At 40.3% G+C, this 230,686-nt stretch carries 211 protein-coding genes, 1 tRNA gene, 4 pseudogenes, 1 CRISPR repeat array and 2 riboswitches (2 of these 219 cut by a window edge); of the genes and pseudogenes, 117 read left to right on the top strand and 99 right to left on the bottom strand.

Going from position 1 to position 230,686, the window contains the following annotated elements:
• Positions 1 to 321, bottom strand: partial view of a nucleotide exchange factor GrpE gene (gene grpE, locus ACE1CA_RS23235; protein ID WP_413277707.1) — the beginning only. 387 nt of this gene lie to the left of the window's left edge; only the first 321 of its 708 coding nucleotides appear in the window; it begins with the start codon at positions 319 to 321; its stop codon lies off the left edge, out of view.
• Positions 322 to 866: 545 nt separating this feature from the next.
• Here grpE and ACE1CA_RS23230 point away from each other — a divergent pair.
• The 6 genes from ACE1CA_RS23230 (at position 867) to ACE1CA_RS23205 (ending at position 8,528) form a co-directional block, all read left to right on the top strand.
• Positions 867 to 2,861: a GspE/PulE family protein gene (locus tag ACE1CA_RS23230; protein WP_413277660.1), complete on the top strand. Its 1,995-nt coding sequence runs from the start codon at positions 867 to 869 to the stop codon at positions 2,859 to 2,861.
• A 220-nt stretch (positions 2,862 to 3,081) separates the two neighbouring features.
• Positions 3,082 to 4,188, top strand: a complete 1,107-nt coding sequence (locus ACE1CA_RS23225; RefSeq protein ID WP_413277706.1) for a type IV pilus twitching motility protein PilT — start codon at positions 3,082 to 3,084, stop codon at positions 4,186 to 4,188.
• Between the two features lie 161 nt (positions 4,189 to 4,349).
• A complete protein-coding gene (locus tag ACE1CA_RS23220) occupies positions 4,350 to 5,594 on the top strand; it encodes a type II secretion system F family protein (protein ID WP_413277659.1) in 1,245 nt (414 codons plus the stop codon).
• Between the two features lie 78 nt (positions 5,595 to 5,672).
• On the top strand, positions 5,673 to 6,257 hold the full coding sequence (locus ACE1CA_RS23215) for a hypothetical protein (protein ID WP_413277658.1): 585 nt from the start codon (positions 5,673 to 5,675) through the stop codon (positions 6,255 to 6,257).
• Positions 6,258 to 6,381: 124 nt separating this feature from the next.
• On the top strand, positions 6,382 to 7,218 hold the full coding sequence (gene mazG / locus ACE1CA_RS23210) for a nucleoside triphosphate pyrophosphohydrolase (protein WP_413277657.1): 837 nt from the start codon (positions 6,382 to 6,384) through the stop codon (positions 7,216 to 7,218).
• A gap of 89 nt (positions 7,219 to 7,307) precedes the next feature.
• Positions 7,308 to 8,528, top strand: a complete 1,221-nt coding sequence (locus tag ACE1CA_RS23205) for a M64 family metallopeptidase (protein ID WP_413277656.1) — start codon at positions 7,308 to 7,310, stop codon at positions 8,526 to 8,528.
• Here the strand turns inward: ACE1CA_RS23205 and ACE1CA_RS23200 are convergent.
• Positions 8,520 to 9,272, bottom strand: coding sequence for an ABC transporter ATP-binding protein (locus ACE1CA_RS23200; protein ID WP_413277655.1), 753 nt, complete (start codon positions 9,270 to 9,272; stop codon positions 8,520 to 8,522). The two genes, ACE1CA_RS23205 and ACE1CA_RS23200, sit on opposite strands and share 9 nt — an antisense overlap.
• Positions 9,273 to 10,073: an ABC transporter permease gene (locus ACE1CA_RS23195; RefSeq protein WP_413277654.1), complete on the bottom strand. Its 801-nt coding sequence runs from the start codon at positions 10,071 to 10,073 to the stop codon at positions 9,273 to 9,275.
• A gap of 79 nt (positions 10,074 to 10,152) precedes the next feature.
• On the opposite strand from ACE1CA_RS23195, the gene ACE1CA_RS23190 reads away from it, so the two are divergent.
• The 8 genes from ACE1CA_RS23190 (at position 10,153) to ACE1CA_RS23155 (ending at position 17,614) form a co-directional block, all read left to right on the top strand.
• Positions 10,153 to 11,466, top strand: a complete 1,314-nt coding sequence (locus ACE1CA_RS23190; protein WP_413277653.1) for a glutamate-5-semialdehyde dehydrogenase — start codon at positions 10,153 to 10,155, stop codon at positions 11,464 to 11,466.
• Positions 11,467 to 11,576: 110 nt separating this feature from the next.
• Positions 11,577 to 12,500, top strand: coding sequence for a bestrophin family protein (locus ACE1CA_RS23185; protein WP_486517500.1), 924 nt, complete (start codon positions 11,577 to 11,579; stop codon positions 12,498 to 12,500).
• A gap of 9 nt (positions 12,501 to 12,509) precedes the next feature.
• Entirely contained in the window at positions 12,510 to 12,872 is a 363-nt protein-coding gene (gene folB / locus ACE1CA_RS23180; RefSeq protein ID WP_413277651.1) for a dihydroneopterin aldolase, read from the top strand.
• An 18-nt stretch (positions 12,873 to 12,890) separates the two neighbouring features.
• Positions 12,891 to 13,181, top strand: a complete 291-nt coding sequence (locus ACE1CA_RS23175; protein ID WP_486517499.1) for a patatin-like phospholipase family protein — start codon at positions 12,891 to 12,893, stop codon at positions 13,179 to 13,181.
• Positions 13,182 to 13,206: 25 nt separating this feature from the next.
• Complete coding sequence (locus tag ACE1CA_RS23170) at positions 13,207 to 13,860, top strand: hypothetical protein (protein WP_486517498.1); 654 nt, start codon at positions 13,207 to 13,209, stop codon at positions 13,858 to 13,860.
• Positions 13,861 to 13,908: 48 nt separating this feature from the next.
• The gene (locus tag ACE1CA_RS23165; protein ID WP_413277649.1) at positions 13,909 to 14,388 is read left to right on the top strand and encodes a hypothetical protein; all 480 of its coding nucleotides are present in this window, start codon (positions 13,909 to 13,911) and stop codon (positions 14,386 to 14,388) included.
• Between the two features lie 3 nt (positions 14,389 to 14,391).
• Entirely contained in the window at positions 14,392 to 14,760 is a 369-nt protein-coding gene (locus ACE1CA_RS23160) for a hypothetical protein (RefSeq protein ID WP_413277648.1), read from the top strand.
• Between the two features lie 28 nt (positions 14,761 to 14,788).
• Entirely contained in the window at positions 14,789 to 17,614 is a 2,826-nt protein-coding gene (locus ACE1CA_RS23155; RefSeq protein WP_413277647.1) for a CHAT domain-containing protein, read from the top strand.
• A 52-nt stretch (positions 17,615 to 17,666) separates the two neighbouring features.
• On the opposite strand, the gene ACE1CA_RS23150 is transcribed toward ACE1CA_RS23155, so the two are convergent.
• The gene (locus ACE1CA_RS23150) at positions 17,667 to 18,584 is read right to left on the bottom strand and encodes an NmrA family NAD(P)-binding protein (RefSeq protein WP_413278250.1); all 918 of its coding nucleotides are present in this window, start codon (positions 18,582 to 18,584) and stop codon (positions 17,667 to 17,669) included.
• A 158-nt stretch (positions 18,585 to 18,742) separates the two neighbouring features.
• Between ACE1CA_RS23150 and ACE1CA_RS23145 the strand changes: the two genes are divergently transcribed.
• Positions 18,743 to 19,474 carry a TIGR04283 family arsenosugar biosynthesis glycosyltransferase gene (locus ACE1CA_RS23145; RefSeq protein WP_413278249.1) on the top strand — a complete coding sequence of 244 codons (732 nt, stop codon included), beginning with the start codon at positions 18,743 to 18,745 and terminating at the stop codon, positions 19,472 to 19,474.
• A gap of 9 nt (positions 19,475 to 19,483) precedes the next feature.
• Here the strand turns inward: ACE1CA_RS23145 and ACE1CA_RS23140 are convergent, their stop codons facing one another.
• Positions 19,484 to 20,179, bottom strand: coding sequence for a DUF547 domain-containing protein (locus tag ACE1CA_RS23140; protein ID WP_413278248.1), 696 nt, complete (start codon positions 20,177 to 20,179; stop codon positions 19,484 to 19,486).
• Between the two features lie 46 nt (positions 20,180 to 20,225).
• Here ACE1CA_RS23140 and ACE1CA_RS23135 point away from each other — a divergent pair, with 46 nt between their 5' ends.
• From ACE1CA_RS23135 to ACE1CA_RS23115, 5 genes are all read left to right on the top strand, one after another.
• Positions 20,226 to 20,357, top strand: a complete 132-nt coding sequence (locus ACE1CA_RS23135; protein WP_413278247.1) for an adenylate/guanylate cyclase domain-containing protein — start codon at positions 20,226 to 20,228, stop codon at positions 20,355 to 20,357.
• Between the two features lie 69 nt (positions 20,358 to 20,426).
• Positions 20,427 to 20,825: a nuclear transport factor 2 family protein gene (locus tag ACE1CA_RS23130; RefSeq protein ID WP_413278246.1), complete on the top strand. Its 399-nt coding sequence runs from the start codon at positions 20,427 to 20,429 to the stop codon at positions 20,823 to 20,825.
• A 47-nt stretch (positions 20,826 to 20,872) separates the two neighbouring features.
• Positions 20,873 to 21,256 carry a hypothetical protein gene (locus ACE1CA_RS23125; protein WP_413278245.1) on the top strand — a complete coding sequence of 128 codons (384 nt, stop codon included), beginning with the start codon at positions 20,873 to 20,875 and terminating at the stop codon, positions 21,254 to 21,256.
• 102 nt (positions 21,257 to 21,358) lie between these two features.
• Entirely contained in the window at positions 21,359 to 21,772 is a 414-nt protein-coding gene (locus tag ACE1CA_RS23120; protein WP_413278244.1) for a Pepco domain-containing protein, read from the top strand.
• 1 nt (position 21,773) lies between these two features.
• The gene (locus ACE1CA_RS23115; RefSeq protein WP_413278243.1) at positions 21,774 to 23,201 is read left to right on the top strand and encodes a GUN4 domain-containing protein; all 1,428 of its coding nucleotides are present in this window, start codon (positions 21,774 to 21,776) and stop codon (positions 23,199 to 23,201) included.
• A gap of 99 nt (positions 23,202 to 23,300) precedes the next feature.
• On the opposite strand, the pseudogene ACE1CA_RS23110 reads toward ACE1CA_RS23115, so the two are convergent.
• Positions 23,301 to 23,609: pseudogene (locus tag ACE1CA_RS23110) on the bottom strand (transposase); the annotation flags it as partial.
• A gap of 216 nt (positions 23,610 to 23,825) precedes the next feature.
• Between ACE1CA_RS23110 and ACE1CA_RS23105 the strand changes: the two are divergent.
• From ACE1CA_RS23105 to ACE1CA_RS23070, 8 genes and pseudogenes are all read left to right on the top strand, one after another.
• Positions 23,826 to 23,912 (top strand): annotated as a pseudogene (locus tag ACE1CA_RS23105) (IS200/IS605 family transposase); the annotation flags it as partial.
• Positions 23,913 to 23,944: 32 nt separating this feature from the next.
• On the top strand, positions 23,945 to 24,265 hold the full coding sequence (locus ACE1CA_RS23100) for a hypothetical protein (protein ID WP_413278241.1): 321 nt from the start codon (positions 23,945 to 23,947) through the stop codon (positions 24,263 to 24,265).
• A complete protein-coding gene (locus ACE1CA_RS23095) occupies positions 24,262 to 24,402 on the top strand; it encodes a hypothetical protein (protein WP_413278240.1) in 141 nt (46 codons plus the stop codon). The genes ACE1CA_RS23100 and ACE1CA_RS23095 overlap by 4 nt, the downstream gene beginning before the upstream one ends.
• 17 nt (positions 24,403 to 24,419) lie before the next feature.
• Complete coding sequence (locus ACE1CA_RS23090; protein WP_413278239.1) at positions 24,420 to 24,623, top strand: hypothetical protein; 204 nt, start codon at positions 24,420 to 24,422, stop codon at positions 24,621 to 24,623.
• 272 nt (positions 24,624 to 24,895) lie between these two features.
• Positions 24,896 to 25,174, top strand: coding sequence for a hypothetical protein (locus ACE1CA_RS23085; protein WP_413278238.1), 279 nt, complete (start codon positions 24,896 to 24,898; stop codon positions 25,172 to 25,174).
• A 12-nt stretch (positions 25,175 to 25,186) separates the two neighbouring features.
• Positions 25,187 to 25,507, top strand: coding sequence for a hypothetical protein (locus ACE1CA_RS23080; protein ID WP_413278237.1), 321 nt, complete (start codon positions 25,187 to 25,189; stop codon positions 25,505 to 25,507).
• Between the two features lie 190 nt (positions 25,508 to 25,697).
• Positions 25,698 to 27,719 (top strand): FAD-dependent oxidoreductase, encoded by a 2,022-nt coding sequence (locus ACE1CA_RS23075; protein ID WP_413278251.1) that lies wholly within the window; start codon positions 25,698 to 25,700, stop codon positions 27,717 to 27,719.
• A gap of 171 nt (positions 27,720 to 27,890) precedes the next feature.
• Positions 27,891 to 28,562, top strand: a complete 672-nt coding sequence (locus ACE1CA_RS23070) for a transposase family protein (RefSeq protein WP_413278236.1) — start codon at positions 27,891 to 27,893, stop codon at positions 28,560 to 28,562.
• Positions 28,563 to 28,792: 230 nt separating this feature from the next.
• On the opposite strand, the gene ACE1CA_RS23065 is transcribed toward ACE1CA_RS23070, so the two are convergent.
• Positions 28,793 to 29,902, bottom strand: coding sequence for an IS630 family transposase (locus ACE1CA_RS23065; protein WP_486517497.1), 1,110 nt, complete (start codon positions 29,900 to 29,902; stop codon positions 28,793 to 28,795).
• Positions 29,903 to 30,296: 394 nt separating this feature from the next.
• Positions 30,297 to 30,708: direct repeats of the CRISPR family, unit length 36 nt; unit sequence GTTTCCATTCAATTAATTTCCCTAGCGAGTAGGGAA.
• Positions 30,709 to 30,932: 224 nt separating this feature from the next.
• A complete protein-coding gene (locus tag ACE1CA_RS23060; protein ID WP_413278840.1) occupies positions 30,933 to 31,310 on the bottom strand; it encodes a hypothetical protein in 378 nt (125 codons plus the stop codon).
• Between the two features lie 109 nt (positions 31,311 to 31,419).
• On the opposite strand from ACE1CA_RS23060, the gene ACE1CA_RS23055 reads away from it, so the two are divergent.
• Positions 31,420 to 31,677, top strand: coding sequence for a hypothetical protein (locus ACE1CA_RS23055; RefSeq protein WP_413278839.1), 258 nt, complete (start codon positions 31,420 to 31,422; stop codon positions 31,675 to 31,677).
• Positions 31,678 to 31,852: 175 nt separating this feature from the next.
• On the opposite strand, the gene ACE1CA_RS23050 is transcribed toward ACE1CA_RS23055, so the two are convergent.
• The gene (locus ACE1CA_RS23050) at positions 31,853 to 32,263 is read right to left on the bottom strand and encodes a GFA family protein (protein ID WP_486517496.1); all 411 of its coding nucleotides are present in this window, start codon (positions 32,261 to 32,263) and stop codon (positions 31,853 to 31,855) included.
• 244 nt (positions 32,264 to 32,507) lie between these two features.
• Between ACE1CA_RS23050 and ACE1CA_RS23045 the strand changes: the two genes are divergently transcribed.
• Complete coding sequence (locus ACE1CA_RS23045; protein ID WP_413278873.1) at positions 32,508 to 32,960, top strand: GTP pyrophosphokinase; 453 nt, start codon at positions 32,508 to 32,510, stop codon at positions 32,958 to 32,960.
• Positions 32,961 to 33,064: 104 nt separating this feature from the next.
• Here ACE1CA_RS23045 and ACE1CA_RS23040 read toward each other — a convergent pair whose 3' ends face one another.
• The gene (locus tag ACE1CA_RS23040) at positions 33,065 to 34,150 is read right to left on the bottom strand and encodes a hypothetical protein (RefSeq protein ID WP_413278874.1); all 1,086 of its coding nucleotides are present in this window, start codon (positions 34,148 to 34,150) and stop codon (positions 33,065 to 33,067) included.
• 261 nt (positions 34,151 to 34,411) lie between these two features.
• Here ACE1CA_RS23040 and ACE1CA_RS23035 point away from each other — a divergent pair, with 261 nt between their 5' ends.
• Positions 34,412 to 35,236 carry a leucine-rich repeat domain-containing protein gene (locus ACE1CA_RS23035; protein WP_486517495.1) on the top strand — a complete coding sequence of 275 codons (825 nt, stop codon included), beginning with the start codon at positions 34,412 to 34,414 and terminating at the stop codon, positions 35,234 to 35,236.
• A 234-nt stretch (positions 35,237 to 35,470) separates the two neighbouring features.
• On the opposite strand, the gene ACE1CA_RS23030 is transcribed toward ACE1CA_RS23035, so the two are convergent.
• Positions 35,471 to 37,330: a hypothetical protein gene (locus tag ACE1CA_RS23030; protein ID WP_413278876.1), complete on the bottom strand. Its 1,860-nt coding sequence runs from the start codon at positions 37,328 to 37,330 to the stop codon at positions 35,471 to 35,473.
• Between the two features lie 145 nt (positions 37,331 to 37,475).
• On the opposite strand from ACE1CA_RS23030, the gene ACE1CA_RS23025 reads away from it, so the two are divergent.
• On the top strand, positions 37,476 to 37,721 hold the full coding sequence (locus ACE1CA_RS23025) for a ribbon-helix-helix protein, CopG family (RefSeq protein WP_413257399.1): 246 nt from the start codon (positions 37,476 to 37,478) through the stop codon (positions 37,719 to 37,721).
• Positions 37,722 to 38,182: 461 nt separating this feature from the next.
• Here the strand turns inward: ACE1CA_RS23025 and ACE1CA_RS23020 are convergent, their stop codons facing one another.
• From ACE1CA_RS23020 to ACE1CA_RS22970, 11 genes are all read right to left on the bottom strand, one after another.
• Positions 38,183 to 38,431 (bottom strand): DUF4926 domain-containing protein, encoded by a 249-nt coding sequence (locus ACE1CA_RS23020; RefSeq protein WP_413278877.1) that lies wholly within the window; start codon positions 38,429 to 38,431, stop codon positions 38,183 to 38,185.
• A gap of 2 nt (positions 38,432 to 38,433) precedes the next feature.
• Positions 38,434 to 38,763 carry a DUF6883 domain-containing protein gene (locus ACE1CA_RS23015; protein ID WP_413278878.1) on the bottom strand — a complete coding sequence of 110 codons (330 nt, stop codon included), beginning with the start codon at positions 38,761 to 38,763 and terminating at the stop codon, positions 38,434 to 38,436.
• Between the two features lie 87 nt (positions 38,764 to 38,850).
• The gene (locus tag ACE1CA_RS23010; RefSeq protein WP_413278879.1) at positions 38,851 to 39,066 is read right to left on the bottom strand and encodes a hypothetical protein; all 216 of its coding nucleotides are present in this window, start codon (positions 39,064 to 39,066) and stop codon (positions 38,851 to 38,853) included.
• Between the two features lie 82 nt (positions 39,067 to 39,148).
• Positions 39,149 to 39,589, bottom strand: coding sequence for a hypothetical protein (locus ACE1CA_RS23005; RefSeq protein WP_413278880.1), 441 nt, complete (start codon positions 39,587 to 39,589; stop codon positions 39,149 to 39,151).
• Between the two features lie 473 nt (positions 39,590 to 40,062).
• A complete protein-coding gene (locus ACE1CA_RS23000) occupies positions 40,063 to 43,029 on the bottom strand; it encodes a CHAT domain-containing protein (RefSeq protein WP_413278881.1) in 2,967 nt (988 codons plus the stop codon).
• Positions 43,030 to 43,073: 44 nt separating this feature from the next.
• Positions 43,074 to 43,529 carry a pentapeptide repeat-containing protein gene (locus ACE1CA_RS22995; RefSeq protein ID WP_413278882.1) on the bottom strand — a complete coding sequence of 152 codons (456 nt, stop codon included), beginning with the start codon at positions 43,527 to 43,529 and terminating at the stop codon, positions 43,074 to 43,076.
• 95 nt (positions 43,530 to 43,624) lie between these two features.
• A complete protein-coding gene (locus tag ACE1CA_RS22990) occupies positions 43,625 to 44,152 on the bottom strand; it encodes a hypothetical protein (RefSeq protein ID WP_413278883.1) in 528 nt (175 codons plus the stop codon).
• Between the two features lie 254 nt (positions 44,153 to 44,406).
• Complete coding sequence (locus ACE1CA_RS22985) at positions 44,407 to 44,571, bottom strand: hypothetical protein (protein WP_486517983.1); 165 nt, start codon at positions 44,569 to 44,571, stop codon at positions 44,407 to 44,409.
• 72 nt (positions 44,572 to 44,643) lie between these two features.
• Entirely contained in the window at positions 44,644 to 44,823 is a 180-nt protein-coding gene (locus tag ACE1CA_RS22980) for a hypothetical protein (RefSeq protein WP_413276881.1), read from the bottom strand.
• Entirely contained in the window at positions 44,798 to 45,307 is a 510-nt protein-coding gene (locus tag ACE1CA_RS22975; protein ID WP_413276880.1) for a molybdenum cofactor biosynthesis protein MoaE, read from the bottom strand. The genes ACE1CA_RS22980 and ACE1CA_RS22975 overlap by 26 nt, the downstream gene beginning before the upstream one ends.
• A gap of 75 nt (positions 45,308 to 45,382) precedes the next feature.
• Positions 45,383 to 46,390, bottom strand: a complete 1,008-nt coding sequence (locus tag ACE1CA_RS22970; RefSeq protein WP_413276879.1) for an aspartate carbamoyltransferase catalytic subunit — start codon at positions 46,388 to 46,390, stop codon at positions 45,383 to 45,385.
• 164 nt (positions 46,391 to 46,554) lie between these two features.
• Between ACE1CA_RS22970 and ACE1CA_RS22965 the strand changes: the two genes are divergently transcribed.
• Positions 46,555 to 47,295 carry a hypothetical protein gene (locus ACE1CA_RS22965; RefSeq protein WP_413276878.1) on the top strand — a complete coding sequence of 247 codons (741 nt, stop codon included), beginning with the start codon at positions 46,555 to 46,557 and terminating at the stop codon, positions 47,293 to 47,295.
• 55 nt (positions 47,296 to 47,350) lie between these two features.
• Here the strand turns inward: ACE1CA_RS22965 and mgtE are convergent, their stop codons facing one another.
• Complete coding sequence (mgtE, locus tag ACE1CA_RS22960; RefSeq protein ID WP_413276877.1) at positions 47,351 to 48,709, bottom strand: magnesium transporter; 1,359 nt, start codon at positions 48,707 to 48,709, stop codon at positions 47,351 to 47,353.
• A gap of 910 nt (positions 48,710 to 49,619) precedes the next feature.
• Between mgtE and ACE1CA_RS22955 the strand changes: the two genes are divergently transcribed.
• Entirely contained in the window at positions 49,620 to 51,254 is a 1,635-nt protein-coding gene (locus ACE1CA_RS22955) for an MBL fold metallo-hydrolase (protein ID WP_413276890.1), read from the top strand.
• A gap of 90 nt (positions 51,255 to 51,344) precedes the next feature.
• Here ACE1CA_RS22955 and ACE1CA_RS22950 read toward each other — a convergent pair whose 3' ends face one another.
• Positions 51,345 to 51,656, bottom strand: a complete 312-nt coding sequence (locus ACE1CA_RS22950; protein WP_193982428.1) for a DUF6679 family protein — start codon at positions 51,654 to 51,656, stop codon at positions 51,345 to 51,347.
• A 771-nt stretch (positions 51,657 to 52,427) separates the two neighbouring features.
• Complete coding sequence (locus tag ACE1CA_RS22945) at positions 52,428 to 52,697, bottom strand: hypothetical protein (protein WP_413276876.1); 270 nt, start codon at positions 52,695 to 52,697, stop codon at positions 52,428 to 52,430.
• 367 nt (positions 52,698 to 53,064) lie between these two features.
• Between ACE1CA_RS22945 and ACE1CA_RS22940 the strand changes: the two genes are divergently transcribed.
• Positions 53,065 to 53,943 (top strand): aldose epimerase family protein, encoded by an 879-nt coding sequence (locus ACE1CA_RS22940; RefSeq protein ID WP_413276875.1) that lies wholly within the window; start codon positions 53,065 to 53,067, stop codon positions 53,941 to 53,943.
• A 5-nt stretch (positions 53,944 to 53,948) separates the two neighbouring features.
• Here ACE1CA_RS22940 and ACE1CA_RS22935 read toward each other — a convergent pair whose 3' ends face one another.
• Positions 53,949 to 54,689: a GAP family protein gene (locus ACE1CA_RS22935; protein ID WP_413276874.1), complete on the bottom strand. Its 741-nt coding sequence runs from the start codon at positions 54,687 to 54,689 to the stop codon at positions 53,949 to 53,951.
• A 97-nt stretch (positions 54,690 to 54,786) separates the two neighbouring features.
• On the opposite strand from ACE1CA_RS22935, the gene ACE1CA_RS22930 reads away from it, so the two are divergent.
• Positions 54,787 to 54,858 (top strand) — tRNA-Lys (locus ACE1CA_RS22930).
• Between the two features lie 197 nt (positions 54,859 to 55,055).
• On the top strand, positions 55,056 to 56,135 hold the full coding sequence (gene fba, locus ACE1CA_RS22925) for a class II fructose-bisphosphate aldolase (RefSeq protein WP_413276873.1): 1,080 nt from the start codon (positions 55,056 to 55,058) through the stop codon (positions 56,133 to 56,135).
• A gap of 138 nt (positions 56,136 to 56,273) precedes the next feature.
• Here fba and ACE1CA_RS22920 read toward each other — a convergent pair whose 3' ends face one another.
• Both ACE1CA_RS22920 and ACE1CA_RS22915 read right to left on the bottom strand, forming a co-directional pair.
• Complete coding sequence (locus ACE1CA_RS22920) at positions 56,274 to 57,503, bottom strand: AI-2E family transporter (protein WP_413276872.1); 1,230 nt, start codon at positions 57,501 to 57,503, stop codon at positions 56,274 to 56,276.
• A 198-nt stretch (positions 57,504 to 57,701) separates the two neighbouring features.
• Positions 57,702 to 58,517, bottom strand: coding sequence for a carbon-nitrogen hydrolase family protein (locus ACE1CA_RS22915; protein ID WP_413276871.1), 816 nt, complete (start codon positions 58,515 to 58,517; stop codon positions 57,702 to 57,704).
• A 197-nt stretch (positions 58,518 to 58,714) separates the two neighbouring features.
• Here ACE1CA_RS22915 and nadB point away from each other — a divergent pair, with 197 nt between their 5' ends.
• Complete coding sequence (gene nadB / locus ACE1CA_RS22910) at positions 58,715 to 60,391, top strand: L-aspartate oxidase (protein WP_413276870.1); 1,677 nt, start codon at positions 58,715 to 58,717, stop codon at positions 60,389 to 60,391.
• 97 nt (positions 60,392 to 60,488) lie between these two features.
• Here nadB and ACE1CA_RS22905 read toward each other — a convergent pair whose 3' ends face one another.
• The 5 genes from ACE1CA_RS22905 to ACE1CA_RS22885 all read right to left on the bottom strand — a co-directional run bounded on the left by ACE1CA_RS22905 (position 60,489) and on the right by ACE1CA_RS22885 (position 67,398).
• Positions 60,489 to 60,704, bottom strand: a complete 216-nt coding sequence (locus ACE1CA_RS22905; protein WP_413276869.1) for a hypothetical protein — start codon at positions 60,702 to 60,704, stop codon at positions 60,489 to 60,491.
• Between the two features lie 240 nt (positions 60,705 to 60,944).
• Positions 60,945 to 63,122 (bottom strand): CHASE2 domain-containing protein, encoded by a 2,178-nt coding sequence (locus tag ACE1CA_RS22900; RefSeq protein WP_413276868.1) that lies wholly within the window; start codon positions 63,120 to 63,122, stop codon positions 60,945 to 60,947.
• A 199-nt stretch (positions 63,123 to 63,321) separates the two neighbouring features.
• Positions 63,322 to 64,278 carry a vitamin K epoxide reductase family protein gene (locus ACE1CA_RS22895; RefSeq protein WP_459563580.1) on the bottom strand — a complete coding sequence of 319 codons (957 nt, stop codon included), beginning with the start codon at positions 64,276 to 64,278 and terminating at the stop codon, positions 63,322 to 63,324.
• A 673-nt stretch (positions 64,279 to 64,951) separates the two neighbouring features.
• On the bottom strand, positions 64,952 to 66,160 hold the full coding sequence (locus ACE1CA_RS22890) for a DNA cytosine methyltransferase (RefSeq protein WP_486517494.1): 1,209 nt from the start codon (positions 66,158 to 66,160) through the stop codon (positions 64,952 to 64,954).
• Positions 66,157 to 67,398, bottom strand: coding sequence for a glycoside hydrolase family 3 N-terminal domain-containing protein (locus ACE1CA_RS22885; protein WP_486517493.1), 1,242 nt, complete (start codon positions 67,396 to 67,398; stop codon positions 66,157 to 66,159). The genes ACE1CA_RS22890 and ACE1CA_RS22885 overlap by 4 nt, the downstream gene beginning before the upstream one ends.
• A gap of 289 nt (positions 67,399 to 67,687) precedes the next feature.
• Here ACE1CA_RS22885 and ACE1CA_RS22880 point away from each other — a divergent pair, with 289 nt between their 5' ends.
• Genes ACE1CA_RS22880 through ACE1CA_RS22870 form a run of 3 tightly spaced genes read left to right on the top strand, consistent with a single transcriptional unit; the run spans position 67,688 to position 72,658 of the window.
• On the top strand, positions 67,688 to 70,297 hold the full coding sequence (locus ACE1CA_RS22880) for an MBL fold metallo-hydrolase (protein WP_413276864.1): 2,610 nt from the start codon (positions 67,688 to 67,690) through the stop codon (positions 70,295 to 70,297).
• Between the two features lie 48 nt (positions 70,298 to 70,345).
• Complete coding sequence (locus ACE1CA_RS22875; RefSeq protein ID WP_413276863.1) at positions 70,346 to 71,149, top strand: AAC(3) family N-acetyltransferase; 804 nt, start codon at positions 70,346 to 70,348, stop codon at positions 71,147 to 71,149.
• Between the two features lie 9 nt (positions 71,150 to 71,158).
• Complete coding sequence (locus ACE1CA_RS22870; RefSeq protein ID WP_413276862.1) at positions 71,159 to 72,658, top strand: phenylacetate--CoA ligase family protein; 1,500 nt, start codon at positions 71,159 to 71,161, stop codon at positions 72,656 to 72,658.
• Between the two features lie 55 nt (positions 72,659 to 72,713).
• On the opposite strand, the gene ACE1CA_RS22865 is transcribed toward ACE1CA_RS22870, so the two are convergent.
• From ACE1CA_RS22865 to ACE1CA_RS22805, 13 genes are all read right to left on the bottom strand, one after another.
• Positions 72,714 to 75,620, bottom strand: coding sequence for a CAAX protease (locus ACE1CA_RS22865; protein WP_413276861.1), 2,907 nt, complete (start codon positions 75,618 to 75,620; stop codon positions 72,714 to 72,716).
• On the bottom strand, positions 75,617 to 76,279 hold the full coding sequence (locus ACE1CA_RS22860; RefSeq protein ID WP_413276860.1) for a hypothetical protein: 663 nt from the start codon (positions 76,277 to 76,279) through the stop codon (positions 75,617 to 75,619). Before ACE1CA_RS22860 ends, ACE1CA_RS22865 begins: the two co-directional genes overlap by 4 nt.
• Before the next feature lie 113 nt (positions 76,280 to 76,392).
• Positions 76,393 to 76,821: a hypothetical protein gene (locus tag ACE1CA_RS22855; RefSeq protein ID WP_413276859.1), complete on the bottom strand. Its 429-nt coding sequence runs from the start codon at positions 76,819 to 76,821 to the stop codon at positions 76,393 to 76,395.
• 31 nt (positions 76,822 to 76,852) lie between these two features.
• The gene (locus ACE1CA_RS22850; protein ID WP_486517492.1) at positions 76,853 to 78,796 is read right to left on the bottom strand and encodes an alginate export family protein; all 1,944 of its coding nucleotides are present in this window, start codon (positions 78,794 to 78,796) and stop codon (positions 76,853 to 76,855) included.
• A gap of 159 nt (positions 78,797 to 78,955) precedes the next feature.
• Positions 78,956 to 80,626: an alpha/beta hydrolase gene (locus ACE1CA_RS22845; RefSeq protein ID WP_413276857.1), complete on the bottom strand. Its 1,671-nt coding sequence runs from the start codon at positions 80,624 to 80,626 to the stop codon at positions 78,956 to 78,958.
• Between the two features lie 84 nt (positions 80,627 to 80,710).
• On the bottom strand, positions 80,711 to 81,598 hold the full coding sequence (locus ACE1CA_RS22840; RefSeq protein WP_413276856.1) for an SDR family NAD(P)-dependent oxidoreductase: 888 nt from the start codon (positions 81,596 to 81,598) through the stop codon (positions 80,711 to 80,713).
• Between the two features lie 75 nt (positions 81,599 to 81,673).
• Positions 81,674 to 82,075, bottom strand: a complete 402-nt coding sequence (locus tag ACE1CA_RS22835; protein ID WP_413276855.1) for a DUF2541 family protein — start codon at positions 82,073 to 82,075, stop codon at positions 81,674 to 81,676.
• Between the two features lie 320 nt (positions 82,076 to 82,395).
• On the bottom strand, positions 82,396 to 83,064 hold the full coding sequence (locus ACE1CA_RS22830; protein ID WP_413276854.1) for an HAD family hydrolase: 669 nt from the start codon (positions 83,062 to 83,064) through the stop codon (positions 82,396 to 82,398).
• 157 nt (positions 83,065 to 83,221) lie between these two features.
• Positions 83,222 to 85,651 (bottom strand): phosphoketolase family protein, encoded by a 2,430-nt coding sequence (locus ACE1CA_RS22825; protein WP_413276853.1) that lies wholly within the window; start codon positions 85,649 to 85,651, stop codon positions 83,222 to 83,224.
• A 105-nt stretch (positions 85,652 to 85,756) separates the two neighbouring features.
• The gene (locus tag ACE1CA_RS22820) at positions 85,757 to 86,401 is read right to left on the bottom strand and encodes a histidine phosphatase family protein (RefSeq protein WP_413276852.1); all 645 of its coding nucleotides are present in this window, start codon (positions 86,399 to 86,401) and stop codon (positions 85,757 to 85,759) included.
• A 65-nt stretch (positions 86,402 to 86,466) separates the two neighbouring features.
• Positions 86,467 to 87,261, bottom strand: coding sequence for an SDR family oxidoreductase (locus tag ACE1CA_RS22815; RefSeq protein ID WP_413276851.1), 795 nt, complete (start codon positions 87,259 to 87,261; stop codon positions 86,467 to 86,469).
• A gap of 39 nt (positions 87,262 to 87,300) precedes the next feature.
• The gene (gene hdhA, locus ACE1CA_RS22810) at positions 87,301 to 88,068 is read right to left on the bottom strand and encodes a 7-alpha-hydroxysteroid dehydrogenase (protein WP_413276850.1); all 768 of its coding nucleotides are present in this window, start codon (positions 88,066 to 88,068) and stop codon (positions 87,301 to 87,303) included.
• Positions 88,069 to 88,131: 63 nt separating this feature from the next.
• Positions 88,132 to 88,626, bottom strand: a complete 495-nt coding sequence (locus ACE1CA_RS22805; protein ID WP_413276849.1) for a permease — start codon at positions 88,624 to 88,626, stop codon at positions 88,132 to 88,134.
• A gap of 642 nt (positions 88,627 to 89,268) precedes the next feature.
• Between ACE1CA_RS22805 and gap the strand changes: the two genes are divergently transcribed.
• From gap to ACE1CA_RS22775, 6 genes are all read left to right on the top strand, one after another.
• A complete protein-coding gene (gene gap, locus ACE1CA_RS22800) occupies positions 89,269 to 90,303 on the top strand; it encodes a type I glyceraldehyde-3-phosphate dehydrogenase (RefSeq protein WP_413276848.1) in 1,035 nt (344 codons plus the stop codon).
• Positions 90,304 to 90,308: 5 nt separating this feature from the next.
• Entirely contained in the window at positions 90,309 to 90,485 is a 177-nt protein-coding gene (locus ACE1CA_RS22795; RefSeq protein WP_486517491.1) for a hypothetical protein, read from the top strand.
• A gap of 673 nt (positions 90,486 to 91,158) precedes the next feature.
• Entirely contained in the window at positions 91,159 to 93,402 is a 2,244-nt protein-coding gene (locus tag ACE1CA_RS22790) for a dynamin family protein (protein ID WP_413276847.1), read from the top strand.
• Positions 93,403 to 93,434: 32 nt separating this feature from the next.
• Entirely contained in the window at positions 93,435 to 94,475 is a 1,041-nt protein-coding gene (locus ACE1CA_RS22785) for a hypothetical protein (protein WP_413276846.1), read from the top strand.
• An 11-nt stretch (positions 94,476 to 94,486) separates the two neighbouring features.
• A complete protein-coding gene (locus tag ACE1CA_RS22780) occupies positions 94,487 to 95,206 on the top strand; it encodes a hypothetical protein (RefSeq protein WP_413276845.1) in 720 nt (239 codons plus the stop codon).
• Positions 95,207 to 95,718: 512 nt separating this feature from the next.
• Positions 95,719 to 96,156 carry a hypothetical protein gene (locus ACE1CA_RS22775; protein WP_413276844.1) on the top strand — a complete coding sequence of 146 codons (438 nt, stop codon included), beginning with the start codon at positions 95,719 to 95,721 and terminating at the stop codon, positions 96,154 to 96,156.
• A 101-nt stretch (positions 96,157 to 96,257) separates the two neighbouring features.
• Here ACE1CA_RS22775 and ACE1CA_RS22770 read toward each other — a convergent pair whose 3' ends face one another.
• Positions 96,258 to 96,617, bottom strand: coding sequence for a DUF7980 family protein (locus ACE1CA_RS22770; protein ID WP_413276843.1), 360 nt, complete (start codon positions 96,615 to 96,617; stop codon positions 96,258 to 96,260).
• A gap of 136 nt (positions 96,618 to 96,753) precedes the next feature.
• Positions 96,754 to 96,913: riboswitch (cobalamin riboswitch) on the top strand.
• Between the two features lie 37 nt (positions 96,914 to 96,950).
• On the opposite strand from ACE1CA_RS22770, the gene ACE1CA_RS22765 reads away from it, so the two are divergent.
• Both ACE1CA_RS22765 and sipA read left to right on the top strand, forming a co-directional pair.
• On the top strand, positions 96,951 to 97,955 hold the full coding sequence (locus tag ACE1CA_RS22765; RefSeq protein WP_413276842.1) for a sirohydrochlorin chelatase: 1,005 nt from the start codon (positions 96,951 to 96,953) through the stop codon (positions 97,953 to 97,955).
• An 83-nt stretch (positions 97,956 to 98,038) separates the two neighbouring features.
• Positions 98,039 to 98,287: a regulatory protein SipA gene (gene sipA, locus ACE1CA_RS22760; protein ID WP_413276841.1), complete on the top strand. Its 249-nt coding sequence runs from the start codon at positions 98,039 to 98,041 to the stop codon at positions 98,285 to 98,287.
• A 170-nt stretch (positions 98,288 to 98,457) separates the two neighbouring features.
• Here sipA and ACE1CA_RS22755 read toward each other — a convergent pair whose 3' ends face one another.
• Complete coding sequence (locus tag ACE1CA_RS22755; protein ID WP_413276840.1) at positions 98,458 to 99,213, bottom strand: HEAT repeat domain-containing protein; 756 nt, start codon at positions 99,211 to 99,213, stop codon at positions 98,458 to 98,460.
• A gap of 276 nt (positions 99,214 to 99,489) precedes the next feature.
• On the opposite strand from ACE1CA_RS22755, the gene ACE1CA_RS22750 reads away from it, so the two are divergent.
• On the top strand, positions 99,490 to 100,485 hold the full coding sequence (locus ACE1CA_RS22750; protein WP_413276839.1) for an IS1/IS1595 family N-terminal zinc-binding domain-containing protein: 996 nt from the start codon (positions 99,490 to 99,492) through the stop codon (positions 100,483 to 100,485).
• Positions 100,486 to 100,536: 51 nt separating this feature from the next.
• Here the strand turns inward: ACE1CA_RS22750 and ACE1CA_RS22745 are convergent, their stop codons facing one another.
• The 3 genes from ACE1CA_RS22745 to ACE1CA_RS22735 all read right to left on the bottom strand — a co-directional run bounded on the left by ACE1CA_RS22745 (position 100,537) and on the right by ACE1CA_RS22735 (position 102,467).
• Entirely contained in the window at positions 100,537 to 101,007 is a 471-nt protein-coding gene (locus ACE1CA_RS22745) for a GNAT family N-acetyltransferase (protein ID WP_413276838.1), read from the bottom strand.
• Complete coding sequence (locus ACE1CA_RS22740) at positions 101,008 to 101,151, bottom strand: hypothetical protein (RefSeq protein WP_413276837.1); 144 nt, start codon at positions 101,149 to 101,151, stop codon at positions 101,008 to 101,010. It abuts the gene before it with no gap.
• Positions 101,152 to 101,225: 74 nt separating this feature from the next.
• Positions 101,226 to 102,467 (bottom strand): AmpG family muropeptide MFS transporter, encoded by a 1,242-nt coding sequence (locus tag ACE1CA_RS22735; RefSeq protein WP_486517490.1) that lies wholly within the window; start codon positions 102,465 to 102,467, stop codon positions 101,226 to 101,228.
• Between the two features lie 362 nt (positions 102,468 to 102,829).
• Between ACE1CA_RS22735 and ACE1CA_RS22730 the strand changes: the two genes are divergently transcribed.
• Entirely contained in the window at positions 102,830 to 103,288 is a 459-nt protein-coding gene (locus ACE1CA_RS22730) for a DUF29 domain-containing protein (protein ID WP_413276835.1), read from the top strand.
• Positions 103,289 to 103,364: 76 nt separating this feature from the next.
• Here the strand turns inward: ACE1CA_RS22730 and lexA are convergent, their stop codons facing one another.
• Both lexA and argF read right to left on the bottom strand, forming a co-directional pair.
• Complete coding sequence (gene lexA, locus ACE1CA_RS22725) at positions 103,365 to 103,979, bottom strand: transcriptional repressor LexA (protein WP_413276834.1); 615 nt, start codon at positions 103,977 to 103,979, stop codon at positions 103,365 to 103,367.
• A gap of 286 nt (positions 103,980 to 104,265) precedes the next feature.
• Complete coding sequence (gene argF / locus ACE1CA_RS22720; RefSeq protein ID WP_413276833.1) at positions 104,266 to 105,186, bottom strand: ornithine carbamoyltransferase; 921 nt, start codon at positions 105,184 to 105,186, stop codon at positions 104,266 to 104,268.
• 252 nt (positions 105,187 to 105,438) lie between these two features.
• On the opposite strand from argF, the gene ACE1CA_RS22715 reads away from it, so the two are divergent.
• From ACE1CA_RS22715 to ACE1CA_RS22705, 3 genes and pseudogenes are all read left to right on the top strand, one after another.
• Positions 105,439 to 105,756 (top strand): hypothetical protein, encoded by a 318-nt coding sequence (locus ACE1CA_RS22715; RefSeq protein ID WP_413276832.1) that lies wholly within the window; start codon positions 105,439 to 105,441, stop codon positions 105,754 to 105,756.
• A pseudogene (locus ACE1CA_RS22710) lies at positions 105,753 to 106,118 on the top strand (aspartyl protease). The gene ACE1CA_RS22715 and the pseudogene ACE1CA_RS22710 overlap by 4 nt, the downstream one beginning before the upstream one ends.
• A 137-nt stretch (positions 106,119 to 106,255) precedes the next feature.
• Complete coding sequence (locus ACE1CA_RS22705) at positions 106,256 to 106,573, top strand: hypothetical protein (protein WP_413276830.1); 318 nt, start codon at positions 106,256 to 106,258, stop codon at positions 106,571 to 106,573.
• Positions 106,574 to 106,867: 294 nt separating this feature from the next.
• Here ACE1CA_RS22705 and ACE1CA_RS22700 read toward each other — a convergent pair.
• Both ACE1CA_RS22700 and ACE1CA_RS22695 read right to left on the bottom strand, forming a co-directional pair.
• Positions 106,868 to 107,275, bottom strand: a pseudogene (locus ACE1CA_RS22700) (hypothetical protein); the annotation flags it as partial.
• A 183-nt stretch (positions 107,276 to 107,458) separates the two neighbouring features.
• Complete coding sequence (locus ACE1CA_RS22695) at positions 107,459 to 108,313, bottom strand: FAD-binding domain-containing protein (protein WP_413276828.1); 855 nt, start codon at positions 108,311 to 108,313, stop codon at positions 107,459 to 107,461.
• Positions 108,314 to 108,419: 106 nt separating this feature from the next.
• Here ACE1CA_RS22695 and ACE1CA_RS22690 point away from each other — a divergent pair, with 106 nt between their 5' ends.
• Positions 108,420 to 109,484, top strand: a complete 1,065-nt coding sequence (locus ACE1CA_RS22690) for a WD40 repeat domain-containing protein (protein WP_413276827.1) — start codon at positions 108,420 to 108,422, stop codon at positions 109,482 to 109,484.
• Between the two features lie 83 nt (positions 109,485 to 109,567).
• On the opposite strand, the gene ACE1CA_RS22685 is transcribed toward ACE1CA_RS22690, so the two are convergent.
• Positions 109,568 to 110,146 (bottom strand): CAAD domain-containing protein, encoded by a 579-nt coding sequence (locus ACE1CA_RS22685; protein WP_413276826.1) that lies wholly within the window; start codon positions 110,144 to 110,146, stop codon positions 109,568 to 109,570.
• A 204-nt stretch (positions 110,147 to 110,350) separates the two neighbouring features.
• Here ACE1CA_RS22685 and ACE1CA_RS22680 point away from each other — a divergent pair, with 204 nt between their 5' ends.
• Positions 110,351 to 111,517 (top strand): cysteine desulfurase family protein, encoded by a 1,167-nt coding sequence (locus ACE1CA_RS22680; RefSeq protein WP_413276825.1) that lies wholly within the window; start codon positions 110,351 to 110,353, stop codon positions 111,515 to 111,517.
• Here ACE1CA_RS22680 and malQ read toward each other — a convergent pair.
• The 3 genes from malQ to ACE1CA_RS22665 all read right to left on the bottom strand — a co-directional run bounded on the left by malQ (position 111,514) and on the right by ACE1CA_RS22665 (position 116,413).
• The gene (malQ, locus tag ACE1CA_RS22675; RefSeq protein WP_413276824.1) at positions 111,514 to 113,031 is read right to left on the bottom strand and encodes a 4-alpha-glucanotransferase; all 1,518 of its coding nucleotides are present in this window, start codon (positions 113,029 to 113,031) and stop codon (positions 111,514 to 111,516) included. The genes ACE1CA_RS22680 and malQ overlap by 4 nt on opposite strands.
• A gap of 310 nt (positions 113,032 to 113,341) precedes the next feature.
• On the bottom strand, positions 113,342 to 114,526 hold the full coding sequence (locus ACE1CA_RS22670; RefSeq protein WP_413276889.1) for a glycosyltransferase family 4 protein: 1,185 nt from the start codon (positions 114,524 to 114,526) through the stop codon (positions 113,342 to 113,344).
• 123 nt (positions 114,527 to 114,649) lie between these two features.
• The gene (locus tag ACE1CA_RS22665) at positions 114,650 to 116,413 is read right to left on the bottom strand and encodes a DUF2079 domain-containing protein (RefSeq protein ID WP_413276888.1); all 1,764 of its coding nucleotides are present in this window, start codon (positions 116,411 to 116,413) and stop codon (positions 114,650 to 114,652) included.
• Positions 116,414 to 116,678: 265 nt separating this feature from the next.
• On the opposite strand from ACE1CA_RS22665, the gene ACE1CA_RS22660 reads away from it, so the two are divergent.
• Positions 116,679 to 117,851 (top strand): histidine kinase, encoded by a 1,173-nt coding sequence (locus ACE1CA_RS22660; RefSeq protein WP_413276823.1) that lies wholly within the window; start codon positions 116,679 to 116,681, stop codon positions 117,849 to 117,851.
• A 107-nt stretch (positions 117,852 to 117,958) separates the two neighbouring features.
• Here the strand turns inward: ACE1CA_RS22660 and mutT are convergent, their stop codons facing one another.
• From mutT to ACE1CA_RS22645, 3 genes are all read right to left on the bottom strand, one after another.
• Positions 117,959 to 118,363: an 8-oxo-dGTP diphosphatase MutT gene (mutT, locus tag ACE1CA_RS22655; RefSeq protein WP_413276822.1), complete on the bottom strand. Its 405-nt coding sequence runs from the start codon at positions 118,361 to 118,363 to the stop codon at positions 117,959 to 117,961.
• A 161-nt stretch (positions 118,364 to 118,524) separates the two neighbouring features.
• The gene (locus ACE1CA_RS22650; RefSeq protein WP_413276821.1) at positions 118,525 to 118,869 is read right to left on the bottom strand and encodes a DUF760 domain-containing protein; all 345 of its coding nucleotides are present in this window, start codon (positions 118,867 to 118,869) and stop codon (positions 118,525 to 118,527) included.
• A gap of 216 nt (positions 118,870 to 119,085) precedes the next feature.
• Complete coding sequence (locus ACE1CA_RS22645; RefSeq protein WP_413276820.1) at positions 119,086 to 120,042, bottom strand: RNA polymerase sigma factor, RpoD/SigA family; 957 nt, start codon at positions 120,040 to 120,042, stop codon at positions 119,086 to 119,088.
• A 373-nt stretch (positions 120,043 to 120,415) separates the two neighbouring features.
• Here ACE1CA_RS22645 and ACE1CA_RS22640 point away from each other — a divergent pair, with 373 nt between their 5' ends.
• Positions 120,416 to 121,171, top strand: coding sequence for a DUF561 domain-containing protein (locus ACE1CA_RS22640; protein ID WP_413276819.1), 756 nt, complete (start codon positions 120,416 to 120,418; stop codon positions 121,169 to 121,171).
• A 97-nt stretch (positions 121,172 to 121,268) separates the two neighbouring features.
• On the opposite strand, the gene ACE1CA_RS22635 is transcribed toward ACE1CA_RS22640, so the two are convergent.
• Both ACE1CA_RS22635 and ACE1CA_RS22630 read right to left on the bottom strand, forming a co-directional pair.
• Positions 121,269 to 122,438: a DegT/DnrJ/EryC1/StrS family aminotransferase gene (locus ACE1CA_RS22635; protein ID WP_413276818.1), complete on the bottom strand. Its 1,170-nt coding sequence runs from the start codon at positions 122,436 to 122,438 to the stop codon at positions 121,269 to 121,271.
• 209 nt (positions 122,439 to 122,647) lie between these two features.
• On the bottom strand, positions 122,648 to 123,790 hold the full coding sequence (locus ACE1CA_RS22630; RefSeq protein WP_413276887.1) for an RNA-guided endonuclease InsQ/TnpB family protein: 1,143 nt from the start codon (positions 123,788 to 123,790) through the stop codon (positions 122,648 to 122,650).
• Positions 123,791 to 124,026: 236 nt separating this feature from the next.
• Between ACE1CA_RS22630 and ACE1CA_RS22625 the strand changes: the two genes are divergently transcribed.
• Positions 124,027 to 124,800 (top strand): ABC transporter permease, encoded by a 774-nt coding sequence (locus ACE1CA_RS22625; protein ID WP_413276817.1) that lies wholly within the window; start codon positions 124,027 to 124,029, stop codon positions 124,798 to 124,800.
• A gap of 98 nt (positions 124,801 to 124,898) precedes the next feature.
• Here ACE1CA_RS22625 and ACE1CA_RS22620 read toward each other — a convergent pair whose 3' ends face one another.
• Together ACE1CA_RS22620 and ACE1CA_RS22615 are read right to left on the bottom strand one after the other, a co-directional pair.
• A complete protein-coding gene (locus ACE1CA_RS22620) occupies positions 124,899 to 125,033 on the bottom strand; it encodes a hypothetical protein (RefSeq protein WP_486517489.1) in 135 nt (44 codons plus the stop codon).
• Between the two features lie 21 nt (positions 125,034 to 125,054).
• Positions 125,055 to 126,986, bottom strand: a complete 1,932-nt coding sequence (locus ACE1CA_RS22615) for a hypothetical protein (protein WP_413281703.1) — start codon at positions 126,984 to 126,986, stop codon at positions 125,055 to 125,057.
• Between the two features lie 188 nt (positions 126,987 to 127,174).
• On the opposite strand from ACE1CA_RS22615, the gene ACE1CA_RS22610 reads away from it, so the two are divergent.
• From ACE1CA_RS22610 to ACE1CA_RS22600, 3 genes are all read left to right on the top strand, one after another.
• Positions 127,175 to 128,095 (top strand): SDR family NAD(P)-dependent oxidoreductase, encoded by a 921-nt coding sequence (locus ACE1CA_RS22610; protein ID WP_413281702.1) that lies wholly within the window; start codon positions 127,175 to 127,177, stop codon positions 128,093 to 128,095.
• Positions 128,096 to 128,224: 129 nt separating this feature from the next.
• A complete protein-coding gene (locus ACE1CA_RS22605; RefSeq protein ID WP_413281701.1) occupies positions 128,225 to 129,370 on the top strand; it encodes an ATP-grasp domain-containing protein in 1,146 nt (381 codons plus the stop codon).
• A gap of 294 nt (positions 129,371 to 129,664) precedes the next feature.
• Entirely contained in the window at positions 129,665 to 131,017 is a 1,353-nt protein-coding gene (locus ACE1CA_RS22600; protein ID WP_413281700.1) for an FAD-dependent oxidoreductase, read from the top strand.
• A 66-nt stretch (positions 131,018 to 131,083) separates the two neighbouring features.
• Here the strand turns inward: ACE1CA_RS22600 and ACE1CA_RS22595 are convergent, their stop codons facing one another.
• The 5 genes from ACE1CA_RS22595 to ACE1CA_RS22575 form a co-directional block, all read right to left on the bottom strand.
• The gene (locus tag ACE1CA_RS22595) at positions 131,084 to 131,353 is read right to left on the bottom strand and encodes a hypothetical protein (RefSeq protein ID WP_413281699.1); all 270 of its coding nucleotides are present in this window, start codon (positions 131,351 to 131,353) and stop codon (positions 131,084 to 131,086) included.
• 239 nt (positions 131,354 to 131,592) lie between these two features.
• On the bottom strand, positions 131,593 to 132,459 hold the full coding sequence (locus ACE1CA_RS22590; protein ID WP_413281698.1) for a DUF4435 domain-containing protein: 867 nt from the start codon (positions 132,457 to 132,459) through the stop codon (positions 131,593 to 131,595).
• Positions 132,456 to 133,817 carry an AAA family ATPase gene (locus ACE1CA_RS22585; protein ID WP_413281697.1) on the bottom strand — a complete coding sequence of 454 codons (1,362 nt, stop codon included), beginning with the start codon at positions 133,815 to 133,817 and terminating at the stop codon, positions 132,456 to 132,458. Before ACE1CA_RS22585 ends, ACE1CA_RS22590 begins: the two co-directional genes overlap by 4 nt.
• Positions 133,818 to 133,991: 174 nt before the next feature.
• Positions 133,992 to 134,312, bottom strand: coding sequence for a DUF5615 family PIN-like protein (locus ACE1CA_RS22580; RefSeq protein ID WP_413281696.1), 321 nt, complete (start codon positions 134,310 to 134,312; stop codon positions 133,992 to 133,994).
• Between the two features lies 1 nt (position 134,313).
• Positions 134,314 to 134,532, bottom strand: a complete 219-nt coding sequence (locus ACE1CA_RS22575; RefSeq protein WP_413281695.1) for a DUF433 domain-containing protein — start codon at positions 134,530 to 134,532, stop codon at positions 134,314 to 134,316.
• Positions 134,533 to 134,751: 219 nt separating this feature from the next.
• Here ACE1CA_RS22575 and ACE1CA_RS22570 point away from each other — a divergent pair, with 219 nt between their 5' ends.
• From ACE1CA_RS22570 to gcvT, 3 genes are all read left to right on the top strand, one after another.
• Entirely contained in the window at positions 134,752 to 135,462 is a 711-nt protein-coding gene (locus ACE1CA_RS22570; RefSeq protein WP_413281694.1) for a Uma2 family endonuclease, read from the top strand.
• 186 nt (positions 135,463 to 135,648) lie between these two features.
• On the top strand, positions 135,649 to 136,002 hold the full coding sequence (locus tag ACE1CA_RS22565) for a 4a-hydroxytetrahydrobiopterin dehydratase (RefSeq protein WP_413281693.1): 354 nt from the start codon (positions 135,649 to 135,651) through the stop codon (positions 136,000 to 136,002).
• Between the two features lie 133 nt (positions 136,003 to 136,135).
• Positions 136,136 to 137,263 carry a glycine cleavage system aminomethyltransferase GcvT gene (gene gcvT / locus ACE1CA_RS22560; protein ID WP_413281692.1) on the top strand — a complete coding sequence of 376 codons (1,128 nt, stop codon included), beginning with the start codon at positions 136,136 to 136,138 and terminating at the stop codon, positions 137,261 to 137,263.
• Positions 137,264 to 137,472: 209 nt separating this feature from the next.
• Here the strand turns inward: gcvT and ACE1CA_RS22555 are convergent, their stop codons facing one another.
• Entirely contained in the window at positions 137,473 to 138,303 is an 831-nt protein-coding gene (locus ACE1CA_RS22555) for an alpha/beta hydrolase (protein ID WP_413281691.1), read from the bottom strand.
• A gap of 132 nt (positions 138,304 to 138,435) precedes the next feature.
• Between ACE1CA_RS22555 and gcvH the strand changes: the two genes are divergently transcribed.
• Positions 138,436 to 138,822 carry a glycine cleavage system protein GcvH gene (gcvH, locus tag ACE1CA_RS22550; protein ID WP_413281690.1) on the top strand — a complete coding sequence of 129 codons (387 nt, stop codon included), beginning with the start codon at positions 138,436 to 138,438 and terminating at the stop codon, positions 138,820 to 138,822.
• A gap of 200 nt (positions 138,823 to 139,022) precedes the next feature.
• A complete protein-coding gene (gene gcvP, locus ACE1CA_RS22545; protein ID WP_413281689.1) occupies positions 139,023 to 141,890 on the top strand; it encodes an aminomethyl-transferring glycine dehydrogenase in 2,868 nt (955 codons plus the stop codon).
• Positions 141,891 to 141,938: 48 nt separating this feature from the next.
• On the opposite strand, the gene ACE1CA_RS22540 is transcribed toward gcvP, so the two are convergent.
• Complete coding sequence (locus ACE1CA_RS22540; RefSeq protein WP_413281688.1) at positions 141,939 to 142,601, bottom strand: hypothetical protein; 663 nt, start codon at positions 142,599 to 142,601, stop codon at positions 141,939 to 141,941.
• Positions 142,602 to 143,301: 700 nt separating this feature from the next.
• On the opposite strand from ACE1CA_RS22540, the gene ACE1CA_RS22535 reads away from it, so the two are divergent.
• The 4 genes from ACE1CA_RS22535 (at position 143,302) to ACE1CA_RS22520 (ending at position 151,545) form a co-directional block, all read left to right on the top strand.
• Entirely contained in the window at positions 143,302 to 144,483 is a 1,182-nt protein-coding gene (locus tag ACE1CA_RS22535; protein WP_413281687.1) for a glycosyltransferase, read from the top strand.
• A 537-nt stretch (positions 144,484 to 145,020) separates the two neighbouring features.
• A complete protein-coding gene (locus ACE1CA_RS22530) occupies positions 145,021 to 146,760 on the top strand; it encodes a hypothetical protein (RefSeq protein ID WP_413281686.1) in 1,740 nt (579 codons plus the stop codon).
• A 645-nt stretch (positions 146,761 to 147,405) separates the two neighbouring features.
• The gene (locus ACE1CA_RS22525) at positions 147,406 to 150,084 is read left to right on the top strand and encodes a glycosyl hydrolase family 28-related protein (protein ID WP_413281685.1); all 2,679 of its coding nucleotides are present in this window, start codon (positions 147,406 to 147,408) and stop codon (positions 150,082 to 150,084) included.
• Positions 150,085 to 150,192: 108 nt separating this feature from the next.
• Positions 150,193 to 151,545 (top strand): hypothetical protein, encoded by a 1,353-nt coding sequence (locus ACE1CA_RS22520; RefSeq protein WP_413281684.1) that lies wholly within the window; start codon positions 150,193 to 150,195, stop codon positions 151,543 to 151,545.
• 94 nt (positions 151,546 to 151,639) lie between these two features.
• Here ACE1CA_RS22520 and ACE1CA_RS22515 read toward each other — a convergent pair whose 3' ends face one another.
• Entirely contained in the window at positions 151,640 to 151,834 is a 195-nt protein-coding gene (locus ACE1CA_RS22515) for a hypothetical protein (protein ID WP_413281683.1), read from the bottom strand.
• 451 nt (positions 151,835 to 152,285) lie between these two features.
• On the opposite strand from ACE1CA_RS22515, the gene ACE1CA_RS22510 reads away from it, so the two are divergent.
• The 10 genes from ACE1CA_RS22510 to ACE1CA_RS22465 all read left to right on the top strand — a co-directional run bounded on the left by ACE1CA_RS22510 (position 152,286) and on the right by ACE1CA_RS22465 (position 167,470).
• On the top strand, positions 152,286 to 154,787 hold the full coding sequence (locus ACE1CA_RS22510) for a GumC family protein (protein ID WP_413281682.1): 2,502 nt from the start codon (positions 152,286 to 152,288) through the stop codon (positions 154,785 to 154,787).
• Between the two features lie 509 nt (positions 154,788 to 155,296).
• Positions 155,297 to 156,016, top strand: coding sequence for a YdcF family protein (locus ACE1CA_RS22505; protein ID WP_486517488.1), 720 nt, complete (start codon positions 155,297 to 155,299; stop codon positions 156,014 to 156,016).
• A gap of 216 nt (positions 156,017 to 156,232) precedes the next feature.
• On the top strand, positions 156,233 to 157,870 hold the full coding sequence (locus ACE1CA_RS22500; RefSeq protein WP_413281680.1) for a GMC oxidoreductase: 1,638 nt from the start codon (positions 156,233 to 156,235) through the stop codon (positions 157,868 to 157,870).
• A 251-nt stretch (positions 157,871 to 158,121) separates the two neighbouring features.
• Entirely contained in the window at positions 158,122 to 159,006 is an 885-nt protein-coding gene (locus tag ACE1CA_RS22495) for a glycosyltransferase (protein WP_413281679.1), read from the top strand.
• Positions 159,007 to 159,036: 30 nt separating this feature from the next.
• Positions 159,037 to 160,200: an NAD-dependent epimerase/dehydratase family protein gene (locus tag ACE1CA_RS22490; RefSeq protein ID WP_413281678.1), complete on the top strand. Its 1,164-nt coding sequence runs from the start codon at positions 159,037 to 159,039 to the stop codon at positions 160,198 to 160,200.
• A gap of 88 nt (positions 160,201 to 160,288) precedes the next feature.
• Positions 160,289 to 161,548 (top strand): glycosyltransferase family 4 protein, encoded by a 1,260-nt coding sequence (locus ACE1CA_RS22485; RefSeq protein WP_413281705.1) that lies wholly within the window; start codon positions 160,289 to 160,291, stop codon positions 161,546 to 161,548.
• A gap of 121 nt (positions 161,549 to 161,669) precedes the next feature.
• Complete coding sequence (locus ACE1CA_RS22480; protein ID WP_413281677.1) at positions 161,670 to 163,484, top strand: ABC transporter ATP-binding protein; 1,815 nt, start codon at positions 161,670 to 161,672, stop codon at positions 163,482 to 163,484.
• A gap of 99 nt (positions 163,485 to 163,583) precedes the next feature.
• Positions 163,584 to 164,711: a glycosyltransferase gene (locus ACE1CA_RS22475; RefSeq protein WP_413281676.1), complete on the top strand. Its 1,128-nt coding sequence runs from the start codon at positions 163,584 to 163,586 to the stop codon at positions 164,709 to 164,711.
• 84 nt (positions 164,712 to 164,795) lie between these two features.
• Positions 164,796 to 165,719: a hypothetical protein gene (locus ACE1CA_RS22470; protein WP_413281675.1), complete on the top strand. Its 924-nt coding sequence runs from the start codon at positions 164,796 to 164,798 to the stop codon at positions 165,717 to 165,719.
• A 236-nt stretch (positions 165,720 to 165,955) separates the two neighbouring features.
• Positions 165,956 to 167,470, top strand: a complete 1,515-nt coding sequence (locus tag ACE1CA_RS22465; RefSeq protein ID WP_413281674.1) for a glycosyltransferase family 87 protein — start codon at positions 165,956 to 165,958, stop codon at positions 167,468 to 167,470.
• Between the two features lie 46 nt (positions 167,471 to 167,516).
• On the opposite strand, the gene ACE1CA_RS22460 is transcribed toward ACE1CA_RS22465, so the two are convergent.
• Positions 167,517 to 167,831, bottom strand: a complete 315-nt coding sequence (locus ACE1CA_RS22460; protein ID WP_486517487.1) for a hypothetical protein — start codon at positions 167,829 to 167,831, stop codon at positions 167,517 to 167,519.
• A gap of 678 nt (positions 167,832 to 168,509) precedes the next feature.
• Here ACE1CA_RS22460 and ACE1CA_RS22455 point away from each other — a divergent pair.
• From ACE1CA_RS22455 to ACE1CA_RS22425, 7 genes are all read left to right on the top strand, one after another.
• Positions 168,510 to 169,331 (top strand): WecB/TagA/CpsF family glycosyltransferase, encoded by an 822-nt coding sequence (locus tag ACE1CA_RS22455; protein ID WP_413281672.1) that lies wholly within the window; start codon positions 168,510 to 168,512, stop codon positions 169,329 to 169,331.
• 200 nt (positions 169,332 to 169,531) lie between these two features.
• The gene (locus tag ACE1CA_RS22450; RefSeq protein ID WP_413281671.1) at positions 169,532 to 170,689 is read left to right on the top strand and encodes an acyltransferase family protein; all 1,158 of its coding nucleotides are present in this window, start codon (positions 169,532 to 169,534) and stop codon (positions 170,687 to 170,689) included.
• Positions 170,690 to 170,940: 251 nt separating this feature from the next.
• Positions 170,941 to 171,543: an acyltransferase gene (locus ACE1CA_RS22445; protein WP_413281670.1), complete on the top strand. Its 603-nt coding sequence runs from the start codon at positions 170,941 to 170,943 to the stop codon at positions 171,541 to 171,543.
• A gap of 78 nt (positions 171,544 to 171,621) precedes the next feature.
• Positions 171,622 to 174,861 (top strand): hypothetical protein, encoded by a 3,240-nt coding sequence (locus ACE1CA_RS22440; RefSeq protein ID WP_413281669.1) that lies wholly within the window; start codon positions 171,622 to 171,624, stop codon positions 174,859 to 174,861.
• 310 nt (positions 174,862 to 175,171) lie between these two features.
• The gene (locus ACE1CA_RS22435; protein WP_413281668.1) at positions 175,172 to 176,104 is read left to right on the top strand and encodes a decaprenyl-phosphate phosphoribosyltransferase; all 933 of its coding nucleotides are present in this window, start codon (positions 175,172 to 175,174) and stop codon (positions 176,102 to 176,104) included.
• Between the two features lie 36 nt (positions 176,105 to 176,140).
• Positions 176,141 to 176,665, top strand: a complete 525-nt coding sequence (locus ACE1CA_RS22430; protein WP_413281667.1) for a YqeG family HAD IIIA-type phosphatase — start codon at positions 176,141 to 176,143, stop codon at positions 176,663 to 176,665.
• A 124-nt stretch (positions 176,666 to 176,789) separates the two neighbouring features.
• Positions 176,790 to 177,128: a DMT family transporter gene (locus ACE1CA_RS22425; protein WP_413281666.1), complete on the top strand. Its 339-nt coding sequence runs from the start codon at positions 176,790 to 176,792 to the stop codon at positions 177,126 to 177,128.
• Between the two features lie 71 nt (positions 177,129 to 177,199).
• Here ACE1CA_RS22425 and ACE1CA_RS22420 read toward each other — a convergent pair whose 3' ends face one another.
• Complete coding sequence (locus tag ACE1CA_RS22420) at positions 177,200 to 177,583, bottom strand: DoxX family protein (RefSeq protein ID WP_413281665.1); 384 nt, start codon at positions 177,581 to 177,583, stop codon at positions 177,200 to 177,202.
• A gap of 211 nt (positions 177,584 to 177,794) precedes the next feature.
• On the opposite strand from ACE1CA_RS22420, the gene ACE1CA_RS22415 reads away from it, so the two are divergent.
• From ACE1CA_RS22415 to proC, 12 genes are all read left to right on the top strand, one after another.
• Positions 177,795 to 178,226 carry a hypothetical protein gene (locus ACE1CA_RS22415; protein ID WP_413281664.1) on the top strand — a complete coding sequence of 144 codons (432 nt, stop codon included), beginning with the start codon at positions 177,795 to 177,797 and terminating at the stop codon, positions 178,224 to 178,226.
• A 115-nt stretch (positions 178,227 to 178,341) separates the two neighbouring features.
• Positions 178,342 to 178,626, top strand: coding sequence for a peptidase (locus ACE1CA_RS22410; RefSeq protein WP_413281663.1), 285 nt, complete (start codon positions 178,342 to 178,344; stop codon positions 178,624 to 178,626).
• 137 nt (positions 178,627 to 178,763) lie between these two features.
• On the top strand, positions 178,764 to 179,231 hold the full coding sequence (locus ACE1CA_RS22405) for a Rieske (2Fe-2S) protein (protein ID WP_413281662.1): 468 nt from the start codon (positions 178,764 to 178,766) through the stop codon (positions 179,229 to 179,231).
• Positions 179,232 to 179,520: 289 nt separating this feature from the next.
• Positions 179,521 to 182,379, top strand: a complete 2,859-nt coding sequence (locus ACE1CA_RS22400; protein ID WP_486517486.1) for a diguanylate cyclase domain-containing protein — start codon at positions 179,521 to 179,523, stop codon at positions 182,377 to 182,379.
• 6 nt (positions 182,380 to 182,385) lie between these two features.
• Positions 182,386 to 183,096: a tRNA1(Val) (adenine(37)-N6)-methyltransferase gene (locus ACE1CA_RS22395; protein ID WP_413281660.1), complete on the top strand. Its 711-nt coding sequence runs from the start codon at positions 182,386 to 182,388 to the stop codon at positions 183,094 to 183,096.
• 82 nt (positions 183,097 to 183,178) lie between these two features.
• Positions 183,179 to 184,099: an RpnC/YadD family protein gene (locus tag ACE1CA_RS22390; protein WP_413281659.1), complete on the top strand. Its 921-nt coding sequence runs from the start codon at positions 183,179 to 183,181 to the stop codon at positions 184,097 to 184,099.
• A gap of 159 nt (positions 184,100 to 184,258) precedes the next feature.
• Positions 184,259 to 185,620: a ribosome biogenesis GTPase Der gene (der, locus tag ACE1CA_RS22385; protein ID WP_413281658.1), complete on the top strand. Its 1,362-nt coding sequence runs from the start codon at positions 184,259 to 184,261 to the stop codon at positions 185,618 to 185,620.
• Positions 185,621 to 185,870: 250 nt separating this feature from the next.
• Complete coding sequence (locus ACE1CA_RS22380; RefSeq protein WP_413281657.1) at positions 185,871 to 186,830, top strand: energy-coupling factor transporter transmembrane component T family protein; 960 nt, start codon at positions 185,871 to 185,873, stop codon at positions 186,828 to 186,830.
• 305 nt (positions 186,831 to 187,135) lie between these two features.
• A complete protein-coding gene (pipX, locus tag ACE1CA_RS22375; protein ID WP_413281656.1) occupies positions 187,136 to 187,405 on the top strand; it encodes a transcriptional coactivator PipX in 270 nt (89 codons plus the stop codon).
• A complete protein-coding gene (locus tag ACE1CA_RS22370) occupies positions 187,402 to 188,082 on the top strand; it encodes a YggS family pyridoxal phosphate-dependent enzyme (protein WP_413281655.1) in 681 nt (226 codons plus the stop codon). Before pipX ends, ACE1CA_RS22370 begins: the two co-directional genes overlap by 4 nt.
• Positions 188,083 to 188,468: 386 nt before the next feature.
• Complete coding sequence (locus tag ACE1CA_RS22365; RefSeq protein WP_413281654.1) at positions 188,469 to 189,080, top strand: cell division protein SepF; 612 nt, start codon at positions 188,469 to 188,471, stop codon at positions 189,078 to 189,080.
• Between the two features lie 125 nt (positions 189,081 to 189,205).
• On the top strand, positions 189,206 to 190,006 hold the full coding sequence (proC, locus tag ACE1CA_RS22360; protein WP_413281653.1) for a pyrroline-5-carboxylate reductase: 801 nt from the start codon (positions 189,206 to 189,208) through the stop codon (positions 190,004 to 190,006).
• A gap of 169 nt (positions 190,007 to 190,175) precedes the next feature.
• Here proC and ACE1CA_RS22355 read toward each other — a convergent pair whose 3' ends face one another.
• From ACE1CA_RS22355 to ACE1CA_RS22335, 5 genes are all read right to left on the bottom strand, one after another.
• Positions 190,176 to 190,364 carry a DUF433 domain-containing protein gene (locus tag ACE1CA_RS22355; protein WP_413281652.1) on the bottom strand — a complete coding sequence of 63 codons (189 nt, stop codon included), beginning with the start codon at positions 190,362 to 190,364 and terminating at the stop codon, positions 190,176 to 190,178.
• Between the two features lie 37 nt (positions 190,365 to 190,401).
• Positions 190,402 to 191,061, bottom strand: a complete 660-nt coding sequence (gene plsY, locus ACE1CA_RS22350) for a glycerol-3-phosphate 1-O-acyltransferase PlsY (RefSeq protein ID WP_413281704.1) — start codon at positions 191,059 to 191,061, stop codon at positions 190,402 to 190,404.
• A 308-nt stretch (positions 191,062 to 191,369) separates the two neighbouring features.
• Positions 191,370 to 192,515, bottom strand: coding sequence for a DUF3086 domain-containing protein (locus ACE1CA_RS22345; protein WP_413281651.1), 1,146 nt, complete (start codon positions 192,513 to 192,515; stop codon positions 191,370 to 191,372).
• Between the two features lie 23 nt (positions 192,516 to 192,538).
• Positions 192,539 to 192,925 (bottom strand): DUF3119 family protein, encoded by a 387-nt coding sequence (locus ACE1CA_RS22340; RefSeq protein ID WP_413281650.1) that lies wholly within the window; start codon positions 192,923 to 192,925, stop codon positions 192,539 to 192,541.
• 151 nt (positions 192,926 to 193,076) lie between these two features.
• A complete protein-coding gene (locus tag ACE1CA_RS22335) occupies positions 193,077 to 193,874 on the bottom strand; it encodes an MlaE family lipid ABC transporter permease subunit (protein ID WP_413281649.1) in 798 nt (265 codons plus the stop codon).
• Between the two features lie 170 nt (positions 193,875 to 194,044).
• On the opposite strand from ACE1CA_RS22335, the gene ACE1CA_RS22330 reads away from it, so the two are divergent.
• On the top strand, positions 194,045 to 194,335 hold the full coding sequence (locus tag ACE1CA_RS22330; protein WP_413281648.1) for a hypothetical protein: 291 nt from the start codon (positions 194,045 to 194,047) through the stop codon (positions 194,333 to 194,335).
• A 149-nt stretch (positions 194,336 to 194,484) separates the two neighbouring features.
• On the opposite strand, the gene ACE1CA_RS22325 is transcribed toward ACE1CA_RS22330, so the two are convergent.
• Positions 194,485 to 195,273 (bottom strand): Rpn family recombination-promoting nuclease/putative transposase, encoded by a 789-nt coding sequence (locus ACE1CA_RS22325; RefSeq protein ID WP_413281647.1) that lies wholly within the window; start codon positions 195,271 to 195,273, stop codon positions 194,485 to 194,487.
• 66 nt (positions 195,274 to 195,339) lie between these two features.
• Positions 195,340 to 196,974: a Ppx/GppA phosphatase family protein gene (locus ACE1CA_RS22320; RefSeq protein WP_413281646.1), complete on the bottom strand. Its 1,635-nt coding sequence runs from the start codon at positions 196,972 to 196,974 to the stop codon at positions 195,340 to 195,342.
• Positions 196,975 to 197,224: 250 nt separating this feature from the next.
• Between ACE1CA_RS22320 and ACE1CA_RS22315 the strand changes: the two genes are divergently transcribed.
• Positions 197,225 to 198,106, top strand: coding sequence for a 4-hydroxybenzoate solanesyltransferase (locus ACE1CA_RS22315; protein WP_413281645.1), 882 nt, complete (start codon positions 197,225 to 197,227; stop codon positions 198,104 to 198,106).
• Here ACE1CA_RS22315 and ACE1CA_RS22310 read toward each other — a convergent pair.
• A complete protein-coding gene (locus tag ACE1CA_RS22310; protein ID WP_413281644.1) occupies positions 198,103 to 198,705 on the bottom strand; it encodes a hypothetical protein in 603 nt (200 codons plus the stop codon). The two genes, ACE1CA_RS22315 and ACE1CA_RS22310, sit on opposite strands and share 4 nt — an antisense overlap.
• Before the next feature lie 587 nt (positions 198,706 to 199,292).
• Entirely contained in the window at positions 199,293 to 200,261 is a 969-nt protein-coding gene (locus ACE1CA_RS22305) for a DUF389 domain-containing protein (RefSeq protein ID WP_413281643.1), read from the bottom strand.
• A 22-nt stretch (positions 200,262 to 200,283) separates the two neighbouring features.
• Here ACE1CA_RS22305 and ACE1CA_RS22300 point away from each other — a divergent pair, with 22 nt between their 5' ends.
• On the top strand, positions 200,284 to 200,775 hold the full coding sequence (locus ACE1CA_RS22300) for a TIGR00725 family protein (protein WP_413281642.1): 492 nt from the start codon (positions 200,284 to 200,286) through the stop codon (positions 200,773 to 200,775).
• Between the two features lie 36 nt (positions 200,776 to 200,811).
• Here the strand turns inward: ACE1CA_RS22300 and ACE1CA_RS22295 are convergent, their stop codons facing one another.
• Positions 200,812 to 201,708, bottom strand: a complete 897-nt coding sequence (locus ACE1CA_RS22295; RefSeq protein WP_413281641.1) for a hypothetical protein — start codon at positions 201,706 to 201,708, stop codon at positions 200,812 to 200,814.
• 505 nt (positions 201,709 to 202,213) lie between these two features.
• On the opposite strand from ACE1CA_RS22295, the gene ACE1CA_RS22290 reads away from it, so the two are divergent.
• Together ACE1CA_RS22290 and fmt are read left to right on the top strand one after the other, a co-directional pair.
• Positions 202,214 to 202,972 (top strand): OmpA family protein, encoded by a 759-nt coding sequence (locus tag ACE1CA_RS22290; RefSeq protein WP_413281640.1) that lies wholly within the window; start codon positions 202,214 to 202,216, stop codon positions 202,970 to 202,972.
• 176 nt (positions 202,973 to 203,148) lie between these two features.
• Positions 203,149 to 204,156 carry a methionyl-tRNA formyltransferase gene (gene fmt, locus ACE1CA_RS22285; RefSeq protein WP_413281639.1) on the top strand — a complete coding sequence of 336 codons (1,008 nt, stop codon included), beginning with the start codon at positions 203,149 to 203,151 and terminating at the stop codon, positions 204,154 to 204,156.
• 77 nt (positions 204,157 to 204,233) lie between these two features.
• Here the strand turns inward: fmt and ACE1CA_RS22280 are convergent, their stop codons facing one another.
• The 5 genes from ACE1CA_RS22280 to ald all read right to left on the bottom strand — a co-directional run bounded on the left by ACE1CA_RS22280 (position 204,234) and on the right by ald (position 209,373).
• Complete coding sequence (locus ACE1CA_RS22280; RefSeq protein WP_413281638.1) at positions 204,234 to 204,596, bottom strand: DUF6464 family protein; 363 nt, start codon at positions 204,594 to 204,596, stop codon at positions 204,234 to 204,236.
• Positions 204,597 to 204,785: 189 nt separating this feature from the next.
• The gene (locus ACE1CA_RS22275) at positions 204,786 to 206,792 is read right to left on the bottom strand and encodes a diguanylate cyclase domain-containing protein (protein ID WP_413281637.1); all 2,007 of its coding nucleotides are present in this window, start codon (positions 206,790 to 206,792) and stop codon (positions 204,786 to 204,788) included.
• Complete coding sequence (locus ACE1CA_RS22270; RefSeq protein WP_413281636.1) at positions 206,789 to 207,400, bottom strand: chemotaxis protein CheC; 612 nt, start codon at positions 207,398 to 207,400, stop codon at positions 206,789 to 206,791. The genes ACE1CA_RS22275 and ACE1CA_RS22270 overlap by 4 nt, the downstream gene beginning before the upstream one ends.
• A complete protein-coding gene (locus tag ACE1CA_RS22265; protein WP_413281635.1) occupies positions 207,384 to 207,782 on the bottom strand; it encodes a response regulator in 399 nt (132 codons plus the stop codon). Before ACE1CA_RS22265 ends, ACE1CA_RS22270 begins: the two co-directional genes overlap by 17 nt.
• Positions 207,783 to 208,266: 484 nt before the next feature.
• Positions 208,267 to 209,373 carry an alanine dehydrogenase gene (ald, locus tag ACE1CA_RS22260; RefSeq protein WP_413281634.1) on the bottom strand — a complete coding sequence of 369 codons (1,107 nt, stop codon included), beginning with the start codon at positions 209,371 to 209,373 and terminating at the stop codon, positions 208,267 to 208,269.
• A gap of 91 nt (positions 209,374 to 209,464) precedes the next feature.
• Between ald and ACE1CA_RS22255 the strand changes: the two genes are divergently transcribed.
• Positions 209,465 to 209,590: a hypothetical protein gene (locus ACE1CA_RS22255; protein WP_486517485.1), complete on the top strand. Its 126-nt coding sequence runs from the start codon at positions 209,465 to 209,467 to the stop codon at positions 209,588 to 209,590.
• 1 nt (position 209,591) lies between these two features.
• Here ACE1CA_RS22255 and ACE1CA_RS22250 read toward each other — a convergent pair whose 3' ends face one another.
• Entirely contained in the window at positions 209,592 to 210,782 is a 1,191-nt protein-coding gene (locus tag ACE1CA_RS22250) for a S66 peptidase family protein (protein WP_486517484.1), read from the bottom strand.
• A 72-nt stretch (positions 210,783 to 210,854) separates the two neighbouring features.
• On the opposite strand from ACE1CA_RS22250, the gene ACE1CA_RS22245 reads away from it, so the two are divergent.
• From ACE1CA_RS22245 to ACE1CA_RS22225, 5 genes are all read left to right on the top strand, one after another.
• Complete coding sequence (locus ACE1CA_RS22245) at positions 210,855 to 213,173, top strand: response regulator (RefSeq protein WP_413277715.1); 2,319 nt, start codon at positions 210,855 to 210,857, stop codon at positions 213,171 to 213,173.
• A gap of 170 nt (positions 213,174 to 213,343) precedes the next feature.
• Positions 213,344 to 218,071, top strand: a complete 4,728-nt coding sequence (locus ACE1CA_RS22240) for a PAS domain S-box protein (protein ID WP_413277716.1) — start codon at positions 213,344 to 213,346, stop codon at positions 218,069 to 218,071.
• Positions 218,072 to 218,113: 42 nt separating this feature from the next.
• Entirely contained in the window at positions 218,114 to 218,461 is a 348-nt protein-coding gene (locus tag ACE1CA_RS22235; protein WP_413277717.1) for a GIY-YIG nuclease family protein, read from the top strand.
• Positions 218,462 to 218,677, top strand: a complete 216-nt coding sequence (locus ACE1CA_RS22230; RefSeq protein ID WP_413277718.1) for a hypothetical protein — start codon at positions 218,462 to 218,464, stop codon at positions 218,675 to 218,677.
• Positions 218,678 to 218,863: 186 nt separating this feature from the next.
• Positions 218,864 to 219,130 carry a hypothetical protein gene (locus tag ACE1CA_RS22225; protein WP_486517483.1) on the top strand — a complete coding sequence of 89 codons (267 nt, stop codon included), beginning with the start codon at positions 218,864 to 218,866 and terminating at the stop codon, positions 219,128 to 219,130.
• On the opposite strand, the gene ACE1CA_RS22220 is transcribed toward ACE1CA_RS22225, so the two are convergent.
• The 5 genes from ACE1CA_RS22220 to ACE1CA_RS22200 all read right to left on the bottom strand — a co-directional run bounded on the left by ACE1CA_RS22220 (position 219,060) and on the right by ACE1CA_RS22200 (position 221,879).
• On the bottom strand, positions 219,060 to 220,181 hold the full coding sequence (locus ACE1CA_RS22220) for a WD40 repeat domain-containing protein (protein WP_413277719.1): 1,122 nt from the start codon (positions 220,179 to 220,181) through the stop codon (positions 219,060 to 219,062). The genes ACE1CA_RS22225 and ACE1CA_RS22220 overlap by 71 nt on opposite strands.
• Positions 220,156 to 220,608 carry a heavy metal-responsive transcriptional regulator gene (locus tag ACE1CA_RS22215; RefSeq protein WP_413277720.1) on the bottom strand — a complete coding sequence of 151 codons (453 nt, stop codon included), beginning with the start codon at positions 220,606 to 220,608 and terminating at the stop codon, positions 220,156 to 220,158. The genes ACE1CA_RS22220 and ACE1CA_RS22215 overlap by 26 nt, the downstream gene beginning before the upstream one ends.
• 128 nt (positions 220,609 to 220,736) lie before the next feature.
• The gene (locus ACE1CA_RS22210) at positions 220,737 to 221,039 is read right to left on the bottom strand and encodes a hypothetical protein (protein ID WP_413277721.1); all 303 of its coding nucleotides are present in this window, start codon (positions 221,037 to 221,039) and stop codon (positions 220,737 to 220,739) included.
• Positions 221,040 to 221,237: 198 nt separating this feature from the next.
• Entirely contained in the window at positions 221,238 to 221,432 is a 195-nt protein-coding gene (locus tag ACE1CA_RS22205; RefSeq protein WP_413277722.1) for a hypothetical protein, read from the bottom strand.
• Between the two features lie 189 nt (positions 221,433 to 221,621).
• Positions 221,622 to 221,879: a DUF1830 domain-containing protein gene (locus tag ACE1CA_RS22200; protein WP_413277723.1), complete on the bottom strand. Its 258-nt coding sequence runs from the start codon at positions 221,877 to 221,879 to the stop codon at positions 221,622 to 221,624.
• Between the two features lie 252 nt (positions 221,880 to 222,131).
• Positions 222,132 to 222,286: riboswitch (cyclic di-AMP (ydaO/yuaA leader) on the top strand.
• 85 nt (positions 222,287 to 222,371) lie between these two features.
• Here ACE1CA_RS22200 and ntrB point away from each other — a divergent pair.
• From ntrB to ACE1CA_RS22175, 5 genes are all read left to right on the top strand, one after another.
• A complete protein-coding gene (ntrB, locus tag ACE1CA_RS22195; RefSeq protein WP_413277724.1) occupies positions 222,372 to 223,223 on the top strand; it encodes a nitrate ABC transporter permease in 852 nt (283 codons plus the stop codon).
• Between the two features lie 173 nt (positions 223,224 to 223,396).
• Positions 223,397 to 224,827 carry an ABC transporter substrate-binding protein gene (locus ACE1CA_RS22190; RefSeq protein ID WP_413277725.1) on the top strand — a complete coding sequence of 477 codons (1,431 nt, stop codon included), beginning with the start codon at positions 223,397 to 223,399 and terminating at the stop codon, positions 224,825 to 224,827.
• 23 nt (positions 224,828 to 224,850) lie between these two features.
• A complete protein-coding gene (locus ACE1CA_RS22185) occupies positions 224,851 to 225,690 on the top strand; it encodes an ABC transporter ATP-binding protein (protein WP_413277726.1) in 840 nt (279 codons plus the stop codon).
• 26 nt (positions 225,691 to 225,716) lie between these two features.
• Complete coding sequence (locus tag ACE1CA_RS22180; RefSeq protein ID WP_413277727.1) at positions 225,717 to 226,418, top strand: universal stress protein; 702 nt, start codon at positions 225,717 to 225,719, stop codon at positions 226,416 to 226,418.
• A 107-nt stretch (positions 226,419 to 226,525) separates the two neighbouring features.
• Positions 226,526 to 227,863 (top strand): ArsB/NhaD family transporter, encoded by a 1,338-nt coding sequence (locus ACE1CA_RS22175; protein WP_413277728.1) that lies wholly within the window; start codon positions 226,526 to 226,528, stop codon positions 227,861 to 227,863.
• Here ACE1CA_RS22175 and ACE1CA_RS22170 read toward each other — a convergent pair.
• Both ACE1CA_RS22170 and ACE1CA_RS22165 read right to left on the bottom strand, forming a co-directional pair.
• Positions 227,819 to 227,992, bottom strand: coding sequence for a hypothetical protein (locus ACE1CA_RS22170; protein WP_413277729.1), 174 nt, complete (start codon positions 227,990 to 227,992; stop codon positions 227,819 to 227,821). The genes ACE1CA_RS22175 and ACE1CA_RS22170 overlap by 45 nt on opposite strands.
• A gap of 179 nt (positions 227,993 to 228,171) precedes the next feature.
• Complete coding sequence (locus ACE1CA_RS22165; RefSeq protein WP_413272785.1) at positions 228,172 to 228,375, bottom strand: chlorophyll a/b-binding protein; 204 nt, start codon at positions 228,373 to 228,375, stop codon at positions 228,172 to 228,174.
• A 386-nt stretch (positions 228,376 to 228,761) separates the two neighbouring features.
• On the opposite strand from ACE1CA_RS22165, the gene ACE1CA_RS22160 reads away from it, so the two are divergent.
• Positions 228,762 to 230,686: the 5' portion of an MFS transporter gene (locus ACE1CA_RS22160; protein ID WP_413277730.1), read on the top strand. It continues 1,234 nt past the right edge of the window; 1,925 of the gene's 3,159 nt are visible here — the first part of the coding sequence; it begins with the start codon at positions 228,762 to 228,764; the stop codon falls past the right edge of the window.

Raw genomic sequence — 230,686 nt, 5'->3', positions numbered from 1 at the left:
CTGATCCAACTCTTCCTTTTCTTTTTGGCTGCGCTTGCGGAAATTATCAAAATCTGCCGCAATTCGCATATACTGGCTGGTACGTTCGTCCAACTGCACTTTTAATCCAGCTACCTCCTGTTCTAGGGCAGCAATTTCTGCTTCCATTTCTTCCCATTCAGCGGCATCTGCTGCTGAAAAAGCTTCCTGATCCAGAGGAGCATCGGTAGCAGTCGCTTCCGCGTTTAGCTCTGTTTCCAGATGGGCTGAATTGTTGTTCTCTTCAGCAACGTTAGGGTCTATATTTTCCGTTTGTTCTGTCTGTTTAGATTCTTCTATCATCATCCACTTACCCAGTTAAGAGACTGCTAGCTATAGCCAACTAATTGCTCTAAAAATAGATTTTGCGCTAGCTCCCCCTTAACTTTACAAAAAAAACAGTAATAAAGCTCACTTTTTCTGGGTCATTATCGAGCTAGTGTCTAATTTCTCGAACTAGTCAATCCCTGTTAATTATTCTACTTTGCTCTTTAGGAACAAGGTAATACTTTTCCTAAAATCTATTGCCAGCCTCTACCTAGAGGGTTGGTTAAGGCTATCATCTTGGAAAGGTAGAAGAAAAATATTCTCCCTTGACTGGCTCATCTATGAGGAATCGGACTGCTAACAACCGCAAATCCCAATTAATTGGTAATTTTGTGAGTTTAGCTTAATTTCAGACTGAGAGCTTGTACTGTATCCCCAGGAAAAGGTGTAGCTTCCTGAAGCGGCTATTTTTCTCTTTAGGAGTCCCCCGATCGGAAAATTCAGTGTTCGAGATCCCAGTCTGGTGAAAATTTGGCAAAAACTTTTGGGAATACTCTATAAGGAGAACTTCTGCATCAGCTATGACTAACTCTTCATCATTTCCAAAACGCTCAACCAGCGTGATCGTCCAAAACTTTTCGCCCTTTGGCAATAAGTTGATCCAAGCGGGCTATGTTAATCCTGAGCAGATGAAGCAAGCGATGGTCGAAAGTCGCTCATCAGGAAGACCTTTAACAGAAATTTTAGAGTCGCTTACCGGAAGACAGTTACCCCCTGACTTATTACGTCAGTACAAGAAACAGCAGCTGTTTGAATTAAAAATTCTCTTCGGTGTAGAATCTCTTGACCCCGAAATTACGGATGTGCCCGTTAATCAACTAGGGGAGTTGATTGACACTTTAATTCCGATCGATATCTGTCGTCGTTATCGTTTAGTACCTTTATCTAAAAATGATACTCAGCCGCCCAGCGTGCTGATTGCGATGGTCAATCCTGACGACCTGGAAGCTTTGGATGACTTGAACCGGATTTTACGGCCTCAAGGGTTGGCATTGCAACGGATGGTGATTACGCGAGAAGACTATGAAAACCTGATTACCAAATATTTAGATGAAGAAGCAGAAAGATTAGAGAAACGAGAACGGGAAAAACAAACTGATGTTAGCGGCATTTTAGATGAGCTAAATATTGAAAGTTTGGAAGATGCACCGGAAGAGGGTGAAGACCTTAAAGAAGGTGAAGAATCATCGGCTCCAATTATTAATTTAGTGAATAGAATCCTGATTAAGGCTTTGCAGGAAGGTGCTTCGGATATTCACGTTGAGCCGCAAGAGGAAACTTTACGCGTTAGATTCCGCAAGGATGGGGTGTTGCAACAGGCATTTGACCCGTTACCGAAGCAGATTATTCCAGCGGTGACGGCTCGGTTTAAGGTAATTTCGGATTTGGATATTGCGGAACGCCGACAAGCACAGGATGGTCGGATTCGCCGGATGTTTAATGGACGGAAGATCGATTTTCGGGTGAGTACGTTACCTAGCCGCTACGGGGAAAAGGTGGTGTTGCGGATTTTGGATAACTCGGCGACTCAGCTGGGGTTGGATAAGTTAATTACTAATCCAGATAGTTTGGCGTTAGTCCGAGAGATGGCGAGTCGTCCGTTTGGGTTGATTCTGGTAACGGGGCCGACGGGTTCTGGTAAGTCAACGACTTTGTACTCGGTGTTGGCAGAACGGAACGATCCGGGGGTAAATATTAGTACGGTGGAAGACCCGATCGAATACACTTTAGGCGGGATCACTCAGGTGCAGGTAATTCGGGAAAAAGGTTTAGACTTTGCCACTACCTTACGGGCGTTCTTAAGACAAGACCCTGATGTGATCCTGGTGGGTGAGACGCGGGACAAGGAAACGGCGAAAACTGCGATCGAAGCGGCACTCACAGGTCACTTAGTATTAACTACTTTACACACCAATGATGCCGCAGGTGCGATCGCTCGTCTAGACGAAATGGGCGTAGAACCATTCATGGTGTCCGGTGCTTTAATCGGTGTACTGGCACAAAGGTTAATGCGGCGCGTTTGTGTCGATTGTCGCATTCCCTACACGCCTACACCAGAAGAACTAGCACGCTTTGGTTTAACAGCATCCGGTGATGTAGACCTGTTAATTTACAAGGCTAATACCATTCCCCCAGCCGAAAGAATCACCAACGATCGCAACATCTGCAAAACCTGTAAAGGCGTTGGCTACAAAGGTCGGGTTGGGGTTTACGAAGTATTAAAAGTCACAGAAAATCTGCAACTTTTAATTAGCCAAGGTGCACCTACCGAACGGATCAAAGAAGCGGCTGTAGAAGAAGGCATGATTACCTTGCTGGCATACAGTTTACAGTTAGTGCGGGAAGGTCGGACTACTTTGGAAGAAGTAGAGCGCGTCACCTTCACTGATTCTGGGTTAGAAGCAGAATTAAAAGCTAAACGCAAGAGCGCTCTTACCTGTCGCGTGTGTGATGCTGGATTACAACAGGAGTGGATTGAATGTCCTTACTGCCTAACACCTAGATTTAGCGAATAGCCTCATTCTAGGGAAAAGAATTGAGAGTTGAGGACTGGAACAAGACAAGGGAAATGGAAAAATTCACCGCGTTAGTGCATCTTCTTCCTAGTCCCTAGTCCCCACTCCCCAATCCCTGTTCCCAAAAAGACCTGAGATGATGACAAATAACCAAAACTATTTGGGCAAACTAAGAATACTAATCCAATAAATCTACTGCTACGGAGACAGTCTTATGCCAATGGAAATGATGATTGAAGACATAATGGAACAATTAATTGAGATGGGCGGCTCGGATATGCACATCCAAGCTGGTGCGCCTGTCTATTTCCGGGTCAGTGGTAAACTGGGGCCTATTGGTGAGGAGCCGCTGACGGCAGAAGAGTGTCAAAGGTTAATTTTCAGTATGCTCAATAACTCGCAACGGAAGGATTTGGAGCAGAACTGGGAATTAGACTGTGCTTACGGGGTGAAAGGATTAGCTCGGTTTCGGGTGAATGTTTACCGGGAACGGGGGGCTTGGGCGGCTTGTTTGCGAGCTTTGTCTTCTAAGATTCCGAATTTCGATAAATTAGGGTTGCCGGATGTGGTGCGAGAAGCCACCGAAAGACCGAGAGGGATGGTGCTGGTGACTGGGCAAACGGGGTCAGGAAAGACGACGACGATGGCGGCGATGATTGACTTGATCAATCGTACCAGAAACGAACATATTCTGACTGTGGAAGACCCGATCGAATATGTATTTCCCAACATTAAAAGCTTGGTTCACCAACGGCAAAAAGGCGAAGATACCAAGAGTTTTGCTAACGCCTTGAAAGCAGCATTACGGGAAGACCCAGATGTAATTCTAGTGGGTGAAATGCGGGACTTAGAAACGATCGGCTTGGCAATTTCCGCAGCAGAAACAGGTCACTTGGTATTTGGAACTTTGCACACCAACTCAGCCGCTCAAACTATCGATCGGATGTTAGACGTATTCCCACCAATTCAACAACCCCAAATTCGGGCAATGCTTTCTAACTCCCTAGTAGCTGTATTTAGCCAATGCTTAGTACCAAAACAAAATCCCAAACCAGGAGAATTTGGTCGGGTAATGGGTCAGGAAATTATGGTGATTACACCTGCGATTTCTAACTTAATTCGGGAGGGGAAAACTTCCCAAATTTACTCGGCGATTCAAACCGGAGGTAAATTGGGAATGCAAACGATGGAAATGTCCTTAGCCAATCATTACAAATCTGGTGCGATTTCTTACGAAGCGGCAATGGGTAAATCTTCTAAACCTGATGAATTACAAAGGTTAATCGGGCCTGCACCAGCTGGAATGAAAGTAGGAGCAGCCCACTAAGTTAAGTTAGGATAACTGTGTTAGGTAATAGGTAAGAAGTTTTGAGTTATCAGTTTTGAGTTAAAACTTTCTCTATATTCAAAACTCATAACTCACTCATAACTGTTTAAGCCAATTACCGGATAAACAAATTAAATTAAAGAAAAAGTTTGGTGTTAACTATGCCTACTTTCTTAGCTCAAGTTAGGGACTCTCAAGGAGTTGCCAAAAAAGAAAAGGTAGTTGCCGAATCTCTCAGGGATGCTCGCGCCCTTCTGAGAGAGAAAGGCATGATAATTCAAGACCTCAAAGAAGCAAAAAGCTTTAACTTGAAAGACTTTGATTTTAAAGCCGCAATGGCGAAAATCACGGTCAAGGATAAAGCAATTTTCTCTCGTCAATTTGCTGCGATGGTAAATGCTGGGGTAGCTTTGGTGAGAGCTTTGGGGGTATTAACTGAACAATGTACTAATCCAAAGTTGAAAAAAGCTTTGGTGGGAATTAGTGCGGATGTAAATGAAGGGATTGCTCTAGCAGAAGCAATGCGAAAACACCCAGATTGCTTTGATAACCTCTATGTGGCAATGGTAGAGGCAGGAGAAGTTGGTGGGGTGCTTGATGAAGTGTTAAACCGGATTGCGAAGTTACTGGAAGATGCGGCGAGATTACAAAACCAAATTAAGTCGGCGATGTCTTATCCGGTGGCGGTGGGAAGTTTGGCGATTCTAATCTTTATTGGGATGACGACATTTCTGTTACCAATTTTTGCGAAAATTTTTGAAGATTTGGGAACGGAATTGCCGCTATTTACCCAAATGATGATGGGTATTAGTGAAATTTTCCGGGGGCCATTCCTGCCAGAACCGAAAAGAAATTACTGGGTATTTGTGGTTATTGGTGTGATTGTTGGGGCGAATATTGCCTATAAGCAATATTACAAAACTCCGGTTGGTCGCTTACAAATTGACAAGTTTTTTCTGAAAGCGCCAATTTTTGGTGATTTAACGGAAAAGACTGCTGTAGCACGTTTTTGCCGTACTTTTGGGACTTTGACTCGTTCTGGGGTACCAATTTTAACTTCTTTGGAAATTGTGCGGGATACGGCGGGTAATGTGGTAATTTCTAATGCGATCGAATCGGCGCGAAAAGAAATCCAGGGCGGGGGGATGATTAGTATTGCTTTGCAGCGAGAAAAAGTATTCCCTATTCTAGCGATTCAAATGATTAGTATTGGGGAAGAAACGGGAGAAATTGACAAAATGTTGATGAAGGTTGCCGATTTCTATGAAGATGAAGTTGAGCAAGCTGTAAAAGCTCTGACAAGTGTCCTAGAACCACTGATGATGGTGGGGATTGCTTGTATTGTGGGTGCAATTCTGTTGTCAATGTATCTGCCGATGTTTGCAGTGTTCGATAAGTTAGGCTAATCGATAGAGATGCCGTTTGTTTGGGCTATCTAAAATAAGAAAAGAATTTGGCAAACCATCGCAGTTCCAGACAGGAAAATGTCGATACAACAATTTCATTACGAAGAGTTACTCGCAGAATATAGTAGTCAAATAGGGGCGATCGAGCTACTGAAGCAACATCGACCCTATTTTGAGCTAATTCCTAGTCTGCGCCGACCGCAAGAAAGTTTGATTACTATCCCTTTGCCGATCGTGCGCTTAAGTCAAAGCATCACATCAACGAAACATAGTGGTGTAGTAAAACCAGGAAGACAAGCAACTTGTTTACCCTGCGATGTAGCAATTTTAATGTGTGACCCGGAATGGAAAATTAAAACGGGTGCAGAAATTTTAGTGTTTATCCATCGTCCCGATGAAGAGTTTTCCGAACTGTTAAATCGATGGCGACAAACTCAGGTTTATTTGGATAATGGTTACGAGTGGGTGATGCCTTCCCGGTACAATCATATTTTGAGTGAAGGGGCAGATAAAGTACATCCACTGTTTGTAATTTATGCAGAAACTCCAGAGCGAATTAAATCGGGTTTAAAGGGTGCTTATTTACCGTTTGTGGTGCAAACTTTGACTGTAGTTCAGGAGGAAATTCCACCTGCTTTATCTCCTGAAACTCCAGCAACTTAGGAGTAGGGAAATTGAATTTAAATGCGGAACAGGTTACATAGCTAAATACGGGGACTTACGCTGTTGATTAGTTGGTTAAGTTGCGTAAGTCCTCAACAATTTGTACTTTTTGGAGTGGGGTATAATGGCGCAAGATTCGGTAGCGGCGTGGCAAAAGTTAATTGATGTGGTGGCGAAGTTGCGATCGCCTAATGGTGGTTGTCCTTGGGATTTAGTGCAAACTCCGCAATCTTTAATTCCTTATGTAATTGAAGAAGCTTATGAAGTTGTAGATGCGATTAGGTGTGAGGATAAAAGTGCGATCGCAGAAGAATTAGGAGATTTACTTTTACAAGTAGTTTTACAATCACAAATTGCTAGTGAATCTGGTCAATTTACCATCAAAGAAGTAGTTGAAGGAATTACTGAAAAATTAATTCGCAGACATCCTCATGTTTTTGGGAATGTGGCTGTAGAAAGTGTTGAAGAAGTGCGACAAAATTGGGAACAAATTAAAGCAGATGAAAAGGGAGAAACTCCAGATAAGCAACAATTACTCAGTACGAAACTTAGTCGTTACGCTCGAACTTTGCCACCTTTAACTGCGGGAATGAAAATTTCCCAAAAAGCAGCGGCTGTGGGTTTTGAATGGGACAAAATTGAGGATGTTTGGGAAAAGTTTAATGAAGAATTGGCAGAGTTTAGATACTCCATTCAACATGAAACTAAGGAACGGCAACAGGAAGAATTAGGCGATTTGTTATTTGTAATAATTAATTTGGCAAGGTGGTATGAATTAGACCCAGCGGCAGCTTTGCAAGGAACAAATCAACGCTTTGTCCAGAGAATTGTTAAGATGGAGGCGGCGACAGACCGCCCGCTTTCGGATTATTCTTTAGAAGAGTTGGAACAACTTTGGCAACAAGCAAAGGCTAAGTTGGCGGCGCAAAAAGAGCAAACAAGTGGCGATCGTACCGAATGATAACTTTTCTTTTCTAAAACAATTGACTAATTAGCTATGTAATCGCTAAATTTACTGTTGAATAGTAGCAGTAGATTTGCGGAGGATTAATGTTACGATTTGTATTAAAATACCTGAAATTATCTGCTGTTACTGTCAGTGTGGTGCTGGGAATCCCTACGATCGCTCAAGGCGCTTACCTAAAACTGTGGGATAATGGGCCATCAAGTAACCGAGTTGATATAGTTTTTCTGGGAGATGGGTACACAGCAGCAGATATTAATACCAGCTACAACGCTGATATTAATTCCATGCTCAATTGGATGTTTTTTAGCAATGAAAATCCCTATCCCAGATACAAAAACTTTTTCAACGTTTACCGTGTAGATACTATTTCTCAGGAAAGGGGAGCAGATGTTCCTCCCCAAGGCATTTTTCGCAATACTGAATTAGATGCAAGTTACTATTTTGACGGAGTAACGGAACGGTTACTTTATGTCAATGAAACAAAAGCTTACCAAGCTATAACAAATAACTTACCCGATCCTTCATTAGCAGAAGTTCGTTTAGTGACAGTTAATGATACTAGATATGGAGGTGGTGGGGGAAATTTTAGTGTTTATGCGGGTGGAAATAGCAACGCTACAGAAATTGCACTTCATGAATTAGGACATAGCTTTAATAAGTTAGCTGATGAATATGATTATGACGATTCAGCAATTTATACTGGCGCAGAACCCGCAGCAATTAATATTACTAAATCTCCCACAGGTGATAAGTGGTCGCAGTGGTTAGGTTACGTTCAACCGGGGATTGGAGTTATTGGTGCTTATGAGGGTGCTGGTTTTTATGAAAAAGGTTTATTTCGACCTTCTTTGAATTCAAAAATGCGGAGTTTGGGTCAACCTTTTGATGCGGTGAGTCGAGAAAAGATTATTTTAGATATTTATGATTTAGTAGACCCTTTGGACAGTTGGCTGGATAATAGTAATATTTTATTGAATCCTGAACAACTTTGGATAAAGCCGATCGATCCCAGTGTGATTAATGTTAATTGGTATGTGAATGATATTTTAATCCCTGGTGCTATAAATCAGTGGTTTGATTTGGCAAATTATGGTTTCGATCCTGGGTTTTACAAAATCACGGCTAAAGCATTCGATCCCACTGATTGGGTAAGAGTTAACCGCAATCGTTTAGAGCAAACTATCACTTGGAATGTAGAGGTTTCGGTTCGCAAACGAGTTTCTGAACCTGGAACTTTGTTAGGGTTGTTAACTATCTGTATTTTCGCTTTGGTTAGTTGTGAGAGAAAAGGCAATTTATCTTAAACTTAGTGTTAAATTGACCATATTTCGATAGTAATCAATTACTTCGCTGGCTGAACCAGTACATTTAATTTTACCTTGTTCTAACCAAATTACTCGATCGCAAAATTGCTCAACTAAATTCAATTCATGGGATACTAATAAAACTGTAGCATTAGCATCCCAGAAATTTTTTAGACGTTGTTTGCATTTCTTTTTAAATCTTTCGTCGCCGACTGCTAACACTTCATCTAAAATTAAAATATCTGGTTCGATATCAGTGGCGATCGCAAAACCCAACCTTGCTACCATCCCTGATGATAAAGCTTTTAAGGGTACTGAAACATAGTCTTCTAACTCAGCAAAAGCTAATATTGAGTTGACTTTTTGGTGCATTTGCTTTGGAGAAAATCCCAGCATTACCCCATACAAAATAATGTTGTCTAATACAGATAAATCTGGGTCAAAACCTGCTTCTAATTCAATCATCGGCGCAATTTTGCCTCGAACTTTTACCTGACCGTGAGTTGGTTTTAAAATTCCACAAATCACTTTTAACAGGGTAGATTTACCAGAACCGTTGACACCAATTATTCCTACTTTTTCGCCTGTTGCTATGCTTAAATCAACCCGGTCTAAGACTAATTTTTTGATGGGTTTATGATATTTCCCTTCCAAAACAGACAAAATTGTTTTCTTCAAGTCGTAAGAAAATTCTTCTTGGGTTCTGCGCCATAAAGACACTTGTTCTAAGCAGATTGCTTGCATTTATAATAAATCCATAAATTGCGATCGCCAATTATAAAACAATTTACATCCTACAGCTAAAATAACACAACTAGTTAATAAAGAAGTGCCCGCCAAGCTGAGGTCTGGTAATTCTCCTGATAAGGCAATCTGACGAATACTGCCAATAATCCAGGTGAGAGGGTTGAGGGCTAAAATTGGGCGAATATTTGCCGGAACAATCTCAATTGGATAAAATACCGGAGAACTAAACCAAATTAGGGAAACTACTAATTCGTAGAAATATGGTAAATCTCGAAAGAAAACAAATAAAGCACTAACAAGTAATCCCACTCCTGCACAAAAGCAAACTAAGGATAATAATGGCAGTATCAAAGCTAACACATTAATTAAACTTTGGGAAGTTACTAATGTGGCAATTACTAAAAATGGCAAGGAACCGCAGACAAACTGAAAGACATTTGCGGCAATCATTGATATGGGAAAAACATTGATTGGCAAGCGAATTTTATTTAACAATCCCCCGTTACATACCACACTAGTTAATGCTTGAGTAGTGGAAGCAGAAAAAAAGTTAATTACCACTAACCCAGCAAACACTTCTAACATATAATTGACCAGGGAATTGTCGTAATATTTTAAAAATGCCATACCAAAAATTGTGGTATAAGCTGCGGTCATTAGTAAGGGATTTAGCAATGACCAATATATGCCTAAAATTGAACCGCGATAACGGACTTTGAGATTGCGCGTTACCAATACCTGCAACAATTCCAGATAGCGGACTAGGTTAGCATCCTGAAAAATTAATGTTTTACTCACTCGCACCACTTCACCCTATCTCTGAAAGACCATTCTTGTACTAAGCTTGGACTATACGCTGCTTTCTTGAGTAATGTCCATGACTGTTTCCCAAATAGCTTCGAGTTCGCTAATTGAGATTGCCCAACATACACGCCAAGCAGCAAGAGAATTGGCGATGCTTTCTGCTGCTGCTAGGAATGATGCTATTGAAGCGATCGCCCAAGCGTTAGAATCGATGATGCCTGAGATTTTGACTGCGAATAGTGCCGATTGTCAAGCAGCTGAGGCGGAAGGAATCTCAAAATCCCTTTATGCGAGGCTAAAGTTGGATGAGACTAAGCTAAAAGGTGCGATCGCAGGGGTACGCGATGTCGGACGTTTACCCGATCCTGTAGGAAAGCTGGAAATTCATCGCCAGTTGGATCGGGGATTAATTTTAAAGCGAGTTAGCTGTCCTTTGGGCGTTTTGGGGATAATTTTTGAAGCCCGTCCTGATGCTGTGATGCAAATTTCTAGTTTGGCAATAAAATCTGGGAATGGGGTAATTCTTAAAGGTGGAAAAGAAGCAATTCGTTCTTGTGATGCTTTGGTAAAAGCGATTCGTTTCGGGTTGGCAAAAAGCGAAGTTTCGCCAAATGTGGTGCAGTTGCTGACGACTAGAGAGGAAATTTCTGCATTATTAAAGTTGGATGAATATGTAGATTTAATTATTCCTAGAGGTTCTAATAGTTTTGTGCGCTTTGTGCAGGAAAATACGCGAATTCCAGTTTTGGGGCACGCTGAGGGAATTTGTCATTTATATGTCGATCGGGCGGCGGAAATTACTAAGGCGGTAGAGATTACTATTGATGCGAAAACGCAATATCCAGCGGCTTGTAATGCGATCGAGACTTTGTTAATTCACAAATCAATTGCCCCAAGTTTTTTGCCTTTGGTAGCAGCGGTTTTAAGGGAACGGAAAGTAGAATTGCGGGGGGACGATCGCGCTAGAGAAATTGTAGAAATGTTGCCAGCAACGGAAAGTGATTGGGCGACGGAATATAGCGATTTGATTCTATCGATTAAGATAGTGGATTGTGTGGAGGATGCGATCGCTCATATTAACACTTATGGTTCTCGGCATACTGATGCGATCGTCACCGAAGATAACAACGTTGCTAAACTTTTTCTTGCCCAAGTTGACGCAGCTGGAGTTTACCATAATTGTTCGACTCGTTTCGCTGATGGTTATCGTTATGGCTTTGGCGCAGAAGTAGGAATTAGCACCCAAAAAATGCCTCCGCGAGGGCCTGTTGGTTTAGAAGGATTGGTAACATACAAATATCAATTAACTGGAGATGGTCACATTGTCGAAAGTTATAGTGGTAAGAATGCCAAACCTTTCCATCATCAAGATTTACCCCTAGAGTGAAAGAGGCAGAGGTGTACAGACGCAAGCAAGTAGGAGCAATTCATGAATTGCCTCTACAAACTCAAAACTTTCTCCAGTCCCCCAGTCTCTTTGACAATTCAATAAATTTAATGAATGAAACAATGAATTGGTTTAAAATGGCTTTGCAATTAAAAGGTTCGGTGGCAATTAAAGTACTACCTCGCGCTTTTGTTTGCAGCTTATTCGGACTAATAATTTCCTTAATTTATTATTGGAAAATTCCCTTACCTTGGCATAATTTAGGAACAATTACTACTAACGTAGTATTTAGTTTAATTTTGGGTTTACTGTTGGTCTTTCGCACTAATACAGCTTACGATCGCTTTTGGGAAGGGCGCAAAGCTTGGGGAACATTAGTTATCAATATTCGCAGTTTAGCCAGACAAATTTACACGGCTGTTGCCGCAGAGGAAGAAACAGATAAAACCGAGAAAAATTACCAATTAAAGCTATTAGTAGCTTTTGCTATTGCGACTAAATTACATTTACGAAGAGAAACAGTAACAGAAGAATTAGAACCCTGGCTAACTCCCACAGAATTAGTCAAGCTAAAACAGGTAAAAAATCCACCATTAGAAATTATCCGTTGGCTAGGAGATTACCTTCATAAACAGGGGGAAAAGGGTTGTTTAAATTCTTATCAGCTAACAGCAATGAATCAATTAATAGATAACCTAGTAGAAGGTTTGACTGGCTGCGAACGAATATTAAATACTCCGATTCCTTTAGCTTATGTGATTTATTTAAAGCGATTATTACTGATATATTGTTTCTTTTTGCCTTTTCAATTAGTAGTTAATTCCGAATGGTTAACAGCTTTTCTAGTATTTTTAATTAGTTTTGCTTTGTTTGGTATTGAAGAGATAGGTAATGAAATTCAAGAACCGTTTGGTTACGATCCAAATGACTTACCATTAGACCAAATTTGTCGAACAATTCAAAGTAATCTAGAAGATATAATAACTTTGTTTGATAGTAATAATTCAGAGAATGAACTAGAAAATTTAGTCTAGGTAATCTTTATGGACTCAATTGAAATTACTGGGATTCGCTGTTACGGTTACACTGGTTATTTACCAGAAGAACAGGTTTTAGGGCAATGGTTTGAGGTAGATGTTACTTTGTGGTTAGATTTAACTCAGGCGGGAAAAAGTGACGCTATTGCCGATACTTTGGATTATCGCACAACAATTGAAAAGGTAAAAAATTTGGTGAAAACTGCTAAGTTTGCTTTGGTGGAAAGGTTGGCAGAAGCGATCGCAGCGAGTATCCTAGAATCAGCTAAAGTGAGCCAAGTTAGAGTAAGATTAACCAAACCTGCTGCCCCAATTCCCGATTTCGGCGGTAAGATTACGATCGATATTACCAGGGTGCGAAATAATTAATTTAAGGAAGATAAAAAGATGTCTTTTCGCATATTGAGTCTGGATGGTGGAGGAATTCGTGGTGTTATTGAAGCTGTGATTTTGGCAGAAGTAGAAAAGATTGTCAAAAAGCCTTTGAATCAATATTTTGATTTAATTGCAGGTACTTCTACTGGATCAATTTTAGCAAGTGCGATCGCACTAGGTAGAAGCAGCGAACAAATTATTCAACTTTATCGCAGTAAAGGCAAAATTATTTTTCCTTACACTAGTCTTTTTTCACTACAAAGGTTAAGTTTAATTTTCAAAATATGGACTTTCTGCACCTAAATATTCCGGTCGAGGTTTAATTGAAGTGTTACAAAGTGAATTTGGTAACACTAAATTAGGAGATATTAAATCACCAAGATTACTGATTACAGCTTACGATACGCTCGATCGAGAATTCATAGTTTTTAAGAACTGGCAAACATACAAACCTTGGATTAATACACCCCTCTGGGAAGTATGCGTTTCTTCATCATCAGCACCAACTTTCTTTCCCGCACATTTACTAACAACTGAATCAAAAACATATTCATTAATTGATGGTGGTATCGGTGCAAATAACCCTTCAGCTTGTGCAGTTGCAGAAGCATTACGACTAGAAAATCCGATCAAAGATATTGCTGTTCTTTCTATTGGCACAGGAGACATGACTCAACCAATTCCTTTTACCAAAGTTCGCTCTTGGGGATTAATTCAGTGGATATGGCAAGGGCGTTTAATTGAAGTACTTATGGATGCTTCTGCTGATGTTAATGATTACATTAGTAGGGAAGTTATGAGTCCTCCAGAAATGGGAAATGAAGCCTCTTCTCGTTATTTTCGCTTGCAACCTAAAATCATAATAGATGTTATAGATGATGTCAGCGATGAAAATATAAATCGGTTAATTACAGCGACTGAAATTTATTTACAACAAAATAGAGATTTACTAGCAACCTTTTTGGAACAAATTAGCTCTTAATAAATCTAATCTATAAATATCTACAGATGTTTTCATGGAGGTTTTGTCATGTATCGACATTCACAGTGCATTAATATAGTCAGTGCTTTGTTCGTCTTCTGGCTGACTCTTCTTTCCCAAACAAAATTATCTGCACGAACAACTGGGGCTGCTCCTGAAGGTAATATTTTAAGGGATAAAGATAGAACAATTAATCAAAGTCAGTCATCGCCAACTGTGAATATTCCTTTGCCTGGGCCTGCTCCTCAAGGTAATATTTTAAGGGATGATGAAAGACAAATTAATCAAACTCAGCTGCCTTGGGTGTTAGTTTCTAATCAACCAACTCAAGCAATTTCGGTGAGTGTTACTAACAAAATTTCTAGCTTTTTGGCTAAAGAAGGCTTAACTCCAGTCTCCTGTAGCACCAATCCAGTTGTAGTAATTTCTATTAATAATAAGTATCTAGCTTGTAGCACACCTACAACTAAATTTCCGCCAGGAGCTTATAATACAAACATACCTGATTTAGAACCTTCTGATAAGTGAATTATGAAATATAACTTAGTAATTTTCGTTTCTATGCTGGCTTGTGTAGTGAGTGCTTGTGGTGCTGCTCCACAAAGTAATTTGCTCCGCGATGATGAATTATCAACTGCACCTGCTCCTCAAGGAACTGCCTTGCGAGATGATGATACAAATCAATTTCAACAGGCAGTTAATCAAGCCAAAAGTGCAACGAATCTAGCAAAGTCAGCTAAAACTGACGCTGAGTTAAAAATAGTTGTTAATCAATGGAATAAGGCGATCGAGTTAATGAAATCTGTGCCAAAAACCGATCGCAATTATAAACTTTCTCAACAAAAAATAGTAGAGTATCAGAAAAGTTTAGGAGAGGCAGAAAAGAAATTAAAAAAGTAAATTTGTAAGATTAAATTTAACAATTAATATGCGATCGCCTTTCCTAATTCTCACATTAATTTCTATCATCTTAGCTGGATTTCCTAAACTTAGTTCAGCAGTAGAAGATGTTGTATCTCCTGAACCTGTGGAAGATAGTACAATTCTGGATGATGCAGATGATTCTCAAATTAATCCAGCTAGACAAGCAGAACAACTTTTACAAATAGGCGAGCAACAATTTGCTAATCGTCAGTATCAAGAAGCAATTAATACCTTCAATAAATTGCGAGAGATTTATCAGAAAATTGGCAACAAAGAAGGTGAAGCAATAACAGTTTTTAGAATTGGTTCTTGTTACGATCGCTTAGGCGAGTTTCGTCAAGCATTAAATTACTATCAGCAAGCTTTAAATTTACGTCGAGAAATAGGCGATCGAAGTGGCGAAGGTAGCATTCTAAATAGCATTGGCGGAGTTTATTTACAACAGGGAAACTATCAGCAAGCATTGGAATTTTACCAGCGAACTCTACAAATTCGGCGCGAAATTGGAGATAAACTTGGGGAAGGACGTACTTTAAATAATATGGGTTTAATTTATGAAGCTTTGGCAGATTATCCCCGTGCTTTAGCAAATTATCAGCAAGCTTTAGTAATTTTTCAAACGCCAGAAATCAGAAATCGTCAAGGGGAAGCTGCTATATTAAATAATATCGGCTTGATTTACAATCAACTGGGGCAATCTTCGCAAGCATTAACATTTTACCAAAAAGCTTTAGCAATTCGCCAAGAAATTGACGACAAATCAGGCGTAGGCACGACTTTACATAATATTGGATATATCTACGATCAACAGCAGAAATATACTCAAGCTTTGGAATACTATCAACAAGCTTTGCAGGTAAGGAAAGAAGTAAGCGATCGCTCAGGAGAAGCCTTAACATTAAACAATATGGGTTTAGTTTATGATAATTTAGGAAAATATTCTTTAGCTTTAGCAAATCTTCAGAAAGCTTTAGGAATTTTTCAGGAAATTGGCGATCGGACTAATGAAGGTAACACCCTCGACAGCATTGGTACAATTTATAAAAATCAGCGTCAATATCAGCAATCTTTCGACTCTTACCAACAAGCATTAACAATTATCAAAGAAGTTGGTAATCGGAACTTTGAAAGAACTACACTTAGTAACATCGCCCAACTTTTGGAAATCCAAAAAAAACCTGAATTAGCAATATTTTTTTATAAACAAGCAGTTAACGTTACCGAGTCAATTCGTTCTGGATTAAGCAAATTATCATCAGAACAACAGCGTTCATACACAGCTAAAGTCGCCGATATTTATCGCTCTTTAGCCGATTTATTGTTACAACAAGATCGAGTTTTAGAAGCTCAACAAGTTTTAGACTTACTCAAAGTTCAAGAATTAGAAGATTACTTTAAAAAAATTAGAGGTAACGAGCAAAACGCACAAGGAGTAGACTTATTGCCTCAAGAACAAAAAGTACAAACTGATTACCTTGCTCTGCAAAACAAAGCTATTGAATTAGGCAAAGAACTGAGTAAACTACAAAAAATCCCGGAAGCTAACCGCACACCTGAGCAACAAAAAAGAATTGCCGATTTAATTCAAATTCAACAACAAATTCGCGCCGAATTTAATAACTTTATTAATAGCCCCGCAGTCATTGCCTTAACACAAAAACTTAATCAAACTACAAGTGGTGAAAATCTCAATTTACGAACTCTCAATAAATTACAAGCTCAACTAAAGCAGTTATCAGAAAACGCTGTTTTACTTTATCCTTTAATATTAGAAGATAGATTAGAACTAGTATTAGTAACCAGTTATTCTCCACCAATTCGCCGCACCGTTAACATAAAACGTCAAGAGTTAAATCGGTTAATTGTAGAATTTCGTTTAGCTTTACAACAAGCTAATGCTGATGCTAAAACTCCAGCAAACCAATTATATAATTTACTGATTAAACCAATAGAAAATGATTTAAATCAAGCTCAAACCCAAACAATAATTTACGCTCCAGATGGACAATTACGTTATATTCCTATAGCAGCTTTGTATGATGGTAAACAGTGGTTAATTGAGCGATTTAGTATTAATAATATTACTTCTGCAAGCTTGACTGATTTTAATAGTAGAAATATTCCTCAATTAAGAATTTTAGCCGCAGCTTTTACTCAAGGTAGTTACAATTTTACTATTGGAAGTCGTCAATTAACATTTGCTGGTTTACCTTTTGCGGGGCGAGAAGTAGAAAATTTAGCTGCCATAATTCCCAGTACTACTAAATTGATAGATAGGGATTTTACACCTCCATCTACTATTCCAAAATTAAATGAATATAACATCATTCATTTAGCAACTCATGCTGCTTTTGTGATTGGTCAGCCGCAAGATTCTTTTATACTTTTTGGTGATGGAAGTCGAGTAACATTGCGCGATGTAGAAACTTGGTCATTACCAAATGTAGAATTAGTAGTTTTGAGTGCTTGCGAAACAGGAATTGGCGGACAATTAGGAAATGGAGAAGAAATTTTAGGTTTTGGTTATCAAATGCAATTAACTGGGGCGAAGGCTACAATTGCTTCTTTATGGTCAGTTTCTGATGGAGGAACTCAAGTTTTAATGGATACTTTTTACACTGAATTACGCAAGGGAAATATCAGTAAAGCCGAAGCATTAAGACGCGCACAAATTGCTTTAATTAATAGTAAAACTTCTCTAACAACTGCACAAAGAGGGAGAATTGTTACTGCCCAGCCTACTCGTAGTAGTTTAGCAGCTACAGTTAGCGATCGCCTAAATCACCCCTATTATTGGGCAGCTTTTGTATTAATTGGTAATGGCTTGTAGTACGTAGTTGCGCTTTAGCGCCAAAGAAGAGCGCTAAAGCGCAACTACGTACTTATAGAGATTCATAAGTGAGTTCCTTGTTAGCCCAATTAGTCTCGTGCAAAAATTCCTTAAAAGTAGTCAATAATCCGGGAAATTCCTCTTCTCTTAAATACTTAACATCAGCTTGATAACCTTTATTTCGATACCACTGAATTAAATCAAACAGTTCTTTTCTAAGGAAAAGTAAGAAAATCCAAGCAGGTATTTCTTTATGAATTACCGGAATTCCTTGTACTTGGGAAAACTCTGCTGCCATTTGTTTTGGTGTTAGCAAATCGCCAGCAAGTTCAATCTTTTTGCCAATATATTTTTCGGGATGTTTCATCACATAAGCAGCCACCCGACCCAAGTCTTTTGTTGTAATTAGATGTAAGGGTTTATTTGGCTGAATAGAAAAGGGAAAACTACCTTTGAGAATTGATGGTCTTGTGTACTTTTTCCAAAATTCTTCCATGAACAGACAAGCACGCAACATGGTAGTTGGTAAACCTGTTTCTTGCAATATTTGTTCTATTTTATATTTCTGTTCAATATGACCAATTCCTGAATTTCTTTCCGCCCCACCTGCGGAATTATAAACAAAATGTTTGATGTTATTTCGTTTAGCAATTTCGGCAATTCGCTTGGCTCTTTCTATTTCTAAAGGATCGGCTTTAGACAAATCAGCGCAAGTGGCATGACAATAAACATGAGAAATTCCTGAAAAGGCAGCTTCTAGAGATTTTTCATCATCTAAATTAGCCTCGAAAAGTTCGACTCCGGCATCATTTATTTTGGCTAAAGAAGGGCGATTCAGGTCAATTTTTCGGGTGGTAGCACGCAGATTGGTGATTTCTTGTTCCAAAAATCCCTTGACTACGTTTCCACCAGTGCCACCTGTAACACCAATTAGCAATACTTTATTGATGTTAAAATTAGGAGAATTCATGATGTTTACAACGATTCTCAACACGCAGATTTTAATTATTTCTGAGTGCGATCGCATACCTCTAAAGATTTATCTTACTAAAATTTAAAAACCTCTTGACGAAACAAGCTTAAAAGTATTCCAATATAGCTAAACGCAATCCTGATAAAACTTTCTTGATGTCCTACGTTAGCATTATTATCCCCACTTTGAATGAAGCAAGCTGCTTAGGTCGAACTTTACGAAACCTCAGTTTGCTCGATCCTCCAGCTAAAGAAATAATTATAGTTGATGGTGGGAGTAAAGATGAAACAATTACTATTGCTAAAACAGCAAATGTGCAAGTTATTACTTGCGAAAAACGGGGACGTTCTCGACAAATGAATCAAGGTGCTTTGACTGCTACCGGAGATTTTCTGTGCTTTTTACACGCCGATACTTTAGTTCCTGATGACTTAGTTACGGTAATAGAACAAACATTAAATAACAAAAATATTGCCTGTGGTGGATTCATTTCTTTAATGACAGGTGCTACTACAACTCGTTGGGGAATTTCTTTACATAACTATCTCAAAACATATTATGCGCCGCTAATTTTTAAACCGCATTTGTTTGTTAAAGGGTTGCGACTTTTGTTTGGCGATCAAGTGATGTTTTGCCGTCGCACTGATTTTTTAGAAACGGGGGGTTTTGATGTTAATATTCCGATTATGGAAGAAGCAGATTTGTGTTTGAAATTATTGCAAAAAGGCAGAATTAAACAAGTAAATCGGATTGTGCAAAGTAGCGATCGCAGAGTCGCCCATTGGGGTTCTTTAAAAGCTACAGCTATCTATCTTTACATTGGCATTTTATGGGGGTTGGGTGTCTCTCCAGAATATTTGAATAAGTTTTATCAAGATATTCGCTAAACTTTTTGTCTATTGTTCATTTAAACTCCAATCATAATGTAAATAAGCGATCGGAGTTTGGGCATCGATCGGTAAATCAGTTTTTAAATGAGTGCGAATGAAATCAGGAATTGTCGGAGAAACTGCGAGGAAATCTTGGCGATACCACTTAAAAATTTTGCTACAAAACAGGATTCTATTTTGGGAATCATAGCGCACTTTTTCCTGGTTATTAATAAAACGACTTGCATCTTCTGCTAATTGCTCTTGCACTGTTTCTGGAAAATAAGCGCTATTTCGTAATAAAGGACAACCAATAGAAGCGCAAACAATGGCAAAATGAATGCGGGGATCTTGTAATTGATTTCGCAAAATTCCATGCTCTATTTTTCCTAAGCTGTAACGATTTCCAGCAAATTTATAAGCTGGGCGATTAAAAAACCACAAGAAAGCTAACCAATTAGAAATTCCCAAAAATTTAGGCAAAATTGATTTAATTGGATAACGTCCTAAAATCGTTGAAATAGTGAAAGCGTTGTAAAGATTTATCCACAATGCTAATTGTTCATTGGCATTAGAAGAGGGCGAATAATTCAAATCTTCCAAATCTTTTAACCAATTATTAAGACTTTGATGGTTTTCTTTCTTCCAACTAAGGTAATTAACACGACCAAAGTCATCTACGTATTGCCGCAAAAGTCGATCCCAAATAGTAAAGTCAATCATGATTAAAGTTAAAATAGCGATCGCTTAAATACTAAAGATAGCATAGATGTTCGATACCGCAGTCACAATTTTATTTGCTGATTTAGTCAAGTTTACTGAGCTTTCAGAAAAGGTAACTCTCACTGAACTTGTAGCATTACCCAATGAGATTTTTTCTGCGTTCGATCGCTTGACATAAAAGCACGGTTTAGAAAAGAATAAACTTATCCTTGTTGAAAAATTTTAATGGAAAAACAGCAGTACCTTTATGACAGAACAACAGCAAAAAACTTTGGAAGTTGGTAAAAAAGCATTTTCTCACTTAACTCATGGACTGAAAACCGGAGAATGGGACGAATTTTTAAATATGCTGACTGATGATTTTACCTTTTGGTTTCCAATGGGTAAATATCACGGATTAAACATTGGTAAACCGAAAGCCAAAGAATTTTTAGAATACGTTTCTGAATCTTTCGTTGGCGGACTTTCGATCACTTCTGTAGAACGAATAACTAGTAGCGATACAACAGTTGTTTTTGAGTTCTTAGACGAAGGGAAATTACTAGGAGAACCTTATAAAAATCGGGTTGCAGCTTCTTTCGATATTCGCGGAGATAAAATTTGCGGATATCGAGAATATTTCGGTAGTGATGGGAAATCGAATTAGGTTATTTTAGAATAACGAAGAAAACCAACTTAAATTGAGTAAGTTTTATGACCGTTTCTCACTCAGCAAAACCTTCTAGTAGTGATATTGCAGTGACATTGAAACGACTTATTGCTCTCCTAGAAGAGGATGAAACAGATGAGTATGGGATTTTACAACCAAGCCAATCAGCTTTTAAATTGGCGATGCGCTTGGTTGTTGAAGCTTATGAAATAATGGGTGATAGTTTTCCCAGAGCTTCGGCTTCGACGGATGAGCAAGGTAGTATTCGGTTGACATGGAGCAAATTAGAACCTGAATGTGAAGTCCGACTAATTTGCCCTACTGATGCTAATCAACAAGCGTATTTGTATCATGAACTTGGGGAAAGTTACGCTGTTGAAAAAAGTGTGACAGCATCCATTTTAGTTCAGTGGTTAGAAGGTTATTAAAATATATTTTGAGCGAATTTTTGAAGAAATAAACTTTTTATCCTGTTGAGCTTGCTAGTACCTTGAATTACTAAGATAAGGTGTTACCAGTTCTCAGCACTTATGTCAGACGAAACTATTAAAATTGTTACTTACGATACTTTCAGCCAAGAACCACAACCACCTGCTGCGGATGGCAGAAAAAGTGGGGTAGAATCAACTGCACATTGGTCTTATGGAGAAGTGCACCCGCAAGACTCGACACCGCCGAAAGATGACAAACAGGCGGGTGGGTTGAGTATTCACGATGTTAGCATCAAGAAATTAGAGAAAGAACTCGCTAATTTTATGAAGCAGGTAGATGAAATGTTTACCCGTGCTGATGCGGAAGCGCAAATGAAAACAATGGAGTTATCAGAAGTTGAGTTATCCGTCGGTATCACTGCTGAGGGTTCAGTCAGCTTAGTGGGAATGGGGGCTAAACTTGCCAATACAAGAACGGTTTTGCTGAGGTTTAAACGGAGAACACAAAGTTAAGATGGCGAAGAATTGGGCGTTATTAATTGGCATCAATAAATATGATAACCTGCAACCGCTAAATTATGCCAAGCAGGATGCACAGCTAATGCAGGAATTTCTCTGTAAAGAAGCAGGTTTTGAGAAAGTTTTTTTCTTTTCTGATGATTCGCCGGATGTTGACGGTCAATCAACTCGTCCTTCCCGTACAAACTTGTTACGTGTATTGCGGTTTGAAAAACCTATTTTGGGGAATGGGGATAACTTTTGGTTTTTCTTCAGCGGACATGGAACGCGCCACCAAGAACGGGATTACCTAATGCCTTCTGATGGAGATCCGGGAGATATTGAAAAAACTGCTATTTCGATTAATTATATTACTGAACGCCTGCGTTGTTGCGGTGCTGATAATGTTATCCTAATTTTGGATGCTTGCCGGAAATCTGGAACTCGTTCTGGGGAAAGAATTGGTAGTCAAACGGCTGAAATAGCAAGGCAAACAGGAGTTATAAGCATTTTTTCTTGTAGTCCGAATGAGTATTCTTTTGAAATTGAGGAATTACAACAAGGTGCTTTTACTTATGCGTTGCTGGAAGGTTTAGGCGTTAAAGGAAAATGCGCGACTGTGGAAAACTTGAACCATTATTTAACTAGGCGAGTGCCGGAAATTATTCGCAATCATAGAAATGAAAAAGAGCGGCAAACGCCTTATACTATTGCCGAACCTATCACTAGGTCTCACTTGATTCTGTTACGCCAATACGCAACTATAACAGATATTGCTACACTCAAAATTGATGCTTATCAAGCTGAAGTCGAAGGGAATTTGGAATTAGCAGAACGGTTATGGATTCGGGTTTTAGCTGGTGCTTCTGGTACTGATATGGATGCGATTAAAGCAATTCAAAGAATCGCATTATTGCAAAATTCACAAGTAGCTTTTGGATCTGATTTTGCCAAACAAAAAAGTATTTCTGTTAAACTTGTTTCGGCGGAAAGTATTTCTGTTAAACTTGTTTCGGCGGTGGGAGTAGATTACAGCAATTTGCAACAGTTACTTGCTGCGGGAAAGTGGCAAGAGGCTGATGAAGAAACGGGAAGGGTGATGTGTAAAGTAGCCAAACGAGAAGAAGAAGGTTGGCTGAGAGACGATGATATCAAAAATTTTCCCTGTGAGGATTTAAGCACTATTGACCGACTTTGGGTAAAATACAGCAATGGGCGCTTTGGTTTTTCTGTACAAAAGCGCATTTGGGAAAGTGTCAGGACGGGATACAAGGACTTCTACGATCGCGTTGGCTGGGATGAATATTCAAAATCTTACTCTGACCTCACTTTCTTCCTCAATGCCCGTGTAGGGTATCTCCCCTTTATAAGAAGGGTTGCTTACTATGAGGCATGGACGTTGATCTCGTCTCTTTTTTCGCATCAATACTTTAGGGGATTCTAACCTATAAGGCTTTCGGAAAATTTTTAAGAATTGCAACAGAGGGAATTTCCACGAAGCTATGAGGATTCTGGGTTTCCGATACCTGGCACCGAGGTCGGATTAGGAATTAGCCTGAACAAACTTTTCTGCCACTCCTGCAATTTCCGGGTCAGTTGCTTCCCACTCGCCCCAAGGAAAGCACATCTGTCCAGGGGAGGATTTTTTGGCTTTGCATTTAAATTTCATTCCCGCTAACAGACGACTACCCATAAGATTTTTCTTGTCTGATTTTGGCAGGGGGCGGTATTTTTTACAGAAACCCCGATATTTAGCAGCGCATTCATCCAAGGTTTTACCCAAAGACAAAAAAGCGGGATGCCATTGAGTAATTCCATCATTGCCTAATCTATCGTGAATGCCATAATTGCTTGAAATCATAGCGGGAGTTTGGGGCGAATGGAATTCGCGGCTACACAAACGAAACCCGCCTGCGCGGGTTGAAAAAATGGTACGATGCTAACAGGTATAGCAATATACCCAAAAATTCTTTAGTCCGCGTAGGCGGACTTGGTTTGTGTAGCTGCGAATTCCATTCGCCCTATATTCCTGCATTCCATTCACCAAGAACTGGCAAGGTAAAAGAAAATGAGGTCAAATTTCACCCAATTGTATTTGCATTGCGTTTGGGCAACTTGGGATAGATTACCTTTAATTACACCAGATATTCAAAAAGCTAAAATTTCTCTAGTGTAGTCTTTAAAGAAATGGTAAAAACACCTTCCACTTGGAAACCTCGCCCCATTCCTGAAAAATATAAAAAACCGCCTCTTTCTCCCAAAGAAAAAGCAAAACAGGAAGCAGAAAGCGAAGCACGTTGGCAGCGTTGTCGTCAAATATTTGAGCGAGTTCGTGATGAATTAATGGAAACTCATTACAACTGGTACATTGTTATAGATCCGAATACTGAAGAGTATTTCATTGAAGAAAATGAATTAGTTGTTATGCAAAAACTTCTGGAAAATCCTCCTCAAGAAGAATCTGTGATCCGTCGTTTGAATGAAACAGGAACCTGCGGCAGTATATGATTGAAGGCAGGTTTCATGAGGAAGGCAAGTTACTTTTTGAAATTGGTTTAGTAGCTGCTGATGGGGAAATAATAATAACTGATGCGCTACTGGATACAGGTTTCACAGGTTGGGTAGCAATAAATACCAAGATTTAGATTTTGGTTGGCTGCTTGTGAAAGCTAAAGAACGCATGAAAACTGCACAAGGGGAAACAGATTTTAAAATCTATGCAGGAGTAGTGCAAATTGATGGACAAGAGTTTACTGTTCCTGTTCTAGCAGGTGAAGGAATTCCTGAAATAATTATCGGTTTGCAATGGTTAAAAACTCGACGGTTAGTGGTAGATTTTCCAACCGGATTGCTGACATTGGGTTAAAGTTAAGAAAAATTTTAGGAAATGCGTTCACGAAGTGTGCGCGAAGCGCGTATCGCCCTCCCCCCCTCAATTAATAATGAGAAAAACTTTTAAATAGTAACAAAAAATTAAAATAACTTAACCATCCCGTAATTTTTATTCTTACAAAAGTAACAACTATCAACAAATCACCGTATCATCTAATACGTTTTTTCCCAAAGGATTATAGTTTCATGATCGCTATAGCAATTTGTTAAATTGCCCAAACTCACCTAAATTCAACATTAATAATCATGTCAGAACAAACCCCAGAACAACGCCAAGAAGAGTACTTGAACGTTATCGATCAATTGTTAAAATGCCCCAACGGACAAGAACCGGAAATATTAGATGCACACTTAAATCTAATCGATGAAAATTTCATCAACACAATGGTACAAGTGGCAGCAGGATTCGCACATCATAATAATCACGATGCAGCTAAATTTTTAATTCATGTCGCCCGTGAATTGGCGAAACAATTGGGCTTATATCCCGAACAACCAACGACTACTGTTGCTAGTGAAGCATAATTAGGAGAAGCTATGACTGGGGAAGAAGCAGCAGAAATTGCTCTAGAATTTCTCATGACAGATTGGGCAATTCCGTCTGAAGATTGGGAGTGGTTTACTGTTTTGAACTCTCGCTATATTAAAAACAGTTGGTTTGTGGTAGAAATTGGCATTGAAGGATTACCTGATAAATGGGTTCTTCAAGTTTACGAACATGGAGAATGCGACCCAAATTATACTTTTAATTCTCCAATAAAATCGGGAGCGGAAACTACTGGACTAGAAGAATATCCCCAATCAGTAGCAGATACGATCGCCAAAGAACGCAATGGCGGAATTGTAAGTGTTAACTAAACTGGCTAGTTAAAAATATTGGCTTTGATCCCCCCTACTTGTTAAGGGGGATCGGTTGAGTTAAGTGGCAGTAATTTTGTTTGCCAAAAGATCGATCGCCAACTTCCCCCAAAAACTTGCGATGAACATTTCCAAGTGCTACCTTCTTATAGCTACCTGGAAAAAGGAGTTATTTCGACTCAAATTCATCATGAAGCGATCGCTCATCACAATTCCACTCACATTCATCCTGCTAGAATCAACCATACCCTTGGCTCTAGCCGCACCACCGAGACAACCAGACAAAACCGAAGAATGCGAACTTTTAATAGTTGGGGGAGGACTTTCTGGTTCTGCTGCGGCTTACGAAGCCTTACTCGCCGGAAGAACAGTTTGTCTGACGGAAATTACTGACTGGGTAGGCGGACAAATTTCTGCTCAAGGAACTTCCGCACTCGACGAAAAAGCTACCCAACGGCGACTACTATTTTATCCTCGCGGTTATTTAGAACTTCGCAAACGCATTGAACAACATTATGGCAGACTCAACCCTGGAAAATGTTGGGTGAGTGAATCTTGTTTTTTACCAGTTGACGGACACAAAATCCTGTTTGATATCTTAAAAGATGCCGCCAAAAAAGGTAAAGGTAATCTGAAATGGTTCCCTTCAACAGTAATTAAAGAACTCGATATTAGTTCCGATGGTAAACAAATTCAAAGTGCGATCGCCATTCAACACCAACCCGCCAAAGGTGCGCCACCATTAAACACCCTGCCATTATCACGCACAATTGAAGACGCTTATCGTTACGAAAATTCGTCCCAATTTGATAAAACTATCATTCGTTTTATCCCGAAAAAAACTAACAAATCAAATCAAAAACCCCGTCCTACAGATTGGTATGTAATTGAAGCCACCGAAACCGGAGAATTAATAGGTTTAGCTGACGTTCCTTACCGTTTGGGTATCGATCCTCGTTCTTATTTAGAACCTTCATCTGCCACAGAAACAGGCGATCGATTTTGCACCCAAGGCTTCACCTACACCTTTGCAATGGAAGCAACAGAACAGCCACAACCGCAAACAATGCCCTCATTTTATCCCCAATATGAGCCTTATTACAGTTACGAATTACCCCGTTTAGCCAGCTTCAATTTAGTTTTTTCCTATCGTCGTATCCACAGCGCTAAACCAAACCAACCATTACCGGATGACTTCAAAAAATACCCCATAAATCCTGGTGATATTTCCATGCAAAACTGGACTTGGGGAAATGATTATCGTCCCGGAACTGCTCAAGATAATCTCATTTATACAAGGGAACAATTGCAAGAAACTGGACAATTAAAACCCGGTGGATGGATGGGAGGACTCCGCACAGAAACCTTACGCCGAGGTGAAGAAAACGCCCTTGGTTTTTATTATTGGTTAGCCGCAGGAACTACAGATTCCCAATTAGGTAATAACGTCAAAACACCTTATCCAAATTTGCGTTTTCTCAGAGGGTTAAACTCACCAATGGGAACCGTACATGGATTATCTAAATATCCATATATGCGCGAAGGAAGACGGATTATTGGAAGACCAAGTTACGGACAATCATCTGGTTTTACTGTTTGGGAAATTGACATTTCTCGGAATAATTTCCGTCAAGACTATTACAGTCAAAACCTTTCCCCAGAAGAGTATCGCCGTTTATGGGCAACTTTATCCGGTTTAGATGCTGCTGCGGTAATTTCTGGGGAAATATCTCCAGATCAAGTGAAACCCCGATCGCGTTCGGCGATTTTTCCTGATTCAGTGGGAATTGGATTTTATGCGATCGACTTTCACCCCTGCATGGAAAAAAGTCCCCCAGAAACACCCGGAAACAGAGAACGAGAAGGTACCAGAAAAGGACAAGGCGGAACTTTCCCTTTTCAAGTTCCTTTAAGAGCCATGATTCCCCAAAAAATTGACAATATGTTAGTAGCAGGAAAAAGCATCGCCACCAGTCACACCGCAGCAGCAGCTTATCGCGTTCATTCCTTTGAATGGTCAGTAGGTGCAGCAGCAGGAACTACCGCAAATTTTGCTTTAAAAAATGGTATTCTTCCTTATCAATTAGTCGATCGATTACCTTCACCAGAACCACAATTAGAAGCATTGCAACGTCTTTTAGAACAAAATAAAAACCCCGTTGCTTTCCCGAATACTTCTATCTTGAATCAATCTTGGGAAGAGTGGAAGTGATTGGAGACTGATACAAAATACGGGTAAAAACCTCTTGGGTCTTGCGGCATCATGAGAAAATTATGTAATTAATTTTGTCTGATTACTTATCTGTTGCTCAAGTAGACATCTCCAAAAAACAAACTGGAAGAGAAATAAGGGTGGTATAATAGGATTTTTACTCAAAGTAATATGAGTACACTAGTGGAGTATATTAGCAAAAACCCCAAAGAAACAAAAAGATTGATTGGCATTGGATATGAGCAGCTAGAGCAGCTAATTAGTCAAGCCGAAAGATTACATCAGGAAAAACTAGCTGTTCAAGAAGCCGAGAAAACAAGAATAATCAAAAAAGGCGGGGGGAGAAAACCTTCCCTACCAGTAGCAGAGCAAATATTGTTAACATTAGTATACCTACATCATTTACCAACATTTCAACTATTAGGAGTGCAATTTGGGGTAAGTGAATCCACAGCGCATAACCTATTTCATTACTGGATAAAGATTTTGGGAGAATTGTTACCAGCCAGCTTACTGGAACAAGTTAAAAAAAACGAAAATGAGTGGTCATGGGTGCAGGAGATACTGCAAGAATGGGAATTAGTAGTAGATAGCTGGGAACAAGCTAGGGAAAGACCTCAAGAGTATGAAGAGCAGAAAAAGTATTACTCAGGAAAGAAGAAAAGCCATACCCGAAAAAATCAGATAATCGTCCCCGGAAAAAAGTCGGAAATTGTGGACGTAATAGTGGGAAGACCGGGGCCAGAGAGTGATATAAACCTGTTTAGACAGAGACAGTCAGAGTTCGCCAAAAATCAAAAGTTTAAAGGCGACAAAGGCTACATATACGACTTGGCACAATAATACTACCAGTAAAATCAGCGATTAGCAGCGGATGAATATAGTGCAACTATGTTTATCTTTGATGTCTAAACTAACTCAAACTAACTCAAAGCCTGATAAATTCAAATTAAGCGGCAGCAATTTCTAAAGGGATTGAGAACTGCCAAATCCTTCCTGGTTAATGCTTTCGTAGTTTTTGGAGATGTCTATTGGAGAGAACCGAGTTTTGGTGCTGATAAGCTGTTAAGCATTTAAATAGGGATAAGAGCATTACCTTTATTTTTAAGTTTTCGCCCCCATTTAATAATTAATTCTCCTTCATTTAAAAGTTTATGCAATAAATATTCTAATTTTTCTATTGATTTAAATAATCGATGGGCAATAAATTCTTTGGCTGAATGCCAAACTAATTCAATTAAGTTATAATCAGGGCTATATTTCGGGAGGAATTCTAAATGAATATTGGGCATTTCGGCGGCAATTTTCTGGAGATATTCTGCCTTTTTGGGAAAACTAGCATTGTCCAGAATTATCACTATTTTGGCTCCTTTTTCCGCAAATTCCTTGGCTTCATTGCCAGCGGCTACCCATTCAGCAATCAATTCTTGATAAAACAGTTTTAGCACTTGATAAAAACTTTCCGAATTGCTTTTATCGAGAAATTCTACAAACCTTTTCTTGTCGGAATACCTCAGTCCTCCCATTACATTAATCCGACCCTTTCTTCGCTCTCCTCTCACCTCTTTTCGTCTACCTTTCTTACACCAATTCTTTCTTCTCATCACTCTTAAACTAAAACCGCTTTCGTCCCAAAACCATACCTGTAAACGTTCTGGATGCTCTTTTTCGATTTTTAAATATTCGGCTATTTTCTTTTTAAATGCTTTTCTTTTTTCCGGTTCTCGCTTTCCCTCCAAGCTGTACTTTGCCCAGAGGTAAACGAACTTTTTTTGCTCTAATATTCTCCTAACTTGCGAACCACTTAATTTTATTCCTGTCGTTTCTGCTAAATATGTCGCTAACCTTTGTGCCGTCCATCTGCCAAATTCGTATCCTAATTCTTTGGGTTCTTTATCTACTGTCTCTAATAATATTTCTCTATATTTATCTGTGGCTTTTTGATGATTCCCCTTCATCCTTTCATCGACTAGGCTTTCTAGATTATCTGGGTCTCCATGTACACACCAATAAGATACTTTATTTATTGAACAGCCCACAAATTCCGCTATTTTAGCTTGAGTTTTTCCATCATTTAGCAACAGTAATATCAAGATTCTTTCTCTAATATTTCCATCTTCTTCTTTCAGGGCTTTTTGTAGCTTCTCTACTTGTTCTAAGTTCAGATGATTCTTTGCTGGCATTTCCCCACCCACTTGGCTCTATTGGCTTTTCCATTTTACCCTATTTAAATGCTTAACAGCTTATCAAAAAGCGACAGCGTTAATTGTTGTCATAAAATGTTTGTCAGTATCTTAGCAAAATTTTAATAATCATTTGTGAAATTAGCAAATAGGTTGAATTTCTAGCAATTAACAGTTCAAATAACAAATTTTGCTATCTTGCTATTATCAAATCTGGTGTGATGACAAAGCGATCGTCAAACCAGTACTGTTTTATTCTTCCATTGTGGTGCTGCTCAATCCGTAAAGTAGCAGTTAGTGCCATGTTATGGTTCCATTTCTATATCAAGTGAGGGGGAAGTGACAGCAGCGGTCATCTTATGGTTCCATGCCATCTTATGCTTCCACCTCACAACCTTCCATTCAATTAATTTCCCTAGCGAGTAGGGAATATCCATGAACTTAGATATAACTGCTGAAAGTATCTATAACGTTTCCATTCAATTAATTTCCCTAGCGAGTAGGGAATTCCTTCAATCCATTGAGTGAATTCAAGGCTGCGGCTAGTTTCCATTCAATTAATTTCCCTAGCGAGTAGGGAATGGGTCGTTGATGACAAATTTGGCAGTAGCGTGCTGATAAGTGTTTCCATTCAATTAATTTCCCTAGCGAGTAGGGAAAAGACTTCCCAGCCCGGATGGAAGTTGTTGCTCCCAAAGTTTCCATTCAATTAATTTCCCTAGCGAGTAGGGAACCCAGTCGTTTCAACTCCATAAGTTCTTTGTCCTTGGGTTTCCATTCAATTAATTTCCCTAGCGAGTAGGGAAGGCAGCTTTTGAAACCCTGATTCCGCCTAATGTCCAGAGACAGTTTGCGAGGGGGTCTACAGCACTGAGTTAAATATAGCAGAAAATCAAGCATCAAAGAACCCAAAACCCTTACACAGAGAGGCGGCGAGGGGGTCAACGACAAAATAAGGGTTTTGAGGATTTACTGACCCCCTCGCAATTTGGACTTGTCCATCACCTCGGAGCGATCGCATTTTTTGGAATTAGCTTCTGCTGTTCAATTCTGATGTTGTGGTATCAGACTCAAACAGTTCCCATAAACCAACGGTGCCGACGAAAAAAGTATAAATGCCATATCGAATCGGCTGGTGTTGTTTGGTAGGTGCATAAATAGCCGCAACAACTGCCTCGATTAAATGAACTGCAATTACCAAATGTCCCAACCACAGAATTGGCATCAAACTGCTCTTGAACTGATTGGTCGTTAATCTGGCTTCCAGATTCCATAATTCCAGTGCGATCGCAGCGATCGTCACAACTGGAGATATTACTTTGAGCAGACTTCCAAGTTTTTTCTTGCCTTCGTTTAAAGTCAGGTGATTCATTGCAACAATTTCGGTAACAACATTATTATTATTCATTTGGTTTTTCAGATGGCTGCCAAAATCGAACTATCTTTAAGATGTTCAAAACTACAACAGATGTAGTTTGAGTATAATTAAAATCAGGATTCCAAAGCGGTAAAATAAGATGAGTATTACAGAGTCTATCAAATTAGTTAAATATCTGGCTAATGCTAACGGAGAAAAGACAGATGTAATTATCCCGATCGCAGTTTGGGAATCTTTGTTAGCCTCCTGGTCAAACATGGTAGAAGCTTTGGAAAATCGGGAAGATGCAACAATTTTTCAAGCGTGGTTACATCAGAAAAAAACTGGTGAACTCCAGATAATTTCTTTAGATGATTTAGAAAAAGAATTAATGGCAGATGGACTTATATCAAGTTGAAGTAACAAGTGCTGCCCGCACCAATCCACTCCAGACCTGCTTTGAATGCAGCTTGTGGAGACAAGTAAATTTTATATTGTGACAATGATCGAGATGCAGCAGTGAAAATAGCAGATTAGGTTGATGCGATCGCTCTGATGCCATTCGAGTACAACAATTTGTGATATGCTGTGTTTTAATTTTCCTCACTTGGCGCAAATTTGGCAAATACTTCTGCTTCTGTCAGATTTATGGTTTGATTAGCAAATTCATAGTAACTAGGTTTCCGATCGATAAAGATTTGCTCCTTGAACTCAAACTCAATTCCATCCTGAAACAAACCTGCTGGGACAAAATATTCACTCGTCGGCAGCAACTTGTAGAAAATATGCGTACCGCATTCACCACAAAAAGCTCTTTGCGCCCATTCTGAGGACTGATACATTTTTAGTTTTTCCACACCATCTATCTGCACGTCAGAGCCACAAGCTATACCTAAAGCTGGCCCGCCGCCCCATCGCCGACACATCCCGCAATGACAGGCATCGATGCTCTTTTTGTCTGGGGTTCGGACGGTGATTGCACCGCAAAGACACTTACCATCCATTTCTCATCTCCTCGCTATCGAGCGATCGTTAGTCTGATTTTGCCATATACACGGTACTGGTCAACGGTTGTCAAGAATTTGGCAACTCCACAAGTGGCTTAAAATCACATTTCTGTTGCCAGCTTTTCATCATTAAAAACAAATCAGTAGAGCGATAATGCTACGCATCGCTGCGCGATCGCACTCTCAACAACCCAACGAATAACCGTCAGCTAAAATTGTTGTAGCTTGGTGATGTATAGAAATGATGGAAACTGAGTTATTAGATAAAGCGATCGCACTGGCACAAACTGCCCACGCCAACCAAGTCGATAAAGCAGGCGCACCCTATATTGGTCATCCGTTAAGGGTAATGAATAGTTTAAGTACTGTTGCAGAAAAAATTGTTGGTGTTTTGCACGATAGTATAGAAGACTCAGAACTTACCTTGAAAGATTTGCAAAATGCTGGTTTTCCTGATGAAGTTATAGAAGCAATTGAGGCGATTACAAAAAAACCGCACGAAGACTATCAAGTTTATCTCAATCGAGTTATGGGTAATGCTTTAGCACTTAGGGTAAAAATCGCTGATATGCTCGATAATATGGACATTAAACGAATTGCTGAACCTACAGAAAAAGATTGGAAACGATTAAGAAAATACCAAGAAGTTCTCCCCAAATTACAAGCTGCTCTGTCTCGTTTTGAATCTGCGTAAATTTCAGTTCACCTACCCACTGTAATCAAAGCAGCAGGTAAGTGAACAGATTAAAAATAATTGGGATATAACGATCGCATTTCGCGTATCGCACCACCTGATAACTAGATTTGGACTTGGGCTTGCAGGTCTTGGAGACTTAAAGTATCCCCATTACTAAATACAAACTGTTCGACGTTGGTGAAATTCATGTTTCCAATTTGAATGTCAAACGAACTACCAACAGACAAAAGGGATTGATTGTAATCAATTCCTAACTCTGCGGTATCAAAACCTTTGCCTCCATCTACGTTTTGCGATCCGAATCCCTGAATTAGGTCATTACCTTTACCTAAATAGATCGTGCCTCCGCCGTCAAAACCACCAGTAAGGGCATCAACGATATCATTGCCGTTGCCAGTATCGATGATGCTGTAGTTGCGGATACCGCTAGTCATACCACTACCGATAATGATGTCATCACCATTGCCAGTGGTGATAGTGTCCACATCGTTACCTGTGCCATTTAGGATACCGACGGATGCAATGCTGCTGACAATAGTGCTGATGCCACTGATTATGTCGTTTCCATCGCCAGTATCTATAGTGCTTCCACTTTGGTTTACGATAGCATTGCCAAAGCCAAATTCGCCGCCAGTAGTGGCAGTAGCAGTAATTAAGTCATTTCCAGATCTGGTATTAATCACGCCTTTCTGCTGGTTGGAAATGCCGCCAGCAAGACCAGTGCCAGTGATTGTGTCATCACCATTTTCCGTATCGATCGTCCCACTCTGGTTGAAGACACCAAAAACGCCACCATCACCAGTAATTAAGTCTTCACCATTGTCAGTATTGATAATGCCACCATTATTGAAGATACCAACACTGCCAGGGCCAGTGGCAATACCAGTAATTGTGTCTTTACCATTACCAGTATTGAGCGTGCCACCCTGGTTGAAGAGGCCAACAGCACCATCGCCAGTGGCAATGCCAGTGATGCGATCCTTACCATTATCAGTATTGAGCGTGCCGATGTTGAAGATGCCCAAGAAGCCAGTGCCAGTAATTATGTCCTCGCCACCAAGAGAGTTGACCGTGACACCAGAAGCGATGATAATTTCATCACCTGAATCTACAATATCGGCTCGATTCGTCCATGTCCCAGAACCAAAAGGCCCACTCCAACCGTTTTCAGTAAGTTGAGTCGTCATAAGCTATCACTTCTCCTTAAAGCTGAGAAGCTTTTTAGATATTTTTCACTATATAAAGAAATTGTCAGGAATTGATAAAGAGCTTTGCACTAGTTCTAGGCTAAAGACTCAATCTGGGAAATCCTTGACAAACTGGATTGTGGCGATCGCCCTTTCTTGTTTCAGCCCTCTGACGGAAGCGGAATTGTTGGCTGCTGTTGTGAAATCTAAGTAATTTGGTGCTAAAGCCTTTGGCGAGAAATAGATTTGGGTGAGATCTTTATGAAAACTAGTTTGGCAGGTTTAGCTGTATTTAGTTTCCTAGCCTTAGCGTCTTCTCCCACCTTGGCACAAACCGCAAGTAATTACCGTACTTTTGCTGATTGGTGCGCCAATAAAGCTAGTCTTCCTGCTGATGCAAGGCATACGGTTGAGGTGTTGTTAAGAGAGGCTGGAACACAAGACTGTCAAGAAGCTAACCAGACGCTTTCTACTATGATTTATCTCGACCTTAGCAATAATCAAATCAGCAACTTGCAACCCTTGTCTGGTCTTACTAATCTGGATTTGCTCGAACTGAACGACAATCAAATCAGCAACTTGCAACCCTTGTCTAGTCTTACTAATCTGGCTTGGCTCCAACTGAACAACAATCAAATTAGCAACTTGCAACCCTTGTCTAGCCTGACTAAGTTTTATCTCCTCGAACTGAGAGACAATCAAATCAGCAACCTGCAACCCTTGTCTGGCCTTACTAAGTTGAATTTCCTCATCCTCGAAAGGAATCAAATCAGCAACCTACAACCTTTGTCTAGTCTTACTAATTTGACTGTACTCCACCTTAGCAATAATCAAATCAGCAACTTGCAACCCTTGTCTAGTCTTACTAATTTGACTGTACTCCACCTTAGCAATAATCAAATCAGCAACTTGCAACCCTTATCTGGCCTTACTAAGTTGACTGAACTCGACCTCTACCAAAATCAAATCAGCAACCTACAACCTTTGTCTGGTCTTACTAAGCTGACTTACCTCGTCCTGGCTGACAATCCAATGTTGACGAACAGAACTTGCCCAGTCAAACCAGAATCTATTTGTAAATTCTAATTTGTCAATGGTTTGCAGAGTTAGTAATGCGATCGCCTTCCTCTTCTAGCTAACCTTTTAGAAGCATCACTAAACACCATTAAATAAAAATGCTTGAAGAGAACAGAATTATCACCCAAATAACGGAACTGACAATGTTTGCTGCTGGCCTAATAGTTGTTGCAAACCCCTGCTTCCTGCCATCATCTAACGCTTTCACCCCATTTTTTAATTGTGATAGTTTTTCTTCACTTCCTAAAATTCACAAAACACTTCCGACAATAATTCAGCAATTGCTGTCACACCTGTTCGTAAAGCATTTGTTCCACTTAAAGTTGTGCCATCTTCATCAGTAAAATTCCCGCAATTATCCCAACCAGGAACATTCGCTAACACTAAACATTTGCCTAGTTGATACACTGCTTCTTCGATCGCATCTTGACTAAAACTAAGTTCCTCTTTAACTTTCTTACATTCCTCAGCAATTAATTCCAGTTCCACCAATTGCCGATATTGTTCTGCTGTCAAGTTACTAGGCTCCACACAGTCAGCATAATTGTTAATCTCTAACGGAAACTGCCATTTTGTTCCCGGTTTTAACACAAATTTACCAACTGCTACTGGTTTATCAAATCGCCAATCATTGACTATTGTTGACCCAGTAAATAATCCCAGTTTTCCCGCATGAATTGGATGTTTGACAATCTTAACTACTGTTCCCGGTTCAATGGAGTTGCTAGTTTCTACTGTGACAGTTTCATCAATTGTTGTAACAGAAGCAGATTCGACTTGTTCTTGAAGTGCTTTGATTTGCTGTTCTTGTAAGTTAATTAGTTGTTGGTATTGATTTAATTTTAATTGTAAGGTAGTTAATTCTGAAGCAATGGAAATATTATCGATTGGTGCCGAATTTTCTTTAACTTCTGCAATTTCATTTTTCAGTGCAGCAATAGTTCGGTTTTGTTGTTGGACAAGTTCAATCAGTTCATTATACTCACGAGTAGTAATCGGAATCCCACCACCACCATGTTTTGTTGTTGGTTTGTGCAAGTATGTCGCAATGGCAATAATTAATTCAGCTACAGTTGGCTGAGGATTTAATTCATCTTTGACTCGCAAACGTGCTAATAAATTGGCTTTGGCTAACACTGCATCAGTATCGGTAATGTGGTAAATCCGAAAAGCACGATCGATGTCTTCATCAGTTAACCGACGTAAAGATAAACTTTTGTCGATCGCTGAATTTAAACAACCGATCGTCTCATCAGTTAACATTAACTGATTCATCAATGAACGTTGACATTTTTTCAGTTTCCCTAATTTGCCTTCAATATCATTACGAGTGCGTTCATCATCATTTAACTGCTCGTTTAACCCAGAAATTGTGGCTAACAGATTCAGAAATTCATCGAAGGTATCTTTATCTAAAGCCCGGAGTTCGGAGGCTGGTTGCAGATAGATTTCTCCATCTCCAAAACCGCGAATTGATAACAGTTCGTCTTCTTCATTTAGTAACAATCCAATTTTGTTGAGGAAAACTACTGGACTACCTGCTGTTAATGTGGGATCGATCGCTCTTTCGTTAGTAGACGCTAATCTTTCCTTGATGAGCGAAATTGTCCATTTGGTTTGAGTCGTAAGAATCGCTTCTACTTGACTTTCACTACCAGCTAACAACAAAGCAGTGTGGCACAGAGGCAGATTCAAAATGTGCTGTTGTAAGTTAGGGAATTTCGCTATTAGTTTTGCCTGGGTTGTTAAATTACGGAAATAACGTACCAGTTCTTTCGGAAAACAGTGTTTGAGCAGTTTTTGAAATTCGGTTTTACCTAATGCTGCTTCTAATTGCTTGAGTTTGTCTCCCAGTTCTAAAGCTTGCTCCTTGAGGTGAACAAAAGTTGCGGAGTGAGAGTTTCCCAGTTGTACGACTTCTTTAGCTAACTCGACAGTATCAGTTGCGGTAGAAGCTGCGAAAGTGAAGCCGTTGAGTTTGTTGGTTGCAACAAATTTTGTGGTAGATGGCATGATGATGCTCCAATTGACTTGATTTTGAGTTAATGTGTTGGTTGATTTTTTAGTTTCTTTGGAAGTGCGCTCTTGGATTTCAGGAGCCACTTCGACTTTCTGTGCTCAGAAAAAAGCGGTTTTGTTAACCTGTTTATCAGAATAACAGAAAACTTGGTGATTTGCTATCATGTTTAGTGTGTTAACAAAAAAAACTCCGGCATAATTGAGAAAGAACAAGTTAACAAGTTGAACAGTGACTAACAAACAAAGTCAAACCAAGCCGATGGTTGGCTTAAGGATGGAGCAAGAAGACCTGGAACGCATAGACCAGATTGCGAAGGTTTCTGGTAGGACTCGCAGCGATGTCATGCTGGAGGCAATACTGAATTACTGGAATATTCGGCAGTATGAAACCGTGATGTCTGACATTCATACATTGCGAACAGAGATGGAAGCTCGACTCACTGCTTTAGAAGAAAAGTTGCAACTCAAGAGTTGATCGTTGCTCAGAGTTGAAGATATAAGATTTTGTTACAAGTCTTTAAGTGATTACTGACCTTTGCTATTAACTAAATGGCTCGGATTTTCTAGCACTTGACCTCAACTGAGATGATGAATTTCCCTGCTGTCAAAAGTAAAGTTATTTATCATCTTGAATGTAGATGCTAAGGAAAATGGTAAGTTAATAAGTGAAGCTACAAAGCTTCATCAGATAAAGATTACAGCTAAAGTCCACTATTAACTAAGGAGGAAAAAAGCTGTTTCATCTAAAATCGATTGTGTTAACTAACAACAGCACTCAACAACTAGAAAACTGATATTTCCTAAGCTGAAAAAAAGGGAGTAAGGCAACTGAATTTAAGTTTTACAGTGTCTCTCCAAGTAGCATTAATGTGAGGAAATTACTCAGTAAGTCCAGTTTGGGTGCTGTTGTTGTGAAAGTTTAATTTGGGCAAAATATTAAGCTATCACCCGATCGAAAACGCGAACGTGCAACACCTCATTACTCATCAAAGGTTCAATCTGCGATTGAGCTACTGTAATCACTGCGATCGTTTCCCCAACAGCATTAAATACCTCTAAACTATAGCCATCCTCATCATCCAGTACGGGGTGATGTTCGACAATTGTTGCTACATCTCCCTGACAGAGTTTGTATTGGGGTAAATCTTCCCGTAATGCCACTCGCGTAAACAGTTCAAATTTCATGCTTAAACCCCCTTATCGGGAAATAAAGTAATAAACTTGGTTTGTCCAGTTGCTTTCTCGATCATCCAAATTGTAACCACTGGTAAAACTACCCGATTAACACCTGTCAAAGTTCCGCGAATTTGATAATGATCGCCAAATCGTGTTTGTTCTGTGAATACTGCATCTAGTGGTAATATTTGTTCTCGCAAATCCTGTTCTAATTGTTGCCAGTTTTCTTGAGTATAACCAGCTTGTGCCAGAAACTTTGATTTGTCATCCTGTGGCAGTAGTTTGAGTAGATATTGAGTCAATTTAGCTGGTGCAATAATCGCATCAGGAGGTAATTTCATACTTTGACTCTAGCAAAAACTTGACTTACTCCGGGGATACCCGTAAACAAAAACATTTGACTAAATACATCAACTTAAACATAGTAATTAGTTTACCATTACTAACTGTAAATCAGTCTCTTTGTTACGATATAAACTAGCTTCTGCTAAAACAGTTTGCTCCTCTGGACTAAGTACTTTCGGTTGCATTTGATTCAAATTATCTAACACAGCATCAGCGATCGATGTCTCGCTAAACAAATAGTATTCAGTTAAGTTACCAATCCGATAATTAAACGGTTTATACCGATGCTTAAAATACAACTCAACATTTCCCCGATGTGACCACAATCCCAGTACACTAACTTTAATATTCTGGTAATGAGAACGTAAATCTCTCTCAATGTCAGGGATGCGTTGGGTAATTGTTGGCGTAGCCTGCGCGTAGCGCGTATCGCTTAGTTACCCCAATTTTATGCAAAATTAACCCATCCACTTCAATTCGCAGATAGTACAAATTATGTAATAAAATGCTGGCTAACTGAGCACGATATAACCGTAAATCAACTAATCTTTCTGCTAAATTTAACGATTTAATTACTTGTGCTAATTCTGCTTGACGTGAAAGTTCAGTTAATTTAGCTAACAATAATGGTTCTTGAATTTGATTAAATTCATGCAATGGTAAAGTGCCTACAGGGATTTTACCTAAAGCAGTAAACTCATAAGCGGGTGGTTGAAGGTAAACATTTTTCTGTAATACCTTGGCTTTAATTAACGGCTTTAGTTCCGGTAAATGCGGAATCCCCCAATCATAAACCCCAAAAGATTGCCAGAGTTTTTGCAATAATTGTAATGCCGTTCCTGATAATTTAATATTAAAGTTATCATACAGTGGTAAAGTAGGTAAATCCTTTTTTGTGGCTACAGGATAACAAGTTTCCTCAGCATGAGCGAAGTGGTGTTGCTTAACTTTTCCTTTTCTAGCTATTAATTTACCAGCACAATAGGGACAGAATAATTTGGTTTTGCCACTGGGTACATCAGCAATTTCAAATAAGCTATTGTCTTCATCAACTGCATATTTAAGCCTTAAGCCACGTCATCTGTTGAGTTCCTTTGTTTAGGTGAGCAAATCTTTAACTACCTTGTGTTGTTCAGTTAAGAAAGCACCCTAATTTTAGTTTAATATTTTCTTAATGTTTTTGGGAATAGGGGATTGGCTAACAATTAAAATCAAAGACAGCTTGATTTTGTTGGTAATAGATGAGCAGTAATAGTGACGAAAATAAACTGAATCAGTCTGTAGACTACAGCCGACTACAGACTATTACCAATTAAAATAAACGGTGCCCAGTAATAAGGATGAACAAAACCTTTGTTCAAAAGGCTAAGTTGTGCTTGCTGTAGAGCCGCAGTTTTTGAAACAGGTACCCAATTAGTTCCCTTGGCTAAATTACTGTAGAATTCTTGCATCAATTCGCTGGTACTGCGATCGTTTACTTGCCATAAAGAAGCGATGACAGCTTTTGCACCTCGACCGAGGAAATAATAACTAATTCCAGCAATTTCCACGCCTTCCGCATCTAGCCCACCTAATGCTGTTTCGCAAGCAGATAGAACTACTAAATGAACCTCTACTAAATCTTGTAAAGTTTCAATCTGGGGAATTGTTAACTTTTCACCAGTCCCTAGTAACAAAAAAGAATCTTTGGGGCGACCTGCGACAAATTGCCCATGAGTAGCAATATGTAAAATCTTTTTTCCTGATAAATTATCTCGCATAGTCCGAAAATCAAATTCTCGGTTTAAAAATGCCTGACCGGGATAAATTCCCTGAGAATCATCATTTCTTTTTCGGACGACTCTATTAATTTCATCCTCAACATTTGGTAAAGCATTAAAATTTAAAATTGCTTTAGATAAACCAAGTGCTAAAACCGAAATATTTTCTCTGCCAACGGGTAGACGATCGCTTACATCAGTTAAATCGGCAGACAATATAGTAGAAATTGTATAGTTTTCTATTAAATATTTTTGTCCGTCAAACAATGCACTCATGGAAATGTAGCGCGTCACGCGATCGAGGGAAAAAACTAAATTTTTTACTGGATTAGTTTTCAGTTCAGATTCTAAAGGTTTAATTAACCAATCGTAAAGTTGTTTTCCCGTAGCCTTGACTTCGGCAATATTAGAATTAGGATTTTGCAGCAGCAGCCGAAATTTTAAGACGGTTTGACCCAATTCTTGTTGTTTGACTGGAACTTCTAAGCTTTTAACAATTCCACCTGGGGCTGCCCATAATAACCAAATTTTATCTTTTAATACCAAAGGATAAATCAGTATTGTACCTGGTTGCGCTGCGATAATTTCTCTAGCTTTACGACCTAAATCTTTGGGATTGAGGATGGCTTCATCCTGAGTCTGAAGCGAGCGAATTTGTTTAACTAAACTTTCTACAGATTGATTATACTGGCGGGTTAAAGCATCACGTTTATCTAATAGCTCACTAAGTTGATTACAGCGATTTTTCTGGCATTCATCCACTTGCTGTCCAAAAGCAATTAAACTGCCATAAATTTCGATAATTTTCTCTTCCGTTGGGTTTAACTGACTACCATTCGTTTCTCCTCCGGCTCTACTATTTTCTGTGAACTGGCGTAATTCTTGAATTTTCAGAAGTTCCAAGATTTGTTGCGCTTCTAAAATTCGTCCTTGAGAAAGCAATAAATTGGCTAATGAACGATAAGTATCTGCAACAGTTTGAGTATAAGATTCTTGTTGTTCGCGTGATAATGGTTTGAGGTTTTCCCGAATTGCTTGTGTAACATTAACTGATTGTTTGTAAAACACAATAGCTAGTTCTGGTTGATTTTGTTTTTCTAGTAAGAAAGCAATGTTACTCAGAGTTACTCTTTGGGCTGGTCGATCGCCTATTTCTCGCTGAATAGCTAAGGCACGTTGATAAGTCTCTAAGGCTTTTTGATCTTGACCATTATTTTGATAAACTACGGCTATACTGTTAAAAGTGATTGCTTCTCCAGAGCGATCGCCGATATTTTGTCTAATTGCTAAAGATTTTTGCAAGTATTCCAATGCTTGAGAATAATCAGCTTGTCTATCATAAACTATGCCGATATTAGTCAGAGTATTAGCTGCCCCGGCGCGATCGCCAATTTCTTGTTTAATAGCTAAAGACTGCTGATAAAAATTTAAAGCTTGAGTATACTGACTTAAGCGATCGTAAACTAATCCAATATTATTTAAAGTAGCACTTTCTGAAGGACGCGCACCCAGTTTTTGAATAATTGTTAAAGCTTTTTTGTGGGCTGATAAAGCTTGGTTATATTGACCTAAAGTGTAGTAGATTCCGCCAATGTCATTATGCAGATTTGCAGCATCCACCAGTTTGCCAATTGTTTGATTAATTGTCAGTGCTTGCTGATAAAAATCTAAAGCTTTTTGGTACTCTCCTTGACTATCGTAAACTGTTGCCATAAAACTGAGAGTTACTGCTTCACCACTGCGATCTTTAATATCTTTACGAATAGTTAAAGCTTGTTGATAATACTCAAGTGCGCGACCATATTGACCATTGCTGTAATATACGAATCCTATATTGTTGAGAGCGCGACCAATGGTTATGCGATCGCCAGTTATTCGAGCTATTTCTAACGCTTCTTGGTAAAAATTTAAGGCTTGGTCATATTGACTTAATCTGCGATAAACAATACCAATACTCAGAAGTGTACGACCTTCACTGGTGCGATCGCCTTCTTGTTTACTGATAGCCAAAGCTTGCTGCAAAACAGCCATTGCTTTATCATATTGACCAAGATCTTTGTAGACTATACCCAAGCGTCTAAGTGTCTCTCCAGTACTTACTCGATCGCCCAGTTCTTGATGAATCAGCAAAGCTTGTTGTAAAATTTCTAATGCTTTTGAATATTGGTTTAGTTCGCCATAAATTTCCCCCATGTTACTTAGTGTTATTCCTACACCTGCTCGATCGCCTAATCCTTGGCGAATCTTCAGTACTTGTTCAAATATTTGTAAAGCCTCATAAAACTGACTTTGGTAAAGTTTTTCAACACCTAACTTAAAAAGGCTGTCTGCTTGTAATTTTGGCTCTAACAATTGAGAAAGAATCTGATTTTTGGTAATTGGTGTTTGTCCCAGAACTTTTGGTATATTATTGTGAGAAATTTCTGCTAGTTGTACAGGTAAAATTAGTGAAAAGAATAAGCCAAAGCTACTCACCAAAAATGATGATAAATCTAAATTCATTGAGGATTGCCTCTATCAAGAATTAAATTAAGCATTACGATTTATTAACGAGTACCACCACCACTTCCTGTTGAGCGGGGTACATTAGATTCTGGAGGAGTATAATGTTGATATCCTGGCGTTATTGAACCTGTATTGTTTTGTGTATTATTAGATCTTTCTTCATCAGGGATAAGTATACCAGCAGGCAGTCCAATGACATTAGTGAGATTAGTTGCTTTCAGGTTAACGCCCATCAAATTGGCATTAGTTAAATCGGCATTAGATAGATTAGCACCATTCAAATTAGCACCACTTAAATCAGCACCATTCAAATTAGCACCACTTAAGTCTGCACCACTTAAATTGGCGTTTTTCAGATCGACACCACTTAGATCGCAACCTTGACATACATTAGTATTGATTAACTGTTTCAGGTGTTCGGGATTACCTGCACTAGCTGGGAAAACTGCGAGGCACAAAGGTAATGATGTAGTAATAACAATAAATAATGGTTTCATGATTACGGTTTATCAACCATTGAGAGTTAGCATATCTATTTTTATAACAGTTTTTTTGTTAAGTTCGATCGCTTTCTCCCCAGATTCACTATGATTCAAACATCCTCAGCATTTTGGGTGTTGATATCATCTGGGGGTTCCTGGTGGTTGACAGAAGGACTCAACCTATTTGCTAATGCCCGTAACACCTCAGCCATTTGTTCAGGACTCATCAATCTAATTTGCAGCAACAGACCGTCATCAGGAGGAGTTTGTTGAATTTTGACATCCATTTGCGCCAAACGACCGATAATCATTTGGGCTAATCTGGCAGCTTCCTGATGGTGAAGTTGATCGACAACACTCATCGCTTCTTCAGCAGTGCGGTAAGGTCTGATATCTACTTTGTCCCGTTCCTGGGCCACAGCAATCAATTCTTCCAGAGTGTAAGGAGTGTGGATAGCAAGATTAGCCAAAGTCGCAATGTCAGGATTTTTCACATCAGACAATTCTAAACGACGTATAGTGGCATGGCTGACTCCGCTGATTGCCTCAAACTCACGATAACTGCGTGAACCTCTAGCAAGCTTAATAATCTGGGCAAGCTTGAGCAAACCTGATTCTGGATACAGTGGTTCCGGCATTGGGGATTAGGTGTTAGCCCGCATTTCTCACAAACAATAAAAAATCAATTTACATGACCTGATGTAAGACTTTTTTTGATACATCATCAATTGAAATTTAGGTAGGGAAATAAGTTAAGTATAATTCGTGATTTATCAAGATAAAATAGTTACTCTATTTATCTTAGTACTGAAATCGAAATGCTGTGTTCATAAAATTAAACATTACAAAACCGGGCTTAGATAAAACCAAGCCAAAGTCTCATTACTGGAGTTTAGACTATCGCACCGAAGGTGCGATGTCTAAACTCCAGTATTAAAGCGCAGTTTGATTTTTGGAATTGATCCAGAACTTTACGGAGTGTGGGGAGCGACCGGGAAAGTCTATCCAACCGAGTAATGTAAATTTGTTTGACCAATCCGCGGCGAACCCAAACCATCATTTTCTGGAAATTGGGGCGATCGGATTCTTTGCTTTCACGACCGTTCGGCTGACGGCTTCGACGGTGAGCTCAGCCGAACCGCTCACGGAAGCCTGACTCTACATCAACCAGCACTAACTCTACTCCAGTTGATTTTAGACGAGCTATCTGCTGCTCAAGTGCATGACTATTTTGACTTTGCTCAACAGTGGAAACCCTCGCATAAGCAATTATTTCCGGGATTTCAGCAATTTTCTCCTGTTTGCTCACAAGCACCAATACTTACCCAACTGCTAGATAATGTACCATCTAGCTCGCTATACCACTCCTTTTTCCAAATTGGTGCGTTATGCTTCAGAGTATCGATCGCATATTGACAAGCAGCAAAAGCCTCCGATCTATGGGGACAACCTACAGCAACCAACACGCTAATTTCCCCAATCTTTAATCGTCCAATTCGATGATAAATCACCACCCGATTTACATCTAACCAAGTATTACGAATCTGGGTTGCTATTTGAGCAAATATTTGTAAAGCCATCGGTTGATATGCTTGATATTCTAACATCACCACAGCTTTCCCATCAGTTTGATTGCGAACCATTCCACTCATAACTACGATCGCACCATTAGCCGGATCGTCCGCTAAAGTGTAAACTTCCTCTAAAGATAAAGGCGCAAAAGTAATGGCAAATCTGTCATTTGGATGACATTTAATCCGAGAATTTAATGAACTGAGAACAGTAGAATTCATAAGCACAAAAGATTACATAAACTGCCAATTTTATTTCTATATCCCTGACTTCTTCAACAAGTTGGAGATCTGAATTTAACTTTTACCTCCACCAATTAGATATAATAAAGCCATGCGAATTGCTACACCACTAGTCACTTGCTGAGAAATTAAACTAAACTCAAGATCGTCCATTAAATCAGAACTAATTTCTACTCCCCGATTTACTGGCCCTGGATGTAAGACTTTAACTTCAGACTTACATAATTTTAATCTAGCACGAGTAATCCCATATCTTTGATGATATTCTCGCAAACTAGGTAACAAATTCTGTGTCATTCTTTCCCGTTGCAAACGTAAAGTCATCACAAAATCTGCATCTTTTAATGCAGGTTCCACATCCCAATGTAAAAATAATTTCCGTTCAGGAACTACGAAATTTTCCTGATTTTCAGGCATCCAATCAGCAAATAGTTTTGGTAACAAAGTTGGTGGGCCAGCTAAGTGGACTTCTGCTCCAGCTGCTGTTAAACTCCAAATATTAGATCTGGCTACTCGTGAATGCAGAATATCGCCAACAATTGCCACTTTTTTATTTTGTAAAAGTTCAATTTTCGGTTGTTTTGCATCTAAAACAGAACAAATTGTAAACAAATCTAGTAATGCTTGTGAGGGATGTTCGTGTTGACCATCGCCAGCATTAAGTACGCTCACTTGTGATTGTAATCGATCCATTTCATCTGCGATCGCTTGCGGAACTCCAGCTTCCCGATGACGAATTACCATTATATTTGTACCCATTGCTAGGTAGGTTTTCGCCGTATCTAAAATTGTTTCCCCTTTGCTTAATGAAGAGGTTGCTGGCGCAAAACTGAGTGTATCTGCTGAAAGTCTTTTAGCTGCTAATTCAAAACTGTTACGAGTCCGGGTTGATGGTTCAAAAAACAAATTAGCTACTACCTGTCCTTGCAACGTCGGTACTTTCTTTACCCGGCGGGAGAGTACTTCTTGAAAACTAGCTGCTGTCTGCAAAACAATATCGTACTCTGCTGGTAAGAAATCAGCTAAGGAAATGATGTGATCGCGTGTCCAAATACTACCCATATAATTTAATAACCTAAATGAAAAATCCTATAAATACTTAAAAGAATTATAAATTTTTCATTATGTTAACAAAATAGTTAAACATAGAAGAATTACTGAGGTAAGCTGCACTAGAAATAGATTAAAACAAGGGATGAGTAGATTATAGGCTAAAAAAGCAAAAAATGAACCATAAGAATAAACTCAAGATTTTGCAATTTATCAAGCAAGTACTCATACCTTGTTCGATCGCGATCGATCTAACATTAGCGTCTATTTATCTAATTAGCAGTATTTTACTTGGTAAATCTCTCAGCAACTTTGATTTTGATATCCCCAGAACAATACCCGTTTTATTCGCTGCCTGTAAATTGTTTGCGATCGGGTTTTTATTAACACTAGCATCTTGTTGGCGACGACATGAACTACCCAAAAAATCTTGGTGTTTACTCTTAGCTGTAGGCACAGCATTTCTTTATGTATCGCAAGATAAAATCTGGAAATTTCACCTATTTATCCATCGCTTTTCTTGGATGCCAGAATTTAAAAGTGGGGGTATAGAATGGGTATTTTTTTATTTGCCAATTATCCTCTTAACTATTGTATTAGGTTATCGACAATTAATAGCACTTTGGCGTTCCTATCTCCACAGCACATTCTTTACTGTATTGGGAATCGGGATATTTTTACTAGGAGGAATAGGAGTGGAAGTGATTAACGCTCAAATTTTTAAACCCTATATTCCCCAAATAGCAAATAGTCTTAATACCACAACTGCGATCGTCAACTCAGTTAAAGATACCATTGAAGAATTAACAGAATTAATAGGCGAAAGCATAACTATTTTCGGTCTAACTTTATTTTTTATTACCAGATTAGCCGAAGTAGATAGCAAGACAAAGAGACAAAGAGAAGGGGAAAATTGAATTGAAAAACTACAATTTAAAATTCCCCAATCCCCAGTCCCCAGTCCCCAGTCCCTCAATGAGCTTTTAAACCAAAAACATTTAAAGATAGCGAGATTAAAGAGAGGAAAATTACAAATCCCACTGCATCTAAAGTAGTAGTTAATAATGGCCCACTCATCATCGCTGGATCGAGTTTTAAACGTTTAATTCCCATAGGTAATAAAGTACCCAAAATCACAGCGACAAACACATTAATTGCCATTACTAACCCAGCGATTATACCCACCCATCTGGAACCGGGAGTAGTCCAAATAAAGGAAAGTAAAAACAAAGTTAAACCCAAAACAGAAGCAGTTCCCAAAGCCGCTAAAATTTCCTTACGTAAGATTTTTAGCGTATCTAAAGGCGTAACTTCTCCCACACTTAATCCGCGAATAGTCACAGTGACAGCTTGAATTGCTACAGTTCCCCCAGTATTAGAAAAAATCGGCATAATTACCGCTAAAACTGGCACTTGAGAAATCACAGTTTGAAAAGGTGCGATCGCACTTGCCGCCCCAATATACAACGCCATCACCCCCAACAACCAAGGCAAACGATTCTGAATCGTCACCCAAGGCGAAGACAAAGCTTCCTCATCACCACTACTTACCCCAGCTAATCGCTGAATATCCTCAGTAGCTTCTTCCTCTAAAATGTCAATCACATCATCGATCGTGACAATACCCACCAAACGGTCTTCCCGATCGACCACAGGCAACGCAATCAAATCATAACGCTGCATCAATCGCGCCACCTCTTCTTGAGGCATTTCCGTATAAGCTTTAATCACCCGATCGCTAGCAACATCACGAATCAAAGCATCAGGAATCGAAAACAACAACTGCCGCAACGACACCACCTGCACCAACTTGCGGTTATTGTCAGTCACGTAAGCATAGTAAATCGTTTCCTTATCCTGGTCGCTTAACCGAATTTTGCTTAAAGCTTCGCCAACCGTCAAACCTTCGCGCAGACGCACATACTCAGTCGTCATCACCCGACCTGCCGTACCTTCTGGATAACCCAAAATAGTCGCAGTTGCTTGTCGTTCGGCGGGACTGAGTTGTTGTACCAACCGTTTTACCACTCCCGCTGGTAACTCATCAAATAATTCTGCTCGGTCATCAGGTCGCATTGCCTCCATAATTTGACATACATGAGTATCTTGCAGCGAACCAATCAATTCTTCCTGCACTTCCTGTGGTAAATATTCAAATACATCTATTGCCTGCGCTTTATTGAGTAGGCGAAAAGCGATCGCCCGTCGTTCCCCAGGCAAATCAGTAATATAATCGCCAACATCCACCGCTGGCAAAGAATTAAGTTCAGATTTTAGCTGATTTAAGTCAGCAATATCCTCTAGCGTAACACGCCCTTCTTGTGTCAGCATTCAACCTCCTAGTCTCCCCCGCGCCGGGAGACAAACGTCACCAGCTTAGGGGAGGATAATACTGTCAGATAATGGACTTTTGTCCATGAATTTAAAAAACTGAATTCGACACTGATATAAATAGCACAAATGAGGCAGAGTACCAGTACCTCTATGCTATCCCTTCTGTTGCCAATTCACAATCAGCCAATCGGGTGGCAAGAAGACAAGGGGACAGGGGGACAAGGGCGAGTTATGAGTTTTGAGTTATGAGTTTTAAGTTATTAATTCAAAACTTAAAACTTAAAACTCATCACTAACGAAGGGACAAGGGGACAAGGTGACAAGAGCAAATTCTACCAACTACCCACTACCCACTACCCCATAGACAGTTGTTCTGGACTATACTTTATTGCTAGAATTCAGCCACCGCATTTATTTAATACAGAGATTTACCAATGGACGTAAAAATCGTTCTTTTAGCCCTAACCGTACTCTTTATTCTGTCGAGTCTCTTTTTCGGCACGAAAAATGGATTCTATGATACAGACAATTATCACGGTAATGGAACAGCCCACTAAATAAGATTGTTTCTCTTTAAGCGAGCTCCAGATAGTTGAAGCGGTGACGCAGAGATTAATTTAGAGAGCATTTCAGAGAATCGTATCAGCCAAAAGTAAACAGGCAAAAATCAGCGATCGGATTTCTTTGATTCCCGCTTTGCCCTTTTACTTTTGGTTATCCTCGTATCTACGGTGGAAAATAACCTAATTAATTTGCGAAATGCTTAATATAAAAGGAATCCCAGTCCCGTAGGACAGGCATCCTGCCTGTCATCCCAGTCACTAAAACCAGGTTTTCCACCATAAGTATAAGAGAGCCTTACTTTAAATTAATCTTAGGTTAGCGAAAAGTATCGGAAGGCATCGTGATTGATCTAGAATGCTTGCCCTATAGTGTCAATCACGCAGGTGAAGGTATTTGTCTACTCCTGCGAATGGGGCCATATCGCATTCTTTTAGATTGTGGCATGGCTGACATATCATCCTTGCTAACTATTAACAAGAAAATACCACCAGCTGATTTAGTACTATGTAGCCACGCCCATCCCGATCATGCTAGAGGTTTGTTGGCTTTACATAAAGCTTTTCCTCAATTACCAATTTATGCCAGTGAAGTCACTACGCAATTGTTGCCGCTGAACTGGTCGGAGTTGGAACCTAAGAAAATCCCGTCATTTTGTCAAGCTTTACCTTGGCGATCGCCAATCGAATTTCACGATGGACTGTGCGCCGAACTGTTCCCCGCCGGACACTTACCAGGCGCAGCAGCAATCCGTCTTACCTATACTACCCTCCGTCGCAGCTACACGCTCCTCTACACAGGTGATTTTTTTCTCTCCAACTCCCGTTTAGTCGAAGGTTTACCCCTCGACTCTTTACGGGGAATTGAACCGGATATTCTGATTATTGAAGGCACTTACGGTACTGCCCGCCATCCCCACCGTCGTCAACAAGAAAACCAACTCGCAGAACGGATTAGTCGCGCCGTTAGCACCGGAAAATCAATCCTCATGCCAGTTCCAGCTTTAGGATTAGGTCAAGAAATCCTCATGCTGTTGCGGAGTCATCACTTATTTACAGGTCGGGACTTAGATATTTGGGTAGATGGTACTGTCGCCGCTGGATGTGATGCTTACCTGGAACTGTTACCTCATCTTCCTGCTTCCGTGCAAAACTTTTCTCGTCACCAACCTTTATTTTGGGACGAACGAGTGCGCCCCCGCGTGCGCCGCTTACAATCGGAACAAGTTACTCAGTTAGGAAAAACTAGCTGTATCGTGCTTACTGATGAAACAGTTGATTTGAGTAAATATTTTCATCCCAATGCGGAAGCTTGGGTAGTTTTATTACCGCAAAGACCAGGACGATCGGCAATAGAAGATTATCAGATTCAGACAAAAAACTCTGGTGTTCTGAGTGTGGAAAGTTACCTTTTAGCTCAACATTGTGATGGCCCAGGTACAACCCAGCTGATCCATAATTTGCGCCCGCAGCACGTGGTCTTTGTTCACGGTTCTCCCACGTATTTGGCAGATTTAACTAGCTTGGAGGAGTTACAAAACCGTTACCACTTACATTCCCCTAACGCTGGTACGCTTGTAGAATTGCCGATCGGAGAAACATTTTTACAACCCGCTGCCCCAGAAACTAACTACGAAGGCGAACTCACCGAATTAGGTACGATCGTCACCATTAATTTACCTGACACGATTACTTCAGATCCCCGCTGGCAAAATTTTGCGGATACTGGTTTAGTGGAAGCGCGTTGGCAAGGTGAAGAATTGGTATTGCGCGGGTTAACTCAACGAGAATTATTGACTCAACGAAGCGATCGCTTACCCGCTGACCTAGCTTGCTGCGGCAACTGCCGTTATATGCGCGGACAACGTTGCCGAAATCCAGCATCACCTCTGTTTGATTTTAAAGTCACACCAGATGGATACTGCCCTGTATTTGAACCCTCTTCTAAAGCAGAACGGGAAAATGGCGATAATTCTAATTAACAGGAGTTGCGATTTAACAAAATTAAGACTGGTCGTTGGTAGTAGGTAGTGGGTAATTGGATTTTCCCATTACCCACTACCCATTACCTATTAATCCAAATTAGAATCAGGAAAATGGTTGCGAATTTGCTCTGCTTCTGGACAATCATCCGAAACTAGAGGTTCGACATTACCTCTCGGTACTGAAGCTAATTTTTGACTCACGGCACCTATACTTTCTAAGCGTACCATCTCTTCCCAGGAAGAGACCTCATCATCTTCATCTGTCTCATAGCGTAAAGTTACTAAATCTCCCTCAATATCAATAATTCGGGCACGTTCGATCCAACGTTGCTGGTCCCGCAAGAACACACAGACTTCTCGACCATCGCAACAGAGTTGATATATCTTGCGGTGTAGCATATATTACTTCTCCTGAACAGGGAACTCTTCAAGTACTTAGTTTGTTAATCTACCTTTGGCGACTGACTTCGGGAAAATTGCTTTACATTTAGCCAGCCATTTCATCTAAAGCCACATCCTCAGAGGTGTCACCACATCCTGATGTTTATCTGATGCTTTAGTTAAAAAAAGTTTATCTCGAATTGAGCAACAGATAGCAGGTGGAAAAGAATTTTTTTGTTTGTCGGTAACGGTGGTAGTAATCATTTAAGGATATAAGCGTTCAACGAGATTCGATCGCGTGAGAGCAAACGCCATGATATAGATATCTTTTATTCTATCAACTCTTTTGTTTTATTACTCTAGGGAAAACTACCAAATTTGTAGTAATTACCACAGCAAACTGTACAAATAAGAAATTTTTGCTTAACAGTAGGTGTCTCAAACCCATTACTCATCAAGGCTGTTAACACTTACCCTTAATAACTGCTAATCTTTCTCTATTTATAAAATAATTTTTTCTTACTTGCTAAACTCAGCCAATCTACACCAGCTCCTAGCAAAGTACATGATTTATTTACTGCTTGCTTCACTATTTTTTGTGCTTCGAGTCTATATAACTGTGGCAATCTCAAAGCAATCTCAAGATTAAATCTTAAAATTCCCAATAAAAGCACAAATTTTTTTTATATTACAGACTATCTAATCTATCTAACGGCAATTTGCCTTGTGGGAGTTTTGCCGTTAGTCCTTGTTTACTATTAAATCTCAGTTAACAGTTGTTTGATGTATCTATGAATACACTACACTCCCCCAATTAGAAATATTGGTTAGATGCGTATCTTCTAGACTGGGCTGTACGTACTCTATGAGAGTTCGTGTCACTGCCCCGCGTGCCTCTCGCTCAATTTGACCAGAATTGACTGCATAGTACAAGGAAGAGAGGGCATCTAAGTCAGCGGATTGATAGCCTTTATAGGCCAAAACTTGACCAATCAGACCTTCGGAAGCAACACTTAAACACCCTGTTTGAAAAGCTGACTTAACTAGTGAACGAATCATAGCGACTTCCTGAGCATCCTTGATGCGTTAACCGTCAATACTAGTCTTAAACATCTGGTTTTAAAAGTAAATGATAGGCGGCGGTAGCAGGTTGTGATAATTTACCCTATAAATCTGTGATTTAGCTCACAGATGTCTTTAAATAGGTGATTTCAAACATCGATCCTCCAGTTGTTTGTACGATCTTGAAGTTTAAGACTGCAAATGAGAAATTAATCTAAGTAATAGCTTATCTGGACTATTGTTAAGATGCTGTGAAGATGTTTAGGGCTAATTAAAAAAGCTTGTAAAGATTATGAGAGGGAAAAGCGATCGATCTCTTGTAAAGTAGTGAGGTCAGCCAAATTAGATTGATGAGGGGAGTATTATGGAGTTTGCGATCGACATCCAACAGCAGCAGTATAAAACCTACATTCTCACTGACCATCATGCCCAATCCCGCGTTGAAGTCGTACCCGAACGAGGTGGAATCGTCACCCGCTGGCAGCTGCAAGACCAAGAAATTTTTTATTTAGATACCGAAAGATTTACTAATCCCAATTTAAGCGTCCGAGGCGGAATCCCCATTTTATTTCCCATCTGCGGCAACTTACCTGACGACACTTATACCATTCACGAAAAAGAGTACAAGCTCAAACAACATGGTTTTGCTCGTGAGTTACCTTGGCAAGTAATAGACCAACAAACCCAAGAATCTGCCAGCATTACCCTGCTTTTGGAAAGCAACGACCAAACAAAACAAGTTTACCCTTTTGATTTTAAAGTTACCTTCACTTATCAACTCAAAGGCAACACCTTAGAAATTCGCCAAAGTTACACTAACAACTCTAGTGAGTCCATGCCCTTTTCCACTGGACTGCATCCTTACTTTGCCGTTACTGATACTGAGAAAAATCAGCTAGAGTTTCAGATTCCCTCAACTCAGTACCAAGAAAAGCAAAATCCAACTATTCAGAACTTTTCAGGAAGCTTTGACTTTGAAAGCGATGAAATAGATGTGGCATTTCGGGATTTAACTGATGTTTCTGCCAGCGTCACCGACAAAAGCCGCAACTTACATTTGCATTTAAGTTACGATAATTCTTACTCTCGGATTGTTTTTTGGGCAGTCAAGGGCAAAGATTTCTATTGTTTGGAACCTTGGAGTGCTCCTCGCAACGCCATGAATACAGGCGAACATCTAATTATATTAGAGCCTGGAGCCTCTATAGAAACAGTAGTTGCTCTCACTGTTACCTTTAGTTGAAAACCTTACTTATTTGTGATAGAAAGCAATCCACTGATACCGGATTTCAAAAACAACAGACCGAAAACTAACGAAACGAAAATAACTATGGAACGGTTATTTTTGGTCAACCAGTTAGAAATTTGATTAAGTAAGGATTGCGATTTTTGGGGTAGGAAGATCCGAATTAAGATCGGAAGCAACAGTAAGGATTGGGCGAGTAAAATGAAGAGTAAATATACGATCGCGCTAGATGCTTGTCCCAATTGTACTGCTGCGATCGTCGCCAGCGCACTCAGGGTAAAAACCCATAACTTAGGAGCAATCAATGGCAACCCCACACCAATCCCAAATGCTTTGAGTGGAGTTGAACTGTCAATCGTAGTTAACCACTTCGGCGGAGGTTCATCCGGGTCATCCTGCCCGCACCACTTTTTATAAGCGGCGATCAATAATAATATACCGAGTATCAACAGCAATGTGGAAATCACCAGATTCTTATCGCCGCTTGCCTCAGCCGATGCAGCAGCCTCAGTCAAAATCAAACCAAAAATCAGCCCTTGTAACAGACGAGTGAGTGTCATTCCAGTGAAATATGCTACAGCCTTAAACAGTCCCTGTTTGTCGCTTTTCAGGAACAACAAACCAATAATGATTTGCAATGGCACAACAGCGCTGCCGATGATATATGGCAACAGCGAAACCAGCAAGGTTTCCATAAAATAATCTCCACCTTTGGAAGCCTCATCATTAATGATATGACTCATGGCGAACACATCAAATAAAAATTTTTTCCTTTAACCCTTGCCTTTTCCAAAAAAACTGTGCTATCGTGATAAACGTTGCGAAAATGATAAATAACAGGGGTCGCTAACTCAACGGTAGAGTACTCGGCTTTTAACCGATTAGTTCCGGGTTCGAATCCCGGGCGACCCATTTTTTAATCTCATACTGGTGTAAAAACTTGTGGGAAAGAATTAAATTATCCTCATTGTCCCCTTTCTAAGCAATCTGAGCAAAAATTCCTAGATATTATTTCAATTGATCCGCAAAATATCTTAAGATTATCCTAATGATTTAAGATTGTACAAACCCAATTAGCTGAGCAACCAGTAAATATAGGAGGACCACTTATGGCGCTTGTACCAATGAGGCTGCTGTTGGATCACGCTGCTGAGAATGGATACGGTATTCCAGCTTACAACGTTAATAATATGGAGCAGATCCAAGCGATCATGCGGGCTGCTCAAGAAACAAATAGCCCCGTGATTTTGCAGGCTTCTCGTGGCGCTCGCTCATACGCTGGAGAAAATTTTCTTCGCCATTTGATTTTAGCGGCAGTGGAAACTTATCCTGAGATTCCCATTGTCATGCACCAAGATCATGGCAATGAACCAGCGACTTGCTACTCAGCCATGAAAAATGGGTTTACTAGCGTGATGATGGACGGCTCTTTAGAAGCTGATGCCAAGAGTCCTGCCACCTACGAGTACAATGTGAATGTGACTCGTGAAGTAGTGAAAGTTGCTCATTCGATCGGTGTTAGTGTTGAAGGCGAACTGGGTTGTTTAGGTTCCCTAGAAACCGGAAAGGGTGACAAAGAAGACGGTCACGGTTTTGAAGGCACATTGTCTCACGACCAACTGTTGACCGACCCTGATGAAGCTGTTGACTTTGTAGAACAAACTCAAGTTGATGCTTTAGCAGTAGCTATTGGTACCAGTCACGGTGCTTACAAGTTTACCCGCAAACCAACTGGTGAAATCCTGGCTATCAGCAGAATTGAAGAAATTCACCGCCGCTTACCTAACACTCACTTGGTAATGCACGGTTCCTCCTCTGTGCCTCAAGATTTACTAGATTTGATTAACCAGTATGGTGGTCAAATTCCTGAAACTTACGGTGTACCTTTGGAAGAAATCCAAAAGGGCATTAAGAGTGGGGTTCGGAAAGTGAATATTGACACTGACAACCGTTTGGCAATCACTGCTGCGGTACGGGAAGCATTAGCCCAAAAACCCAGTGAATTTGACCCCCGTCACTTCCTCAAGCCTTCGATCAAGTATATGCAAAAAGTTTGTGCTGAGCGTTATGAAGCTTTCGGCACTGCTGGTAATGCAAGCAAGATTAAGCAAATGTCTTTGGATGACTATGCAGCTAAGTATACTAAGGGCGAATTAAGTGTTGTTACCAAGACTGCTGCGGCTGTCTAAGTGACGATTTTGTTAATTTAGTCCTTAATACAAAATTGGTGTGGGTAGCTTTTAGGCTACCCGTTTTTTGTTTGTAGTGACGACTTGAGTCGTGTTTTGCTGGCGCTAGGAAACGACTGAAGTCGTGACAACAGACTATTATTCTTTTACTTCGACGACTGATTCGGTGGATGTGGGATTGAGTTTGGTGTTGGTGGGGGAAGAGTAATCGTTGTTAGGTTTGATGATGGTAGAGTCGTCTTTGGTAGTGTGATTGTTGTGTTGGGCTTCATCAACTTTTCTCACTGAACGGATGGAGATTAGTGCTTCTTTGATGACTACTGCGGTGGGAACTGCTACTACTACTCCTAAGAGTCCACCGACTCTGGCTCCTGTGAGGATGGCGATGAATACCCAAAAGGGATTTAATCCGGTGACGCTGCCTAATACTCTGGGTGCAATAATATTTTCGACGATTTGTTGGACGATGAGGGCGGCGGCTAGGACTTGTAAGGCTAGTCCAATGTCTCTGAGGGCGACGAGAAAGGTGATTAGTCCGATGCCGACGGAACCACCGAAGGGTACGAGTGCCATTAAACCAATTGTGAGGCCAAACAGCAAGCCAAAGGGTACTTTCAGTAGTAGGAAGATAGAGATTAATCCTGATGCCATGCAGGTGGCGAGGATGATTTGTCCGGTGAAGTAGTTTTGAAAGCTCGATCGCAAAGTCTGCGAGAATGGTTTTTGAATGCGTGTAGGTAGCCACTGAATTAAGCTAACCCAAATATCTTTGCTGTGCAGCAGTAGGTAAAAGGTTACTACTATTGTCAATAAGACATCTAACAATCTGACTACAGTTAGTACTGTGACATTTAAGGCTAGATTGAGGATTCTTCCGGCGATGTTTTGCAGGTTGGCTTTTAGGCGATCGTTAATTTGCCCGATTAATCCATCTAAACTGATGGGTAAACCTACAATGTCAACTCTTTCGTTGATCATTACCAGTTGGCGTTGTCCTGAGTCGATCCATTCTGGTAATCTGGCGACTAACTGTTGGGCTTGGGTGTATGCTAGTGGCACCAGCGTTACTCCCACTGCTACCAAAATAAATACAGTGCATAAGAAGACAAAGATTGCTGCTTGAGCTCTGTTGACTCCCCGCTTTTCTAACCAGTCTACGGGATAGCTGAGGAGGAATGCTAACAGGGAAGCTACTAACAGAATGACAAACAGGGATTCAAAATAACCGAAGATTTCCGAAAATGCCCAAGCATTTAACACGGTAAGTGGTGCTGCTAGGGCAATTACTAGTAGGCGCGACAATGGAGTTAGGGATTCCCACCAGTCAAGTAATTTACTTTTTGATGGAGATGGTCGAGAACTAACCATGAAACTAGCTCAATTTTTCAGTGGTATTAGTGATTAGTGTAGTAGGGCAGGGAGAAGATCACACTAACCTTTTGGGGAGGTGGGGAGATGGGGAGGTGGGGAGATGGGGAGATGGGGAGAGATCTAGAACTAAAAACTCCCCCCATCCCCCTACCTCCCCATTCCCCCACTTCTTCTAGTAGGAGAGAATGCTTTAATTTAGCTGAAAACTCGGTGTTGGAGAGAGGGCATTTGACGGCGCACTTGTTCGAGGCGTTGGGGGTCGATTTCTGCTACGGCTACTCCTGGTCGATCGCCCCCGGCATCGGCTAAAATTACTCCCCAAGGATCGACAATCATGGCGTGTCCGTGAGTTTGTCTCATGGCGTAATGTCTTCCGGTTTGGGCTGGGGCGATGACGTAACAGGTGTTTTCGATCGCTCTAGCTTGCAACAATACTTGCCAATGGTCTTTACCAGTATAAGCGGTGAAGGCGGCAGGAACAAACAACACTTCGGCTCCCATTTGGGACAGGTGACGGTACAATTCCGGGAAGCGCACGTCGTAGCATACGGAAAGTCCGAGATTTCCCAGTTCTTTGGATGGATAAATTGGGGGAATGCGCGTTCCTGCCATGACGGTGCTAGATTCGCGGTAGGTGTTACCGTCGGGTAAGTCTACGTCGAATAAGTGTACTTTCTGGTAACAGGCGAGTTCTACACCGTTAGGATCGATGAGCAAAGCGGTGTTGTAAACTCTGCCGTTATCTATGGGTACGGGAAAACCGCCGCCTAAGATGGTGATTTGGAAGCGTTGCGCCATTGTTTTGAGGAATTTTTCGCTTTTTATGGCGATCGCTTCTGCTTGAGCAATTTTATCTTTTTCTTCGCCCATAAAGGAGAAGTTTTCTGGTAAACTAACTAGTTCCGCACCCCGACGCACGGCGAGGTCGATTAATTCTTCAGCCTGAATCAGATTTTTTTCTAAATCAGGTACACTGGTCATTTGAATGGCGGCGGCGAGATAAGGCTTCATAATGTCAAATTAAGTAAAAAAAGGCAAAGTTCGGCTTCTGTTTAATGTCAATCCTTAGTCATCTCTAATACAGAAGTAATGGTATTGTAACTAACAGTGCAGTCACTCTTGAGAGATACCTTGGAAGAATCAGGAAAATCTCAAATCAAAATTTTGGGATTTTACAGTACTGTGTAAGTAAAGTTTGGGAGTTGTTTTTGCCCTCTTCTATCTCCAGTTCTTTAGCTAATAAATTCGATGTTTTAGTAGTTGGGGCGGGTGCTGCTGGTCTCTATACAGCACTTTGTTTGCCAGAATCGTTACAAGTGGGCTTAATTACTAAGGATAGCTTGCCTTTATCTGCTAGTGATTGGGCGCAGGGAGGTATTGCTGCTGTTATCGATCCGAGCGATTCCCCGCAGTTGCATATTGCTGATACGATGCAAGCTGGGGCTGGTCTTTGTGAGTTGGAGGCGGTAAAGTTTTTGGTGGAGCAAGCACCCGGTTGTATTGATTCTTTGGTACAAATGGGGGTGGGTTTCGATCGCAAAGGCGATCGTTTAGCCTTGACTTTAGAAGCTGCACATTCCCGTCCTCGCGTGCTTCACGCAGCTGATACTACTGGAAGGGCGGTGGTAAGCGTTCTCACTGCTAAAGTTTTAGCACGCCCAAATATTCAAGTGTTTTCGCCAGCTTTTGTTTTGGATCTTTGGTTGTCGGATGGGCATTGTCAAGGGGTAAGTTTAATTTATCAAGGTGAGTTACTTTGGGTAAATGCTCCAGCTGTGGTGTTAGCAACTGGGGGTGGGGGACAAGTGTTTTCTCAGACTACTAATCCGGCAGTTAGTACGGGTGATGGGGTAGCATTGGCTTATCGTGCGGGTGCGATCGTCCGAGATTTGGAATTCTTTCAATTTCATCCTACAGCTTTAATGAAACCAAATGCGCCACATTTTTTAATCAGCGAAGCTGTTCGAGGTGAAGGTGCTCATTTAATTGATTCTCAAGGCTACCGTTTTGCTTTTGATTATCATCCAAAGGGCGAACTTGCGCCTAGAGATGTGGTGAGTCGATCGATTTTTCACCATTTACAACATACAGGCGAACCTAATGCTTGGCTAGATTTACGCCCGATTCCCCCAGAAAAAATTAATTACCGATTTCCAAATATTATCCAAGTTTGTCAGCATTGGGGAATTGATGTATTCTCAGAACCAATTCCAGTTTCTCCAGCTGCTCATTATTGGATGGGAGGAATTGTAGTTGATTTAATGAATCGAACTTCAATTCCCGGATTATATGCCGTCGGGGAAACTGCCAGTACGGGAGTTCACGGTGCTAACCGTTTGGCGAGTAATTCCCTGCTAGAGTGTATCGTGTTTGGCGCTCAAATGAGTAATTTGCAGATTGAGAGTAGGGAACAAGGGGACAAGGGGACAAGGGGACAAGGGGACAAGGAGAATATTCTTCTGCCTTCTGCCTTCTGCCTTCTGCCTTCTCTAGTTAAGATGATTCGTCAGGAGTTACCGCGTTTGATGTGGGGATGTGCGGGGATTTCTCGACGGGGAGATGAGTTGGAGAGTGCGATCGCTCAGGTAGAATTATGGCAAAAAGACTTTGCTGCTTTGGATTTTAGTCGGTACTTACAAAACTTACAACCACCTCAAACAGTTTCGTTAAATTCCCCGGAAATAGAAACACAAATTAAGTTATGGGGAGAAACGCGAAATCTTTTAGATATAGCACTCTTAATCCTCAAAAGTGCTGTTTTTCGCGCCGAAAGTCGTGGAGGACACTATCGGGTTGATTTTCCTGAAACTTCCCCAGAATGGCAAGTTCACACTTTAATCCAAAATAACCAATGGTGGCAGTCTTCCCCAGTCAAAAGTGATTAATCAAGTTTATCGATCGCCCTAAGTTTGACTTTTCCCTTCAGGCAAACTATAAATATACTCTGGCTGGTGCGATCGGTTATTCTAGAAGCCAGGAAATTTACCGAGTTCCAGAACCTTGATTTCCGTTCTTCGGCCCGCCATTATTTGGTGGACTGTATTTGTTATTGAGGGGTAATATCTGGTTAGACTCCGCGCTTGAGGAAAACTCTCTGATTTGGTTGTTGATAAGAGTAGCAGTGGATTTTTCAGGAATAACTAATTGTAATCCTGCCATCAGAGTTCCTAAACTTGCCAACCTTAAAAAGGTACTCATAGTGCGCCAAACCTTTTCTAGTCAATTTATACTGTATATGCTTTATCAAAGAAAATCAGTAATTTCCCGGAAATTTTGTGACCGATAAATAAAACTGATTGTTAAAGTTCGGTAAGTCTGTGGTTGACGTTACCCTACCTCTGATATGAGCATAAAATTTTTGCATAGTAAATCTACTTAAGACAGATTTTAGGAATTTTTTAAAATTATTAAGCTTTTGTGTAGAAAACTTTAAGAAAACTAAAAAAAGTTGTATTTGTTCTTTCCCTGTTCCTTAGCTGAGTACATAGCAGCATCAGCGTTTTTAATCAAAGTGTCCATATCTTCACCATTTAAAGGATAGACACTAATCCCTATGCTAGTAGAGATGTAAATTTTGTGACTTTGCAAAACAAAAGGTTGATTAATGGTTGCCAGAATTTTGTCAGCTACTCTAGCGATATCAGTTAAAGAGGGAATTCCAGGTAAAATAACCGTAAACTCGTCACCTCCTAAACGAGACACAGTATCGCTACTGCGTAAGCAACGTTTGAGTCTTTCAGCTACAGTTTGTAGGAGTAAGTCTCCGATATTATGTCCTTTGGTATCGTTAATTAATTTAAAGCCATCCAAATCTAAAAATAGTAAAGCTAGTAAGTGGTGATTTTGCCGAGCCCATTCTATAGATTGACTCAAGCGTTCGTGAAAGAGTTTCCGATTAGGTAAGCCAGTTAGGGTATCGTGGTAAGCTAAGTAGCGCAAACGGTCTTCGGAAAGTTTTAACTCTGTGTTAGAACGAGCTAATTCATCTGCGGTACGTTTGAGGTGTTCTTCTAATTGTTTGCGTTCTGTAATATCACGAATTACCCCTACTAAAAAAATGTTACCTGCGGGGTCTTTATGCAATGATCTTTTAGTAGCAATATGATGGGTAATGCCTTGAGAGTTAGTAAATTCTTCTTCATTTTCTGTGGCGTTGCCGCTTTGAAATACCAATTCATCTTGATGCCAAAAGTTATTAGCTTCATTATTAGGAAAAAAATCAAAATCTGATTTTTCTAAAAGTTCTTCTAAGGGATGATCAATAAATTTACAATAGGCTTGATTTAAGACAATCCAGCGATGTTCTTGATTTTTAACAAAAATTGGATCGGGAATGGCATCAATGAGATTTTGTAAGAATTCTTTAGAACGTTTTAATTCCTCTTTTAAGTGGGCAACTAAGGCTGTAATGATAGTAGCCGAACCTAGAAATCCTAACATTGGGGGGAGCAAAGGCAACCACCAACCTGCTAAAAAGGCCAAATAGCTAATACCAAAAAGTGTAAATATGGCTAAAATTATGAAAATTGTGGAAGTTTGGACGGAGGGCGATCGCCAAATGAAAATTGCTCCTAGCCAAGTCCAAACCAAAATCCAAAAACCTTCTAACCATTCCGGCAAAACCTGAAATAAAACAGTTTTTCCGTAGGCGGCGTTGAGAATTTGACTAATAAAACTTGCTTGCAATTCTACGCCGGAAATTGGTTTGGCACCACCAATAAAAAGACCTGTGCTGTAAGGTGTGAAGAAAAAGTCTTTGAGGGATTCAGCAGTTGAGCCAATTAAGACGATGCGATCGCGTACCCACTGAGCAGGTACCTCGCCAGATAACATTTGAGTCATAGAAACTGTGCGAAAGCTACCTGCTGGCCCCTGGAAATTAGCTAAAATTTGGTAGCCACCAGCATCAGCCATCACGTAGCCTCCGTCATTGGGTTGGAAGCGATCGAATATAGCTTTACCTAGCTGTAAATAACCGCTACGGTTAGCAGACTGCGGTTTAATATTTTCTGCTTCGAGATACTTAAAAGCTAGTTGGAGAGCAAAACTAGTTCGAGGTTTATTATTGATATGCCAATACAATAAGCTGCGACGTACCTTGCCATCAGGATCGACAACTACATTGTTGAAACCTACTCGTCTATCCTGTTTCAAAACTGGCGGTGCGGCTACTCCCGGACTATTTTTACTGCCTAGTTGCTCAATGCCTATTAAGTTAGGAGTTGTCTGTGCCACCTCTAACCATTCAGTATGACCGGGGGGAACTGGTAAATCTCTGTATATATCTAAACCAATAGCACGGGGTTGTAGAGAACTGATTTTTTTGAGCAATTCTGCCATATCCCGATCGGGAATCGGCCAACTACCGATGCGCTGAATGTCCCCCTCTTGAATACCTACAATTAATATTCTTTCATCAACTAATTGAGGTGGGCGTAACCGAAAAAACTGATCGAAAGCTTCCCATTCCCCAAATTGCAAGAGTCCCATCAGTCGTAGGGAAATTAAACCAGCCGCAACAATGCTGGAAGTAATCCATACCCTTCGATCTTGTATCAGCCAATGCTTGACTTGTCTCACCAGCCTTTTGGCGCTAATGCCTAACTGTTGAATCATTCCAGTTACTCGGTGTTCTAGGTTATCCCAGTGCTTATTCTTAATTAATACCCAATGGAGAAGCAAAACAGTAAATGAAGCTTTTTTGTAGCAAAGCTAAAAATAAAGGATGTTTTTAAGTAAATTTACGGTCTAGAAAAATCAACACTCTGGAGAAACTAGCAACCAGAGTGTTGATTTAAGAGAAAACTGTTTGAGATTACCGTCTTGGGAGGGAATTTTTGAAGTTGCGCGGGCCTTTGTAGTCTGTTAAATCAGCCAGTTTTTCCAAGGATTGTGCGCCTTCGTAAAGCTGCCCTTTAATTTCCCAAGTGGGATAACCTTTAATTTTGGCTGCTTGACAGAGTTCTGGTCGAGCATTTCTCCCTTTGGAGTCACACTCAACGTAATCTAGTTCGGCAGCAGCTTCTTTTCCAAATAATTCTTTTTGTTCGTGACAGTGGGGACACCAGTAAGCACCGTATTCTTTTGCTCCCGATTGTTTCAAGTGGCGTGCGAGAGCGATTTCTGCTGGGCCAGAGGTATTTTGCACTGGTTTACCAACTTGTCCAACTTGCCCAACTGTAGTGTTGTCTCCAGTGGTGGTGGGTGTTCTAGCGCTGGCATAAACGCCGAGTGTACCAATTAGGGCGATCATGCCAACTACAATACCAGTAAAAAAAAGTTGTCCAACATCTTCCCAGGTATGACCGAATAAGATAATTACAAATAGGGCGATCGAAAATAAGGTGGAGAACAAACAATAAATACACAATTTTCCGATCGCAAAGACCATTAAATACAACAGATAACCGCTAAAGAACAACATCGCGGTTCCACCTGCAAACAACGCCAACCAAGTTAACTGTTCCATTTTGGAACGTAGAGCTTTTTGTTCTTGGGGGTCAATTAATAATGGCCCTAGTGCTAAAGCTGCCATACCTCCGTAGGCGAAGAAACCGAAGACTGATAGAGGTATACCAAAAATTTTGGCATAGTCACTTCTTAGTACAGCGTTACAGTCAATGATCCCGGTAGTCGGACAAAGAGCTTCTTTGATGACTCCCCACTCTACTAAGGTGAGGTAAATGGTGTCTAAAATTCCCAACAGAGCGATCGCCGCAATTAGAATGCGCGACCAGCGATGAATCCAAGGAGTAGAACGTCGGCGAATCATAATACTTACAGCCTTGCGTATCTCATGCAATCTGGCTTTACTGTGCCAAATAATATTCCCATTGTGAACTATACAACGGCTCTCTTGTACTTGTGGTGAAAAACTCTGGTGGGGGTTGGGTGTTAGGGAGAAAGACAATTGCCAGAGGCTAAATAACGCAAGTTGCAATTATTAATTTTTTCTTGTTCCCCCCTTCTGTAAGGGGGGCTAGGGGGGATCTAACGCTGTGTTTCTAAGTTTAGATCCCCCCAACCCCCCTTGATAAGGGGGGCTAAGAAAAATCTACAGTTATAACTAGCAACTTGCGTTAAATATTAAAACTGATGGTGTTTTGAGATACTAAATGCGATCGCTCTCTAATCATGTCTGATGATAGAACCGCTAACTCAGATCTTGCACCAGGGGAGGTAGAACCTCCCAGATCCTCGTTCCCAGGTTGAACCTGGGAACGAAAAATGGAGGCTCTGCCTCTTGGTGCAAGATCTGAGCTAAGAGAAACAGAATACTAAGTTCTGGTGCTGAATCGGAAGCGCCAGGAGGAGAAGTTAAGGTAGTTGGTAGCCCTAATCAAGGCACAGATTCTCGTTAACAAAATTCGCAATCTTTGATGAGGGTGAACCGAATTCTCCGCTGAAAATATTGGGTGATATTTAGGTTTTTGTTGCTTGGTTTTTCAGGCTGAACAATTGTTATAAATTTGAGAATAGATGGCACGGGCTAAGTGGAAAGCTAGTAAAGGTGGGACTGCATTTCCAACTTGGGTAAATTGGCGAGCAGAAGAGCCACAAAAAACGAAATTATCCGGGAATGTCTGTAGTCTGGCTGATTCCCTAACTGTTAAAGTACGAGGGTGTATAGGGTGCAGATGAGACCTACCACCGCCTTTTGTCCCTCCACCGATCACAGTTTTAGAGGGTAGATTTGGATTTAAGCGATCGACTCTTCCCAGTTTATCTCGTTCTCCATAATTTAGTTTCATATATCTAATTATCGATTCTGCTTTGTGTTGTCGGATTGTATGGTTTTCTAAACCGGATACTGGTTTTTCAAAGGCTTTATAACAGGGAACAAGATTTAAGTTTGGTTCGGGAAATCCAAACAGATTAGCGGTACGATGACCAAAGACAAACAGACGATTTCGATTTTGGGGAACTCCGTAATGTGCAGCGTTTATTACTACAGGTTCAGAAATTGTATATCGATCGCTTAAAATATTGAGTGCTAAGGATAACTGATAACCATTATCTAGTTCCAGTAAACCTGTCACATTTTCTAGTAAAAAAGCCTTTGGTTTAAACTGTTGAATATACCACACAAAGTCGAAAAGAAGATTTCCATATTCCCCATGAGAAAATCCAATCCTCTTAAAATTTTCTCCTTCTTTTGAAAATCTTTGGTTAGCAGCAACGCTGAAAGGTTGGCAAGGTGAACCACCTATAAAAATTCCTTCAAATGGAGTTGATATGCCAAGGATTAATTTTAAAATGGTAGAGATTTCTTCTCTATTTCTCACATCTCCACTGTATTCACGTGGTCCGATGACAAACCAATCAGGTCGATTTAGTTTAATTGTTTGACAAAAAAGCGGGTTAATTTCGATCGACCCTAAGTGCTTAAATCCCGCATATTCAAATCCGATATCTAAACCACCTGCGCCAGAAAAAAAGCTGACTATGGGAATATCATGCTTGGCAAAATCGAAATTATCAGGTGTTAAAAATTGAGTAGAATTAGGAACAATTGCTGCCTCATTCTGATATCTCAGATCGTCATAAGTTAAGCCAAGATGTTCTAGTTCAATATGAAGGTCTAATTTTTGGGAAATGCACTGATTCAAAATGGCTAACTGTTCGTTAAGAGAAATTTTTGTAGCCAAGTTCATAACTGCGTTGTTTCCTTTTTAACGATCGAGGAAAAGCGATCGAGTCTTTGCTGACTTTTTGCTAATACTTGTGCATCTAATTTACCTAATTTTGCTGCTTTCATTAAGGCATACATAGCATCATAATACAAATCTTCATCATAGGAAAGTAGTATCAAATCCACTCCAGCATTAATGGATTTCACAGTAGCATTTTCTAAGCCATCTTTACTCCCATAAACCGCTTGCATTCCAAAATCATCGGTAATTAAAATACCGTCATGTTGCCAATTTTTGCGAATAATTTCTGTCACTACTTTACGAGAAAAAGAAGCAGCATTTTCTGGATCTACAGTCATTAATTTGGCGTGTCCGATCATTGTAAATGCTTGGGTACTTTTCATCACTCTCCAAAAAGGAACCCAATCATTATTAATTAAATCTGCTACAGTCGCATTTAATTCCGCTTCAGCAATATGAGTATCAGTGTTAACTCTACCTAAACCGGGGAAATGTTTAACTGTACATTTAACGCCATAAATTTCTAAAGTTTGACAATACCACAAAGCAACTTTAGCGACGACTTCTTTATTTTCAGAAATAGCACGGCGATTAATTTTGGAATATTTATCATTAATAACTTTTGTTCCTTTGTTTAAATCAACCACTGGAGCGAAATTTAAATTTACTCCAATTTCTACTAATTCTTTGGCTTGTTTAGTTGCATATTCAACAACTTTATCTTTTTGTTGGTCGATATCTTTGCGATCGTCAATTATTCTAGCTAAAGGAGGTAATTTAGTTAACGGTGGTGATAATTTTGATACTATGCCACCTTCTTGATCCGCAGCAATTAACAATGGAGGTAAACCTTGACTTCGGCGAATTTCTTGTAGGGTTTGAATTTCCTGTTTTACTTGCTCTTTTGTTTTGTAGCGCACATTTCTATTGGTAATAAAAACTCCTGCGACACCTTGTTTTTCCACTAGTAATTTTAGTTCTTCAAAATCTCTATAACCAATGACGAAGTGAGCCCCTAAATTGGTAACTTTCGGAGTTGCAGGAGTGACAGAGGTTTCATGAGTTAAATTATCTAAGACAGTTTTTTTGGTTAACAAGAATTTCACTTGAGAAGCTGTAGCGGTGGAAAGACTCAACCAAGCTAAGGCTAGAATTATTATACTCAGTCGTCTTCTTTTGCCGCGAAAGATTTTGTGAAAAGCCCAAATTTCTGTAAGAATTAAAAAGCTACTAATCAAGAGAATTAAACAAAATAAAAAGTTTCCCCAATCTGACCAATTAGGGGTTCTAAAATGGAAAGCTAAGAAAAAAACACTAAAAGATAAAATTAGTCTCAGTAGTCTACTATAATTATTCATAAAAACAGCACACCCCAAATCATCCTCTCACCTAACTTTTTGGATAAAATGCGCTTCCGCACCAACTCCGATCGAAGTAATCTATTCTTTAGACAGATGACAAGATATTTTAGTATAAATTGGGTAAATTATATTAATAGTACGATGAGCGATCGCGTGGCAATACATTATGGTGGATAAGATTGATACTAGTATTTCTGGGGAAAGTTGGGATAGTGAAAGTCTTAGTTGTACTTGGAGTGGAGAAATTTGTACGATCGATGGTGTAATGTACCTCGAATGTTTGGATAACACGCGCTTTCGCGTTGCCCAAAAAGTCCCTGAATGGAGAGAAGGAAAACGCAGTTGGCAAATTATCCCTAGTACTGATTCTACAGGGGAAGTGTCACAGGTGATGCTGGTTAGTTCGGAAAATTTAGCTAGTGATGGGGAAACACCTGATATTTGTCAGTTAATTGGCAGGGTGGTACAACTGGGTAAACGTAATTCTTCTGTTCAGTTTAAGATAAAGCGAGCGGAACAAAAAACTCTTAAGTTAACTTTGCTCAATTCCCACAATCTTAATCTTAAACTAAGTCAATTGCTCAAAGTGCAAGCGCAACGAGTGGGAAAATTTTTGCAAATTTTGAGTGCGGTATCTGTTGATGAAAATCAGGAAAGCATCGGAGAAAATCAAGTTACACCTGTTTCAATTTTTCCAGCAGGGGAAACTTCTAAAAAGTTGCCATCTCCTGAATTTGCGCCGCCAAATGATGCTGCTTTAGCTGCACTTTCTGAAGAAACGCAAGAGTCAGGTTGGCAACTTGCGCCAGCAATTAAGAGACGAGATGGTTGGGAGTGGGAAGCAGTTTTGCCAACAACGGGAAAACGTGCCAGAGTATTGATTCGAGGTGAAAAAATTAAGGTTTATGAATATGCACCAGAAATTAAAGAAATAGTTGATTTAGGAATTGATAACGGAATTAAAATTGACGAGCAAGAGAATTTAAATACTCGATTAATTGTCCGTCCTTTGGGTGCAGCGAAGGGAATTGGTGCTTCTTGTTTTCAAGTATTTATTGGCCCTTATGAAATAGTAATGGATTGTGGTACTCGTCCGAAAGGTTACGATCCTTTACCAGCATTAGATTATTTACAAAACCCGAATTTGCTGTTAATAACTCATGCTCATCAAGATCATATTGGTGCAGTTCCGGTGTTTCATGCAAGATTTCCAGGTGTAAAAATGATTTGCACTCCGGGAACGCGAGAAATTGCTCATGTGATGTTACAAGATTGTTTGAAAGTTCAGCAAATGAACGAAGATTCGCCGGAACTTTTTGATGAGACGGATTTAGAAAGGACTTTGTTTCGGTTAGAAACTCAATCAATTGGAGAGGATTTTGAACCTTTGCCGGGATTAAAGGTAAGATTTATTAATGCTGGTCATATTGTGGGTGCTGCTTGTATTTTTATGCAGTATGGCGATCGATCTTTGCTCTACACAGGAGATTACAACACTACTTCAAGTCGGACAACAGAAGGTTTAAAATTAGCAGATTTGCCGAAAGCAGACATATTAATTACTGAGTCAACTTACGGTGCAGATAATCATCCTAATCGGAAAGCGCAAGAAAGTGCTTTACTAGAAGCGATCGCAGAAGTTGTAAAAAATGGTGGTAATGTTTTAGTTCCAGCTTTTGCTTTAGGAAGAGCACAAGAAATTATTTTAGCAATTCGCACTTCAGCAGTATTTCATAAACTGCAAATTCCCATTTTTGTGGATGGTTTAGTGAGAGCAATTACCGATGTTTTTCGAGATAATTTAACTTTACTTCCCCAATCAGTTAAAAACTTCGCGCAACAAAAACAGGAACCTTTTTTCGATCCTAATTCTCCTTCTCCCGTCATTCCGATTACTTCACCTAAACAACGACCTTTAGCAATGGCAAAACCCAGTGTAATTATTGCTAGTTCCGGGATGTTAACAGGTGGCCCTTCAATTTATTATGCTACTAGTTTGTTAGAAAGAGAAAACTCTGCAATTTTCATTTCTGGGTACACTGACGAAGAAAGTCCTGGTCGTTTGTTGCAAAATCTCAATACTGGAGATACGGTAACATTAGACGAAAAAGAATTAAATGTGAGAGCGCAAATTCGCAAATTTAACTTGAGCGCTCATGCTGATAAAGTTGGTTTAACTCAAGTAATTCATCGGGTAAATCCCCAACATTTAATATTAATTCACGGTTCCCACGAAGCACTACATGAATTGTCGCGTGCTGGAGATTTAAAAGAGAAATATTATATCCATATTCCCTCAGTTGGAGATGAAATTGTTTATGGACAAGCACCGGGACATTTAAGTGCAAGAAGGTTGGTACAATTTGATTTACCGAATGATTTTGAGGTGAATATAGAAGCAGAAGTTGAAGGTGCATGGATTAGGATACCAGAAGAAATTGTCGAATCAGATCCGCGTTGGCAATTGTTAGCTGAAAACGGGGTTTTAAAAGCGAGATGGGAAGGTTTTCATTTAAAATTGAGTCCTTTAACGCAGAGAGATATTGTGGTGGAGGAGGCGATCGCATCTGGAGAAGACTGTTGTGCAGTATGTAACTTCTTCCGCGCTGGAAAATGCCAATCCGAAGAGAGTCCATTATTTAGTTTTTCCGTAGATCCCACTAGTAAATGTTTAGAATTTACCAGACGAGATGTAGTAGTAGAAACCAACGTAAAACCTGAAAATGAAGAGGAAATTTTCGCAGAAGAAGACGAAGAAATGGATGATTTTTACTAAGCTAACGTGGTTCAATAAAAATATCTCTCGCACAAATCAAAGGATATTATGAGTGAATCAGAAGCGATCGCAAAAACCCCATCCCCGCGAACCCTAGAAACCTTAAAAAACGACTTCCGTCAACTTGGATTACAACCAGAAATGACAATAATAGTACACAGTTCCCTTAGTTCATTAGGGTGGGTTTGCGGAGGTTCAGTAACAGTTATTCAAGCTTTAATGGATGTCATTACGCCAAATGGTACATTAGTAATGCCTACCCATTCCGGCGAATATTCCGATCCTGCTACTTGGGAAAAACCACCAGTTCCGAGTGATTGGTGGCAAATAATTCGGGAAAATATGCCAGCTTTCGATCCGCAAATAACTCCGACAAATGGTATGGGAAAAATTGTCGAAACCTTTCGGAAATTTCCCCAAGTTTTGCGAAGTTATCATCCAGAAGTTTCTTTTGCTGCTTGGGGAAAACACGCCGAAACTATTATAAAAAATCACTCTTTAGATTACTCCCTTGGCGAATCTTCTCCCTTAGCTGGCCTTTATGATTTAGATGGTTGGGTATTATTATTAGGAGTAAATTACGATAGTTGTACTTGTCTCCATCTAGCTGAATATAGAGTACCGTATAAAAAAGAAACTCTTCGTGGTACAGTGGTTTTGGAAGGCGATCGACCAGTTTGGAAAAATTACCAAGATATAGAAGTTAGTAACGAATGTTTTAATCAAATAGGTGCTGCTTTTGAACAAACTCAATCTGTCAAAATTTCAGCAGTTGGTTCAGCAGAAGCAAGATTTTTTCCAGTTAAGTTAGTGGTAGATTTTGCAGTAGATTGGTTGACTAATAACAAGTAGAGGGGAAAAATGCAAGAATCACAACGTCAAAGATCGTTGCAAGCTTTAGAAAAATTTCTCGCCACTCCCTTAGCAAGTTTACTGCAAAAAGATAATGCTACAAAAGCGGAGTCTGCAACTTTAGCTTTGTTTCATTCCGTCGCTGCTACGGTTCCCGCTTACCAAAGGTTTTTAAATACCCAAAATATTAACCCGGCAACTATTCAAAGTTTAGCTGATTTCTCGCAATTACCGCAAGTTACCAAAGAGAATTATCTAAAAGTTTACTCGTTAGACCAATTATGTAAAGATGGAAAAATAGAAAGTTGCGATTTAATTGCTGCTTCCTCTGGTTCTACTGGTAAACCGACTTTTTGGCCTAGATTTTTCAGCGATGAATTAGCAATTACTACTAGGTTTGAGCAAATTTTTCATGATAGCTTTTTTGCTGATACTCGCCGGACTTTAGCTGTAGTTTGTTTCACTTTGGGAACTTGGGTAGGCGGTTTATTTACAACTAATTGTTGTCGCTATATTGCTAGTAAAGGTTATCCAATTACTGTAATCGCACCGGGAAATAATAAAGAAGAAATTTTTCGAGTTGTGCAAGAGTTGGGAGGTGCTTTTGAACAAGTGGTTTTATTAGGATATCCGCCATTTATTAAAGATGTGGTTGATACGGGAATTGCGCGAGGCGTTGAATGGCAGAAGTTTAATATTAAAATGGTTTTTGCGGGGGAAGTTTTTAGCGAGGAATGGCGGAGTTTAGTTGGGGAAAGAGTGCGATCGACCAATTTTTGTTATGACTCTGCTGCACTTTATGGAACTGCTGATGCGGGAGTTTTGGGAAATGAAACTCCTTTGAGTATTTGCATTCGTCGTTGGTTAGCAAATCATCCCGAAGCGGCAAAAAGTTTGTTTGGAGAATCGCGTTTACCGACTTTGGTACAATACGATCCTTTGAGTCGGTTTTTTCAAGTGGAAAATGGCAATTTGTTATTTTCGGGTGATAACGGGATTCCTTTAATTAGATACAATATTTTGGATACTGGCGGGATAATTCCTTATGATGAAATGTTGAGTTTTTTGGGAGAATATGGGTTCGATCCGTTAACTGCTTTGGCGCAAGAAAGAGGAGTTAGGGAGTTACCTTTTGTTTATGTTTTTGGACGATCGAATTTTACAATTTCCTATTTCGGTGCTAACATTTACCCGGAAAATGTCACCGTTGGATTGGAACAACCTGTAATTAAAGAATGGGTGACAGGGAAGTTTGTTTTGCAGGTGAAAGAAGATACAGATCAAAATAAGTCCCTCTCAATTGTGGTAGAGTTAGCACCAGGAATCGCAGCTAGTGAAGAAAAGAAAAATGCGATCGCAAACTCCATCCTTTCCCAACTGCAACGACTCAACAGCGAGTTTGCCAACTATGTTCCCCAAGCATATCAAAATCCCCAAATCACACTTACTCTCACCGGAGATCCTGAATATTTCCCGATCGGCGTTAAGCATCGCTACACCCGAAAATGAGAGAAACACTTAAAAGTACGTTGTTGCGCTTCAGCGCTGAAGCGCAACAACGTACCTAAAAAGTTAGAGGTGCAAGGGGGGCAATATCGGGATTGTTTCCACCTAACTGATTAGTGCGTAACATCCATGCGGTTGCACCTTGTTGGAGAAAACACTCTGTAATGCTGTCACTGGCAACACGAGGCAGTACTGTTCGCCAACTAATTAAACCTCTGAATATGGTTTGTAATGGATTGTCTTCCAGAGTACTACCTAAAACAGCAGATTCTTTTAACCAATCGGCACGCGCAGTGCCAAAGGGCATCAAGTGCCATTTTAGATCTGACCCAAGTTTTTCTAGTTGCTTAAGTCTTTGTGCCTGATCTGGATGTTGTTTCATCCAGGTTTTGATATCGGGATGATTTCGGATCGATCGCGCCATTTGCACTAATGCCGCATACAAGCTTTGATTAGAATCTTGAGAGCAGTTATTCGCAGGGCCAACATAAGTTCCCCCAGTACCATCGCCAATCCGATAACGTGCTGCCATCACTTCCAACTGACGAACTAACACATCTAAAGGCGATCGCTGTTGTCCCTCCGCTACCTCATAATTCCTCGTAAACGGCTCGAATTCAATCAGTGTATCAGCGATCGGGCGGATTCCAATCCAACCAAATTGACGATCGCCCATATACCTTGACCAGTGCATAGTTCCAGAGGTTAACCCATCTGGATTTTGCGTGTAAATTTGATGATAGATAATGTCCCAGCGTAACTCATCACTCAGCGGTTCCCGGATTACTGTAGCAACGCCAAAAGCAAAATGTCCAAAGTAAACAGGGCCTTGAGCAGCGGGCTCAGTCTTTTTCCCACCAATACCACCATAAACATGAACTAGTAAGGCGCGAGATCCTTCTTGCAACTGATTTTTAGCTTGCTTTAAGGACTTAGACGAGTAACTTAAACGAGTTGAGCTAATCTTGCCTTTTTGCTGATTTAATTTTTCCCATGATTCCTTTTTCAAAAAGGTTTCTACCGCTGTTCTTCCCACAACTTCTTGAGTGGCATTCAGTTGAAATAAAGCACGGGGAGCGATCGCTTGCACCACAAAAGATCCATTCCGATCGGGTGCGCCGTAAATATACCAACCTGTTTTATTCAGCGGAGATTGTTCGATTCCTTTATTTGTAAACGGATAAGTATTGTTATCATCTTTAACTACTTGTGGCAACCAAACAATTTCCTCTACTCCATCAAACTGCTGACTAGCTTTGTTGAAATGAACGACGCGAAAATGTTCTGGAGTCGCAGATTTATCAACCGATCCTAAGAATTTTACCAAACCGTAGAAACGTCCAGTAATTTGAATGGGCTCATGAGAAATCACCAGATAAATCGGACTTCCCCCTTCCAATTTCTGCACCACTACTGGATCGGGTAATGCCACAATTAGATCGTCTTTGGGGTGAGCACCTGCCAAAGATTCTAGCGGATCGACCAGTTTCCAGTGGTTGAGGCGAGTTGGATACACACCACCCTCTTGACTCTTTTGTTCCGCAGTTGGGCTGAAATGCACGTCTTTAGTGACTTGTCGCCAGTAATCTTGAACTTTTGGATCTTCACTCCAACGCACAGTGACGACTTGACCGATCAAGTGGGCATATTCCGGGGGTGCATGATGGATTTCAAAGGGAATAGCTTGAGGTTTTCTGCCTTCGGGAGTCGGTAAAATTAAGCGACCGATCCAGTTTGCCACAGGACGATAGCGATCGCGTAAGCGTGCCGTAGGCGTATCGCTAGCAACTGTAGCCGAAATCGGGTAAAATTCAGGACGGTTGAAGGCAGCTTCCCGATAGCGATCGAGGTTACTCAAAACGCGAGGTTTATGGACTTGTGACAGTGCAGCCGTTCCTTGAAGAATGTCAGCAACCCAATCTACAGTTTGTTGTAGGGCACTGCGACCATCAGCAAGCAATAAATCTGCATCCATTACACCACCAGGAACTTGATGTCCAACTGCGCCTAGATTAATCAAACTCACTTTCCCCATCCTTTTTGTGCGATTCCAGTAAGAAAGAAATAACAGTTTCCAGCGTTTCGGAAAGAAGATTGGCCCCACCCGTTCGACCAGATCTTTATTGCCAACTAAATGATAAAAGTGTTCTAGTTTCAGAGAGTTGTTATTGCCGCTAAACACACCTGCGATCGAGATAATATCGATCGGTGCTTGCAAAGCATCTTTTAAATAAGGTGCAGTTCCCATCGAAATTTGTCCACCACCGCTAAAACCAATCAAAGTAATCGGTAAACCGCTGCCGGGAATATAACCATGATTGAGTAAGCTATTGTAAATCACTTGAGCCGTTCCCCGATTGTAGATCGGCCCATAACGACTGTCAGCAGACACCGAAACCATAAACATATTCCGCAGATTGATCGCAAAAGCCAGCAAACCGCCATCTTCGCTGGATTGTACGCGATCGGCCCAGTTCCAAAACCAAGCAAAAGGACGATTCTCTGTCAAGGATCGGTTCATCGGTGAGTAGGGCATCAAACCCCGGATGATTTGAATATTATCGGGCAATACTTTGGCTAAATCGTCCAAAAACCTTTCTACTTCCGGGAGATAGTCAAATTTTGCCTGCCCAATGCCATCAAGATAAATCACATAGCGAGAAACTGCTGTTTCTGTGAGTGCTCGTTCTTGAAGTTTACCCAAGTTTTCTTTTGTGGTGGCGATCGGATCGCCATACCACCCCGCCCACCAGCCTAACGCTTCTAGAGGAGTGAGCAAAATCGCCAACAGTAGCGCCAGCACCCCGATTCCGACTAGATTAAAGATTAAACGAACAGTTACGCTCATGGCAGCAAAAGCAGTTTGAATCAGCAGGGGTAGGAAGGGCAACAAAATTATCAACGCCCCGGTAACTAAAACCAGCTGCCAGAATTTTCTCGATCGCCCAGATGCTTGGTTGCTCATGAGTTTCTGCTATCCTGATTGCTTGTGTTACTCTGTAAGCCTGTTTCTAATAAGGTTTCTAAGCTGCGTAAGTCAGTGACTAAGTTAGTTCCAGCAGTAGTATTTGCCAGCCAAGTGCCCAAGGCTGAAATTGGTTTTCCGATCGTCCGCTGTAAGATTTGCAAAACAAACCATCCCAACAAACTACAAGCAAAAGCTTCCCACACACCAAACCCCGTCGCTACATTAAAACCTCGCACAAATGCCAGTAAAGTCCACAGGGAAAGCAAAACTTGGATCGGTACACCGAAGTAAGGCATAGCAATTAAAAAACTCAGAATTTGGGGAGCCGTAGCCAATCCCACCATGCGATAAACTATGTTGAAATCAACGGTTTGTTTAAACAAAAACCGACTAACTAGCCAAGTACTCCAGATCCAAAAACCATAGCTAAAGACAAACAAAATAGCCGATAGTAATAGGCTCAGAATAAAACGGAAAGGTTTGACTCGGTTGATGAATAGGATAATACTTTGTCCGATCGCCTGCGAAAAACCCGCTAACAACAATACATTAATTGCTATTTTGTTAGCATCGGGTAATTTTGCCATCACCTGAAATGCTTTTGGATTTAGTGCGATCGCTCCTTTAACTAATTCCCAAAAATCCGCAGATTCCATTTCCCATATCCTAAATTTTATTTAAAAAGAATATCACTTAAACAGCATTAGCTTAACTGCGATCGCCAAACCTTGTAGAGACGTTGTATACAACGTCTCTACAGTATGGGTAATTAACTCTTGAGATATTCAACATTATCTTGCTCAGCGGCTATTCTCGCTTCGATCGCCTCAAAAACAGCTACCTCCGCTTCTTCCGCAGCAGCAGCGGCAAGTAAGATTGCAGCGATCGCATATTCTTCCGCTTCTTGAGCGTGTTTTTGCAGTTTATCTTTCGCCTTTTGCGCTTTCCATTCTGCTACTTCCGCTTCAACTTCTGCTTTTTTCGCTTCAATACGTTGCGCCAGTTTTTCCTTAGCAGTTGTCACCTCCTGCTTTTTAGTTTCTAACTTGGCTTTCGCTATTTCTAGCTTTTCTTTGATCGTAGATTCTGCTTCTTTAGAAGCTGTACTCAGTTTTTCTTTGACTTGGAGTAAATGGCTTTCAATCCCATTAAGTTGGACTTTCAGATCGTCACAGAATTTTTCAATTCTTTCGCTCATGGTAATCTCCTAAGATTAAAAAAAATGTCAGTTAGAAACCTAAAAACAGAGAAATTTGAAAAGTAAACCAGGGATTCGTATCTTCTGTTACCGCTCGGCGGATTCCATCTGAGGGAAACGCGATCGAACCAACAGAAACAAAGAACAAATTTTGCGAAATTGACCAACGAGTTGTTAACATTACCTCATGTCCAATACTGCGAGACTCCAAGTTTGATAAAGCTGGATTTCCCCCCAGATTGTTCAACTGATTGGCAAACAGGTAAAAGTAATCTATAGAAAATTGTAACCTATCAGTGGGCTGTACTTTAAATTCAACTCGATGAGAAAGTAAATTGCCATTGGAGTAAACTTTAGCCAAGTTAATTCCTTGCAGCCAATCACCTAATCCACCACCACGTAAAGAATCAAATCTTTCATAAGTGGAAGTTTTCGGATTATCGCCGCTGAAAGCAGCAAATCGATAACTAATACTAGGTCGCCAAGGAGTATTTTGAAAAGTATAACCTCCCCAGATATAACCTGCATGAGCAGACATAGCAAAGTTACTATTCCATTCGTGAGCATATTCGCTTTCTACCCATAATCCTTCAATGCCGAAAGGTGATGTCCAACGCACTCGCGGATTAATTACTTGTAAACCTTCTCTAGTTTGTTGTTTACCGTCAGGAAAAGCGTAAACTGTGTTTGATTGGGGAACTGTAATATATGCTAATGCTGCTTCAAGATTGCGGTTATTATTGTACTTTAAATTAACACCTAAAAAGCGGGATTCTGTATCTGCGATCGGTAACTCATTCGGATTCAAATAAAACCCTTGAATTAAGAATTGACCTATTCGCAAATCGGCTAAAACAGCATTATCATAAACTGTCCGAGCATTGAGAAAACTAGCACCTCGTTCTAAAGCATTTGCCGAACCTAACACTTGTCCAAACAAAAAATTGCGATTTAGTTGAAAGTTTTGTCGTCCTGCTGATATATTGAATGATATAGGAGAACCTTTTTCAGTGAAGAGAAAACCCCCATAAAGTTTTTCCACTGCACCATAAAACCGAGTATCATCTCGAAAAATATCAGGCGCTAAAGTTGCTGATTGAGTGAAACTAAATGCACCGTAAACATAGAGAGGAATATTACCAATTTTAGTAATACCTGCAAAGCCTGGTTCAATATAAAATTCGGGCCAAGTAATTGTGCCTTTTGGTTGATAGTTTCCTCGGACAAAATTTTGGCTGTTACCAAACCAAGGATTTGTATCGCTGAAAACTCCGAATCCAGCATTTAAAATGAGTTTTACTAAAGTGCGATCGCTCTCATAAAGCGTCGGAAAATCTCCGAATCTACCAGTAACAAAAATACCTCTTGGTTCTTTAGCTTGTGGTGGTTTTGAGGTTTCTTCTGGTTGCAAAGTAACTAACAAAGCAACGATAACTCCACCTGGATTATCTGCTTGGTAAACTCGGTATTCTGCCGATTCAATAAAAGCTAATTGTTGGACTTGATTAGTAGCTTTTTGAGCAAATAGCGGACTAAAGCTGCTACCAGCACGAATCGCAAAAGTCTCAGTTATTTGTTGTTGTAACTGCTGATTTTTTGCGGGATCGTTTGTGGGATTTTTCAGGTGAATATAAACTCGTTCGATCGCACTTCCCTCTGCTACTCTTGGGGGAATCAGAATCCCCGCATTTGGATCGTAAGAGTTAGTTGGCGAAGATTCTGTTTGCTGAGAAACTTGATTTGTTGATTGGAGGCGATCGAATATCGAAAGCTCCTCTAGCGTAATTTTCTGTTCACCTTCTGCCGAAGTTTGCTGCTCCAAAAGATCAATTGCACGAGTAAAAATAACCTGATTATTGTTGTTAACTGTAGGTGTTACTTGTGCAAAACCTACTGAAGCAAAACCCAAAACAGACAAAGTTGAGATTGAAATAAACCCCAGAAAATAACGATACCAGAGCAAACAACGAACCATCGAAATAAACCTCACACTTTTATCCCAAATCCAAGTTAACTAACTCCTCTTCTTTCTCTTTCCTCTGCGTCCTCTGCGTCCTCTGCGGTTCATTATCAAGAAAAATTTTAACCCCAGATGAATATAGAGTTTTCTGGATTTTTACAGAAGTTTAATGCCCTAAAGTTTCGCTCGAAACTCCCGACTCGCTTCCCCCAATCCTGCATCAGATTTAGCACTAATGAAAAACACCTTAAACTGCTGATCGCGACTGAGATATTCCGTGTATGTCGCTTGTAAATATGGTCGATAAGTTGGATTATCGAGCAACGAAACTTCAAAAAATGCCAGCGTTAAAGCATTACTATAAGAATTTAAAAGAGCGGGTGGTGGTAATGTTAAATAAGTAGCGGATTCAATAAGTTGCATTAACCCGGAACCAAGAACTGAGAAATCGACATGAGCTTGTCCTTCAACAAGTGCTAAATATTTGTTGGGAGTTGTCAGCATTTTGAACGATCGCACTTGCTCAAAAACAGCTGGTGTTGCTGGATCGTGAGTTCCCGCCTCCAGCATAGTTGGAATCGTGATTTGGCTCAAACCTTTAGCACCAAAAATAGCGTAATTAACTGGATTTAAAGCATAAACTGCTTTTACTCTTGGATCTCTTAAATTGTACGGTTGACGGGGTAAATCTAATACCCGACATTGAATAAATAGCGAGAAGTCAAGATATTCCAGATTATTATTACAAGTCTGTTGCAAATGAGCAAAATCGATCGTCGCACCCGCCACTGCTAACACAGTATAACCGCCAAAAGAATGCCCCATCACTCCCACAGATTGCACATTTAAACGCCCAGAAAATTCGCTTTGATTGCGTCGTTCTAATTCATCCAAAACATAACTAATATCTAAAGGAGCATCGATAAAATCCTGACTAAAAAACACATTTCGGGATAATCCTTGGTGCATATTTTGCAGCTGAATCATATCGCTTCCCGAATGTTGAGGCACCGCGATAACATAGCCATGAGAGGCAAAAAACTCTGCCCGTTTCGCCAAATCTTCAGGTCTAGATCCAAGTCCATGAGAAATTACAATTACAGGTGCTTTTCCGCTTCTCCAACGTTGGGGTTGATACAAGTCTACATAAAACGATCGGTTACGCTTTTCATCTCTTAACTGCCAACGTTTTTGCTGCACTCCTAAATTTCCAAGTTGCCTTAAATCAGCTAAAGCTGAAAAGTTAGTTGCTACTTCTTTTTTCGCTTCCTCCTCAGAAAGTTGAGTAATAGTTTTAGTGAAATATTTCGTTGCTTCAACCACAATGCCCGCTGCTTTGGATAACTCTAAGCTAGATCGGACATCGATCCACATATCCGTCGGGTATTTGCGGAATAAATTCAACAAAGACAGACCTTTGGGATCTGAAGCTGCTAAAATAATCGCTGCACGGAGAGCATATTTGCCGTTGATATTTGGGTCTGTACGAATATAGGAACCAAACTGGTTTAAAAAGTTTTCTCCAAGGGGAGTGTAGAGAAATTGCGAGATTGGAACCAGATTTACTTTGATAGATGATTTAAGTACTTGTTGAAATCTTTGCTGTTCCTCTTTATCTGCTTTGAGAAATTTGAAGTAAAACTGTAAATCTGGACTAACAACGCCTGTTTCTGCAAAAGTTTCTAGGGAACTAACTTCCAAAGATTGAACTATCGGGCCATATTGAAAATAAATTTTTTCTGCGGCTTTGGCGGGGAGAGTGGCGATCGCACTAGCGCCAATTCCTAACAAAAGCAGCTGGATTTTTTTTAACCAATTAGATGCAGTTTGATATTTGAAAAACACGGTAAGTAATTTCCTAAAATATTAAATTCGGTTATCGATTTCTAGTAAAGAGGTTGGATGCAACATCTCTACAAAAAACTATCTTTAGTAAGCCGTCCAACCACCATCAGTGGCATAAGTACAACCCGTTAAATTAGAAGCATCTTGAGACAGGAGAAAGAGAATAATTGCCCCTTGTTCCCAAACGGTAGCCGAACGATTTTTGGAATCAGCAGCAGACAAAATGCTCTTTACTTTGAGTCCACCCATCGAGCCACCCTCTCCAGCTTTTTTGCTTGCCTGCACAAATTCACCTGCTCTCGCTACCATCGGTGTATCCGTAGCTGCCATATTGACTGAGTTGATCCGAATCCCGTAAGGTGCATAATCTAGAGCGGCATTTCGCGTTAAGCCTGTAACTCCGTGTTTACTGGCAACGTAGGCGGGATTTCCGGCTAATCCGGTTAAACCTGCGATCGAACCAATATTAACGATCGCTCCACCTTTACCCTGTGCTAACATCTGTCGCAGTTCTGAGCGCATCGACTTAAATACACCCGTTGTATTGGTAGCAATCACAGCATCCCAATATTCATCAGTAGCCAGATGAATTGAATTAGGCAATAGATTCCGTTGACCTTCAAAATTCAGCGGTTGAGCCGGATCTCCCCCATCCATCACTCCAGCCGCATTCAGCGCCAGATCGATACCACCAAAGGTTTTCACGGCTTCTGCTATCATGCGATCGCACAACGCCGTTTCCACGACATTCCCGACAATTGCGATCGCTTTATGCCCTTCCCCTTTAATCTTGCTAATTGTCTGATTTAGCTCTTTTTCCTTGCGGTCAACTCCAACCACATTAGCACCTTCACGGGCGGCTCTAATCGCTGTAGCCGATCCAATTCCCGTCGCCGCACCCGTAATTAAAATCGTTTTTCCTTGAAATCGATTGGGAATAAAATAGTCAGGATTAGTTGGTTGAATATCCATAGTTTTTACCTCACCTTTGATTGAATGTCATGATTTTATTACTCCTAATTAAGAGGTGAAAATTCGCAGCCGAATTTACCGAGTTTTGCCGTACAATTTGACAATTGCTCTTTCGTTTGAACCTGGACGAGATCTGTAAATCAAAGTGACGTAACGGATAGATCGATCGCGACCTGGGAGATCGATTACTCTTGATTGTTGATTTTTGCTAATGTATTGCCGCAAAGGAACATCGATAGTTCTTCCATTGCGTAAAGTAACGGTCATATTGAAGATTTGAATACCCGTTTCTTTAACTTCTAACTTGATGCGAGCAAACTGTTTTCCAGTTCTTACAGGAATAACATCGCGATCGGTAACTAAGCGAACACTTCGCTCTCCTAAATATTCCCATCCATTTGCTAGTGTGGGGGCGATCGATCCTAACAAAGTCAAATTAAAAGCCAGCAAACTAACAATAACAGTTCTTCGTTTCATAAAAAACCTCTAGTTGGTAATTTTCAAGTACGTTGTTGTGCTTTAGTACTAAATGTGGGGCTAAAGCCCAACAACGTACCTCTAAAAGCTCTCAGATTAACGGCTTATTCATCATCACCAGTTGGCATTTTGCTCTTATAAATCCCGCCTCCATTTACCAAGAGTTCAATCCCTGTTACCCAACTAGCGCAGGAGAAATCAAATAATTGAAAGCCTGACGCACCCTACAATATGACTTTTAAATGCGTAACAGCTTAACTTCTAACTTGATGCGAGCAAACTGTTTTCTAGTTCTTACAGGAATAACAATTCAAAGCGATTTATAATGCGATCGCTGCCGGAAGGCTGTAGTAGTCTACAGCGATGAAATCAACTCCCTGTCGCTTTAGATCTGCTTCTGATTGCGTGGTAGCCAGTGCCAAGCATGAACATCCTGCTGCTTTCGCAGCGGCAACTCCTGCTTCTGAATCTTCAGCTACAAGACAGTCTTGGGGAGCCGCACTAGCCCGTTGAGCGGCTGTCAAGAAAATTTCTGGATGGGGTTTGCCATGCTTAATATGATCTGAGGTAACTAACTCCTCAAAATAAGGAGTGAAATTGAACTTTTGGAACACGGCTTCCACATTAGCCAGCGGTGCATCCGTCGCCAAAATACATGGTATGCCCAAATTTTTTAAGGAAATCAAGTAGGTTTCAACCCCAGCAATTGGACTCAAAACCTCAGTATCAGCTGTTGCTAACCGTTCTCGATACAAAATCTGACGCTCTTCAGTTAAACGGGCAATTTCATCATGCCCTAAATCCTCACCAAAGAAGTGAGCAACGACCTCAATGGCTTTTCGTCCCTTGGCATAGCTCAGTTCTTCGTCTGAAAGATTCAACCCATGAAGACGAGTAAACTCTTTCCAAACCTGCTGATGGAGTGGAACGTTGTTGATAATCGTTCCATCCATATCAAACAAAACAGCGTCAAAGGGATACGGTTTCATATCGGAATTTCCTGTTAGTTGCAAATCACTAAACGGGTAATCACAAATCTGCCGAGTAGTCGTCATGCCCACAAAGGGGACTGAGTACCTAATAAATCAGGGGATAAGAGGAGCAAAGCAAATTCTCCCCTTATCCCTTTTTTCAGGGGTTACTTAATCAATAGGGCCACTTCCATTCGCGGATCTCAAGCTTATCGATACCCTCGGCATAGGCATAGTTAGAGTTTTCGATAATCTGATTTTTCAGCCACTCCCGCAGGTTGGCACCTGCGTTTTGGAGTTGAGGAATCCGGTCAATGATGTCGATCGCAATATTGAAGCGATCGATCTGGTTACACATGGCTAACTCCAGAGGAGTGTTGATATTGCCATGCTCTTTATAACCCCGGACATGGATACGGTGCTGGTTAGAACGACGATAGGTGAGCTTGTGAATCAACCACGGATAACCGTGGAAGTTAACAATCACAGGCTTATCTGGGGTAAACAGGCTATCGAACTCTCTAGCAGAAAGACCGTGGGGGTGTTCTTCTTCGGGCATCAGCTTGAACAAATCCACCACATTAATGAAGCGGATCTTAATTTCCGGGAAGTGTTCCCGCATGATGGCGGACGCTGCCAGAGCTTCCATCGTAGGCACATCGCCAATACCCGCCAACACGATGTCCGGTTCAGCACCGGCATCATTACTTGCCCAATCCCAAATGCCAATCCCCTTAGCACAGTGGACAACTGCCGCATCCATATCGAGATACTGCAAGTGCTTTTGCTTATCCGATACGATGACATTAACTACATTTTTCGCCTGTAAACAAGTGTTGGTTACTGAAAGCAAGCAGTTAACATCTGGAGGCAGATAAATGCGAGTGACTTCTGGACTCTTGTTTGTCATCACATCCAGAAACCCTGGATCTTGGTGAGTAAACCCATTATGGTCCTGCCGCCATACGGTTGAGGTAATCAGCAGATTTAAGGAAGGAACAGGCGCTCGCCAGGACAGTTCATTGCACTTCTCGATCCACTTGCAATGTTGGTTCACCATTGAGTCTATGACGTGGACAAAAGACTCATAGGTGGAGAAGAAAGTGTGTCGTCCAGTGAGGATATATCCCTCCATCCATCCTTCCAGGGTATGCTCACTGAGCATTTCCATCACCCGACCATTGGGGGAGAGTTCCCCCCCGTCCAGATCTTCCTCCAGGTATTCTGCCAGCCAGGTCTTCTTGCTGACCTCATAGATTGCATTAAGCTTGTTGGACGTATTTTCATCGGGGCCAAAGACGCGGAAGTTGGTCATGTTATTCCGCATCACGTCTCTGAGAAATTCTCCGAGTGGACGGGTATTTTCGACATCGGTTTGACCAGGTTTTTGTACTGCTACGCCGTATTGCTTAAAGTCAGGCATTTGTAGTGCTTTGGAAAGCAGTCCGCCATTAGCATGGGGGTTGGCACTCATGCGGCGGGTTCCCGTGGGAGTGAGTTCCCGCAATTCAGGGATCAGTTTGCCGTTTGAGTCAAACAGTTCTTCCGGCTTATAACTCTTCAGCCAGGACTCCAATCTGCTCAGGTGCGCCGGATTCGTTTTCACATCCGCCATCGGCACCTGGTGCGCCCGCCAGAACCCTTCTACCTTGTGTCCATCAATTTCCGCCGGGGCTGTCCACCCTTTGGGAGTTCGCAGCACAATCATGGGGAAGCGCTGGAATTTTGCCACCCCACTGCTGCGAGCCTCTTCCTGAATGTGACGAATTTCTTCAATGCAATGATCCATTGTGGCTGCCATTGCTTGATGCATACTGGGAAGATCGGAACCTTCGACGAAGTAGGGCTGATAACCATAGCCCAGGAATAGATGCTCTAAGTCTGAATGGCTAATCCGCGAAAGAATCGTCGGGTTGTTGATTTTATAGCCATTGAGATGAAGGATTGGCAGTACTGCCCCATCCGTAATCGGGTTGAGAAACTTGTTAGAGTGCCAGGAGGTCGCCAAAGGCCCTGTTTCTGATTCCCCATCTCCTGGTACTGCGAAACTAATCAGATCGGGATTGTCAAACACCGTTCCATAGGCATGAGAAATACAGTAGCCTAACTCGCCTCCTTCATTAATCGAACCTGGAGTTTCAGGAGTACAGTGACTACCAATTCCACCGGGGAAAGAGAATTGCTTAAAGAACTTCCGCATCCCCTCTTCGTCTTCGCTCTTATCGGGATAAACCTCCGAGTAGGTTCCCTCCAGATAACAGGGAGCGAGAACACCGGGTGCGCCATGACCTGGCCCGTTTAGATAAATCGCATTGAGGTCATACTTTTTAATAACTCGGTTGCAGTGCGCGTAAATAAAGCCCTGCCCAGCACTCGAACCCCAATGACCTAGCACACGATTTTTAATGTGTTCAGGTTTCAAGGGTTCCTTTAACAGCGGATTCTCTCTCAGATATAGCATTCCCAACATGAGATAATGAGAAGCTCGCAAAAAAGCATCCATCTTGCTAACTTCTTCGTCACTGAGAGGTGTTCCTTGGATCGTGGATCGAGCAATGCCAAAACAGCTGATGCTGGCACTTGTTTTTTCAGGCTGAGAGACCATTTCTCCTCCAATTTCATTAATAGAGATGACTCAACAACTATGATCTAGAACTTCATGTTCCAAAGTTAAGTGCAAAACAGATCCAATTTGGCTGTTGGAACTGAATTAGGTGCTGGGTAAAGAACGGAGTGATTCGGGCAAATGACTGCGATCGCCAATGATGCGAAAGAATGGTCCATGATGACCTAGCTCTACGATACTGAGAGCATTGACTGGCATATCAAAGCGATCGCGATAACGCCCCACATCAATGCCCAACAACACACACAGGAGAATCCGAATCGTGGCTTTGTGGGAGACGAGCAGGATATTCCCATCCACATAGGTTTGCTCGATTTCCTGGATTAATTTCCAAACACGTAGGGCAATATCGACAGCTTTTTCGCCTCCCGGTGGCGCATTCCAGGCGGGATCAGTGAGCCAGCGCACATACTGATCATGAAATTTATAATTGACAACCCTTGGTTGCAGTCCTTCCCACTGACCATAAGCAATCTCTTGCAGTTCAGGTTTGAGTTGCATGGTAATTCCAGTCTGGTCGCAGATCGGTTGTGCGGTTTCGATTGTACGGCGGAGAGGACTCACCAGAATGCCTGTCCAGGGAAGGTTAGCATAGACTTGAGCAAAGACTTTCGCCATCTCAATGCCTGCAGGCGTTAAACCCGGATCATTAGCAGGTGTGCCACAGTAACCACCTGTTTCAGAGTAAGCGGTTTGCCCATGTCGCAGAATGTAGAGCGTGATAGTCATTATTTCAATTGAGCAGCAATGGCTTGGCTAATAAGTTGAATCCTACATTTTGCGCTTCCAACGATTTATTCAGGCTTGAGGCGCACCCGCTTGCCACCACCAGAGACCTGCAAGGTTTGACCACTTACCCAGGAGCCAGCCGGGGATGCCAGCCAGAGAAAGGCGTTCGCAATATCTTGCGGTTTACCAGCACGTCCGGTCAGGTTGTCGGGATGAGCTAAGGCATACTGAGCCTTTTCGTCCAGCCCTGCCTCCGCATAGCCCGGAGTAATGACAGTCCCAATTAACACCGTATTGATGCGAACTTCCTTAGCAAAATAGTGGGCAAGACCCAGCATCATGTGATTGAGAGCGGCTTTTGCGGCGGAATAAGCAATGAAGTCAAAGGCTGGTAGCGTACCGACCAGAGAACCGGAGTTGGTAATGGTGGCATTTTCAGCTTCAAGCAAGTAAGGGCGGCAGGCGGCAGTCATCCGCATCCCTGACAGGGTGTTGAGCTTGTAGCTTTCAACCATGTCTTCGATGGGAACATCTAGGGGGTCGTCATAGGCTTTGCCCCAACCAACGTTATTGACCAGAGTGGAAATCCCGCCAAAGGCTTTGACGGTTTGGTCAACACAGGCTTGAATATCCTCCTCACTGGTGACGTTGCAGCCGATTCCCAACACGTCATTACCCGTTTCAGCTTGAATAGCCGCTGCTGTGGCTTGAGCCTTCTCGCCATTGAGGTCGGCAATCATCACCTTGGCTCCTGCGCCAGAAAAGGTTTTAGCAATGGCTTCCCCAATGTTTTGGGCACCGCCCGTGATGATCGCCACATGACCATCCATCCGAAAATCGTGAAATGCATCAAACGTCATAGAACCTCCTTGTATTCCAAAATCCAAAATTCAAAATTTCTAATCCAGTTCCTGCAAACCACCACCGCTAACGGTGAGCACTTGTCCACTTACCCAACTTGCAGCGGGAGAACAGAAGAACAAAGCGGCATAAGCAATATCATTTGGTTGTCCCAAACGTGCCAAAGGTGTATGCTTTAACATGGTTTTTTCAACTTCTGGTGTGAGCACAGTTGCCAAAGCATCAGTTTTAATTGCACCGGGAGCGATCGCATTTACGCGAATATTTTTTGGCCCTAAATCAAAGGCAATGTTGCGAGTTAAATGACTTTCTGCTGCTTTTGAGGAACTGTAAGAAGCCATATTAATGTTTTTGTTTTCACCTGCCATTGAGGAAATATTTAAAATTGCACCGCCTCCCGCTGCTTCCATGTGGGGGGCGCATAATTGACAAAGGTGAAAAACTGAAAAAACATTGAGTTTATATGCCCAAATAAATGTATCCATTGGCATATCAAAAGGTTTTGGGCCACCACCTCCAGCGTTGTTAACTAAAATAGTAATTTTGCCAAAGGAGTCGATCGTCTCCTGCACCAAATTTGCTAAGTTTTCATCATTAGTAACATCGCAAGCAACGGCGAGCGCTTTTCCCCCATTAGCATTAATTCTTTCTGCTACTACATCAGCTGTTTCTTTTTTCAAGTCACTAACAACAACTGCCGCCCCAGCTTGGGCAAACAATTCTGCAATTCCCCGACCTATTCCGGCTCCCCCACCTGTTACAATTGCCACCTGTCCATCAAGTTTAAATGCGTCTACTACTGACATATTTACTAATCTCCTTTAATCTAATTCAGGAATCAAAAAAAGCTGATTTTTGCAGCCAAATCTCTATTCGGGACGAAGGATTGCTTTCATTACAGCTGCATTAATAAACCAAGCTGCAACACCAGCAATCAAGCCAAGGATTATCGCTGCAATCAATGGTGTTACTAAGATTGTACCGAGAAATTTTTGCCAAAATAATGCTACTAATGCAGCCGTGCCAAAAGCGAATAGAGAATAAAACAAAACAGTTCTCAATCCAAAAAAGAAGAAAGGTCGATCGAGCAATTCTACCGGGGCTAATTGCAAGTTTTTCGCTTTCTTGCCAAAGTTAAAAAAGGCGATCGCACCCAAAATCAGGGATAGCATAAAAGCAGTCATTACACCTGATGAAAAAACTGTTTTTTCATGTGCTGAAATCGTATCTACTGTCATCGGCACAGTTGCTTGACTCTGAAACATGAACCAACCAATAATGCCGTTAATCACAGCGTTAATAACGCCGCTGACGATCGCTTCTTTTTGGATGATGTCATTCGCTTTAGCTGAATCATGAATCATACAATAGGTCTTTTGCTTTAATCACATTCACAGCATAAACAACAATAGTGTAAAACTGGTGCAAAAACTTGTTATGTTTGACTATTTTGGTAGGAACGTAACCAAAACCAAGAGAGAATTGCAGCTAAGAAAAGAACGATCGCACTCACCAACAACATCGGAATTACTAACGTCCAAATTGTTAATTCAGAGACGTTATCTCAGATCTTGCACCAGGGCTAAAAACCGGGTTTCTTGCAAATAGCTAAATCTGAAAGCCCAGATTTTTCGTAAAGAAACCCGGTTTTTCAAGTCTTGTTGAGAATGGTGCAAGATCTCAGTTATATCGTTTACCCAAATAAGTGATAAAACTTATCTTTGGATGAGGCGGGCAAGATGCCCACCCCACAAGAAAGCTGTAACTCTTATCGGGTGGGCAGAAGAACCAGCCTTAGTTTTCACTTTTTAGATATCTACCTACTGACTAAAGCTTAAGACTTTGCCAAAAAAAAGCCGCTTTCAGATCAGAAAGCATTATCTTGATAAGCGTTTGAACGCTTGACATAAGGTTGAAGGTAAATGAGTAACTTCAGCCTGATTGATAAACAAGTCTTCACAACCAAATTGTCAGACTCATTGACACAGAATTAAAAGGAGATTTTCATGGCAGCTATTAAAGTAGGAATTAACGGATTTGGTCGCATCGGAAGGTTAGTATTCCGCATCGGACTCGATCATCCAGAAGTTGAAATGGCTTGTATTAACGATCTTGTACCACCAGAAGCGATCGCCTACTTATTAAAATATGACTCCACACACGGTCGTTTCGCTGGCACAGTAGAAGCCAAAGAAGACGGCATCGTTGTCAACGGCAAGTTTATCCCCTGCGTATCCATCAAAAATCCCGAAGAATTACCTTGGGGACAAATGGGCATCGAGTACGTAGTTGAATCCACCGGACTATTTACCAGCTTTGATGGCGCATCCAAACACCTCACAGCAGGTGCCAAAAAAGTCGTCATTTCCGCCCCCACCAAAGACCCCGATAAAGTACCTACCTTTGTAGTGGGAGTCAACGATCAGAAATACGACCCCACCAAAGACAACATCGTTTCCAACGCCAGTTGCACCACCAACTGTTTAGCCCCCGTCGCCAAAGTTCTCAACGATAAATTCGGCATTACAGAAGGCTTAATGACCACAGTTCACGCTATGACAGCCACCCAGCCCACAGTTGACGGACCCAGCAAGAAAGACTTTCGCGGTGGACGTGGTGCTTCCCAAAATATCATCCCCGCTTCCACAGGTGCTGCTAAAGCTGTTACTTTAGCGATTCCAGAACTGAAAGGCAAACTCACAGGCATGGCTTTCCGCGTACCCACCCCCGACGTTTCAGCGGTTGACTTAACTTTCAAAACTGAAAAAGCCACCAGCTACAAAGAAATCTGTGAAGTTATGAAGGCAGCATCGGAAAACGAACTCAAAGGAATTTTGGGTTACACGGAAGATGATGTAGTCTCCAGCGACTTTACCACAGATCCACATTCCAGCATTTTCGATGCAGGTGCCGGAATTGAATTAAACTCAAATTTCTTCAAAGTAGTTGCTTGGTACGACAACGAATGGGGTTATTCCAGCAGAATGGTTGACCTAATCCTGGCAATGGCAGCTAAGGAAAAGGCTCTTCAGCCAGCGTAGGAGAGATGGGGAGATGGGGAGATGGGGGGATGGGGGGATGGGGGGATGGGGGGATGGGGGGATGGGGAGATGGGGAGATCTTCCCTAACCCCAATCCCCAGTCCCCAATCCCCAGTCCCCAGTCCCCAGTCCCCAATCCCCAGTCCCCAATCCCCAATCCCCATGAGAGTAGCAGTTTTTAGCACTAAACCTTACGATCCATTTTTCGTTCCCAGGTTCAACCTGGGAACGAGGATCTGGGAGGCTCTGCCTCCCCTGGTGCAAGATCTCAGTAGAGTTTTTTGCTGCTGAATTTAATGCTAATACTGCTCCTTTGGCGGCAGATTTTCCGGCTGATTGAGGCTATCAGAAAAAATTCTTACTCTACATCCAGTTATGGTTCAGTATATTAAATTACTATATAGTTTAATTTGTTCAAGTAACGATTAGTTTGGGGAAGCTCATCAATCTACATTTTCTGAACATAATATAAAGCTAATTGATTGAATTTGAATTAAAAGTGTTAGCAAAAAAGTATTTTAGAGTAGATACAGTAGAATAAATTTTTACAAATAAGTCACCTATTACGAAATAAAAATATTTTGGTGAAATCCATATTTTAAAGGTTTTACCGCAAATGATTAGCTTCAGTTTGGTTGAAAATCGCCAAGAAAAAATTAGTATAAAAATCAACTTATTTTTTAAGTGTGTACAAATATTATTATTCTGTTATAGTGTATATAAATCAGTAAAGCGAAGATACGATCGAATTCTAATATTGAGAAAATTTAAAATATTTACATCTTAATTAGTGGCATGATAACTTAATGATTACTCAAAGTCGATCGTTCATTAGTCTTATCAGCATCAGTATCAATGCTTACATTGAGAGCAACGCAAATTGCGAAAATCATTGAAAACAGAAAATCCTACGGTCATAAAATAGAAGCTGCGATCGCCAATCTCAGCTTTTATGAAAAAGTAGTAGGTGACTTGAAAAGTCATAGCGAGCAGCTTCTCGAACAGATAGTTGATAAAAGTATCCTCTGGCAATTGGAACGGCTGGCAAAAACTGATATACCAGCCATGCTCTCTGATATTGAGTCAGAAATAATAGGTCTTGATAAACTAAGAAAACGCTTTTCTCGTGACACGCTCAACATTGGTGTCGTCGGGAAAGCAAGAGAAGGCAAGAGTACTCTACTAAAAAGTATATCTGGCCTTTCATCAGAAGAGATACCCACAAGCGATCGCCAGCATTGCACCGGAGTAAAAGTAAATATTCGGCATGGAAATTCTCTAGAATATCTTTCTAGTGCAGAAACTTATGGCGAAATTTGGTTTTATACAGAAAATTCATTTCTCAATGAAGTAATTGCACTGTATTATACAGAACTTTCTTTAGGTAACTGTCCTCTCACACTAGATGAGTTTGCTAAACCAGGCTCTATTCCACCTTTACCCGATCGCTTAAAAAACATTTCTGAATATGAATCAAAATACAAAAAGCTACAAGAATATCAAAAAAATCTGAAGCACTATCGCCATTTGTTACAAGCTCCTTCACCTAGAGTAATTTGCAAATCAGATATTCGAGAATACGTAGCACAACATGATTCTTCTGGGGAGCCAATCTACAATTATGTAGCAGTGCGAGAAGCCAGAGTCACTTGTAATTTTCCGCAATCTGATGTGGGACAAATCGCTTTAGTTGATATGCCTGGTTTGGGTGATACCACTGTCGGTGACGAACAAAGACTAATTAAAGCACTCGGCGAAGAAGTTGATTTTGTCCTCTTTATACGCCTACCAAACCCAACAGGCGCATATTGGGATATCGACAATCATATCGGGTTATACGACAAAGTTCGCAATGCTTTGACGGAGTTACCCATAGAAAAATGGTCTTTTATGATTTTGAATCGAATAGTTGGTCAATCACCTGCAAATGATAACTTGAAAAACTGCGAATATCTGCAAAATACAATCCAAGATGTCAACATTAAAGTAGTAGATTGTGTGATTGCCAATTGCCAAAACACTGAGGAAGTAAATAATAAAATTCTCGATCGCATTCTTAATTATCTTGCTAATTCTATGAGCGATCTGGATCAAGAGTATGCTTCGGCTCGTCGGCGTAGTCTTAATCAACTTCAGGATAAGCTTAAAGAGTTAATTAAGAAAGCGAAAAGTGCTTTTGGACAAGCAGAGGTTCATGATGTTTGGTTCCCCGTTTTTATCAATTTATTTAATAAACTGTGGAATAACCTTTCTGTTGGCTTAGAGAGTTTATTGGATAGTCTAGCGGTAGAAAGGGATGTTCCCAATTCTCAGTTTAGCGAACTGGTGAATCATGTCGTGCAAAACTGTCAGGAGCATCCGGGAATTCCCGCGATCGAAGAAATCGAAAGATTACGTGCTAATCTTGGAGGCTATCAAGCTGCTTACAATACTTGTTTAAATAACGTGCGAACTTACATCTCCCAACAATTTCTTACCATAGACAGAGGATTGAAGCTATACGTGGGAGATATTAAATCAAAGGTAGCAAAAGTATTGGCAGAAGAAGGATGTTTAGGAAAACTAATCGGAACCGAAGCTCAGGGTGCAGAGTTAATTCAGATGATTGCTAATACTTTAGCTAAATATGAAGGTAACTCAATAGAAAGTGAGAAACTACAAAACATTAAATTAGGGTTTGAAATTCTCTCGGAATTTAATCTTTCTTATCGAGAAGTTATGCAGCACCGAATTCGGAAACAATTAGATAGGTTAATGCCTGATAAAGCTCCCCAATTGTCACAACCTTTCTCTGCTAAGCAAGTTTATAACTTTATTAAAACTCTTTATGATGAGGTTTTATATGATTGTAAACAAGCTTTGAATGAATTACTGAACGAGCCAAGTCAAGCAGCTTACGCAATTGTAGAGGAATTTGTCGATCGCGTACTGCGTGCAGAAGGCGTAAAAGATGGATGGTTAATTTTTCTTCAAACAGAGCGAACAAAAGTCTGGTCATCTGAATTTAAGACATTAACTGACAACGCTTATCTACACCAAAAATGGCTAAGTTTAGTCAAGCGTGTAGAAGAAGCAATCAAATTAGAGCCAGATTTCTAAACTACAATTCTAAAAAAATAAGGGTAATTAAAATGAATGCTCCTCAAAATCAGGACTTCTTCCAATCAGCCAAAAGACTGTTCAAAAAACCTTTAGAAGGGCCAAGAAAGATTAAAATTACTGTATTTGGCCCTAGAGGAGTGGGAAAAACCAGTCTTTTAACTGCCATGTCCGAACAGTTTGATAGAACAACCCAGAAAACTTCTTTGATTCTGCGACCAGAATTAAAAACTTCGTTAATTCTGCAAGATAAAAGATCCGATCTAAAAAGCTGTTTTGATACCCAAAATGAACTGGAAGTAGTAGGAGGAATTAAAGGTACTACAGAACCTCAAGACTTTGAGTTTAGTTTGGCTAAAACGGGTATGGATGCAACAGTAAAACTTTTTTTTATTGATTTTCCAGGTAAGGATTTAACCTCGGATATGGAATCAGTAAAAAAACTGTTAGATGAGTGCGGAATTGTACTAGTTGCTGTTGATGCGCCTGCGCTGATGGAAGAAGAAGGACGTTGGCATGATTTAATTAACAAACCTAATCTTGTAACGGATTATTTTAAAACGTCCTATCAAAATTTGAAGGAACCAAGATTGGTGATTTTTGTTCCGATTAAATGTGAAAAGTATATGCGCCAATGTCCAACAGATTTACTCAAGAGTGTGCAAAAAGGATACAGTTATTTGATTGAGTTTTTTGATAAGCCGGATTTACGTTCTCATGTAGCTGTAGTTGTTACGCCGATTCAAACATTAGGAAATGTAGAATTTTCGCGAATAGATGTCAGAAGTTACAATAACCAATACTATCCCCACTTTTATTTTCGGAAAACTAACACACCTAAGTATCAACCAATAGATTGCGAACAGCCATTGCGCTATTTATTAAGATTTCTGCTCAATATTCATTTAGAGCAGCGATTCGTACTTTGGAAATATCTCCGCAAAATGTTAGGAGATATTTTTGAGGATCATGCTTTTAGAGAAGCAGCGATCGAATTCGCAGAAAATTGTAAAACAACAGAGGGTTTTGCAATTTTACAGGACGAAGAAGGATGGTTAAACGTGAATAAATGAAGGAGATTAGAATGCAGATATATGTCCAGAGTTGCGGAGTTTATCCTAATCATGACTATACCTGGGTGCGCGATGATAACAAACAAATTAAACCTTCTTTACTTTATTCGATTGATAGACTAAGGCAAAAAAATGCTCCGTCAATTATCATATCAAGAACAGGAGGAGAGTTAATTTTACTAGTTTTTGGGTTAAGAACTAGCCAAAGATATGATTTTCAAGGTCGAGAAATCTTTAATTCTTTAGTTTGGATTGCTCAAGTTGCTGAAGAAGCATTTGTGCGGAAGCTTGCGGCTTGTGCTTTACGAAGAGAGCAAGATTTTTTGAAAATCATCGATCGATCGATTGTTGATGATGATAATGATGAACTAGGTTTTAAAGTTTTATGGACGCAAATCAAAGAACTGAGTTTTGCCAGAAAAGCAGAGGAAAAATTGCCAGATTCGACCAGGAAAATCGGCAAAAATACCCAAGAAATGAGAAAGAAACTTGCTGAAGAGTTAGACCAATGTAAATTACCAGAACAAGAAGGAGCTATAGTAGTTGTTACCGGAATTGTGGAAAGTGAAACTCTTAAAAAAGCTGGAGTTTGGCGTTCCTTATCACGTCTGGTAGAGCATGAAGCTTGGGAGGAATTTACGAAACAAAAAGAGGATTTCATCGGTAAACCTTTAGAAATCCTGCGCTTAATATATACCTATTTGGTATACTGCTTTGAAAGAATTTGCTAATTGGATTCAGGGTGCATTCTATACATTGGTGACGCTACGATAGCTTGGATAAAAAAAAGTATAAAATAATCAATATTCCAGTCTGATTCAAAGTGAAAAATCAAAATGCGATCGCTCTTCAGTAACCGATGGACTTTCGTTACAGTAGTATTGAGAATTTCATTTAAATCTAAAGATTTACGGATTCTTTCGCCCAGTAATATCTTGACATTGAGCAATTAGCAAACTTTCGGCTCGCGCATAATGTTCCTAAAACCAGCCCATCGGATGTAATTAAAGGCGCACCTGTTCTTTCATCATAATAGCTGAGCTTAGGTAAGTAAGTCAAAGGGACGATCCCAACCCATAAACTGTACCATTTCACTCAATAGTTATTGCTTCAGGTTTATAAGTGACGATCGCGATCGTACCACACCTCTTAAGGAATATTTAGTTTTAACACCACTGACAGATTCAACATAGTTTTACTTGCTTTAACTTGGAGTTAAACTAATCAAGTTACCTTGTTGATTATGAACTATGAATACAATCATCCCCGGAAGCAAAATTTACAGTTAGATTCCTTAAAAGAGGAAATTTTACTGGGATTGCAAATATGCGGAGAACTTTTAGTTCAATCTAAAGATATTATGTTAGGTGCGCTGGCCTATCAAGGTTGGTTAGAACATGGTCGCTGTTTAGTGATTGTTAATCTACCCAATGTAAAAGAAGTTTCCGGTGCCATAGAATTACCAATGGGCTTAATGCTGCATGACGATCCAGCAATTAAGTTTGTGGGAGCACAAGAATTGATCGAACAATATAATCCTCAAACTGAGGGAATATTGGTTGTCTCTCACACAAATTCTTATTACGCTATGGCTTGTGCCTGCATATTTGCTCCTAGCTTCCCCCCGCAAGTTTGTTATGAAGAAATCATCAGTAGACCTTGGGAATTTGACCTTAGTTGATTTTTTCATAAAGCGATCGAAAAAGACTCGCTCTTCTAATTCTAATTAGTAGCAAGTATAAGTAGTAGTAATGGAGTTCCTACTACTTATACATTACTGTTTTAATGATTCATCAAAAAAGCTGGTACTTCTACTAAATGAAAATAAACTAGCGCCGCAATTACTAAAGTGTAAAGCGTTGAACCACCAAGTCCAATCAATACATCGCGCTTTACATTTCGCTTTTCTCCTGCTAAAAACATATCCATTGCACCAACCTGCATCATCAAAATTCCTAGTACATTAGAGAGCCAGTAACCCACAATTGTACCCGGTAAAAACCAGTCAGCATTTAACCAACCAACCAAATAACCAAATAATAGAGAGATGGGTAAATTGAAAAATAAATCATTCCACCAAGACAGGGGAGAAAGCATATAACCAATCCCTACTAGTAATCCGCCGCGCAGTTTTCTAAACATAGTTTTTTGTTGACAATTATCTAGTTTTCTATATAAGATTTACTTGAAAAAAGTAACTAATTGCTCATAATTCATTGTAAGCTTAAATAGCGGTACTGCCAAAAAATCCTCTACCCCCCCATTTCACTAAACCATTGAATCAGTTAAGATATCAAAGCACGCTAAATCTAGCAAAGTAGGGAAACTCCGGTGTAAGTCCGGGGCTGTGCCGCAGCTGTAAGCGTATAGAATAGGCAGTCATCAGCTGTCTTTGTCTTATCGTTAGCCAGAACACCTACTTGTTAACGTTCACTTTAATTTCCTGCGTCGCACAGGAGAAAGGATAATTAATTGATGCCTACCGTAAATTTATCGACTTTGACTACCTTAACGAATTTAGAATTTCCCAGATTACCTCTACAAAGACCATTATTAATGATTGGTCATGGTACTAAAGATGAAGAGGGAAGACAGAGTTTTTTAGATTTTGCAGCTGCTTATCAAGAGTTAGATCGATCGCGCCCCGTAGTACCATGTTTTTTAGAATTAACTGGCCCGACAATTCAAGAAGGGATCGATCGCTGCATCGAGCAAGGTTACACAGAATTTTCAGTTTTACCAATTTTATTATTTGCCGCCCGTCACAACAAATTTGATATTACCAACGAGTTAGACCGCGCCAAAATTAAATATCCACAACTCAAATTTCACTACGGTCGGCACTTTGGAATTACCCCGAATATATTGGAAATATGGCGATCGCGCCTAGCTCAACTAGACAACGAAAAATATCCAAGACCCGAAACAGTTTTACTATTTGTCGGGCGAGGTTCCAGCGACCCCGACGCTAACGGCGACGTTTACAAACTAGCACGAATCCTTTGGGAAGGCAGCGGTTATTCCACAGTAGAAACCTGTTTTATCGGCATTACCCACCCCCGTTTAGAAGAAGGATTTCGTCGCGCCAGACTTTATCAACCCAAGCGAATTATCGTTTTACCTTACTTCCTCTTTACCGGACTTTTAGTAAAAAAGATTTTCGACATTACCGCCCAACAACAAGCCCAATTTCCCGAAATAGAAATGACTTGTTTGCCAGAAATGGGCATTCATCCCCAACTGTTTCAAGTAATGCGAGAACGGGAAATTGAAACCCAATTAGGCGAAGTACAAATGAACTGTGAAATGTGTAAATTTCGCCTTGCTGCTGTTAGTAAAAACGGCAATGGACATAGCCACGATCGCGGACATTCTCACCATCATCACCATCATCACCACAGTCACGACCACTCACACCCAACTGAAGATCCTTACGCCGATCTAGAAAAATATCATCAAAAAATTTGGCAAGCACCTTAACTGCTGATCAAATCCCCGACTTCTTGAAGAAGTCGGGGATCTAAATATCATATTCAGTAAAATCTAAACTTCTGACATTCAAAATGAGCAAAGAATTTCCCATTGGCGCAAAAGTCCGAGTCGTAGCATTACCACCTTACGTGAAAACAGCCGAACCGATGCCGATGCTGCGTCCACCAGATGTGATTAAGTTAGGTGAAGAAGGAATAGTGATCGATCGCCGTCCCGGAGGTTATTGGGGCGTGCGCTTCGCCAGAGGCAACTTTTTACTAGACAGTCAATACATCGAATTTGCATCAAATCCCAGTACTCAAAACCAGGATTATGGCTAAAATCAAAATCCTCCAAGGAAGTTAGGCTCTCCCGTACTCATGGTGATAAGTAAACCTAATTAATTAGCAAAGTGCTTACTCCACAAGGTTTCCCAGTCCCCAGTCCCCAGTCCCCAGTCCCCAGTCCCTAAAACCAGAGTTTTCCACCACAAGTACGGGAGAGCCGGAAGTTAGAGCAACCCTTCTTGACCCATTTTTTCAATCACTTGTAATCCGCGAGGGTCGCCAACTCGTAACAGAGAAGCTTTCGCGTCTTCTCTGACTCCCATATCAGCGTCTTCTTCCATCACTAGAATCAGAGCATCGATCGCACCAGCATAAACTACATTTGATGGTAATTCCCGACAAAGTTGCCCCAAAGACCAAGCACAGTTACTCCGCACCGCTGCAATTGGATCTTGAATCAAAGCTTCAATCAACGGAGGAATGGAAGCGACTACAGCTTCATAGCCCAACTCAGCCATTTGTGCCAAAGAACTAGCTGCCCATAAACGTACAGCCGAAATATCGGTTCGTAAAGCATCAGTCAGCGGGGCGACAGAACGGCGATCGCGACAGTTCCCCAACGCCCAAACGATACCTTTACGGACATAACCATTCCAATCTCGGTTTAACTGGTTAATCAGCGGTTCTACCGCATCACCACTAGGGTTACGTCCCAAAGCATAAGCAGCACTTACCCGCACCAACGGACAAGCATCAGTCAACAAGCGAATTAAATGGGGAATAGCCCGTCGATCTTGTAACTCACAAAAAGCTCTGGTTGCCACCATTCTTTGGTGTGTTTCCGGCGCATTCAACAGCGCCAACATTGCCTCTGGATCGGGTTTAGCAACCTCTTCCTCGTCAAGCGGTTCTAGCCGATCCAAGGGACTTTGCAGATCGGCTTCTGGGTCAAGTAAGGTCAGGTCGTCGTCATCATACATAGCTGTAAATTACCTTATCAGACCTGATGCCATCAGTCTGTCACTCAGGTTAGCGATCGAAAAATCTATCTGTTGTTGATTGTAGAGAGGCAGAAAGAAGCAATTTGTCATTTTTCCCTACTTTTAGAGATAAACACTAAGCAACTGTAATTAATCTTAAGACTAAGTTTAAACCTGAAATCATAACGTTTTTTTCAAGTTTAGATCCTTATTTTAGTATATTGGACTACATTAAGACTAAATTAAAGAGCAACTCTTAGACATCAGGAGCAGAATGTGACAGATCACCTAGAACCATATCGACGTTTAGCACGTGCAATCAAATTCGTTCCCCCTTTGCCGAAACCTGAGTTAACAGAATCAAAGGAAAATCATTATAGCTTACCTTCATCAGTATCGCATTTTCCAGCGACAAAAGTATCATCGCCTGCCAAAGAGGAAGAAAATTTTGGCCCACCTCCCGATCCATCGGAACATATTGCAGCTTTGGTGAAAAAAGCGGTTTCTAAGCAAACAGTTTTGCCAGTTACTTATAGCATTCAGGAAAATATAGGCGATCGCATCAGTCGATTAAACCACAACACAAGAACTCAACCAAAAAAACCAATAATCATTCTGCCCAAAATTCCCGCACCCGATCCCAATTGGATTCCTCCGACTCCAGTCACTCCCCAAGAAACTGCTGAGGTTGAAGTAGCAGCAAATCATTTACCAGAAACTTCAACCAATGGCAAATTGCCAGTTGAACAAATAGCCTTAGCAGAAATAAAATTACCGGAAAACTCAATTCTTCCAGTATTAGAAACCCCACATTCAGAGGAGTTATTAGTAACACCTTTGAACAGCGAAAATTCTGCTATAGAAACTACTCCAGAATTAGTAGAAGTTTGTACATTAGCGACAACAGTTGCTTTAGTAGAAACAGAAACATCAGAAGTTGTTCAGCCGGAAATATTGAGCCAAGCAATTATTGAAGAACCTGTTATTACTGAAGTAGGGAAAATTTTCCCTGTTCAAGAAACAGTAACAGAACAGCTTAAAAATGTTGCTGACTTGCTTACAGAAGTATCCGAAAATGTGTCAACTCCTGAACCAACAACTACTAAAAAATCATCTGGTAAAGGCTGGTTAATTGCAGAAGTAGTTTGTCCTAAATGTCGTTCTAATAAAGTTAAAGAAAAGGGATACACTAACGGTCAGCAAAAATATACTTGCAAAAATTGTGGTAAACGTTGGCGTGTTGATTTAGAGCTAAGAGGGGAAAATGATTAGGTTAGGGATTGGTGATTGGTGATTTGGGTAGGGGCGATTCATGAATCGCCCCTAAATATACTTTACCATTGAAAGAGATTGGACTTGATAACCTAATTGTTGGTAGAGATTAATTGCTGGCTGATTGGATTGAAAAACTTGAAGACTGATTTGCCGATCGCCCCGACTTTTTGCCCAATCTTCGCCCAATTGCATTAAACTTTTCCCAATACCTTGGCGACGATGTTCGGGAGCAACATAAAGGAGAAAAATGTGAGCGTGGCGATCGGCATTTACCTGATCGATTCCATTACCAACCCACAAACAACCAACTTTAATTGCAGTACTATTTTCCAACTTTTCTTCTACCCACCAAACCGGAGTTTGGGCAGAAAAATACTTCTCAACTGTAACAGCTAAATGAGAGAAATTCTGTTGAGGAAACAGTTCTTGGTAAGTTTTTTGCATAAACTTGACCAAAGTAGCCCGGTCTAAACTTGAACCAGTAACAAATTGATAGTTCGCTGGTAATTTGTAGCTCATTTAGGAAGCAGAAGTTACTTCTTCAGTTGGTGCGGGTGCTGCCATATCCGCAGGTAAAAAGATGCGCGAACTCACTGCTAGTAAAGCCACTAAAAACACCAACAAAATCAAAAAAGGAGCAACATATTGACGAAAAATAGCCATAGTTAGAATTGCCTAGTTTGAGTAAAAAAATTGGTTTCAGAAAACTTTTTCAGTCTCTATATTACAGTTTACAACTAGATTTCAAAATCTTCTCTTTCATCTAATCCAGGTCTGGGCATCGGTTGAAGTCGAGGATTCCAAGGAGCGACAATAGGTAAAAGCGCTAATCCTGGTAAAGCGGCGAAAATACTGATTAGGAAAAATAAAGGCCAACCTGTTTTTGCTGCTAAAAAGCCGGAAGGAGCAACCAAAAGGTCTCGACTGACAGCCATAAAACTAGTGAGCAAAGCGTATTGAGTAGCAGAAAAACGCTGGTTACAAAGACTCATTAAAAAAGCCACAAAACCCGCTGCTGCAAGTCCTCCACAAAAGTTTTCTACATTAATACTCAACACTAAAAGCGGATAATTTTTTCCGGCTTGCGCGAGGACGAAATAACCGATATTACTTAAAGCTTGCAGTAAGCCAAATATCCACAAAGAGCGATTAATCCCAATTTTACTGAGAATTGCACCTCCGGTTAATGTTCCGACAATCGTGGCGATTAAACCCATTCCCCCACGAATTGCGCCAATTTCTTTTTGAGCAAAACCAGTTTTAATTAAAAAGGGAGTGGAAAGACTGCTGAGGAATGCGTCACCAAGACTGTAAAGGACGACGAACAGTAGAATTACAAATCCTAAAAGTAAGCCATTTCGAGAGAAAAAATCGCCAAAAGGTAAAACAACTGCTTCTCTTAAAGATTCGGGTCGATTTTCGTCTTCTGCTGGCTCTGGCGCAAAGAATGAGGCGACTACACCGATGAGCATGAGGAGGGACATGAACAGAAAAACGGAAGGCCAAGGGATGCTATCAGCGAGAATAAAAGCGATCGAACCTGTGGCTAAAAGGGCGAGACGATAACCTAAAACGAAAACGGCTGCACCTGCGCCCATTTCCAGTTTTTCTAAAACGTCGGTGCGGTAAGCGTCAGCAGCAATGTCTTGGGTAGCACCGAAAAAGGCTATTAATACAGCGTTAACGGCGAGAAGTTGTAAAGCTTGACTGGGTTTTTGGAAGTAGAGGGCAGCGATCGCTAAAATTAAAGCTACTTGAGTAATTGCCAACCAACCACGTCTCCGCCCTAAAAATGGTGGTACATAGCGATCGAGTATGGGCGACCACAAAAACTTCAGCGAATAGGGCAAATTTACCAAACCAAACAACCCGATCGCACCTAAATCAACTTTTTCTAAAGTCATCCAAGCTTGCAGATTGCTTCTCGGTAATAAAAAGGGCAACCCAGAAGAAAATCCCAATAACAAAAGAGCCGCCATTTTGCGACTCTGAAAAACTTTCAGAAAAGATGAAACTGTTTCCACAATAAACTCTAGTAAGCTCTAAACTTTGAGCCATCTTCGCACAAAAAGGGACTGGGGAGGTAGTTAGGATGATGCTCAACACTTCTTTAGTGTATATCGATAACTTGAGATATGCAGGAAATTTACCCTGTATATTCCAGGTTATTGGGATAAAATCAGGTACGATGTGAGTAAAACAAACTTAAGAAGAGGATCGTATTTTTGCGATCGCTAATTATCAATACTGTGAGGGAGAAAATTAAGTCAAATTAAAAGGCTAAAAGAAAAAATTAGTCCCCCAAAGAAAGGCATCTTAATTAGTAGAACAGGGAGGCTCCATGAGCGTTATCGATTTAAAAAATCTTTATGAAACAGATGATTATCTGTGGTTAGAATCAACTATAGAACTACTAAAGAATAAGCAATTTAAGGCTTTAGATTTAGAAAATTTAATTGAGGAATTAGAAGATTTGGGGAGTGAGAAAAAACACGCCGTAGTTAGTTTTTTGAATCAGTTGCTACGGCATTTACTACTACTGCAATATTGGACAAGCGAATTCGATAATAATACCGTTCATTGGCAGGAAGAGATTTATAATTTCCGCTCTGAATTGAATGAAAGATTGACAACTACACTTCGTAATTACCTAGAAAAAGAATTAGAACGTATCTATCAGAAAGCACTTAAAGCTGTAAAGATAAAAACTCAAAACTCTGTCGAGTTCCCCCCAGAATGCCCTTACACACTTGATGAGCTACTCGATGAAAACTGGCTACCAAGAAAAGAAATGAAATGAGCTTAAAAACTCTTAAAGATAGGGGACAAGGGGACTAGGGGAATTTTTACCTTTTGCCCCTAGAACCCCTCAGCCCCTAATAATTGCGCCAAACGCCGACCAATGTTCCTTGGAGTTGGACTTCTTGTGCTGGTGCTTCGATAGGTTGATATTTGGCGTTAGCGGGTTTGAGGATGACGCGATCGCTTTTGCGGTAAAAGCGTTTTAAAGTGGTACCATGTCCTTCCACTCTCGCCGCTACAATTGTGCCATTCTTCACTGTGTCGGGTTCAACGACGGGACACAAAATTACTAAATCACCATCAGCAATATGATCTTCGATCATGCTGTCTCCCATTACCCTTAAAGCAAAAGTTTTTGGTGGTAATGCGTTGGCAAAGTCGAATTTTTCTACTGAATCGGTGTAAGGTTCTACCATGCAACCTGCGGCGATCGCGCCTAAAATCGGTACGCTACTACTAGGTTCGGTTTCTATTTGCGATCGCAAAATTCTATAAGTCCGAGCTTTGCCATCTGTCCAGGTAATATATCCTTTTTCTCGCAAATGATCTAACCGACTTTGCACGGGTGCTGGTGATTTTAAATTCATCGCTCGCATCATTTGCCTAATTGACGGCGCATAATGATGCTGATTGATGTATTCCACTAACCAGTCGTAAAGTTCTTGTTGAGCTCCTGTGAGGGTTTCCATAGTAAAATTTCGCTAATGTGTTCTAGGTAGTTTTTGATCTGTTATGAGCGATCGATTCATCACTCAAAAATTTATCTTCTAGAACATTCGTACTATTAAAAACCCCTTTTTGTCCAGTATTTTATAAAAAAGGATATAGGTTGAATAAAAATTTGGGAGAAAAATCTCAGCATTTATCCTGAATATGTCTCAGTTTTTTTGCTTTGAATAATTCAAGAGTTAGACGACAACACTAAATATGGAGTAATGGTGCGTTACATTTCCCTAACGCACCCTACGGATGGAATTAATCTGCACCGAGTAAACTAGCTAATAAAGCTTTTTGGGCGTGCATTCGATTTTCTGCTTGATCCCAAAGTCTAGACTGTGAACCTTCCATCACTTCATCTGTAATTTCTTCGCCACGATGAGCAGGTAAACAATGTAAAACAATGGCATCTTTATCAGCCAAACTCATCAATTGTTCGTTAACTTGATAAGGTTGAAAAATGGGAATTCTATTATCAGCTTCAGCTTCTTGACCCATACTAGCCCAAACATCTGTGTACACCACATTTGCACCTTTAGTAGCAGTAATCGGATCGGTTGTAATTGTGACTTCAGTGCGATCGCCTGCTATTGCCTTAGCTTTTTCTATTATATTTGAATCTGGTTGATAATCTATTGGGGAAGCAATTCTCACATTCATTCCTACCATCGCACAACCCAACATTAGGGAATTAGCCATATTATTCCCATCACCAAGGTAAGTCAAAGTTAACCCTTTTAGCTGACCAAAACATTCTTTGGCGGTTAATAAATCTGCCAAAACTTGACAGGGATGTTCTAGGTCAGTTAAAGCATTAATTACCGGAATTTTGGCATAATCAGCAAAAGTTTGTAAATCCTTTTGTTCAAAGGTTCTGATTGCTAAAATATCCAAATACCGATCCAAAACTCTTGCAGTATCTTGTAATGGTTCACCGCGACTAACTTGGGTAACATTAGGATTAAGGTCAATTACTTGTCCCCCCAGTTGGTACATCGCCACAGTAAAACTTACCCTAGTTCTAGTGGAAGCTTTAGAAAAGAGTAATCCCAGAACTTTGTTACAGCGAATATTGACTTTTTTGGCTTTCATTTGTGTAGCGAGATCCAAAAGTTGAAGTAGTTCTTCTGAAGTTAGGTCTGCTAGGCTTAATAAATCTCTTCCTTTGAGTGTTTCCATGCTTTTTCCTAAAATTGTGGTGAAATGCGATCGTCCTGAGAATTTTCCCAAGCAATCAGCATTTTAAAAAGCTAACAGATCTTTTCCCTGAAGGATAGCTACATCTTTGGTATTTTCTGACATTTATGTATGTTGTTGTGCTTTAGCGCTATTAAAACTAGGATAAGAGCGCTGAAGCGCAACAACGTACATGAGCTTAATCTGATTTATAATAACAAATAAACATTGGCTGTTTATTGAGAGTAACAAAAAATGACTCAGCTATCTAAAAATCAAACTCCGCGTCGGGGAAGAGTATTTCCAGAACGTCAATTATCTCCAGAAGAAAAAGCACTTCGTCAGGTTGAAGGTGAAAAGTTTAATCAGCGTTGTCAGGAGATATTTGAAAGAGTTAAACCAGAATTAATTAAAGAACATTACGATTGGTTTATTGTGATTGAACCAGAAAGTGGGGATTATGTAATTGATGCAGATGAAACAATTGCTCGACAAAAGGCTAAGGATAAATTTGGACATACTTTGCGACTAATGATGAGAATAAATGAAACTGGAGCCTGTGGCAAAATATGATTTCAGGTGAATTTAATAGTAATGGAGAATTAATTTTTGAGATTGGGTTGATTGCTGCTGATGGTGATATTATTACAGTCAATGCACTTCTAGATACAGGTTTCACAGGCTGGTTAGCAATTGATACTCAAGATGCTGAAAGTTTAGGTTGGATTTTTGCAAATCAGAAAGAAACAATGAAGACTGCACGCGGCAATGCACAGTTCAATCTCTATGCTGGGTTTGTGATTTTTGATGGAGAATAATTAACAATCCCAGTATTATGTGGAAATGAACTTTCAGATATTCTTTTAGGTGTCCGTTGGCTACAAACAAAGAGACTTGTGGCTGATTTTCCAGCAGGAGTTTTGACTTTAGGATAAGTGAAAAAACGCTTCAAAAATCCGGTTTATTTAATAAACTGGGTTTTTATTGTGGTGAATTGGGGTGAGTGCGATCGCTATCTCATCTACTCAAATCAGCTTATAATATAAACCAGATATTTAGTTATTTAGCCAACATGAATAAATTACCTTCTCATCAAACTGCACGTCGAGGCAGGGTATTTCCCGATCGCCAATTATCTCCCGAAGAAAAAGCCAAACGACGCGCTGAAAGTGAGGCATTTGCTCAACGCTGTCGGGTAATTTTTGAACGAGTTAAACCAGAACTAATTAAGGATCATTATGATTGGTTTATTGTGATTGAGCCGGATAGTGGCGACTATTTTATAGACGCAGATGAAATGGTTGCGATACAAAAAATTTGTGAAAAATATCCTCATACCAAGAGTCTCATTATGCGTCTAAATGAAACAGGAACCTGTGGCAGAATATGATTTCAGGCGAATTTAATAGCAAGGGAGAGTTAACTTTTGAAATAGGTTTGATTGCTGCTGATGGTGATATTATCCAAGTCAAAGCACTCCTAGATACAGGTTTCACAGGCTGGCTAGCAATTGATAACCAAGATGCCGAAAGTTTGGGATGGATTCTTGGGAGTCAACAACGAAATATGGAGACTGCACGCGGCGAAGCACGGTTTAATTTGTATCGAGGAAATGTACTTTTTGATCGAGAAGAATTCGCAATTTTAGTTTTGGGTGGAGATGAGTTGCCAGATATTTTGTTGGGTACACATATTTTTGGGCGACTTTCCAATAACGGGAAAAACGTTTCAAATCAATGTAACCGTCATAATCTAAAAAAGGATCGATCGCCACCACCAACAACCTAACCTCTTTCTCAATTTCTCCACAAATCTCTTGAAATCTAGGACTAGGACTTTCCGCAGTCACCACAGTATTAGCATCATGTTCTTTGGCAAAAGCTAATACCTCATTTGCCACATCACCGCGACGAATCACCACAGGTAACTCTAACAAACATTCATAAATAAAAGTAATTCGTTTCAGACTAATTTGCCATTCTTTAAGTAACGCTTCATCCCAAACCCAAATAGCAGGCGCATCAGGAAATTGCAGCAAAGCGGGATTTTTCGGACTCAAACAATCACCATGTATCCAAATAATTGTAGTCATTTGTCATTTGTTATTGGTGAGCATCCACAGTAAAAAGAACTTCTGCAAAAACAGATAACATAGATATACCATCTGCGTTCATCTGCGTTTATCTGCATTCATCTGCGTACTAAAAAAGAACTCCGGCAAAAACAGATAACCTTTATATACCATCTATGTTCATTTGTGGTTTAAAAAACACTTTCAACCTCGCCGTTTTCCCTTTTGCGAACTTTGACTCCCGCTGCGATTTTCAAAAGGTGCAGCTTTAGGAAACAATCGCTTTTCCAAATCCTCATAACTTCCCTCAAAATCACATTTACCATACAAAGGACATTGACGACAATAAACCCCTTCCGTATAGCGTTCTAAATTTTCCCGATTAAAAAAGTATGGCTTATGACTAAAAGTACTAGCAACCCATTGCCAAGAAAGATTATTACTAGCGGGATCTCCATCTAATAAATGTGATAAAAACCACTTTGCGCCTACTTGCCAAAGTACCTTTCGCCAATGCACAATATAAGCTGCTAACCACATTCTGGCATGATTGTGTAAATAGCCGTGCGATCGCAAATCCTCACTAAAATTATCGATACAAACTAAACCCGTACTTCCCGAAATAATATCTTCAGGAAGATTATCACCATAATCTTTAACACTATAACCAGTTTTGTATGGTTCTCGATCCTGCCAAATTTTATCTCCCAATTGAGCATATAATCTTTGCCAATAGTCTCGCCAACCCAACTCATTAATTAATTTGGTAGCATCATCTTGATTTTCCACTTTCCCTAAAACAGTATCGCGCACTTCTGCTAAACTAATTACGCCATAGCGAATATAAGGCGAAAGCTTGGTGACAGCACCAGTTAGGAAATTGCGTGATTTAGCGTAATTTACTGGCTCAATTTTGTGGAGAAATTCCTCAGCGGCTTTCCTTCCACCCAAGGTTTCGCTAATATGTTCATCTTGTATTGCTACATCGAGAAATTGCTCTCTGAGGTAAGCAATTAATTCATCGCGGTTAGTAAATTCACGTTGCATATCTTTAGTCATTTTGCATCTATTTCGCGCTTTTTTCCACTGTTTTTAGGGTAACTTAAATTTGAGCGAAACACAAAATTTACTAAACCGTTTTTATTCGTCTTTTAGGAGTGATAATATGCGTTTCTTTCCTCAACTTCCTTTAGCAATTAATTTCAGCAAGCAGAAAAATTGGTCTTTATTCAGTGTATTTTTGTTAATTTTAACCATTGTTCCAACAAAAGCCTATCCGCAGATAGAAGCGCAAAAATTTACTGATACTGTAGTTGCTCAAGAGACTACCACAACCAATTTTACTTTAGCAAAAACTGTTTCTCGGCATTCAGGAGGAGTTAAAGGTATTGCGATTAGTCCTGATGGTGAAACTTTAGTGACTGGTAGCAGTGACAAAACTATTAAAGTTTGGAATTTGCCAACTGGTGAATTACAAAGGACTCTTTCGGGACATACAGCGCCAGTTTTAGCAGTAGCGATTAGTAAAGATGGTAGCAGGTTAGTGAGTGGAAGTAGCGATCGCACCATCAAGGTCTGGAATTTAAAAACTGGTAGATTACAAAGGACAATTTCCGGTCATTCCGGCGGAATTTATTCAGTTGCAATTAGTCCAGATGGCAAAACTTTAGTCAGCGGAAGTGGCGACGGAACAATTAGAATTTGGGATGCAAAAACTGGTAACTTACAGCGCACTTTGCGTCCTAATGCTGGGATGATTTTATCAGTGGCAATTAGTCCTGATGGGAAAACGATCGCCAGTGGTAATCAAGATTTAACCGTAAAAATTTGGGATCTTAGCAACGGAAAATTGCTAAAAAATCTCACCGGACATAGTAATTATGCAGTTTGGTCAGTTGCTTTTAATCCCGATGGTAAAAGATTAGCTAGTAGTTCCCATGACGGCGCAATTAAAATTTGGAATAGCGAAAATGGCGAATTACTAAACACTTTTCAAGACGAAAGTCCAGTTTTTTCCCTAACTTTTAGTCCCGATGGAACAAAGCTTGCAAGTGGCGATCGAGCTAGTCAAGTTAAAATTTGGGATATTAGCACTGGAAATATCCTACAAACTCTCACAGGACACACCGACAAAGTAGAATCAGTAGCCTTTAGTCCAGATGGCAAAACCCTCGTTACAGGCGGTAGTGGCGCTAAAGATACTAGCATTAGAATTTGGCGTTTACAGTAATTGCAGGGGAGCAGAGGAGCAGGGGAGAAAATAAAAATTTAGCTTTCTTCCCTTCTGCCTTCTGCCTTCTGCCTTCTGCCTTTCTAAGACTTTTTACTACCAAAAACTTGGGCTTTATAATCATCTATTATTTGCCAAAGTTCTTGGCGAGTCCCAGCATTGAGTAAGTAACGGTACACAAACCAACCTGAGTAGATAACACCAATTAACTGAAAGAAGGGTTCAAAAAAGGGAATTTCATTAAAAGTATCCAGCAAGCCTGAGATCACTTTCAGGGCAATGATACTGGCTATAATTACACCAACAACTGTTAAAGGTCGTTGATAGTCTCTAAAGAAGTTACTCACAGAATCAGGTAAGCGATCGAGTATTTCTGATATTTGTTTACCGAATTGTTGCCACTGAGTTTCAGCAACAGGTTCATCAGATATGTTAACTTCTACTGTGGGAGGAGTTGGGACTTTGACTTCGACTTTAGGAGTTTGCATTGTTGGTGGGGGTGTTGGAGGTGTTGGAGGTGTTGGAGGTGTCGGAGGTGTCTTTTCTGCTGTGACAGTGGGATTTTCCGCAGGTGTGGTAGATGGGGGAGTGACTGTCACCTCTTTTTTCTGGATCGGTTCTGGAGGAGTTGGGGTAGTTGGATTTTCAGCTTGTGATTCCATGTTGATTTTTGTGATAACGACAATTGAAACGAAAGACTTAGGAACAAGACTATCAGGATTAAGCGATCGTACTAAAGAACTTAGGCATAATTGATAAGATTATTTGATTTTGTAAAACTTATGTAACTATCTGTAGCTGTATACGCCATCTCTCGTAAGCTACATTTATTGTTTAATGTCTTGCTGTGTTTTAAATCAATAGGTATGTCTCACCGTCCCATTTATCTAGATAACCATGCGACTACGCCACTCGACGAAAGGGTGTTAGCCGCTATGCTTCCTTACTTCCGAGAAAACTTTGGCAATCCTGCGAGTATCAATCATGTCTACGGTTGGGAAGCGGAAGCCGCTGTGAAACAATCTCGACAAATTTTAGCCGAGGCGATTCACGCCACACCTGAAGAAATTATATTTACTAGCGGCGCAACCGAAGCTAACAATTTAGCCATCAAAGGTGTTGTTGAAGCTTATTTTCAAAAAGGACGACATATAATTACAGTCCAAACCGAACATAATGCTGTTCTCGATCCTTGCGAATATTTACAATCTTTGGGTTTTGAAGTCACTTTACTTCCCGTGCAAAAGGATGGATTAATCGATCTAAACTTGCTGGAAAAAACCATTCGTCAAGATACAATTTTAGTTTCTGTAATGGCGGCGAATAACGAAATAGGAGTTTTGCAGCCTTTGACAGAAATCGGGGCAATTTGTCGGGAACATGAAGTACTTTTCCACACTGATGCAGCGCAAGCAATTGGTAAAATTCCTCTGGATGTAGAGGAGATGAAAATTGATTTAATGTCTTTGACGGCGCATAAAATTTATGGGCCAAAAGGGACAGGTGCTTTATATGTCAGAAGACGCAATCCGAGAGTGAGATTAGCGCCACAAATGCACGGTGGGGGACATGAACGGGGAATGCGATCGGGAACATTATACACCCCACAAATTGTCGGTTTTGCTAAAGCAGTGGAATTGGGGATTTCCGAAATGAAATCGGAAGCCAAACGACTGACAAATTTACGTCAGCGTTTGTGGACAAAAATTTCCCAACTTCATGGCATTGTGTTAAATGGTCATCCAACCAAAAGATTACCAGGAAACTTAAATATCAGCGTGGAAAATGTCGATGGTGCTGCACTTTCCTTGGGATTACAATCAATAATCGCCATATCTTCAGGATCGGCTTGTACTTCAGTAAAAACCGCCCCTTCTCATGTTTTAACAGCGTTGGGACACTCGCCAGAGTTGGCTTTTGCGTCAGTTCGCTTTGGAATTGGTCGGTTTAATAATGAGTTAGAAATTGATTTAGCCGCCGAACATTTGTGCAATACTGTTAGACCATTGCAGACGGTTTTTCGTGCGAGTTAGCGATTGTAAAGTTGAGTGGTTTTGCGTAAGCGATCGCTCAATTCATCACTCAACAAATCGGAACTAGTAAACCGCCATCGCCAATTTCCCGCATTCACACTAGGGTCATTCATCCGGGCACGATTATCCAATCCTAAAACATCTTGTAAAGCAATTATTGCTAAATTAGCAACCGAAGCTAACGCCATCCGAATGAAAACCCAATTGATTTCTTTGATTTCTTGGTAATGGGAATAGCCCAAATATTCTGCAATATATAGCCTTTCTTTGTCACTTGCTTTTTCCCACCAACCAATTATCGTATCATTGTCGTGAGTGCCGGGATAAACCACACAATTAGGGATATAATTATGGGGTAAATAAGGATTTTTGCTATCGTCGCTAAAAGCAAACATTAAAATTCGCATTCCGGGAAAGTTAAAGCGATCGCGCAACTCCTCAACTTCCGGCGTAATAATTCCCAAATCTTCCGCTAAAACCGAGAGATTTCCTAAAGCTTGACCCAACTTTTCAAAAAAGTCTTCCCCAGGCGCTTTAATCCATTCGCCTTTCATTCCCGTAGTTTCTCCAGCCGGAATCCGCCAGAAAGCTTCAAAACCGCGAAAATGATCGATTCTGACAATATCTACATATTGCAAAGTTGCCTTAAATCTGTCAATCCACCAAGCATAATTAGTCTTTTGTAAATGTTCCCAATTGTAAACAGGATTTCCCCACAATTGCCCAGTTTCGCTAAAATAATCCGGGGGAACACCAGCCATCCAAGCAGCTTCTAAAGTTTCAGGATCGAGGGCAAAATTCTCTTGATTCGCCCAAACATCGGCGCTATTATGACAAACATAGATGGAAACATCGCCAATAATTTGAATGTTTTTCTCATTGGCATATTTACGTAACACTTTCCATTGTTCAAAAAACTTGAATTGTAAGAATTGATGATATAAAATAAAGTCTTTTAAAGCTTCCTTTTGTTCTTTAATTGCTTGCGGTTCCCTTCTAGCAATTGCTTTGTCCCAATAATTCCAAGCTTGTCCATTATGCACTTCTAAAAGAGACATAAATAGCACATAATCATCTAACCACCAAGCTTGTTCCTGACAAAACTTTTCTAATTCAGAATTTGGTCGATCTTTTAGCGTTAAACGAAAGCGATCGAACGCCGATTTCAAATACTCATACTTGTGAGGAATAACTTCGTCAAAATCTATGCGATCGTAAGCACCTTTTCCACTCGCCCCAATAGGCTTTAATTCCTCAGATTTTAGCAATCCCTCATCCACTAATTTTTCCAAACTAATCATCAATGGATTGCCAGCAAAAGCACTATAATTCATAGTATAAGGCGAGTGTTCGTATCCCGTCGGCCCTAACGGTAAAACCTGCCAAAAATTTTGACCGCTTTCCACTAAAAAATCGACAAAATTATAAGCTGCTTGCCCTAAATCGCCGATACCAAAATTGCCCGGTAAACAAGTAGGATGAAGTAAAATACCGCTAGAACGCTGCAAAGTCATAGTTCCCATAAGTTAAAAAATTCAAGGTAAATTATACCCTTAACCTATTGGATGCTACTAAATCTCAGCCGTCTTTAGCATAACTCCTAAGTATGATTTTGAATTTATTTAAGATTTAAACTCCTTCTTCTCTCTGCCTTCTCTGTGTCTCGATCGCTCTAAAAAAATCTCTTTCATAATCCTATCAAATCTCGGTTAGACCTCCTTTATCCTCTTCCACTCCTTTACTTTCCCTTTCTTCCTCTTCTCTTCGCGTCCTTCGCGTCTTCGTGGTTCAAAAAAGATTAATTGATCAATTTAAAATCAGACCTTACCACATAACCTGATTTCTTTCTTTAACCACTCGCTGATAAACAGCTTGAGTTTGCAAAGCCAAATCAGCCCAACAAAACCGCTGTTTCAAATCGTGATAAGCATTTTCTACCAAATGCTGCGCCAACTCAGGATGACGCAAAACTTCTAAAATTCCCCAAGCCAAAGAATCAGCATTATTTGTCCAAGTTACGATTCCCGTTTTACCATGTTGCACTACTTCCGGCAACCCGCCCGTATCAGAAACTACCACAGGTACTTTCGCCGCAAAACTTTCTAACGCCACAATTCCAAAAGGTTCATAAAGACTGGGAAAAACAGCACAATTAGCAATTGTTTGAAACTTGTTCAAATCTTCATCAGACATAAAACCAGTAAAACAACAACGATCCCAAATTCCCAGTTGCCAAGCTTGCTGTTTAAGATGATCGGTATTACCTCCACCAACGATCACAATTTTTACTTTTCCTTTCATTTCCCAAATTACTCTAGGTGCAGCATTTAACAGCAACCAAACGCCTTTTTCGTGAGAAATTCTCCCCACATAATAGACAATTTGTTCATCATCTTTGGCAAAGCAGCGACGAAATTCTTGACGATCGAACCCATTACCGTTTTTCTTTTCGCGACGAATCCCATTATAAATTACATCTATTTTGTCTATAGGAGTAACTAAAACTCTGCTGACTTCGTGGCGCATATATTCAGTGCAAACAATTACTCGCCAAGATTCATAAGTCAGGCGTTTTTCCTTTTCACAAATGTAGCGTTGTTGATAAGTATGAATCCCATTATAACGACCATATTCTGTGGCATGAATTGTCGTTACCAAAGGAATTTTAAAATAATGTTTCAGAGCGATCGCCGCATCTCCCACTAACCAATCATGAGCATGAATTACATCAAACAGCCCCTCTTCCAGAATCAGTTTACCACCATGAACACCCATGCTATTATTCAAATTGCCGATCCAGTGCAGAAAATCATGTCCCCAGCTTACTGGTACTCGGTGAATATGAATACCTTCCACCAATTCATACATCGGCGCTTCCCCGAACTCTGATGTAATCAAATGGATTTCATCCCCCAGTTTGACTAATTCCGGGTATAGTTCTGCTACATGGCGGGAAATTCCTCCCACAATTCGCGGCGGAAATTCCCAAGATAACACCAGAATTTTCATCAGTACCAATTCCAATAAGCTAAGAGAGTTTAAGTAAGCTACATTACAAACCAATACTATCAGTATGGTCATTGTAGCTTACTACGTTTAGTTATGTTAAGAAAAATCTTTCCTTGGTTGGCTCTAACACTTGGGTTTATTTAAGATCGGCGTGATTTCCTCTCGGAATATCTGCCATGCAGAAATAGCATCAGGATTAGACTGTACTCCTTTCTGTAATAGAATAACTCCATCTTCAAAGCCAACTATTCCGTATAACTGATTACCAAATATTTTATCAATAGTTCGCACGCTATCTTGTAAAATTTGGCAATCGGTTTTAAAGGCAACTTGGTATTTCTTTAATTGCCATAAATCTGCGATCGCATAATCTACACTTACCACCTCTCGTCGATCGTTCTGAAACTCCAAAGCTGGAAACCTAATAATTTCGCGTCTTCCAGACAAATGAGGCACTATATAAGTTGTCGCTGCTACACTCCCATCTGTTGGAATTCTATCTAATAAACTACGGATACTACCTGCGTGCTTCCACTGAATATTTATTGGTACATATACCAAAGGGCGAATAGAATCAGGAATCAGAAAAGATAAAGTGCGATTTGGGTTAGAAGTGAAAGTAAACACCAGCGAAAGACAGATACAAATTATCCAAAACCTTTGCATCGATAATTTGAGCAATTTTGGCTGTTTTTCCCACCAATTTACCAACTTACTAATTATGGTTTGAACACCTCGAAAAATTGGGTAAGAAAAGAAATTACCTAGCGAAATCAAACCACTAGCAATTAAATCTCTGACAGGCGCATCAATTAACTTTTCTCTTCCGGCTGCCCACCAAAGAATTGTACCGTAGCAAAGTCCGGGAACCACAGTCATGGCGTAACGAATATTAATTGCTAACACGGACTGTCCTTGACCCAACAGTAATTTTAGCAAAGGAAAACCTGCGATCGCCCAAGCCGATGGCGAAAAAGCTGGGACAAAAGCAAAAGGCAACCAATGTGCCAAAAAATAGGTTATGGTACGGTCTACTGGTGTAACCAATTCTACAAACAACCGCCAAGGATTTCTGACCATTCCCCAGATAATTTCTACAGTAGAAGCTTCAGTTCCCTCGGCATACTGACCAAACCTTTCCATCATAAACCTTTGGGAAATATCCGCCGAAAATAGCGGCATGATTAGGTTAGTCAACACCAGCATATAACCAAAAGCCAGAACACAAACCCCCAACCCAATTCGCGGAAACCTCCGGCTGGCAATCATGTAAAAACCAACACCAAACAAACTAACTCCGCCATCTTCCCTGACTGCTAAAATCAGTACAGCCAACAACCAAAACAGCCACCACCGACGTTTTTCCATAGCCAAAAACAAACCAAAAGTAAATAAAGGTACTTGGCAGATATCATGGAAATTAGAGAGAGTCGGCCCGATAATTGCGTTAGCGCCATAAAAACTAAAAGTAATTATTGCTGCTAGACGTGGTTGGAGATATTGTCTAGCCAAGGAGTACAAAAGTAGACCAGCAGCAGTGACCAAAGTAACCTGCAATACAGTTAAGGTTGTAGGAGCGGGAAACAATGAGTACAAGGGTATCCAGAGCAACAAAGCTGGGGTGAAATGCTGCCCTAACCTGTGATAAAACACAGACGGTACTTCGCCGTTGTGAACTACGTTCGTTGATAACTGGGAGGACAGAGAACTTTGAAAAAATCGACCGTGAATACCATTCCAAAACACCTGATTAAATATTCCTTGGTCGTAGGAAGCGTAAAACGTGAAATAACGATGTAAAGTCAAACCTAACATCAGCACGAAAAACGCGATCGCTACAGCAATCACCCCTGTTAAATAGGGATGTTTCCTCCCGTTTAGTACCATCACTCACTTAACACTCAACGCCGATGATAAGCCTCTCACATTGCTTTCAATTACTCAAGATACTAGCCACAATGCTTTTACCACCCCCGGTCTTAGATGGCATAGTGACTTTCCCGTAAAAATAAATTAGTTTTCAATAGTACCAGGCTCCCTAAGTACCCAAAACGCGGTAGCTTATAGATGTAGGAGTTATGGGTAAGCTATTCTACCTGGAACAGGTTTCGCGATCGTCAACTTCTAGAAAAGGTTTAACAATTTGTCCGCCGTGGTGAATAGAGATTGCATACCAGCAGATGCTGAAAAACTAACTCATCCCCAAACGCCTCTACAGCTATTATTATTTGTAGACCAGCGTCCGAGTTCCCATGAGCAACTACAGCGGCTTCTTGCCTATCTAGAACATCTCAAGAGTGATTACCCCTTTGAACTGGAAATAGTCGATGTAGGACAACAACCATACCTCGCCGAACACTTTAAACTAGTAGCAACACCAGCCTTAGTCAAAATTCACCCACCACCACGTCAAACACTAGCTGGAAGTAATTTACTCACCCAGTTACAAGATTGGTGGCCTCGCTGGAAAAATAGTGTGGAAGATTATCTAAAACTGCACGAATGGCCCAATCACAGTACTCAAAATACCCCTTGCTTCGCTGATTTTGCTGAACTAATTCGCCTCTCGGAAGAAATATTTCGCCTGAAGAAAGAGAAAGAAGAATTGCAACAGCAATTGCAGTTTAAAGACCGGATCGTTGCTATGTTAGCTCACGATCTTCGCAACCCGCTAACCGCTTCCTTAATTGCCTTAGAGACACTAGAAAACAATTACAATATTGAAACCGGATTCAGCCCAAAATTATCACCCGCTTTAACCATGCGTTTAATTAAACAAGCGCGGATTCAATCTCTGAATATCGAACGGTTGATAACTGATATTTTACAGGCAGCGCAGGGAAGTTCTGCCGAATTGCGAATTTTACCGAAAAAGTTAGAGTTAGGAACACTTTGCAAGGATGTAATCGATTGTTTAAGACATCGATTTGAAGCTAAATGTCAAGAATTGAAAACTGATATTCCCAACGACCTACCTTTAGTTTATGCTGACCCGGAAAGAGTACGTCAGGTGTTAGTAAATCTTTTGGATAATGCCAATAAATACACTCCTGAAGGCGGCACGATCGAAATTTCTATCTTACATCGAACTACCCAAAAAATTCAGGTCAGTGTAGGTGATAATGGGCTAGGCGTACCCGAAGAAGACCGCGAAGCTATTTTTGAAGAACACTATCGCCTGAAGCGCGATCGAGATAAAGAAGGATACGGAATTGGTTTATCTCTTTGCCAGCGTATTATTCGGGCTCACTATGGTCGAATTTGGGTAGATTCTGTGGCAAAAGGTGGTAGTTGTTTTAGTTTTACTCTTCCTGTTTATCGATAGTTGGCTGATCTTGTGCTTGTGGTGGAAAACCCTGGTTTTGGGGACTGGGGACTGAGGACTGGGATTCCTTATATATTAAGAATTTCCCGAATGAATTAGATTTATTATCAAATCTCTTTTAAAGCTTGAATAATTTGTAAATTAGCTATGGGAAATTCATAATTAGGTAATTCATCCACCGTCACCCAGCGAATTTCATCACATTCTATTGGCTGAGGTTCTCCACTTTCATGACGACAATGATAAACATTTAAAGTTACATGAAATTGGCTATAAGTGTGGTCAATAGTAATTAAATGCTCGCCAATTTCCACACCAATTGCTAACTCTTCTTGAATTTCTCTTTTAATACAATCTTGTACGGTTTCGCCCGGTTCTAATTTACCACCGGGAAACTCCCACAATCCTCCCATTAATCCCTCTGGACGACGGCGATCGATCAGAATTTTACCTTGTTCGTTCCAAATAACAGCAACACCGATAATTTTGTGAGGTAAGGGAATTTTTGACATGGGCAGAGGAGCAATAAAGTTTTGAGTTTTGAGTTTTGAGTTTTGAGTTAACTTAAAACTTAGAACTCATTAAGCAAAGATAGGAATAATTTTGATTTGAGCAATTACACAATTTTACAGATTGTCCTTATCTTACCCTTAGTTAATTCTCTAAGGTTTAACTATTCCGCCTCTGAAGAGTTAGCTTCTGTTGCTTGTAAAGACTTCTCAAAAGCCATTCTTTGTTCGGCATTCCGCAGAAAGTAACCGCTAATCATCGCTGAAGCTAATAGCCGTCCTAAATGCTCCCGATTAGTGGTAATACTAACGCCAAATTGTTCGGAAGGTAAATTTCCCAAAAGTCCCACTATATTACGTTCCATTACCTGAAATACATCTCCAGATGTAGGTTTAGAGAGTTGAGCGATCGTTTCTGGACTCAGGGACTGTACGTATTGCCACAACCAATTATTTGATTCTGATTCATCTCCAGAGAATTCGGAGAATCGATCGGATGGATGTTTCACTTTGTTATCTCCCTTTTACTTGCAGCCTCTTAAGTTCAGTTGAGATATTCTGGCAGCAGTTTATGGTTCTCGGCACTAAAATGACTACCAAAGAGTTTCTTTTTCACTACTCTAGCAGTCTATCTATAAAAATGACATCTTTTAAAATTCAAAATTGGCAAATTTAAAATGAAGAAATCCACTGAGCCAGAGCATTATTTCAGTGAATTTCCCATTTTAACTAGCGATAAATTCATCGATGTCGGCTTTACGTTTGCGGAGTTTGGTGAGTGCTTCCCGTTCAATTTGGCGGACTCTTTCCCGGCTAATATTTAAGCGATCGCCAATTTTCGCCAAAGTCAACGCTTGCCCATCTTCCAACCCAAAGCGCATTGCCAAAACCTGCTGCTGCTGCGGAGTTAACTCTGCCATCAACTTTTCCAAATCTGTATGTAGAGCCGACTGGACAGCAAAATCTTCTGGTGAAAGACCAGTATCTTCTAAAAGTTCTCCCAATTCTGTATCTTGGTTATCTCCGACGCGCAAATCCAATGATAACGGTTGACGCGCTCTTTCTAAATATTCCCGAACTTGTTTGGGAGTTAAATCTAGTTCTTTTGCCAGTTCTGCTGCTGTGGCTGCTCTACCCAACTGTTGGGAAAGTTGACGTTGAGCTTTTTTAATTTTATTGAGTTTTTCAGTAATATGAATTGGTAAGCGAATCGTGCGCCCTTTTTCTGCGATCGCACGAGTAATAGCTTGGCGAATCCACCAGTAAGCATAAGTTGAAAATCGGTAGCCTTTAGTCGGGTCAAATTTTTCCACCCCTCGCTGCATCCCGATACTGCCTTCCTGAATCAGATCCAACAAATCTACATTACGTTTTATGTATTTTTTGGCAACTGACACTACCAATCGTAAGTTAGCTTCCACCATCTTCCGCTTAGCATATTCACCCTCTCTCACAATCTGCTCTAATTCTGCCTCAGACAGACCAGATTGCTGTACCCACTCAGCAATTGTAGGTTCGTACCCTAACTGAGCAGCTAAAGATTCTTTCTCAGCTTGCAAAGCCGTTAAGCGCTGTACTTGCTTACCGTACATGATCTCTTGTTCGTGAGTCAGCAAGGGAACACGACCAATTTCACGCAGGTAGGTGCGCACAAGATCTGTTGATGTCTGACTGGTCTTCATGGCGCTTTACTTTAACTATTATTAACAATTGTAACTTTTATGAGTGAATTTGTACAGCGTCTTGTATGTATTCCTGGCACTATTTAGCACCAGCCTCATCCTTTAACAAAGGCGACGAGGATTAGATATTGAGGTTACAGCACCAACTAAGTAAAAATTGCATCTTGTAAAACAAAATCGTAATGATTTTATGGGGGACTGGGGACTGGGGACTGGGGACTGGGGACAAGGGGACAAGGGGAATTTTTTACCTTCTGCTCCTCTGCTCCTCTGCTCCGAAAGCCTCTGTTTCTGAAAATTTACCTAGAGGATCTGGCTTATAATCGCAGGTAGTGCAACAATAATCCATAAATTTTTGATGAAGAGTTGCACCATGACGATCTCAGCAGTATTAGAACGTGCTTTTGAGCAAGGTTACGCTTTAAAGGTTATCAGTGGGTTAAATAATTTCGATCGCCAACGAGTAGCAGCAATTGTTAAAGCTGCCGACATGGGAGGAGCCACCTTTGTCGATATCGCCGCCGATGCGGAATTAGTGAGACATTGCCGGGAAATTACTAGCTTACCAATTTGTGTATCGGCTGTAGAACCAGAATTGTTTGTACCCGCAGTAGAAGCGGGAGCCGATTTGATTGAAATTGGTAACTTCGATAGTTTCTACGCTCAAGGACGGCGTTTTGAGGCTCCAGAGGTAATGGAGATTACTTACAAAACGCGATCGCTCCTTCCCCATATTACCCTCTGTGTCACCGTTCCCCACATTTTAAGTTTGTCCGAACAAGTGCAATTAGCCGAAGCACTAGTCAAAGCAGGCGCAGACATCATCCAAACCGAAGGCGGTACCAGCGCCGCACCCACCCACCCAGGCACATTAGGCATGATGGAAAAAGCTGCCCCCACCCTAGCCGCAGCCTACGAAATTTCCCGTGCCGTCTCAGTACCAGTGTTATGTGCTTCCGGCATCTCCAGCGTTACCGCACCCTTAGCCATCGCCGCTGGAGCAGCTGGCGTTGGTGTTGGCTCTGCCATCAATCAATTAAACAGCGAAGTAGCAATGGTAGCCGCTGTTCGCAGCATCGTTGAAGCGCTGGCGACAGAAAGCAGAAAGCAGAAAGCTGTAAAGTTTTAACTTTTGAGTTTTGAGTCAGGAACAGAGAGGGAATTGTTGAATTAAGGAGTAAAGTTTTAAGTTAATTAACTTCTCTTTATCTCCTCTGCTCCTCTGCTCAAGCCAAAGCATCTTTTAACGCATAAACCACTTGCTCTTGTTGCTCTTGTGTTAATTCAGGGAACATAGGCAAAGATAAAACTTCGTGACAAACTTGTTCGGCTACAGGAAAACTGCCTGGTTGATAGCCTAAACTTTGGTAAACGGGCTGCAAGTGCAAGGGAATGGGGTAGTAAATCATAGAAGTAACGCCTTGCTGCTGCATTTGAGTACGTACTTGATCTCGTCGGGAGTTTGATGCAGAAGTCTTGTCTTTGCTTTCGGAGGCTAGGATGCGAATTGTGTATTGATTCCAGACACTTTTACCGCCTGGTAAACTCTGAGGTAAAACAATTCCGGGGAGTGGTGCGAGTAAGTTTTGGTAACGTGCTGCTACTTGAGAGCGTTGGCTGTTCCAAGTTTCCAAATATCCTAATTTGACTTGGAGAATAGCAGCTTGTAGGGCATCTAAACGGCTATTGATTCCGATTTCTTGGTGGTAATAGCGACTGGGAGAACCATGCTCTTTTAACATTCTCACTTTAGCGGCTATTTCGCGATCGCCAGTAGTAATTGCGCCACCGTCGCCAAAGGCTCCTAAGTTTTTGGTAGGGAAGAAACTAAAACATCCGATATGGGATATGCTACCAACTTTGCGATCGTGTAACGTACCGTCAAGCATCTCGCTCCAACTCGCACCCGTAGCTTGAGCGCAGTCTTCGATAACAGCTAGATTATGCTTTTGCGCCACTGCCATCAACCTTGCCATATCCACAGGTTGCCCAAACAAATGCACTGGTAAAATTGCTTTAGTTTTCTCAGTGATGACAGATGGAATTTGGTTAATATCTAAATTAAAAGTTTGGGCATCAATATCCACAAACACTGGTGTTGCGCCTACGGTACTGATTGCCTCTGCGGTAGCGATAAAAGTAAAAGGCGTAGTAATCACTTCATCGCCAGCACCTATTCCTAGCGCCCGCAATGCTAAGTACAGGGCATCAGTGCCAGAATTACAGGAAATAGCTTGGGAAACACCAATATAAGCTGCAAACTGTCGTTCAAAGTTTTCTACTGGATTGCCACCAATATAACGACCAGAAGCCAGTATGCTCAATACGGCTGTATTTATTTCTTCCTCAATAGTTTTGTATTGCAGGGCTAAATCAATAGGGGGGATGTTGTTCACTCGATTACCAGAATTAAAAGAGTTTTAGCGATAAAGAATACCATTACCTGGAATTGCGACAAATTAGGGATTAGAGGTTAGGGATTAGGGAAGAAGACAATTTCCCTAACACCTAACAACCTTAATCTCAAAATAATATAAGGCTAGTACGTTGCTTAAAGTCAAGAACAATTTTTGTTGACATCTCCCCCATTTGAAAAAAGGGGATTCTAAAAGGATGTTGCTACGTGGTCTGAAGACACACTTCGCAACGCCTTTTCACGATACGATCTAGAAAGTCTTTCATCTAAATCAATTCGTTGTGGCAGTGCCAAACTGCTTCTACCCACCTCGGCTAGGTATAAGCCTAACTGTGTGGCTACTTTCTTAATAATGTTCGCTGCACCATTGCAGTCAGCATTAATTAAATAACCCAACTTTGTACGATACAAGCCACGCTTAATTCTTGTACCAGATGCTTTCCACATTGCGGGTTTTTCACCGTGTTTTGGTAGAGAGTCACCATCAAGAAATGAAGCTTTGGAAGTATTAGCTTCCTCGGTAATTGTGAGTTGAATTCCGTATTCAGGACAAAGTTGTTTAAGTCTTTCGATTAACCGTCCCGTAGGAATAGCGACAAAATTCTGATTGTTGCGTTTTCCCATCTCGGGACGGTTTTTCTGTGATTCATTCCAACCAATCACTAAATTTCCAATCCGGTCATTTAGGCATTGGTTAATAATAAATCTGGCGGCTTTGTTAATTGCATCGCGCATTTGATTGTTGCGCTTGCGTTGAATTCTATCCAGATTTTTATCCCAGTAAAATTCGGATTTCCCTTGCTTGTATTTAGCCACCAAACGGCAGTAACCCTGATTCATTGATTTCAGTTTTCTGCCATCAATAATCAAACTTTTGCCACGAGTGGAAACACCCGTTAACCAATTAGTCCCACCATGATCAAAACCCCAAGCCTGAGAATAATCTAATTTGGGATTGACATTAATTGGCTGTTTACCATCGTCAATTACCCAGTCAATCCAAAACTCTCCTAAATTAGGACGAATTCTAACTTCTCTTACCCAATCGGCATCAATAAATTCTGGTAAGAGTAGCGAAACTTCTGTAATTAATTCAGGTTTTGTTTCCCTACTTACAGACGGATAAAAGCACCCATTTTTATAAATGAGTGCTTGTTTTGGAAAGGTAATTGCTGCCAATCCACCCTTTTTTCGATATCTGGGCAATGATGGTTTATCAACCTCTTCTTGATAGTAAAGGTCAACCAACTTGTTATAGCTATTGGTTGATTCAACCCAAAAAGCTTTTTCTTCTTCAGTAAACTTGGCTTTAACTGGAATAGTTTTAAACAGATTTGTCACCTCCTTTTATGTTATAAGTATATCTTAAATCGAGCCAAGAAACACGGGGATAAATCCCCGTAATCGCGTTTTACCCTCCTGTTAAAACTAGGAGGCTCTCATGTTCCCATTCTTTTCTTGGTAGTCGGTAGTTTAGTTAATTTTAAAGGTAAGATTTATTTTATTGTTCTGCCCTGGGAACGCTCCTACTTCCCTGCTTACTTGAAAATTAAAGGACATTAAAACGAGTGGATTTAATTGAACTTAATCCCATAGACTTGGTTGTATGCTTGGGGCTAATCGTTGTTGCTATTGGTTTGTCGGCTACGCAAAAATTAGGATTGGAGTGGTCGATCGCTAGAGGAACGATCCAAGCGATCGTACAACTTTTAGTGGTAGGCTACTTTCTGGCAATAGCTTTCAACTTGGATAATCCTTGGGCAGTTTTGCTCGTTGTGGCTGCAATGCTGACGATCGCTGCCACAGTTGCCCGCAACCGAGTTAATCAGAGAATATCACAAATATTACCAATTGTCTGGCTTTCTCTGTTAATCAGCACTACTTTAACTCTGGTTTACGTTAATCTTTTAGTGCTGCAACCAAAGCCTTGGTATGAACCTCAGTATTTCATCCCTTTAGCCGGAATTTTACTAGGAAATGCCATGAATGGTGCAGCTATTGCTCTAGAACGTTTGACTAGTTCCCTCAACTCTAATCGGTTAGAAATTGAAACTCATCTCAGTTTAGGTGCAACTCCCCAACAAGCTGTTGCTTTGTACCGCAAGGAAGCAATTAAAGCCGCAATGATTCCTAATTTAAACACTATGTTGGTTGTCGGTGTGGTAACTTTACCGGGAACTTTTACCGGACAACTTTTAAGTGGAGTATATCCCTTAACCGCTGCTCTTTACCAAATGCTGATTTTGTTCATTCAGTTATTTGCTACTTTAATTACCACTTTTTTAGTAACTCAAGGTATTTCCCGGCAAGTTTTTAATTCAGCAGAACAATTGAAGATTTAGTGGGAAGGTAGGGAGGTGTGGAGAGGGAAATTATAGGGACACGGCATCATTAATATTTGCAACTCTTGCGTTATCTTTTGAATGCCGTATCCCTACCCTCACCATCCCCCCATCCCCCCATCCCCCCATCCCCCCATCTCCCCATCTCCCCATCTCCCCATCTCCCCATCTCCCCATCTCCCCATCTCCCCATCTCCCCATCTCCCCATCTCCCCATCTCCCCATCTCCCCATCTCCCCATCTCCTCTGCTTTGTCAATTTGGCTTAGGGCTATACTTGCCAATTAAAGCGCGAGTGTGATCGTAAATTTCTAAGGGTAAAACGGAGTTTTCGCTAATTGCTTCTAGTGCTGATTGTAAGGTTTTTAGGTGATCGTCTACTCCGGCTAAGGTGTTAGCGTCGCCATTGATGCCAGCACTCATGGCGGTTCTTCTGATGCTATTTACGTAAGCGGGTGTGAGGTAAACTTTGATGCCTTGACGAGTGACTATGTGATCGCAAATTTTCGGGGAAACGTTGCACACTCGGTTTAAGTCAGTGTTAGCTTTTTGTAAAACTAAGGCAACTTTTAATCTGTCTTGAGCTTGATTTAAAGCGCTGCTGTAACTATCAATAAGGGGTTGAGCTTGGGTATAGTAAAAAGTAGCTTTGGGTACTTGTTGAGCGTAGGTTAAAGCGCGTCGCCAACTGGATACTGCTTGTGACCATTGATTTCTTTGTTCTTGGTTTTGGGCGAGGCTGGCGAGGGTGATGGATTGATTGTAAATGTTAACAGAAATTTGTTCTTGATCTCTTCGATCGCGCACCGTTGCCAATTTGATTTTGTAATTATCCAATAATTGCTGGGCTTCTTCATGCCCTGTGACATTTTGAGGAATTGATGCTAGAGTTGCGATCGTCTTTTGCCAAATCGATTCTATTTCTTGCCAATTTTCTAATGATTTTGCCGACATTTGTCGCAATTCTGCTGTTTGTGCCGCTTGTTTAGCCGCAGTAATTTTATTTTCGACTGTTTCTTCTAAGTTAATTTGTTGATTTATTGCTCCTGAATTATTCTGATAAGTCAGCAGTTTTTTCTGAGCAAAACTATAGACTGGGCTGGTTTTGGGAACTTGTTTGAGTAAAGCGACTGACTGATTCCAAAGTGAGTTAATATCCTGCCATTCTTGCATTGAATGGGGAGGATTTTGACTGTTTTCTGCTGCTTCCTCGGCTTTTTTCATTGCCATTAACACTGGATCGATCGCATTAGCTTGATTCTGATAACTGGGCAACAACTTCTGCGCTTCTCCATAGTAACCAGACCAAAAGGGAATACTTCCTAATAATTGAGTAGCTGTAGTTAACTTCTGCTTGGCTCTTTCTAAATCTTGAATGTTTTTGGCTTTTTTAATAGTTTGGCTTGACTCTTGACCAAGTTGTTTTGCCGTTTTAATTTGGGGACATGAGCCAATTACGCAAGGACGACTAAACGTATAAAGACTAGTTAAAAAAGCAACTATTGTTACTGTAGCAGCTGCGATCGCTAACTTTGGCGATACAGAAATTTGTCTCCTTTCTGGTTTTGGCTTTGGTTGACTTTCTGGAGCTATTGGAGCTTCATAAATCACTTCTGTTTCTGGTAATGATTGACTCGGTGGTTCTTCCAAAGATAAATCCGCCATCGAATCAGATTCGGTTTCTGATTCAGCAACTAAATGCTTTAAAGAAGTGGTTTCATTCGGCTTTTGCTCCTCCAAATTTACCTCAGAAAAGACAGCATTACTATCATTTTGTTGCGGAGTTTCTTCAGTTTCCTCAGATGCTTTACCTAACCAGCGAAATAAATCATCAAAATCGTCTTCTTCATCATCATTCAACTCTGCATTATCTAACCAAGCTGGTGATTTTTCAATAATAAAATCATGTATGGCGCGGGGTTGTTTTTGCCCTACTGCTCGCAAGTAAAGCCGAACTTTTTCTGTAAATTCCGGTTGAGCTTCCTGAATAGTTCGCTGTAGCACCCGAAATATTGGCTGGGCTTCTGGCGCTACGGACGGAGAATGTTGCGCCAGCACTAGCAGAATCTCGTTTTGCACCATACATCTGACTTGCAGAGGAGCTTCTGACGCTAATTCTGCTTTTAAGCGTTCTTGTAAAAATTTGGCTAGTTCTTGAAGTTCGCTGGGTCGGACTGCTGTTTGCATTTTACACCACCTAATTTATTTCGAGTTGTGAAGAATTTGATATCTTGGTCTTGAGATGGGCGAACTGCGACTAAATTTATGCAATTCCTAATAATAACGAGTTATCTTGGCTGACGATCCGATCTATTTAATTCGGAGTAGGCAATTAGCCCGGTGTTTTGGTTTAATCAATCTTTTAGTTTAATGCCATGTCTAAAAAATCCATTCCATTATCTCAACAAGTTGTATTAATTACCGGGGCTTCGGCTGGAATAGGGGCGGCTTTGGCTCAGGTTTTAGCCCAAAATTTCTTGGGAATACGATTGGTGTTAGCGGCTCGTAACCAAGAGAAATTAGAAAAGGTTGCCAATTACTGTAGCAAAGCTGGGGCAGAAGTGATGATAGTTCCTACAGATATGTCCCAAATTGATGACGTAGAAGCTTTGGCGCGGGCGGCTGTACTGCGTTTCAGTGGAGTGGATGTTTTAGTAAATAATGCTGGCTACGGTCAAATGGGGCCTGTTGAGTTAATTCCAGCAGCAGCGGCGAGGCGACAGTTTGAAGTGAATGTATTGGGGCCTTTGGCTTTAATTCGGGAGTTAATTCCGGTGATGCGCGATCGCAAAGGCGGCAGAATTGTTAACATCAGTTCTCTAGGAGGAAAATTGGCATTTCCCTTTGGCGGTTTGTACAGTTCCTCTAAATTCGCTCTCGAAGGTCTGAGCGACGCTCTCCGTATGGAGTTGGAGCCATTCAACATCAAGGTTAGCGTGATTGAGCCAGGGCCAGTAACTACGGAATTTTTTGATGTCGCTGGTCGAGGGGTAGTCGAAACAGTCGCAGACCCCGAAAATACTCCTTATCGTGCCGCTTTCCGCCAGTTGGAAAAGCTCCAAGAACGAACTAGTAGTCGTGCTTGGACTGCGGAACGAGTTGCCCAGATAATTGTGAGATCGCTCACAGATGCTCATCCTCGTCCCAGGTATACTGCTGCCACCGCTGGAGATTTTTTGTTGTTTATGATGACCAAAGTGTTACCTACAAAATTTGTAGACCGCTTTTGGCAAAAGTTTTACGGCATCGATCTAGTGGCAGAAGATTGGAAAAAATCAACAACTTCTCAAAAATAGATAATCGGTAATTGGTAATGGTTAGAGCAAAAAACAGAAATTTATTTTAATTTTTAATAGATTCTCTTACCAATTACCAACTACCAATTACCAACTACCAACCATCTATTACCAAATTCCCAACTAAATATGGATTTATTAGAATATCAAGCCAAAGAGCTATTTCGTCAGATTTGCATCCCAGTTTTACCTTCCCAAAAAATCGATCATCCTAGAGAAATCAAAAGTTTAGAAATTCCCTATCCCGTAGTCTTAAAATCTCAGGTGCCTACTGGTGGTAGAGGTAGGGCTGGGGGAATTAAGTTTGTGGAAAATACGATCGATGCGATCGCCGCTGCCCAAACAATTTTTCGCCTCCCAATCATGGGCGAATATCCCGAAGTTCTCCTCGCAGAAGCTAGATATAACGTGCAACAAGAAATATATTTAGCAGTAGCTTTAGACTACTCCTTGCGTCGTCCCGTTTTACTGGGTTCGCCTAAAGGAGGTATGAATTTAGATTTGGTAATGAAACATTTGGAACAGGTAGTTGTAGAAGATGAATTTTCTAGTTTTTATGCTCGAAAACTAGCAATGAAAATGGGATTACAAGGAAATCTCATTCAATCTGTTAGTACCATCATTGAAAAGATGTTTACCCTGTTTTTAGAAAAGGATTTAGACCTAGTAGAAATTAATCCATTAGGCGTTAGTCCTTCGGGAGAATTAATGGCTTTAGATGGCAAAATTACGGTTAATGATGCAGCTTTATCTCGTCATCCTGACTTGTTAGTTTTAGCAGAAAAAGTCAATTTACACGCTAACGGTAATAAAGCAAAAAGCAATGGCTTTTGGGGATTAGATGGGAATATTGGCGTAATTTGTAATGGTAGCGGTTTAGCAATGGCAACATTAGATTTGCTCTACCAAACGGGCGGAAAACCTTTTGGTTGTATTAATTTAGGTGAAAACCATTTGTCTGGCGATCGCTCTTGTCCTTTTAGCTGTTTATTGCAAAAAAGCTTAGAAATTTATTGCGCTCAAAATGGGGTTAAAGTATTACTAATCAACATCATGGATAATCTAGCTTCCTGTGAAGAAATTGCCAATGTTATTGCTAGTTATACTCAAAATGATGCTGGTGGCTATCCTCATTTTGTCGTGCGTTTAGTTGGGAGTAATTTAGAAGCAGCAAAAGCACGTTTAGCCGAAGTGGGAATTACTTTGTCGGAATATTTAGATGAAGCGGTAGCGAAGGCAGTTTCTTTGGCAAAACCAACAGGAAAAAGTCATTAATCAAATCGATCTTCCTTTGGAAAGACTAGTTTAGCAATCAAGTTATCAATGTCTACCTCTTGCCTGTTTTCTATTTAAGAATCTCATACTTTAGGATCAACCAATTGGGTGAAGTTCGTTTGAGTCTATCTGTTTTACTCTGAAGGGGAACTAGAGAAATGCTATGGGGAAATTACAACGATCCAAAAATTTTCCTAGACAACTTCTCTAAATTGTTTACCATAGACTTTGCTGGTCAATAGTCTGCTTTAAACTGTAAAATTAGATTGGCTTTATTAGAGTTTGGAAAAAATTATGCACTCACACAACATCTATGATGTAGCGATCGTAGGAGGTGGCATTTCTGGCACCGCCTTGTTATATACTTTGAGTAATTATACGAATATCGATCGCATTGCGTTAATTGAAAAAAATCCCGGAGTTGCTTTAGTCAATTCTCATAAAACCAGCAATAGCCAAACGCTACATTTTGGCGATATTGAAACTAATTATACTTTGGAAAAAGCTGGCAAAGTTAATCGGGCTGCAACTTTAGTCAAAAATTACCTGTTGCGAAATGATTCTAGCCAAGAAATTCATAGTAAATATCATAAAATGGTTTTGGCGATCGGCAAAGAAGAAACTGCCGAACTTCGCGCCAGATACCAAGAGTTTAAATCTCTGTTCCCTAAATTAAGATTGATTGACAGAGAGGAAATCGCATTACTAGAACCTAATGTGGTAAAAGGTAGACCAATTAATGAGGAAATTTTAGCTCTCTACACTGATGAAGGTTACACCATAGATTTCCAAAAATTAGCCCAATCTTTCCTGCAAAAATCAATGGGAAACGAGCAAAAAACAATTGATTTGATGTTAGGAACAAAGGTTAAAAACATCAAAAAAAGAGGCGATTTCTATCAAGTAGAAATCGATAGAGAGGCGATCGCTGCTAAAGTAGTAGTATTTACTGCGGGAGCCTATAGTTTACTATTCGCCAAAACTCTTGATTACGGCAAAGATTATGCCTTATTAAATGTAGCTGGTAGTTTTTATCTGGCACCAGGAGTTTTAAACGGTAAAGTCTACACAGTACAACTCAAAAAGATACCTTTCGCTGCTATTCATGGAGATCCAGAAGTTCACGATGCCAGTCAAACTAGATTTGGCCCAACAGCTAAGGTAACTCCTCTTTTAGAACAGCGGAAATATGCAACATTTTTCGATTATTTAAGAACTGCTGGACTTAGCATTGCTGCATTTTTGAGCTTCTTTAATATCCTTTCCGAACCAGCAATTTTAAAGTATGTCGTGATGAATTTCATTTACGATATCCCTTTAATTGGCAAGCGTTTATTCCTCAAAGAAGTACAGAAAATTGTACCCACAATCAAATTGAATGAAGTAACACTTGCCAAAGGTTATGGTGGAATTAGACCACAAATTGTCAACCTGAAAACTCACCGTTTAGAAATGGGAGAGGCCAAAATTATTGGGGAGAATATCTTGTTTAATATTACTCCTTCACCGGGCGCTTCTACTTGTTTACAAAATGCGGAATACGATACAGAAAAAATCGTTTCTTTTTTAGGTGAAGGATACAGTTTTGAAAAACAGAAATTCGAGCAAGAATTAGCCGAACAGCGAGTTTTAGCTCATATTGGTTAATGCAGTGGTAGAGACGTTTCATGAAACGTCTCTACAGCTTTTTTATAGGTATTTTTATAGGTAAATTTACCAAAAATATAAAGTTTTTCCAGATTTTTCGATCGCAATTGTTTTAATAGAGTATTTTAATTTAGCGATCGCCATCCGTAACTTTAACTGTTCTTCCTCAAGCCGCCAAGTTGTTTGATAATCACTACAATTAATTACCAGTGTATCTGAAGTAGCAAAGGCATAAATTACCCCATCATCGTCTAAGCCACTTACCGCCAAAATTCGTTGTCCCAACTTTCGAGCATGAGACACTTGTTCGAGTAATATTTCTGCGATTGGATTCATTTTTACCTCCGATTTTTATCCATCAAAAGCCTGCCTTCAAACTATTGTGAGAAGGTTAAAGAATTAAAGAATCAATCAATACCTAAGTCATCTCCAAAATCAGGTGCGATTTGAAGCTAGTTTCTCTAATTCCTTGTTTAAGACAGGCGAGAAAAACTTTTTTGTCTATATTCTGTATCGTATTTTACGATTTGCCCTAAAAATAGGTGTTGTTAAAGAAAATTTACAATTTGCCACACTTATAACTCACTCCGCAAAACCTGAAAAGGCTGATTATTACTTTCCCATTTGCGAATGTCCGAGTAGAGATGCGTCTCACGAAAGTAAGCGTCTTCGTAAGCAAGCCGCAAACTACGCTCCAGACAGTCCGGCTCAACATCACTAGCTTTGTTTGAGCCAATAGTTTTACGTAAGCCAAAGGATAAGATTTCTACCAAATCATGACCACAGCAGACTTGCCAGGGATCGTGGCTATCGTTTTTTCGGCTGATTAACCGCTGTTGCAGGTCTTCATTTTTCAAAGAGTAATCTTGGGATTTATTTTTAACTTCTTGAATTAGATTGATCGCATCAATTATTAGGCTTTTTTCATTGACAAACTTGCTGAATCCAATGCCATCAAAAGTCAAATTTAACCCATCACCTTGAGAGATCCAACGCAGATAACCTACCAACATTCCACTTTTTAATAATACTGCTCTTATGTCTTGATTAAACTGCGTAATTTTTTCTTCTGAGCCAAACTCAGCGACTACTTTGTTAAAGGCTGAGGATTTAATCAACATAGTTTCGAGGTCGTGGCTATCAGTAAGAAATAGATTAGGAATGCTATTTAGTGCTGTTTCAAGGCGATCGAAATCTGCATCAACAATAGCCAAAACTCCCAGAAAATTTGATTGCTCTAAAATTTGCAAAATGGCGATCGCACGCAGCTTACTAGATGGTTTTCCCGCAGTAATGACTAATTCACAAGCTAACTTGTCAACAAAGCGTTCATAAAAAATTTTATCAGAACCACCTTCTACCAATAAAAAAGTCCCAGAATAAGTGCTGCGTCGTAATCGAATTTGGTTAGCAACACGGTCAACTGTAAGAAATTCTCTCACGATTCTGGCCTTTTCAATTCAACCGTCAAATCCCAACGATCTTGAATAATATCTGGTGAATGAGTAGCCATTAAAATATCTAAATCTGCCAGCTTTGTAATTTCTTGCAAATCCTTTAAAAACTGAACCTGCCATCCCACATGAAGAGATAATTCCGGTTCATCAATCAATACTAGAGAGCCAGGTTTAACTTTAAATAATAGTTCGTAGAGCAGAACTAATTCATGCTGTTCACCAGATGATAAATCTGCTGGTGAAAGGGTTTTTGAATCAGTTGAAGAAGGATCATAACGTGCTGTAAAAACGAATCCCTTTTCTTTATTAAAGTTAATTTGTTTGTAGGAATAGGAGAATTTGTTATTAATAATTCTCTTTAGTAAATCGATTTTGTTTGCTATGTCGTTGAAAACGCTCAATTTCTTTTCTACATCATCAACATATACTGACAAGATATTTTTGGTATTTTCATCTATCGCTTCAGCTTGAATTTGAAAGTCTGAGTTTTCATCCTTATTCAATAAACCTACAGCTACAAGACGAGAGCGCGTTTCTTCAAGTTGATTTAATTGATCGCGAAGCTGTTCTTCTGTTAAATCTGGTGATGACTGTTGCTTTACCACCCTAACGGGAAATGTTCTATCAAGCGATTGTGATGTTGTACCGTATTCAGTGAATTTATCTCGCATGAACTTTGCCAGTTCATCAGAATAGGCAGACACAGTTGGCAACATTGAAGGTGTCCCATAATTCATTCTGGACGAACGATTAGGAACTAAGTTTAGTAAACGTTGCGATTCTATGAGACGAACATGAATGTTACTTTTTAATTGTCTTAACCACTCAGAATCTTCTCGGGACTTTACTTCAAAGGGCAATAAATTTTCAAAGCGCTCTAAAACCTCTTCTAAAGAAAGAGTTTCTCCAGTAGGAACGTACCGCCATATTTTAGGAGCTACCTGGCGAAGTCCAGGTATTGTCTCTTCCAAAATTTCAATCGGAAAGTCTATACCAAGAGATATTTTTATGTTCTCTAGTGTAAAACAGACTGTCTCTGAGTTAGGTTTGTAGAAATTAAAATTTATTATATTGTTTGATTTTTCTGCGTTTTCTAAATGATTAATATTTTTGGTTATTTCAATACTACTATCATCATCAAAATCTACTCGAAAATTACTAAAAGGAATAGCTTTCAATTCTGAATATCGGGAGTTAAACAACCCATTCAGCAACCTCAATACTGCTGTTTTTCCAAAGCCATTTGGCCCATGAATAATTGTGATCCGCTCATCGATATTCAAGGGAATTACATGATCAAAAATTCCAAATAAGCCACTGACAGAAATTTGTTTTATCCGCATAATTCTGGGATCTTATAGTCAAAAGCTTTATGACTTTGATTGTAACCGCTTCTGAGCATACTAGTAATGGGGCATTATAAAAAAAATAGTGATCGCACTCACCAACCAAGCTAAAATTGCGATCGCATAAAATAAAACAGCTAGCAGTAAGGTAGACAATGCTCACTTCTACCTTTATGTGCTGATGACTGTAGCTTGTCCCTTAATTGCTGTAGACAAAATCGCTAAAACCTTTGGTATCAGAGGCTTCAGATCCGCCAAGCGGTTAGATGATGCTTGCAAAACAATTACTGCTATGTCAAATTCTGGCAAATTTTGCTGAAATGACAGATTACGGTCAACTGTAATAAAAACATCAAATTCTACCTCTGCGAGAGTAAGAAGTTGTCCATTTTTTGTTCCCGCCCATCCCATCTGCGGAACTGTTTTTACCTCGTAGCCTATAAATTCTCTAGCAAGTTTGCGATCGATGCACTCATCTAGAAGAAGTTTCATGCTATGCCACTATAGTAACAAGTTGTTTTCCAACCTCTTCTAGTAATTCGATAACTTGCTCTCTAGTTACTGTCGGAAATCCATCAAGGAAATCATCTATTGACTCTCCTGCTTTCAAATAATCAAAGAGTGTTTGCACCGGAACTCTTGTGTTAGCAAAAACTGGAGTCCCACCCATAATTTCAGGAGACGTACTAATAACTGGTGAGTTCTTAAACATAGTCTTTTATTTTTTTAGTCTAGTATCTATCTTAAATGCAAAAAGTCGAATTTAGCGATCGCTTCATCCTTCCAATACAGTTACTGTTGGAATTAATGAAACTGTAATTACGATCGCACTTGCCAACAGAGTTAGAATTGCGATCGCCTATTTTTGCTAGAATAGCCTCCACAGATTTAATGTCAAAGGAAATAGAGACACTCACTAAAAGGAAGAATCATGGTACAGTATAATCCATTGTCATCTGAATCATTAGAAACCGAGTTTTTTCTTGAATCTGACGAAACTCCAGTGGACAACGAACTACAAAATTTAGTACCAAATTTACTGTTATCAATATTGTGTTTAATTTGGTCTAATCGACAAGATTGGTTTTTTGGTGTAGATATGGCAATTTACTATGCAAGCGATCGACCTGCAATTGTACCTGATGGTTTTCTCAGTTTAGGAGTAGAGCGGTTTTCGGGAAAAAATGGACGTTTAAGTTATATCCTAAAACGAGAAAACGAAGTAGCACCAATCTTAGTCTTAGAAGTAGTTTCAAATACTTACAGAGGCGAGTACAACCAGAAAAAAATGGATTATGCTGAATTAGGAGTTTTGTATTATGTAATTTACGATTCTGGTCGTTATCATAGTCGGCATGGTGATGCTTTTGAAGTACATAAGTTAGTAAATGGCGTTTATCAAAGATTATCAGGCGAACCAGTTTGGATGCCAGAAATTGGTTTAGGAATAGGAAGAGAAATCGGAACTTATGAAGGATGGAGGAGAGAATGGTTGTATTGGTATGATAGCGAAGGAAATCGATTTTCCCATTCCCAAGAACTTTTAGAACAAGAACGACAACTCAGGGAACAAGAACGACAACTCAGGGAAAATTTACTTGCTAAATTGAGGGAAAAAGGAATAGATCCTGATACGTTGTGATTATGCGATCGCACCTCAAATTGCAGCACCAAACTCTTTAAGGCGCAGGCAAAAAGTCTAATAACTATTAGGTTAAAAAAAGACAAAATTTAGCCATTCAATTCAGTGGAGTAACCAATTGTGGTAAAGTAAAAAGAGATAGGTTTTAACTAAACGTGCCAAAACTGAAACTAGGGGCAAACAACAATGGAACAGTTAGCAGAAAAAATTTGTGTTGCTTGTGAAGATAATTCACCTCGGATAAGCGATACAGAAATTGCTCAACTTAAACCGCAAATTCCTGATTGGGAAATTGTTGAAGAAGAAGGTGAAGCACGTCTAAAGCGAGTTTACAAATTTCACGATTTTATGACAGCTTTATCTTTCACTAATAAAGTAGGTGACAAAGCAGAAAAAGCTGGACATCACCCAGCTTTACTCACAGAATGGGGTAAAGTAACAGTTAGTTGGTGGACGCATTCGATCGGCGGACTGCACATTAATGATTTTATTATGGCAGCAAAAACTGATAAAGTTGCTGAAGAGTTCGTCACCAAATAACCACAAAATTTAGCAGAAAAAAATTGTTAATTCTGCTGTCTCAAAATAACTTATGAGTTGTGGATTTTACTTTCAAATCATAACTTATAAGTTTTCCTTCTCACACACTTCTTACTAAAAAGTAAATTTTAAAATGAGTAATCAATCAACAACAACCGCTAGTATTTATCGCACTCCTTTATTTGATGTAGCTGTAGAATCGAAAGCTAAATTTACGGAATTTTCCGGTTGGGAAATGCCTGTTCAATTCAGAGGGATAGCGCAAGAACATCAAGCAGTCAGAACTGCATCGGGAATGTTTGATATTTCTCACATGGGCAAATTTACCATGCAGGGAAAAGATTTAATTTCCCAATTACAAAATTTAGTTCCTTCTGATTTAAGCAGTTTACAACCAGGTCAAGCTCAATATACAGTTTTATTAAATTCTAAAGCTGGAATCATTGACGATATTATTTTTTATTATCAGGGTGAAGCAGCAGGAATTCAGCAGGGAGTAATGATTGTTAATGCTGCAACTACGCCAAAAGATAAAGCTTGGTTGTTAAGTAATTTAGAAAAATCAGAAATAGATTTTCAGGATATTTCTCAAGACAAAGTTTTAATTGCATTACAGGGATCGCAAGCAATTACACATTTGCAAAAATTTGTCAAAGAAGATTTAAACTCTATTAAATCTTTCGGTCATTGCTTAGGTACAATATTAGGAAAATCTGTTTTTATTGCCCGGACTGGCTACACTGGAGAAGATGGTTTTGAAGTGATGTTAGACCAAAATGCAGGTGTAGAATTGTGGCGGAATTTATTAGCAGAAGGTGTGATTCCCTGTGGATTAGGTGCTAGAGATACTTTGCGTTTAGAAGCAGCAATGGCACTTTACGGACAGGATATTAATGAAGGTACAACACCTTTAGAAGCTGGGTTGGGTTGGGTAGTACATTTAGACAGAAAGGGCGAGTTTATTGGTCGGAAGATATTGGTGGAACAAAAAGCATTGGGAGTAGATAGAAAACTAGTAGGTTTGCAAATGCAGGGGCGTAATATTGCCCGTCAAGGTTATCCGATAAGCTATGAAGGAGAAACGATCGCAGAGGTGACAAGTGGAAGTTGGTCGCCTACTTTGGAATGTGCGATCGCACTCGCTTATCTACCCACAAACTTAGCTAAAATTGGTCAAGAAGTACAAGTGGAAATTCGCGGCAAATTCTATCCAGCTAAAGTAGTGAAAAAGCCTTTCTATCGTTCTCCCAATAAGGCGTAATTATCTGCGTTTATCTGCGTTCATCGGCGGTTAAAAATAAATCTTGTCTTTTACCACAGATGAAAACAGATGTTATTTGGGATTTTTGGTTGGGTATCGAAGTCTTGGTTTTTTAGAACGCAGATGAATGCAGATGAACGCAGATGAACGCAGATGTTTTTTAGAGTTTTTGGTTGGTATCGAAATATTTGTCCTCAGTCCCCTGTTATTTACTTTGACTGATGCTGAGAAATTAATTTAGTAAACTCTTGCAAAACGCGATCGTATTCTTTACCTGCTGCATCTTTAAAATCATTATGTCCAGCAGTTTCCACAACTAAAACTCGCTTCGGTTCATTGGCAGTGGCAAACAGTTCTCTTCCGTGCCAATATGGAATAACTTTATCAGCTTTGCCATACATTACTAACACTGGAGAATGTACCTTTTTAATTTTTTGGATATTATTAAACTTGTCAAACGGAAACAGCGGGATTTGAGTTACTACTCGAAAAGTACTCACAAAAGTGTTTTCTAAAATTAACCCTCCTATAGGTTGCCGACTCGCTAAATCTACAGATGGCCCTCCACCAACAGAACGACCGTAAAGTATAATTTTTTCTGGACTTACGCCTAATTTTTGGGTGAGATAATCATAAGCTGCATCAATATCTTTGTAAGCATTTTTTTCGGTGGGATTTCCCTGACTCGTACCGTATCCTCGATAATCATAAGCAAATACCGAAAATCCCAGATTTCCCAATTCTCGCAGTATCGGTAACATTTCACCTAAATCTTCTGCATTTCCATGACTGTAGAGAATGGTAAACTTAGCTTGAGGATTAGGCAAGTAAACTGCTGAGATTTTTACACCATCTTTAGTTGTTAATTTGAGAATTTGATTGTTATCTTGGTAACTAGATGGTTGGGGTAAAAAAATCATCCGATCGCTAAAAAAGTAAGCATATAAGCCAACACAAGCATAGATAAAAACGATCGATCGCATAATTCGCAAAAAAGAAACCTCACCTATTATCAGTTTTTTCAGAAAATTTTTATTCATAATGAATAGCTAACAATAAGCCTGATAAAATTACCCTTCAGGGGAAATAACCCGATAAGATCCAAGATCCGTCAGTTCTGCCCAAAATGCAACTGCAAAATCATTAAATTCTTTAACCTGTGAGGAAATTAAATGTCCCTCGAATATCCCGATGACCTGAAATACCTCGACACCCACGAATATGTCCGTCTTGATGACGAAATTGCGACGATCGGTATTAGCGCCTTCGCCGTAGAACAATTAGGTGACATAGTATTTCTAGAATTGCCAGAAGTCGGCAACATAGTTACTAAAGGAGAATCCTTCGGAACAGTTGAATCTGTAAAAGCAGTAGAAGACCTCAAATCCCCCGTTACCGGAACAGTAGTCGAACGCAACGAAGCAATAATCGAATCACCAGAACAAATAGCCGACGACCCCTACGGCGATGGATGGTTGCTTAAAGTACGCATGAACGACCCCGACGAACTAGAAGATGCACTAACTGCTGAGGAGTATAGCGCCCAAGTTGAAGGTTAGTAGAAACTGGGGACTGAGGGAGTTTTGAGTTTTGAGTTCTGAGTTTTGAGTTAAATAATTTTCCCTTCTCTCCTTGTCCCCTTGTCCCCTTGTCCCCAATCCCAGTCCCTCGATCGCAAAACTTGTTAAAACTTAATAAAGTTAATTATGGAGAATCATTAGTGGTAACTTCTAGTCCTTCTACCAAATCTAGCCCTCTCATGAAACAAACAGACAGTTTTGCTAACAGGCATATTAGCCCTAACCCAGAAGAAATTAAACAAATGCTAGAATTCTTAGGGCTTTCTAGCTTAGATGAACTCATAGAAAAAACTGTTCCCCAAGCAATTCGCATTACTCGTCCATTACAACTACCACCCGCCCAAAGTGAATATACAGCCCTTGCCAATTTAAAAGAAATTGCCTCCAAAAATCAGATATTTCGCTCTTTCATTGGCATGGGTTATTCTGATTGCATTACCCCGCCCGTCATTCTGAGAAACATTTTAGAAAATCCCGGTTGGTACACAGCTTACACTCCCTACCAAGCAGAAATAGCCCAAGGAAGATTAGAAGCATTATTGAATTTCCAAACCATGATTATCGAATTAACAGGTTTGGAAATTGCCAACGCTTCTTTATTAGATGAAGCTACCGCAGCCGCTGAAGCCATGACCATGAGTTATGGTGTAGCTAAAAATAAAGCAAAAGCTTTCTTCGTTTCCCAAGATTGCCATCCCCAAACAATTGAAGTTGTCCAAACTCGCGCCAATCCTTTAGGAATTGAAGTTATTGTTGGCAACCATGAAAATTTCACTTTTGACCAACCAATTTTCGGCGCGTTACTGCAATATCCTGCAACCGATGGCACAATTTATGATTATCGGAAATTCATCGAACAAGCCCATAAAATTGGCACATTAGTTACAGTAGCCGCAGATATTCTAAGCTTAACTTTACTCACTCCTCCAGGCGAATTCGGTGCTGATATTGCAGTAGGAAATACGCAGCGTTTCGGCGTACCTTTAGGTTATGGTGGCCCTCACGCCGCATATTTCGCCACCAAAGAAGAGTATAAACGCCAAGTTCCAGGCAGAATTGTTGGAGTTTCCAAAGATGCTAATGGAAAACCAGCTTTACGTTTAGCATTGCAAACTCGCGAACAGCATATCCGCCGGGAAAAAGCTACCAGCAATATTTGTACTGCTCAAGTTTTACTAGCCGTAATTGCTAGTATGTATGCGGTCTATCATGGGTCAGATGGACTAAAGCGAATTGCCGAAAATATTCATCAGTTAACAACCATTTTAGCTGAAGGGTTAAAGCAGTTAGGTTACAAAGTCACAGGCGAATATTTCTTTGATACGATTCGGGTAGATTTAGGAAGTCGCAGTTTAACAGAAATTCTCCAAGCTGCGGAAGTTCAGCAAATCAACCTGCGAGTTTTTGATGACAAATTTGTGGGCATTTCCCTAGATGAAACTACGACTATCAAAGATTTTGAAGACATTTGGCAAATCTTCGCACCAGGAGAAAATTTACCTTTTAATGCGGCAGAATTTGTAGGGGTAATTCATGAATTACCCCTACAAATTCCCAACTCTTTAACTCGAAATAGCAATTACTTAACTCATCCCGTCTTTAATCAATATCATTCGGAAACTGAACTATTGCGTTATCTCCATCGTTTGCAAGCGAAAGATTTATCATTGACAACCTCAATGATTCCTTTGGGTTCTTGTACCATGAAGTTAAACGCAACGGCAGAAATGATCCCTGTAACTTGGGCAGAATTTGGCAAAATTCACCCCTTTGCACCCCTTTCCCAAACTAGGGGTTATCAAGTAATGTTCCAACAGTTAGAAGAATGGTTGGCGGAAATTACAGGTTTTGCCGGAGTTTCTTTGCAACCAAATGCAGGTTCTCAAGGTGAATATGCCGGACTTTTAGTAATTCGGAAATTTCACGAAAGTCGGGGAGAAAATCATCGCAATGTTTGTTTAATTCCCCAATCTGCACATGGAACAAACCCTGCTAGTGCGGTAATGTGTGGCTTAAAAGTTGTGCCGATCGCTTGCGACGAACAAGGTAATATTGATGTTTCCGATCTGAAAAATAAAGCGGAAAAATATAGCAAAGAATTAGCCGCTTTAATGGTGACTTATCCTTCTACTCATGGGGTTTTTGAGTCAGAAATTAAAGAGATTTGTGCAATAGTTCACTCTCACGGTGGGCAAGTTTATATGGATGGGGCTAATATGAATGCCCAAGTTGGTTTGTGTCGTCCGGGAGATTTTGGCGCTGATGTTTGCCATTTGAATTTACACAAAACTTTCTGTATTCCTCATGGTGGGGGTGGGCCGGGAATGGGTCCGATCGCAGTATCATCCCATTTAGTACCTTTTTTACCCGGTCATTCTGTGGTAAAATTAGGCGAACAAACCGGAATTGGGGCGGTTTCTGCTGCACCTTGGGGTAGTGCTAGTATCCTGCCAATTTCTTGGATGTACATCGCAATGATGGGCGGGGAAGGATTAACAGAAGCTACCAAAGTCGCAATTCTTAATGCTAATTATATGGCTCGTCGTTTACAAGATTATTACCCCGTTTTATACAAGGGAAATAATGGTTTTGTGGCGCATGAGTGTATATTGGATTTGCGATCGCTCAAAAAATCTGCTGCCATTGAAGTTGATGACATCGCTAAACGATTAATGGATTATGGTTTCCACGCCCCTACCGTTTCTTGGCCTGTTGCAGGTACAGTAATGGTAGAACCAACCGAAAGCGAATCGAAAGCAGAATTAGACCGTTTTTGTGATGCGATGATTGCCATTCGTCAGGAAATTGCCGAAATTGAAATAGGCAAAGTTGATGCGGAAAATAATGTTTTGAAAAATGCACCCCATACCGCAGAAACTTTAATTAATGATGATTGGAATCGCCCTTATTCTCGCACCCAAGCAGCTTACCCTGCACCTTGGTTAAAAGAATACAAATATTGGCCTCCAGTCAGCAGAATTGATAATGCTTTTGGCGATCGGAATTTTGTCTGTTCCTGTTTACCGATGGAAGCTTATAACGAGTAATTGGTGATAAAGGACTAGGTACTGGGTAGGGGCGTTCATGAATCGCCCCTACCCAGCATGGTAAAAAGAAACTTCCGCACCACAAGTGTTACAAAAACCTTCACCACCGTAAACGCTGCCATCCCCATCTTGCCAGTCAAATGAATTACCTTGACAAAATGGACAATTCGGTGATTCTGATGGATATTGACTGACGCATTCCCAACGACTTCTCGGACTGTCGATAATATCTTCTAATTTGTGAGGAATATTAACAGAAAGACCATAGTCATTATTGAGCAATTCTTCAACGATAAATTCAAAATCTTCTATTCTTTCAATATATGTATAAACGCAGCGCATCGCCCGATAAATTTTAGCGTCAATTGTTACTACTTGAGATTTTTGGATTCCATCTTTATGACCAATACTTTTCCAACCTACCAAGATCTTTTGTTCTTGGTAAAAATCATTAAGTAGCTTTTGCATAGATTCAAGAGAATTAGTGGCAAAAAAGCCTAACCATTTTTCTCCCCCAATTCTCATACTGTAACCAGTATTTCCTACTGCTCGATCGAGTAATTTACTAAATTCTACTATCTCTTCGTCTACTTTTTGATGCCCTAAATGAATGTTCCGGCGTTTCGCATCAGCAAAGTTGAATATTGCTACATATCCTGGTAATTTTCCTGTAATTTCAGCCTGGAATTTTTCCTTCAGTTTTAAGATCATTGTTATAAACGGCTCTCTCGTACTTATGGTAATAAGTAAACCTGATTAGTTAACGAAGTAGAGGCAATTCATGAATTGCCTCTAGTGCGACTTTAGGGGTCAGGGGTTAGGGGTTAAGGAAAAAGACTCTTCCCTATCAGCTATCCCCTACCACTCAACCCCTTCTTCCTAGTCCCGTAGGACAGGCAGGATGCCTGTCATCCCAGCCCCTAAAACCAAAGTTTTCCACCACAAGTACGGGAAAGCCACATTTCATTACCTGAAGTCTCAATCCATATAGTTGAATAATTGGTTAGGGATGAATGGGAAAAATCTGAATCTCAGAATTTCTACGTAACCCCTGAGCAGAGATTTTTAAAGTCTTTGCAAACTTAGAGCAACTGCTTGCCAATTACCACTAAAATCAAACTAGCAGTTTATCAGCATCTAGTACCAGTTTATCAGCATCTATCTTAGGAGTGATGTTCTAACGGCAGTTGCTCGAGGTTTTTCGGAGTAACGGAACAGGAAAAGCGGTGGTGGCATGATTATCGGGGCGAAAAATTGAGTTTACTTTAGCTTGATTATCTCAAAGTCAGCTTATCCTTTTTTCCTATACCTATAAGAAAATCCTTAAGATAATCTCATTTAGATTGCTAATTGACCATTCAATTATCCTTACTGTATTTATTTTCACTAGCTGATTAAGGTAGCCAAACCAATGCGAATCCTAACAGTTCATAATTACTATACTCAGCCAGGGGGCGAGGAACAAATTTGGTCTACGGAAAGTGGATTGTTAGAATCTCACGGTCATGAAGTTTTACACTACACCCAAGACAATGATGATATTCCAGGAATGAATCCATGTCTGGTTGTGAAAAATGCGGTGTGGAACAGCAATGTTTACCAGGATTTGCGATCGCTCATCCGCGACCAAAAACCCCAAATCGTTCACTTCCACAACACTTTTCCCCTAATTTCCCCCGCAGCTTATCATGCTGTTAAAGATGAAGGTATTCCCGTAGTCCAAACTTTACACAACTATCGGTTGCTTTGTCCTAACGCCCTATTTTTCCGCGATGGGAAAATATGTGAAGATTGTTTGGGCAAACCCTTTCCCCTACCTGGAATTATTCACGGTTGCTATCGCAATAGTCGTCCGGCTAGTGCAATGGTTGCCACTACAGTCAGCTTTCACTCGTTAATCGGTACTTGGACACAAGCGGTAGATGTATTCATTGCTTACAGCCGATTTGCAATGGACAAGTTTATTCAAGGCGGAATCCCTGCCGAAAAATTGGCGTTTAAAACCAATTTTCTCTATCCCGCACCGGAAATTGGCGAAGGAAAGGGCGGCTATGGGCTATTTGTCGGGCGGCTATCGGTGGAAAAAGGGCTGGGGGTAATGCTTGATGCCTGGAGACAACTAGGAGGTAAAATTCCGCTCAAAATCGTCGGTGATGGCCCAATGAGAGGATTAGTCACTGAAGCAATGAAAGAAATGCCAGAGATTGAGTGGTTGGGACGGATTCCCTTGGAACAAGTTTATGAAGTCATGGGAAACGCAGCGTTTTTTGTGTTTCCTTCCGAGTGGTATGAAACATTTGGGCGGGTGGCGATCGAATCCTTTGCTAAAGGTACACCAGTAGTTGCATCAAAAATTGGGGCAATTACAGAACTTATCGATCACCAACGCACTGGCTTACTTTTCCAACCTAGCGATCCTACCGACTTAGCAACACAAATCAAATGGCTATTGGCTAACCCGGAAGCACTCAGCCAAATGCGCCAAGAAGCCCGTGCTGAATTTGAAGCCAAATATACCGCAGCTGACAATTACAAGCGACTAATAGAAATTTATGAATCTGCGATCGACAAAAAATCTCTGGTTGCCCTTTGAATTAATTAGGTTTACTTATCACCATGAGTACAGGAGAGCCAAATTTGCTTAAGTAAATTTAAGGACTTTTAAATTATTACTGCTACAATTCTGAGTAATATCTGCTATAATGTCATTAAAATCCACATTCCGCACTTCAAAATGTATTACGTAATGATTACGCAGTTTGGGTAGCTTGGCGAACACAAAAGTGGAAAGAACTGTCAGTAGAAATATTTAGACTGCTCGCCAAGCTACCCATGATTTCAGCAATACTTGGCATACTACAAATTGAAGTGCGGAATGTGGGTTAAAAATTAATTTAAAGGGATGAATCTGCTCGCTCAATCAAAAGCGGGGTGTAAAACAACAACGTTTATCGCTATCTGCGATCGCTAATTCTTTAATAAAAAACCTTTTGCTTATTTTCTTCCCTAACCAAGTTGGGAAAAAATATTTGATTGTGGAAATAATGACAGAAAACGGGTTATTTTCAATAGTTTGCTATTGAGCAATTTTGATTTCATTTAATTAACAAACTCTTATCTACCTTAATCAATGTACATTTTTCCACTTCAAAAGATGGTTCGCCTCGAACAAGCCTTAGCTCCTTTACATGAAAAATACGATCGATTAGCCAAAATGTTAAGAGTTCCGTTTCGGGCGATCGGATTTTTCAAATTTCTTCAAGGCATTCCCGTACACCCAACCCGTGAATCACTCTACTATGCAGTAGCGCTAATGGATACAGAAGATCCTAAAATGTATCAGCGAGCCATAGAAATAATACAACAAATCTTAAGTTTACAAGACAAAGATCCCCACAGCAAAACTTATGGAATTTGGCCAAAATATCTCGAAGAAAGACCTTTTAAAATAGTTAATCCCGATCCAAACTGGCGTGAATTTTTAGCTACACAACTACTACAACTCGCACTTTATCATCGTCCTAACTTACCTGTTAAGTTAATGGTTGAAGTAGATCTTGCTATCCTCTGCGCTGCACGTAATATTCAACAGCGTAATGTCCCTCTTGATTACACCAACATTGCCATTATGGGCATTTATGTAACCTTAGTTACAGGTCAAATCTATGAAATCAATGATTTGTACAATTATGGAATAAATCGTCTTCAGGAATTCTTTCAATACATCCTCGAACAAGATAGTTTTAGTGAATACAACAGTCCAGTTTATACAGTCATTACTTTAGAACTTTTAGGTCGTCTGAGGCTATACGCCAACGAGTTTAACAATGTCATAGTAGCAGAACTAGTTGAACCACTCTATCGTTTATGTTGGAAAGAAATAGCTGTTCATTTCCATCCTCCTACTCGCCAATGGGCGGGTCCCCATAGCCGAAGTAACTCTACATTACTGCCAATCGAAGTATTAACATTAATAGAACGTTCTACCTCTGAATTAATAGATTTTGGCAGTTTGGAAAAGTATGCTGCTCTAAATGAATATCGCCTCCCCTTACCTTGTCCCGCTGATTTAGAAACACTATTTTTCTACTTAAATGAACCTCGGACTGTAACTCAAACCTTGTTGAAAAGATTACCCAATCAGGTGCTAAAAAGTTATCTTACTCCCGCTTTTACTTTGGGAAGTGTTAATTACAGTGATTTTTGGCATCAGCGGCGACCTTTATTGATCTATTGGGGAACATATCAAGAGCCAAGTTATTTAAGAGTACGCTGTTTATACAACAATATAGATTATGCAGCAGCACAATTTTTTACCGTCCAAAACGAGGGAAATATTCTCGCCGGGGTTTGTTTCGCTACCGACATTAACCCGATCAATCCTTACATTAGCCAAAAGAAGAAATATAATTTTCAATTGCCGATCGCAGATTTGCGATTGCGTTTTGAATTTGGCGGTTCTATTAATATGAAAAATCTCAAGACTCAGCTTTCATCATTAGCTACTCTGAACTCAAATGTTTGTCTGTCCTTTGGCGATTTAAATATTCAGATCCAAATTCCCTACGCACAATTTGCTCGATCGAAAGGCAAATGGCAAATTCATCAAGACTCACAATGTTTTTATCTAGATATGGTGTTATGTACTGGGAAGAACCAAGTATTTAATTTTTCTAATCTTAGCCAAAGCGCGATCGCATTTGCCCTCAAAGTATCAACTGAAAAAATTTTATCGCCGGAAGTATCCATTAATATTATTGATAATTGGCTAGAAATGGAGTGGGAAAATCTCAATCTTAAACTTTGGACTAAACCAGCCGAACAGCAGTTTTTAAACACCTCAACTTTTTCCAGCGATATACATAAATAAATGGCTCGACTCTCCAGCATTTATAGTGATAAGTAAACCTGATTAGTAGGGGAAAGCCGCCCCGGTTCATCGTCCAATTAATAGCGGTAATAAAAAATTCATTGAAACTTAATCAAGTATTTACAAAAACTTCATAAATTAGGGGAATGAAATATTATTTAATCAATCCTACAGGTTATGATTTAAAATTTTCATTACTTTACCCAGTTACTCACAACTCTTTATGGTAAAAAGCGATCAATTCCTAGTAACGGAAAAAAATATTTTCAAATTTACTTGTTATTTACTGTTACTGCTATTATCATACAAAGTAGATTATTTAGTTTGTACTCATTAATACAATTCATTTGCCAACAAATCTGGCAACGTTGCTAACTTTATCAATAGATATAATAGCTTTCGTCTATGATTAATCAAATTCAAATCCTGACTGATTAGGAACCTTTCATAAACATAAGATAAAAAGGTCAAAAAAAGCAAGAATAAATTTCTTTCTCCTAACTCGTGAGGGAACAAGCACCATCTAATTGTATAGACAGAAAATCTCTCATTTAGTAACCCCAAAAAATGACTCAACCGAAAAAAAATCAGCAGTAAAAACTACTCAATTTACATTGATACCTTTATTACTAGGAGGAACTAAAAATGGACCCGATCGGTAATGGTTTGCGCGGCGAGTACTATGATAATGCCAACCTGACGAATCTCATACTTACTCGCACAGACAGTACAGTGGACTTTAATTGGGGTACGGGTTCGCCCAGTACAGGAATTGGTTCCGATAGCTTTTCAGTTCGCTGGACGGGACAGGTAAAAGTCGCCACCTCCGGTAACTACACATTTTTTACCGAAGCAGATGATGGAGTTAAACTGTGGGTGAATGGACAACTACTGATTAACGAGTGGGATGATGCAGGAGTAGTTACTAAAAGAAGCGGTATCATCAATCTCACAGGCGATCGGATGTACGATATCAAACTGGAATACTTTGATTTTCGTGGACGGGCATCTACTCGACTGCTATGGTCGGGACCAAATCTATCCAAGCAAGTGATTTCCCAAAGCCAGTTATATTCTACTCCTGTAGGTGGTTCCCCTCCCGTTGATACCACTCCGCCGATCGCCAGTTTGACAGCCTCAGATATCTTGACAGAAGGCGGCACCACATATCAATTTAATGTCACATATTCGGACAATACAGCAATGAATGTAGCCACATTCGATGGAGGAGATATTTTAGTAACCGGACCCAATGGTTTTAGCCAGATGGCAGCTTTGGTGAGTGTGAACAACAATACCAATGGCACACCACGCACGGCGACCTACGGAATCAGTGTTCCTGGTGGTACTTGGACGATCGATGATAACGGCAGCTACAGTTTCGCCTTACAACCCAACCAAGTCAGTGATACCAGTAACAATTTTGTGCCTGCATCCACGTTGGGTAGTTTCCTGGTGAATGTGCCAGCACCACCAACCACAAATCCACCACCAAGTACCGGGAATAGTGAAAATATAGTCTTTCCTGCCGATGCAGGGGTAATCAATGTCAAAACCCAGTTTGGTGCCAAGGGAGATGGAGTCACAGATGATACAGCGGCAATTCAAGCGGCGTTGAATGCTTATCCCAATGGCGGGAGAATTATTTATTTGCCAAATGGAACTTACCTGGTTTCCAATACCTTAAGTTGGCCCGCAGGCACTCCAGGTACAGGAAATGACTACAAGAACACAATTCTGCAAGGGCAAAGTCAGCAGGGGACGATCGTCAAGCTAAGGGATAATGCCCCTGGATACACAAACACCAACACACCGAAATCAGTAATTTACACCGGACCTGGCCCAGCCCAACGGTTCCGTAACTCGATTCGGAACTTAACACTGGATACAGGAGTGGGAAATGCTGGAGCGATCGGCATTCAGTTTAACGCCAACAACCAAGGAACCCTGCGGGAAGTAACGATTCGATCGGCAGATAAGCAGGGGATCAATGGCTTGGATATGAATTTTACGGATGAAATCGGTCCGTTGTTGGTTAAGAACGTAACTGTTGATGGATTCCAATACGGCGTTCGCACTGGCTTCAACGTCAACAGCATGACCTTTGAAAACATCACGCTGCGGAACCAAAGTGTGTACGGCTTCCTCAACGCGGGTCAAGTAGTCAACATCCGGGGATTAAACAGTACAAATTCCGTGACAGGGGTTTACAACGCCGGAGGAAGGATGACTTTAATTGATTCCACCTTAACTGGTACTACTGGCGCAGCCACCAGACCAGCTATTGAAAGCGTTTTCCAAAATGATTTACTAGCTCGCAACATCACCACTTCCGGTTATCAAGCTGCTCTCCGCAACGCCAATGTGACACAGGCTGGAGCAAATATCACGGAATTTGTCGGCGGTGGCGTGACAAGTCTGTTTACTTCACCACAGCGAACTCTGAATCTGTCAATCAAGGAAACTCCTGATGTGCCTTGGGACGATCCGATCGCAACTCCTTGGGCGAATGTCACTTCTTTTGGCGCAATACCTAACGATGGGCTCGATGATACGGCGGCGATTCAACAAGCGATCGATTCAGGAAGAACAACAGTTTACTTCCCCAATGGAACTTACCACTTGGGCGGTACAGTTCTCGTCCGCAACAATGTACGCCGCGTCATCGGTACCGAGGCAGGTATAATTGTTGGCAGTGAATCCAACCAAACCTATCCTGGCTTCAGATTAGTAGAAGGCAATAGTCCAGTAGTTGTATTTGAGCGGTTTTGGGGCGGTTACTACGCAAATCCAACCTTTGAGAATGCTTCTTCTCGGACGATCGTCATTCGCCACTCTTCAAATGTATCGGGTAATATGACAGGTACCGGGGATGTGTTTCTCGAAGATGTGGTCTCCAATCCTGTTTCCAACTGGAGATTCAACAGGCAAAATATCTGGGCACGCCAGTTAAATGTGGAGAATCAGGGAACTCACATCATCAATAATGGCGGAAATCTTTGGATTTTCGGGCTAAAAACCGAGCGGGGCGGTACACTAATTGATACAAGAGCAGGTGGAAAAACTGAGTTACTCGGTGGCTTCGCCTACACCACAACTACTGCTCCCAATGGTCAACAAAACGACCCGATGTTCATTAATAATGAATCTTCGATTTCCATCAGTATGGCAGAAATTCAATTTGTAGACGATGAGGATTTTGAATACACCACCTACGTTCGGGAAACAAGGAACGGAGTGACCCGGAATCTAACTCGTAACGGTGTACCAAACTATATTAGTGGAAAACAAATTCCCCTTTACGTTGGCTACCTTGGTAACTAGAGTAGTCTATCGACTAGTATTGATAGTATTGACGATCGATTTATTTTCCCTGTCGTGTTTCTGCTCCGAGATCAATCAGTTCAGTCTCGAACTCCCAGAGGTTTTTAGATGACTAGAACATTAGAATCCGCTACCGCTAAAAAACCAAAAGGATACGTCACCAACGCGAATCTCACACTGTTTGGCATTGCTACCGCCCTATTTCCCAGGGTTCTCACAGCACTAAAAATTCCTTCTGCGATTAACTTTTTGCACTTTGCGGCAATACCATTTGCCTGTTGGTCAGTGGTAACGACATCCCGCAGCAAAGATCGCAAACAAATAGAGATTTCCAAGCAACTTTTGATTGGGATATTTCTGTTTTTGACCGTTACGATCGCCAGTTCTTTGCTTAATAATGCCGGAATAGTCAACGCTATCCTCAGCTTTTTGCTGTTGGGAGAACCTTTCATTTTGATCTTGACCATTGTTTGTATGCCCATGTCGGCGGAGGGATTTCAACGCTTCCGAAGTTATATTCTCGCATTTGCAATGATTAATATGCTCTTTGCCTATGTCCAGAAATATGTTTTTCGTATGGAAAACCTGATTGGTTTGGAAGACAATATTAAAGGAATTTTTATTGGGCAAGGGGCAGGTCATGTGATTGGTGGTTCCGTTGCCATGACCTTTGCCGTGTATTATTTTGTGAGTGCCAAGACTAAGCCACTTTGGTTTCGGATCGCGATCGTCCTTGCTTGTTTCAACCACATCGTGATCTCAGATACAAAACAAGTCTTACTTTCCTTCATTATTGGATATGTTCTTCTTTACCTGATCAATGTAAAAGACCTTGGCAAGACTTTGACCTATCTAATTCTTGGTGCTATCTTTCTAGCCATCTTCTACTGGGCTATCTACAATATTGAAGCTCTTCGCGCTTTTACAACTTGGATCAGACCCGAACTCTACGGGCCTGATGGCGAAGCAACAAGGTTGAAATTTGCCACATTTCGCATTGTTCCTACCTACTTTGAATCTCCACTCAATTGGTTACTCGGTCTTGGCCCAGGGCATACTGTAGGCCGTTTGGGCGGCTGGATGTTGGAGAGTTACTGGAATTTACTACAACCTCTGGGCGCAACCATGCACCCTGCTAGCAAAGCTGTTTGGAGAGCCGTAAGTCAAAGTTGGTTAGGCGACCAATCCAGCCTATTTTCCCCTTTGTTTGGTTGGGCTGGCATTTGGGGAGATTTGGGAATTTTAGGACTGGGAACTTACTTCTACCTGGCATTTCTGGTATGGCACTATGTCTGCGTTATCGATCTTTCTAAGTACCTGATGCTAACCGTATTTGTGTTTGGCTTGGTGTTTTCCCAATTGGAAGAACCGGGCTATACTCTTTTCGTTGCCAGTATGATCGGGTTAGGATGGCAAGAACATAAATTCGAGACCCAACAAAAATTTGAGCAACAAAATTAAACAACTTTCCCATTATCCTCCAGCTTAATAAAAACATCTTTGGATAAGCGATCGTTGTTTGACTGTTCAAATCTCTATGCGTTGAGAGGCTAACTCAGGGTAAATCAAAGTAGGCCAGCACCTTTAGAGCAACAGCCGTTACAACAATTTGTACAATTACTTGAACGGGTGTTTGTGCATTTCCGCCACCTTCACCGCCCCCTTCCCCTGCTAGAGCAGCAGATGTATAGATTGTGTTCAGTAACAAAGTAGTACAAAGAGCGATTTTTATTAATTTAGAATTAGTCATAGTCATAATTTTATGAAGTCTGACAAAACGAATGATTTTACTGCAAAGCGAAATCTTTTGGTTTTATATCATGGTAATATTTTCTCTGTAAATATACTATATTGATTTGATTTCTTAACCGTAAGTTTATAAAATAAGGTGTTTGCTTGATAATTTCTTGATAAATCGTGAGTTCCAGCTAGAGAAAACAACTAAAAACTATGTAGCGACAGGGCTTCCGAGCAGAAAGTAGTTATTCTAAGGTTAAACACGGAATCTTTGCCAATGCTAAACTAGCTTCAGAATCTTTAGTTGGTACACTGGTTGAAGAGCAAATCAATTTGCATCAAGGTTAAAATTTTGTTCCTCTGTACAACCTTTACTAAAGAGCTTACCCAGATTCTCGTCTCCATAAACAGACAAGAATTTTTGTGTGACTACTGATGAGCAACCGCGCAGAGAGTAAATCAAAATGGAGAACGAACAGCAGCTTCACAAGATAGCAATTCCAGCACCCGATCGTCGCTTTCAGAAGTTGCCCCAAGCCAATTATTCCCCCTCTGGTAAGGATTCTGACGAAGAAGGAGGATTAAACATCGGGCAAGTAGTAGATGCTCTGCGTCGGCGGGTTTTAATCATTGCTGGGATGGCTGTAGTTGTTGCCGTCGCCGCTTCAGTTAAGGCGCGTGATACTAAACCAACCTATCAAGCAAGTTTTGAAATTTTGACTAAGCCTGTCACTGTGGAAACGGAGGTGATTTCGTCTGTACCACAAACTCTTAGCAATAAAGAAGGACAGCAAGCACCAGAAAAGGGAGTAGATCCCACCAAACTGAAAGTGTTGAAGAGTCCAACAGTTTTGTCTCCGATCGCCAAAAAACTAGAGCCAGAGTATCCCGACATCAGTTACGACGAAATAGCCGTTCACCTGGTCGTCACTCCCGATCCAGCCAGTGAAATTTTGGCAGTGAGTTACCAAGACAAAGACCCGAAAAAAGTTAAAGCGATATTAGACTTGGTTGCGGAAGCTTATTTGAAATACAGCCTAGAAGAACGTCTAGCCGATGTCCGGCAGGGGATTCAGTTTGTCGATGCTCAACTGCCGCAACTACAAAAGCGAGTGCAAGCAATTCAAGATCAGCTACAAGGTTTTCGCCAGCAGTACAATTTGATCGATCCAGATTCCCAAGGAAAACAACTGACGGATCAGATCGCCAAGGTTGGGCAACAACGATTCGATATCCAAGTTAAACTCAACGAAACGCGAACCATCTACCAGAACTTAAGCCAAGAGTTAGCAAAACAAGAAGATGGTTCAGCAGCATCCTCAGTATTGAGTGGAAATGCTAACTACCAGAAATTATTAACTCAAATTTTAGATATAAAAGCGCAGGCGGCAAAAGATGGTTCCGTGTTTCAAGACATTAGTCCAAAAATTCAAGCCCTGCGAGATCAAGAAAAAAATCTGCTGCCATTGTTAAAAAGTGAAGGTCAACGAGTAGAGGCAGAATTAGCAGCAAAAATTCGCGAATTAGAAGCGCAGGATCAATTTTTGGCACAGACGGAAACGGATTTAAATCAAAGAATTAAAGGACTATCAGCAATTTCCCGGAAATATACCGATATTCAACGTGAGTTAAAAATTTCTACAGACAACCTAGACCAGTTTTTAACGAAACGGGAAGCCCTTCGCATTGACGCGGGACAACGGAAAACTCCCTGGCAAATCCTTACTCCCCCAACAGCCCCAACTCCTTCTTCGGCTGATGTCAAGCGCAGTGGTATCTTAGGGGCGGTTTTGGGACTGCTGCTTGGTGTGGGCGTGGCGCTGCTGCTGGAAAAACTCAGTGGTGCCATCCGCACTGCCGATCAAATCAAGCCGTTGGCTAAGTTGCCAATTTTAGGGGTAATTCCGTACAATAAAGCGCTCAGTGGAGAGAAGCAAGAGTTGATTTCGTTCTACACAATTACTTCTCTGTTAAATATACCTGGGTTTGTTAAGCAAATACAGCAGCGGTTGAGACTCAAGATTGGTTCTCAAGGTGTGTTGCGTGATTACACTAAATCTGCATTTGTGGAAGCTTTTCGATCGCTCCACACCAATCTCTTACTCCTGAGTCCAGATGCGCGAATTCGCACAATTATTATTAGTTCCTCCACCCCAGGAGAAGGCAAAACTACCATATCGGTTTATCTGGCACAAGCTGCCGCAGTTTTGGGTCAACGGGTATTGCTGGTAGATGCTGATTTAAGACTACCAAAGCTTCATCAACGCCTAGAGTTAGACAATTCTTTTGGTTTGAGTACCTTAATTGCTTCTGAGAATCTCGACTTTGATATGGTGGTGCAAAGTTCTTACTTGGATAGTAATCTATCTGTGCTAACTGCGGGACAGGTTCCTCCAGATTCGACCAAACTGCTATCTTCCAAAAAGATGCAAGCTTTAATGCAGAAGTTTGAAGAAACTTATGATTTGGTAATTTATGATATGCCGCCCTTTGGGTTAGCAGATGTGAAAATACTTGCTCCCAAAGTAGATGGAATCATTATGGTAGTTGGACTGAATAAAACAAAAGCTTCTACATTCACAAAGACACTGGAAGAACTCAGATCTTCGAGTATCGGTGTGTTGGGAATTGTTGCTAATGGCTCAAAGGATCAAGATTCCTCCATCAATTCTTACAATCAGTATTATGAGTCTTCTGCACCTCCGGTGTTTTCCCTAAATACACCTAATCGCAGTTTTGAGCGCAGTCTGGAACTGACTAAAAATGAACTGAAGATAGACACTTTATCGATCGGTGACATTGAAATAGCATCGAATTCTCCTAAAGAACGAAAAGCTTCTGGACGATCGCAGATTTTCTCCCTCAAAGCTGCTCAGATCAATCTAGCTCACAACTTGATTACCATCAAGAATGAGATCGGAATCGATGCTCCATCCATCAGTAACATCGAAATAGCAACATCATAAATGTAAAAAGCTGTTAGTCATTTAAGTTGCTAATTATTAGTTGCTAATTAATGCTTCTTCTGTTACGCTCAATAACAGAGTTTACGATTTGGAAATTTCAAGCAACCTAAGCTGTCACGCATTTAAATCACTTATTAAGATTGCAGGGGAGCAGGGGGGCAGGGGGGCAGGGGAGAGAATTAGACGAATTTTCTTCTGTTTCCAAACAATCCAATTTAAATGCGGAACAGCTTAAAACATCAAAAGTATAGACAAATTGTTAAATTAAAAACAATTTTTTTTCGTTCGCTCTTGTCTATATTATTTGAATGTGAATTTTGATTCATTTCTTGCGGCAATAGCAAGTTTTTGGATTAAAGAAATTTCGGAAAAATTGGATATTGATTGAGGATATAATTTTCTTGGTCATAAATAAAGTTCGTTTGATTTTTGGGATTAATTAAAATTTGCTTAGAGAAATTATGATCCAAAGTAATCGTTTTTGCCTCTACTAAGTAAGTGTATCTACGATGGAAGTACTAATTGTTATCGTATCGATTGGGATTGTTTGGATGCTCAGCCCTAAACGTTGGCGAAAGAGATTTCTACTTCCCTTCTCCGTGACGCTCCTGCTTTGTCTGGCAATTACGTCACCTTGGGGAGTGGATTTGGCAACTCAGGGATTGATGGCAAACTTGCCACAAGATACTGGGGAGCCTGTCCAAGCGATCGTAGTGTTAGGGCGTGGCGATGAGTTGCGCCAAAGAAGAATCGAAAAGGTGGAAAAACTCTGGCAACAGCAACGCGCATCCAGAATTTTTGCCAGCGGGATGCTAGATGCAGAATTTATGCTCGAACAATTTGAGAAGAACGGAATTCCCAAAACAGCCTTGACTGGGGAACGTTGTTCTCAATCGACTGAGGAAAATGCTTTGTTCACATCAGCGGTGTTGTATCCTCAGCAAGTGCAGAAAATTGTCTTGATTACCGATACTCCCCACATGATGCGATCGTTATTAGTGTTTCGGGCTTCTGGATTTGATGTCATTCCTTATCCCATACCGCTTCCCGATCACTGGTCTGCCATTGGCAAATCACAGGTGCTATTAAGAGAATACTTAGGTTTACTTAAGTACTATCTGGAAAATAAGTTTCGACAACGAACTGTGGAGGAGTTGCGAAATCCCCCAGATGATGTGACTCGCAAGCTAGTTGAGTGGAATTGTAAGTTGCCTATGGTGTATCGATAAGTCTGGAATCAAAGGATCTTAATTTCTGGAGATGTATCTTTAAACTTTTACTTTACAAAGAACCTTTGAGCTTTGAAGATTCAATAAAGATAGACGATTCTACCAGGCAACTTTTTGATGAAGTAAATGAATAAACGTAGAATTGGTACAGAACCATTTCCCGGAATTTTAGTTAAGTAGTTAGAACCTTAAGACAGTTTATTCATACAGAAGACTATGATAATTGACGCTCGATCGCTACCACCCGATGAAGTCTTGGAAACGCACGTTTGTATTGTCGGTGCTGGCCCAGTAGGAATCACCTTAGCCTTGGAGTTTGCTAACCAAAATTTTCAGGTTTGTTTGGTGGAAAGTGGTGGATTTGACTACGATCAAGAGACTCAATCTTTATTAGATGGAGTAGTCGTTGGCGACCCCTATCCCCGCTTGCATGAAGGCCGCCGTCGTCAGTTTGGTGGAGCTGCTCATTGGTGGGGCGCACCAAATAGTCACAAGGATGCGGGCTTTCGCTGTATACCCCTCGATCCGATCGATTTTGAACAACGAGATTGGATACCTTACAGCGGGTGGGCGATCGATAGAACTGACCTAGACCCCTATTACGAACGGGCGCACCGACTTTGTAAGATTGGCCCTTACACTTACGAGCCTGAAGATTGGGAAGATAAAGAAGCCAAGCGGTTGCCTTTTACGAGCGATCGCATCACCACCCGGATCAGTCAGTTTGGTTCCAAAACACCCTTTACACATGAATATCGGGAAACGATTAAGCAATCAAAAAATATCACCACCCTGCTTTATGCCAACGTAGTTGAACTGGAAACTGATGAAAGTACGCAAGCAGTAACTCGCCTCCGCATTGCTTGTTTATCTAATAAACAGATTTGGTTGAAGGCAAAAGTAGTAATCTTAGCGACCGGGGGATTGGAAAACGCTCGATTATTGCTGGCATCGAATCGGCAACAGCCAGCCGGACTGGGCAACCAAAACGATCTGGTAGGTCGCTATTTTATGGATCGGCCTATTCTCAGTGCTAAAATTGTCCCCTCTAATCGCAAACTGTTCCAACTGACTGCCCTCTACGACATTTATACCGTTAGGGGCGTACCGATTATGGGATGGGTGAAACTGACTGAGGAAGTGATGCGCCAGGAAAAATTAATGAATAACGGCGCACAAATATTTCCTAGACCGCTACCACAGCAAAAGGAAGCTACTCTAGCTTTGCGATCGCTAATCTCATCCATTCGTGATGGCAAATCGTTCCAGGATCTGTCTAAACAGTTAAGTGTAGCGCTAAAAGGAGCCGATTACATTGCTGCCGCAGGATTTTGGGCTGCGGTGAGGAAGTTACCATCCTTGCAACGTGGTGATTGGTCTTATTTGCCTTACGAGAAACATCGGTTCTCGGAATTTGAAATATTTTACCAAATGGAACAAGCTCCCGATCCTAACAATCGAGTTATGCTTAGTTCGGAGCGCGATCGCTTAGGTCAACCAAAAACCGAAGTTCATTGGCGCTTAAATCGCATTGATATTGACAATGCTAGAAGAGTTCAAGAAATTTGGGCTGAAGAATTTGCCAAAGCGGGATACGGACAGTTAGTGTTTGCCAAAGAAGGCGAACCGCTGAAATTTGAAAAACTGGCGATGCACCATCACATGGGGACAACTCGGATGCACGTCAATCCCAAACAAGGCGTAGTGGATGCAAACTGTCAGGTTCATGGTATCCCGAATCTGTTTATTGCTAGTTGCTCAGTCTTCCCAACAGCGGGCTATTCCAACCCAACTCTAACGATTCTAGCGCTGTCTATCAGAGTGGCCGATCGCGTGAAAACATTGATGAACTGAGTCATAAGTGAGTGAGTTTGTGTGGAATCGAGCGATCGATTCCACACTTATGTATTAGTGATGAAAGAGATAGCGCTTATGTGAAGGAAGTGTCAAGATTGTAAAAAGATAATCAGTAGAATCGACAATGCTTATGTCAATGTGATATTGTTTAATGGAGAGCAATAAATATTAACAGTTACTGAACAAATATTGCATTTAAATCAAGCTAAAAAGCTTGAAAGAAGTTAAGTAAAAAAGCAAATTACTGGATGGTAAAAATGGGACAGTTTAGCCATTACATTCTAACAAAATTCAACGTCAGAAATTTCCCAGATCTTAGACCTGGTTGCGACCCAGCTTGGCTAGAAAGGAGATTTAAACTATTCGACCAATATTGTTTCCCATCCGTTTCCAGTCAATCCAACCAAAACTTTCAATGGTTGGTTTTTTTTGATGTAGATACTCCTGAGCCATTCAAACAAACAATTTCCGAATACGCGAACAAGTGGAAGAACTTCGTTCCGGTCTACTTAGACTGCCCATTCCCTTATGGTCAATTTACTGATGAAGTAAGAGCAGTTGTTCGCAACTATATCCCGGCTGACTGTGAATACCTGATCACGACTTGGTTAGATAATGATGATGCTATCCATAAAGATTATGTCCAAATGATTCAGGACAATTTCAATCAACAAGAATGCGAGACAGTCAACTTCTTCTTTGGCTATCAACTCGCAGAAGGAAAGCTGTACTTCGATTTTGAACTGGCAAGTCACTTCATTAGTTTGATTGAAAAATACAATCCTGATACATTCAACACGGTGCATTGTAGACCACACAAAGAATTATATGAAGTGTGTAAATCTGCAAAGAAGGTATTCTGTAAACCAGCCTGGATCGAAGTGGTTCATGGTACCAATTACATGAATCTTTATCGGAAAGGTTTTCGAGTGCCAACAGGAAATATTTTGGAGAATTTTTCCATCAAAGCTGAGCAGCCGAAAGATGGAGAAAAAACCATTCCATTTCTGCTGGAACAAGCAAAAATTACTATTTTCTTTCCTTATTACTTCTTGAGAAAAGTGTTCCTCAGAATCAAACATAAGCAACTCACTGAGTTAGCAATGAGTCGCTTTGCCGTGAAAAGTTACTAATTGAATTGGGATTGGGGAAGATTTTCACCAATGGCAAATGACAAACAACTAATGACAAATGGGAAAATTATGAAAATTCTGATTACTGGTGGTGCAGGTTTTATTGGGAAGTGGCTAATTGAAAAAATGCCATCAGATGCGGAAGTTGTAATTGTTGATTCTTTGGACGAACAAGTTCATCGCAGGTCAAAGGATTTTGCACCTGAGTTGTTAGCTCGTGCTAAATGTATCAAAGCAGATGTTCAAGATATCGCGGAACACAAAGAGGCGATCGAAGGAACAGATGTAGTGATTCACTTGGCAGCGCAAACTGGCACAGGTCAATCAATGTACGAAATCAGTAGATATGTACAACAGAATGCCAATGGAACAGCAAAACTGTTGGAACTGATTTCTAGCCTGGAACACAAACCGCGCCGCATCGTGTTGTCCTCCAGTCGTGCAGTTTACGGGGATGGCGCTTATACAGATGGTAAGTCGATTCTTTATTCCCAAGGGCGACGAGTAGAAGATTTGCAAAACGGGATTTGGGAAGTTTGCGGGGCTGATGGTCAGCCATTAAAATCCTTACCAATGCACGAAAGTCACCAAACTACACCGACCTCTGTATATGGTTTGACAAAATTGTGGCAAGAACAACTATTGCAAATTTATTGTGAGAGTCAGGGGATTGATTTAGTAACTTTGAGATTTCAAAATGTGTATGGGCCTAAGCAAGAATTGGGCAATCCTTACACGGGAATTATCGGTATTTTTACGAATGCGATCGTCCAAGGAAACCGCCTAGAACTTTTTGAAGATGGCAAGGTAACGCGAGATTTCGTGTTTGTCGGCGATATCGCTGATGCGGTGCTCGAATGCGCCACCTACGAAAAACCCGTGAACACCATCCTGAATGTTGGTAGCGGTGTAGCGGTAACATTGATCGAAGTTGTAGAAACGATCGCGGAAGTAATTGGCAAAAAAGCCGAGTATACTATTTCTGGTCGGTTCAGAGTCGGAGATGTACGCCATGCGATCGCAGACATGGAAAAATACAAAACCACATTGGGACACTGGACACCCACATCCTTGAAAGAGGGAATTTCTCAATACTTAAAGTGGTACTTGAATCAGGAACCACTAGAACAAGCTACTCTAGAAGCATCCCTGCGCGAAATGGAGCAAAAGGGTTTGTTGTTAGCCAAGAAATAACCCTATCAGCCCTTGGTCATTAGTTAGGGGTCATTTGCCAATAACCAATGACCAATGACCAATGACCAACGATCAACGACCAACAAATATGGACATTTTACATTTAAGTACATCTGACATCGATAACGGAGGGGCAAGGGCTGCTTATCGGCTGCACGATGGATTGCGATCGATCGGTTGCAACTCTAAAATGTTGGTACGCGCCAGATTCAGTTCCGATCCCACAGTGATACCTGAAGGATCGCCACTTACCAAGCTAAGTCCTCCCATATCGGGACTTCCGTTGCGGTTTTACCCAAAGTGCAACTCTTCAATGTTCTCCACACAGTGGTTTCCCGATGTCCTTGCTAAGAGAGTTAGTCAGTTCAATCCAGACATTGTTCATTTGCACTGGGTTTGCAACGGCTATCTCCGAATCGAAACAGTGGCTAAATTTAGTCAACCTCTGGTTTGGACTCTGCATGATATGTGGCCGTTCACTGGAGGATGTGACTATAACCGGGACTGTGAAAAATACAAAAAGTCTTGCGGTGAATGTCCGCAGTTAGAGAGTTCTCGATCGTCGGATCTCTCCCGTTGGGTGTGGAATCGGAAAGCTAAATTCTGGCAAAACGCTAATTTGACCATTGTAGCAACAACTTCATGGATGGCTGATTGTGCCCGTTCTAGCTCATTATTCAAAAACAGAAGGATCGAAGTGATTCCTTTAGGATTGGATACAGAGAAATACAAACCAATTAATCGGCAAGTTGCGCGTGAATTACTGAATCTTCCCCAAGATAAACAACTAGTTCTCTTTGGAGCTATTAATTCTACATCAGATCATAGAAAAGGATTTCAGTTTCTACTTCCGGCTTTGCAAAGACTTAGCCTCTCTGGTTGGACAGATCAGATAGAACTTGTGGTTTTTGGGGCCTCGAAACCGGAAAAACCGATCGACTTAGGGTTTAAGACTTATTACCTGGGGCGTGTTCATGATGATATTTCCCTGGCTTTGATTTATTCAGCCGCAGATGTAATGGTCGTTCCCTCAATCCAAGAAGCCTTCGGTCAAACTGCTTCCGAAGCGTTTTCCTGTGGAACTCCGGTAGTAGCTTTTGATGGGACTGGATTGAAAGATATCGTCGATCATCAAAAAAATGGCTATCTAGCAACCCCCTTTGAAGTGGAAGATTTAGCTAAAGGCATCGCTTGGATACTTGAAGACAGGGAACGTCAACAAAAGTTACGGTTTGAGGCAAGGCAAAAAAGTTTGCAAGAATTTGCTAAAGAAGTTCAAGCTCGTCGCCATCTTTCCTTATACGAAGAAATCCAGAACCCATCGGCTCGATCGCGTAGCGTGCCGTAGGCATATCGCACTAATTTCTTGCCTAACTACTCGGCAGGAATTGTGTAATGTGAGAAAATGTAAACATTTCGAGGTAGAAGAATTTAACTAACTGGTTCACGTTGCAAGCAGGAAAGAATCAATGAACTATTTGTCAAGGTTTTTATACGTTATCTCTGCGAAAAAATTTGAACTTATACTGCTACTATTTGCTTTCCTCACAGTATCACTCATGGATGCTCTGGGGATTGGATTAGTTGGGCCATTTATGGGCTTGGCAACAAATCCGACACTGATTTATAAAAATGTCTTTCTAGCCAACACCTACAGAGCTTTGGAACTAAAAAGTACCAGCCAGTTTATCGGGTTATTAGGGCTAATAATCATCATCATCTTTTACTTAAAATCTTTTTTTTATTACCAAATTCAGAGATATGTATTTCACTTTTGCTTTACGCAACAGGTGAAACTCCGTCTCAGACTGCTGCACACTTATCTATTCCTGCCCTATACATTTCATCTGAAAACTAACTCGGCTAATTTGATTCAAAATATTATTAATGAATCGCAAAATTTTAGCTATTCAGTAGCAATTCCGCTTCTAGGTTCGATATCGAATCTGTTTGTGCTAGTGGTTTTAGTTTTGTTACTGCTGAAAACAGATTTTGCAGCTACCGTAACAGTAATCGGAATTTTATTAGGGACTTATTTGCCATTCCACTTATTCAGGCACAAAATTGTTCGCTGGGGTAAGGAAGGTGTTGATGCAAATACAGAAATGTTAAGGATCGTGAATCATGCGATCGGAGGACTGAAGGAAACGCGAGTGATTGGCTGCGAGGAGTATTTTGAGAATCAGTTAAACAGTCAGGTAAATCGGTTTGCCAGAGTCGCTACGCTGTTTCACGTATTTCAAATCTTGCCCAGAATCACGATCGAAGCTCTGTTAATCACCTTTGTGGTTGGTTTGGTTTCGGTTTCGCTGTTGTTTGAGCAACGTTCGCAAGACTTGGTTTCGGTTCTGGGGATTTTTGCGATCGCTTCCATTCGCCTCTTACCCTCTGCAAGTCAATTAATGTCTAATATGGGCGTGCTGCGAAACTTCAAGCCAACCTTGGAACGACTGTACATGGACTTGAAAGAAATTGAAAAGCCAGAAGCAGTTAACTATTTGAAGATATCGCAAGGTTTTATTCCTAGCAAAGGGATGAAGTTTGAGCGTCAAAAGCCAATCAAAACTATGCCAATGTCCTTTACGGACAAAATCTTTATCGATCGCATTAATTACACTTATCCCGAATCTGCCTCAAAGTCACTGACAGATGTTTCCTTGACTCTGAAAAAAGGCGAATCGATCGCCTTAATTGGTAAGTCTGGTGCCGGAAAAACAACGCTAGTGGATGTTTTCTTAGGGTTATTAATTCCGCAGTCGGGTGATATTCAAGTGGATGGCGCATCGGTTTATAATTCTTTGCGTTCCTGGCAAAATTTGATCGGTTATATTCCCCAAACAATTTTTCTGACAGATGACACGATCGAACGAAACATTGCCTTTGGAGTACCAGACGATCAAATCGATCGAGAAAGGTTAAATAAAGCAATTCGATCGGCCCAACTAGCAGATTTAATTGCCCAATTACCCGAAGGTACACAAACAATGGTTGGCGAACATGGGGTTCGTCTTTCGGGAGGACAGCGCCAGAGAATTGGCATTGCGCGTGCTTTGTATCACGAACGGGAAATTCTAGTTTTAGATGAGGCAACTTCTGCTTTAGACAACGAGACAGAAAACTTGATTAGCAAAGCTATTCAAGATTTGAGTGGCACAAAGACAATGATCATTATCGCTCACCGATTGACAACAGTTGAACATTGCGATCGAATTTATGAAATGCAGAAAGGCCAAATCATTAAATGTGGCAGCTATCAAGAAGTTGTTTTAGCACAAAACGTTTAATTCTTTGACGGTTCTTGGCTCGATCGGATTTTAGGGTTGTAAGTGCGATCGAGCCATTTATGTTATGTACTGACATCAACTAAATGGAGACTTAAAGAAATGTCTAACAAAACTTCTCGGATTGCCCTCTACCTTGGTTTTTTTGGAGGCGGAGGAATTGAGCGGATTACAGCTAATCTGGCTCATGGTTTTGTTAAGTCAGGTATAAAAATTGATTTGTTGCATTATGACAGAGAAAGCCCTCATTTATGGCGTTTACCTTCTGAAACAAGAATCATACCTCTAAAGGCTTCCACTGTTTATCAAACTCTTCCTGGAATTGTTTCCTACTTAAGGCGGGAACCTCCCTGTGCGTTACTTTCAGCATCTCATTACATGAATGAAATATCTGTCCTAGCCAAAATTATCTCTGGTTCCCAGACAAGATTAATAGTAGCAGAACATAACCAACTTTCTAAAACAACTCGCAATGCAACTAAGCTCAAAGATCGCTTGAGTCCTCTTGCTTCACGTCTTCTCTACCCCTGGGCTGATGGTATTGTGGCTGTTTCAGATGGTGTTGCCAAAGACCTGGCTCAGACTGCTCATTTGCCTCTAGATAAAATTCAAACCATTTATAACCCAGTCATTACAAAAGAGATGTTAGCAAATGCAGCAGAGCCTGTAGATCATCCTTGGCTTACTGAAAAAAAATGTCCAGTTATCTTAGGCGTAGGCAAATTAGAAGCACAAAAAGACTTTCCCAATTTAATCCGTGCTTTTGCAAAAATCAGAGCAATGCAGGAAGCGCGGCTGATTATTTTAGGTTGGGGTCCAGACCGTCCCCAATTAGAAGCTCTAATTAAAGAATTGAATTTAGAAAATGACGTAGATTTACCGGGTTACACGCAGAATCCGTATGCGTATATGGCTAATGCTTCAGTATTCGTCTTGTCATCGGCGTGGGAAGGTTTGCCAACAGTTTTAATAGAAGCTATGGCATTGGGATCACCAGTTGTTTCGACTGATTGTGAGAGCGGTCCTTCAGAAATCTTGGCAGGCGGTAAGTATGGTCACTTAGTTCCTGTTGGTGATAGTAATGCTCTGGCAGATGCCATTTTACAAGTTTTTGCTGGTAATTCAAAGTCAGTTGATTCAAGTTGGCTCGATCAATTTACCCTAGAAACAGCAACTCAAAAATACCTGAGCATTTTAGGTGTTGACCCTAAAATTAAAATATGTAACTAGAGAAAAGTACAACTAAAAGTCGCAATAAATTATTTTCAACCGAAATGGTTTGAGGCTACTTCCATTTAACTTAGGAGATGACTAATGAAGTTAGCGATATTGTTCTGGTTTTATAAAGAAACAGAAATTTGCCAAAACCGTCTAGAACTAATTCGCAAGTACAATCCAACAATTCCTATTTATGGATTGTATGGAGGAAATGTATCAACCGCAGAAAAGTACAAAGTAGTATTGGGCGAATATCTAGATGATTTTTATGTTTTCACTGGAAACCAAGACTCACAATGGAAGTGGCTACAGGGAGATTTACTATTAACTGACTGGTATGTGAAGCGGGGTCAGCATTTAACTTGGGATACGATCGTAATTGTCCAATGGGATATGTTGGTATTTGGAGAAATTGAGAAACTGTTCTCCATGCTCAAAAAAGATGAAATTCTGCTCTCAGGACTTAGACCTATTAAAGAGGTAGAAAAAGATTGGCTGTGGGTAACTCCAAGAATTCCAGAGCATAGACAAAAATATCTAACATTTTTAGAATATGTCCAACAGACATATAATTATAGCTTCGACCCATTAGGTTGTATATTTATTGTCATAGCTTTACCAAGAGTTTTTCTTGACAAATATTCAAGTGTAGAGCAACCAGAGTTAGGATTTATTGAATATCGAATTCCGATGTACGCGCAAATCTTTGGAATTCCTTTTTGTGAAAACCATCCTTTTAATGCTTGGTGGTTAGATTGCGATCCAGTTTACAATCACAATAAGCAGCCTGTAAAAAGATTTATTAATATGCTGCGATCGAAATTCAATTCTCCTTCTCTGTCTGCATCAAGAACTAATGTTTCGTTAATATCTATATTTAGGCAATTAAATTCTAAGAGGGGCGCGAGAATTTTCCATCCCTATCAGGATTTATTTCCTTTAAAAAATGGCGGGTGGTGGGAAGCTTTTCTACGAGAGTTAAGGAAAGATTTGCAGTGGTTAACTAAAAAATTTGCTTGATAAGGCTGTTTAGTTTATAAACATAAAACTTTTTGAGGTAGGGTTCTTGGCATTACGAAACAGAGCTAAAAATTGCCACTAAATCTTTGATTTTGTGATTATTTTTTAGTTTTGCTTTCACTGCCCAAGTAAATTTATTAAGTTTACTTGCTTTGGCTTTTTATTTCTTCAAGAACACCGCAATAAGAGAAGATGCAGTGTTATACTTGAAAAATGTTAGCTGTAGAGTTTTTCAGATGAAGTTAAATATTGTTAAAAATATTTTTGATGCCAAAAATAAAATTTGGTTTCCATTATTGCTTTATGCGATCGCCATTCTCCTTGCGATAGTTCTACCAATTATACTCTGGCCTTTAAACCTATCATTTATATCAAGAACTTATGATGGCAGTGTTCCGGGTATGGTAGATACGGAGCCTTTTGAGCTATTTGGGCTATTTATTTCAATTTTATTAATTACTTTTACATCGTTACAATTAAAAATCAGTAACACATTAAACTTAAAAAGTTTTATTTTAGTCATTTTGCCACTCCTTGTCAGCCTAAATATTCTTTGGCTAATAATCGAAACATCATATCTCAAAGCTAGCGATTACCTTTGTTACGAGAATGCTGCCCGATCGATTGTCAATGGACTAAATCCTTATCTAGCCGAGCCAAGATGTTATCTGTATCCACCTTTGCCAGCACAAGTGCTTGCCTTTCTATATGAAGTAGTTAGCTCAAGTCATTTGCTACCACGAGGAGATACCTTAAAAACTTGGAATACGGTTTTCTACTTATATCAATGTGGTCAGTTTTTCGTGGTTATCCTGGCATATTATTTAACCTACCAGCTGGCTCGAAGAATGGGATTGAAAAACATTTTAGCCTCATTGATTGTATCAGGATTATTCCTGTTTAACGAGTCGCTCTTTAGAGCAATAAAATTCGCTCAGATTAATGTATGGATATTAAATACTTTCCTACTGGCACTCCTGTTCCTGCGGTCTCATCCCTTTATTAGTGGTTTAGCAGTCGCCTTGGGGGCACATATCAAGCTATATACCCTGGCTCTACTACTCCCTTGGGGTTTTATCAAGAAGTGGCGTGCTATTTTGGGAGTAATTGTCGGATTTTTGGTGATTCTACTAATTCAGACTGATTGGGGGCAAGACTGGACGTTATGGCAGGAATTTCTCATCTATTTCCAAAACCCCGAAAAACCCAATAACTATCGAAATAGTAGTATACGGAGCTTTGTTTACAATTTATTTAAGATACCTGTAACACTTATAGATAAGTCTTATTTTAATTTTGTTCCTACGATCACAGCGGTCATAAATCTTTTGATTCTTGTTTGGTTCGTTGTTAGGCTGATCGAACGTCAGAGAGACTATAGGCAGCTTAAGAAAGATAGTCTTTCTGGAAACGGACAACTACCGAATGATTTATTTATACTTTACGGTCATTCAATCGATGCGATCGCTCTTGGTTTGTTGATTTCACCCTCTGTCTGGGAGCATCACTACGTAATAGCGATTCCTATTTCTTTATGGGCAATTGTCACTGGTCAGTGGGACAGACGCAGGTTAGTTGCAGTTGGTACATTTTTAATTTTTTGCTTACCAACTTTTGATGTTTTTCCTTTAGGCCATTGTAGGATGCTGGGACTGTTGATTCTGGTTTATGCAACATCTCCCAAGTTTGTGCAGCAATACTTTCTGTTTCAGAACAGTAGAAAGGTTAGTATTAATGGGTTATTTGACTAAAGTTGCAGACTTGGTTCCTTGAGTCGGAACTGCATCACACCATAGATTACTCGGCGCTACACCTGAACAATAGTGCTGTCCATAGATTTGCTGGATCGGAGTAGTAGTCGATCGCTTCCACACGGTAGCGAATGCGCTCTTCAGTAAGTAGAATAAAATCTCTAGGATTGATCCCTTTGCCATAGCCAGTCATTTGTACTCTCCTGGTATCAAGTTCTTCAAACTCATAATTAACACTCTTGATTTGTTTAGTGAAGTTATGAGTTTTACACTTAGAAGCAGAAGGCGAGACTTGAGCAAAAAGTCTATCGAAAAAATCCAACTCTGCTACTTGGCGTTCTGAGTTACTTAACATAATCATTCTTAGAATTCCTTTAATGTATATGGTATTGGACATTGCAGAAACTAAGCTAGTAAACTTAGTAAGGCTTAACACTTTGGCATAAAGTACAACATTTCAATGCCCATACTAGAAATATACAATTAACTAAGCCAAATTTTATCCGTATATACAACTAATTTAGCCAAACTCGATCGGTCAATCATCTCTCTATTGATAGAAGTGCAAGTCGAACCATCAAAAGCTGTAATTGTTGTGTCTATAAAACTTTAGTAATAAATTATACAAACAAAAGTGAGGCAACTTAAGTGGGATTCCGTACAGGCGGATTGAGAAAAAACTTCCTTCTAGAGGGAACTTCTGCTGTCTATACTGAGTCAGTTGTACTGGAAAATACTGCTAATCTTGTTAGTACCTGCGTCAAAACTATAATTATTAAGCAATTTGAGGGAACTTGTGGGTTTCTCCGCTGTAAGTGTACTGAGATTAGTTGTTGGTGTAAATACAAGCACGCTTCAAAAGAATTTTATAAAAAAGCAAAATTTATGAATTTTGGATAAAGATATGGGTAGAGATCTAGTATTTTTACAGAGATATACAATAACATTCGTTTTAACAGCTCCTAAAGAGCTTTACAAAATGACGTAAGTAAAACTGCTACGGTTTCAATTCTCAATACGGAAAATACGAAATAAGTATATGACACAAGTAATGACACGAGTAAAAACACAAGTAAATCCTCCATCCCGACACATTATTGGCTCTCCAGTTACCGCTCTACCCTTCGATTCCCAAATGGCTGTGATCATGGAATGGGCTAAGCAGGGTTTAAGCAAAGCAGTTTGTATTGCTAACGTGCATATGCTAGTAGAAGCTTATAAAAACTCCAATTTTGCCACTGTACTGCAAAAAGCGGATATGGTAACTCCAGACGGAATGCCTTTAGTTTGGATGCTCAGATTGTTAGGAGTTCGCAAGCAAAACCGTGTAGCGGGTTTAGATGTATTGCAGGCGCTGTGCGATCGCTCCACAGAAGCGGGAGTTAAGGTATTTTTCCTGGGTTCCCAGTCAGTGATTCTTGAGAAAATGCGCGAACGCTTAAATCAAGAATTTCCTGACCTCCAGATTGCGGGAATGGAACCCTTGCCATTTCGTCCCATGACTCCAGAGGAAGACGAAGCTCTCGTAGAAATGCTTAACCAAAGTGGAGCAGGAATCGTATTTGTGTGCTTGGGTTGTCCGAAGCAGGAAAATTGGATGGCTAACCATAAAGACCGTGTAAATGCGGTAATGATTGGATTAGGTGGTGCTTTCCCAGTTTATGCTGGACTCCACAAACGGGCTCCTGGTTTTGTGCGATCGGCTGGCTTTGAATGGCTCTATCGTTTATTACAAGAACCCCGTCGGCTGTGGGGACGCTACAGCAGCACCATCCCTGTCTTTCTCTGGTTAGCTTGCAAGCAGTTGTTGACAGTGCAACGCCAGCAACTCCTCGAAGAATATAACGATGCCACAGTTTAGAATTAGAAGCTGTTTTTGTAGAGAAGAGTTGGTTAAAGTTATCTATGTAGTTAAATAAATAACTTGTGCGATCGTCACAGTTATGGGAGAGCCCAAAATAGAGTGAAGCTTAGTAAAAAGCTGACTTCTCTATTAACGGGTTCTCTCTTGTTTTTAGCTCATTTTTCATACAGTTCATCAAGGTACAAAAGGTACTTAACATGACTCTTCCTCCCGTTAATCTGGAACGTTTGCAAAATGCAAATGAGTCTGCTTCCGATCGAAACCGAAAACAAAACATAGAAGGATTCGATTTTTTGCGGGCTATCTTTTCGGTTGTAATAGTTGCACTGAAAACCAGGATTTTTGTACTAGGAGAAATATTTGTTTCTGCTACTTTTGCTTATGCTTTGATGGCTAAAGTGGCTTATCTCGCCGTTCCAGTTTTCCTCCAAATGTCCTTGTTTTTATTCTACCTCAAAAGTGAAAAATTAAGCTTCGTATACTTCCTGAAAAAGCGGCTTCCTCGACTAATCTTGCTTTATGTTTTTTGGGTGGGAACCTACGTTTTGTTTGAGATTGTTGTTAAAGGTAATTCTGCCATAGTTAAGGGCGTAACTTCTTCAACCAGAAGCATGATTGAATTTATCATCAGTGGAGGTCAATCACCTTTCTTCTTTTTATTCAGTCTAATTTTCTTGACTACTCTAGCGGCGATCGTAGTTACCGCATTTAAAAAGATTGAAAACGAATCAGTAAAGCATTGGATTAGCTACGCTTTGCTTTTTGTCTGTGCACTAGCAGTTTTCTCTTTTTCCCTGATTCCATTTACAGTTACTCAACTTGGTGGTAATTCCGAAACCGGAATTACTCATTCCATTTCTAGCATTGTTTTCTGGGATTATAATCCATTTTGTTTTTTACCCTATCTTTTTACTTCGCTGATAGTAATTCAAGATTTTAACAGTGGAAAACTGGAACAATTTTCTTCATCTTTTAAGGTCAAGCTCTGTACGATACTAGCTTTGTTCATTGGGTTCACCATTATAGAATTCCACACTCTGGAAAAACTGCTTCATTATTCCAGAATTTCTTTATTATTAGGTTCCTGGCTCCTGCTGTATCTTGCCTTGCTATCTCCTCTTAAAGCTTCTCCGATCGTTAAGTTTATTGCATCCTGTTCTTTAGGGATCTACGCATTTCACGTTCTTCTCACTGGTCTTACCTTGCCAATTATCGGTAATAATGAGTTTTTCAAAAATATCTTTGAGACAGTTCCAGGCTCAGATATAGTGCTTGAGTTTGTAGTAGTTTTAACTGGTTCTATTGCTCTAAGCTTCATCCTGAAAAAAATCAAATGGTTGAAAACTTTTGTCTAAAAAGCTAACTTGAGTTGTACTTTATGGGACGACGGAACAATGTTTCAAAGCTTTCCTCAAGAAAGCTTTGAAATTTCTAAATATTTTCCTAACAATAATTTTATACTCGCTCTCTGGCAAATGATGTAAAGTTATATACTAGAGACTAAAATTAAATTTTTGGTTGCTGTTGTTCCTTCGATCGCTCTCACGCTAATTTTTAGAAAAATTAAGGTTTTGAGAGACTTTGTTTAAATAGTTTATCTATTGTCATGAAACTAAAATCAGTAGTCAAAACACTCTTTTGGCAATATCAAAAGAATCGATTGGGCGAGCTAGGAAAAAACTCCGATGTTAATTTACTCGCAGACTTAAGAGGTAACAAAAAGAAGATTTACATTGGCGAAAGTACTACGATATGCAAGTATTCGTCGCTGGAAGTAGATCCGACGGACAATAGCGAGTCTAAAATAGTAATTGGCGATCGCACGCTAATCAGTTCTTTTGTGATTCTCCGAACCTACGGAGGCTCAATAATAATTGGAAATGGTTGTTTTGTCAATTCTTTTTCGGCTCTTTATGGTCACGGAAATTTGATAATTGGTAACAATACTTTAATAGGGCCACAGGTAACAGTTATTCCGGTAAACTATGGTTTTAAAGACCGAAATCTCCCTTTTAGAGAGCAAACGCCAACGAAGAAGGGAATTACGATCGGAGATGATGTGTGGATTGGTGCAGGAGTGACAATTGTCGATGGTTGTGTTATCGGCAATGGGTGTGTGATTGGCGCAGGAGCAGTTGTAACTAAAAGTATTGAACCCTACTCCATTGTTGCCGGAGTTCCGGCAAAGACGATCGCTATACGAGAGTAAAAAAAACCAATTTCTGAATTACTAGAATTTGGTTCTCTCGATCGGGAATTATAAGTAGTATCATTAGGCAGTCGATCGATGGATGCAAGCATAAAATTTAACTTTCAGTCAATCAGATATACCATACTCAAGTGGCTGAAACAGCACCAAATAGATAGTTTAATTGCTGTGATTCTTGCCATTGGGTTTGCTATTTCCAGCTACTTGAGCGCTCAACGAATTCCCGATGCAATTATCACGGATTTCTATGCTCAGGATGTCTGGTTTGGTAGCGACATTCCTACGGTTTTTGGGAATATTACCAGTCTTCAAAGTGACTTCGGACGCAACAATAAACATCCCTTATTTCCGCTACTAATATTTCCTCTGGTCTTTGGATTGGGAAAAATATTTCACCTAGAACCTGTTGCTGCTGCCAGACTAGTAACTGCATTGTTTGCTGGTGCTTGGATTGCCGCACTTTATGCTTTATTCCGGTTAATGCGCTGTCCGCGATTAGATGCCAGCATCTTCAGCTTGTTAGGCGGAGTTAGTTCGGCTGCGGTTTTTTGGTTTGTGGTGCCAGAATCCTTTCCTTCTGGCTCACTTTCGCTCTTGTTGCCATTACTTCTGCTGCCTTTAGCCGAAATTCAGAAAGTATCTCCAGTTTGGTATGGAATACTGAGCGGGTTTTCCGTAAGTATTACAATTACCAACTGGATGTCAGGACTTCTGGCAACATTTGTGAGCTTTCGCCCGAAAAAAGCGATTCAAATCACGCTGGTAACTTTTGTCATTGTAAATGTGCTTTGGATTCTGCAACGGATAGTCTTTACTAATACTGGCTATTCCTTTGCACCAAAGACGTTTATTGGCGAAAAGAAATTCATAACGACACCAGAATCTGACAGTGTTTTATCGGCTATTAGCTCATTTTTCTATCAAACGATCGTCATGCCTGCGATCGAATTCAAAGACTCGCCAATCAGACCAGATTGGGTGAAACTAGCTACTAACACCTTAACTCCGGGATCGGGCGGAATTTGGGGAACAGTAGCAGCAATCTGTTGGACGGGACTGCTGTTAATTGGGATTTGGGGTTTCTTCACCACCAAACAACAACCCAAATTAAGGATTGTTCTAGGACTGATTATTGTCGGACAATTGCTGATCCATAGCGTTTACGGAGCCAGAGAAACTTTTATTTATTCGCTACACTTCGCCCCATTATTGCTAATTTTGGCGGCGTTTAGTTCCCTAACTCGACTGCGGTTGGTGGCTTTGGTGCTGGCAGGTGTGCTGGTAGTTAGTGCGGGAATCAATAATCGATCGCAATACAACCAAGCCACCGCAACATTACAATACTACGGCACTCCCCAACAACAAGTAGAAGCACAAATGCGTCTCCGTCCCGGAGATCCTTGGCTTCGCAATGTGGGACATATCGTACTGGGAACTCCCGGTAGTCGCGCTCAAGACAAAGCTTACTATGAACCAGGGGGCAGCTTTAGCCCCGTAGCTGGCAGTTTCGGAGTTTCGATTTGGGTACTGGATAAAAATGGCAACCTGAAAGCCACCAGCGACAATATCCCCCTCGATAAAATTAAACAACAATTTGCTAATCTCCCCGACAAACAGATTCCGGGAATTTTTACCACAACTGAATACTATCAAACCTACTGGTCTGCCCCAAAACCGGGAACTTGGGATTTAAACTTGAAAATTCCAGCTAATTCACAAACTCAACCTGTATTGGTGATTCGCAGTGTGGGGCCAGCAGGCGGCTCCATCAAATCATTAAACTGGGATGGTCAGCGGTTGCTGATTAACAATCGTTGGTCTGTGAAACTCGATCGCGCTCCAGCTAAAGTACATTTGGGTAGCGAAACCTCACCGAATTGGATTTCTCAAGCCTCAGTTGTCAAGCAATGGGAAGATAAATGGGGTTGGGGCTATGCGCGAATCGAACTAGCTCCAGGCGACAATAGCATCGAACTGGCAAACTTTACTCCTGCGCCGATTACCCTAAACGCAACCAAAGTCTTGTCAGATCTGGTTTTGGATTTACCCGATCGCAGATTTGTAGAAACCGTTAACGCCCAAATTGCTCATCTGATGATGGGACTTGTGGGCGATCGTACCACTCCTAGCGACCCCATAAATTACCCACTGCCACGTTTCCAAGAAGGCGCTTATCAATTAGTGGCTCTGGCGCGTGCTGGAAAATTAGATGTAGCAAAGCAACTATCTGGTTATTTTGCAGAAACCGACTTTGTAGATGGGATTCAATGGAAAGCCAATGTTCCGGCTTTGGGAATCTGGGCATTGGCAGAGGTTGCCGAGCAAGTGAATCAGCCAGAGTACGATCGCTACCTGTGGCCCCACATTCAGCGTAAAGCCCAGTTGATTATGAATATGCTCACCACAAACCGACCGGGCTACCCAGTGGTGGAAAAATCAAAGGCTCCTTTTGCCGAACAACCAGACTTTCTGGAAACCGATTCGATTGCAGGCAAAATGGACAATCAACCGGATCTGATTACTATCGATCCCTCAGCAAGCATGATCAGCTATCGTGCTTTGTTGGATGCGGCGACTATTGCGGATCGAGTTGGGCAAAGTGCGATCGGGAAAACCTGGCGTTCCGAAGCTGGGAAATTACAAGCAGCTTGGGACGAATCATTTAAATTCGTCTTCGCTACTACTCCTGAAACCTACACTACCAGTTTGTGGCCCAGTGGAATTGGGGCTTCTAATCGGGAAGTGTTGACTCAAGAACTGGAACGACGCTGGAATGAATCCCACGATGCTAACGGATCTTTGCGTCAACCTGTAACTCCATTTCTCAATTTGGCAGAAACTCACCAATGGTTAGTTTTGGGTAAGAGCGATCGAGTCTGGAATAACCTGCAATGGTTTTGGCAAAATCAAACTTCTCCAGGTTTATATACTTGGTGGGGTGATAAGAATGCGATCGGTGAGCTACCCAAAAGTTTCTCCCAATGGCATCGTTATCGCGGTTGGATTAACCCTCCCAACGCTACACCCCATTACGGAAGTGCTGCCCAAATGCTGCTTTTGCAATTGGATATGTTGACTTATGTCGATCTTTCCCAGAGTCAACCAACCTTAGTTATCGGTGCCGGAATTCCTAAAACATGGCTTAAGCAACCAATCAACGTTAAGGGATTACAAATTGGCGGAAGTTTGGTTAATTGGACTTGGGATGGTAAACAAATTAACGTCGAGATGAAAGGGAAGAAAATGAACGTTCAGCTGGGATCGGCTTTCCCTGCCAATACACCAGTGAATCTAAACCCAACGCAAAAAACATCATAACTTTAAGTAATTAAATAGGCACTCCTGATATAGTAAATGTAACAGCAAATTAAAAATTAGTTTTTAATTTGCTAAAAAGCTGAACTGCTTAGTACAAGCTGCATTTATTACCAAAAATATCAGGAGACCTATTTTTAGGTATGTACGCAGCTTAATTTAAGTTTTCTAGGAAAAATTCCGATGTCTGATAAACTTAAACATAAAGAGTGACTTTTGTCCAAAAGATTACTTGGGGTGAAAATCCAAAAATTATCCAAAGTATCAAACTCTTAAGTAGGCTTCTTGTTGTTTACAAAAATAAAATGAGCGTATGAAATCTCCTTATATAGCAGCGCTTAGACCCCGCCAGTGGACAAAAAATCTCGTTGTATTCGCTGCTCCGCTATTTGCTTTTAGCGTCAATTTAGAAACGATTCTGGGTAGCTTATTAGCATTTGTGCTATTTTGTGCGGCATCCAGTAGTTTTTACTTACTGAATGACATTGTAGATGTCAAATCTGACCGGGAGCATCCAGTTAAGTGTAAACGTCCGATCGCATCAGGAGCAGTAAGTATTCCGGTAGCGATCGCAATGGCAGTGGTTTTGTTAGGGGGAGCGATAATTATTGGTTGGACGCGATCGCGCTGGTTAGGAGCAACTATTATTAGCTATGCTCTACTGCAAGTCGCCTACAATTTAAAGCTGAAGCGGACTGTGATTTTGGATGTGGTAGCGATCGCAATGGGATTTGTCTTCCGCGCTTACGCAGGTGGCGCAGCTACGGGAATTCCTCTGTCTCCCTGGTTTCTGCTTTGTACCGCTATGTTAGCGCTGTTTTTGGGTGTAGAAAAACGCAAAGCAGAGTTAAGGTTGATCAAAATTCGTGGTGGTAAAACTAGAGCAGTTCTGAGACGCTACTCTTTTGGACTACTCGATCGTATGGAGAACGTCGTCACTAACGGAGCTATTCTAACTTATGCAATTTGGAGTTCAGGGCCACAAGTTAACGGTGCTTCAACTCCTTGGATGATGGTAACATTGCCCTTTGTAATGTATGGCATTTTTCGCTATCAACTCCTGAGCGATCCTGAAGAAATTGCCCGCAGAACTGAAGGAGTAGAAGAAGGCGAAGTTGGTGGTCAAAGCGAAAGACCCGAAGAAGTTTTATTAAAAGATCGACCAATTCTATTAACTGTTCTCGGTTGGGTACTCATAAGTTTTGCCATTCTCTGGTTTAAAAGTCATGGCATCATCATCAGATAAGTTGTTGTTCTATTCACCAAGAAGTTGAGGATCGAGGTGGGAAAGTACTATTTTCCAAAAACCGAATATCGGTTGGCGACAATCAAACTTGAATTATTAGAAGCCTCTGGAATCAGAGGTGTAATCTTAGATTTGGATAATACGATTGTTTCTGAGGACGATCGCTATCTATCTCCTGGTGCAGAAGCTTGGATTCAACAAGCAAAACTAGCAGGATTCAAGTTTTATATCCTCTCCAATGGCAAGCGTCGCTACCGAGTAAGATACTGGACTTATCGATTGGATATACCAGCTATTAATCCAGCTAAGAAACCATTTCCCTTTGCCTTTTGGAAAGCGCTCAAAGTCATGAAACTAAAACCAAAACAAGTAGTTGTGATTGGTGATAGTCGTCATACAGATGTTTTAGGAGCATGGCTCGTCGGTTGTCCTAGTATCCAAGTAGCTACACTTCCCCATCCTTTTCGCTGGTGGGAAAAGCTATTCGGAAAAAGAGTACAAACACCTTATCCTTTGGAGCACGAACTGGAAGATTTTGATGCTAATTCTTATCAGACTTGAAATGGCAAAAAATCTTTACCTACAAATGTCGGATGAATGCCCCCGTTGTAGGGGTAATTCATGAATTACCCCTACAACGGGGGGTACATACGGTTTCTAAAACTAATCAGCAAGGACATTAATTATGCCAAGTAATTTTGTATTTTTTATTTTAATCCTGCTCTCAGTTGCTCTAAACAGTGGGGCGCAAACGCTATTAAAACTGGGTGCGGGACAAAATCCTCTGAATATATATTTATTTGGTGGTCTAGCTGCTTACGGAGTCAGCACGATATTTTATATTTTGGTTTTAGGCAAGTTCAATTTATCTGTAGCTTATCCAGTGGTTATTGGATTAACTGTTTTGGCAACAACAATGTCAGGGGCAATTATTTTAAGGGAACCAGTTTCTTCTGTGGGATGGATAGGTGTGGGATTAATGATTAGTGGGATTATTGCGATCGCCTTTGGCAAAATTAGCTGAGATTGTCTTTCCCATAGTTAGTCTAGAAGAACTACTATGATTAATTGATTTATTGCAAAACCCGCTTAAAACTAGATTTTTTCATCCAAACTAATTTGCCCAGAACCATAATAATACACCATTAATAATCCGCCTAAAATTGCCAAGTTTTTCATAAATTGAATTACTTGCATTCTGTCAGCAAAATTAGTGTGGAAAATCAAAGTTGCGGGGATTAAAAAGATGATTAAGAGAATGCTTCCCCAACGGGCTTTATAACCAAGTAACACTGAAAAACCGCCTAAAAGTTCAAATACGATCGCACCCACCAACAACAAACCTGTTAACTGTAACGGAATACCATTCTGCGCCATATATTTTTGTGTTCCCGCAAAACCTGTGATTTTATCGAAAGCAGATTTCAGAAAAATTGCGGCAAGAAAAGCCCTTGCTATCAGAGGAATATATTTTTGCATGGCTGTGTAGATTCAGTTTGCAGAGCGAAAGAATTAAAGTTATCATCTTCATGGATTAGAACTGTTTCTTACATCTATCTTAGGGTGGAAATTAGGCGATATGCCTACGGCAGGCTACGCCAACGCAAATTTTAAGTAATCAGTAGTTACTAGAAAAAGGAAGTATTTAAGCGGAGTTTATTTTCTTCCCGCACATTTGAAAACGGGAATAGTGGTAATTCACCAATTACCGCCAACCCCGGAAACACTTTGGTTACGAATTTTAGGCAAGGGGAGAGTGCAGGAACAAGCAATCGATCAATTAGCAGAACTTCCAGAAAATGACCCCTTGCGAATTGTGGTTTTGGAGTTATTAAGTAACCTCAAGGCTATATTAGAAGTAAACCAAAATTTAGCACCAGAGGAGGAAAATTTAATTATGCGTTTGTCACCAATTTACGAACAACGTTTAGCTGAAGCTACTCAGCGAGGTATTGACCAAGGACAGCGAATTTTTGTGGAAAATTTATTGAGGGCTAAGTTTGGGGAATTGGATGAGGAACTAACTGCAATTATTGAGCCTTTGTTGGCATTACCGCCAGCAGATTCACCTGCTTTGTTGTTGAATTTATCCCGTGCAGAATTGTTGGCTAGGTTTAATTAGGTTGTGCAGGGTGCTTCAGATATTACACTTGCTAGTTTTTACTAATTTATTAAGTCTGATGCACTCTACTTGCTTACTTTAAAATCAGATTTTCTGTTAATTTTTGAGGGAGTTTATGAATCGAATTTTTCGGAAGTATCATCGGCAAATTGCGATCGCCACTTCCCTGCCATTAATTCTAACCGTAATTACTGGGGTAGTCTATACCATTCTGTTTGAATGGTTCCAAGAAGAAGAAATATCCCGGTTTTTGATGGGAATTCACACTATGAAAATCATCCATTTAGACAAGATTTACCCAGTTTTAAACGGTTTGGGATTAATTGGCTTACTAGTAACTGGTTTGAGTATGACTGGTTTATTTAATAAACGCCGTTCTTCCGACAATCCAAACAACTAATGTTAAATCTTATTTCCCGAAAGCTATTGGAAAAAGTAGTATAGTTTAAAGAGAAGTATTTAGTTGTCGATCGCTTCTGAATCGCACTAAACACTTCTCTATTGCTAGTTTTTCTAAATAAATCATGGGAAAAGACTATGAATCGTCGTGAATTTTTAGGCTGGGTAGGTGTTGGCGCAGTGGCGAGTTCTTTACCAGTGGCGATCGCCACTTGTTTACCCGACTCTCACAATTCAGCTAACGCAGAAACTCCCCTAACAAATACATCTTCTACTATTGCTCAATCTAGCGGTTTTAAATCCGTTGGTACGGTAGCAGCACTAGACAAAGATGGGCAAATTCTCAATAAAAAATCTCCTGTTGGCCCTGTTTTAGTAATTAGAAATCCCAATGATTCTAACAGTTTAATCGCTGTTAATCCTACTTGTACACATGACGGTTGTACAGTCAAATGGAAGAAAAGCGAAAAGATGTTTGATTGTCCTTGCCATGATGCAGAATATAGCGCAGATGGTAAAGTTTTACAAGGGCCAGCTAAGAAACCTTTGGCAACTTACCAAGCGAAAATTGATGGTAGTTCTGTTGTGGTGAAAGCAACTGCTTAGTGTCGATCGGTTCTGAGATATGGCTTAATTAAATCACAGCCATATCTCTGTAACGCTTATTGTTCGATATCGAAAAATTTAGCATTAAAACTTTTAGCAATCAAAGTTGGTTATTTCCTCATACTAGAAAATTTACTTTAGACGCATAGTAATTGACCGATATTATACTTCTTACGAATTTTTATAAAATTTACCTAAGTTATGTGTTATTTTATGTGCAATTTTGCATAGAACGAGTTTATCGAAAAAAATTGTATTAAATAGTACAGTAGATCTTACTATTATTACTATGTTCCTTAGTTATATGTCTGGTGCTAATTTTACTTTGGAGCAAATACTCGATCGCATTAGGGAATTCACTCAGCGAACTCACCAGTACTTTAACTTGAGTGAGATTTTGAGTTTTACGGCGCAGGAAGTTAGGGAAGTATTGGGAAGCGATCGCGTCGTAATCTACCGTTTTCTCCCCGATGGAGATGGAGTAGTAGCAGAAGAGTCTGTCAGTCCCGAATGGCAAGGAATTATCGGACAACTAATTTATGACCCTTGCTTCAATACTGACTGGAAAGCAGAGTATCAACAAGGGCGAATCAGTATTTTAGAAGACACTGATGCTCAACCTCTGGAACAATGTTACAAAGATTTATTAACCAGTTTGCAAATTCGAGCTAATTTGGTTGTACCAATTTTAGTGACGCGCCAACGACTGCAAGAAAATGTCATCACTTCTCCTGATATTTGGGGTTTATTAATTGTTCATCAGTGCAGCAGTCCTCGCCAATGGCATTCTTTAGAAATTAAATTTGTGCAATTGATTACAACACAAGTAGGAATTGCCTTGCGACAGTTAGAAGTGCAACAGCAATTAAGACAACAGAATAAATTGCTAGAAACAGAACAAGTTGTTTTACAAGCACACCAAGTTATTGAAAAAGAACTGCACGGTCAAGAAGCGCTTTTGCGTTCCATGACTGATAGTTCGCAGTTGGGGTTTTATGTTGTGAATAATCGCAACGATGAAATTTTATATTTTAATTACCGCTTTTGCGAAATTTGGGGAATTGAATATTTAGCAGAGAAAATGCAGCGAGGCGAGGTAAAAAATAATGATATTATTCCTGATTGCGTGCGGTTAATTGCGGATGTTCCGGCATTTGCAGAAAGTTGTAAACCATTGCAAAGTGAAGAAAACCGTTGCACAATTGAAGATGAAATTCTGTTTGTAGATGGGCGGACAATTCGCCGCTTTTCTAGTCAAGTTCGAGATATTTACGATCGCTATTTTGGCAGATTATATATTTTTGAAGATATTAGTCAGCGCAAACAGTTAGAAAAATCTCTCCGCTTAACTGATTTCTCTTTTGAATCTTTATCTCTTTCAGTAACTTGGTTTGACAAAAATGGCAAAGTTTTGCGCCTTAATCAAGCTGCTTGTCGATCGCTAGGTTATTCTCGTACCGAGTTAGAATCAATGTCCGTTTATGACTTCGATCCAGATTGGTCTCAGGAGTTATGGTCAAAAGCTTGGCAAGTACTTAAAAAACGCCAAAGTATTACTTTTATTTCTCGACATCAAAGAAAAGATGGTCAGATTTTCCCAGTAGAAATTAGCGCTAATTATATCAAGTTTAATGATGAAGAATATGTTTTTGCATTTGCTGAAGATATTAGCGATCGCATCGAAGCTGAAGCAGCATTGCGAGAAAGTGAAGTGCGTTGGCAATATGCCTTAGAAGGAAACGGAGATGGAGTTTGGGATTGGAATATTCAAACAAAAGAACTTTTCTCATCAGGTCGCTGGAAAGAAATGTTAGGATTTGCTGGAGATGAAATTGGCAATAAGATAAATGATTGGGAAATTTTGGTTCATCCTGATGATATTAAACAAATTTATCAGGAACTTGAAAAGCATTTTTGCGGGGCAACAGAACAGTTTACTAACGAATACCGACTGCAATGTAAAGATGGAACTTATAAATGGATTTTAGCTCGTGGTAAAGTTATTGAGCGCACAAAAAATGGCGTTCCTTTGCGAATGATTGGGACGAATACTGATATCACTGAACGCAAACTTATGGAAGAAACTTTAAAACAACAAGCGGAAAGGGAAAGGATGATTTATGCGATCGCCCAACACATTCGTCAATCATTAGATTTAGAGCAAATTTTAAATACTACAGTTGATGAAGTCAGACAATTTTTGCAAACCGATCGAGTAATTATCTATCGTTTTAATCCCGATTGGAGTGGCGTAGTAGTTAAAGAATCAGTTGCCGAAGGTTGGCTAAAAATTCTCAATATGGAAATCACCGATACTTATTTTGTCGATAGACAAGGAAAGTTATATGAGGACAATACAATTCGAGAAATTCCAGATATTTATCATGCAGGTTTCGATCCTTGTCATATAGAATTATTGGAAAAATTGCAAGTAAGAGCCAAGTTAGTTGTACCTATTTTACAAAGTGATAATCTTTGGGGTTTGTTAGTAGCACATCATTGTAGTTCCCCGCGTCAATGGTATCCTTGGGAAAGCGAACTTCTGCAACAATTGGCGATACAAGTAGCGATCGCAATTCAACAATCAGAACTACACCAAAAATTACAAATCGCTAACAAACAGCTGGAAAATTTAGCCTTAATCGATCAATTAACTCAAGTTGCTAATCGCCGCTGTTTCGATCGTACACTTTCTGATGAATGGACTCGTTTAATTCGCGAACAACGCCCTTTATCTTTACTCCTTTGTGACATTGATTATTTTAAACAATATAATGATAACTACGGTCACACCGATGGAGATGTTTGCTTAAAACTTATTGCCCAAGCCTTGAGAAAAGGAGTGCAACGCCCGATCGATTTAGTAGCCCGTTATGGTGGCGAAGAATTTGCCATTATTTTACCCCATACTGATAGTAATGGTGCTGTAATAGTTGCCCAAAAAATTCAACAAGCTATCCAAGAATTGCATCTTCCTCATGTTGCTTCCATCGTCTCAAAATGTGTAACAATCAGTATCGGAATTGCCACAAAAATTCCCACATTGGAAACAGTCCCTTTAGATTTAATTGAAGCAGCCGATCGCGCCCTTTACCAAGCTAAATCAACCGGGCGTAATCGTTTTTTTATCGAGATTCCCGATTCATAAATTCTCATGCCCAATCCTTTCTTTCGCTTTAAAAGATTTACTGTATTTCACGATCGCTGTGCCATGAAAGTCGGCACAGATGGAGTTTTATTAGGTGCATGGGCAAACATTACAAACACCCAACAAATTCTTGATATTGGTACAGGAACAGGTTTAATAGCATTAATGTTAGCCCAACGTTCCTCCGCCCAAATTGATGCAGTAGAAATTGATTTAGATGCCTGCAATCAAGCCAGAGAGAATATTCAAAATTCTCCTTGGTCAAATCGTATTCAAGTATATCATAATTCTATCCAAAATTACACAATTAATTGCCCAAAACGCTACGATTTGTTAATTTCCAATCCCCCATTTTTTATTAATGCTTCCAAAGCTGCGATCGAAGCCAGATCCCTAGCCAGACATACTGATTTTCTAAACCAATTAGAAATATTACAAACTGCCGAAAAACTCCTTTGTGAACATGGCAGATTAGCGATAATTTATCCAACGGAACAAGCAGAAATTTTTCAAGAAAAAGCCGAAAAATTGGGATTTTATTGTCAGTGCAAACTCCATGTAAAATCAACCTTAGAAAGTCCGATCAAACGCATATTACTCGAATTTGGTAAAAGTCAATTAGAATGTCAAGAAAGTGCGATCGTAATAGAAACAGCGAGACATACTTACAGTGCCGAATTTGTGAATTTAATAAAAGACTTTTATTTAAAGTATTAAAATAAAATTTATTTAGTCGAGTCACAGAAACAATATGGGACAAAATACCAAGAAGAGGTTTAATTGGTAAAAAAGTATAACTATGCCTAAATCAGCAGATATCGGTAGCAAACGCCTAATTAGCCTTGCACCCCAGCGTTGGGTACAATGGGTAACACAAATACCCGATGTCCAAATTAGAGAAATCATCACCTCTGAATTCCAATGGATTAGTCGTGAAAGTGACGTATTAGTAAGTGCTTATACACCTGAAGACGGAGAATTTCTCGTTCTCAACGAGTTACAATTACGTTATAAAGCGCAAATGCCGCAAAGAATGAGAGCTTATGCAGCCTTAGCAGAAGAACACTATAATAAACCGACTTATCCAGTATTAATTAATATCTTACCCCCAGCAACTTCCCTCTCAATTACTAACCGCTACGAATCAGAATTTAGAGGTTTAATTGCTCGACAAGACTATCATGTAATTAACCTTTGGGAAGTAGAAGCCGAAATAGCCTTTCAACAACCCCTGACTTCACTAATTCCCTTTGTTCCCATACTCAAAGGAGGTGGTGAAGAATTAGTTGTGCGACAAGCTTTACAATTTTTGCGAAGTGACGAAAAATTAAACGATTTAGAACCTTTGTTAGCCTTTTTTGCTAGTTTTGTGTTAGAAATTCCTTTAGTTCAGCAAATAATGAGGTGGGATATGGCAGTATTACATGAATCTCCTTGGTATCAACAAATATTGCAACAAGGGATGCAACAAGGGATGCAACAAGGAATACAGCAAGGGATGCAGCAAGGAATACAGCAAGGAATACAGCAAGGGATGCAGCAAGGTTTAAAGCAGGGGCTTCTTTCTGGGATTGCTTTAGGTTTGGAACTAAAATTCGGTGCGGAGGGATTAGAATTAATGCCAGAAATTCGTCAAATTCTCGATGTGGCAAAATTAGAGGCAATTCAGTCAGCAATTAAAACTGTTAATAGTTTGGATGAATTGCGTCAAAGTTTATAGATAATTGGGAACTTTACTGAAGAAAACTGAGACAAAGATGTAAATACTTTGGGTTTTTTCAAGTTTTTGGTGCTAAACCACAACTACATACAGTGAACTAATAGTTAGAATAGTAAGGTTGAACTCTCAACACCATTACTGCCTCATTGCTTTTTAATCATGCCATTGCCTGTAGTCGCTATTATCGGTCGCCCGAATGTGGGCAAATCAACCATTGTCAACCGTTTGGCAGGGGGAAAAGATGCTATTGTTCATGATGAGCCAGGTGTAACACGCGATCGCACTTATCGCCATGCTTACTGGTGCGATCGAGAATTTACCGTTGTTGATACTGGTGGTTTAGTTTTTGACGACGACACCGAATTTTTACCTTTGATTCGCGAACAGGCAATGGCAGCATTAGCCGAAGCAAGTGCAGCTATATTTGTAGTAGATGGGCAAGCAGGGCCAACAGCAGGAGATGAAGAAATCGCAGAATGGTTACGCACGCAAAAAGTACCCATTCTTTTAACAGTTAATAAATGCGAATCCCCCGATCAAGGTTTAACTCAAGCTGCCCAATTTTGGGAATTAGGATTAGGCGAACCTTACCCTGTTTCTGGAATTCATGGTAACGGTACTGGGGAATTACTCGATCGATTAATTACTTATTTGCCACCCATTGAAGAAGTAGACGACACCGAAGAAATAAAAGTGGCGATCGTCGGTCGTCCCAATGTAGGAAAATCAAGTTTATTAAACGCTTTTGTTGGCGAAAATCGGGCTATTGTTAGCCCAATTTCGGGAACTACTAGAGATGCGATCGACACAGTTATTCAACACAACGACAAACAGTTTCGTTTAATTGATACCGCCGGAATTCGCAAAAAGAAAAACGTCGAATATGGCCCAGAATTTTTCGGCATTAACCGCGCCTTCAAAGCCATTCGTCGTGCCGATGTTGTCCTATTAGTAATAGATGCCTTAGATGGCGTTACCGAACAAGACCAAAAATTAGCCGGACGCATTGAAGAAGAAGGTCGGGCTTGTGTAGTTGTCGTCAATAAATGGGATGCAGTAGAAAAAGATTCCTACACCATTTATGATTATCAAAACGAACTACAATCGCGGTTGAATTTTATGGATTGGGCTGAGGCAATTTTTGTTAGTGCCCAAACCGGACAAAGAGTAGAAAAAATCCTCGATTTAGTAGAAGTTGCCGCCGCCGAACATAAACGTCGGGTATCCACTGCGGTAATTAATGAAGTAATCGAAGAAGCCTTAAGATGGCATAGTCCACCTGTTAGCCGTCAAGGTAAACAAGGGAAACTTTATTATGGTACACAAGTCGCCAGCGAACCACCAACGATCGTACTTTTTGTCAACGATCCCGAACGTTTTAATGATAACTATCGCCGCTATATTCAAAGTCAATTTCGCAAGCAATTAGGCTTCAAAGGTACACCATTACGGTTACTTTGGCGAGGAAAGAAATCCCGTGAAATAGAAAGCGGCAGTAAAAACCGTGCCACTCGTGTTTAAGATTGTTCATAGCTAGTGGTAAAAAGTAGTAAGTAATGATAAACAAAGAGAACTCCGGCAAAAACAGATAACTTCCATATACCATCTGCGTTTATCTGCGTTTATCTGCTTACATCTGCGTACTAAAAAAGAACTCCGGCAAAAACAGATAACCTCCATATACCATCTGTGTTTATCTGTGGACATCTGTGGTAAAAAAAATATTTGAGACTTTTGCAATGACTCAACTAACCAATGACAAAGGACAAAAATGGATTTACTAAAAACACTACCTTTAGGGCTTTACTTAGAACAACCAATTACTTGGTTACATAAACTCGATCCTAGAGTAAAACTTGCTTGGGTAATGAGTTTTTTGTTTGCGCCAATTTTAGCAAATTCTCTTTGTCGAATTGGGTTAGTGTTATTATTAATTTTACTTACCTTAACAGCCAAAATTCCTTTGCGAGTGTGGCGACAACAAATGGGTTGGTTGTTAATTTTAAGTTTTCTAGTGTTTATTTTAAGCGCGATCGCACCAGACGGACTAGCAGTAAGCTATCAACCCAGACTCCCGGAAAATGGCGTAATTCCTGTTACTCCCCCAACTCCTCAAGCAAGAAACAATCAAACTCCAAAAATTACCCAAACACCAACTCCAGAAGTAAAACCTTGGAATTTTTCCAAATATAATTATGTCCTATTCAAAAGCGGCCCATTTACCGTTACTCGCAGGTCTTTAGAGTTAGCAATTCGCGTTAGTACTTTATTATTCACCTTAATTTATAGTACAAACCTGTTCTTATTAACAACCGCACCGGAAGAAATTACTACTGGAATTGAAAATTTAATGCAACCCCTGCGAAAATTGAATTGGCCTGTGACCGAAATTGCGCTAACATTAACATTATCTTTGCGATTTATTCCTTTAGTATTAGAAGAAATTCAAAACTTGGTGCGATCGGTCTGGACAAGAGCAATTAACTGGAAAAAATTAGGCATTCGGAGAAGCATTAAAGTTTGGTTGATGGTTGCAGAAAGATTGTTACAAAACCTGCTATTACGTGCCGAACAAATCTCTAGCGCTATGAAAGTACGGGGTTTTACTACCCCCAATCAACATCAAGTCCAATGGCATCAATTGCGCTTTTTAAGAATAGATTGGTTAGCAATGGCAGCACTAACGATATTTTGGGGAATGCGCGTAATTTGGGGTAATGGATCGCTGTGAGCGATAATTTAGTAGCAAATGACACCATCAATTATTAGTCATAACTCCTTGTCAAATAGCAATCTGCTACTTTCATCAAATGACACTAATTGCTATAGAGTAATTAATGGGTAAGAGAAATTAACTACTTTGGATAGCGAGAGTAAACAGACAAGAGCTTTGTTTGGTGACAGATGTAAGCAAAAAGTTTATACTTCTTGGCAACAAAGCGGTTACTATTTCCTCCCATAGCTGCACTCATCCGTCCTACCATGTCAATTCTTATAGCTAGAACCAGTTATTAATTAACCCACTTTGAAGAATTAATGAGTAACGAGACTTACCTAAATCATCCGACATTTGGCCTACTTTACCGAGTTTGCGTATTGGAGGAACATAAAGAGTTATATACTACACTTTATGCCCAACGCTTATTTTTTTTAGTAATGACCTCTTCTTCAGGGTTGACTTGCGAACCTATTAGCCGTTCCGACTCGCGGTTGTTGGTGGAAAATCGCTTAAGAATGTTAAGGCATGCAGGTCAGACTGAAGAATACGATAAGCTGATTTTGATTCACCAGCGCACTTTTCAATGAGTTCCTCTCAACTATCTACTATTACCGATCGCATTGCCACAGTTCGCCAACAACTACCAGAAACCGTTCGCTTAATTGCTGTTAGCAAACAGGTACCAGTAGAGGCAATGCGGGAAGCATACTCAGCAGGCATCCGCGACTTTGGTGAAAGCCGTTTGCCAGAAGCCGCCCTCAAACAATCTCAGCTGCAAGATTTACCCGATATCACTTGGCACTTAATCGGGCATTTACAAACCAACAAGGCAAAAAAAGCCTTAGAACATTTTCAGTGGATTCACTCTCTAGATAGTTTAAAATTAGCTCAGACATTGGATCGTTTGGCAAAATCTATGTCAATAAATCCTCAAGTTTTGCTGCAAGTAAAACTGCTACCCGACCCCAATAAGTATGGTTGGACGGAGGAGGAACTGTTTGCAGATTTACCAGCGCTTAATGAGTGCCAAAACTTACAAATCAAAGGCTTAATGACTATTGCTCCCCTGAATTTAACTGAAGAGGAAACTTTGAAGTTGTTTCAAAATACAGGCTCCCTAGCAGCGAAAATTCAGCAGCAAAATTGGTCACATATTCAAATGCAAGACTTGTCAATGGGAATGTCGGACGATTATCATTTAGCAGTCCAAGGAGGTACAACAATGGTACGCTTAGGACGCACGCTATTTGGATCGCGGTCTTGATATCGAATGGTGCTAGGGACTAATGGGCTGTAAACTAAAGGAAAAATTTATTTCTGGAAATTCAGCATTGATTCTTCTTGTTCACCTGTAGAATTAAACCAAGCATTCGCTAATATATTTGCAGCGTCAAGACGTGATAAAAAAAATAGGGTGCTTTTCGGTTCAGTACCTTAGTTGAAATCAGCGAAGCGAATCTCAGCTAAATTTGTTGGATAGCCTTGGCTAATGCAGGGGTAATCCTAGCAGTGAAGTTGGGTGGTAGCTTCACTATAAAACTCTCGCTCTATGGAGATCGTCTTCAGAGCCGCCAGTCTTAAATTGTGAGTTGGATCGCATTTAAAGTCTGGCACCTCACTTAACTCTTGTTTCAAAGGAGTGTAAAAACCGTGAATATCTTTAGCAAACTCAGGGAATTCGTTGGTCTTAATGAACCGACGACTTACGAGTACGATGAATATGATGAGGTAGATGAAAGAGGTAATTACCAAAATACCTACCAAGAACAGAATACCCAACCAACTACAGAGGAAGACCGTCGTCAACGTCGTCGGTTACGCGATCGCATGAATGTAGTACCAGAAACCACAACCACAACCACAAATATCGGCTCAACAATGAACAACGTAATTGGAATGCCTGGAGTTACCAACGGTTTTTCAGAAGTATTGGTGATGGAACCGCGTACTTTTGAGGAAATGCCCCAAGCAATTCAAGCTTTGCGGGAACGGAAGTCAGTAGTATTAAACTTGACAATGATGGACCCCGACCAAGCGCAAAGGGCTGTAGACTTTATCGCAGGTGGTACTTATGCGATCGATGGTCATCAAGAAAGAATTGGTGAAAGCATTTTCTTGTTTACTCCTAGCTGCGTACAAGTGAGCACCCAATCAGGTGTAATTCACGAAGTACCTCAAAATCCACCAGCACGTCCGACTCGGACAACTCCTACACCTACTTGGACAAATACCACTGAGCAACGTTTCATTCAGTCTCTTTAAGTAGGTAATTGGTAGTAGGTAGTGGGTAATAGGAAGAGTTGCCTTTTTGATTCTCTGAATTGAAAAATTAAAACTTAAACCCGCTACTTACTACTTAATTTCATATAACTATTGACAAATAAGAAATGACAATTAAGTTTGGTGTGATTGGCGGCGGGGTAATGGGAGAAGCTCTCTTATCCCGCTTAATTAATCTAGGAGTTTATTCGGGATCGGATGTTTTAGTTAGCGATCCTTTAGCTTCCCGGCGCAGTTTTTTGAGCGAAAAATACGGTGTTGGGGTAACAGGTGAAAATCGAGAAGTGGCGATCGCAGCTGAGGTGTTATTTTTGGCAATTAAACCGCAGGTATTTGAGGCGGTGGCGATCGAATTATCCGAAGTTCCGGCATCTTCGTTAGTGATTTCGATTTTAGCTGGAGTGCCTTTAAGCAAGTTAGAAAAGGCGTTTCCCCAGCAACCTGTAATTCGCACAATGCCGAATACTCCAGCGACGGTAGGGGCGGGGATTAGTGCGATCGCAGCTGGTAAGTTAGTCAAACCGGAACATCTCGAACAAGCAAAACGGATCTTTCAAGCAGTGGGCGAAGTGGTGGAAGTTCCCGAAAGTATGTTGGATGCGGTGACTGGACTTTCGGGTTCAGGCCCCGGTTATGTGGCAATATTAATTGAAGCTTTGAGTGATGGTGGGGTAGCTGCGGGTTTACCGAGAGCGATCGCATCACAATTAGCATTACAAACTGTTTTGGGAACAGCGCAACTTTTGAAAGAATCAGGAATGCACCCAGCTGAATTAAAAGATCGAGTAACAAGTCCTGGTGGTACTACAATTGCGGGAATTGCCGAGTTAGAAAAAGCAGGTTTGCGATCGGCAATCATCGAAGCAGTGAAAGCAGCTTATCGCAGATCTAAAGAATTAGGCGGTTGAGAAGGGGCGCAGAGGGGCAGAGCAGAGAAAAATATATATTCAAAGGGTAAATTTATCTGTATTTCATCTGCGTTTATCTGCGACTTCGGCGAGCGCTCAGTCGAGCCGTTTATCTGCTTACCCTACGGGAAGGCTATCGCCTACATCTGCGTTCTAAAATCAATCTAAATCAAGATGCAAAAATCAAAGCTTGTTGAATGTCGTCTTCTTCTAATCCTGGGAACTCTCGGAATAGTTCTTCTCGTTCAGGATAAGTTGCCAATAACTCAATTACCCGACGAACAGTAAGACGAAGATTCCGAATGCAGGGTTGTCCGTTCATGCGATTCGGATTAGTAATAATGCGATCTAATTTCATCGTAAATAACCTGTTTACCGTTTTTGACTTTTGATGTTTAACTACCCTCTAAACTTTGCTCTGTTTCTGGTACTAACTTTTGCCCAACTTTCGGTTCGGTTCCCGCAATTATCCGTTGAATATTGCTGCGGTGTCGCCAAATTACATAAACACCTGCTGCTAGGGAAAATATTAAATATGGCAATGGTTGTTTAAACAAAATCATGAATAGAGAAACTGCGATCGCACCGGAAATCGAACTAATAGAAACAATGCGAGTAATTGCCACCACAATAGCAAAAACACCCAAAGTTGCTAAACCTACTTGCCAAGACATTGCTAACAGAATGCCCAAACTTGTAGCCACAGATTTTCCACCTTTAAACTTCAACCAAACGGGTAAACTATGCCCAATTACAGCGAATAATCCAGCTAAAGTAATTAACCAAGCTAAAGATATTTGGTTATTAGTAAAAGGATAGAGCCAATTGGCTAGAGCGATCGCCAAAACACCCTTTAACGCATCAACTAACAATACAACAATTGCAGGCCCTTTACCCAAAGTTCGCAGCACATTTGTGGCACCAATGGAACCCGAACCTTGCTCCCGAATATCAATACCTTTCAACAATTTAGCAGCTAAAAAACCTGTGGGAAAAGAACCCAACAAATAAGCCACTAACACCAACCCAACACTAATAGCTATCCCCACAACAATCACCTTTTTTGAATTAAAAACTTTTAATAGTTTAGGACTGATGCACTGAACCCTGAAACCTAGATCCCCCCTAACCCCCCTTACTAAGGGGGAAAATCTGTAAAGCCCCCTTATACCAAATCCGGTTTAAATACCCCCGCTATTCTTTAGTCCGCGTAGGCGGACTTTGTTTGTGTAGTAGCGATTTCAATCGCCCAATCATACGCCAATCGGGTAGCTGACCCGGATTTGGTATTAGTAAGGGGGTTGGGGGGATCTGAGAAGGTATCTTGAATTCCCTTACCCAGTCCCCAGTCCCCAGTCCCCAATTAATACCGATCGGAAGAATAACTAGGAAATTGCGGATCGGGTGCGAAGGCTAACCAAAGAGGAAATTGCAACAGAGAAAGACTAATTTTATCTTCTGTTTCATCAATAATAATAAACGGCAAATCTCCCTCTTTAACTATTCTTTCTGCTTTGGCTGCCAAGGCTTCAGGCGCTTCAAATAAAACCAAACCTTGCTCCGGGCCAAAATCGCCGCGAGAGATGCCCAAACAGTCTTGTAAACCGCGTCGCCATTCTCCTAAACGTTCGGGACTATTTGCCAAAATCAAAGTGCGGAGGCGATCGTCATACAGATCGGTTAAAACCGAAATGATTGACGAAGCTACCAAGATATTTTGTAAGCGAGTTCCTAGCGATCGCAACGCACCTTTTCCACCCTGCGTAAAGAACCACTGAGAAGCCCTTTCCGCATGAACTGGTTCAAAAGTGCGGCGCAATTGCCAAGGCGGGCCATAATAATCTGGACGAGTGCGATACTGATCTAATAATTGGCGAATTCTCCTTGCTTGATCCTCAAAACCTTGTTCCGCAAATTGAGGATTTCCAGAAGTATTCTTTGCAGGTTTCGCCTCTCTAACTTCCACCATTTCTGAGTCATCAGTTTGGGGAACTAAATCTAATTGTTCCGCCGCCGTTGCTAAATCTTGTAAACTTCCAACTAAATAATCTTTAAAACCTTGAACGCGAATTGCTAAATCTTGAGAAACACCCGCAAAAGTCGTTTTCATTTCTTGGCGAATGCGTTCTTGGCGACGTTCTAATTGTTCTACTGCTAATTGTAAAGTTTGTCGTCGTTGTTCTAAATCTCGCAAACTTTCTTGAACTACTCGACTCATAGCAGTTTGCATTTCTGTAATTTGTTGCGTGTAGGAATCTTGCAAACTAGCAATTTGTTGTTTCAGCATTCTTTCTTGCTGCTGCAATTGGGCTACTCTTTGTTCCCAAATAGTTACTTCATTTTCTGATGAGGAATTATTTAAAATTACCACTTGATTCAAATCAGGGGTTTCGATTTCTAATGGTGTAGGAATTGGCTCAACAGTGGCAGTTTCCCTTGGTGGATCTGCCCAAGGATCGATATTTAATTCTGAGTCTGATTTTGGCAGGGGGGATGAGTCTGAATTCATTTAAACTAATAACAAAATAACAACTAATTCCGAGGACAGCGTTGCTCTAAACAGGTTTGTAGCATTTGAGGATCGAAAATAATCGGCAAAAAGTGAATGCTTTTAACTTCTTTAAAGTAGAACAAAATTGGTACAGGAGGCCAAAATAGCCGCCAATTTTGCCATTCCGAGTAAGGAAAGTTGCGAATCAATTTTTGACTTCGATACACTTCTAAAGCTGTTGGGGTAAATTTTAGCCGAATGGTGACAGTTTGGAACAACAGGAACAAACCGAAAACTGCAATTATCAAACTGAGCCAAGGTAGCACTATAACCAGAGGGATTGCGCCCAAAACTATAACTAAAGGTATGGTGTAGCTGGGAGCTAATTCAACAGTTTGTTGCGATCCGATCGGAGTAGCTGTAGTCACCGTCTTTCCTTCCTAACTTACAAACACAAACCACTACTATTTTAAATGGTCAGTATCTCATAAACCTTGCAAAACCGCACTGCCTGTTCGGAGGGAACTTTCCCAGTCCCTAGTCCCTAGTCCCTAGTCCCTAGTCCCCAGTCCCCATATCTCATAAATTTTGGAAAACTGCACTGCCTGTTCCTTGGAACATTAACCAACTCAAGAAGAAGTTGCTAATAAAGATCGCTAACAGGGCAGTGACTACGGCAGTTGTGGTTGATTGTCCCACGCCTTTGGCACCCCCGGAAGTAGTTAAACCCCAACTACAACCGATAATCGCAATTAAAGCACCGAAGCAAAAAGCTTTAATTTCGCCGCTACAAATATCCCAAACTGAGAGGAAACCTCGCACGGAATCTAAAAATACTGATTCTGAGATCCCATACAAACTCTTGGAGATGATTAAACCGCCAAATAAGCCAGTGAGTAAACTCATAAGGGTTAAAATTGGCAGCATTAGGCAACAGGCGATCGCACGGGGAATCACTAAATAGTCGATCGGATCGGTTTTTAACATATACAGAGCGTCTATTTGTTCTGTAACTCTCATCGTGCCAATTTCCGCTGCAAAAGCTGAACCAATCCTCCCAGCTAATACTACCGCAGTTAGAATCGGTGCGAGTTCGCGGGCTAAAGCTAAGGCTAAAACTCCCCCCACAGTGCTACCTGCACCCAAACTAATAAACTCTCGTGCTACCTGCACTGTAAACACCATCCCCACAAACGCAGCTGTGATCAGGGCAATTAACAATGATTCTGGCCCAACCGCTGCCATTTGTTCTATAGTGTTGCGCCGATGAATTTTGCCTTTGAGTAAATGGACTATGACTTGTCCACCCAGGAAAGTCGCCGCTACTAAACGCCTTCCCCATTTCTCTAGCTCGGAATTAGAAGTTGTTTCGCTCACTACCTAAAAGCTCTCTATACAAACTTAGAACTTACCCTACGATTTCTTAAGGAAGATTTAAGATTTTTAAACTTTCGCTCCGAATTTGGGTATAGCGCTTATTGTATATAGTGGCAGGGTTAATCGATCGACTTGCCCTAACCAGTTCATTTGCAGTGTTATTTCAGAGCATGAGTATTTTACCGAAGTTCTTTCGCTTGCTGCTGACGACTGCTTTCAGCTTCATTGCTCCAGTATTTCTGATTGGTGCGATTTTAGTTGGTCTGTTTGTGGTGGGTTTTGTTCCCGGTTTTGAGATCCTTTGTCAGTCTGGGATTGAAGGATTGGCGAAGTTTCTGGAAATTTTTGGTGATGGTTCTCCGATGGAAGGTGTTTTGGCGATCGGGTTTACTTTTGCTCTAGTCGGAGCAATTTTTGACACCTACGCTTCCTACAGATACCAAACGCTACGAGGAGATTAACCACTTCCAGCCGAAAAAATTCAAGACTCAGTGATTTTTAGTAGGATTAACACTAGGGAATTTTACCCGAAATTTCTTCTTCATTTCCAAGCTCTTAATCTCGCACTAATTTCCCAGCGTCCATTACCAAATCCCACTCTCCAAAACAGCTATTCCAGAGTAGTTTCCTGATTAGCTAATTCCTTAGCTGCTTCTTTAACTTCAATCAGATCCAAATGTAATTCTTGAGCAATTCTCTCCACACTCAATCCTAATTCTAATAACAGAGGAACCGTTTCTAATTTACCTTCCGTTTTAGCTTCTTGATAAAGTTTGCTTTGCCTTAAATTGTTTAATTCAAACATTTGCGTTAACTCCTGAATCCCTAATTTAGGGAATTTATAGGCTAAAATTGTTGTCATTAATTCTTCCCAGTTTGGTTGTTCTTTACTAAAAGTTAATTGCTGAATTTGATGAATTAAATACTCGGCTCTTTGTTGGGCTTTAGCTTCATCTTCTACGAGCAATTTTAACATTCCCAAACCTAATGATTGATTAGCAATTAGTCCTAATTCATCTAAGTAGAAACGTTTGATGTGGTCGCTTTCTATTAACCATTGATAAGGTCGAGGAACTACTGATTCAATCAGACGACGGGGGTAAATCGCTACAGCAAACCAATCTCTGTTAGATTTATTTTGATCTAGATAAAGGAAGATTTCCGTAAAAAATTGATAGTAAAAATCTTCATCGAATTGAGATTGTATTCCCACAAAATAAATTGGTTGACGGGTGCGTTTAGCAGGAATAAATATGCCATCAATTCTTTGATTTGTATCTTTGAATTCGATAGATTGAAACTCATAGCCGCTGGTTTCTGTTGGCGGGTGTCCAATCAGTTCAAAAAAGATACTAGGAAAATTTTGCAATATGTGATAAAATAGACTGTTTGTTTTCATGAACTTTTATTTTCGCAGAGCGCGGGTCGATCGCGCAATCTCAACTTCAACAAGTTATTTGTTCCCTTAACCAACAGTAACAGCAGTAGGTTCCAATTGAGCAACTAATTTCAAGTTATACTCAGCTTCAAAAGCATCCTTCTTATAATTTAAACTCCAAAGTTCTAAGGCGCAATCATCATCAGAGAAAGTTGGGAAAAGTTTTAAGCGAAATTCTGCTAACTCAGGACGATAGTCACACTCCAAGCGATGAATAGCACCAATTTGTCTTCTATCCAATGCTACCGCTATTCGCAGAAAAGCACTTAACTGACTCACCATTTGGCGATGTTCTTTGGTAGGTAAATTTCGATAGTTGTCATGTTTTTTCTTGGGCGTACTTTTTCGGTGATACCGAGCTAAATTAGCAATTAGTTCAATTTCAGTTTCCGTGTAACCAAGTAACTCGCTATAGCGAATTAAATAGTAAGAATGTTTGTGGTGTGCTGTATGACTAACATAATGCCCACAATTATGTAAAATAGCCGCAGCCCAAAGTAATTCTCTTTCTAATTCTCCCCAATTATGTAATTTTCCTTGAGTTCGATCGAAGATACTGAGGGCAAATTCTGCCACTTTTTTACTATGTGCTAAATCAACTCGATATTTTTGAGCAGTTTTAAACACGCTACGTTCTCTTACCGAACTTTGAAAGCGCAATCTATCTTCAATTAAACCATGAGCCAGCATCCAATCAACTATCACACCTTCCCGCAAACTGCGCTCGCAAATCGTAATATTTTCTGCGCCTAATAAAGTCATTGCTTCTTGTAAAATTAAAGCGCCCGGTAAAATAATTTCCGATCGCCGATCGGACATTCCCGGTATAGCGGCGCGTTCAGCATTATCCATTTTGCGAAGGCGATTTACAATTTCACCTAAATCTTTTAAGCTAAATTGATAGCCATTCAAAGGGTTAGGAATCATGCCAACTTTTTCCCTAGCGTGAATCATCGCCAAAGTTTCAATTGTCCCCGAAGTTCCTACTAAACGGGGAGATTCACCGGGTTTTAGATTAGCCTTTAAATCATCAACTGCTCTTTCTAACATTACTTGAATGTAAGCTTGCAGGTAATAGAATTCCGAGTTACTAATCGGATCGGTACTGATATATTCAGTGCTAAGTCTAACTGCACCAACTTTCGTGCTACTGAGCGATCGCGGTTCGTGACTATCTCCTAAAATTATTTCTGTAGAACCGCCCCCAATATCAATAATAATGTGGGGTTGGTTATTAAATTCCATTCCCGACAAAACGCCTAAATAAATTCTTCGCGCTTCTTCTTGTCCAGAAATTAGATCAACAAATAACCCAGTTTCCGCTTCCACTCGTTTGAGAAAATCTCGTCCATTTGGTGCTTCGCGGACTGCGCTAGTCGCCACAGCAATAATTTGTTCCGCGTTCAAAGTTTTGGCAAGTTCTCGACAACGATGTAAAGTCGAAATTGCCCTTTCCATTACTTCCGGTTTTAAATTGTGTGTATCGGGATCGCGATCGCCTAACCTAACCGTATCTTTTTCCCGTTCAATAATTATAAAAGCTGGTAATTCCGGGATAATTCGCACCACTACCATGTGAATCGAATTAGTCCCAATATCAATAGCCGCAAGAATACGATTTCGTTCCCCAACAGCACAAGCAGTATTTACCTGATTTTCCATAACAGGATTTCCTATAATAAATAATTGTATCTAGTTTCACAGCCTTAACACCCTCTATTCAGGAATAATATCAGTTTTTTCCGTACTTTCCCGACAAAGAAATGTCATCCATTAAACATTTAAAACCCAAAATGGGAATTTTTCCTATTTTTCTCTCAATATTGAACCAAAATAAAATTTTTAGCAAAATAAAAGCAAATAATGTAACGATATTTTTAGTAAAAGATCAGGATTGTATCGTAGTCGAACTATGCTCACTCAAGACACACAGCAAACCTTTCCCGGCGCAACCATAATTAAACTATTGAGATGGGATAAACCAGCGGGACGTTTAATCTTAATGATACCCGCACTTTGGGCAGTGTTTTTAGCAGCTAAGGGTACACCACCAGCACCACTCGTCGGCGTAATTGTTTTAGGGACTTTAGCTACAAGTGCTGCGGGTTGTGTGGTGAATGATTTGTGGGATCGAGATATCGATCCGCAAGTAGAACGAACGAAAGAACGTCCCTTAGCTTCTCGTGCTTTATCAATTCGCACTGGAATTGTTATTGCTATTATCGCCTTGTGTTGTGCAGGCGTGTTAGCACTTTATCTCAATCCTTTAAGTTTTTGGTTATGCGTCGCCGCCATTCCGGTAATTATTTTTTACCCCTCAGCTAAACGAGTGTTTCCTATCCCCCAATTAGTATTATCAATTGCTTGGGGTTTTGCCGTTTTAATTAGTTGGAGTGCAGCAGTAGGAAATTTAGAATTTGACACTTGGTTACTTTGGGGTACAACAGTATTTTGGACATTGGGATTTGATACTGTTTATGCTATGAGTGACAAAGAAGACGATCGCCGAATCGGGATTAATTCTAGTGCTTTATTTTTTGGTCAATTTGCCCCAGAAGCAGTGGGAATTTTCTTTTTTGCAACTGCCTTTTTGTTAGCTTGGTTAGGGATAGATATGCAGTTACATTTCGGGTTTTGGTTAGCTTTTGCGATCGCCATAGTTGCTTGGATTTGGCATTATTTCCAATTACGCAACCCCGATTTACCAAACCCCACTTACGGACAAATTTTTCGCCAAAATGTCTGGATTGGATTTGCTTTACTTGCCGGAATGATTTCAGGATTAATTTTTTAATCTAAATGGCGGGTGACTAAATCTAATCCATTAATAGTAAAGCCGTAACCACCATTTTCTGGTACATATAAAGTAATTCTGCTAATATTAGGAGTTTTACTCAGTACACCGATAAATGGTGCCAATTCCTCATCCGAATTGTCAGTATTACCAGGAACGCTAAATTTACCCAAACTGCCACTCCTATCAAAAGATTCAATTACTCCCGTGAAAGCACCAAAAAAAGCTCTTTGAATTTGCGTACCGACACCAAAAATCGGAGTAGCAAAATCAATTGTAATCGCACCGTCGGAAAATTCTAAAAATAATAATTTGTCTCCTGATGGGAATTTTCCCTTAATTTCACTCCCTTCATTAAGTCGCAAAAAAGTTCCGGGAGAACTTACTTTTAATTTAACCCCATTGTCAGAATAAACGACTAATGGACTGGAAATAAAATCAAACTCTTTACCAAAATTTTCCCAATTTACTCTATCTGTTGCTCTTAATTTTCTGCGGTTTGTAACTAACTTTATAGCAGGCATTTTTGCTGCTAATTGGATACAACTATTTCTCCTAATTTCTCCTGCTTCCGATACTTTTTTTATCGTATAATTCATAAACTTTGTTTGATTAAGTGAGTAGATGTAAAAGAGTACAGATCTCCAGAACTTATAGTTATAATCACAAGGTTTCCCTTTCTTTAGGGCATAGGTGATAGGGAAGAAAATTTCCCTAACCCTCAACCCCTTCTTCTTCCTAGTTCCCAGTCCCCAATCCCTTGGCTCAGATCTTGCACCAAGAGGCAAGAGGCAGAGCATCCATTTTTCGTTCCCAGGTTGAACCTGGGAAGGAGGATCTGGGAGGTTCTATCTCCAGGAGTGCAAGATCTGAGTTGAGGCAATCTGTAACTTGAATAAACCAGACAAAAGCGTAAAAAGTTACTGAGTTAATCTCTTCTCAATTAGTTGACTGGTATTTAAATTACGTAAATTTATCTGTAAACTCAAGCACTTTTCAGTAATTTTACATAAACTTCATAAAAATCTAGTCTCAGCTGTTTAATTTCCGATCGACCAAAAGAGAAAGTGACAAGGCTTTCAGCCAACTCGCCTGAAAAGTAGCTTTTTAAAGTTTAAGTAAATATACGCAGTACTTAGTTAATACTGCGAACAAATAATAATAGTAGAATTAACTAGAGCCAAAATTATGGTTTAGGTGATTCTACGGTATCTTTAGCTCTGACTTCCTGAATTTGGTTAACTTGAAACACCAGCGTAAAAGGTCTGCCCATTTCTTGGGAAAGAAATTCTTCTACCAGGCGGACTTGATTAGGAGTCACGCTCTTTTTCGATTGCACTCTCAAGAAAACTTCTGGTGGTTTGGCTGACCAGTCAACATCAGTCTGTTTCAGTTCCATCATTCTACCGAAAGTAATAGTTCGGTTTAGTAAAATCGTTTTGATCGTGTAGTGTAGTTGAGCTTGTCTGAGGAGTTGGAAAAAACTAATTCCCAGAGGAATCACCAAAACGCTTGCCAAAGCTAAAGTCCAACTCAAAGCATGATTGTACTTAGCATAACCAGCAATGATAAACACCAACATACAGGCGAGGATAATGCCCAAAAGATTGGTGAGATAAAGTAAGAGAGCGCCCCAACTATAACTCCAAAGTCCCTGAGATAAACTTAAGCCAACTACACAGATCGGAGGCATTAAAGCAACTGCGATCGCAGTTCCCGCAAAAGCATCGCTAATTTTCGGTCTCACCTTAGCAAAACCACTGATCGCCCCAGCAGTGACAGCCACTCCCAAATCCAGTAAAGTTGGTTCAGTGCGAGCCAGAACTTCCGAGCCAAAATCGGGTAAACCAATTACACGCCCGATCGTCCATGAGACTAGAGTAGAAAATAAAGTGGCGATCGCAAGTGATTTAGCCGCTTCTCGGAATAACTTAGGATCTCCTGCTAACGCCCCAAAAGCTGCTCCCCGTAACGGCATCATTAATGGTGCCACAATCATCGCCCCAATAATTACCGCTGCACTATTAGCAACTAAGCCAAAGGTAGCAATCAAACAAGCACCCACCGTCAGAATCACAAAGTTACTATCTAATTGCGAATCTTCCAGCAAGTCCTGCCGCATTTGTTCCACATTATCTAAAGATATTTTTGTCATATTAAAAAGTGAAAAAACTAGGATGAAAAAAACTATCATTGGTGTCATGGGGCCAGGTGCTAATGCCACAGACCTAGACTTAGAAAATGCTTATCAATTGGGAAAATTAATTGCCCAATCTGGGTGGGTTTTGCTCACAGGTGGAAGAAATGAAGGTGTAATGGATGCTGCCAGTAAAGGCGCAAAATCCGCCAATGGTTTAACCGTCGGTATTCTTCCTTCATCTGATAATACCACTACCTCGGAAGCTGTAGATATCGCAATTGTTACGGATTTAGGAAATGCGCGAAATAATATTAATGTACTTTCCAGCGATGTAGTCATTGCCTGCGGTATGGGCGCTGGAACCGCTTCCGAAATCGCTTTAGCTGTGAAAGTAAATAAAAAAGTAATTTTGTTAAATAATGATGATAATAGTAAACTTTTTTTTCAAAGTTTAGCTAAAAATCAAATTTTTATTGCTGAAAATCCGATCGCAGCTATTGAGTTAGTTACTCAGTTATTAACCACCTAAGATCCCCCGACTCCTTCAAGAAGTCGGGGATCTAGTTTACCAACTAGCTTGAGGGCCAGCCCAAGCTTGTTTAACTGTTTGCCCAAAAACGATCGGCTGATCTTCTTGTTTAGCTGCGACAGTTTTACCCCCCATATTAACCGCCCATAATTGGCGTTTTTCGTCGCCTAATTCCCCAGCTTGGAAAATCACATTTTGGGGATTCACTTTACTCCAACCTAGTAAAATTGCCGACCCATATTCGGCAGCATTACTAGGAATAACAGTATTACTGCGCCCAGTGTTGCGCTCCCAAACTACCGCATAGTCAGAAGCATCGGAAGCGCTGAGGCTACCTTCAAACTGACGCGCCAAAAGCCGATCGCCAGTCGGCGACCAAGAAACCGGAATTAAAATAGTAACAATTCCCGGCATATCCCCTGGTTCCTTAGCTTTATTCGGATTATTTGCCAAAGGAGAACTAGCCGTCACCACTTGCAACTCTTTAGTTTGCAAATTCTCCACAAACATCACACTACTAACATGACTTTTGTAGAGTTCCGGCTTAACTTGTAGTTGCACCCGACTATAAGCCGCATACTTACCATCCGGCGAAATCACAGAAGGAGTGCGGTAGAAGCGAATTCCCGAACCCTTAGAAGCACTCACCTGTTCGTGAGTTGACATCACCCATTCCCAAGGAACAGGATAAGGACTTCCCAAAGGATCGGCTTGTTCCTGAGATGGTTCTATAGCTGCTGGAGCAGTGCGAACTCCGGGAACAGTCTTTTGATTAGGTACTTCTTGGGTAGCAGGTTTTGCCTGTGCCACCTTTTTAGGCGAAGCCGACAAATTTCCCGCCACCAAAGCGGAAGCCACAAGTAGCACAGTTGCAACGGCTAACTGGCGAGGTTTAATTACATACTGACCGATGTCTAGTGAATTTTTAAACATTGAAGATTCTCTTGAAAATGCTTTTGGTGTAAGGAGGAACGGCAAAAGGAAAGGTTGAGCATATTTTATCTATATCTGAACAAATTGCTAGTCTTGGTCGTAAATTTATTTATAGTTTTTTAGCTATTTTTTCTGGTTGTTTCTCTCATTAAAAAAAACGAACAGTTTTCCTGATTCAGAAGTTCCCATTATGAGTTATGGTAGATCCCTACTTCTTTAAGAAACGAGTTGCGATCGAGTTTAACTTTTCTGAGAATTACACCCTGTTGCCTGTTGTCAGTTGCTAATTCGCTCTTAAAAAAGAAATTTAACTTTGCTCTTCTAGTTATAAGTAAATCTGATTAATTTGTAGAATGCTTGATTTACAAGGATTCCTCAGTATCCAAGCCCCAAAACTATGATTCTTCCCACAAATACGAGAGATACTTGGTTTTTTAGATCACTTGACAAAAAAGGTTCAATAGGAGTAAGTTTTTCTGGCTCCCGATCAACTTATTAAAATCACATGGGGCGATTTTTCTTAGTTTTTCTGTTTAGGTTTTTATTGTTGGTAGTGGGAGGTGGTTTCGCTGCCCTTTTAGGTGTGGCATTAGCTACTGTTTATCCAGCATCAACACCAAAAAAACCTTTGGTAGCTAGAATACCGGAATTAATTCCAGGGATAGTTACTGAGGATAATAGTAACAATCCTAACGTTGCCGTTCGATCGCAGACTAAGCCACAACTCACAAAGGCGCAAAGAAAGCAATTAGAAACAGAGTTACAACGTTTGGAAAAACAGTTAAAGACAACAGGCAACGACCCGAAACTAGGAGCCAGAATTAAAGCAATTCGGCAACAATTGCGAGTAAACTTGGCTAAACTCCCATCAGCTAGTGACTTAGCTTTGTCTAATCAACCGCTAATTAATCCTGATACATTGGTTGGGAAAATTCCTGCGGATGTTTTGTTTGAAGACAACCAAACTTTTCTATTAACTGAGGGAAAACCAGTTTTGGATAAGTTGGTAGATGAGTTAAAAAATTACCCAAGTGCAACTGTGGTAATTGGCGTACATACTGATAGTGTGGGTGAACCAATTAACAATCGTATGTTATCCTTTCGCCAAGCAGGAGCGATCGCCAAATATCTCTCCTCAATCTTAGATAAATCCTATACCTGGATACCTGTAGGTTATGGCGAAATTAATCCCCTAGTTAACGATGAAAATCAAACTAATCTCCAATATAATCGTCGAATACAAATTAAAGTAATCCCTGAGTAAACATAAAGGGGATTGGGGATTGGGGATTGGGGACTGGGGATTGGGGAAGTTTTGAGTTTTGAGTTTTGAGTTTTGAGTTAAATTTCCCTTGTCTCCTTGTCCCCTTGTCCCCTTGTCCCCTGTTCCCAGTCCCCAATCCCCAGTCCCTAGTCCCCAGTCCCCAATCCCTCGACTTAATGAAAATCATCTTTTTCGGCACGCCACAATTTGCAGTTCCAACTTTGGAAAAATTGTTAAATCATCCAGAATTTGAAGTTTTGGCTGTAGTTACTCAACCGGATAAACGTCGCGGTAGAGGTAATCAATTGATACCTTCTCCGGTGAAAGAATTGGCTGTAACTCATCAATTACCAGTTTGGCAACCAACTAGAATTAAAAAAGCTCAAAAAACCCTGGCTTTATTACAAGAAACAGCAGCAGATGTATTTGTGGTGGTAGCTTACGGGCAAATTCTTTCGCAGCAAATTCTAGATATGCCCAAAATTGGTTGTGTTAATGTTCACGGTTCAATTTTGCCTAAATACCGAGGTGCAGCACCAATTCAATGGTGTCTGTATCATGGGGAAAAGGTAACGGGTATTACTACCATGTTGATGGATGCGGGGATGGATACTGGTGCTATGTTGTTAAAAGCCCAGACACCGATCGCATTATTAGATAATTCTCAAGATTTAGCTAAAACTTTATCTCAAATCGGGGCAGATTTGTTAATAGAAACTCTATTAAAATTGCAGCGCCAAGAGATTGAACCGATTCCTCAAGATGATTTAATAGCTACTTATGCTTCCTTAATTCAAAAGTCCGATTATTTGATAGATTGGTCGCGGGAAGCGATCGCATTACACAACCAAATTAGAGGATTTTTTCCCGACTGTGTGGCAACTTTACGGGGAAATTCCCTAAAAATTACCGCTACTGCCCCCCTTGGCTCTCAGTATGGGGCAGATTTACCGCCTTCGTTACAAGTGTTAGCAAAAAACTGGGACAATTTATCTTCTCATGTTGGTAAACCGGGAGAAGTTGTCAGTCTTGCCAAGGGAGTAGGCCCCATCATTCAAACGGGAGAGGGACTTTTGCTACTTCGAGAAGTTCAAATGGCTGGCAAACGTCCCCAGTCAGGATGGGATTTTGTGAACGGAACTCGGTTAAAAGTGGGAGAAGTTTTAGAAAATGGTCAGTTATAGAACTTTATTGGTGGGTAGTTGGTAGTTGGTAGTTGGTAGTTGGTGAGAGGTTTTAGAAAATGGTCAATTATAAAACTTTATTGGGCAGCAGATGATTCATAATGACGACAGCTTACGCATGGTCCGTCTGGATTAACCGCACAACGGATAATTTCCGAACGGGCGTTAAACTGACAACTAGCGTCTCCCACTACCCACCGTCCTTTATACAAACTTCTGTCGGCAGTATTTGAGGCTGATTGGACATAAAGAGCGATTTTTTGGAGTTGATAGCCACCTAGCTTGTATTGATAGCGATGGCTGCGTTCTAGCACTGCGTAAGTTTTTCCTTCCAAATCAAGATAATTTCCGGGTTGAGGTGTCCAGTCGAGGTTGATTTTACCCAGAGAGCGACGTGGATAGGTCAGAATTACCTCTGTTGGTAATGTATCTGGTTCCATAACTTAATTTAAATGTGTTTTGTACTACATCTGTGATGTTATCGCATATCTTTACCGAAAAAGGACGACTAAGACAAGCGGGCAGGCATAGCTTCAAGACGATCGGGCGAAATTGTCATAATTCTTTATATTATGGGAAAAACCGACTTGGGAGTATTACTACATTGTCAAACGGGAGTACGATCGCTTTTAAACTATAGTTGATTCTACTCTCAGACCGATCGCGCAATTTCTCCCCGCTTGCTTTGCTTGATAAAGTGCTCTGTCTGCTGCTTCAATTAGCTTGGCAGGCCAACAGCGATGATTGGGAACTACGCTAGTAATTCCCACACTAATAGTTACGTATTTACTGATAGCGGAACCTGAATGGGGAAGCTTCAATCCGAGCACGTTTTTTCTGAGAGTTTCTGCTACATGATGTGCGCCATCTATGGGAGTACGAGGGAGTACGATCGCAAATTCTTCGCCTCCGTAACGTGCTACTAAATCCGCTGGTCTTTTTACTGCTTGGCGAATGGCGATCGCTACTTCTTGTAAACAAAAATCTCCAGCTTGATGTCCATAAGTATCATTATATTTTTTGAAAAAATCCACATCGCAAATAATCAAAGATAACGGTGCTTGTTCTCTTTCTAATCTGCGCCATTCCTTTGTTAAATATTCGTCAAATCGCCGCCGATTTGCCAATTGAGTTAAGCTATCTGATGATGCTAACCGAGATAATTCTTGATTCGCTGCTTGCAGTTTTTGGTAAAGTTCTGCTTGTTGAATGGCGATCGTTAATTGATTAGCCAATTCTTTCATTAAATCTACTTCTAATTCTTGCCATTTTCTCGTTGATTGGCAATGATGCACCATCAGAACACCCCATAAATTCTTACCTTGGCGAATTGGCACTTCTAAAGAAGATTTTACTTGCCATTTTTGCAGTAATATTTTATGCCAGCAAAGGCAGCTTTCATTACATAAACTATCGATTTTTCTAATTCCCTCTTGATTATAGCAACAGGAATAATTTTCCTTAAAATAACAATTTGGTATCCTATATTTCAAAATACTTCGGCAATCGTCGGCTTTTGATTCTACGGTAATCATTCCTATGTTAGATTGTTCATTTTCTCCAGCCATAGTCTGTTGAAATTGGCAAACGCTGACTCGATCGGCTTGCAAAAAATGGCGCACTTCTGTTACCGCAGTGTCAAGAACTTCATTTAAGTTTAAAGAACGGTGAATTTGTTGGGTAATTCCCGCCATTAATCTTTCTTTTTCTATTTGCAAATGCAAAGCTGCTTCAGCTTGTTTGCGTTCGCTAATATCCTGTGCTGTTCCTAAAATTTGTTGCGGTTTTCCATCAGCTGTTCTAGTAAAAATTACTTCTCGACAATGAAACCAACGCCATTCTCCCGAACTATGACGCACCTGATAATCAATTTCAATTATATCTCCGTCCTGAGCCTGAGCGAATTTGGCAAAGTGTGCTGGTAACTGCTTTAAATCTTCTAATTTAATCAATTCCGCAAAGTTATTTAAATTCATTGCTTGAATTTCTGCAATAGAATATCCCAGTAATACATTGACTTGCTCGTTAACATAAAATATTTGTTGATTAAATAAATTATAAATATATATAATATAGGGAGCAGTATCAGCGACTTTTTGAATAAAATGCTGGCTTTGTCGCAGTTCTTGTTCTACCTTTCGGCGCTCGTTAATTTCTTCTAAAGCTCGATCGCGCATATTGCGATAGTCTTGGATGCGTTGGGTTAGATCGGTGACATCTTCAATGACAAATAACGCATAAAATGGTTGTTTTTGGGGAGCGCGATCGTCAATCTCTTCACTCTCTTTCACCTGAGAATTAACCGCTGGTACAGCTGTTACCGTAGTATGCTGAATCCGCCATCTACCATCAGGTAACTGACAAGGAATAATGGATTTATGTAATTGGGAAGAAAAGAGCGTTGGCGGACCACCAGAAAAAATTTGCTGTAAGCGGAAAATATATTTTGGTTGGTGTAAATGAGGAAAGTAAACACTAATATTTTTTCCTAAAATATCATGGCGAGAAATCCCCGTCCAATTTTCTAAACAGCGGTTCCAAAACACTACGTTGAAATCTTCTCGGAGAATGCAAGCTCCTTCAGGAACGCGATCGAGAATTCCGAATTCTTTTTGAGCTAATTCTAAATCATTCATAATGCTTCACCAAAAGTTAGATCGATCGCTTTAAGTAGAGCATCCAAAGAACCAATAGTAAACATTAAAATAATGTCTCCAGAAATCTGCAATTGCTCGATCTTAAAATAGGTACGAGCTAAGAGAATTTTCGTATTCTCATCAATATCTGCAAAAATGGGAAAGTCATTTACATTACTTTCAGTATAAGCAGGTAAAGAATAATCTAAATGTTCAATTAACGCATTACTTAAAGAACCCATTATTCCATTAAGAACAATATTTCCCACTTCCAGCAAAGCTCCAATTTTCACCACATCCAAATCGGGTGTTCCCGGCGCTTCTCCTGTGAGAACTGATACCAAATGAGCCGCACTTTCTGAGGGAAAGACTAACTCAGAAGTCCCGCTAAACGAGCCAGAAAAACTTAACTGCACTGTCGCCAATAAACTATTATCAAATTGGCTTTTTAATTCTAGTTTTAACTCTTCAGGAGATAGCAATCTTACTTCTGGAATATTTAGCTGAATTGGCGAATCGAGCATATCATTTAATACGCCAGCTGCTCGACCTACACCAATATTAACTAATTCCTGTAAAGCGTCTATATGACTAACTGTTAGTTTCATAAATTTCTTCTATGGGTAGATTTTCTAATGCTTTATCGATCCAATGCCGCAGTTCGTCTGGTTTAACTAATTTGTGTATAACTGTCATTGCTCCTAATCGTAAACATTCTACTCGCGTAGTTTCTTGAATATCAGCTGTAATAACAATTGTGGGAATTTTAAATTCTTGCTGACGCATTACTTTAAGAAATTCTATTCCTCCCATTTCCGGCATTAAAATATCTACTAAAATACAATCAGGTCGTTGTTGCTGTTTCTCAAGTATTTCTAAGCCTTCGAGTCCATTTTTCGCCTCCCAGATTGTATGACCTTGTGCTTGTAAAACTCTGCGAAGCAGTTGACGGCTAAGTGCTGCATCTTCGATTATTAGTACTGTTGCCACTCCTGGTTCTCTCCCTTGACATTTTCTACTTTAAATTTTAGTTTTTCTTAGCCTAAAGAAAGTATTTCTATAGAAATTTTAAAGAAGAATCAATAATTAATTTGTATTGAGTTATTTATGTTATTGTTACAGATTATTTGAGCCAGCACAAGATAATTTGGCTCTCCTGTACTTGTGGTGGAAAACCCTGGTTTTAGGGACTGGGGACTGGGGATTAGGGACTGGGAAACCTTGTGGAGTAAGCACTTTGTTAAATAATTAGGTTTACTTATCACCATGAGTACGGGAGAGCCGATAATTTAAACAAATGTATCGCCAGAAGTGATGGAATATGGGAAAAATGTAACTAATTTTCTGATTTATTCTGCATACTTACTGATGAGTTACATAAAAAATTAACAAAGAGACAAAGCAATTAGATTAATTGTTTTGTCCCCTTGTTATGGATTTTGATGGTTAATCTTTACTTTTATGAGCCTTGGCATTACCTTATTTTGTTGGATGGTTCACTCAGGTCGGGAAACACTTCTTTTACTGCTGGGTGTACCAACTGATGATTTTGGACATTTAAGCCTTTAGCCAAAAAAGGATCGATTTGCAAAGCTTTTAAGCCTTGATTGGCGAGTTTGAGGACGTAGGGTAAGGTACTATTGTTAAGGGCTTGGGTGGCAGTCCAAGGAACGGCTCCAGGCATATTGGGTACGCCGTAATGGACGACACCTTCTTCTACGTAGGTTGGTTGGGTGTGGGAAGTGGGATGTAAGGTTTCTACACAACCGCCTTGATCGACTGCGACATCGACTATAACAGAGCCATGACGCATTTGTTTTACGAAGTCACGGGAAATTAGAATGGGGGCGCGTTTTCCTGTAACTAAAACTGCACCAATGAGTAAGTCTGCGTCGATGACATTTTCCTCGATCGTACTAGGACTACTGTAAAGGTATTCGACTCTGGAGCCAAATAAAGTCTCTAAATCAGCTAAGCGGTCTACATTTACGTCAAAAATTTGCACTCGCGCACCCATTCCAATGGCGATGCGTGCTGCTTCCGTACCGACTACACCACCGCCTAAAACCATCACTTTTCCGGGTCTAACGCCGGGAACGCCGCCTAAGAGTACGCCTCGACCTCCTTGTTGACGTTCGAGATATCTGGCTCCAAATTGTACGGCTAAACGTCCAGCGATGATGCTCATGGGTGTGAGCAGGGGAAGTTTACCGTTAGTTAATTCTACGGTTTCGTAAGCGATCGCACTAATCCCACTATCAATTAAAGCTTCGGTCAAAGTGCGATCGGCTGCTAAATGTAGATAAGTAAACAATATTTGTTCTTTTTGCAAAAATTGATACTCAGTTTTTAGTGGTTCTTTAACTTTAACTACCAATTCTCGATCCCAAGCTTCTTTAGCTGTATCCACAATCTTTGCGCCAGCTTGAATGTATTTTTCATCCTCAAAACCCGCACCAGTACCCGCTTGTGTCTCTACGAAAATTTTGTGACCTGCTTCATGCAGCACTCGCACGCTACTAGGACTTAAACCAACTCGAAACTCCTGATCTTTTGTTTCCTTGGGAACGCCTATTTCCATTTGTTACCTCTATTCTGACCCATGTTTTTAGCTTATAGCTAAGACAGAAGAAAATGGGATTCTTTTATACTTGTGACGGGGAGATGGGGGGATGGGGAGATGGGGAGATGGGGAGGTGGGGGGATGGGGAGATGGGGAGATGGGGGGATGGGGAGATGGGGAGATGGGGAGATGGGGAGATGGGGAGGTGGGGGGATGGGGGGATGGGGAAGTTTAACTCAAAACTCAAAACTCAAAACTCCTGCATCTGCATCTAGTTGAGCTAAAATTCCTACGGGTAAGGTAGCATTGGGGCCGTCGTGACCGAAGGGTAGTTCGGAAACAATGGGGATGCCAAGGTCGGAGAGACGATCGCGCAACACTTCTTCGATCGCTAAACTGGGAATATTGGGTGGCGCTTCACAACGACTGAATCTCCCTAAAGCAATGCCTTTGACTTTGGAGAAAATTCCACTCATCCGCCATTGCGTTAATTGTCGGTCAATGCGGTAGGGAAATTCAGTGACATCTTCCAACGCCAAAATTACTCCATCTAATTCCGGTTGCAATGGCGTACCTAACAAATGAGTCGCAACTGTTAAATTAGCTGGAAGTAAAACGCCGCTAACTTTACCACCACCCCAACCTACACCGGACAAAGGTTTAAGGCAACGTCCTTCTACCCAATCAAACAACCTTTCAATTGACCATTCTGGCTCATTTGCGATCGTAGTTAACATCGGTCCATGCACGCCAGAAATCCCAACTTTTCCCAAACTCCAAAGTAGCGCCGTCACGTCGGAAAAACCAATTAACCATTTGATTGGCGACTGGGAAGAAGAGATAGGGAGGTGGGGAGGTAGGGGGATGGGGGGAATTTCTAGCTCCAGATTTCTCCCCATCTCCCCATCTCCCCATCTCCCCATCTCCCCATCTCCCCATCTCCCCATCTCCCCATCTCCCCATCTCCCCATCTCCCCATCTCCCCATCTCCCCATCTCCCCATCTCCCCATCTCCCCATCTCCCCATCTCCCCATCTCCCCATCTCCCCATCTCCCCATCTCCCCATCTCCCCATCTCCCCATCTCCCCATCCCCCCATCTCCCCATCTCCCCATCTCCCCATCTCCCCAAGTCCAATCCTCCAACAACCGAGCACTCCCAAAACCGCCTCTGGCGCAGAGAATACCCTTGACATCTGGATTAAACCATGCTTCTTTTAATTGATAGCGACGATGTTGGTCTTGACCAGCTAAGTATCCCCAGCGTTCGGTGATACCGTCGCAGATTTGGACTTGGTAGCCGTGCTTTCGCCAAATTTCCACACCTTTTTCAAAGGCTGACATTTCGCGCAATGCACCACTAGGCGCGATTACTTTTAGTAAATCTCCGGGTTGCAAAGGTGCAGGAATTTGGCACAATTTAATCATTGGAAACCTTGTATTTTTCAGTGTTAATTGTTAATTGTATTTACCATTAATCGCTAACAAAGAACCAGAGCAATGAGAATTTTGCTGATTGAAGATGACGAAATGCTAACAAATGTGCTGTTAGAGTCTCTGAGTAGTCAGCACTATTTGGTAGATGCGATCGCAGATGGAGAATTAGGCTGGGAATATGCCGAAAGTACGCCTTACGATCTAATTTTAATGGATGTGGGATTGCCGAATTTAGATGGCATTAGCTTATGTAGTAAATTGCGTAATTCTGGGTGCAGCACTCCGATTTTATTGATGACTGCTAAGGATGCAAATAGCGATCGAATTCGTGGATTAGATGCAGGTGCAGACGACTACTTAATTAAACCATTAGATTTAGCCGAACTTCACGCTAGAGTTAGAGCCTTATTGCGGCGAGGAGAAGTTCACCACACCCCCATTTTACAAATAGGAAAACTCAAGTTAGATCCTACCAGTTGTCAGGTAACTTTTAAAGAAAAGCTTTTACCCTTAACCCCTAAAGAATACAATCTTTTAGAATTATTTTTAAGAAACCCTTCGCGAGTTTTCAGTCGCTCCAATATTATCGAACATTTGTGGAATTATGACGATCCACCATTAGAAGAAAGCGTTAAAGCACATATTAAAGGATTGCGCCAAAAATTGCGAAATTCAGGCGCAGGGAATTGGATTGAAAATGTTTATGGATTAGGATATCGCCTCAACCCAGAAGAGGCAAGTGATGAATATCCTCAAATCAACCCTGTCCATACAGAAATAGATCCTGCGCCATCCGTAGAAGAACAATTTAATCAAGCAATGGAGGAAATGTGGCAAAAATATCAAGGTTTAATGACGGAACGTTTAGAAGTTTTACAAACAGCAGCAACAGCTATTCAAACTGGAGAAATAGCCGATGAATTGCGCTTAAGAGCAAGCAAAGAAGCGCATAAATTAGCTGGGGTTTTAGGAATGTTTGAATGGGAAACAGGAACCCTCATTGCTAAAGAAATTGAACAAATTTTGGAGTCAGATAAATTACTTCTCGAAACTAACGTTTTGTCCTTGATTGAAGATTTAGCCAAAGGGATTAAAGACAGAGGAAAAGCAACATCTCAAGCAGAAACCTTAGATCTAAAAGTTCCTATTTCTCCAAAAGCTCCCTCAATCGATACTAGATTATTATTAATCGATCCTAACACAGACCTCGGTAAAAATTTACAAGAACTAACAGAATCAACTGGGGAAAATTGGTCACAAGTAACAACTTTAGAAGCAGCTAAAGATTGGTTGCAAAAAAAATCTCCTGACTTGGTAGTATTGAGTATTGATGAGGTAGGAAAACGTAAGAAAAGCTTGGAATTATTAACAGATTTGGCGCAACGCACGCCAGTAGTTCCTGTGATTGTTCTTGCTGCTGGAGATTGTTTGGTAGATAGAATCACAGTCGCACGTTCTGGAGGCAAAGGATTTTTAACAAAACCTGTAACAGCAAGTCAAATTTGGGATTTAGCTTCGCAAATTTTACAGCAAAGTCGCCGCCAAACAATTAATTTATTAGTAGTAGATGATGACCCAGTTTTTCTGGCAACTTTACCTCCAATGTTGTCACCTTGGGGAATGCGAATCACAGGTTTAGACGATCCTTTAAAGTTTTGGGAAGTGTTAAAAAGTGTTTCCCCAAATTTGCTAATTTTAGATGTAGAAATGCCTAATATTAGCGGAATTGAACTTTGTCAGGCGGTGCGTAACGATCCGAATTGGCAAGAGTTACCAATTTTGTTTTTAACTGCTCATAAAGATGTGAATATTATTCAACAAGTGTTTGCTGCTGGTGCAGATGATTATTTGGTGAAACCTGTGTTAGCAGTAGAATTATTAACGAGAATTACTAATCGTTTGGAACGAAATCGGTTACTGCAAACTCTTTCGACTAAAGATCCTTTAACTGGGGTTTTAAATCAGTTAAAATCTAGTCGAGATTTGGAAAGTTTGCTGCAACAAGGTGCAATAAATCAATATGCTGTTTGTTTGGCAATTTTTAAGTTTTATCAATTGCGTCAAGTTAATATTCAATATGGGCATAATGTGGGAAATCAGGTGTTACAAAGGTGGAGTCAATTGTTGCAATCTGCTTTTCGGGGTGATGAGGTTTTGGGTTATTGGGGAGATGGCGAATTTGTGGTGGGGATGCCTGGTTTAACTAAGTCGGAAGTGAGCGATCGCTTAACTGATATATTAACTAATATAAGAAAACAAGTGTTTTCTGCACCCGATGGTAGTCGTTTTCAAGTAAGTTGCAATTTCGCAATTGTAGAATATCCGACAGAGGGAATGACGCTACAATCTCTTTATCAAGTCGCTAGTAAATCTTTAGATTGATTTAAGTTTGAGTTGAACCGCAGAGTCACAAAGCGCATAGAGGAGAAAGACAGAGTAAGAAGGTTTATTTAATACTTTTGAGTTGAAAATCAACAAATAGAAATTTGCCATTTTAAAATCTAAAGTCTAAGATCTAAAATCGATTGACTTTTCAATAGGGAACCTAAATTATGGGCAGCAAAAAGTCAAAGTCGGTAAATCAACTGCAAGCAACTATTAGCAAAATGGAAGTGGCGCTAAATACGATCGCAAATGCAGTTGTTTTTTTAGGCGAAAATCACCAAATAGAATGGTATAATTCTGCATTTACTAACCTCATCGGAGCAACCTCTTCAATTATTGGGAATAATTTTTGTGAATTATTTCCTTTAAAACAAGCAGGAAAAGCACTAACATTCGATGCTTATCCCGATTTAAAAATTATCAACAGGGAATATGAAACAACTGAGTATGAATTTGTAAAAGGCGATCGCAAATTAAATTTAAAAATATCTGGTAATTTTGTAGAAGTAAGCAAGCATACTTCATCAGCAATTTTAGTAATTGAAGATGTTACTCCTCAAAACAAATCAATAAATCAAGAACAAGAACAGCAAGAATATTTATCTTTATTAAAAGCAACATTAGAATCAACTGCTGATGGAATTTTAGTAGTAAATCGTTCCCGTAATGCCCCAATTTATAATCAGAAATTTTTACAAATGTGGGGAATGCCAGAAGAATTATTATTTCCAGGTAAAGAAGATGAAAGACTGCAATTTTTAGCTCAACAAACAAAAGATCCAGAAGAATTTGTTGCCAAAATTTGGGATTTATTTCTTAATCGTCCAGAAGCAATAGTATTAGATTTAGTAGAATTTAAAGACGGTCGAATTTTTGAGCGTTATTCTCAACCACAGTGGAAAGATCGGGAAATTATTGGTAGAGTTTGGAGTTTTCGTGATATTACAGAACAGAAGAAAATAGAAGAAAGATTGAGGTTTAGTCAGTTTGCGTTAGATCAAATTTCTGATAATGTTGCTTGTTGCGATCAAGAGGGAAAAATATATTACGTTAATCAAGCTTCTTGTCGATTAGTAGGATTTTCTAGAGAAGAATTATTGGGTTTAACAGTTCACGATCTCGATCCTAATTATCCGAAAGAAGTTTGGCCCGAACATTGGCGAGAACTTAAAGAAAAAGGGACTTTGACTTTTGAAACTCTCATGCGTTCTAAGACAGGAGAGTTAATTCCTATAGAAGTCTCGGCCTATTATTTAGAATTTGATGGTAAAGAGTTGGATTTTAGCTTTTCTAAAAATATCACAGAACGTAAACAAGCAGAAGAAGCTTTGCGCCGCAGTGAATTAAGATTTCGGCGGTTGTTTGAAAACTCACAAGTAGGAATTGTGCTGACAAGAATTGAAGATGGATTAATTTTAGATGCTAATCAAAAATTTCTTGAACTAACAGGATATAGCTCTCCAGATCGGGTAATTAAAAAGAAATATACTACAGACTTTTATATTCATCAAAGCGATCGCCAAACCGCTGTCAATCAAGTATTACAAAACGGTCAAATAAACAACTACGAAGTCCAATTTCGCCGTTGCGATGGCACCACACTTTGGTTATTATGTTCTGTCCGGTTAAATGTAGAAGAAAATTGTTTAGAAGGTGTAGTAACCGATATTACCGATCGCAAACAATCAGAAGAAGCTTTGCGACGCAGCGAACTAAAATATCGTCATATTTTTGAAAATTCATTAGTAGGAATTGGACGTTCTCGCCTATCAGATGGATTATTTATTGATGCTAATCAACCCTGTGCGGAAATTATCGGTTATCAGTCAGCACAAGAATTAATTGGTAAACGGCGTGCTGGAGAATTTCATGTTAATCCCAATGACCGTACTTGGATGATATCTCAAATGGAACAAAACGGCGAACTTCGCAATTTTGAAATTCAATTATATCGACAAGATGGAGGAATTAGTTGGGGATTATTTTCGGCGCGAATCAATGCCGAAGAATCTTGTTTAGAGTTTATGATTGTGGATATTAGCGATCGCAAACGATTAGAAGAAGAAGTAAAACAATCACAACAATTTTTAAATAGTATTATTAATAACATTCCTTTAGGACTGTTTGCCAAAGATGTTAATAATGATTTTCGTTATGTGTTAATTAACAAAAATTCTGAAAAGATTTTGGGATTTTCTAAAGAACAAGGGCTTGGTTTAAACGATTATGAATTAATTCCACAAGCATCAGCAGACTTTTTCCGCCAACAGGATTTAACGGTAGTAGAACAAGGGACATTACTAGAAGTTCCCGAAATGGAAATTGCTACAGCTAATCAAGAGAAAATTTTAAGCAGAATTTTGAAATTCCCGCTGTTTGATAGTCAAAACCGAATTACACACTTATTATGTATTTCCGAAGATATTACCGATCGCAAACATAGAGAACAAGCTTTAAGATTAATTGTCGAAGGAACGGCAGCGAAAACAGGCGATGAATTCTTTAATACCTGCGTTCGTTATCTCGCTTCTGTATTAAGAGTTCGTTATTCCTTAGTAACTGAATTTGCTAACGAAACTAAAACTAAAGTGCGAACTTTAGCAATTTGGACAGAAAATAGATTAGGAGAAAACTTTGAATATAACTTGCAAGGAACTCCTTGTGAAAGTATTTTATCCGGTCGAACTTGCTACTATCCAGAAAATCTGCCAAAATTGTTTCCTAAAGATGGAGATTTAGTTACTATTAGCGCAGAAAGCTACTTAGGAATTCCTTTAACTAATTCATCCGGGGAAATTTTGGGTCATTTAGCGGTAATGGATGTTAAACCAATGACAAATGACCCTGGAAGAGAACTAATTTTACGAATTTTTGCCGCCCGTACTGGTGCAGAATTAGAACGAAAACAAGCAGAAGAAGCATTAGAAAGTCGAGCGAAAAGAGAAAGTTTAGTTAGTTGTATTTCTCGCCAGTTTATCGACCAAGAATTGAACACCGCACTTAATTTTACTTTAAAAGCGATCGCTCACTTTCTCGGAGTAGAACGTAGTTGTATCTTTGAATTATCAGAAGATCAAAAACAAATTTCCTTAATCGGTGAATGGTGCGCTCAAGGAATTCAACCATTAGCTAATTATCTCAGATTATCAAACCCTAATACTTTGCCTTGGTTTTCTAGCAATATATTTCACGGTGAATTAATTCAAGTTTCCTCAATTTCCGACCTTCCTCCCGAAGCAACAGCAGAAAGAGCCATGTTGCAAACTCAATCAATTAAATCTTTAATAGTTGCGCCTTTAATTCACTCTAGTAAAGTGATTGGATTTTTAGGCGCAGATGTAGTGAAATTCACTAAAAATTGGAGCGAAGATGATATTAGTTTGCTCAAATTAGTCGGAGAAATTACAGCTATTGGTATTGCCAGACATAAAGCCGAAGAAGCATTAAGAGTTGCTAAAGAAGCTGCGGAAGCTGCTAATACTGCTAAGAGCACTTTTTTAGCAAATATGAGTCATGAACTGCGTACCCCGTTAAATGCAATTCTAGGTTTTGCTCAATTAATGGAAAGAGATGCTGCTTTAACTGCGCGTCAAAAAGCATCTCTCGCCACCATTAACCGCAGTGGAGAACATTTACTAACCTTAATTAATGATGTGTTAGAAATGTCCAAAATTGAAGCAGGAAGAACTGTTTTACATTCTATACCTTTCGATTTACACAGATTGCTACAAACCCTGCAAGAAATGTTCCAAGCTCGCGCCGAAGCTAAGCAATTATCTTTAGAATTTGATATTGCTACAAATTTACCACAATACGTTTTCACAGATGAAGGTAAACTCCGACAAGTGCTAATTAACTTATTAAGTAATGCTGTTAAATTTACTGAAACAGGAAAAGTCTCTCTTCGCGCTTCTGCAAATCCAATAAACCAAGAATTATCAGAAAGAAATAAACACGATCAAATTACACTTTACTTTGAAGTTCAAGACACAGGTAGAGGCATTGCTCCAGAAGAAATAGATAATTTATTTCAACCTTTTGTGCAAACAACTAGTGGAGCTCAAGCTAGAGAAGGTACAGGTTTAGGGTTAACTATTAGCCGTCAGTTTACTCGGTTGATGGGAGGTGATATTTACGTTAAGAGTATTTTAGGAGTAGGTTCTACTTTCAGCTTTGACATTAAAATTGCTTTAGCTGAATCCTCCGAAGTAGCACCATTATCAACTAATAGGCGAGTGCTTAAAATAGCACCAAATCAACCTAATTATCGAATTTTAGTAGTAGACGATCGCTCCGAGAACCGAGATATAATCGCTCAACTATTAGGAAGTATTGGTTTTGAAGTTCGCACAGCTAACAATGGGCAAGAAGCGATCGCTTGTTGGGAAAACTGGCAACCTCACCTGATTTGGATGGATATGCGAATGCCGATTATGGATGGTTACGAAGCCACTCGGCAAATTAGAAATAAAGCCAATAATAGCTCAATTTTTACCAAAATTATTGCTCTAACTGCTAGTGCCTTTGAAGAACAAAGAACCACCATTATAACCGCAGGTTGCGATGATTTAGTCAGCAAACCTTTCCGGGAACAAGTAATTTTTGATAAACTCACCGAACATATCGGAGTTCGCTTCATTTACGCCGAAGAATCAGAAAATCAAAAAGCAGAAGAAACAGTCGTCAGTGGCAAAGACCTCAAACCTTCAGACTTATCCGTGATGCCATCAGAATGGTTAGCAGAACTGCACCAAGCATCCCTAGAAGTAGATGCGGAAAAAATTAACCAATTAATTACTCAAATTCCCCCATCTCATCAGTTATTAATCGAAGGATTGACTGATTTAGTGCGTCGTTTTTGCTTTGATGAAATTTATGAATTGACAGAGAATTAGGGTGCTTTCGCTGTTCAATAAAATAATAGAGATCGACCTGCAATGAATGCAACCGAAATTTTGAGCTATCTTGCTTTTTCAGACTTTGAGCAAGCGATGGAAATGACTCGTGAGTTTGATTCATTGCCCAAGCGTCCTGGAGTTTATGCAGTTCGTCACCGCATTCAAGGCGTTTTGTATATTGGCAAGACAAATAACTTAGCAACTCGTTTTAACGGTGGACATAAAGCCTTTTTGTGGGCATGGCTCGATCTTTATCCACCTACTGATGTGAGAATTACCTTTTACACACTGGATCGTTGGGGGAATCCCGCTTTATTATCGGAAGTAGAGGCGGCACTTCTAAGAGCAACAGAACCGCCCTACAATGCTCAGATCCCGATGGAGTAGATGATGATGCAAGAAACAAAGGAGTACGAGCAACTTTCACCCACAGCTGGACAAATTATTTTAGAGCAGTTACCAGAGCGGATCAGAAATGCGATCGTTGCGCGTGCTGTTGAAATTGATTATCCCGTTGAAGCGGTGATTGAAATGGCGATCGCAGGTTATCTCGATCCTCATGCAATTGGCTTTGTCGATTGCAAACCCGATCGAAAAGCTTAAAATCGTTTGTTTACTGATATCTTGCACCAAGAGGCGGAGCCTGGAGTTTCTCGTTCCCAGGTTGAACCTGGGAACGAGGTCTTGGAGGTTCTACCTCCTTGTCTAGAGCAAGATCTAAGCGTACATCATCCCTTTGAAAAATGTTATAATAGTAAAGTAAACAAAACTAAATAAAAGGCAACCACAATGGCTCGACAACTCAAGCGTTGGGAATCTCCCCGGAAAGAGGGAAGAAACGACAAAGGTAGAGGCGGTTCTGCAAGAGCGAGACAACTGAAGAAGCAACAACAGATGTTACGCAAGAAACTCAAAGAACAGTCCGAAGACCAAAAACCAAATCAAAAGCAAAAATCAAATCAGAAAAATGTTCAGGGAGGAAAAATTAATTTCCTCCCTGTTTTTTTTGCCCCAATTCTACAGGAATATCCTTATTTATCCCTTCCCAAATTTTGAGTTTGCCATCAAATGCGCCAGTTGCCAGTAAGTTGCCATCAGGACTAAAAGCGACAGTTTGTACCCAATCTGTGTCGATCGCGAGCGATCGCACCTGCTGTCCAGTTCCTAAATCCCAAATTCTTACCCCATCCCTACCCGCACTAACTACAGTCCTTCCATCTGGATGCACCGCAACCGAATTAACTATATTTTGATGACCAACAAGTGTAAAAGATCTGCGAGTTGCCAGGTTCCAAACTTTAACTGTATGGTCATAACTGCTACTCACCAAAGTATTACCATCTGGCGAAAAAGCTAAAGAAGTAATTGCTCCTTGATGTCCGGGTATAGTACCAAGAAATTGACTAGTTTGAATATTCCACAATTGAATAGTTCTATCCCTACCTCCAGTCGCCAAAATTTGCCCGTTCCGACTAATTGCCACCGCATAAACTATTGGTTGTGCTAAGGGTACGCGATTATAAAGTAACCTTTCGGTTTTTAAATCAATTAATTTGATTCCATCCAAACCGCCTGTCACCAAAGTTTGTCCATCTGGGGTAATTGCTAAAGATAAAATATTGTTAAATTCATGAGTTAACATCCGGCTTAATTTGCCATTCTTTAAACTCCAAATTTTTAGCGTGGAATCTTCGCTTCCGCTAGCAATAGTCAGGTTATCGGGAGTAATTGCTAATGCCAGAACTCGGTTACTGTGAGCATTAATTGTGCGAAGTTTATTACCTTTTATCGGGTTCCACAAGCGAATTTTGGTATCAATATCCGTTCCACCACTGGCGAGATATTTACCATCAGGACTGAAAGTTAGAGCGTAAATCGGCCCCCAATGAGCTTTAATATTATGTACAATTCTGACTCTTTGCCAAATGCTTTCCGGGTTTGACAAAGGAGGATTGGGAATTTGGGGAACAGGTGGTGAGGGCAGTTTTTGGGCAATAGTATTAATATCTGCTCGACTGATATCTGTAAAAATTGTGTAGCAGCTAAGACTAGCTAAAACTACAGATCCTATTTGCAAGAATTTAATGGCAATGTTCGGAAGTTTCATCCAAATGTGATTGAATATTAGGGCAGATTATCTCATCTACATCGTCAGATGTTGGTTCTTTCCACTCAGAAAGAAGTTCTTGTAATTCCGATCGCAAAGTCTCCAACGCTGCTATTTGTCGATCGATCGCTTCTAGTTTTGTCTGAATATGTTGCTTAACTTCGTGACAGGGTAACTCCCCCCGATCGTGAATTTCCAAAAATTCCTGAATCTCTTTTAAACTCATCCCCAAAGACTGAGCGCGTTTAATAAAGTCCAGTCGCTTGAGTACTTGAGAATCAAACAATCGATATCCAGAGGAAGCGCGTGTCACCACTGGTGATAGTAAACCAAGTTCTTCGTAATAACGAATCGTTTTTACTGGCAATCCAGTAAATGACGCTACTTCTCCAATTTTGTGGAGTTTGCCTAAAACAGTTTTCGTCATAATTTTAGGTCATTAGATTCAGCGATCGGCAAACAGACAGAAGGTAAGCCAAATTTTTGTCTTCAACCTTTTACCTATTTTCAACTACTCGATCGTTTCTGCTGCACGAGTAACTTTAAATTAACAGCTTACGAGCGTGGAGGACGTTTTTTATTCTGAACGTTTAAGTTAGGTAATTGAGATTGGGAAGGTGTGGGTGGGAGATAAATTTGGGGTGCTTCGGTGGGAATTTCTGCTGGACGACGCTGAAGTATTAACCAACGCAGGACGATCGCCAATGCTACTGTACCGATCCCGAATGTGAGCAACGATACGCGATCGCCAACTCCACCAATCACAGCATCCACCGCCCCAATAGTAATCATAAAACTAACGATCGGTTCTCTGCGGTAGGCTGACCTGAAAAACCTAACATAAGCAGCATTCATCATAAGTAATCTGTCAACTATGTAATCTACTTTTGCTTCAATCTTAGCGCTTACGCTTCCGGGTTCCTATACCCCACTTAACATGAAGTCGAGGAGTAGCAAAAATTTACCTTCCCTACACCCCTACTTCATGTTCTATGACATTGTGCTTCCTAAAGGAAGATTTTCAGGAAAACTTCAGAAAAAACTACAATTCCGTCTTTAATACAGCCCTAACCAAGACAATAATCCTTGACCTGTAACGTACTCAATCAGCAATGTCAGGACAAAACCAATCATCGCTGCTCGACCATTTAAGCGTTCCGCATATTCATTAAAACCAAATTTTGGCTCCTCTAGTTTGGGAGTTGTGGTTGGTTGCGGTTGTGTCGCTGTTGGTTCAAAGCCTTTAGCCATAATCTGTCTAACCCTCTCTTGCTCATTAACAAAACTTTACATTTACATAATAATCTAGGTTTGGCAAGCAAGATGAGGAAACAGGACTGGGGACTCGTGTATCTGGGCAGAAAATTTCCCTCAGTTTCGCTTCCCAGATGGGTAGAAAAAACTGATGGATGACTTCTACCCTCTTGCACTCCGATCGCTCTAGTTGTTAATTTGTAACTTAGCGCAAGGAATAATATCAGACAAAACTTCCTTTCCTTCACTGCCAGTATAAATTGCTAACAGAGCTTTTGGTTCGCCAATAAATAATAATTTCTCACTAGGAAAAACTATACGTTCTAACTTAGAGCTAGAATTATTTTCAATCCGAATGATTTGAATTTCCGTACTAGCATTGGTATAAAAACACAACACTTCTTCAACAGGATTTGCTAAGGATGGTTCAAAAGTTTTTATCATAGTTTTTCGCAAAAAAGGAGAAAAGAGGATTTAATTTTCTCATCGCCAAATTAACAACTTGTTTGAGAGCTTACAATCTAGCTGAGGACAGATGTCAATGTTGAACTTAACAGTAGTTAAGCTAACAATCCCGGAAAACATAAACATTCTTAATTTTAGATCATTATAACTTCAGAGCGATCGCTTTTGTTTGATTCAAGACCAATATTAAGCTTGCATTCAGTTAACTAGAATGCTAAAATCCGAGAGACTTGAGTAAGTCAGCCTAATCTAGGTCAACAAGCCTGGAGCGGAGGAACCAAATTTTGGGGCGCATTTCTGTCATTTTTTGTGAGGAGATAGGCAGAGAAGGATAACTCTCATTCCTAGCCCGTCAGCTAACTTCGTAGGCAACGAGAGGAGACTGAAGAGTTAGAAATTTTTACAGTTTTCTAAACTCATCAGTGTTCTTGGCTGGTACTGCTCAGTAATTTTGTACCCGCTCGTGACACTATGGCAATAAATTTGAATCTGTCTGCGATCGCAGTTGCAGGACAGGCAGCTTGGCGACGCGCAAAACCGATCGCCCTGCGAGATGTAGTTTTACTGCCTGCCTTGGGATTTCTCGGAATCATTATTTTGTGGTGGGTTGTGGCAATTTTTAACTATGAATTAATGCCCACGCCGTTAGAAGCACTAGTTGCTAATTCAGATTACATATTGAATCCTTTTTACCAACGTGGCCCAGGAAATTTGGGAATTGGTTGGTTATTGTTGGCAAGTTTAAGAAGAGTATTGTGGGGATTTTTATTAGGTGCAGTAGTGGCAATTCCTTTAGGATTTTTAATTGGAATGTCCAAACCTGCAATGTTAGCCCTTAATCCCATCATTCAAATTTTTAAACCAGTATCACCTTTGGCTTGGCTGCCGATCGCTTTAGCGATTTTTAATTTGGCAGATCCATCAGCAATTTTTGTGATTTTCATTACCTCTTTGTGGCCGACAATTATTAACACTGCCTTGGGAGTTTCTAGCGTTTCTAAAGATTATATTGATGTGGCAAGAGTGCTAGAAATGAGCCGTTGGCGACGGATTACTAAGATTATTTTGCCTGCAAGTTTGCCCTACATTTTTACTGGATTGCGAATCAGTTTAGGGATTGCTTGGCTGGTAATTGTAGCAGTGGAAATGCTCACAGGTGGGATGGGAATTGGCTTTTTTGTCTGGGATGAATGGAGTCGATTAAATCTAAGTTCTGTGTTTCTCGCAGTGTTAGTAATTGGTGTAACAGGACTACTTCTAGATTTCGCTTTAGGCAAAATTCAAGAATTAGTTACACACCGTCCTAGAACGGCAAATTCGTAATTGGTTATTGGCGATCGGATCTTGGAGCAAGGGAGGTAGAACCTCCAAGATCTTGGAGCAAGGGAGGTAGAACCTCCAAAATCTCGTTCCCAGGTTGAACCTGGGAACGAGATCTCGGAAAAACCGAGGCGGGAGCCTCAGTAGTAGAAATAAATTATCGGTGGAGTTGAGCTATGGGTAACACCGAAAAATCTTCATGGACTCGCAGAGATTTTCTGTTAGGAATGGGTGCGACTGCGACGGGAATGGCGCTGTCTTCTTGTGGAATTTCGGGCGATCGATCTGCGAAAGGATTAACCGAAGAAGCGTTAGCAGTTCAACCTGTAGTTGATCCTAAAAGCTTAGAAAAACCAAATATTACCGTCGGGTATGTTCCCGTAAATGATTGTGCGCCATTTGCGATCGCTTGGAAAAAAGGATTCTTTCGCAAATATGGTTTAAACGTCACTCTCAACCGCGAAGCTAGTTGGGCGACTTCTCGCGACGGGATTATTTTTGGCAGACTCGACGCTTCACCAGTGGTATCTGGTGCGGTGACTAACGCCAGAATTGGTGCAGAAGGCGCACGTCACGCCCCACTTTGCGCCGCAATGACAATTCATCGTCACGGTAACGCGATGACAATGAATCGATCGATGTGGGATTTTGGCATTCGTCCTTGGCGCGATTATAACGGGGATTTGCAAACATTTGGACGAGATTTTCGCAGGTATTTTGAAAGTCAATCTGCCGAAAATAAAGTTTGGGCAGTGGTGTTAAGTTCTGCGATTTATGAATATTTTGTTCGCTATTTATCGGCAGCTGCGGGAGTAAATCCTCTGGCAGAATTTCGGATTATTATTGTACCCCCACCGCAGATGGTGACTAATGTGAGAATTGGGGCAATGCAAGCTTACATGGTAGCGGAACCTTGGAATACTAGAGCGATTAAAGGTAACGAAGGAGTCGGTTTTAGTTTTGCTCAAGGTAAGGAAATTTGGCAAGGACATCCCGATCGCCTTTTAGGGGTAATGGAATCTTTTATTACTAATTACCCAAAGACTTATCGATCGCTGGTAAAAGCAATGATTGAAGCTTGTCAATATTGCAGTAAACCAGAAAATCGCCAGGAAGTTGCTCAATTAATTACAGACCGATCTTTTACGGGAGCGAAACCTAAAAAAGGGCCGATCGATAAATTTACTAGACCCGCAATTGTGGGCGATTATAACTACGGCGGTTTTGATGATAAACAGCGAATTGTCAACTCAGAAGATACAACAATTTTCTTCGATTTACCTGCCAATCTTGCCCGAATTTCCGGCGATCATTCCACCTTTTTATGGCAGTCAGAAAGTATTTGGTTAATGACTCAAGCTGCACGTTGGGGACAAATAAAAGAGTTTCCCAAAAACGCCGAACAATTAGCCCGTAAGGGTTGGAAAACTGACCTCTATCGGGAGATAGCAACAGAAATGGGAATTCAATGTCCCCAGGAAGATTACAAGGTTGAGCCAGCCACAGTATTTATAGACAATAAAGAATTTAACCCCAGCGATCCGGTTGGCTATCTCAATAGTTTTGAGATTCGAGCTAATAGTCTAACTAACATTTTCATGTCCTAATTAATCAAATTCAGGAGCATCCAATGGTTAGGTCTAACTCGGTTTACAGCAATGCTTACGAAGCTTCTTTATCCGATTATGGATTTTTAGAAGTTAGCAATTTAGTTAAGTCTTATCCCACTCCTGATGGCGGTGAATTTGTAGTGCTTAATGGGGTATATTTGACAGTGGGAGAAGATGAATTTATTTCTGTAATCGGACACTCAGGTTGTGGCAAATCGACCTTATTAAAAATAGTTGCGGGTTTGGAAAGAGCAACATCTGGAACAGTAAGAATGGAAGGGAGAGAAATTCGCAAACCCGGAAGCGATCGCATGATGATTTTCCAACATTATGGACTGTTACCTTGGTTAACTGTCCGGGAAAATATTCGTTTAGCAGTGGATGAAGTCCTGAAAGATGCAAAAAGGTCTGAAAAGATTAGCATCGTCAACGAACATCTCGCAATGGTAAATTTAAATGCCGCAGCAGATAAATATCCCGATGAAATTTCTGGGGGAATGAAACAGAGAGTTGGTATTGCCAGAGCTTTAGCTATTCGCCCAAAAATGTTGCTGATGGATGAACCTTTTGGAGCCCTGGACGCTCTAACTAAAAGTAAGTTACAAAAGCAGGTACTTGATATCTGGGAAAGCCACAAACAAGCGGTAATGATGATTACCCATGATGTCGATGAAGCCATTTATATGTCCGATCGCATCGTTTTGATGACTAATGGCCCTGCTGCTACAATAGGAGAGGTTTTGGAGGTACCATTTCCCCATCCACGTAATCGACAAGAAATCCGCGAAACAAAGGAATATTTTGAGTTGCGAAATCACGCCTTAAACTTTTTGGATCGTTATTTTACCCAAGACGAGTAGACATTCATTTACGAGAGGTAAAGCTGGTGAATATCAAACCAATGTTAGTCCGCTTTCAAAGCGCAGTTGGTCGGGATGATTTGGTTGAGCAAATGATATTGCTGCCAGGGAGAAAATCTTCAGTTGCACCAACCACAAAATCTAACAATTCCTTAACTTTTGTAGTTGGTTATAACGGTTCTCCCAACAGTCATACAGCTTTAGACATTACCCTGTTGATGGCTCATCAAACCAGCTTGGCGACAAACAAACAAGTCAGTGTAAAAATTGTTTATGTGATTGATAATCAAGGAAACAGTAAGCTAAAACATTTTACTAGTAATTACACAATTTCTAGTAATTCTTGGAAATTTCCTACAGCCTCAGTATTAAAATCTGTCACCCCTGAGTTAGCTAGACCAAAAATTCAAACTTTGGCGATGAGCGATCGCCAAACAACCACCAAATCTCGCCCAGTACCAACCACTTGTTCCCGCACTTCTATCTTCGAGAAAGCAGACCAAATTTTATGGCAAGCACGTTATTTAGTAGAAGAATGGGGAGATGATTTCATCGCGCATTTACGCATCGGTTCTGTAGCTGAAGAGTTAACCAAAGTTGTGGAATCTGAAGCAGCGGATTTACTATTTTTAGGTTGTCATTCAGCCAATCATTCCTTAGTGCAGAAACTTGGCGATCGATTCCCTTGTCCTGTACTAGGAATTCCCGATTCTATTCCTGAGAAATAACTCAATTTGTTTACGCTACACCTAAATAATCAACCACCTTTACAGAGGTGGTTTTTTTCTGTAATATTCAAGCAATCAAATTATCTAACTTAAGACAGAGGTAATTTATGGAAAATTGGCAAGCTCTAGTTGCTTCCGCAACATTTGTGGGTGTAATCTTCTTAATAATGACTGAGTGGATACATCTAACAATTGCTGCTTTTTTAGGTGCATTGATCCTCGTTTTATTCAATGTCATGACTTTAACTGAAGCCATTGGATATATTAGTCAAAGTCACGGCACTTTAGGTTTATTTTTTGGTGTTATGGTCTTAGTAAGAGCCTTTGAACCCACAAAGGTTTTTGATTATTTAGCTACAAGAATAGTTGTGTTAGCTAAAGGTAGAGGAAATCGATTGTTGTTAGGTATTGTTGCTATTACTACTCCCATTTGTGCCTTTTTACCAAACGCCACAACAGTAATGTTACTAGCACCTTTAGTACCGCCAATGGCAGAGGAAGTAGGAGTAGATTTTGTGCCTTTATTAATTTTAATGGTGTTCGTTGCAAATAGTGCGGGATTATTAACAATTGTTGGCGATCCAGCTACTTTTATTGTTGGTGATGCGGTAAATATTAGCTTTACAGATTATCTAACACGCTTAAGTTTGGGTGGTGTAATTGCTGTACTCACAGTTATAGCTACTTTACCATTTTTATTCCGCAAAATTTGGCAAAAAAAGTTAGATAATCTAGAACAACTACCGCATCCACAAATTAATCATCCTCGCGTTTTAGCAGTAGGAAGTTTGATTATAGCTTTTGTATTAATATTTTTCGTAATTGGGGAAACTTTACCAATTCCCCTTTCTCCTGCTACAGTTGCCCTGTTGGGTGCAGCTTTAGCTTTACTACTTTCTCACCATAGCAAGATAGATACAGTTAATAATATTTTGCGAGATGTAGATTGGAGTACGTTGATATTTTTTATGTGTATCTTTGTCTTAATCGGAGGATTGGAAAAAACGGGAGTTGTGAGCAATTTATCAGGAGTATTATCAGTAATTTTAGGCAAAAATATTGCTCTTGGTTCAATAGTTATTCTCTTTTTTGTTGGTTTAGTTTCTAGCGTTGTGCCTAACATTCCTTTAGTAGTGGCAATGGTACCATTACTTAAACAATATTTAGTTAATGTGGGTTTAGCTCCATCAGAAGTGCTGGCACAAAATTTTACTGGACAATTTCCGGCTGAAGTTTTGCCGTTATTTTATGCAATGATGTTTGGGGCAACTTTAGGGGGAAATGGTACTTTAGTTGGAGCTTCTTCTAATATTGTGGCTGCGGGAATTTCGGAATTACATGGTCGTCGTATATCTTTTAAAAGGTTTTTACATTATGGGATTCCTGTGATGTTGTTACAGTTAATTGCTGCGAGTTTGTATGTAATTATCCGATTTTTGATTTAAGTCTAAATAAGAAGTTTCTTGAATATCTTTAGGGTTAACATTTGGCGGGAAGATGAATAGTTCTTTTCCTTGTTGTTTGGCTTTGCGATGGAGATCGATCGCATCCCCTAATGGTAATAAAACTATCAACAGTGATATTACTTAGAGAGGATATTAATTATCAAAAGGGTCGAGATTTTTAGGATTTATGGATTACACCATAGACAAAATAAGCCAAAAAACTGACGACTAAATTACAAGTCGTCAGTAAAGGAGAGGAGGTTAGATTTTAATGAGCCTATAAAAACAGGACACGCCGCAAAGTTAATTTAGTATCCGATAAAGTGTAATACGTCACGCAGTACACTGTATCCGGCTAAATCCCACAGCAAATAGGCTAAAAAGCCAATCATTGCTAAACGACCATTCCACAGTTCAGCTTGGGGATTCCAGCCAAACAAGAAAGCGTTACGGTCTTTACCGTTATAAGCGGTAGCTACGGGTGGTAAATCGGTAGAAGTGCGAGTTTCCATGCTTAACAGTCCTTAACAATTGCTTACACACTCATAGTAGCGATCGCAAAATACCAAGTAGTCTGTCTTTAGATACAGAGATAAGACTATCTTAAGGTCGATCTTAAAGAGTTATTTCTTATTAAAAAGTCTATCTGTAGAAAGTGAGAAAATAGAAAGTTTATCGCCCAGTATTTTAATTTACAATTTTGTCGATCAAAGATTAGGCAATTTGTCTCTATATTTACTTCAAGTATAAAATTTCAGACCTGAGAGAGATGTTTTTGATACTGATATTCAGCGAATCTAAGCGATATGGCATTACTTTTTGCTAAAGTATAAAGCTTTTAGCTGTGTCACCTTAAATTGGGTGCATTAGCTTTCATTAGAAGAGGTAAATACTATCTATGATTGACATTTTGAATATGCAGATGGGATTAAATAATCTGGCATTTTGGTTGGCTCAAACAGGAGTACCAGTTACTCCGACAACACCATTAGTTGCACCAGAAAGAGCAGCTTTGGTATTTTCTGGGCCACAATTTTTTGCCGCTTTAATTTCTGGGGTATTAATTGCTTTTGCCATTCAATTTCTATTAACCAACTTTGGCGTAGCTTTTTTATTAGGTAGGGAATCAGATTCAGATTCCGATCGCCGTCGTAATGATGAGTCAGACAGCTTAGGCACTACAGTTAAGAAAATTAGTTTTTGGCTGGGATTAGCCACATTAATAACTGTTAGTTTAGCAGTGTTAGTGGCTACTTTCTTAGCAGTGAAATTAAGCTTAGTGACAAGTCCGGTTTTAGGCGCAATTATTGGCTTAACAATTTGGGGAGCTTATTTATTATTACTAGTTTGGGCTAGTTCTAATGCGATCGGTTCCTTAGTTGGTTCAGTAATCAATACTGCTGCTTCTGGTTTTCAATCAATTGTCGGTACTGCTGCTGCTGCTATAGGTGCAAAAGCTGCTTCTAATCAGGTAGTTTCTACCGCAGAAGCCGCTGCTGCTGCTGTTGGTAGACAAATTGGTAGTGCGATCGATCCAATCACCATAAGAGAAAATTTGGAAGATTATTTGCAAACCTTACGTCCGCCAGAATTAGATATAGCAAAACTGCGCCGGGAATTTGAAAATGCACTTAACGATCCAAGATTAGCAACTTTGGCAAGTAGCGAAGGATTAAGCAAAATTAACCGTCAAACTTTTGTGGATTTGGTGGGAAATAATACTGCACTTTCTAAGCGAGATGTTAATCGGATTGTCGATACATTAGAAGATTCTTGGAAACAAGCAGTTAATCGATTAAATCCTCAGCGTGATGTGATGGGTGAATTAATCAATTATCTGAAATCTGCTCAAACTAATGAATTGCGATCGCCAGAGTTAAACGCCAAACTTGACACATTAATTGATGAGATACGTCAACAGAAGCAAAGTACTCAACCACAAACCGAAAAAACTCCCGGATTGATGCAGCAAGCAATGCAATATGGCATGAATACTGCAATGGGAATTTTATTAGGTAGAACCGACCTTTCTGATTTGGATATCGAAGCAATTTTGAATCGATTGAAGGAAGCTAGAGATCGAGTTGCTAGTGGCGCAAGTCAAATTAGTTCTCAGGTACAAGATAAAGTTCCCGGACTTCCTCCTAGTACGCCTAATACTATTAGATTGGATGTGGAAAATTACCTGTTAAATTCCTATCCTTGGCACTTAAATCGGGAAACAATTAACCACGAATTTAGACAGGTAATTTATGACCCGGAAGCCGATCCAGGTGCAGTGCGTCGTCAATTGGAAAGATTGAGTCGATCGGACTTTTTGAATTTACTGCAACAAAGAGACGATATCACGACCGTTCGCAGAAATGAAATTGCCGATGAATTAGAAGCAATTCGTCTGGATGTGCTTAACCAAGTGCAAACAGCCGAGGGAACAGAACAAAATCAAGATATCCGTAGCAGAGTCGAAAATTATCTGCGAAATACTGGAAAAGATGAGTTAAATCCAGAAGGAATTAGGCGCGATTTTCGCACTTTAATTGACGATCCGCAAGCGGGATACGATCGATTGCGCGATCGCCTTTCTCGCTTCGATCGCGACACTTTTGTACAACTCCTCAGTCAGCGACAAGATATTAGCCAAGAGGAAGCGGAAAGAATCGTTGGCGACTTAGAAAGAACTCGCAATGGTGTACTTTCTCAAGCACAAAAAGTTCAAGAACAAGCACAAGCGCAAGCGGAAGCTTTGTGGTTGAATTTGGAATCTTATTTGCGGAATACTGGCAAGGAAGAATTGAATCCTGACTCGATCAAACGTGAGTTAAC

The organism is Floridaenema evergladense BLCC-F167 (assembly GCF_041929205.2).
In the GTDB taxonomy this organism is placed as follows: Bacteria; Cyanobacteriota; Cyanobacteriia; order Cyanobacteriales; family Aerosakkonemataceae; genus Floridanema; species Floridanema evergladense.
This window is presented reverse-complemented; position numbering and strand designations above follow the sequence as displayed.

Bases quoted from the DNA above. Each gene is read 5' to 3' on its own strand.
- ACE1CA_RS22990 (WP_413278883.1), bottom strand. From the start codon at position 44,152: ATGCCGGAACCACTGTATCCAGAATCAGGTTTGCTCAAGCTTGCCCAG.
- ACE1CA_RS22830 (WP_413276854.1), bottom strand. From the start codon at position 83,064: ATGAAACCGTATCCCTTTGACGCTGTTTTGTTTGATATGGATGGAACG.
- ACE1CA_RS22880 (WP_413276864.1), top strand. From the start codon at position 67,688: ATGGTGGATAAGATTGATACTAGTATTTCTGGGGAAAGTTGGGATAGT.
- ACE1CA_RS23000 (WP_413278881.1), bottom strand. From the start codon at position 43,029: ATGAATTTAGATTTATCATCATTTTTGGTGAGTAGCTTTGGCTTATTC.
- ACE1CA_RS22840 (WP_413276856.1), bottom strand. From the start codon at position 81,598: ATGGATATTCAACCAACTAATCCTGACTATTTTATTCCCAATCGATTT.
- ACE1CA_RS22310 (WP_413281644.1), bottom strand. From the start codon at position 198,705: ATGAATTATACGATAAAAAAAGTATCGGAAGCAGGAGAAATTAGGAGA.
- lexA (WP_413276834.1), bottom strand. From the start codon at position 103,979: ATGGAAACCCTCACAGGAGCTCAACAAGAACTTTACGACTGGTTAGTG.
- ACE1CA_RS22175 (WP_413277728.1), top strand. From the start codon at position 226,526: ATGGAAAATTGGCAAGCTCTAGTTGCTTCCGCAACATTTGTGGGTGTA.
- ACE1CA_RS22200 (WP_413277723.1), bottom strand. From the start codon at position 221,879: ATGATAAAAACTTTTGAACCATCCTTAGCAAATCCTGTTGAAGAAGTG.
- ACE1CA_RS22300 (WP_413281642.1), top strand. From the start codon at position 200,284: ATGAAAAAAACTATCATTGGTGTCATGGGGCCAGGTGCTAATGCCACA.
- ACE1CA_RS23155 (WP_413277647.1), top strand. From the start codon at position 14,789: ATGCGATCGCCTTTCCTAATTCTCACATTAATTTCTATCATCTTAGCT.
- ACE1CA_RS23185 (WP_486517500.1), top strand. From the start codon at position 11,577: ATGAATGAAACAATGAATTGGTTTAAAATGGCTTTGCAATTAAAAGGT.
- ACE1CA_RS23165 (WP_413277649.1), top strand. From the start codon at position 13,909: ATGTATCGACATTCACAGTGCATTAATATAGTCAGTGCTTTGTTCGTC.
- ACE1CA_RS22595 (WP_413281699.1), bottom strand. From the start codon at position 131,353: ATGAATCCAATCGCAGAAATATTACTCGAACAAGTGTCTCATGCTCGA.
- ACE1CA_RS23220 (WP_413277659.1), top strand. From the start codon at position 4,350: ATGCCTACTTTCTTAGCTCAAGTTAGGGACTCTCAAGGAGTTGCCAAA.
- ACE1CA_RS22995 (WP_413278882.1), bottom strand. From the start codon at position 43,529: ATGAAACCATTATTTATTGTTATTACTACATCATTACCTTTGTGCCTC.
- ACE1CA_RS22530 (WP_413281686.1), top strand. From the start codon at position 145,021: ATGTACATTTTTCCACTTCAAAAGATGGTTCGCCTCGAACAAGCCTTA.
- ACE1CA_RS22400 (WP_486517486.1), top strand. From the start codon at position 179,521: ATGTTCCTTAGTTATATGTCTGGTGCTAATTTTACTTTGGAGCAAATA.
- ACE1CA_RS22680 (WP_413276825.1), top strand. From the start codon at position 110,351: ATGTCTCACCGTCCCATTTATCTAGATAACCATGCGACTACGCCACTC.
- ACE1CA_RS22770 (WP_413276843.1), bottom strand. From the start codon at position 96,617: ATGTTTAGAAAACTGCGCGGCGGATTACTAGTAGGGATTGGTTATATG.
- ACE1CA_RS22240 (WP_413277716.1), top strand. From the start codon at position 213,344: ATGGGCAGCAAAAAGTCAAAGTCGGTAAATCAACTGCAAGCAACTATT.
- ald (WP_413281634.1), bottom strand. From the start codon at position 209,373: ATGGAAATAGGCGTTCCCAAGGAAACAAAAGATCAGGAGTTTCGAGTT.
- ACE1CA_RS22645 (WP_413276820.1), bottom strand. From the start codon at position 120,042: ATGAAGACCAGTCAGACATCAACAGATCTTGTGCGCACCTACCTGCGT.
- gcvH (WP_413281690.1), top strand. From the start codon at position 138,436: ATGTCCCTCGAATATCCCGATGACCTGAAATACCTCGACACCCACGAA.
- ACE1CA_RS22320 (WP_413281646.1), bottom strand. From the start codon at position 196,974: ATGGAAAATCAGGTAAATACTGCTTGTGCTGTTGGGGAACGAAATCGT.
- ACE1CA_RS22210 (WP_413277721.1), bottom strand. From the start codon at position 221,039: ATGATGAATGCTGCTTATGTTAGGTTTTTCAGGTCAGCCTACCGCAGA.
- ACE1CA_RS22215 (WP_413277720.1), bottom strand. From the start codon at position 220,608: ATGACGAAAACTGTTTTAGGCAAACTCCACAAAATTGGAGAAGTAGCG.
- ACE1CA_RS22670 (WP_413276889.1), bottom strand. From the start codon at position 114,526: ATGAAAATTCTGGTGTTATCTTGGGAATTTCCGCCGCGAATTGTGGGA.
- ACE1CA_RS23050 (WP_486517496.1), bottom strand. From the start codon at position 32,263: ATGGATGGTAAGTGTCTTTGCGGTGCAATCACCGTCCGAACCCCAGAC.
- ACE1CA_RS22235 (WP_413277717.1), top strand. From the start codon at position 218,114: ATGAATGCAACCGAAATTTTGAGCTATCTTGCTTTTTCAGACTTTGAG.
- ACE1CA_RS22460 (WP_486517487.1), bottom strand. From the start codon at position 167,831: ATGATTATGTTAAGTAACTCAGAACGCCAAGTAGCAGAGTTGGATTTT.
- ACE1CA_RS23055 (WP_413278839.1), top strand. From the start codon at position 31,420: ATGAGTATTACAGAGTCTATCAAATTAGTTAAATATCTGGCTAATGCT.
- ACE1CA_RS22510 (WP_413281682.1), top strand. From the start codon at position 152,286: ATGGAGAACGAACAGCAGCTTCACAAGATAGCAATTCCAGCACCCGAT.
- ACE1CA_RS23205 (WP_413277656.1), top strand. From the start codon at position 7,308: ATGTTACGATTTGTATTAAAATACCTGAAATTATCTGCTGTTACTGTC.
- ACE1CA_RS22390 (WP_413281659.1), top strand. From the start codon at position 183,179: ATGCCTAAATCAGCAGATATCGGTAGCAAACGCCTAATTAGCCTTGCA.
- ACE1CA_RS22220 (WP_413277719.1), bottom strand. From the start codon at position 220,181: ATGAAACTTCCGAACATTGCCATTAAATTCTTGCAAATAGGATCTGTA.
- ACE1CA_RS22905 (WP_413276869.1), bottom strand. From the start codon at position 60,704: ATGAGTACCTTTTTAAGGTTGGCAAGTTTAGGAACTCTGATGGCAGGA.
- ACE1CA_RS22225 (WP_486517483.1), top strand. From the start codon at position 218,864: ATGGCTCGACAACTCAAGCGTTGGGAATCTCCCCGGAAAGAGGGAAGA.
- ACE1CA_RS22485 (WP_413281705.1), top strand. From the start codon at position 160,289: ATGGACATTTTACATTTAAGTACATCTGACATCGATAACGGAGGGGCA.
- ACE1CA_RS22280 (WP_413281638.1), bottom strand. From the start codon at position 204,596: ATGGAACCAGATACATTACCAACAGAGGTAATTCTGACCTATCCACGT.
- ACE1CA_RS23065 (WP_486517497.1), bottom strand. From the start codon at position 29,902: ATGCCAGCAAAGAATCATCTGAACTTAGAACAAGTAGAGAAGCTACAA.
- ACE1CA_RS22755 (WP_413276840.1), bottom strand. From the start codon at position 99,213: ATGTATGATGACGACGACCTGACCTTACTTGACCCAGAAGCCGATCTG.
- ACE1CA_RS22865 (WP_413276861.1), bottom strand. From the start codon at position 75,620: ATGAGCAACCAAGCATCTGGGCGATCGAGAAAATTCTGGCAGCTGGTT.
- ACE1CA_RS22985 (WP_486517983.1), bottom strand. From the start codon at position 44,571: ATGGTTTGGGTTCGCCGCGGATTGGTCAAACAAATTTACATTACTCGG.
- ACE1CA_RS22970 (WP_413276879.1), bottom strand. From the start codon at position 46,390: ATGGGTAGTATTTGGACACGCGATCACATCATTTCCTTAGCTGATTTC.
- ACE1CA_RS23125 (WP_413278245.1), top strand. From the start codon at position 20,873: ATGACCGTTTCTCACTCAGCAAAACCTTCTAGTAGTGATATTGCAGTG.
- mgtE (WP_413276877.1), bottom strand. From the start codon at position 48,709: ATGCTGACACAAGAAGGGCGTGTTACGCTAGAGGATATTGCTGACTTA.
- ACE1CA_RS22945 (WP_413276876.1), bottom strand. From the start codon at position 52,697: ATGATTCGTTCACTAGTTAAGTCAGCTTTTCAAACAGGGTGTTTAAGT.
- ACE1CA_RS22495 (WP_413281679.1), top strand. From the start codon at position 158,122: ATGGTAAAAATGGGACAGTTTAGCCATTACATTCTAACAAAATTCAAC.
- ACE1CA_RS22290 (WP_413281640.1), top strand. From the start codon at position 202,214: ATGGGGCGATTTTTCTTAGTTTTTCTGTTTAGGTTTTTATTGTTGGTA.
- ACE1CA_RS22790 (WP_413276847.1), top strand. From the start codon at position 91,159: ATGCTTACATTGAGAGCAACGCAAATTGCGAAAATCATTGAAAACAGA.
- ACE1CA_RS23015 (WP_413278878.1), bottom strand. From the start codon at position 38,763: ATGAAATTACCTCCTGATGCGATTATTGCACCAGCTAAATTGACTCAA.
- ACE1CA_RS22940 (WP_413276875.1), top strand. From the start codon at position 53,065: ATGGAGTTTGCGATCGACATCCAACAGCAGCAGTATAAAACCTACATT.
- ACE1CA_RS22690 (WP_413276827.1), top strand. From the start codon at position 108,420: ATGCGTTTCTTTCCTCAACTTCCTTTAGCAATTAATTTCAGCAAGCAG.
- ACE1CA_RS22165 (WP_413272785.1), bottom strand. From the start codon at position 228,375: ATGGAAACTCGCACTTCTACCGATTTACCACCCGTAGCTACCGCTTAT.
- ACE1CA_RS22355 (WP_413281652.1), bottom strand. From the start codon at position 190,364: ATGAAATTAGATCGCATTATTACTAATCCGAATCGCATGAACGGACAA.
- ACE1CA_RS22325 (WP_413281647.1), bottom strand. From the start codon at position 195,273: ATGAAAACAAACAGTCTATTTTATCACATATTGCAAAATTTTCCTAGT.
- ACE1CA_RS23070 (WP_413278236.1), top strand. From the start codon at position 27,891: ATGAGTACACTAGTGGAGTATATTAGCAAAAACCCCAAAGAAACAAAA.
- ACE1CA_RS22450 (WP_413281671.1), top strand. From the start codon at position 169,532: ATGACTCTTCCTCCCGTTAATCTGGAACGTTTGCAAAATGCAAATGAG.
- ACE1CA_RS22395 (WP_413281660.1), top strand. From the start codon at position 182,386: ATGCCCAATCCTTTCTTTCGCTTTAAAAGATTTACTGTATTTCACGAT.
- ACE1CA_RS22620 (WP_486517489.1), bottom strand. From the start codon at position 125,033: ATGGGGAGATGGGGAGATGGGGAGATGGGGAGATGGGGAGATGGGGAG.
- ACE1CA_RS23225 (WP_413277706.1), top strand. From the start codon at position 3,082: ATGGAAATGATGATTGAAGACATAATGGAACAATTAATTGAGATGGGC.
- ACE1CA_RS22500 (WP_413281680.1), top strand. From the start codon at position 156,233: ATGATAATTGACGCTCGATCGCTACCACCCGATGAAGTCTTGGAAACG.
- ACE1CA_RS23085 (WP_413278238.1), top strand. From the start codon at position 24,896: ATGTCAGAACAAACCCCAGAACAACGCCAAGAAGAGTACTTGAACGTT.
- ACE1CA_RS22585 (WP_413281697.1), bottom strand. From the start codon at position 133,817: ATGCGGATAAAACAAATTTCTGTCAGTGGCTTATTTGGAATTTTTGAT.
- ACE1CA_RS22870 (WP_413276862.1), top strand. From the start codon at position 71,159: ATGCAAGAATCACAACGTCAAAGATCGTTGCAAGCTTTAGAAAAATTT.
- sipA (WP_413276841.1), top strand. From the start codon at position 98,039: ATGAGCAAAGAATTTCCCATTGGCGCAAAAGTCCGAGTCGTAGCATTA.
- ACE1CA_RS22935 (WP_413276874.1), bottom strand. From the start codon at position 54,689: ATGAGTCATATCATTAATGATGAGGCTTCCAAAGGTGGAGATTATTTT.
- ACE1CA_RS23045 (WP_413278873.1), top strand. From the start codon at position 32,508: ATGATGGAAACTGAGTTATTAGATAAAGCGATCGCACTGGCACAAACT.
- ACE1CA_RS22330 (WP_413281648.1), top strand. From the start codon at position 194,045: ATGAGTATTTTACCGAAGTTCTTTCGCTTGCTGCTGACGACTGCTTTC.
- ACE1CA_RS22835 (WP_413276855.1), bottom strand. From the start codon at position 82,075: ATGAAACGAAGAACTGTTATTGTTAGTTTGCTGGCTTTTAATTTGACT.
- ACE1CA_RS22740 (WP_413276837.1), bottom strand. From the start codon at position 101,151: ATGGCTATTTTTCGTCAATATGTTGCTCCTTTTTTGATTTTGTTGGTG.
- ACE1CA_RS22745 (WP_413276838.1), bottom strand. From the start codon at position 101,007: ATGAGCTACAAATTACCAGCGAACTATCAATTTGTTACTGGTTCAAGT.
- ACE1CA_RS23020 (WP_413278877.1), bottom strand. From the start codon at position 38,431: ATGAAATTTGAACTGTTTACGCGAGTGGCATTACGGGAAGATTTACCC.
- ACE1CA_RS22520 (WP_413281684.1), top strand. From the start codon at position 150,193: ATGACTAGAACATTAGAATCCGCTACCGCTAAAAAACCAAAAGGATAC.
- ACE1CA_RS22345 (WP_413281651.1), bottom strand. From the start codon at position 192,515: ATGAATTCAGACTCATCCCCCCTGCCAAAATCAGACTCAGAATTAAAT.
- ACE1CA_RS22775 (WP_413276844.1), top strand. From the start codon at position 95,719: ATGAACTATGAATACAATCATCCCCGGAAGCAAAATTTACAGTTAGAT.
- ACE1CA_RS22275 (WP_413281637.1), bottom strand. From the start codon at position 206,792: ATGAATGATTTAGAATTAGCTCAAAAAGAATTCGGAATTCTCGATCGC.
- ACE1CA_RS22850 (WP_486517492.1), bottom strand. From the start codon at position 78,796: ATGGTTCGTTGTTTGCTCTGGTATCGTTATTTTCTGGGGTTTATTTCA.
- ACE1CA_RS22975 (WP_413276880.1), bottom strand. From the start codon at position 45,307: ATGAATTCTACTGTTCTCAGTTCATTAAATTCTCGGATTAAATGTCAT.
- ACE1CA_RS23040 (WP_413278874.1), bottom strand. From the start codon at position 34,150: ATGACGACTCAACTTACTGAAAACGGTTGGAGTGGGCCTTTTGGTTCT.
- ACE1CA_RS22695 (WP_413276828.1), bottom strand. From the start codon at position 108,313: ATGACTAAAGATATGCAACGTGAATTTACTAACCGCGATGAATTAATT.
- ACE1CA_RS22480 (WP_413281677.1), top strand. From the start codon at position 161,670: ATGAACTATTTGTCAAGGTTTTTATACGTTATCTCTGCGAAAAAATTT.
- ACE1CA_RS23135 (WP_413278247.1), top strand. From the start codon at position 20,226: ATGTTCGATACCGCAGTCACAATTTTATTTGCTGATTTAGTCAAGTTT.
- ACE1CA_RS22605 (WP_413281701.1), top strand. From the start codon at position 128,225: ATGGATTTATTAGAATATCAAGCCAAAGAGCTATTTCGTCAGATTTGC.
- gap (WP_413276848.1), top strand. From the start codon at position 89,269: ATGGCAGCTATTAAAGTAGGAATTAACGGATTTGGTCGCATCGGAAGG.
- ACE1CA_RS22205 (WP_413277722.1), bottom strand. From the start codon at position 221,432: ATGGCTAAAGGCTTTGAACCAACAGCGACACAACCGCAACCAACCACA.
- ACE1CA_RS22895 (WP_459563580.1), bottom strand. From the start codon at position 64,278: ATGATTCGCCGACGTTCTACTCCTTGGATTCATCGCTGGTCGCGCATT.
- ACE1CA_RS22965 (WP_413276878.1), top strand. From the start codon at position 46,555: ATGAACCATAAGAATAAACTCAAGATTTTGCAATTTATCAAGCAAGTA.
- ACE1CA_RS22950 (WP_193982428.1), bottom strand. From the start codon at position 51,656: ATGCTACACCGCAAGATATATCAACTCTGTTGCGATGGTCGAGAAGTC.
- ACE1CA_RS22410 (WP_413281663.1), top strand. From the start codon at position 178,342: ATGAATCGAATTTTTCGGAAGTATCATCGGCAAATTGCGATCGCCACT.
- fba (WP_413276873.1), top strand. From the start codon at position 55,056: ATGGCGCTTGTACCAATGAGGCTGCTGTTGGATCACGCTGCTGAGAAT.
- ACE1CA_RS22825 (WP_413276853.1), bottom strand. From the start codon at position 85,651: ATGGTCTCTCAGCCTGAAAAAACAAGTGCCAGCATCAGCTGTTTTGGC.
- ACE1CA_RS23095 (WP_413278240.1), top strand. From the start codon at position 24,262: ATGATTGAAGGCAGGTTTCATGAGGAAGGCAAGTTACTTTTTGAAATT.
- ACE1CA_RS22570 (WP_413281694.1), top strand. From the start codon at position 134,752: ATGGTACAGTATAATCCATTGTCATCTGAATCATTAGAAACCGAGTTT.
- ACE1CA_RS22875 (WP_413276863.1), top strand. From the start codon at position 70,346: ATGAGTGAATCAGAAGCGATCGCAAAAACCCCATCCCCGCGAACCCTA.
- ACE1CA_RS22920 (WP_413276872.1), bottom strand. From the start codon at position 57,503: ATGGTTAGTTCTCGACCATCTCCATCAAAAAGTAAATTACTTGACTGG.
- ACE1CA_RS23175 (WP_486517499.1), top strand. From the start codon at position 12,891: ATGTCTTTTCGCATATTGAGTCTGGATGGTGGAGGAATTCGTGGTGTT.
- ACE1CA_RS23115 (WP_413278243.1), top strand. From the start codon at position 21,774: ATGGCGAAGAATTGGGCGTTATTAATTGGCATCAATAAATATGATAAC.
- ACE1CA_RS22255 (WP_486517485.1), top strand. From the start codon at position 209,465: ATGGGGAGATGGGGAGATGGGGAGGTGGGGGGATGGGGAGATGGGGAG.
- ACE1CA_RS23145 (WP_413278249.1), top strand. From the start codon at position 18,743: ATGTCCTACGTTAGCATTATTATCCCCACTTTGAATGAAGCAAGCTGC.
- ACE1CA_RS22490 (WP_413281678.1), top strand. From the start codon at position 159,037: ATGGCAAATGACAAACAACTAATGACAAATGGGAAAATTATGAAAATT.
- ACE1CA_RS23215 (WP_413277658.1), top strand. From the start codon at position 5,673: ATGTCGATACAACAATTTCATTACGAAGAGTTACTCGCAGAATATAGT.
- ACE1CA_RS22455 (WP_413281672.1), top strand. From the start codon at position 168,510: ATGACACAAGTAATGACACGAGTAAAAACACAAGTAAATCCTCCATCC.
- ACE1CA_RS22185 (WP_413277726.1), top strand. From the start codon at position 224,851: ATGGTTAGGTCTAACTCGGTTTACAGCAATGCTTACGAAGCTTCTTTA.
- ACE1CA_RS22580 (WP_413281696.1), bottom strand. From the start codon at position 134,312: ATGAAACTTCTTCTAGATGAGTGCATCGATCGCAAACTTGCTAGAGAA.
- ACE1CA_RS22705 (WP_413276830.1), top strand. From the start codon at position 106,256: ATGAATAAATTACCTTCTCATCAAACTGCACGTCGAGGCAGGGTATTT.
- ACE1CA_RS23160 (WP_413277648.1), top strand. From the start codon at position 14,392: ATGAAATATAACTTAGTAATTTTCGTTTCTATGCTGGCTTGTGTAGTG.
- mutT (WP_413276822.1), bottom strand. From the start codon at position 118,363: ATGTCAAAAATTCCCTTACCTCACAAAATTATCGGTGTTGCTGTTATT.
- ACE1CA_RS22735 (WP_486517490.1), bottom strand. From the start codon at position 102,467: ATGGCGGCTCTTTTGTTATTGGGATTTTCTTCTGGGTTGCCCTTTTTA.
- ACE1CA_RS22295 (WP_413281641.1), bottom strand. From the start codon at position 201,708: ATGTTTAAAAATTCACTAGACATCGGTCAGTATGTAATTAAACCTCGC.
- proC (WP_413281653.1), top strand. From the start codon at position 189,206: ATGACAATTAAGTTTGGTGTGATTGGCGGCGGGGTAATGGGAGAAGCT.
- ACE1CA_RS22465 (WP_413281674.1), top strand. From the start codon at position 165,956: ATGAAGTTAAATATTGTTAAAAATATTTTTGATGCCAAAAATAAAATT.
- ACE1CA_RS22765 (WP_413276842.1), top strand. From the start codon at position 96,951: ATGCCTACCGTAAATTTATCGACTTTGACTACCTTAACGAATTTAGAA.
- ACE1CA_RS23140 (WP_413278248.1), bottom strand. From the start codon at position 20,179: ATGATTGACTTTACTATTTGGGATCGACTTTTGCGGCAATACGTAGAT.
- ACE1CA_RS22270 (WP_413281636.1), bottom strand. From the start codon at position 207,400: ATGAAACTAACAGTTAGTCATATAGACGCTTTACAGGAATTAGTTAAT.
- ACE1CA_RS22440 (WP_413281669.1), top strand. From the start codon at position 171,622: ATGGATGCAAGCATAAAATTTAACTTTCAGTCAATCAGATATACCATA.
- ACE1CA_RS22795 (WP_486517491.1), top strand. From the start codon at position 90,309: ATGGGGAGATGGGGAGATGGGGGGATGGGGGGATGGGGGGATGGGGGG.
- ACE1CA_RS22860 (WP_413276860.1), bottom strand. From the start codon at position 76,279: ATGGAATCTGCGGATTTTTGGGAATTAGTTAAAGGAGCGATCGCACTA.
- ACE1CA_RS22445 (WP_413281670.1), top strand. From the start codon at position 170,941: ATGAAACTAAAATCAGTAGTCAAAACACTCTTTTGGCAATATCAAAAG.
- ACE1CA_RS22610 (WP_413281702.1), top strand. From the start codon at position 127,175: ATGTCTAAAAAATCCATTCCATTATCTCAACAAGTTGTATTAATTACC.
- ACE1CA_RS22565 (WP_413281693.1), top strand. From the start codon at position 135,649: ATGGAACAGTTAGCAGAAAAAATTTGTGTTGCTTGTGAAGATAATTCA.
- ACE1CA_RS22600 (WP_413281700.1), top strand. From the start codon at position 129,665: ATGCACTCACACAACATCTATGATGTAGCGATCGTAGGAGGTGGCATT.
- ACE1CA_RS23120 (WP_413278244.1), top strand. From the start codon at position 21,359: ATGTCAGACGAAACTATTAAAATTGTTACTTACGATACTTTCAGCCAA.
- hdhA (WP_413276850.1), bottom strand. From the start codon at position 88,068: ATGTCAGTAGTAGACGCATTTAAACTTGATGGACAGGTGGCAATTGTA.
- ACE1CA_RS23060 (WP_413278840.1), bottom strand. From the start codon at position 31,310: ATGAATAATAATAATGTTGTTACCGAAATTGTTGCAATGAATCACCTG.
- fmt (WP_413281639.1), top strand. From the start codon at position 203,149: ATGAAAATCATCTTTTTCGGCACGCCACAATTTGCAGTTCCAACTTTG.
- malQ (WP_413276824.1), bottom strand. From the start codon at position 113,031: ATGACTTTGCAGCGTTCTAGCGGTATTTTACTTCATCCTACTTGTTTA.
- ACE1CA_RS22555 (WP_413281691.1), bottom strand. From the start codon at position 138,303: ATGAATAAAAATTTTCTGAAAAAACTGATAATAGGTGAGGTTTCTTTT.
- ACE1CA_RS22245 (WP_413277715.1), top strand. From the start codon at position 210,855: ATGAGAATTTTGCTGATTGAAGATGACGAAATGCTAACAAATGTGCTG.
- ACE1CA_RS22305 (WP_413281643.1), bottom strand. From the start codon at position 200,261: ATGACAAAAATATCTTTAGATAATGTGGAACAAATGCGGCAGGACTTG.
- gcvT (WP_413281692.1), top strand. From the start codon at position 136,136: ATGAGTAATCAATCAACAACAACCGCTAGTATTTATCGCACTCCTTTA.
- ACE1CA_RS23230 (WP_413277660.1), top strand. From the start codon at position 867: ATGACTAACTCTTCATCATTTCCAAAACGCTCAACCAGCGTGATCGTC.
- ACE1CA_RS22540 (WP_413281688.1), bottom strand. From the start codon at position 142,601: ATGATCTTAAAACTGAAGGAAAAATTCCAGGCTGAAATTACAGGAAAA.
- ACE1CA_RS22420 (WP_413281665.1), bottom strand. From the start codon at position 177,583: ATGCAAAAATATATTCCTCTGATAGCAAGGGCTTTTCTTGCCGCAATT.
- ACE1CA_RS22190 (WP_413277725.1), top strand. From the start codon at position 223,397: ATGGGTAACACCGAAAAATCTTCATGGACTCGCAGAGATTTTCTGTTA.
- ACE1CA_RS22665 (WP_413276888.1), bottom strand. From the start codon at position 116,413: ATGGTACTAAACGGGAGGAAACATCCCTATTTAACAGGGGTGATTGCT.
- ACE1CA_RS23035 (WP_486517495.1), top strand. From the start codon at position 34,412: ATGAAAACTAGTTTGGCAGGTTTAGCTGTATTTAGTTTCCTAGCCTTA.
- ACE1CA_RS22900 (WP_413276868.1), bottom strand. From the start codon at position 63,122: ATGATTCAACAGTTAGGCATTAGCGCCAAAAGGCTGGTGAGACAAGTC.
- ACE1CA_RS23100 (WP_413278241.1), top strand. From the start codon at position 23,945: ATGGTAAAAACACCTTCCACTTGGAAACCTCGCCCCATTCCTGAAAAA.
- ACE1CA_RS22405 (WP_413281662.1), top strand. From the start codon at position 178,764: ATGAATCGTCGTGAATTTTTAGGCTGGGTAGGTGTTGGCGCAGTGGCG.
- ACE1CA_RS22475 (WP_413281676.1), top strand. From the start codon at position 163,584: ATGTCTAACAAAACTTCTCGGATTGCCCTCTACCTTGGTTTTTTTGGA.
- gcvP (WP_413281689.1), top strand. From the start codon at position 139,023: ATGAAACAAACAGACAGTTTTGCTAACAGGCATATTAGCCCTAACCCA.
- ACE1CA_RS22230 (WP_413277718.1), top strand. From the start codon at position 218,462: ATGATGATGCAAGAAACAAAGGAGTACGAGCAACTTTCACCCACAGCT.
- ACE1CA_RS22805 (WP_413276849.1), bottom strand. From the start codon at position 88,626: ATGATTCATGATTCAGCTAAAGCGAATGACATCATCCAAAAAGAAGCG.
- ACE1CA_RS22425 (WP_413281666.1), top strand. From the start codon at position 176,790: ATGCCAAGTAATTTTGTATTTTTTATTTTAATCCTGCTCTCAGTTGCT.
- pipX (WP_413281656.1), top strand. From the start codon at position 187,136: ATGAGTAACGAGACTTACCTAAATCATCCGACATTTGGCCTACTTTAC.
- argF (WP_413276833.1), bottom strand. From the start codon at position 105,186: ATGGAAACACTCAAAGGAAGAGATTTATTAAGCCTAGCAGACCTAACT.
- ACE1CA_RS22535 (WP_413281687.1), top strand. From the start codon at position 143,302: ATGCGAATCCTAACAGTTCATAATTACTATACTCAGCCAGGGGGCGAG.
- ACE1CA_RS23080 (WP_413278237.1), top strand. From the start codon at position 25,187: ATGACTGGGGAAGAAGCAGCAGAAATTGCTCTAGAATTTCTCATGACA.
- ACE1CA_RS22435 (WP_413281668.1), top strand. From the start codon at position 175,172: ATGAAATCTCCTTATATAGCAGCGCTTAGACCCCGCCAGTGGACAAAA.
- ACE1CA_RS22250 (WP_486517484.1), bottom strand. From the start codon at position 210,782: ATGATTAAATTGTGCCAAATTCCTGCACCTTTGCAACCCGGAGATTTA.
- ACE1CA_RS22780 (WP_413276845.1), top strand. From the start codon at position 94,487: ATGCAGATATATGTCCAGAGTTGCGGAGTTTATCCTAATCATGACTAT.
- der (WP_413281658.1), top strand. From the start codon at position 184,259: ATGCCATTGCCTGTAGTCGCTATTATCGGTCGCCCGAATGTGGGCAAA.
- ACE1CA_RS22685 (WP_413276826.1), bottom strand. From the start codon at position 110,146: ATGGAATCACAAGCTGAAAATCCAACTACCCCAACTCCTCCAGAACCG.
- ACE1CA_RS23190 (WP_413277653.1), top strand. From the start codon at position 10,153: ATGACTGTTTCCCAAATAGCTTCGAGTTCGCTAATTGAGATTGCCCAA.
- ACE1CA_RS22615 (WP_413281703.1), bottom strand. From the start codon at position 126,986: ATGCAAACAGCAGTCCGACCCAGCGAACTTCAAGAACTAGCCAAATTT.
- ACE1CA_RS22730 (WP_413276835.1), top strand. From the start codon at position 102,830: ATGAGCGTTATCGATTTAAAAAATCTTTATGAAACAGATGATTATCTG.
- ACE1CA_RS22380 (WP_413281657.1), top strand. From the start codon at position 185,871: ATGGATTTACTAAAAACACTACCTTTAGGGCTTTACTTAGAACAACCA.
- ACE1CA_RS23150 (WP_413278250.1), bottom strand. From the start codon at position 18,584: ATGAATTCTCCTAATTTTAACATCAATAAAGTATTGCTAATTGGTGTT.
- ACE1CA_RS23075 (WP_413278251.1), top strand. From the start codon at position 25,698: ATGAAGCGATCGCTCATCACAATTCCACTCACATTCATCCTGCTAGAA.
- ACE1CA_RS22370 (WP_413281655.1), top strand. From the start codon at position 187,402: ATGAGTTCCTCTCAACTATCTACTATTACCGATCGCATTGCCACAGTT.
- ACE1CA_RS22515 (WP_413281683.1), bottom strand. From the start codon at position 151,834: ATGACTAATTCTAAATTAATAAAAATCGCTCTTTGTACTACTTTGTTA.
- ntrB (WP_413277724.1), top strand. From the start codon at position 222,372: ATGGCAATAAATTTGAATCTGTCTGCGATCGCAGTTGCAGGACAGGCA.
- ACE1CA_RS22890 (WP_486517494.1), bottom strand. From the start codon at position 66,160: ATGAACTTGGCTACAAAAATTTCTCTTAACGAACAGTTAGCCATTTTG.
- ACE1CA_RS22575 (WP_413281695.1), bottom strand. From the start codon at position 134,532: ATGTTTAAGAACTCACCAGTTATTAGTACGTCTCCTGAAATTATGGGT.
- folB (WP_413277651.1), top strand. From the start codon at position 12,510: ATGGACTCAATTGAAATTACTGGGATTCGCTGTTACGGTTACACTGGT.
- ACE1CA_RS22855 (WP_413276859.1), bottom strand. From the start codon at position 76,821: ATGAGCGAAAGAATTGAAAAATTCTGTGACGATCTGAAAGTCCAACTT.
- mazG (WP_413277657.1), top strand. From the start codon at position 6,382: ATGGCGCAAGATTCGGTAGCGGCGTGGCAAAAGTTAATTGATGTGGTG.
- ACE1CA_RS22785 (WP_413276846.1), top strand. From the start codon at position 93,435: ATGAATGCTCCTCAAAATCAGGACTTCTTCCAATCAGCCAAAAGACTG.
- ACE1CA_RS22470 (WP_413281675.1), top strand. From the start codon at position 164,796: ATGAAGTTAGCGATATTGTTCTGGTTTTATAAAGAAACAGAAATTTGC.
- ACE1CA_RS22815 (WP_413276851.1), bottom strand. From the start codon at position 87,261: ATGACGTTTGATGCATTTCACGATTTTCGGATGGATGGTCATGTGGCG.
- ACE1CA_RS22715 (WP_413276832.1), top strand. From the start codon at position 105,439: ATGACTCAGCTATCTAAAAATCAAACTCCGCGTCGGGGAAGAGTATTT.
- ACE1CA_RS22525 (WP_413281685.1), top strand. From the start codon at position 147,406: ATGGACCCGATCGGTAATGGTTTGCGCGGCGAGTACTATGATAATGCC.
- ACE1CA_RS23200 (WP_413277655.1), bottom strand. From the start codon at position 9,272: ATGCAAGCAATCTGCTTAGAACAAGTGTCTTTATGGCGCAGAACCCAA.
- ACE1CA_RS22915 (WP_413276871.1), bottom strand. From the start codon at position 58,517: ATGAAGCCTTATCTCGCCGCCGCCATTCAAATGACCAGTGTACCTGAT.
- ACE1CA_RS22640 (WP_413276819.1), top strand. From the start codon at position 120,416: ATGACGATCTCAGCAGTATTAGAACGTGCTTTTGAGCAAGGTTACGCT.
- ACE1CA_RS22505 (WP_486517488.1), top strand. From the start codon at position 155,297: ATGGAAGTACTAATTGTTATCGTATCGATTGGGATTGTTTGGATGCTC.
- ACE1CA_RS22315 (WP_413281645.1), top strand. From the start codon at position 197,225: ATGCTCACTCAAGACACACAGCAAACCTTTCCCGGCGCAACCATAATT.
- ACE1CA_RS22820 (WP_413276852.1), bottom strand. From the start codon at position 86,401: ATGACTATCACGCTCTACATTCTGCGACATGGGCAAACCGCTTACTCT.
- ACE1CA_RS23130 (WP_413278246.1), top strand. From the start codon at position 20,427: ATGACAGAACAACAGCAAAAAACTTTGGAAGTTGGTAAAAAAGCATTT.